This is a genomic window from Pseudomonas sp. Ost2, assembly GCF_018326065.1.
GTDB lineage: Bacteria > Pseudomonadota > Gammaproteobacteria > Pseudomonadales > Pseudomonadaceae > Aquipseudomonas > Aquipseudomonas gingeri.
On the sequence record NZ_AP021904.1, the window covers coordinates 3,627,712 to 3,858,397 of the forward strand.

163 protein-coding genes, 1 pseudogene and 1 riboswitch (2 of these 165 running past the window's edge) are annotated in these 230,686 nt (G+C 64.5%); of the genes and pseudogenes, 56 read left to right on the forward strand and 108 right to left on the reverse strand.

All coding sequences use genetic code 11. The features are described from left to right. The 3 genes in view from KI243_RS16000 to KI243_RS16010 are tightly spaced (at most 12 nt apart) and all read right to left on the reverse strand, a layout consistent with a single transcriptional unit that may run on beyond the window. On the reverse strand, window positions 1–216 hold the 5' portion of the coding sequence (locus tag KI243_RS16000; RefSeq protein WP_212811148.1) for a hypothetical protein. 591 nt of this gene lie to the left of the window's left edge; the window shows 216 of its 807 coding nt (coding positions 1–216); it begins with the start codon at window positions 214–216; its stop codon lies off the left edge, out of view. A gap of 12 nt (window positions 217–228) precedes the next feature. After that, window positions 229–1,668 (reverse strand): radical SAM protein, encoded by a 1,440-nt coding sequence (locus tag KI243_RS16005; protein ID WP_177107506.1) that lies wholly within the window; start codon window positions 1,666–1,668, stop codon window positions 229–231. Continuing rightward, complete coding sequence (locus KI243_RS16010; RefSeq protein ID WP_244861877.1) at window positions 1,668–4,256, reverse strand: glycosyltransferase; 2,589 nt, start codon at window positions 4,254–4,256, stop codon at window positions 1,668–1,670. The genes KI243_RS16005 and KI243_RS16010 overlap by 1 nt, the downstream gene beginning before the upstream one ends. Before the next feature lie 686 nt (window positions 4,257–4,942). Here KI243_RS16010 and KI243_RS16015 point away from each other — a divergent pair. Then, window positions 4,943–5,563, forward strand: coding sequence for a class I SAM-dependent methyltransferase (locus tag KI243_RS16015; protein WP_212811149.1), 621 nt, complete (start codon window positions 4,943–4,945; stop codon window positions 5,561–5,563). A 25-nt stretch (window positions 5,564–5,588) separates the two neighbouring features. On the opposite strand, the gene KI243_RS16020 is transcribed toward KI243_RS16015, so the two are convergent. From KI243_RS16020 to KI243_RS16030, 3 genes are all read right to left on the reverse strand, one after another. After that, window positions 5,589–7,154 (reverse strand): DHA2 family efflux MFS transporter permease subunit, encoded by a 1,566-nt coding sequence (locus KI243_RS16020; protein WP_212811150.1) that lies wholly within the window; start codon window positions 7,152–7,154, stop codon window positions 5,589–5,591. Then, window positions 7,151–8,203 (reverse strand): efflux RND transporter periplasmic adaptor subunit, encoded by a 1,053-nt coding sequence (locus KI243_RS16025; protein ID WP_017128376.1) that lies wholly within the window; start codon window positions 8,201–8,203, stop codon window positions 7,151–7,153. The genes KI243_RS16020 and KI243_RS16025 overlap by 4 nt, the downstream gene beginning before the upstream one ends. A 119-nt stretch (window positions 8,204–8,322) precedes the next feature. Next, window positions 8,323–8,844: a helix-turn-helix domain-containing protein gene (locus tag KI243_RS16030; RefSeq protein ID WP_042936397.1), complete on the reverse strand. Its 522-nt coding sequence runs from the start codon at window positions 8,842–8,844 to the stop codon at window positions 8,323–8,325. Between the two features lie 170 nt (window positions 8,845–9,014). Between KI243_RS16030 and KI243_RS16035 the strand changes: the two genes are divergently transcribed. The 6 genes from KI243_RS16035 (at window position 9,015) to KI243_RS16060 (ending at window position 15,521) form a co-directional block, all read left to right on the forward strand. After that, window positions 9,015–9,395 (forward strand): RidA family protein, encoded by a 381-nt coding sequence (locus KI243_RS16035; protein ID WP_212811151.1) that lies wholly within the window; start codon window positions 9,015–9,017, stop codon window positions 9,393–9,395. 305 nt (window positions 9,396–9,700) lie between these two features. Beyond that, a complete protein-coding gene (locus KI243_RS16040) occupies window positions 9,701–11,692 on the forward strand; it encodes a U32 family peptidase (protein WP_103032854.1) in 1,992 nt (663 codons plus the stop codon). A gap of 161 nt (window positions 11,693–11,853) precedes the next feature. Beyond that, a complete protein-coding gene (locus KI243_RS16045; protein WP_212811152.1) occupies window positions 11,854–13,110 on the forward strand; it encodes an MFS transporter in 1,257 nt (418 codons plus the stop codon). Next, complete coding sequence (locus KI243_RS16050) at window positions 13,107–13,823, forward strand: 4'-phosphopantetheinyl transferase superfamily protein (protein WP_017128381.1); 717 nt, start codon at window positions 13,107–13,109, stop codon at window positions 13,821–13,823. The genes KI243_RS16045 and KI243_RS16050 overlap by 4 nt, the downstream gene beginning before the upstream one ends. After that, on the forward strand, window positions 13,820–14,884 hold the full coding sequence (locus KI243_RS16055; protein ID WP_017128382.1) for a GSCFA domain-containing protein: 1,065 nt from the start codon (window positions 13,820–13,822) through the stop codon (window positions 14,882–14,884). Before KI243_RS16050 ends, KI243_RS16055 begins: the two co-directional genes overlap by 4 nt. Then, window positions 14,829–15,521, forward strand: coding sequence for a hypothetical protein (locus KI243_RS16060; protein WP_017128383.1), 693 nt, complete (start codon window positions 14,829–14,831; stop codon window positions 15,519–15,521). Before KI243_RS16055 ends, KI243_RS16060 begins: the two co-directional genes overlap by 56 nt. Window positions 15,522–15,661: 140 nt before the next feature. Here the strand turns inward: KI243_RS16060 and KI243_RS16065 are convergent, their stop codons facing one another. The 17 genes from KI243_RS16065 to KI243_RS16145 form a co-directional block, all read right to left on the reverse strand. Continuing rightward, on the reverse strand, window positions 15,662–16,531 hold the full coding sequence (locus KI243_RS16065) for a TauD/TfdA family dioxygenase (RefSeq protein WP_103032855.1): 870 nt from the start codon (window positions 16,529–16,531) through the stop codon (window positions 15,662–15,664). Window positions 16,532–16,546: 15 nt separating this feature from the next. Further along, window positions 16,547–17,227, reverse strand: a complete 681-nt coding sequence (locus KI243_RS16070) for a hypothetical protein (RefSeq protein ID WP_017128384.1) — start codon at window positions 17,225–17,227, stop codon at window positions 16,547–16,549. Then, the gene (locus tag KI243_RS16075; RefSeq protein ID WP_212811153.1) at window positions 17,217–26,375 is read right to left on the reverse strand and encodes a non-ribosomal peptide synthetase; all 9,159 of its coding nucleotides are present in this window, start codon (window positions 26,373–26,375) and stop codon (window positions 17,217–17,219) included. The genes KI243_RS16070 and KI243_RS16075 overlap by 11 nt, the downstream gene beginning before the upstream one ends. Continuing rightward, window positions 26,375–30,535 (reverse strand): non-ribosomal peptide synthetase, encoded by a 4,161-nt coding sequence (locus KI243_RS16080; protein WP_212811154.1) that lies wholly within the window; start codon window positions 30,533–30,535, stop codon window positions 26,375–26,377. The genes KI243_RS16075 and KI243_RS16080 overlap by 1 nt, the downstream gene beginning before the upstream one ends. Next, the gene (locus KI243_RS16085; RefSeq protein WP_212811155.1) at window positions 30,532–40,977 is read right to left on the reverse strand and encodes a non-ribosomal peptide synthetase; all 10,446 of its coding nucleotides are present in this window, start codon (window positions 40,975–40,977) and stop codon (window positions 30,532–30,534) included. Before KI243_RS16085 ends, KI243_RS16080 begins: the two co-directional genes overlap by 4 nt. 100 nt (window positions 40,978–41,077) lie before the next feature. After that, entirely contained in the window at window positions 41,078–49,390 is an 8,313-nt protein-coding gene (locus tag KI243_RS16090) for a non-ribosomal peptide synthetase (protein WP_212811156.1), read from the reverse strand. Window positions 49,391–49,585: 195 nt separating this feature from the next. Further along, window positions 49,586–51,076 carry a xylulokinase gene (gene xylB / locus KI243_RS16095; protein ID WP_212811157.1) on the reverse strand — a complete coding sequence of 497 codons (1,491 nt, stop codon included), beginning with the start codon at window positions 51,074–51,076 and terminating at the stop codon, window positions 49,586–49,588. A gap of 28 nt (window positions 51,077–51,104) precedes the next feature. Then, complete coding sequence (locus tag KI243_RS16100) at window positions 51,105–52,103, reverse strand: LacI family DNA-binding transcriptional regulator (RefSeq protein ID WP_212811158.1); 999 nt, start codon at window positions 52,101–52,103, stop codon at window positions 51,105–51,107. Between the two features lie 26 nt (window positions 52,104–52,129). After that, the gene (locus KI243_RS16105) at window positions 52,130–53,071 is read right to left on the reverse strand and encodes an ABC transporter substrate-binding protein (protein ID WP_177109377.1); all 942 of its coding nucleotides are present in this window, start codon (window positions 53,069–53,071) and stop codon (window positions 52,130–52,132) included. Window positions 53,072–53,128: 57 nt separating this feature from the next. After that, complete coding sequence (locus KI243_RS16110; protein WP_212809296.1) at window positions 53,129–54,115, reverse strand: ribose ABC transporter permease; 987 nt, start codon at window positions 54,113–54,115, stop codon at window positions 53,129–53,131. Between the two features lie 55 nt (window positions 54,116–54,170). Then, window positions 54,171–55,715 carry a sugar ABC transporter ATP-binding protein gene (locus tag KI243_RS16115; RefSeq protein WP_244861719.1) on the reverse strand — a complete coding sequence of 515 codons (1,545 nt, stop codon included), beginning with the start codon at window positions 55,713–55,715 and terminating at the stop codon, window positions 54,171–54,173. Window positions 55,716–56,190: 475 nt separating this feature from the next. After that, complete coding sequence (locus KI243_RS16120) at window positions 56,191–56,709, reverse strand: cytochrome P460 family protein (protein ID WP_177131340.1); 519 nt, start codon at window positions 56,707–56,709, stop codon at window positions 56,191–56,193. Window positions 56,710–56,751: 42 nt separating this feature from the next. After that, window positions 56,752–56,952, reverse strand: coding sequence for a YbdD/YjiX family protein (locus KI243_RS16125; RefSeq protein WP_017128393.1), 201 nt, complete (start codon window positions 56,950–56,952; stop codon window positions 56,752–56,754). Window positions 56,953–57,225: 273 nt separating this feature from the next. Then, entirely contained in the window at window positions 57,226–57,690 is a 465-nt protein-coding gene (locus KI243_RS16130; RefSeq protein WP_042936412.1) for a copper chaperone PCu(A)C, read from the reverse strand. 29 nt (window positions 57,691–57,719) lie between these two features. Further along, on the reverse strand, window positions 57,720–58,325 hold the full coding sequence (locus KI243_RS16135) for an SCO family protein (RefSeq protein WP_212809298.1): 606 nt from the start codon (window positions 58,323–58,325) through the stop codon (window positions 57,720–57,722). A gap of 119 nt (window positions 58,326–58,444) precedes the next feature. After that, complete coding sequence (locus KI243_RS16140) at window positions 58,445–58,864, reverse strand: DUF2946 domain-containing protein (protein ID WP_177082557.1); 420 nt, start codon at window positions 58,862–58,864, stop codon at window positions 58,445–58,447. A gap of 103 nt (window positions 58,865–58,967) precedes the next feature. Continuing rightward, window positions 58,968–59,408, reverse strand: a complete 441-nt coding sequence (locus KI243_RS16145; RefSeq protein WP_017128397.1) for a hotdog fold domain-containing protein — start codon at window positions 59,406–59,408, stop codon at window positions 58,968–58,970. Between the two features lie 143 nt (window positions 59,409–59,551). Here KI243_RS16145 and KI243_RS16150 point away from each other — a divergent pair, with 143 nt between their 5' ends. Both KI243_RS16150 and KI243_RS16155 read left to right on the forward strand, forming a co-directional pair. Beyond that, entirely contained in the window at window positions 59,552–60,166 is a 615-nt protein-coding gene (locus KI243_RS16150; RefSeq protein ID WP_017128398.1) for a TetR/AcrR family transcriptional regulator, read from the forward strand. Between the two features lie 92 nt (window positions 60,167–60,258). Continuing rightward, window positions 60,259–60,561 (forward strand): DUF2388 domain-containing protein, encoded by a 303-nt coding sequence (locus KI243_RS16155; protein ID WP_103032922.1) that lies wholly within the window; start codon window positions 60,259–60,261, stop codon window positions 60,559–60,561. 61 nt (window positions 60,562–60,622) lie between these two features. Here KI243_RS16155 and KI243_RS16160 read toward each other — a convergent pair whose 3' ends face one another. Then, window positions 60,623–62,110, reverse strand: coding sequence for a PLP-dependent aminotransferase family protein (locus KI243_RS16160; RefSeq protein WP_212809300.1), 1,488 nt, complete (start codon window positions 62,108–62,110; stop codon window positions 60,623–60,625). Here KI243_RS16160 and KI243_RS16165 point away from each other — a divergent pair, their 5' ends adjacent. Together KI243_RS16165 and KI243_RS16170 are read left to right on the forward strand one after the other, a co-directional pair. Then, entirely contained in the window at window positions 62,111–63,895 is a 1,785-nt protein-coding gene (locus KI243_RS16165; protein ID WP_212811213.1) for an NAD(P)H dependent flavin oxidoreductase family protein, read from the forward strand. Window positions 63,896–64,220: 325 nt separating this feature from the next. Further along, window positions 64,221–65,192, forward strand: a complete 972-nt coding sequence (locus KI243_RS16170) for an alpha/beta hydrolase family protein (protein WP_017128402.1) — start codon at window positions 64,221–64,223, stop codon at window positions 65,190–65,192. A gap of 702 nt (window positions 65,193–65,894) precedes the next feature. Here the strand turns inward: KI243_RS16170 and KI243_RS16175 are convergent. After that, window positions 65,895–66,044, reverse strand: coding sequence for a hypothetical protein (locus KI243_RS16175; protein WP_158683262.1), 150 nt, complete (start codon window positions 66,042–66,044; stop codon window positions 65,895–65,897). Between KI243_RS16175 and KI243_RS16180 the strand changes: the two genes are divergently transcribed. Together KI243_RS16180 and KI243_RS16185 are read left to right on the forward strand one after the other, a co-directional pair. Next, on the forward strand, window positions 66,043–68,835 hold the full coding sequence (locus KI243_RS16180; protein WP_212809302.1) for a winged helix-turn-helix domain-containing protein: 2,793 nt from the start codon (window positions 66,043–66,045) through the stop codon (window positions 68,833–68,835). The two genes, KI243_RS16175 and KI243_RS16180, sit on opposite strands and share 2 nt — an antisense overlap. A 357-nt stretch (window positions 68,836–69,192) precedes the next feature. Further along, complete coding sequence (locus KI243_RS16185; RefSeq protein ID WP_212809304.1) at window positions 69,193–72,774, forward strand: hypothetical protein; 3,582 nt, start codon at window positions 69,193–69,195, stop codon at window positions 72,772–72,774. A 272-nt stretch (window positions 72,775–73,046) separates the two neighbouring features. Here KI243_RS16185 and KI243_RS16190 read toward each other — a convergent pair whose 3' ends face one another. From KI243_RS16190 to KI243_RS16250, 13 genes are read right to left on the reverse strand one after another with little or no spacing between them, the layout of a single operon-like run. Further along, on the reverse strand, window positions 73,047–74,093 hold the full coding sequence (locus tag KI243_RS16190) for an EscU/YscU/HrcU family type III secretion system export apparatus switch protein (protein ID WP_017128404.1): 1,047 nt from the start codon (window positions 74,091–74,093) through the stop codon (window positions 73,047–73,049). Continuing rightward, a complete protein-coding gene (gene sctT / locus KI243_RS16195; protein ID WP_017128405.1) occupies window positions 74,090–74,905 on the reverse strand; it encodes a type III secretion system export apparatus subunit SctT in 816 nt (271 codons plus the stop codon). Before sctT ends, KI243_RS16190 begins: the two co-directional genes overlap by 4 nt. 5 nt (window positions 74,906–74,910) lie before the next feature. After that, window positions 74,911–75,180, reverse strand: a complete 270-nt coding sequence (gene sctS / locus KI243_RS16200; RefSeq protein ID WP_017128406.1) for a type III secretion system export apparatus subunit SctS — start codon at window positions 75,178–75,180, stop codon at window positions 74,911–74,913. A gap of 3 nt (window positions 75,181–75,183) precedes the next feature. After that, complete coding sequence (gene sctR / locus KI243_RS16205) at window positions 75,184–75,840, reverse strand: type III secretion system export apparatus subunit SctR (RefSeq protein ID WP_017128407.1); 657 nt, start codon at window positions 75,838–75,840, stop codon at window positions 75,184–75,186. Further along, window positions 75,837–76,889, reverse strand: coding sequence for a type III secretion system cytoplasmic ring protein SctQ (gene sctQ / locus KI243_RS16210; RefSeq protein WP_177131353.1), 1,053 nt, complete (start codon window positions 76,887–76,889; stop codon window positions 75,837–75,839). The genes sctR and sctQ overlap by 4 nt, the downstream gene beginning before the upstream one ends. Next, window positions 76,886–77,356: a YscO family type III secretion system apparatus protein gene (locus KI243_RS16215; protein ID WP_212809311.1), complete on the reverse strand. Its 471-nt coding sequence runs from the start codon at window positions 77,354–77,356 to the stop codon at window positions 76,886–76,888. The genes sctQ and KI243_RS16215 overlap by 4 nt, the downstream gene beginning before the upstream one ends. Beyond that, entirely contained in the window at window positions 77,353–78,690 is a 1,338-nt protein-coding gene (locus KI243_RS16220) for a FliI/YscN family ATPase (protein ID WP_177119508.1), read from the reverse strand. Before KI243_RS16220 ends, KI243_RS16215 begins: the two co-directional genes overlap by 4 nt. Then, complete coding sequence (locus KI243_RS16225; protein WP_212809313.1) at window positions 78,687–79,280, reverse strand: FliH/SctL family protein; 594 nt, start codon at window positions 79,278–79,280, stop codon at window positions 78,687–78,689. The genes KI243_RS16220 and KI243_RS16225 overlap by 4 nt, the downstream gene beginning before the upstream one ends. Further along, on the reverse strand, window positions 79,273–79,917 hold the full coding sequence (locus KI243_RS16230; protein WP_212809316.1) for a type III secretion protein: 645 nt from the start codon (window positions 79,915–79,917) through the stop codon (window positions 79,273–79,275). The genes KI243_RS16225 and KI243_RS16230 overlap by 8 nt, the downstream gene beginning before the upstream one ends. Further along, the gene (sctJ, locus tag KI243_RS16235; protein ID WP_177131361.1) at window positions 79,914–80,696 is read right to left on the reverse strand and encodes a type III secretion inner membrane ring lipoprotein SctJ; all 783 of its coding nucleotides are present in this window, start codon (window positions 80,694–80,696) and stop codon (window positions 79,914–79,916) included. The genes KI243_RS16230 and sctJ overlap by 4 nt, the downstream gene beginning before the upstream one ends. 4 nt (window positions 80,697–80,700) lie before the next feature. Next, the gene (locus KI243_RS16240; RefSeq protein WP_212809318.1) at window positions 80,701–81,165 is read right to left on the reverse strand and encodes a hypothetical protein; all 465 of its coding nucleotides are present in this window, start codon (window positions 81,163–81,165) and stop codon (window positions 80,701–80,703) included. A gap of 37 nt (window positions 81,166–81,202) precedes the next feature. Further along, a complete protein-coding gene (locus KI243_RS16245) occupies window positions 81,203–81,424 on the reverse strand; it encodes a hypothetical protein (RefSeq protein WP_017128413.1) in 222 nt (73 codons plus the stop codon). 49 nt (window positions 81,425–81,473) lie between these two features. Then, window positions 81,474–82,031, reverse strand: coding sequence for a type III secretion protein (locus tag KI243_RS16250; protein ID WP_212811214.1), 558 nt, complete (start codon window positions 82,029–82,031; stop codon window positions 81,474–81,476). Window positions 82,032–82,197: 166 nt separating this feature from the next. On the opposite strand from KI243_RS16250, the gene KI243_RS16255 reads away from it, so the two are divergent. Next, the gene (locus tag KI243_RS16255; protein ID WP_178990560.1) at window positions 82,198–82,989 is read left to right on the forward strand and encodes a tetratricopeptide repeat protein; all 792 of its coding nucleotides are present in this window, start codon (window positions 82,198–82,200) and stop codon (window positions 82,987–82,989) included. 26 nt (window positions 82,990–83,015) lie between these two features. Here the strand turns inward: KI243_RS16255 and KI243_RS16260 are convergent, their stop codons facing one another. The 8 genes from KI243_RS16260 to KI243_RS16295 all read right to left on the reverse strand — a co-directional run bounded on the left by KI243_RS16260 (window position 83,016) and on the right by KI243_RS16295 (window position 90,098). Continuing rightward, a complete protein-coding gene (locus KI243_RS16260; protein ID WP_212809321.1) occupies window positions 83,016–83,429 on the reverse strand; it encodes a hypothetical protein in 414 nt (137 codons plus the stop codon). A gap of 16 nt (window positions 83,430–83,445) precedes the next feature. Further along, the gene (locus tag KI243_RS16265; protein WP_212809323.1) at window positions 83,446–84,753 is read right to left on the reverse strand and encodes a type II and III secretion system protein family protein; all 1,308 of its coding nucleotides are present in this window, start codon (window positions 84,751–84,753) and stop codon (window positions 83,446–83,448) included. Beyond that, on the reverse strand, window positions 84,750–86,891 hold the full coding sequence (sctV, locus tag KI243_RS16270; RefSeq protein ID WP_212809325.1) for a type III secretion system export apparatus subunit SctV: 2,142 nt from the start codon (window positions 86,889–86,891) through the stop codon (window positions 84,750–84,752). Before sctV ends, KI243_RS16265 begins: the two co-directional genes overlap by 4 nt. Next, window positions 86,888–87,223, reverse strand: coding sequence for a hypothetical protein (locus tag KI243_RS16275; RefSeq protein WP_017128417.1), 336 nt, complete (start codon window positions 87,221–87,223; stop codon window positions 86,888–86,890). The genes sctV and KI243_RS16275 overlap by 4 nt, the downstream gene beginning before the upstream one ends. Next, the gene (locus KI243_RS16280) at window positions 87,220–87,579 is read right to left on the reverse strand and encodes a hypothetical protein (protein ID WP_212809327.1); all 360 of its coding nucleotides are present in this window, start codon (window positions 87,577–87,579) and stop codon (window positions 87,220–87,222) included. The genes KI243_RS16275 and KI243_RS16280 overlap by 4 nt, the downstream gene beginning before the upstream one ends. 28 nt (window positions 87,580–87,607) lie before the next feature. Further along, a complete protein-coding gene (locus KI243_RS16285; RefSeq protein WP_212809329.1) occupies window positions 87,608–88,558 on the reverse strand; it encodes an FHA domain-containing protein in 951 nt (316 codons plus the stop codon). A 198-nt stretch (window positions 88,559–88,756) separates the two neighbouring features. Then, the gene (locus tag KI243_RS16290) at window positions 88,757–88,918 is read right to left on the reverse strand and encodes a hypothetical protein (RefSeq protein WP_017128419.1); all 162 of its coding nucleotides are present in this window, start codon (window positions 88,916–88,918) and stop codon (window positions 88,757–88,759) included. 427 nt (window positions 88,919–89,345) lie between these two features. Further along, window positions 89,346–90,098: a TetR/AcrR family transcriptional regulator gene (locus tag KI243_RS16295; protein WP_017128420.1), complete on the reverse strand. Its 753-nt coding sequence runs from the start codon at window positions 90,096–90,098 to the stop codon at window positions 89,346–89,348. Between the two features lie 385 nt (window positions 90,099–90,483). Between KI243_RS16295 and KI243_RS16300 the strand changes: the two genes are divergently transcribed. Genes KI243_RS16300 through KI243_RS16315 form a run of 4 tightly spaced genes read left to right on the forward strand, consistent with a single transcriptional unit; the run spans window position 90,484 to window position 95,137 of the window. Then, window positions 90,484–91,188 carry an ABC transporter ATP-binding protein gene (locus KI243_RS16300; RefSeq protein WP_103032893.1) on the forward strand — a complete coding sequence of 235 codons (705 nt, stop codon included), beginning with the start codon at window positions 90,484–90,486 and terminating at the stop codon, window positions 91,186–91,188. Further along, entirely contained in the window at window positions 91,185–92,384 is a 1,200-nt protein-coding gene (locus KI243_RS16305; RefSeq protein ID WP_017128423.1) for an ABC transporter permease, read from the forward strand. The genes KI243_RS16300 and KI243_RS16305 overlap by 4 nt, the downstream gene beginning before the upstream one ends. Continuing rightward, the gene (locus KI243_RS16310) at window positions 92,377–93,867 is read left to right on the forward strand and encodes a TolC family protein (RefSeq protein ID WP_177131373.1); all 1,491 of its coding nucleotides are present in this window, start codon (window positions 92,377–92,379) and stop codon (window positions 93,865–93,867) included. Before KI243_RS16305 ends, KI243_RS16310 begins: the two co-directional genes overlap by 8 nt. Then, complete coding sequence (locus tag KI243_RS16315) at window positions 93,857–95,137, forward strand: HlyD family efflux transporter periplasmic adaptor subunit (RefSeq protein WP_017128425.1); 1,281 nt, start codon at window positions 93,857–93,859, stop codon at window positions 95,135–95,137. Before KI243_RS16310 ends, KI243_RS16315 begins: the two co-directional genes overlap by 11 nt. Before the next feature lie 130 nt (window positions 95,138–95,267). Here KI243_RS16315 and KI243_RS16320 read toward each other — a convergent pair. From KI243_RS16320 to iolC, 7 genes and pseudogenes are all read right to left on the reverse strand, one after another. Further along, window positions 95,268–96,289, reverse strand: a pseudogene (locus KI243_RS16320) (Gfo/Idh/MocA family oxidoreductase). Between the two features lie 163 nt (window positions 96,290–96,452). Continuing rightward, window positions 96,453–97,466 carry a Gfo/Idh/MocA family oxidoreductase gene (locus tag KI243_RS16325; RefSeq protein WP_177116383.1) on the reverse strand — a complete coding sequence of 338 codons (1,014 nt, stop codon included), beginning with the start codon at window positions 97,464–97,466 and terminating at the stop codon, window positions 96,453–96,455. Window positions 97,467–97,505: 39 nt separating this feature from the next. Further along, window positions 97,506–99,443 (reverse strand): 3D-(3,5/4)-trihydroxycyclohexane-1,2-dione acylhydrolase (decyclizing), encoded by a 1,938-nt coding sequence (iolD, locus tag KI243_RS16330; protein ID WP_212809331.1) that lies wholly within the window; start codon window positions 99,441–99,443, stop codon window positions 97,506–97,508. After that, complete coding sequence (locus KI243_RS16335; protein WP_212809333.1) at window positions 99,440–100,264, reverse strand: TIM barrel protein; 825 nt, start codon at window positions 100,262–100,264, stop codon at window positions 99,440–99,442. Before KI243_RS16335 ends, iolD begins: the two co-directional genes overlap by 4 nt. A 35-nt stretch (window positions 100,265–100,299) precedes the next feature. Then, window positions 100,300–101,109 (reverse strand): 5-deoxy-glucuronate isomerase, encoded by an 810-nt coding sequence (gene iolB, locus KI243_RS16340; RefSeq protein ID WP_017128429.1) that lies wholly within the window; start codon window positions 101,107–101,109, stop codon window positions 100,300–100,302. Then, window positions 101,106–101,999, reverse strand: coding sequence for a myo-inosose-2 dehydratase (iolE, locus tag KI243_RS16345; RefSeq protein WP_017128430.1), 894 nt, complete (start codon window positions 101,997–101,999; stop codon window positions 101,106–101,108). The genes iolB and iolE overlap by 4 nt, the downstream gene beginning before the upstream one ends. A 181-nt stretch (window positions 102,000–102,180) precedes the next feature. Next, window positions 102,181–104,121 carry a 5-dehydro-2-deoxygluconokinase gene (gene iolC / locus KI243_RS16350; protein ID WP_178990552.1) on the reverse strand — a complete coding sequence of 647 codons (1,941 nt, stop codon included), beginning with the start codon at window positions 104,119–104,121 and terminating at the stop codon, window positions 102,181–102,183. A gap of 312 nt (window positions 104,122–104,433) precedes the next feature. Between iolC and KI243_RS16355 the strand changes: the two genes are divergently transcribed. After that, window positions 104,434–105,348, forward strand: coding sequence for a MurR/RpiR family transcriptional regulator (locus KI243_RS16355; RefSeq protein WP_017128432.1), 915 nt, complete (start codon window positions 104,434–104,436; stop codon window positions 105,346–105,348). A 501-nt stretch (window positions 105,349–105,849) separates the two neighbouring features. Here the strand turns inward: KI243_RS16355 and KI243_RS16360 are convergent. Beyond that, on the reverse strand, window positions 105,850–105,987 hold the full coding sequence (locus KI243_RS16360; protein WP_212809335.1) for a hypothetical protein: 138 nt from the start codon (window positions 105,985–105,987) through the stop codon (window positions 105,850–105,852). A gap of 66 nt (window positions 105,988–106,053) precedes the next feature. Continuing rightward, entirely contained in the window at window positions 106,054–107,019 is a 966-nt protein-coding gene (locus KI243_RS16365) for a LysR family transcriptional regulator (protein ID WP_042936453.1), read from the reverse strand. Window positions 107,020–107,314: 295 nt separating this feature from the next. Between KI243_RS16365 and argH the strand changes: the two genes are divergently transcribed. The 12 genes from argH to nirD all read left to right on the forward strand — a co-directional run bounded on the left by argH (window position 107,315) and on the right by nirD (window position 124,434). Continuing rightward, a complete protein-coding gene (gene argH / locus KI243_RS16370; protein ID WP_017128435.1) occupies window positions 107,315–108,742 on the forward strand; it encodes an argininosuccinate lyase in 1,428 nt (475 codons plus the stop codon). Window positions 108,743–108,890: 148 nt separating this feature from the next. After that, the gene (locus tag KI243_RS16375) at window positions 108,891–109,769 is read left to right on the forward strand and encodes an amino acid ABC transporter permease (protein ID WP_017128436.1); all 879 of its coding nucleotides are present in this window, start codon (window positions 108,891–108,893) and stop codon (window positions 109,767–109,769) included. A 20-nt stretch (window positions 109,770–109,789) separates the two neighbouring features. Continuing rightward, window positions 109,790–110,554 (forward strand): amino acid ABC transporter ATP-binding protein, encoded by a 765-nt coding sequence (locus KI243_RS16380; protein WP_017128437.1) that lies wholly within the window; start codon window positions 109,790–109,792, stop codon window positions 110,552–110,554. Between the two features lie 38 nt (window positions 110,555–110,592). Beyond that, the gene (locus KI243_RS16385; RefSeq protein WP_177109232.1) at window positions 110,593–111,411 is read left to right on the forward strand and encodes an ABC transporter substrate-binding protein; all 819 of its coding nucleotides are present in this window, start codon (window positions 110,593–110,595) and stop codon (window positions 111,409–111,411) included. A 29-nt stretch (window positions 111,412–111,440) separates the two neighbouring features. Then, entirely contained in the window at window positions 111,441–112,283 is an 843-nt protein-coding gene (locus KI243_RS16390; RefSeq protein WP_017128439.1) for a polysaccharide deacetylase, read from the forward strand. Next, window positions 112,276–113,214, forward strand: coding sequence for a polysaccharide deacetylase (locus tag KI243_RS16395; RefSeq protein ID WP_244861720.1), 939 nt, complete (start codon window positions 112,276–112,278; stop codon window positions 113,212–113,214). The genes KI243_RS16390 and KI243_RS16395 overlap by 8 nt, the downstream gene beginning before the upstream one ends. After that, window positions 113,207–114,562, forward strand: a complete 1,356-nt coding sequence (locus tag KI243_RS16400) for an MmgE/PrpD family protein (protein ID WP_212809337.1) — start codon at window positions 113,207–113,209, stop codon at window positions 114,560–114,562. The genes KI243_RS16395 and KI243_RS16400 overlap by 8 nt, the downstream gene beginning before the upstream one ends. Before the next feature lie 143 nt (window positions 114,563–114,705). Further along, window positions 114,706–115,878 carry an MFS transporter gene (locus tag KI243_RS16405; RefSeq protein WP_212809339.1) on the forward strand — a complete coding sequence of 391 codons (1,173 nt, stop codon included), beginning with the start codon at window positions 114,706–114,708 and terminating at the stop codon, window positions 115,876–115,878. Window positions 115,879–116,035: 157 nt separating this feature from the next. After that, window positions 116,036–116,755: an HPP family protein gene (locus KI243_RS16410; RefSeq protein ID WP_177082615.1), complete on the forward strand. Its 720-nt coding sequence runs from the start codon at window positions 116,036–116,038 to the stop codon at window positions 116,753–116,755. Window positions 116,756–117,070: 315 nt separating this feature from the next. Further along, the gene (locus KI243_RS16415) at window positions 117,071–121,123 is read left to right on the forward strand and encodes a bifunctional nitrate reductase/sulfite reductase flavoprotein subunit alpha (protein WP_212809341.1); all 4,053 of its coding nucleotides are present in this window, start codon (window positions 117,071–117,073) and stop codon (window positions 121,121–121,123) included. A 378-nt stretch (window positions 121,124–121,501) separates the two neighbouring features. Beyond that, on the forward strand, window positions 121,502–124,060 hold the full coding sequence (gene nirB / locus KI243_RS16420) for a nitrite reductase large subunit NirB (protein ID WP_212809343.1): 2,559 nt from the start codon (window positions 121,502–121,504) through the stop codon (window positions 124,058–124,060). After that, entirely contained in the window at window positions 124,060–124,434 is a 375-nt protein-coding gene (nirD, locus tag KI243_RS16425; RefSeq protein WP_212809345.1) for a nitrite reductase small subunit NirD, read from the forward strand. The genes nirB and nirD overlap by 1 nt, the downstream gene beginning before the upstream one ends. A 34-nt stretch (window positions 124,435–124,468) precedes the next feature. On the opposite strand, the gene KI243_RS16430 is transcribed toward nirD, so the two are convergent. Genes KI243_RS16430 through cobW form a run of 4 tightly spaced genes read right to left on the reverse strand, consistent with a single transcriptional unit; the run spans window position 124,469 to window position 131,002 of the window. Then, entirely contained in the window at window positions 124,469–125,218 is a 750-nt protein-coding gene (locus KI243_RS16430; RefSeq protein WP_212809347.1) for a VWA domain-containing protein, read from the reverse strand. Continuing rightward, on the reverse strand, window positions 125,143–126,144 hold the full coding sequence (locus KI243_RS16435) for an AAA family ATPase (protein WP_212809349.1): 1,002 nt from the start codon (window positions 126,142–126,144) through the stop codon (window positions 125,143–125,145). Before KI243_RS16435 ends, KI243_RS16430 begins: the two co-directional genes overlap by 76 nt. A 12-nt stretch (window positions 126,145–126,156) precedes the next feature. Then, on the reverse strand, window positions 126,157–129,930 hold the full coding sequence (cobN, locus tag KI243_RS16440; protein WP_212809351.1) for a cobaltochelatase subunit CobN: 3,774 nt from the start codon (window positions 129,928–129,930) through the stop codon (window positions 126,157–126,159). Window positions 129,931–129,934: 4 nt separating this feature from the next. Further along, the gene (gene cobW / locus KI243_RS16445; protein WP_017128449.1) at window positions 129,935–131,002 is read right to left on the reverse strand and encodes a cobalamin biosynthesis protein CobW; all 1,068 of its coding nucleotides are present in this window, start codon (window positions 131,000–131,002) and stop codon (window positions 129,935–129,937) included. Between the two features lie 236 nt (window positions 131,003–131,238). Then, window positions 131,239–131,444: riboswitch (cobalamin riboswitch) on the reverse strand. Between the two features lie 90 nt (window positions 131,445–131,534). Between cobW and KI243_RS16450 the strand changes: the two genes are divergently transcribed. Further along, complete coding sequence (locus KI243_RS16450) at window positions 131,535–132,824, forward strand: glycosyltransferase (protein ID WP_177146628.1); 1,290 nt, start codon at window positions 131,535–131,537, stop codon at window positions 132,822–132,824. Between the two features lie 15 nt (window positions 132,825–132,839). On the opposite strand, the gene KI243_RS16455 is transcribed toward KI243_RS16450, so the two are convergent. After that, the gene (locus tag KI243_RS16455) at window positions 132,840–135,155 is read right to left on the reverse strand and encodes a glycoside hydrolase (RefSeq protein WP_212809353.1); all 2,316 of its coding nucleotides are present in this window, start codon (window positions 135,153–135,155) and stop codon (window positions 132,840–132,842) included. Between the two features lie 127 nt (window positions 135,156–135,282). After that, a complete protein-coding gene (gene cobF, locus KI243_RS16460) occupies window positions 135,283–136,041 on the reverse strand; it encodes a precorrin-6A synthase (deacetylating) (protein ID WP_212809355.1) in 759 nt (252 codons plus the stop codon). A gap of 132 nt (window positions 136,042–136,173) precedes the next feature. Here cobF and KI243_RS16465 point away from each other — a divergent pair, with 132 nt between their 5' ends. The 8 genes from KI243_RS16465 (at window position 136,174) to KI243_RS16500 (ending at window position 145,845) form a co-directional block, all read left to right on the forward strand. Continuing rightward, entirely contained in the window at window positions 136,174–137,079 is a 906-nt protein-coding gene (locus KI243_RS16465) for an AraC family transcriptional regulator (protein ID WP_103032591.1), read from the forward strand. 323 nt (window positions 137,080–137,402) lie between these two features. Beyond that, window positions 137,403–138,713 carry a sugar ABC transporter substrate-binding protein gene (locus KI243_RS16470; RefSeq protein WP_017128455.1) on the forward strand — a complete coding sequence of 437 codons (1,311 nt, stop codon included), beginning with the start codon at window positions 137,403–137,405 and terminating at the stop codon, window positions 138,711–138,713. A gap of 182 nt (window positions 138,714–138,895) precedes the next feature. Then, the gene (locus KI243_RS16475; protein WP_017128456.1) at window positions 138,896–139,795 is read left to right on the forward strand and encodes a sugar ABC transporter permease; all 900 of its coding nucleotides are present in this window, start codon (window positions 138,896–138,898) and stop codon (window positions 139,793–139,795) included. 10 nt (window positions 139,796–139,805) lie between these two features. Next, window positions 139,806–140,642 (forward strand): carbohydrate ABC transporter permease, encoded by an 837-nt coding sequence (locus KI243_RS16480; RefSeq protein ID WP_017128457.1) that lies wholly within the window; start codon window positions 139,806–139,808, stop codon window positions 140,640–140,642. Between the two features lie 132 nt (window positions 140,643–140,774). Continuing rightward, on the forward strand, window positions 140,775–141,878 hold the full coding sequence (gene ugpC, locus KI243_RS16485) for a sn-glycerol-3-phosphate ABC transporter ATP-binding protein UgpC (protein ID WP_017128458.1): 1,104 nt from the start codon (window positions 140,775–140,777) through the stop codon (window positions 141,876–141,878). A gap of 19 nt (window positions 141,879–141,897) precedes the next feature. Next, a complete protein-coding gene (locus KI243_RS16490; protein WP_212809357.1) occupies window positions 141,898–143,379 on the forward strand; it encodes a mannitol dehydrogenase family protein in 1,482 nt (493 codons plus the stop codon). Window positions 143,380–143,409: 30 nt separating this feature from the next. Then, on the forward strand, window positions 143,410–144,900 hold the full coding sequence (gene xylB / locus KI243_RS16495) for a xylulokinase (protein WP_212809359.1): 1,491 nt from the start codon (window positions 143,410–143,412) through the stop codon (window positions 144,898–144,900). 6 nt (window positions 144,901–144,906) lie between these two features. Further along, window positions 144,907–145,845 (forward strand): carbohydrate kinase, encoded by a 939-nt coding sequence (locus KI243_RS16500; RefSeq protein WP_177082641.1) that lies wholly within the window; start codon window positions 144,907–144,909, stop codon window positions 145,843–145,845. Window positions 145,846–145,919: 74 nt separating this feature from the next. Here the strand turns inward: KI243_RS16500 and KI243_RS16505 are convergent, their stop codons facing one another. Further along, window positions 145,920–147,089 carry a PilT/PilU family type 4a pilus ATPase gene (locus KI243_RS16505; RefSeq protein ID WP_042936475.1) on the reverse strand — a complete coding sequence of 390 codons (1,170 nt, stop codon included), beginning with the start codon at window positions 147,087–147,089 and terminating at the stop codon, window positions 145,920–145,922. Window positions 147,090–147,224: 135 nt separating this feature from the next. On the opposite strand from KI243_RS16505, the gene KI243_RS16510 reads away from it, so the two are divergent. Then, window positions 147,225–149,759 (forward strand): PAS domain-containing protein, encoded by a 2,535-nt coding sequence (locus tag KI243_RS16510; protein WP_177131411.1) that lies wholly within the window; start codon window positions 147,225–147,227, stop codon window positions 149,757–149,759. A gap of 58 nt (window positions 149,760–149,817) precedes the next feature. Then, entirely contained in the window at window positions 149,818–150,093 is a 276-nt protein-coding gene (locus KI243_RS16515; protein ID WP_177107497.1) for a peptidylprolyl isomerase, read from the forward strand. A gap of 119 nt (window positions 150,094–150,212) precedes the next feature. Here the strand turns inward: KI243_RS16515 and KI243_RS16520 are convergent, their stop codons facing one another. The 8 genes from KI243_RS16520 to KI243_RS16555 form a co-directional block, all read right to left on the reverse strand. Further along, on the reverse strand, window positions 150,213–151,139 hold the full coding sequence (locus tag KI243_RS16520; RefSeq protein WP_212809361.1) for a sugar kinase: 927 nt from the start codon (window positions 151,137–151,139) through the stop codon (window positions 150,213–150,215). 112 nt (window positions 151,140–151,251) lie between these two features. Next, window positions 151,252–152,469 (reverse strand): amino acid deaminase, encoded by a 1,218-nt coding sequence (locus KI243_RS16525; RefSeq protein ID WP_017128467.1) that lies wholly within the window; start codon window positions 152,467–152,469, stop codon window positions 151,252–151,254. Between the two features lie 35 nt (window positions 152,470–152,504). Next, window positions 152,505–153,269: an IclR family transcriptional regulator gene (locus KI243_RS16530; protein ID WP_017128468.1), complete on the reverse strand. Its 765-nt coding sequence runs from the start codon at window positions 153,267–153,269 to the stop codon at window positions 152,505–152,507. Between the two features lie 87 nt (window positions 153,270–153,356). Beyond that, window positions 153,357–153,743: a RidA family protein gene (locus KI243_RS16535; RefSeq protein WP_017128469.1), complete on the reverse strand. Its 387-nt coding sequence runs from the start codon at window positions 153,741–153,743 to the stop codon at window positions 153,357–153,359. A 21-nt stretch (window positions 153,744–153,764) separates the two neighbouring features. Continuing rightward, window positions 153,765–154,556: an amino acid ABC transporter ATP-binding protein gene (locus tag KI243_RS16540; protein WP_017128470.1), complete on the reverse strand. Its 792-nt coding sequence runs from the start codon at window positions 154,554–154,556 to the stop codon at window positions 153,765–153,767. Beyond that, complete coding sequence (locus KI243_RS16545; protein WP_017128471.1) at window positions 154,553–155,215, reverse strand: amino acid ABC transporter permease; 663 nt, start codon at window positions 155,213–155,215, stop codon at window positions 154,553–154,555. The genes KI243_RS16540 and KI243_RS16545 overlap by 4 nt, the downstream gene beginning before the upstream one ends. A 9-nt stretch (window positions 155,216–155,224) precedes the next feature. Beyond that, complete coding sequence (locus KI243_RS16550; protein WP_177082649.1) at window positions 155,225–155,887, reverse strand: amino acid ABC transporter permease; 663 nt, start codon at window positions 155,885–155,887, stop codon at window positions 155,225–155,227. A 53-nt stretch (window positions 155,888–155,940) separates the two neighbouring features. Next, window positions 155,941–156,789, reverse strand: a complete 849-nt coding sequence (locus KI243_RS16555; protein ID WP_017128473.1) for a transporter substrate-binding domain-containing protein — start codon at window positions 156,787–156,789, stop codon at window positions 155,941–155,943. Between the two features lie 843 nt (window positions 156,790–157,632). Here KI243_RS16555 and KI243_RS16560 point away from each other — a divergent pair. Then, window positions 157,633–157,899 carry a DUF2790 domain-containing protein gene (locus KI243_RS16560; RefSeq protein ID WP_017128474.1) on the forward strand — a complete coding sequence of 89 codons (267 nt, stop codon included), beginning with the start codon at window positions 157,633–157,635 and terminating at the stop codon, window positions 157,897–157,899. Between the two features lie 92 nt (window positions 157,900–157,991). On the opposite strand, the gene KI243_RS16565 is transcribed toward KI243_RS16560, so the two are convergent. Then, window positions 157,992–158,750, reverse strand: coding sequence for an IclR family transcriptional regulator (locus KI243_RS16565; protein ID WP_017128475.1), 759 nt, complete (start codon window positions 158,748–158,750; stop codon window positions 157,992–157,994). A gap of 96 nt (window positions 158,751–158,846) precedes the next feature. Here KI243_RS16565 and KI243_RS16570 point away from each other — a divergent pair, with 96 nt between their 5' ends. Genes KI243_RS16570 through KI243_RS16580 form a run of 3 tightly spaced genes read left to right on the forward strand, consistent with a single transcriptional unit; the run spans window position 158,847 to window position 162,827 of the window. Then, the gene (locus KI243_RS16570; protein ID WP_177082651.1) at window positions 158,847–160,379 is read left to right on the forward strand and encodes an MFS transporter; all 1,533 of its coding nucleotides are present in this window, start codon (window positions 158,847–158,849) and stop codon (window positions 160,377–160,379) included. Continuing rightward, window positions 160,376–161,404, forward strand: coding sequence for an HlyD family secretion protein (locus tag KI243_RS16575; protein WP_042936476.1), 1,029 nt, complete (start codon window positions 160,376–160,378; stop codon window positions 161,402–161,404). Before KI243_RS16570 ends, KI243_RS16575 begins: the two co-directional genes overlap by 4 nt. 1 nt (window position 161,405) lies before the next feature. After that, complete coding sequence (locus KI243_RS16580; protein ID WP_212809363.1) at window positions 161,406–162,827, forward strand: efflux transporter outer membrane subunit; 1,422 nt, start codon at window positions 161,406–161,408, stop codon at window positions 162,825–162,827. 260 nt (window positions 162,828–163,087) lie between these two features. Here the strand turns inward: KI243_RS16580 and KI243_RS16585 are convergent, their stop codons facing one another. The 21 genes from KI243_RS16585 to KI243_RS16685 all read right to left on the reverse strand — a co-directional run bounded on the left by KI243_RS16585 (window position 163,088) and on the right by KI243_RS16685 (window position 201,714). Further along, window positions 163,088–163,606: a GNAT family N-acetyltransferase gene (locus KI243_RS16585; protein ID WP_177109725.1), complete on the reverse strand. Its 519-nt coding sequence runs from the start codon at window positions 163,604–163,606 to the stop codon at window positions 163,088–163,090. A 177-nt stretch (window positions 163,607–163,783) separates the two neighbouring features. After that, the gene (gene pelG / locus KI243_RS16590; RefSeq protein ID WP_017128481.1) at window positions 163,784–165,154 is read right to left on the reverse strand and encodes an exopolysaccharide Pel transporter PelG; all 1,371 of its coding nucleotides are present in this window, start codon (window positions 165,152–165,154) and stop codon (window positions 163,784–163,786) included. Next, window positions 165,155–166,687, reverse strand: coding sequence for a GT4 family glycosyltransferase PelF (gene pelF, locus KI243_RS16595; protein WP_212809366.1), 1,533 nt, complete (start codon window positions 166,685–166,687; stop codon window positions 165,155–165,157). It abuts the gene before it with no gap. After that, window positions 166,684–167,673, reverse strand: a complete 990-nt coding sequence (locus tag KI243_RS16600) for a HEAT repeat domain-containing protein (protein ID WP_212809367.1) — start codon at window positions 167,671–167,673, stop codon at window positions 166,684–166,686. Before KI243_RS16600 ends, pelF begins: the two co-directional genes overlap by 4 nt. Further along, window positions 167,651–169,021 carry a PelD GGDEF domain-containing protein gene (locus tag KI243_RS16605; RefSeq protein ID WP_212809369.1) on the reverse strand — a complete coding sequence of 457 codons (1,371 nt, stop codon included), beginning with the start codon at window positions 169,019–169,021 and terminating at the stop codon, window positions 167,651–167,653. The genes KI243_RS16600 and KI243_RS16605 overlap by 23 nt, the downstream gene beginning before the upstream one ends. 5 nt (window positions 169,022–169,026) lie before the next feature. Further along, window positions 169,027–169,548, reverse strand: a complete 522-nt coding sequence (locus tag KI243_RS16610) for a penicillin-binding protein activator LpoB (protein WP_177082660.1) — start codon at window positions 169,546–169,548, stop codon at window positions 169,027–169,029. Window positions 169,549–169,576: 28 nt separating this feature from the next. Then, a complete protein-coding gene (locus tag KI243_RS16615; protein ID WP_212809371.1) occupies window positions 169,577–173,167 on the reverse strand; it encodes a tetratricopeptide repeat protein in 3,591 nt (1,196 codons plus the stop codon). After that, window positions 173,145–175,964, reverse strand: a complete 2,820-nt coding sequence (locus tag KI243_RS16620; protein WP_212809373.1) for a bifunctional glycoside hydrolase 114/ polysaccharide deacetylase family protein — start codon at window positions 175,962–175,964, stop codon at window positions 173,145–173,147. The genes KI243_RS16615 and KI243_RS16620 overlap by 23 nt, the downstream gene beginning before the upstream one ends. A gap of 80 nt (window positions 175,965–176,044) precedes the next feature. Next, window positions 176,045–176,977 carry an NAD-dependent epimerase/dehydratase family protein gene (locus KI243_RS16625; protein WP_212809375.1) on the reverse strand — a complete coding sequence of 311 codons (933 nt, stop codon included), beginning with the start codon at window positions 176,975–176,977 and terminating at the stop codon, window positions 176,045–176,047. Window positions 176,978–177,413: 436 nt separating this feature from the next. Next, window positions 177,414–178,391: a LysR family transcriptional regulator gene (locus KI243_RS16630; RefSeq protein WP_042936567.1), complete on the reverse strand. Its 978-nt coding sequence runs from the start codon at window positions 178,389–178,391 to the stop codon at window positions 177,414–177,416. A gap of 57 nt (window positions 178,392–178,448) precedes the next feature. Further along, window positions 178,449–179,402, reverse strand: a complete 954-nt coding sequence (locus KI243_RS16635; protein WP_212809377.1) for a peptidylprolyl isomerase — start codon at window positions 179,400–179,402, stop codon at window positions 178,449–178,451. Continuing rightward, a complete protein-coding gene (locus KI243_RS16640; protein ID WP_042936570.1) occupies window positions 179,399–179,887 on the reverse strand; it encodes a YbjN domain-containing protein in 489 nt (162 codons plus the stop codon). Before KI243_RS16640 ends, KI243_RS16635 begins: the two co-directional genes overlap by 4 nt. 20 nt (window positions 179,888–179,907) lie before the next feature. Continuing rightward, window positions 179,908–180,555: a DNA repair protein gene (locus KI243_RS16645; RefSeq protein WP_212809379.1), complete on the reverse strand. Its 648-nt coding sequence runs from the start codon at window positions 180,553–180,555 to the stop codon at window positions 179,908–179,910. Window positions 180,556–180,571: 16 nt separating this feature from the next. Continuing rightward, window positions 180,572–182,296, reverse strand: a complete 1,725-nt coding sequence (locus KI243_RS16650) for a putative porin (RefSeq protein WP_017128491.1) — start codon at window positions 182,294–182,296, stop codon at window positions 180,572–180,574. Window positions 182,297–182,336: 40 nt separating this feature from the next. Next, window positions 182,337–183,044: an energy transducer TonB gene (locus KI243_RS16655; protein ID WP_017128492.1), complete on the reverse strand. Its 708-nt coding sequence runs from the start codon at window positions 183,042–183,044 to the stop codon at window positions 182,337–182,339. Between the two features lie 2 nt (window positions 183,045–183,046). Beyond that, window positions 183,047–183,472: a biopolymer transporter ExbD gene (locus tag KI243_RS16660; protein ID WP_017128493.1), complete on the reverse strand. Its 426-nt coding sequence runs from the start codon at window positions 183,470–183,472 to the stop codon at window positions 183,047–183,049. An 11-nt stretch (window positions 183,473–183,483) separates the two neighbouring features. Then, window positions 183,484–185,328: a MotA/TolQ/ExbB proton channel family protein gene (locus KI243_RS16665; protein WP_212809381.1), complete on the reverse strand. Its 1,845-nt coding sequence runs from the start codon at window positions 185,326–185,328 to the stop codon at window positions 183,484–183,486. Between the two features lie 23 nt (window positions 185,329–185,351). Continuing rightward, a complete protein-coding gene (locus KI243_RS16670; protein WP_244861902.1) occupies window positions 185,352–186,905 on the reverse strand; it encodes a ShlB/FhaC/HecB family hemolysin secretion/activation protein in 1,554 nt (517 codons plus the stop codon). Between the two features lie 131 nt (window positions 186,906–187,036). Then, window positions 187,037–187,639: a transposase gene (locus tag KI243_RS16675; RefSeq protein WP_017128496.1), complete on the reverse strand. Its 603-nt coding sequence runs from the start codon at window positions 187,637–187,639 to the stop codon at window positions 187,037–187,039. Window positions 187,640–187,838: 199 nt separating this feature from the next. Then, the gene (locus KI243_RS16680) at window positions 187,839–200,315 is read right to left on the reverse strand and encodes a filamentous haemagglutinin family protein (protein WP_212809385.1); all 12,477 of its coding nucleotides are present in this window, start codon (window positions 200,313–200,315) and stop codon (window positions 187,839–187,841) included. Between the two features lie 265 nt (window positions 200,316–200,580). Next, window positions 200,581–201,714: a substrate-binding domain-containing protein gene (locus KI243_RS16685; protein ID WP_177131447.1), complete on the reverse strand. Its 1,134-nt coding sequence runs from the start codon at window positions 201,712–201,714 to the stop codon at window positions 200,581–200,583. 366 nt (window positions 201,715–202,080) lie between these two features. On the opposite strand from KI243_RS16685, the gene KI243_RS16690 reads away from it, so the two are divergent. Next, entirely contained in the window at window positions 202,081–202,722 is a 642-nt protein-coding gene (locus KI243_RS16690) for a DUF1345 domain-containing protein (protein ID WP_177131449.1), read from the forward strand. A gap of 147 nt (window positions 202,723–202,869) precedes the next feature. Here the strand turns inward: KI243_RS16690 and hppD are convergent, their stop codons facing one another. After that, entirely contained in the window at window positions 202,870–203,946 is a 1,077-nt protein-coding gene (gene hppD, locus KI243_RS16695) for a 4-hydroxyphenylpyruvate dioxygenase (protein ID WP_212809387.1), read from the reverse strand. A gap of 211 nt (window positions 203,947–204,157) precedes the next feature. Then, a complete protein-coding gene (locus KI243_RS16700; RefSeq protein ID WP_177082674.1) occupies window positions 204,158–205,096 on the reverse strand; it encodes an EamA family transporter in 939 nt (312 codons plus the stop codon). 88 nt (window positions 205,097–205,184) lie between these two features. On the opposite strand from KI243_RS16700, the gene KI243_RS16705 reads away from it, so the two are divergent. The 4 genes from KI243_RS16705 to gloA all read left to right on the forward strand — a co-directional run bounded on the left by KI243_RS16705 (window position 205,185) and on the right by gloA (window position 209,470). After that, window positions 205,185–206,057 (forward strand): LysR family transcriptional regulator, encoded by an 873-nt coding sequence (locus tag KI243_RS16705; RefSeq protein WP_212809389.1) that lies wholly within the window; start codon window positions 205,185–205,187, stop codon window positions 206,055–206,057. Window positions 206,058–206,123: 66 nt separating this feature from the next. Beyond that, window positions 206,124–207,668, forward strand: coding sequence for an EAL domain-containing protein (locus KI243_RS16710; protein ID WP_212809391.1), 1,545 nt, complete (start codon window positions 206,124–206,126; stop codon window positions 207,666–207,668). Window positions 207,669–207,925: 257 nt separating this feature from the next. After that, the gene (locus tag KI243_RS16715) at window positions 207,926–208,285 is read left to right on the forward strand and encodes a histone-like nucleoid-structuring protein, MvaT/MvaU family (protein ID WP_017128504.1); all 360 of its coding nucleotides are present in this window, start codon (window positions 207,926–207,928) and stop codon (window positions 208,283–208,285) included. A gap of 654 nt (window positions 208,286–208,939) precedes the next feature. Next, the gene (gene gloA, locus KI243_RS16720; protein WP_017128505.1) at window positions 208,940–209,470 is read left to right on the forward strand and encodes a lactoylglutathione lyase; all 531 of its coding nucleotides are present in this window, start codon (window positions 208,940–208,942) and stop codon (window positions 209,468–209,470) included. A 185-nt stretch (window positions 209,471–209,655) separates the two neighbouring features. On the opposite strand, the gene ahpF is transcribed toward gloA, so the two are convergent. The 3 genes from ahpF to KI243_RS16735 all read right to left on the reverse strand — a co-directional run bounded on the left by ahpF (window position 209,656) and on the right by KI243_RS16735 (window position 212,987). Then, entirely contained in the window at window positions 209,656–211,221 is a 1,566-nt protein-coding gene (ahpF, locus tag KI243_RS16725) for an alkyl hydroperoxide reductase subunit F (RefSeq protein ID WP_017128506.1), read from the reverse strand. Between the two features lie 125 nt (window positions 211,222–211,346). Continuing rightward, a complete protein-coding gene (gene ahpC / locus KI243_RS16730) occupies window positions 211,347–211,910 on the reverse strand; it encodes an alkyl hydroperoxide reductase subunit C (protein ID WP_017128507.1) in 564 nt (187 codons plus the stop codon). 132 nt (window positions 211,911–212,042) lie between these two features. Next, window positions 212,043–212,987: a site-specific integrase gene (locus KI243_RS16735; protein ID WP_212809393.1), complete on the reverse strand. Its 945-nt coding sequence runs from the start codon at window positions 212,985–212,987 to the stop codon at window positions 212,043–212,045. Window positions 212,988–213,165: 178 nt separating this feature from the next. On the opposite strand from KI243_RS16735, the gene KI243_RS16740 reads away from it, so the two are divergent. Next, complete coding sequence (locus tag KI243_RS16740) at window positions 213,166–214,149, forward strand: DNA-binding protein (RefSeq protein WP_178991433.1); 984 nt, start codon at window positions 213,166–213,168, stop codon at window positions 214,147–214,149. Window positions 214,150–214,152: 3 nt separating this feature from the next. Here the strand turns inward: KI243_RS16740 and fhuB are convergent, their stop codons facing one another. From fhuB to KI243_RS16770, 6 genes are all read right to left on the reverse strand, one after another. Beyond that, entirely contained in the window at window positions 214,153–216,156 is a 2,004-nt protein-coding gene (gene fhuB / locus KI243_RS16745; RefSeq protein WP_052328591.1) for a Fe(3+)-hydroxamate ABC transporter permease FhuB, read from the reverse strand. Then, window positions 216,149–217,096 (reverse strand): ABC transporter substrate-binding protein, encoded by a 948-nt coding sequence (locus KI243_RS16750; protein WP_017128510.1) that lies wholly within the window; start codon window positions 217,094–217,096, stop codon window positions 216,149–216,151. Before KI243_RS16750 ends, fhuB begins: the two co-directional genes overlap by 8 nt. Further along, window positions 217,093–217,803 carry an ATP-binding cassette domain-containing protein gene (locus KI243_RS16755; RefSeq protein WP_244861903.1) on the reverse strand — a complete coding sequence of 237 codons (711 nt, stop codon included), beginning with the start codon at window positions 217,801–217,803 and terminating at the stop codon, window positions 217,093–217,095. The genes KI243_RS16750 and KI243_RS16755 overlap by 4 nt, the downstream gene beginning before the upstream one ends. A gap of 113 nt (window positions 217,804–217,916) precedes the next feature. Beyond that, window positions 217,917–219,623, reverse strand: a complete 1,707-nt coding sequence (locus KI243_RS16760) for a cyclic peptide export ABC transporter (RefSeq protein ID WP_244861722.1) — start codon at window positions 219,621–219,623, stop codon at window positions 217,917–217,919. Window positions 219,624–219,629: 6 nt separating this feature from the next. Beyond that, window positions 219,630–220,310, reverse strand: a complete 681-nt coding sequence (locus KI243_RS16765; protein ID WP_212809395.1) for a TonB-dependent receptor — start codon at window positions 220,308–220,310, stop codon at window positions 219,630–219,632. Beyond that, window positions 220,307–221,647, reverse strand: a complete 1,341-nt coding sequence (locus KI243_RS16770; RefSeq protein WP_212809400.1) for a TonB-dependent receptor — start codon at window positions 221,645–221,647, stop codon at window positions 220,307–220,309. Before KI243_RS16770 ends, KI243_RS16765 begins: the two co-directional genes overlap by 4 nt. A gap of 221 nt (window positions 221,648–221,868) precedes the next feature. Between KI243_RS16770 and KI243_RS16775 the strand changes: the two genes are divergently transcribed. Continuing rightward, the gene (locus KI243_RS16775) at window positions 221,869–222,747 is read left to right on the forward strand and encodes a helix-turn-helix transcriptional regulator (protein ID WP_083875452.1); all 879 of its coding nucleotides are present in this window, start codon (window positions 221,869–221,871) and stop codon (window positions 222,745–222,747) included. Window positions 222,748–222,768: 21 nt separating this feature from the next. On the opposite strand, the gene KI243_RS16780 is transcribed toward KI243_RS16775, so the two are convergent. Then, on the reverse strand, window positions 222,769–223,413 hold the full coding sequence (locus KI243_RS16780) for a glutathione S-transferase (RefSeq protein ID WP_017128515.1): 645 nt from the start codon (window positions 223,411–223,413) through the stop codon (window positions 222,769–222,771). A gap of 98 nt (window positions 223,414–223,511) precedes the next feature. Here KI243_RS16780 and KI243_RS16785 point away from each other — a divergent pair, with 98 nt between their 5' ends. The 3 genes from KI243_RS16785 to KI243_RS16795 all read left to right on the forward strand — a co-directional run bounded on the left by KI243_RS16785 (window position 223,512) and on the right by KI243_RS16795 (window position 225,475). Further along, window positions 223,512–224,075, forward strand: a complete 564-nt coding sequence (locus tag KI243_RS16785; RefSeq protein ID WP_177108245.1) for a TetR/AcrR family transcriptional regulator — start codon at window positions 223,512–223,514, stop codon at window positions 224,073–224,075. A 316-nt stretch (window positions 224,076–224,391) separates the two neighbouring features. Then, on the forward strand, window positions 224,392–224,949 hold the full coding sequence (locus KI243_RS16790) for a hypothetical protein (RefSeq protein WP_017128517.1): 558 nt from the start codon (window positions 224,392–224,394) through the stop codon (window positions 224,947–224,949). 160 nt (window positions 224,950–225,109) lie between these two features. After that, entirely contained in the window at window positions 225,110–225,475 is a 366-nt protein-coding gene (locus KI243_RS16795) for a hypothetical protein (RefSeq protein WP_017128518.1), read from the forward strand. A 64-nt stretch (window positions 225,476–225,539) separates the two neighbouring features. Here the strand turns inward: KI243_RS16795 and yghU are convergent, their stop codons facing one another. The 4 genes in view from yghU to KI243_RS16815 are tightly spaced (at most 18 nt apart) and all read right to left on the reverse strand, a layout consistent with a single transcriptional unit that may run on beyond the window. Next, complete coding sequence (yghU, locus tag KI243_RS16800; protein ID WP_212809402.1) at window positions 225,540–226,418, reverse strand: glutathione-dependent disulfide-bond oxidoreductase; 879 nt, start codon at window positions 226,416–226,418, stop codon at window positions 225,540–225,542. 18 nt (window positions 226,419–226,436) lie between these two features. Next, a complete protein-coding gene (locus tag KI243_RS16805; RefSeq protein WP_177131472.1) occupies window positions 226,437–227,924 on the reverse strand; it encodes an efflux transporter outer membrane subunit in 1,488 nt (495 codons plus the stop codon). Continuing rightward, the gene (locus tag KI243_RS16810) at window positions 227,917–229,101 is read right to left on the reverse strand and encodes an efflux RND transporter periplasmic adaptor subunit (RefSeq protein ID WP_178992344.1); all 1,185 of its coding nucleotides are present in this window, start codon (window positions 229,099–229,101) and stop codon (window positions 227,917–227,919) included. The genes KI243_RS16805 and KI243_RS16810 overlap by 8 nt, the downstream gene beginning before the upstream one ends. Before the next feature lies 1 nt (window position 229,102). Further along, window positions 229,103–230,686, reverse strand: the end of a protein-coding gene (locus tag KI243_RS16815; protein ID WP_177082697.1) for an efflux RND transporter permease subunit. 1,605 nt of this gene lie beyond the right edge of the window; the window shows 1,584 of its 3,189 coding nt (coding positions 1,606–3,189); the start codon falls outside the window, past its right edge; it ends in the stop codon at window positions 229,103–229,105.

Below are 230,686 nucleotides of genomic sequence, written 5' to 3' on the forward strand. Positions count from 1 at the left end.
GGCGCTAGCGATCTCGAAGAGCATCAGGTACTGCCCTGCCCGCTCGCCCCGCAAGCCGCGCAACAGGGTCCAGCTCCAGCCCGGATAGCTGGGAATGTGCACGCCTTTGTGACGCACGAAGGTTTCGAACTGCTGCGCCGTTACCCCGGCTTCGGTATCGATCGCGATGTAGTACAGGCTGAAGACCGGCGCGGATGAAGTGGCTTGCTGTTCCATCGGTGGCCCTCCTCAGGCTTGCGGCGTGACGAACTGGGTATTGATCACGGCTTCGACCAGCGTCACGCCGTTGGGAGTCAGGCTGACCCGCTCGCCGTCGACGGTGACCAGCCCTTTCTCCACCAGGGTGTCGAGCGTGCGGCTGATGATCGGGTTCTCGAACAGGCTGCGGCCCTCGAAACGCTGGCGGAACACCTGGTCATCCACCGGGACCAGCGTCGACAGCGCCATCTTGAACGCGTTGACTTCCCGCTGCAGCGGCGAGACGCCACGGCTGGCGTCGATGGGCAGGCGGTCCTCGTCGAGGGCCTGCTTGTACTTGTTGTAGCCGGTGATATTGATGGCTTCGGCGCGGGTGCATTTCGAGCTGCCGCCGAGGCCTATCGCGACTTCCGGGTACTGCTTGTCGAGGTCGGTGATCAGCCCCTTCCATTTCTCCGGCTGGCGATGGTTCTGGTGGAAGTACATGGTCGGATGTTCGCCGTAGCCGGCCGACAGGTACTGCTCGACCAGTTCGCGCATCTGGTACTGCTTGCCCAGCCCGGGGAAGGTCATGTCGTTGATACTGATCAGGCCCTTGCGCTGCCAATGGCTCTGTTTCTCCCCGGAAACCCCGGTGCGGCTTTTCATGAACTCTTCCATGTGCAGTTTGGCGATGACCACATGGGAAAGCTCCAGCTCCAGGGTCTTTTCCATGTCGTATTTCACATCGTCGACAGTCTGGCCGAGCATGCCGTAGATCAGGTCGACGCTGACCCAGTCGAGGCCGATTTCCCGGGCGTGATGGATGGTTTCCTCGCACTCGTCGGCAGAATGCATGCGCCCGCAGGCCGAGATGATGCGGTCATTGAAGGACTGGGTGCCGAAGCTGATCTTGGTGAAACCCAGTTCCTTCAACAGGTGCAGGTAGGGTTTGTTGAGGGTGCCCGGCTCCCCTTCGAAGCGCATGGTGGCCGCCGAGAAGTTGAAGTGGCTGTGATAGAACGCCATCAGGCGGCGCAGTTCCGGCTCCGGCAACAGCGACGGCGTGCCGCCGAAGATATTGAATTCGCCGACCTCGGCCTGGGCCAGGCTGGGGACTTTCTGCAGCCACATCGTGGCTTCCTTGATGTTGTAGTCCACCAGTTCGCGGAACACCACCTGGGACGAGGCGGCCTTGGGATTGAGGATCACCGTCGGGTACTGGCAGAAGTGGCAGCGGTAGCGACAGGTGGGAATATAGGCCCACAGGTGGATCTGCCTGGCCTCGGCGATTTCACGGTCCATGTCGGCGAAAAAGGACGGCAGCGGATAATCGGCGATATCGCCGGGAAACACATGGCAGCCGAACGGATCGTTGAACACATAGTCCAGGAAGGCGCTGTTGTCCGGGCGCGCGAGGAAGTCGTAGACCCGTGGTACCGGATAGTTCGGGTCGATATCGTTGAGTGAACCCAAGGCTTCGTTGTTCATCAGAATACCCCTCCATTGGCAAAGTAGTTGTGGGCGGCACCGGACTCGCGGTCCTCGGCGAAGTAGTAGACAAAGCGCTCGAAATCCTCGGGCTTGACCGTGTCGAAACACTTCGGCAAGGGCGGCGGGAAGCCGATGTCCTCGCCAACGGCGCGCCGCAGGGCACTGAAGATTTCCTCGCGGAATTCGAAATACAGGCGATAGGACGGGGTCTTGTAGGCGTGGATCGGCTTGAAGTCGATCACCCGCGACTGATGCTTGATCTCATGGATGCGCTGGTACATGCGATCCGCCACCGGCCCGCCGAAGAACTCGCGGACCGCCGGGTTTTCCATGAGGATCTGCGGGTTGAGCAGCGCTGGCAGCACGATGTTCTTGGGCACGTAGTCCTTGATCGAATACTCCCAGGCCTGCCGTGACTGCTCGGGCGTGGTGTCGCGCAGCGTCGGGATCTGTTCCTCCACGTCCGGACGCACATCCTTCATGATGATGATCCCGTCCTGGCCGTAGGCGTTGCCGGTGATCACTTCGTCGAGGATGGTATCCACCCGCCGGCTGTTGATCTCGATCCGCGATTCGTGGGCGTAGACCGGCTTGCCACCCCAGGCGATCACCCGGATGCCGAAATCCCAGTCGTCGGAGAGGTGCTCGACAAAGCGGTCATTGTCCAGCTGGTAGAAGATCTCGATGCCGCCGACCCTGTCGTAGAGCGTGCGCTCGACGGCAAAGCCCTTGCCGTCCGGGAAACCGCCAAACAGTGAAAACGACACCTCGCGACAGCGCAGGGTCTTCTGGATTTCGTTGAGCAGGTTCGGGCGTTTGTCGAAGGAGGCTTCGTTGTAATAGTAATTGCAGGTGCCCAGATCGCCGTTTTCCTCCAGCATCCGGGTAATCAGGGCGTGCAGCCAATACGGGTCCACGGTGCAGTCGGCATCGGCGGAAGCGATGTAATGCCTGCTTTCGACACCCAGGCGGATGTCGCGTTGTTTCGAGCGCACGGAGGCGTAATCCATGCCACGCTTCCTGGCGGACGAAACGCCCTGGATGCGTTCCTGGATAACGTGGATATCCAGGGACGGATTGTCGGCCTTGAAACGATTGATCTTTTCCACGGAGTCATCTGTCGAGTTGTTATCGACAATAATCAGCTCGTAGGTGGAATGGGTAATCAGTTCACCCTGTGTTTTCTGATTGAACAGGGAGTCCAGCACACTGTCGATACGATCACTTTCGTTATACAGCGGCAGTACCACCGAAACAAAAACGGCATCACGCATAATTCCTCCGGAAGAACTCAAGTCAAGCATGCCCATTACATTGTTGGAGAGCACCCGCTGGCCAATGGAAAAGTTTTTGCGAGCCACTTGTTCCATCAGTGCCTTGTTGTTTAACAGTCGGTAGACATCATTGATGAAGTCGTCATCGGGCAACCCATCGCGATCTTCCGAGATCGCCATGATCGGCGCTTCAAATCCATGCTGGCCGTACACCTCCTGATAATATTCATAGTTGCTGGCGATATAGCAGCGCTGGCTGCTGATCGCTTCCCCTACCGGATTTCCGTAACTGTCGTAACCCCAGGAAGTGAGAAAGGAAACCAGGTCGCAGGAGTAATACAGGTCTTCAATGGTCGTGGTGTTGTCATTCGACGGCATATAGTCATGGGACAACGAACCAACAAACTTGATAAACGGCTCGATTTGCAATTCCTTGACCATTGCATTCAAGGCTGCAAAGTAGTCGGGGTGCTCGTCGGGATCGCCCGCCACCGCGAGATAGACTTTTCGGCGGCTGCCGTTTTGCGCAAACAACTGGTTCAGCCGGTAAACCAGGTAGATGTCCCGGTCCTGGCGCTTTTGCGGAATGATGCGGGTGGTGCGGGCAATCAGGATATCGCTGTCGCGGATATCCAGGCTCTCCTTGATGTTGGTGTAGCGGCCCTGGCCGCTGAAGTCGTAGGTGTTCTTGCGCACCTGGACCTCGACCTCATGGTCACACCATGCCTCGAGCTTGCGCTTGAGGTGGTTGTTGAGGGTGACGTAGCTGATATAGCGCGACTGCACCGGCTTGATGGCGTGGGGATAAGGCTCCGGACCGTATTTCATCACGGTCTTTTCGCTGCTCCACATCAGGTCATGATCGCGCCAGATGACAAAACTGCCCATGTCGTGCTTGTCGCCATAGGCCTCGATGGCCAGGTACAGGGCCTGGGTGTAGATGATGTTTTCCGGGAGGGTGGCGTTTTCAACGATCACATAACGGATATCCAGCTTCTCCCAGAGCTCGACAATCCGTCGGGCCAGCACCTGTGACGACTCGCGAATGGCGCTCAGCAGGCGTTGTTTTTCCTCCGGGGAAGCCGCGGTCTTTTGTCCGATCAGCACGGCGTGGGAGTGTTCTATGAAATCGACCGTGTAATGGGGAACGCTATCGATGGCGTCGACACGAACCAGGGTGAAAATATCCTGGTAGATGCCTTTTTCATAATCGTATGGTTTGTTGAAGTTGCCTTTGTCGATCTTGATGTCATAACCAAGGTCAAGATAGGAAGTCACTTCGTTACGCAGCAGGGTTTTGGCGAGTTTCAAGGCTTCGACTGTAATACCGGATACCGCAACAGCATCAAATGATATAAATATGGCTCCAGCAGGCATGGCAGATCCCTCAACCAATATTGATATGTTGATTCTCACGCACTCAGAACGGCTAGCTTCAAATCAGGTACGGACGTGGAGACGCATCAAGTTGTTCACTCAATGACATCTAAATGCCATCGGCCTTCTCCAGAAGTTTATCGCAGGCAGATACCTGCCCGCCTCGGGCATTGGCGTTAATACAGGGAGAAACTCAACTCAGCGGATGTGACAACATCGCTCGACAGTCGGGTCTTTTCGGCTCAGGCGCAGACGTACGGATAGTTCATCAGGGCTCATGCTCTTTATCCTTTGCGGGATCTTGTTTTGAAGAGCTTTGTAGGCAACATTTCGTAATAAACCTACTCGTCTGTACGAGTTAAATCAACCGTCCAGTCGACATATTTTGAAATTTTTTAATCATGGCAAAATGCCCTTTGTTTAACCCCGATCTTGAGCCTGGCGACCTATGGGGTGAGTGGGCTTGGCAAACCCTGCCCCTACAGGTTACGTGGCGTTTTCAGGATTCCGGTTCCCTGGCTGATCGACATCAGAGCCGGCCCGCTCAGCGCAAGATGATTGACGCTCGCAAACTCACGTAATAGTTTAAGTTACGTCAAATGCCAGATAGCCGAACCGCCATGACCGAATTCTGGGAAAACGCCTTTACCGAAAACCAGCTGATGTGGGGCTTCGAGCCGACCGCGTCGGCCCTCCTCGCCAGGGACAGCTTCGTGCGCGCCGGCGTCAGGGATGTGTTGATCCCCGGCATCGGCTACGGCCGGAACGCCGGGGTGTTTCTTGACCGGGGCATGTCCGTCACCGGCATCGAGATCTCCGATACGGCCATCGCCCTCGCCCGCTCGCAACTGGGCCTGCAGATTCCCATTCACCAGGGCTCGGTCACCGACATGCCGTACGACAGTCGGCAGTACGACGGCATCTTCTGTTACGGGTTGATCTATCTGCTCGATGTTGCCGGGCGCGCCAAGCTGCTGCGGGACTGCTACCGACAACTGGCAGCGGGCGGACAGATGATTTTCACCGTGATCTCGAAGAAGGCGCCGATGTACGGCCAGGGCCGGCTGTTGGCAGAGGACTGCTACGAAAGAGCGCCCGGACTGCCGATGTTTTTCTACGACGCCGCGTCGGTCGAGCGCGAGTTCGGTGCCTACGGGCTGGCAGGGTTCGGCGAAATCGACGAGCCGGCAGGCGCTGGCAGCCTGCCGTTTATCCATGTGGCCTGCCGCAAGGGCGACTGAGCCGGCCCGTCGCCCTCCTCCAGGCTCAATGGGCGTCTGCCGATGGCTGTTTCGGCGACTGGACCTTGCGCATCAGCGGCACCAGCGCCGTCGCGAAGACAAAGCAGACCATGATCACCAGGAAGGCATCGGCGTAGGTCAGCGTCTGCGCTTCGCGCCAGGTCAGCGCCCACAGTTGGCGCAAGGCGATCTGGCTGGCATCGAGGCTGTTCTGGCCCAGCACCTGGGCGTTGTCGCTCAACTGTTCGAGCCAGAGGTTCATGCTTTCATTGCGAATGTTCAGGTGTTCCGCCAGGCGCAGGAAATGCAGGTTGGTGCGGTCGTTGAGTACCGTGGCACAGGCCGCGATACCAATGGCCCCGCCCAGGTTGCGCATCAGGTTGAACAGCCCCGAGGCGAGTTTCAGCCGGGCCGGCGCCAGGGCGCCCAGGGTCAGGGTCACGGTCGGGGCCACCGTCAGCTGTTGGGCAAACCCGCGTATCGCCTGCGGCAGCAACAGCTCCTTGGCGCCCCAGTCATGGGTGATCGGCGCAAAGTTCCACATCGACAGGCCGAACAGGGCCAAGCCGATCATCAGGATCCAGCGCAGGTCGATGCGGTTGGCCAGGAAGGCGTACACCGGAATTGCCAGCAGTTGGAAGATGCCCGTGGAAAACACCGCCAGGCCGATGTCGAACGCGCCGTAGCCGCGCACCCGGCCGAGAAACAGCGGCGTCAGGTAGATGGTGGCGAAGATGCCGATGCCGGTAATGAACGAGAACAGGCAACCCAGGGCGAAGTTGCGATCGCCCAGGGCACGCAGGTCGACAATCGGTTCCTCGATCTCCAGGCAGCGCCAGATGAACAGCGCCCCGCTCACCGCGGCCACCCAGGCGGTGGTGGTGATGGTGCTGTCACTGAACCAGTTCCAGCGCGGTCCCTCCTCCAGGGTGTATTCCAGGCAGCCGAGGAACACCGCCATCAGCACGATGCCGATGTAGTCGGCGCCCTTGAGCAGCGCCGGATTCGGCTTGTCGACCTTGACCAGCATCGGCACGGCCAGGGTGACGAACAGGCCGGGCACCAGGTTGATGTAGAACAGCCAGTGCCAGGAGGATATATCGGTGATCAGGCCGCCCACCGCCGGGCCGAGGGTCGGGGCCAGCGAGGCGATCGCGCCGATGGTCGAGGCGGCGATGATCCGCTGCTTGCCGCTGAAGTAGATAAAGGCCGTGGTGAACACCAGCGGAATCATCGAACCGCCCAGGAAACCCTGCAATGCCCGAAAGGCGATCATGCTCTGGATATTCCAGGCCATGGCACACAACAGGCTGGTCAGGGTGAAGCCCGCGGCGGACGCGGCGAACAGCCAGCGGGTGCTCATGACCCGCGACAGCCAGCCCGACAGCGGGATGACGATGATCTCCGCGATCAGGTAGGCTGTCTGCACCCAGGCGGTGTCGTCCGCGCCGGCCGAAAGGCCGCCGCCGATGTCCTTCAACGAGGCGGAAACGATCTGGATGTCGATCAGCGCGATGAACATGCCGACACACATGCAGGCGAAGGCCGCGACCTTCTGCCGGGTGGTCAGCGTCGGCAGCTCGCTGCTCATGGCCGGCCGGCCTGGGCAACGGCGGCCATCGGCTCGGGCTTGTCGCGGGTATTCACTTCGGTCATGACCGACAGGCCGGGGCGCAAGGCGCCGAAGTCGGCATCCTCGCCATCCAGACGAATCCGCACCGGCACGCGCTGGACGATCTTGGTGAAGTTGCCGGTGGCGTTCTCCGGCGGCAGCACACTGAATTGTGCGCCGGTGGCCGGCGCCAGGCTGTCGATATGGCCGTGGAATTCCCGGCCCGGCAGGATATCGGCCTTGACGCTGACCGCCTGGCCGACCTGCATGCGGGCCAACTGGTCTTCCTTGAAGTTGGCGTCGACCCACAGGCCATGGGCCGGGACCACCGAGATCAACTGGCTGCCGGCGGCGGCATAGGCCCCGACCTTGGCCCGGCGGTTGCCGACATAACCGTCCACCGGGGCGCGCAACTCGGTGTAGCCCAGGTTCAATCGCGCCTGGTCGCGTTCGGCCTGGGCCTGTTCGAGCATGGCCTGGGCCTGTTGCCGCTGGGTATCGATCACCGCCAGTTGCCGACGGGCCGCCAGCAACCCCGCCTGGGCGTGGGACCGTTCGGCCTGGGCGGTCTTCCAGGTGGCGTCGGCGCGCTGGGCGCTTTCGACGGAAACCGCCTGGCTGCGCACCAGGGTCTGGTAGCGCGCATGATCGTCATGGGCCCGCTGGGCTTCGGCCTCGCTGGCATCGATCTGCGAGCCGGCCTGGCTGATCAGCGCCTGCTGCAATTGCTCGGTGGCCGCCAGGTTGGCCAGGCTCGCCCGTTGTGCGGCCACGGCACCCTCGGCCTTGGCCAGCGCGGTGCGATAGTCACGGACATCGATCCGCGCCAGCAGGTCGCCGGCCTTGACGAACTGGTTGTCGACCACCGCCACCTCGGTGATATAGCCCGGCACCTTGGCGCTGATCACCGTGACCTCGGCACCGATATAAGCATCGTCGGTGTCTTCGATAAACCGCCCGGCCAACCACCAGTGACTGCCGTAGGCCGCCGCGCCGGCGACGGCCAGGGCGAGCACGGCCAGGCGCACGAGCTTTTTCCTGCTGGCCGGGGCGGCTGGAGCGACGGCGGCCGCTTCTTGAGCGGGTGTAACTTGGCCGGGTGCAACGCGGACTTGAGCGTCCATGGTGAGTGACCTCTGCAAACAGATTAATTGGGGAACGGACTGACCAGGGTGTCGTCCAGCGGTTGGGCCTGGCCGGTTCGCACGCGCCACTGGCTCAGCTCGTCGGCGTCCGCGGTGACATGGACCCGGTGACCTTCGCGGGTGATGCGCTTGCCGGTATTGGCATCCATCAGTGCCAGGTCCACCGGTTGGCCGGTGGCCTCATCGGCCAGGTAGACCCTGCGCGAACCTTTGGCATGCTTCGCCCCCCAGGCCATGAGGGTCAGGATCACCGGCCGCAGATCGCGACCGGCCTCGGTGAGGTGGTATTCGTAACGTGGCGGCTTGTCCTGGTAAGGGCGCCGTTCCAGCAGGCCGCCGAGTACCAGGTCGTTCAGACGCCGGGTCAGGGTGTTGGTGGCAATGCCCAGGCTGTTGAGGAAATCATCGAAACGGCGCAGCCCATAAAAGGCGTCGCGCAGGATCAACAGGCTCCAGCCATCCCCCAACTGCTCCAGGGCTCGGGCAACAGGACAAGGCATCGGGTGAAAGCTGGCTCTTTTCATGATCGCCTCCGCTGCGGGCGATAAAAATTACACTCATAATATTTCATAGCGACTTGCATTATGCAAGTCGCTATTTTCCAGTGTGCAAAGCCGCTCGTCGGGGATGCGATATTTCGCCGTGGGCTTATACTGCCGGCCTTGCTGAATACTCCGTCGAACAAGAGATCCCCATGGCAAACCAAGACATCACCTTCATTCCCGATCCCGGCGCGGACTCCATCTCATCCGACGTCGCCGGTTTCGGCGGCCTGCTGGTCTCCACCCAGATCCCCACCCGCGCCGATGGCAGCCTGGAGCTGGGCGATATCAGCCGGCAGAGCGAATGCACCCTGCAGGCGCTCAAGGTCGCGCTGGAAAAGGCCGGCAGTTCGCTGGATCGGGTCTTGCACCTGACCATCTACCTCACCGATATCGCTGACCGGCCGGCTTTCAACGAGGTCTACAAGCGCTTTTTCGCCAAGCCCTGGCCGGTGCGCGCCGCCGTTGGCGTGGCGGCGCTCGGCGTCGAAGGCATGAAAGTGGAAGTCACCGCGATGGCCGCAAAGGCCTAGAAACAACCTGGACCCAAATATGTGGGAGCAGGCCTGCACGAAAATGGGCCCGTGTGTGAAGTGGCTTGTGTGGGACCCGGCCTGTGTGTGAGCAGGCCTGTGTGTGAAAGAGGCTTCTGTGGGAGCGGGCTTGCCCGCGAAGAGGCCCTTGAGAGCGCCAAAAAGCCTCGCGGCTTCGCGGCGCCCCGACACCCCCGCTCCCACAAGTCCGCTCGCTCCCAGCCGCCACCCGGCAGCAATAAGTGCCGCCAGGCCGTTTCGCCGCTACAATGCCCGCCTTGACCGTGAAGCCTGACTAAAAAAACATGTCCCTACCCAAGCATCACCTGGAATTGCTCAGCCCTGCCCGCGATGTGGCGATTGCCCGCGAGGCCATCCTGCACGGCGCCGATGCCGTGTACATCGGCGGCCCGAGCTTCGGCGCCCGCCACAACGCCTGCAACGAAGTGAGCGATATCGCCCAGTTGGTGGAGTTCGCCCGGCGTTACCACGCCCGGGTCTTCACCACCATCAACACCATCCTGCACGACAACGAGCTGGAGCCGGCCCGCAAGCTGATCCACCAGCTCCACGATGCCGGCGTCGATGCGCTGATCGTCCAGGACCTGGGGGTGATGGAGCTGGATATCCCGCCTATCGAGCTGCATGCCAGCACCCAGACCGATATCCGCACCCTGGCCCGGGCCAAATTTCTCGACCAGGCCGGCTTTTCCCAACTGGTGCTGGCCCGCGAGCTGAACCTGCAGGAGATCCGCGCGATTGCCGACGAGACCGACGCGGCCATCGAGTTCTTCATCCACGGCGCGTTGTGCGTGGCGTTTTCCGGCCAGTGCAATATCTCCCATGCGCAGAATGGCCGCAGCGCCAACCGTGGCGACTGCTCCCAGGCCTGCCGCCTGCCCTATACCCTCAAGGACGACCAGGGTCGCGTGGTCGCCTTTGAAAAACACCTGCTGTCGATGAAGGACAACAACCAGAGCGCCAACCTGCGCGCCCTGGTCGATGCCGGTGTGCGCTCGTTCAAGATCGAGGGCCGCTACAAGGACATGGGCTATGTGAAGAACATCACCGCCTACTACCGCCAGCGCCTCGACGAAATCCTCGAGGACCGCCCGGACCTGGCCCGTGCTTCCAGCGGACGTACCGCGCATTTCTTCCTGCCGGATCCGGAAAAGACCTTCCACCGCGGCAGCACCGACTACTTCGTCAGCGACCGCAAGATCGATATCGGCGCCTTCGACACCCCGACTTTCACCGGCCTGCCGGTCGGCGTGGTGGAGAAAGCCGGCAAGCGTGACCTGCAGGTGGTGACCTTCGAGCCGCTGTCCAACGGTGACGGCCTCAACGTGCTGGTCAAGCGCGAAGTGGTGGGTTTCCGCGCCAATATCGCAGAACCCAGGGGCGAATTCGAAGAGGATGGCGAGAAACGCTATCGCTACCGCGTCGAACCCAACGAAATGCCGGCCGGCCTGCACAGCCTGCGGCCGAACCATCCGTTGAACCGCAACCTCGACCACAACTGGCAGCAGGCCCTGCTGAAGAACTCCGCCGAGCGTCGCGTCGGTCTTTCCTGGCTGGCCCGCCTGCGCGAGGACCGCCTGGAACTGACCGCCACCAGCGAGGAAGGCATCAGCGCCAGCGTCGCCCTGGACGGGCCGTTCGGCGTGGCCAACAAGCCGGAACAGGCCCTGGAGCAACTGCACGACCTGCTCGGCCAACTGGGCACCACCCAGTACCACGCCACGGCCATCGAACTGGATGCACCCCAGGCGTTCTTCATTCCCAACTCGCAGCTCAAGACCTTGCGCCGCGAAGTGATTGAAGCCCTGACCACCGCGCGTATCGCCGCTCACCCCCGTGGCGGACGCAAGGCCGAGACCAGTCCGCCGCCGGTGTACCCGGAATCGCACCTGTCGTTCCTGGCCAACGTCTACAACCAGAAGGCCCGCGACTTCTACCACCGTCACGGCGTCAAGCTGATCGACGCAGCCTTCGAGGCCCACGAGGAAACCGGCGAAGTACCGGTGATGATCACCAAGCACTGCCTACGTTTCTCCTTCAACCTGTGTCCGAAACAGGCCAAGGGCGTCACCGGCGTGCGCACCAAGGTCGCGCCGATGCAGTTGATCCACGGGGACGAAGTGCTGACGTTGAAGTTCGACTGCAAGCCTTGCGAAATGCATGTGGTCGGCAAGATCAAGGGGCATATCCTCGACCTGCCGCAACCGGGCAGCGCGGTGGTCGGCCATATCAGCCCCGCCGATCTGCTCAAGACCATCCCTCGCGCGCCACACTGAGCGAACGGCCAGGACGGCCGTTCTCGTCCCGGGCATAAATAAAGTCGTCGGCAACGCCCGCAAGGCTTGCATATCGACTCGTAGCCCTCTTCAATGAGCAGGCCCCACCCGACCCGATTCCCCGGTGTCGGGTACCTGTTCATGGATGAGCAAGCTTCGATATGAGCCAGATGGATCTGCGCCAGCGACCCGCCCCATGGAAGGCCTTGTGGGCTCTCCCCGTTCCGACCCGCTGGCTGCTGCTCGGCATCGGCGTATCGCGCATCGCTTCGTTCATGATCTGGCCCTTTATCGTCGTGGCGATGAACAAGCGCTTCGGTACGCCGATCACCGATATCGGCGCACAACTGGCCCTGGGTGCCCTGGTCTCCATCGCCCTGTCGCCCCTGGCCGGTTTTCTCGGCGATACCTTCAACGCCCGCAACCTGATGGTCTTCGGCTGCGTTCTCGGCGCCACCTGCTTCCTGCTGATGGGACTGCTGCCCGGACAGACCAGCTACTTTGCCGCGATCATCGGCATGGCGATGGCCCACAGCATTCTCGAACCGCTGCTGCGAGTGCTGCTGAGCGACACCGTGGCCACCGACGACGAGCGCACCTTTCTCTTCCATATCCGTTATTACGTGGTCAATTGCGCGGCCGCCAGCGGGCCGCTGATCGGCATGTGGTTCGCCAATCGCGAGAGCGACGCAGTGTTTCCCATCGCCGCCTGTGCCTACGGCCTGCTGGCGCTGACCATCGCCGGCGCGGCGCGCTATCGGCTGCAGTCGCCGCACCTGGCCGCTGCCGAATCGGTGCCGCCGCCCTTGCGGCAAGTCCTGCGGGCGATCCTCGGCAGCCGGCTGTTCCTGACGATCATCGTCGCCAACTTCTTCCTGGTGCTGGTCTATGCCCAGATCGATGAATCGCTGACCTTCTACCTGCTGGAACTCAAGGTCGAGGACATCAACGGCCTGATCGCCATGATGAACGTGACCAACGCCTCGGTGGTGCTGGTGTTCCACCTGTTCCTGATGGGCTGGCTGATCGACCTGGCGGACAAGCGCGCCTATGTCCTCGCCCTTGCCTGCCTGATGGTCGGCCACGCCATCATCGCCCTCAACAGCGCCGCCCTGTGGTACGGCTGGGTGTTGGCCATCGGTTTCGCGACCCTGGCCGAGATCATCGTGATGCCGCTGTTCGCCACCCTGATCGACCGCCTCGCGCCACCGGGCATGCGCGGCAGCTTTATCGGCATCTCCATGCTGGCCGGCCTCGGTTCGGCGCTGGCCCCACTGCTCGGCGCGCTGGTGATCAACCACTTTGGCGGCGTCGTGCTGTTTTCCGCGCTGGCCCTGGCCTGCCTGCCCATCGGCCTGCTGGGTTATCGGGCGCTGGCGGTGGGCCAGCCGGTCGCGGTGCCGGAGCCCGCGGTATGAGCCTGGTGTGCATCGATGTCGCCGCGCCGCCGCTACCGGTGATCGCGGGCGCGCAACTGCACGCCTGCCGCTTCGAATACGGCCAGGGCGCCGTGTCGGCCTACGACGCCGGCCGGTTCGGTCGCCTCGAACTGCCGCAGGCCCTGGTCAGTGCGGTGCCCGTCCGCCAGGCGGAATATCTGGCCGGGCGTTACTGCGCACGCCGCGCGGAGCACGCCCTGCACGGCCGCTACAGCGATATTCCCAGCGGCGCCGACCGTGCGCCGATCTGGCCGTCAGGGCTGGTCGGCAGTCTGTCCCATGCCGGCGGTTATGCCCTGGCGATCGTCGGCGACAGCCAGTCGGGCTACCTGCCCGGCATCGATGTCGAGCACCTGGCGGGCGAGCCGGAACCCGAGGATGTCCAGCGACAGATTGCCAGTCGCGAGGAAATGGCCGTGCTCGAATCTCTCCTCGACGCGGCCGGGGCCTTTACCCTGATGTTTTCCGCCAAGGAAGCGATCTACAAGGCGCTGTATCCCAGGGTCCGGCGTTTTATCGATTTCCATGAGGTGGCCTGTGTCGCCGCGGGGCCCGGCCACCTGCTGTTCGCCAGCCGCGACACGCTGCACAGCGTGCTGCCTCGCGACCTGCCCCTGCGCGTGGCCTATGCCGTGCAGGACTCGCGGGTCTTCACCCTTTGTCAGGTCGAACTCGGAGTGATCCAGGGATGAATCCTTACCAACTGCTGGCGCCACGTTCGTTCTGGCGCAGCGCCGTCGCACAACGGACGGCCTTGTCGATGAGCGAGCTGTGGCTGCCGGAATTCGCCATCGAGCGCGACGACGCCATCGTCACCGCCGGCTCCTGCTTCGCCCAGCATATCGGCCGGGCAATGGTCGCCCGCGCCATGAACTGGATCGATAGCGAACCGGCGCCGGCGGGCCTGTCGGAGGCCGAGTGCAAGGCCCGCCACTATGGCGTGTTCTCCCTGCGCACCGGCAACCTCTATACCCCGGCGATGTTACGCCAGTGGCTGGAGTGGGCCTTGCTGGACCGGGTGATGCCCGAGCAGGTCTGGAGCCGCGACGGGCGCTTCTTCGACCCCATGCGCCCCGCCGTCGAGCCTGCCGGCTATGCGAGCCTGGAAGCCTTGCGGGACGCCCGCCGGACCACACTGGCGGCCATCAAGGCGGCGATCCGGCGGGCCAAAGTGTTTGTCTTCACCCTGGGCCTGACCGAGGCCTGGGTCGATCGGCACACTTCGCTGGTATACCCGCTCTGCCCCGGCACCTTGCACGGCACCTTCGATCCGCAAACCCATGCCTTGCGCAATTTCGGCTTTCTCGACAGCTACCGCGAAATGACCACGGCGCTTGAACTGCTGCGCTCGGTGAATCCGGGTATCCGTCTGCTGCTGACGGTCTCGCCGGTGCCGCTGACCGCCACGGCCACCGGCCAGCACGTGCTGACGGCCACCACCTATTCCAAGTCGGTGCTGCGCGCCGTCGCCGGCCAGCTCTGTGAAGAGCAGCGCGATGTCGACTATTTCCCGTCCTACGAGATCATCACCGGCACGCCGTTCAAGGCCGCCTTCTACCAGGACAACCAGCGCGAGGTCACGCCCGAGGGCGTGGCCTTCGTCATGCAGCAGTTTTTTGCCGCGCTCGAGCCGAAACCGGCGTCTGCCGCGGCGCCCGGCACGGCCATTGCCCACTTGCCCAGCGAGGACCTTGTTTGTGAAGACGCCGTACTCGACTACTACGCCCAGCCCCAGGTTCCTGCTGCTGGGTGACTCCAACAGCGGTCCGATCGGCAAGGCCGCGCAGGCCCGCGCACTGCCGTTCAGCGGCGGACCGCTGGGGGCCGGGCGGGATTTCAATGTCGACTTCTTCGTGGCCTCGGCGGATGACCTGGGGTTTCGCGATCCGGAGATGGACCAGCGCTATCGCCAGGCCCTGGCACTGGCGGGTGTTGCGCACCTGGGCCAACTGTCGGTGCCGCTGGTGAGCACGCTGGGCATGAGTGTGCATTTCCTCGCCAGTCGCCCGAACTGGCACTGCTACCAGGATGAACACGGCGAATTCGATCCGGGCTTTCTGTCCGGGGCGTTGTTCGAGTCGATCATCGACGCCATGAGTCGCCATGCCCTGGCGTTCTACGAACGGGCTCTGGCCCTGGGGCTCAGGGTGCTGGTCGTCCTGCCGCCACAGCGCGTCCCGGAGTTTTCCGATGCGCGGGTGTTCCCGGCGGCGCAGGCGGTGTTGATTCGCCGGCTCCAGGCGCTGGGCATCGAGCTGATCGACGTGCGCAGCATCGCGACCGGCGAGGACGGCTGGCAACACCCGCGCTACTGCGAAATCGACGACCCCCTGCATGGCAACCTCGCCTTTGGCGGGCTGATCGTCGACGCGCTGCTCGAACGCCTCTAGGCTCCGTACGAAAACTCGCCGAGCGGCGATCAGGCAAGGCAAAAACAGGCGAGCAAGCGGAGTGTAGGGACCTACATGAGCATTGCGAGCCTGTTTTTAACGCAGCATGATCGTCGCGCAGGTAGTTTTCGTAGAGAGCCTCACGCCTGGGGCTGCTCGCCAAGAATGGTCACCCGCTCGCCATAACGCGAGTGCGGGAAATAATCCCAGACCGCGTGGTGCTGGGTGCAGCGGTTGTCCCAGAACACCAGGGTATTGGGCTCCCAGCGTACCCGGCAGGTCAGGATCGGCTCCCGTGCCACCAGGTCGAACAGCAGCTTCAGCAGCGCCTGGCTTTCAGCCTCGGACAACTGGGTGATATGCGAGGTGAAGCCGGAATTGACGAACAGGGTCTTGCGCCCGGTCTGCGGATGCCGCACCACCACCGGATGCTCGCTTTTGGGCAGGTCGGCGGGCGCCTGGTAGCCCTTCCAGGGAATCGCCCCGTCATGGACCGCCGTCAGGCCTTGCAGAAAATCCTGCAGGGCCGGTGACAGCATTTCCAGGGCCAGGTGCATATTGGCGAACAGGGTATCGCCACCGGTGCCGATCGCCGGGGTTTCCTTGATATACAGCATCGAGCCCAGCGACGGCGCCAGGTCGGCGGTGCCGTCGGTATGCCAGGCTTCCCCGGCGACGAAGCGCGACTGCGCGGTGGCGCGGATCACCACCAGTTCCGGGTCGTCGCCATCGATATCTTCCAGCGGCAAGGCCCGCAATTCCCCGAACAACCGGCCAAAGGCCTTGTGCTGCTCGACGCTCAGGTGCTGGTCGCGAAACACCAGCACATGGTTCTCCAGAAAGGCCCGGCGAATCTCCGCCAGTTGCCCGGGCGTCAGCTCCCGGGACAGATCCACGCCACCGATATGCGCACCGATGATCGGCGTCAGGCGATCAACCGTGATGTGCTGGTACGGCGCCCGAGGTTCGCCGGCGATTTTCTCGACTGCCTTCAATGCCCAATGATCCATGTTCCCTCACCTTTTTTAAGAATTTATCAAACCTTCTGCCAGGTCCCGCAACATCCGCCGCCGGCACTCGCGGTCCTGCTCGCCACTGCCGGCACAGGCCAGGGCCCAGACACGGGTGGCGCCGACGCAGATCCCGGCATAACCGGCGGCATCGTTATCGGCGAAGATGCCCGCGGCCATGTGGGCGTAGGCCCGGCTGTTGGCATCGGCGAAAGCCGCCGCGTTGGCTTCGGTGCTGAGTTCGGCGTAGTAGTCGGCGTAGCCCCGGGCATCGCCGAAATGCTCGGCGATCATGGCGGTGTTGGCCGGCGCCGTGGCGTACTCCAGGGCCAACGCATGGGCCCGGGCATAACCCGTGGCATAGGGAAAAGCCCGCCGATACAGGGCCGGCAGCAGCGGCTTGAGCGCCGCCAGCCATTCCCCGCGACGACCGTTGACTCCGAGGGCGGCGCGCCGATGCAATTGCTGCAGGGCCGCCACGCTCGCGTGATCGCTATCCTCGATGCATTCAGGCAACCGTGGCAGTACCACCTCGGCCTGCCAGGCATGGACCCGCGCAAACGGTACCGGGCCGCCAAGGTGGGTCAGCGCCGCCTGCAAGTCGTTGCGCCAGCGTTGCACCCAGTCCGCGGGTTGTCCGGCGAGCAGCACCGGGACCAGCACCCGCAGCCAGTCGGGTTGTGCTTCAAGGTGCATGCCGTTCTCCTTGCCCGTCGCTGCCGATGACCTCGGCAATCAGCCGGGCCCAGCGTCCGCCGACGATGCCGTAGTGATCGGTGTCCAGCACCCGCCATTCCAGCAGATGAGGCAGCAACCCTTGCCAGGCCCGCTGTAACTCGTCGGCCTGCCAGCCCCGGCCGACGCCGTAGGGATTGGCCTGGCTGGCGATAAACAGCCGGGCCGGGGTGTCCGCCAAGGCCGGCGGCGTGAACGTCGCCATGCTGCTCATGTTGTGTTTGCAGCAGGTGGTCAGCCGTTGCAGGTAACCCTGCATTTCCTCGGACAACCCCCGTGCGTCCGCCTCGGGCCAGCGTTGGGCGAATTCGCGCTGGAACACCGCCTCGATCTGCCGCTCATCCATTCGCGCCAGTTCGACGCCCGCGTCCGGTGCCGGCGGGTCTATCAGATACAGCCGGGGTGGCGCCAGGCCCATCTGACCCGCCGCCGCGCACATGGCCTGGGCGACCCACGCACCGAAGGACCAGCCGGCCAGCCGCCAGCCAAAGGACTGGCGCGGGAAACGCGCCTGCAAGGACTCCAGGTAGCAGGCGGCCCGTTGCGCGAGACTGATCGGCGGCAGCCCCAGATGCTGCAACGCCGGGTCGGCGATCACGCAGACCCCCAGGGTCTCGGGCAATGCCGCCACCAGTTCGCGATAGGCCTGCACGTCGCCCCCGACCGGATGCACCAGGCACAGCCATTCCCGGCCGGCACCGGGACTCCAGATATCCAGTTGCACCGCGCCGGCCCAGTCGCTGACGCTGGCCCCAGCCCCAGCCCCGGCGGCATCGATCAGCGCCAGGACTTCCCGCAGGCTGACCTTGTGGCTGAACTGCGACAGTTGCAGGCCGACGCCCAGTCCCGACTGCACCTCGTCGATCAGGTCGAGCAAGGTCAGCGAGTCCGCGCCCAGTTCGTACAGCGAGGCATCGTCGGGCAAGGTTTCCAGGCCGAGCCATTGGCACAGGCAAGCGCGCAGGTGCCCGGCCGGGTCGACGCCGGCGGCGGCACTCTTGGCCACGGTCGCGCCAGCGCCGTGGCGACGCGGGTAAAAGGCCCGCGACGCCACGATCGAGGTGGTCGACACCAGGCACTGCGGCAGTTGCATCGCCAGGGCCAGGTCGAACACCCGGGCGCCCTCTTCGACCGACAGGCCGAGCGCCAGGTGACGTTGATGGGCTTCGTCGCTGGAGGTGACGGCCGTGGCCATGCCGCGGTCGCGCCAGATATCCCAGTTGAGGCCCAGGCGCACGCAGCGTCCCGCCTGCGCACGGTAATGGGCAAAGCCATCCAGCACGCCACTGGCGGCGGCATAGTCCAGATGCCCCGCACCGCCGAACACCGCCGACATCGACGAGCAGTACAGGACAAAGCCCGGAGCGAGCCGCGCGATCAGCGCTTCCACCGCCAGCATGCCCAGGGTCTTGGCGGCCATGGCCGAATCCATCTGCCGCGCATCGCGATGGCGGACCAGGCCGCCGGCACCGACGCCCGCCGCATGAATGACCCCGGCCAGTTCGCCATGACGCTCGGCGAGCTGTTCGAGTACCGCCGGCCAGCGGGCCAGATCGGCGATATCGGCCTGCAGGTTGTCGATACGCTCACGGTAGGCCAGCAGGTTCGCTGGCAGTTCGCCCCGGCGCGAGATCAGCACCATCCGCCGCCCTGGCGCTTGCAGCAGGTGTTCGCAGAGGCTGCTGCCGATTCCACCGCTCCCGCCAAGGACCAGGAAGGTCCCGGTCAAGGGCAGCAAGGCCGAAGTTTCCGGGGCCGACGGTGCCGGGCTGGCGATCAGCCGCGGTTGCCACAGGTAGTCGCCGCGAATCGCCAGGCGCCGGGGCAATGCCGCCGGATCGCTGAGTAGCGCCGCCAGCCGGTCGGCCTGGCTCGCCCAGTGTGCCGAGGGCAGGTCCAGCCAGTGGCAGCGCAGCGGATATTCCTGCGGCAGCACTTCGCAGGCCCCGGCCAGGGCGCCGAGTTCCGGTCGCTGTACCTCGCCTTCGACCGCGCAGGCCTGCCAGGACAGCAGCCACAGGCGCAATCTTGTCGGGCGTGAGTCGCCCCAGGCCTGCATCAAGGCCGCCAGGGTGTCCAGACAGGCCCACTGGGCCGCCGCCAGGCTCTGTTCGTTCACCGCGCCGCCGACCGACAACGGCAAGGCGTGCAGCCAATCCAGTTCGGTCACTTGCGGCTCGACGACATCCGCCAGCAGCGGCAGCAGCGCCTGCGGATCACTCGGGTCCAGTTCAAAACGGTCCGGCCCCAGGCGCCGCGAGCCATTGCCGGCACGCACCTGGACCACTCGCCGATAAACGCTGCCCAGTGCATCGAGCAAGGTGTTGTCCAGGGCCTCGTTGGCACAGACCACCAGGGTCTCGCGGCGCCTATCGGCCGGCGTGCTGCCCAAGCGGCGCACCCGCAGCCACTGGCGCTGGTGGAACCACTCCGGCAAGGGGGTGCGGGCTGGCTCCGGCGGGGTATCAGGGATCGGGGCCGGACCCTGTGCCGACAGCGGGAATCGGCAGGTTTCCAGATCGAATGCCGATGGCCCGAGGTCCCAGGGCGGTGGCGCCGAACGTTTCGGCCAGTCGATCCGGGCGCCGTCGTACCAGGCTTGCAGGATCTCCCCGGGCGTCGCGCCATGGGCCGGCCAGCGCCGGGTCGACAGCGGCACTTCGCGGATCGACGTTTCGTCCGCCACCCACGGTTCCCCCGCTCGACACGCCACGCCGTAGCGCCAACGGTGCTGGCGGCGCCCCGATTGCAGGTAGCGCAACACCGCCTCAAGGCGATGTGGGAACTGGTCCAGGTACGCCTTGATCGTCGCCATGTTGCGCAGCAGTGCGCTGCGACTCCGGGCGCTGAGCAGCAGGCACGGGATGCCGGGCGCCGCCGCCGGCTCGGCCACGGGCGCCGCGCCGACAATCACATGGGCATTGGTGCCACCGATGCCGAAGCTGCTGACTCCCGCCAGGCGGCGTCGGCCCTCGGGCCAGGGCCGCGGCTCGGTGGGAATATGGAACGGCGTGTGTTGCAGGTCGATCTGCGGGTTGATCCGGTTGAACCCCAGGTTCGCCGGCAACACGCCGTGGTACACCGCCAGTGTCGCGCGGATCAGACCTACCACGCCGGCCGCGGCGCCCAGGTGGCCGATCTGGCTTTTCACCGAGGCCAGGGCGCAACTGTTCGCCGGTGCCTCGCCGAAGGCCTTGCCCAGCGCCGCGACCTCGATCGGATCGCCCAGCAGCGTGCCGGTGCCATGGGCCTCGACATAGCCGATATCGGCGCCGCGCAGCCCGGCCTTGTCCAGCGCTTCGCGAATCACCGCGCTCTGGCCCGCCACCGATGGCGCGGTATAGCTCATCTTGTCGTGCCCATCGTTGTTCAGCGCCGAAGCCTCGATGACCCCGTAGATCCGGTCGCCGTCCCGTTGTGCCCGGTCCAGGGGCTTGAGTACCACCACGCCGTAGCCACTGGCGCCGAGGGTGCCGCTGGCATCGTCGCTGAAGGGACGGCACAGGCCATCGCGGGAGAAGATATGTTGCGGTCGGTAGCGATAGCCTTGCGTCAGGGTCGGGTCCACCAGCACCCCGGCGGCCAGCATCACATCGGCGTCGCCCTGCCTGAGCAGCGCCGCCGCCAGGTGCACGGCGATCAGCGAACTGCCGCAGGCGGCCTGCACACTCATGGCCGGGCCGCCGAGATCCAGGTGATAGGCGGCCTTGGTCGCGAGGAAATCCTTGTCGTGATGCAGGGCCATCTGGAAGGTATCCGGCAGTTCGCTCGCATCGGCCTGGCGCAGCAGTTGCTGGAAGTAGGTGGTTTCGCCACAACTGGCGATCAGGCCGATCCGTGGGCCGTCCGCCGCCGGAACGATCGCCGCATGCTCCAGGGCCTGTACGCAGGCCATCAGCAGGTGGCGCTGTTGCGGGTCCATCAGCCGTGCTTCCTGGCGGCTGATGCCGAAGTACTCGGGATCGAAATCGAACATCCCCGCCAGTTGGCTGCGGGCGCCGACCCGTCCGGCTTCGGCGTCGAAGCGCTCGATGCCCGAGGCGCCCGTCTCGACCATCGACCAGAAGGCCCGCAGATCCACGGCCCCGGCGACATTGACCGCCATGCCGATCACCGCCATGGGCGAATGGCCGTTGTCGCGCCCGCGCAGGGGTTCGACCCTGCTGGCCGGTGCTGTCGCCAGATGGGCCGCCAGTCGACGCGGGGTGACCTGCTCGAACAGCTCGGCCATGGTCACTTGCAGCTCCGCTTCCTGGTTATAGCGGGCATGCAGGCGCATCAGCCCGAGGCTGGTGGCACCGGCCTCGAAGAATGTCTGGTCCGGGCTGATCGGCCGACCGATCACCGCTTCGAACAGCTCGCCGAGACGCTGCTCCAGCGGGTTCGACGAGGCTTCGGCTGCGACCATGGCCTGGCGTTCCAGCCGCTCGCCGAGGCCTTGCAGGGCCTTGCGGTCGATCTTGCCGCTGGGCGTGCGCGGCCATTGGTCGAGGCGTCGATAGCTGTCGATACGCACATGGGCCGGCAGTTCACGGGCCAGCCGACGGTCCAGCGCCTCGGCAGCGGGTGCCATCCCGTCCACTTGCAGGTAGGCGACCAGGCGCGGCGGTTCGGCTTCGAGGGTGACGATGGCGCCCGTCACCTCGGGGACCTGCATCAGCGTCGCTTCGATCTGCCCGAGCTCCAGGCGATGACCGCTCAATTTGATCTGATGGTCGTCGCGCCCCAGGTAATGCAGGCACCCCGAGGCATCGACCCGGGCCAGGTCACCGGTGCGGTAGAACAGGCGCGGGGCTCCCGTGGCATCGGGCAGTTCGACGAAACGGCTGGCGTTCAACCGCGGATCGCCCAGGTAGCAGCGGGCAACCATCGGCCCCGCCACCAGCAGGTGGCCCGTCGCGCCCGCTGGCAACGGCCGGTCGTGTTCATCCACCAGCAGCAGGCAGGCATTGCTCACCGCCCGGCCAATGGGCGCGCGCAGCGGCCACTCCCGTGGTGCTCCCGCCAGGCGCAGGCCGCTCACCACATGAGTCTCGGTCGGTCCGTAGTGATTGAACAGGCTCGCCTGGGGCATGCCGGCGAACCATTGTCGCAGCGCCTCGGTGCACAGCAGTTGTTCCCCCGCCGTGACCACTTCGCGCAGGCGGCTCGGATAGAGCCCCCGGCTCACGGCGGTTTCGGCCAGGTGCTGCAGGGCCACGCAGGGCAGGAACAGGCGCTCGATGCCGGCGTCCAGCAGGTAGTCCAGCAATGCCGGTGCATCCTGGCGCCAGCCGGGGCTGATCAGGTGGTAGCAACCACCACCGCACAGGGTGCTGAAAATCTCCTGGAACGAGACGTCGAACGACAGCATGGAGAATTGCAGGGTCCGTGCCCGGGCCGCCAGCCCGCCCTCGTCGCGTTGCCACTGCAAGAGGTTGCACAGCGTACGGTCCGCGACCTGGACGCCCTTCGGCGTGCCGGTCGAACCGGAAGTGAACAGCATGTACAACGGCCGTTCGCCCCGATGTGGCGTGCGGGCAAAGGGACGTGTCGGGGCATCGAGCCGCACCCGGTGGCGAGCGATGCCGTGTTCGCCGAGGCGCTCGAGGGCCGTTTCGGTCGCACGGCTGAACAACAGGCAGTGGGCGCCACACTGCCCCAGCACCTGGCGCAACACCGCCTGGGGGTAGCCGGGGTCGAGCGGCACCGCGGTGAGGTTGAGCTTGGCCAGGGCCAGCAAGGCAACGATATGTTCCACCGAAGTATCGAGGAACAGCACCACCGGCCCGGGCGCGAGGCCCAGCGCAGGCAGTGCCGGATCCTCGCGCAGGGTGGCCGCCAGGGTGTCGGCCCGTTCGTTCAGGTGGCCATAGCTCAGCCGCTGTTCACCCGCCACCAGTGCCGTGGCGTCGGGCGTGCATTGCACCTGGTACTCGAACCAGTCCGCCAGGGTGGCGAAAGGCGGCTGCCCCGCTCCACCCTGGCTGGCCGCCGGCAAACTGCGGCGATAGGGCAACAGCAGCGAATCGAGGGGCTCGGTCGGTGCCTGCAACAGCCGATCCAGTGCGCCACGGAACAGCCCGGCGGCCGTCTGCATCTGCGCCTCGGTGAAATAATCGCACTGGTATTCCCACCAGCCCGCCAGGCCTTCTGCACTGTCCACCAGCGACAGGGTCAGCGGGCACTTGGCCTGCAACGGCCCGGTGAATTCCAGGCGGGCCTGGAAACCCTCGAGTTTCGAAAAATCGGTGTTCTCCAGCACGAACATGAAGTCGAACAGCGTCTGGCTGCCCGAGAGGCGCAGGTCTTCCACCACATCCGCCAGCGCCACATCCTGATACGCCAGCACCTGGCGCACGATATCGGTCTGTTCACGCAACAGTTCGTCCAGGGCGCGAGTGCCGTCGACGGCCGTCGGGATCAGCACGGTGTTGGCGAACATGCCCACCGCTTCTTCGAACTCGGCCAGCGGCCGGTTGGACACCGGGCTGGCGATGCGTGGACGCGACAGACCGGTCAGGGCGTGCAGGGTCCAGGCGAATACACTGAACAACACTTCGAAGCGTGTCAGTCGTTGTTGCCCGCAGAAGCGTTCGAGCGCCAGGCATTGCGCCGCTTCCAGCGCCTGGCGATATTGCCGGGCCCCGGCCCCGCCGCCGTTGCGCTGTGGCAGCAACCCAGGCGATGGTTCCGGCTGTTCGCGATGGAACTGTGCCAGGGTGCGACGTTGCTGGCGGTAGTGCGGCGCAACGCTCCATTGGCCCTGCCACTGGCCGAATTCCAGCGGTGTCAGGCGATTGTCCCGGTCGCCCGTGGTGCGCCCCTGGAGAATGTCGGTGTAGAGCATCTGCAGATCGTCGAACAGCAGGTTCAGCGACCAGCCATCGACCACGCTGTGGTGCAGGTGCAGAAGCAGTCGCGCGCTGCCATCGGCGAATGGCAACAGCCAGGACTGGAACAGCGTGGGGCTGCCCAGGTCGAACGGCGTGGCAAATACCAGCGCGGCGAACGCCTGCCAGTTGTCTTCGGTGAACTGGCCGCGGGCAAAGGTCTGGCAGTTCGTTCCCTGTGCGGCGACCACCTGGTCGAGCCCGTCCGACCCGGACTCGAATGCCGTGCGCAATGCCGGGTGACGTGCCACCAGTTGCTCCAGGGCCGTGCCCAGGGCCGCCAGTTCGACGCTGGCTGGCAGCCACAGCACCAGCGGCACGTTATAGGCGGTGGACGTCGGCTCGCGCTGCTGCAACAACCACAACCGGCGTTGTTCGGCGGTCGCCGGCAGGCGTCGCGAGGTGCTCGGCGCTGGCGCCGGCGGATACAGCGCGGGATGCGCCCGCGAACTGACCAGGAGCTCGGCCAGGCCGGTGAAGTTTTCCTCCAGCAACTGCGCCATGCTCAGCTCCACCTGCCACCGGCGGCGTACCGCCGAACGCAGGCGCAGGGCCTTGAGCGAGTCGCCGCCGCTGCGCAACCAATCGTCCTCGGCGCCCAATCGCGGTTGGCCCAACAGTGTCCGCGCCTGCTCCAGCAACCATGACAGCGCTGGTGTTTCCTCGCCGGCCGTGGCCTGTGACGCCCGCCATGGCTGACCACCCTGCTCCAGCAAACGCGCACGGTCGACCTTGCCATTGGCGGTCAGCGGCAGGCGTTCGAGCAGAAACAGCTGCTGCGGACGCATGTAGGTCGGCAGTTGCGCCCGCAGGTGGGCGTCGAACCCGGCAGGGTCCAGTTCGTCGCGGGGCACGATAAAGGCCAGCAACTGGTGGTCCTCGGCGGCCTGGCGACGGGTGCAGACATAGGCCTGGGCCACGCCGGGATATTCGAGGATGCGTTGTTCGACCTCACCGGGTTCGATACGGAAACCACGTACCTTGACCTGACGGTCGACGCGGCCGATGTACTCGATCAGGCCCGCTTCGTTCTCGCGGACCCGGTCGCCGCTGCGGTAATGCAGCAATGGCTGGCCATCGGCGCCGGGCAAGGTGACAAAACAGCGCGCCGTCTCCTCGGGCCGCTGGCGGTAGCCGCGGGCCACGCCGCTGCCCGTCAGGTACAGCTCGCCCACCGTTCCCGGGGCGACCGGCCGTTGCTGCTCGTCGAGAATCCGTACCCCGGTGTCGGGCAAGGGGCGACCGATTGGCACCGAGGTCCCTTCGAAGTCGCGGGCGATTGGCTGGCACAAGGCGAACGTGGTGCACTCGGTCGGCCCATAGACATTGAAGATGCGGCAGGCGCTGTGCGGGTTGGCCCGGTACCAGTCGCGAACCGCCACGGCGCTGATCTGCTCGCCACCGATCAGCACCTGGCGCAGGCTGGCGAAACAGCGCGGATATTCCTGGCTCAGGGTGTTGAACAGCGACACCGTCATGAACAGTGTCGCCACCGCCTGCGTCTCCAGCACCTGGGCCAGGCGCCGCGCATCGAGCAGTTCGTCATCGGCGATCATCACGCAGGTGCCGCCATTGAGCAGCGGTGCCCAGAGTTCGAAGCTGATGGCATCGAAGGCCGGGTTGGACAGGCAGGCAAAGCGTTCGCCAGGCCCGATCTCGATGTAGCCGCCGGGCTGCACCAGGCGCAAGATCCCGCGCTCACCGACTTCCACCGCCTTGGGCGTCCCGGTGGAGCCCGAGGTGTAGAACAGGAAGCTCACCTCGGCAGGCGTCCTGGCGAGTGGCAGTGTGCCCGGCGCCGGGGTGTCCAGCAAGGCCGCTACTTCGGCTTGCCACGGGCTGGCTGGCAGATCGGCGAAAGGCTCGTCCACCAGGAGCCCGACGCAGGCGCCGTCCTCCAGCATCCGCAGCCGCCGTGACGCAGGACTGGCACGGTCCAGCGGCACCACCACGGCCCCGGCCTTCAAGGCACCGAGCAGCGCCGCCAGCCAGCGCCAGGACCTCGGCATGCACAGCGCCAGGGGCTGTCCGGGGCGCACGCCACGCGCCAGCAAGCCCTGGGCGATCCGTTCGCTGGCGGCTGCCAGTTCGCTGTAGCTTAATTGTATCTGCCGGTCGATCACCGCCAGGGCCTGGGGCGATGCCGCCACCTGTTGGGCAAAACGCCCGAGCAGGGTCGCCGGGGCGGTGTGCTGCACCCTGCCTGGCCGAGCACTCTCTTGCTGAAGAATGTCCATTACGCCTCCTGCGTCAAAGATTCAGCCGGCAAGGTCGCCGCGGATGCCCGCCCCGGGCCATCGAACCGCTTCAGTTCCTGTTCGAGGGTCCTGGCGACACGGCGCATTTCCACGGTCTCCAGCATGTCCCAGTGACCGCCGTTGACCAGCTTCGCCAGGTAGCCATCGCCAGCCCGGCGGCGCCAGAAACCGCGCAGTCCATGGAGCTGGGCACGGCTGAAACCCTCGCGTGCCTGGATCAGCACCACCCGCCCGGCCCTGGGTTGGCAGACGTAGTTCGCCACGGCCATGCGGTTGTGGTTGTAGATATGGAAATAGCGTTCGACCTGGGCGTCCTCGATGCCGGGGTACATGCCGTTGAAGCGCACCAGCTTGTCGCGGAACTCGGCCATGTCCACCGGGGCCATCTGCTGCCGGTAGGCGGCATTGTCCGAGCCCTGGGTATCGAGCAGCACCACGGTGACCTGCCGATGTCCCGCCGCTGTCAGGCGCCGGGCCATTTCGTAGGCCACCAGCCCGCCGAACGACAGCCCGGTGAGAACCAGCGGTTGCGTGACCAGCGGTTCGATCAGGCGCAGATAGGCCGCGGCCATGGCCTCGACCGTCGGTTCGGCGGCCTCGCCGGGATTGAGCCCCGGCGACTGCACGCCATAGACCCCCACCGACTCCGCGAGGACCTTGGCCAGCGACAGGTAGCAGAACGCCGTGCCGCCGGCGGGATGGATGCACACCACATTGCGTTGGCCGTCACCCCGACGGAACTCGATCAGGTTGCTCCGGGCCGCTGCCGGGTTGGCCCCCGAGCGGATCCAGCCACCCAGCGCCTCGATGCTCGGATGGCCGATCACCACGCGGATCGGCAACTCGATGCCGAAGGCCTGGCCGACCTGGTGGGCCATCTTGATCGCCGCGATGGAGGTGCCGCCGACATTGAAGAAGTTGTCGCGGATGCCGATCTGCGGGGCCAGCAGCAGGCCCTTCCAGATCTGATAGAGCTTGAGTTCGATATGGTCGCGCGGGCTGGACAGGTTGACCTGGCGGCTGACCAGGTCCTGGTCGGCCAGAGCCCGCAGCGCGTCGCGGTCGATCTTGGCATTGGCGGTCAGCGGCAGTTCTTCCAGCCACAGGTAGGCGGCCGGCATGACCTGGCTGGGCAAGGTGCCGGCCAGGTGCGCATGCACCGCGGCCTCTTCGGGACGCGCGCTCATCGACACGCTGCAACAGGCCACCAGCCGCTGGTTCTGCGCGGTGTCGCCGACCATCAGCACCACCGCGCGGCGCAGGCCGGGAAAGGCTTCGAGTCGTGCCTCGATCTCGCCAAGTTCCAGCCTCACGCCACGCAGCTTGACCTGGAAATCATTACGGCCGAGGAATTCCAGCTGGCCGTCCGGGCGATAACGCGCCAGGTCGCCGCTGCGGTACAGGCGTTCGCCGGGCACGAACGGGCTGGCGATAAAACGCTCCTTCGTCAACGACTCCAGTCCCAGGTAACCCCGGGCCACGCCTACCCCGCCAATGTGCAGGTGGCCGCTGACGCCCACCGGCACCGGTGCATCGTGGTCGTCGAGCACATACAGGCGGGCCTGGGCAATGGGCCGCCCGATGGGCAGTTGCCGTGCCGGCACCTCGGCACCGGGCTCCAGGGTCCAGAGGCTGTTGATCACCGTGGTTTCGGTGGGACCGTAGACATTGTGCAGCCGCGCGTGGGGCAAGACCTGCTGGAAACGCCGGGCAATCGACGGGGTCAGCTCGCCGCCGCCGCAGAACACATCGCGCAGGTCGACACAATCGCCGACTTCATCGATATCGAGGAACAGTTGCAGCATCGCCGGCACGAACACCAGCGCGCTGATCCGCTGCTCCCGCGCCAGCCGGACCAGGTAGGCCGGCTCGAGATGCCCGCCGGGGCGCGCCAGCACCAGCCGTCCGCCCGCGGCCAGCGGCCAGAGCAGTTCCCAGGCCGAGGCGTCGAAACCGAACGGGATCTTCTGCAGCATCGCCGAATCCGCCCCCTCGCCACAGACCTGCGAACACCACAGCAACAGGTTGCTCAAGCCGCGATGGGCAACCATGGCGCCCTTGGGCAGGCCGGTGGTGCCGGAGGTGTAGATCACGTAGGCCAGGTGCTCGGGGGTCAGGCCGACCGCGCCTGGATCGGGATTGTGCGCGGGCTGCCCGGCCCAGATCGGCGCGTCGCTGTCGAGGTCGAACACCGGTACTTCGCGACCCGCCTCGGCGAAGGCGGCACGCAGCAGGTCACGGGTCGAGCCGTGGACCAGCGCCACCAGCGGCGCGCTGTCCGCCAGCATGTGGCCCAGGCGCCCGACCGGATAGGTCGGATCCAGCGGCACATAGGCGCCCCCGGCCTTGAACACGGCGAGAATCGCCACCGGCAGTTCCAGCGAGCGTTCCAGGCAGACCGCGACGCGCACGTCCGGCCCCACGCCGAGGCTGCGCAAATGATGGGCCAGGCGGTTGGCGCGGCGGTTGAGTTCGCCATGGTCGAGGGTGGTGGACTCGAACAGCACCGCGCCATCCCGTGGCGCACTCGCCGCCCGGGCCTCGATCAGGTGATGGACGCAACCGGGGACCTGGGCCAGGGGCGCGCTGCGATTCCAGTCGACGACGATCTGCTGGCGCTCGGCCTCGCTCAGCAGGTCCAGGGCACCAATCGGTTGCTTGGCATCCTCGGCGATCTGTTCGAGCAGGCGCCGGTAGTGACCCGCCAGGCGCTCCACGGTGGCGGCATCGAACAGGTCGGTGTTGTACTCCACCGTCAGTTGCAGGCCGTTGCCCTGCTCCACCAGCTCGAACGCCAGGTCGAACTTGGCCGTGGCGCTGCTGGTGCCATGGGGCGCCAGGCTCAATCCCGGCATCTCGACGGCCGCGCCCGGCGTGTTCTGCAACACCAGCATCACCTGGAACAGCGGCGAATAGGCGGTATCGCGTTGCGGGTTGACCGCCTCGACCACCCGCTCGAATGGCACGTCCTGATGGGCATGGACTTCAAGCATGCGCACACGGGTTTCGCGCAGCAGTTCGGCGAAGGTCTGCCCCGGTTCCAGGCGGTTGCGGATCACCAGGGTATTGACGAAATGGCCGATCAGCGGCTCGATTTCCGCCCGCCCGCGGTTGGCGAACGGCGTACCGATGGACACGTCCTGCTGGCCGCTGTGGCGCCACAGCAATACCGCCAGGGTCGCCATCAGGACGTTGAACAGCGAGCCCTGGGTCTGTCGCGCCAGGTCCTGCAATCCGCGCAGGGTGGCGCCGTCGATGCGGCTGTGGCAGGTCGCGCCGGCATAGCCCTGCACCCGTGGCCGCGGCCGATCGGTGGGCAGGGTCAGCAACGGCGGCGCATCGGCCAGGGTCCGGCGCCAGTAGTCCAGTTGCTCCTGCAAGGCCTCGCCACCGAGTTGCCGTTGTTGCCAGCAGGCGTAATCGGCGTACTGCACCGGCAAGGGTGCCAGGCTCGACGACCGGCCCTTGAGGTAATCGCCGTAGAGGGTCACCACTTCGCGCAGCACGATAGCCATCGACCAGCCATCGGCGATGATGTGGTGCAGGTTGTACAGCCACAGGTATTCCTCGTCCGCCAGTTGCAGCAGCGAGGCCCGCAGCAGTGGCCCGCGGGCCAGGTCGAAGGCGCCACGGGCATCCCCGGCCAGCCGTTCCCGCACCTGCGCTTCGCGCTCCTCGGGCGACAGGCCGCGCAGGTCGCTGACCGGTAGCGCCACGGGCTGGTGCGGATGCACCACCTGGCACGGCTCGCCGTCGACATGGGCGAAGGTTGTACGCAAGACCTCGTGGCGCCGTACCAGCTCGTTCAGCGCCCGCTCCAGCACGGCGACCTCGAGCCGGCCCCGGAGCATTACCGCGTTGGGGATGTTGTAGAACGGATTGCCCGGCTCCAGCTGGTCGAGAAACCACAGCTGTCGCTGGGAAAACGACAGCGGCAGCGGCGTCAGGCCCTCTGCCCGCGGGGCAATGCTGTCGCCTGCGCCCAGCAACGCGATCAGCGCCTGCTTGTGCTGCTTGAGTGCCTGCAGCAGGTCCTCGCCGAGGAACCCCTTGGGCGCCTTGCAGCGCAGCTTGTCGCCATCGACCTCCAGGCTCACGCCATGACGACTGAACAGGTCCAGCAACTGATGGGCATTCATACTTCGATCTCCTCCATGTCGCTGTCGTCATCCGTGCGGGCTGTGGCGAAGGCCTCCACCCGGCTGTTGCGTTGCTCGCCGGCAGCCCGCAGGCCGCCGACCATCGAATAGACCAACTGATGACTTGGCCCCAGGTCGAACAGCGCCGGCAGCGACTGTTCGTCGATCGAGCCCATGCCGCACAGGCCCAGGCCCTGCTCTGCCGCCGTCATGGTCAGCAGCTGCGCCATGGCGCCGGCCTCGATATGGCAGAAATCCCGGCTGCGCTCGCCGTAGAGCGGGCGGATGGCCGCCAGGTCGGCGATCAGGAACAGTGCGAACGCGGCGTCTTCATACACCGGGCGGTTGACGAAGTAGTCGTAGGTGTCGGGGTCCAGCCGCGAGGTTTCGCCGAGCGCTTGCAACTGGTGCCGTACCGGGTCGTAGTAGAAGGCGCCGCCGGGCACACCGTGGATCCGCGTCGGCTTGATATACAGATAGGCCTGCAGCGGATAGAGCCCGCCGGCCGAGGGGAACTGGTACTTCACTTCGCCGTCCAGTTGCCCACGCGACAGTCCGGCCAGCCAGTGGGCGAATGCCGCGGTCGGGATCGGTTGCGGGTCGTAGCGGCGCACCGAACGGCAGTCGCTGAAGCGTTGGCTGAATCCGCTGTCCTCGGGCAACGCCAGGGCCACCGCCGGCAACGGCCGGGAAAAGCGCCGCCGGCCATGCTCGTCGGCCTTGAACTGCTGGCGCAGTTGCGGGTCTTCGATCACCTCGACGGTCTGCACGACCGCTGGCTGGACACGGCTGACCAGTGCCTGGTGCTCCAGGCTGCGCCGGTACAGTTCCAGCAGGTTGGCCAGGGTCGGCTGGGCCAGCAGTTGCGCCAGGTGCGGGCGGAACTGCAACTCGGCGGACAAGGCGTTGCTGATCCTGACGATATCGATGGAGGTGGCGCCCAGGCTCAGCAGATTGGCGTGGCCTCCAATCCCGTCGTGCTTGAGCAGTGCCTCGACGATCGCCACCAGGCGCTCTTCCCGCGGACCTCGCGGCTCCAGCACGGGGCCGCTGTCCTCGTTTACCCGGGGTTCCGGCAGGCGGCTCTTGTCGACCTTGCCGTTGGCCGAAAGCGGCCAGTTTTCCAGGAAAGTGAAGGATGTCGGCACCATGTAGGCCGGCAGCTTGTCCGCCAGGTAGAGGGAGAAATCCCCGACCTGCAGCTGGGTATCGCTCTTGATCAGATAGGCCGCCAGGCGCTTTTCGCCGTGCTGCTGGCCGAGGATGCGCACCACCGCGCTGTGCACGCCGGGATGGCGGTTGAGCACGGCTTCGATTTCGCCCAGTTCGATGCGATAGCCCTGGACCTTGACCTGATTGTCCTCGCGCCCGAGGAATTCGATATTCCCGTCCGGTAGCAGGCGCCCGAGGTCGCCGGTGCGATACAGGCGTTCGCCGGTCAGCGGATGGGCGAAGAAGCTGGCGGCGCTCTGTACCTCGTCGCGCCAGTAGCCTTTTGCCAGGCCGACACCACCGATATACAACTGCCCAGGCACCCAGGTCGGGCGCTGTTGCAGCGCCTCGTCGAGGACATGGAAACGCTGGTGATCCAGGGCCTTGCCATAGGGAATGCTGCGCCAGTCGGGGTCGACCTCGCCGATCGGGTAGCAGATCGACCAGATCGACGCCTCGGTGGCGCCACCCAGGCTGATCACTTCGATGGCCGGCTGCAACGCCCGCGCCCGGTCGGCCAGGTTCAGGGCAATCCAGTCGCCGGACAGCATCGCCAGGCGCAGGCTGGCCGGCAGCGTGCCGCCCTGGTTTTCCACCGACTCCAGCAACAGCCCGAGCAAGGCCGGCACCGAGTTCCACAGGCTGACCCGGTGGCGCTCGATCAGTTCGCGCCAATGCAGCGGATCGAGGGCCTGGCGGTGATCCAGCAGCACCACCGCCGCGCCCGCCGCCAGGGTGCCGAAGAAGTCATACACCGACAGGTCGAAACTCAGTGACGACACCGCCAGGACCCGGTCCCGCGGGCCCACGGCAAAGCGCCGGTTGATATCCAGCAGGGTGTTCACCGCCCCGGCGTGATCGATGACCACGCCCTTGGGCAGGCCGGTGGAGCCCGAGGTGTAGATGACATAGGCCAGGTCGCCGGGCCCCGTCGCCACCGCTTGCAACTCGGGGCCGATGTTCTTGTCAGTGTTGCTTTCGTCGATGTCGCTCACGGCGATGATCGCCACTTGCGACGACCATTCGCCGCCCACCTCCAGGCCGGGCTGGGTCAGCACCCAGCGGGCTTCGGCCCGTTCGAGGATATGCCGCACCCGCTGTTCCGGCAGCGCCGGGTCGATGGGCAGGTAGGCGCCGCCGGCATACAGAATCGCCAGGGTCGCCACCACCTGCTCCCAGCCCCGCTCCATCATCACCGCGACCAGTTGGTTGGGCACCACGCCGCGCGCCTGCAAACGGGCACCGAGCTGGCGCGCCTGTTGCCGCAACTGTCCGTAGCTCATCTGCCGCCCTGGCGCGATCAGCGCCGTCGCGGTCGGTGTCGCCAGCGCCTGGCGCTCGAACAGCTCATGCATCAGCGGCGCCGCGGCCGGGGCCGGCAGCGGTGCCGGCAGGCAGGCCCGAGGCAGCAACTGCGGGGTGCTCGCGGTCCAGGCCCGGGGATCGAGCAGGCGATCGAGCAGTTCATTGTAGGCGTCGAACATCTGTCCGATCAGGCCTTCGGGAAACAGTTCGTCGATGCTGTCCCAGTTGAACAGCAGGCGCCCCTCCAGCTCCAGCAAGGTATGGTCGATCCACACTTGCGGGGTCTGGGTGATACTGTGCACGTTCTCGGCTTGCAGGGCATCCGCCAGGTTGTATTCGGCCTGTTGCGCGGCACCTTCCGACAGGGTGCTGTTGAACACGATGGGAATCGCCGTCTGCTGGACGCCACGGGCCTGGGACAGTTCGCGCAGGACCCGCACGCCACTGACCACCGCGTGGTCGATGTCCTGCCAGAGTTGTTGCTGGATCGCCCGGGCCTTCTCGGTGAAGCCCTGGTTGCCGTCGATGCGTACTTCCAGCAGCACCAGCGAGGTGAAGTCGCCGATGATGCCGTCGACATCCGGGTGCAGTGGCAGGCGATTGAACAACGGCAGGCTGAGGGTGAAGCGCGGCTGGCGACTCCACAGCGCCAGGACCTCGCAGAAGGCGGTCAGCAATACCACCGAAGGCGTCACGGCAAACTGCTTGGCCAGGGCTTTCAGTCCTGCCCAGTGCTCGGCCGGCAATTGCCGGTCACGCCGGGTGAAGTGCGGCGCCGCAAGGCTTTCCGGCTGGCGCACCAGCGGCAGGTCCGGGGCCGGCGCGAGGTCGCCGACGCGTTCGCGCCAGTACGCCAGCGCCCGTTCATAACGCACGCCGCCACGCAGTTGGTGTTCGGCCAGCACATAGTCGCGAAAGCCCAGGCGCGGCACCGGCAGCGCCCGTTGCGGCTCGATGTAGCAGGCCATCAGTTCGCGGGCGAGGATCTGGCTGCTGGCGGCATCGACGATCAGCGCATCGAGGCTGATATGCAGATGGCTGATGCCATCGTCGAGCAAGGTCAGGCTGAACTCGAACAGCGGCCAGCGACTGGCTTCCAGCACCTGGTGGGACAGGCGCTGGCGGTTGTCCGCCAGGGCCTGGCGCGCCACCTCGGCTTCCAGGCCGCGCAGGTCGAGGCTGGGCAGGCGGTAGACCGGCACCTGCGCCAGTACCTGCTGGGTGCCGTCGCTGAGAAACACCGCACGCAACATGTCATGGCGTTCGATCATCCGGTTCAGCGCCTGCTCGAAGCGGGCGCTATCGAAATCGCGGATGCGCAGTTCCTCGTAGCCGTGGGCGCTGACGCCGCCCAGGCTGACCGTGGCCTCGCGGCCGAACCAGTAGGCCTGCTGGATATCGGTGAGGGGAAACGGCTGATGGCGGCCAGCGAGGTCCGGCTCGATCACGCTGAAGGCCGGCTCGGCCTCTATGCGCTCGTCACGGCTGGCGCGGACCGCGGCGATCAGCTCACCCGGCGTCGGTGTCTTGAACAGGCTGCTCAGGGACAGTTGCGCCGCCATCCGCTGGTTGATCGCGTAGACCAGCCGGGTGGCCAGCAGCGAATGCCCGCCGAGGTCGAAGAAGTTGTCCCGCAGGCCGACCCGCTCGCAGCGCAGGACTTCGGCCCAGATCGCCGTCAGCTGGATTTCATCCTCCGCCAGCGGTGCCACATAGTCGCTGCCGGACAGCCGTTCCGGCGCCGGCAAGGCTCGGCGGTCGAGTTTGCCGTTGCCGGTCAGCGGCAGTTGCGCCAAGGTCACCCAGGCGCTCGGGATCATATACTCGGGCAGATGCCGGCGCAGTGCGTCGCGCACTGTATCGACACTCGCCGGGCCGACGATGTAGGCCACCAGGCGTGGGTCTCCCGGTGCATCCTCGCGCAGCAGCACCGCGGCTTCCAGCACGCCCGGCTGCTGGTGCAGCAGGCTGTCGATTTCCCCGAGTTCGACGCGGAAACCGCGCAGCTTGACCTGCTGGTCGATGCGTCCCAGGTACTGCACATTGCCATCGGCCAGCAGTCGCGCCTGGTCGCCGCTGCGGTACATGCGCGCCCCCGGCTCGCGGCTGAACGGATCGGGCAGGAAGCGCTCGGCAGTCAGTCCCGGCTGGTTCAGGTAGCCCCGCGCCAGGCAGGCACCGGCAATGTACAGCTCGCCCGCCACGCCGACCGGCACCGGGTTCAGCGCCTCGTCCAGGACGTACAGCCGGGCATTGTTGATCGGCCGGCCGATGGGCGGCGCCTCGGGCCAGTCGTCGGCCTCGGCGCAGGCCAGGCGGAACTGGCTGACCACATGGGTCTCGGTCGGCCCGTACTGGTTGTACAGGTGGGTGCCGCCAAGGCCCAGGACAAAGGCGCGCAACTCGTCGTTGATGCGCAGGGCTTCGCCGGCGGTGATGATATCGCAGCCGCCTGGCGGCATCGGCGCGTCGGCCGGCGTCAGGCTGGCGACCTGCTGCAACACCGCGAACGGCAGGAAGGCCCGTTGCACGCCGGCCGCCACCAGGGTCGGACGCAGGGTGGCGAGGTCCTTGCGCTGCTCTTCGCTCAGCAGCACCAGGCAACCGCCCTGGCACAGGGTGCTGAAGATTTCCTGGAACGACACATCGAAGTTCAGCGAGGCGAATTGCAGTACCCGTTGCGGGACCGGCGCTTCGCCCGTGGCCTCGGTCAGTTGCCAGTCGATCAGGTTATCCAGGGCCTGGTGGGTATGCGCCACGCCCTTGGGCCGACCGCTGGAACCGGAGGTGTAGAGCACATAGGCCAGGTGGGTCGGCTTGATCGCGACGACGGGGTTGTCGCTCGGCTGGCTCGCCCAGCGTGCTTGGTCGCTGTCCAGGCAATACAACGGCAAAGCCGCGGCGCTGGCCGGCAGTTTGTCCCGCTGTTGCGCGCTGGTCAGCAGCAGGCTGGGCGCCGCGTCGCTGAACATATAGGCCAGCCGTTCGACCGGATAGGCCGGGTCGAACGGCACATAGGCGGCCCCCGCCTTGAGGATCGCCAGCAGGCCGATGATCATCTGTGGCGAGCGCTCCAGGCTCAGGCCGACCCGATCCTCGGGACCGATGCCCTGCCCGCGCAGGAAATGCGCCAGGCGGTTGGCCGCCGCGTTCAGCTCGGCGTAGCTCTGCTCCGCCGCGTTCCAATACAGCGCCGCGGCCTGCGGCGTCGCCGCCACCCGGGCCTCGAAACGGGCGAGGAAACCACTTTGCGGGACCCGCGCGGAGTCGCTGCGCTGCCATTGTTCGCGCAGTTGCCGGTGTTGCTCCGGGCTCAGCAGATCGAGACTGGCGACCGCTTGTGCGCTGTCGGCGACCATCTGCGCCAGGATCCGACGCAGGTATTCGCCAAAACCGGCGACCGTGGCCGCGTCGAACAGCCCCGAGGCGTACTCCAGGCCACCGACGATCTGTCCGTCACGTTCGCTCAGGGCCAGTTGCAGGTCGAACTTGGCGACAGTCTGTCGGCTCGCCACCGGCTCGATTTCAAGCCCCGGCAGTGCCCATTGCGCATGCTGCACCTGCTCCCAGGCGAACAGCACCTGGAACAGCGGGCTGTGGGCCAGGCTGCGCGGCGGATTGAGCAATTCTACCACCTGCTCGAACGGCAGGTCCTGATGTTCCTGGGCCTGCAACGCCACCGTGCGCGCCTGCTGCAGCCACTGGCCGACGCTGGGGTTGTCGGACACGTTCAGGCGCAGGGCCAGGGTGTTGACGAAGAAACCGATCAACGCCTCCAGCTCGCTGTTCGGGCGGTTCGCCGAAGGCACGCCGATCACCACTTCGGCCTGTCCCGACAGGCGTGCCAGCACCAGCGCCCAGCCGGCCAGCAGGGTCATGAACAGGGTCGTGCCCTGCTGCCGGCTCAGGGCCTTGAGGCCCCGGGTCAGTTCCTCGTCTAGTACCAGCGGCACCACGCCGCCACGATAATCCTGCACCGCCGGACGCGGGTGATCCGCCGGCAGCTCCAGCAGCACCGGGGCACCCGCCAGGGTTTCACGCCAGTAGCGGCTCTGCCGCTCCAGCACCTCGCCGGTCAGCCAGCGACGTTGCCAGGCCGAGTAATCGGCGTATTGCAGGGCCAGTTCCGGCAACGGGTCGTCGCGGTCCTGCAGTGCCGCCGTGTACAACTGCTCCAGCTCGCGGGTCAGCACACCCATCGACCAGCCGTCCGAGACGATATGGTGCAAGGTCAGCAGCAACAGCTGGTCGTCCTCGTCCAGGCGCACCAGGCAGGCGCGCATCAGCGGCCCGCGCTCCAGGTCGAACGCCCGGGCACCCTCCTCGTCCACCAGGCGGGCCAGGCGCTCCCCGGCAGGATCGGCGCCGTCGAGCGTCAGTCGCTCAAGCTTCAGGCCCTGTCCGGGAGGGGCAATCACCTGGCGTGGCTCGCCCTCGACGCTGATAAAAGTGGTGCGCAGCGCTTCATGGCGCGCTACCAGTTGATTGAGGCTGCGTTCCAGCGCCGGCACCTGCAGGCGGCCGCGCAGGCGCAGGTTCAGCGGCATATGGTAGGCGGCGCTGCCGCCGTCCATCTGCGCCAGGAACCACAGGCGCTGCTGGGCGAACGACAACGTTTGCGTGGCGCCGCGCTCGACCCGCTCGATCGGCGTGTGCGCAGCCTCCCGGGCATCGCCCAGGCGCAGGGCGAAGTGTTTCAGTTGCGGGGTGGCGAACAGGACCGAGGCGGCGATTTCCAGGTCGAGGTTGCGGCGGATCCGCGCAATGACCTGGATGACCAGCAGGGAATGACCGCCCAGGGCAAAGAAGCCGTCGTCACGCCCTACCCGCTCGATACCCAGGACTTCGCTCCAGATCCGCGCCAGCTCGGTTTCCAGCGCTCCTTGCGGCGCTGCATAGTGTTGCTGGTCGAAGGCCATGGCATCCGGTGCTGGCAACGCGCTGCGGTCCAGTTTGCCGTTGGCGGTCAAGGGCAAGGCTTCGAGGCGTACGAAGGCGCTCGGCACCATGTAGTCCGGCAGGCTCAGGGCCAATTGCGCGCGCAACTCGCCAGGGCCGAGGCGCCGTTCGCCGACCTCGCGGTAATAGGCCACCAGCCGCGGCTCGCCAGGGCTGTCCCTGCGCAGCAGGACCAGGCTGTCGCGCACGCCCGCGACCTGGGCCAGGCGCGCTTCGATTTCGCCCAGTTCCAGGCGCAGGCCGCGCAGCTTGGCCTGGGAGTCGTTGCGGCCGATAAATTCCAGGTTGCCATCGGCCCGATAGCGGGCCAGGTCGCCGGTACGGTACAGACGTTCGCCGGCAACGAAGGGGTTGTCGACAAAACGTTCGGCGCTCAGTTGCGCCTGGTTCAGGTAGCCACGGGCAATGCCGGTGCCACCGATATACAGTTCGCCGGCAACACCGATCGGTACCGGGGCGCCGGCGGCGTCCAGCAGGTAGACGCGGGTATTGGCCAGCGGCCGGCCGATCGGCAGGCTGCTGTCGAGCGACGGCTGGGCCGCCAGTTCGAAGCAGGTACTGTCGATGCTGGCTTCGGTCACGCCGTAGGCATGGACGATCCGCACCCGCTCGCCGCAGCACTGGCGCAGTTGGCGGGCGCTATGGGCGGTCCAGGTATCCGAGCCGCAGACCACGGTGTCGAGGAAGGACAAACCCTGGCCGCTGTCCTCGGCCCAGGCCAGCAATGGATTGAGCACCGCCGGGACGAAGTCGGCGAAATCGATCTGGCTGTCCCGCAGCAGCCGGTACAGGGCCGGCGGGTCCATCAATGCCTGGCGCGGGCACAGCACCAGTTCGCCGCCGAAACCCAGGGCGCGGATCAGGTCGGCACTGAACACGTCGAAGGAAAACCCCGCCATCTGCAGGTGTCGCAGCCCCGGCCGCAGCCGGTACAGGCCTTCCCAGGCTGCACTGACCGCCAGCAGGCCGCGGTGTTCGACCATCACGCCCTTGGGCTGGCCGGTGGAGCCCGAGGTGTAGATCACGTAGGCCAGGTGTCGCGAAGTCAGTTGCAGCGCCCGCGGCTCGGGATCGTGTTCCGGGCGACCGGCCCAGCGCGGCGCGTCCTGTTGCAGATCGAGCAGCGCCGGCTTGCTCGCCATCCCGTCGAGGGCGGCGAGCAACGCTGTGCGGGCCGGGCCATGGGTCAGGACCACGGCAGGTGCGCTGTCGCTCAACATATGCGCCAGGCGCGGCAGCGGGTAGCCCGGGTCCAGCGGCACATAGGCACCCCCGGCCTTGAGTACCGCCAGCACGGCGAGCGGCATGTCTAGGGTGCGCTCCAGGCACAGGCCGACCCGCACGTCCGGGCCGACGCCCAGGGCACGCAGTTCATGGGCCAGGCGATTGGCCCGGGCATTCAGTTCGCCATAATCGAGGCTGTCGTCGCCGCAACGCACGGCCACGGCTCGGGGGTCGCGGCGCACCTGGGCCTCGAACAGCTCATGCACGCAACGATTGCCGTCGAATGCCCGTTCGGTACGGTTCCAGTCCAGCACCAGGCTGTCGCGCTCCTGGCCATCCAGCAACTCCAGCTCCGCCACCGGCCGCTGCGGGTTCACCACCATGCCGACCAGTACCCGGCGCAGGTAACCGGCGAAACGCGTCACGGTCGCCGCATCGAACAGCGCGCTGGCATATTCCAGGCCGCCGCTGATCACGCCATCCTGCTCGGCCAGGACCAGGGTCAGGTCGAACTTGGCCGCCTGATGACCGCTGCGCAGTGGCCGGGTTTCCAGCCCGCCCAGTCGCAGCGCGCCCGGCTCGGTGTTTTCCCAGGCGAACATCACCTGGAACAACGGACTGTAGGCCTGGCTGCGGGTCGGATTGAGCTGCTCCACCACCTGTTCGAACGGCAGTTCCTGATGTTCCTGGGCGCCGAGGGTCACCGCGCGACTGTGTTCCAGCAACTGGCTCACCGTCGGAGAATCGGCCACCGACAGGCGCAACACCAGGGTATTGACGAAGAAGCCGATCAGGTCCTCGGTCTCCCGGCGCGTACGGTTGGCGGTCGGCGTGCCGATCAGCACCTCGTCCTGTCCGGAGAGACGTGCCAGCACCACGGCCCAGCCGGCCAGCAGAGTCATGAACAACGTGCTGCCATGGCGCAGGCTCAGGGCCTTGAGTTGTGTGGTCAGGGTGGCGTCCAGCACCAGCGGTTCGAAACCGCCCTGATACGCCTGCAATGCCGGGCGTGGCCGGTCGGCGGGCAGTTCCAGCAAGGTGGGTGCCCCGGCCAGGGTGTCGCGCCAGTAGGCGCCGTGGTCGGCCTGGGGGCTCTCGGCGAGCCAGCGGCGCTGCCATTCGGCGTAGTCGGCATATTGCAGGGCCGGTGCCGACAGCGGATCGTCGAGGTCCTGGCGGAAGGCGTCGTACAGTGCGCCCAGTTCCCGGGTCAGGACCGCCATCGACCAGCCATCGCAGATGATGTGGTGCAAGGTCAGCAGCAACACGTGTTCCTGCTCGCCAACCACCAGCAGGCGTCCGCGAAACAACGGCCCCTGCTTCAGATCGAAAGGCGCATCCGCCTCTTCACGAGCCAATGCCGCGACCCGGGCCCCGGTCTCGGGATGGCCGGCGAGTTCGTGGACCTGCCAGTCGAAACCCCGTCCGGCCTCGGCGATCACCTGCACCACCTCGTCATCGTGGGCGGCGAAGGTGGTGCGCAGCGATTCGTGACGGGCCACCAGCCGATCCAGCGCCCGCTTCAGTGCCGTGCGGTCCAGGGGACCCCGCAGTTGCAGGCCGAGGGGGATGTGATAGGCGTCGCCGCCACCGGCCAACTGGGCGAGAAACCACAGCCGGCGTTGCGCGAAGGACGCCGCCGGCGGCACGCTCGAGCGCTCCATCGGGGTGATTTTCGGACGTTTGTGCAAGGCGGCGAACTGCGCCGGCGTCATTTCACGCAACGAGGTCTTGTCGAACATTGAGGGCTACCGTCCATGACTGCATTATTTTTGTAGGGCTGCGGGGCGTCTGCCCCGGGCATCGGTGCCCGGCCACCAGGGCCGGGCCGGTCGCCGGCTTTCAGGGTGAGGCGCGGGTTTCCTGCGCCTGGGTGAAGAGGTGGTCGAGCACCGCTTCGATCGTCGGATGGTCGAACAGCACCCGCATCGGCAAGTCGATGCCCAGCAGGTCTTCGATCCGCGCCACGATGCGGGTCGCCAGCAGCGAATGGCCGCCGAGATGGAAGAAGTTGTCGGTCAGGCCGACCCGCTCGCAGCGCAGCACCTCGCACCAGATCCGGGCCAGCGCCGCTTCGATCGGTGTGCTCGGGGCGACAAACCCCTGCCCGGCGAACGCGCCTGTGCCCGGCACCGGCAAGGCCTGGCGGTCGAGCTTGCCGTTGGCGGTCAGTGGCAGCATGTCCAGGCGGACGTAGGCGGCCGGCACCAGATGGCCGGGCAAGCGCGCCACCACATGTTCACGCAGCGCGGCGACGTCGACCGGCGTGTTTTCCGCCTCGCTGTAGTAAGCCACCAGGCGTACCTCACCCGGCTGGTCTTCGCGGGCGATGACCACGGCCTCGCGCACGCCGGCGCAATCTCGCAGGCAGGCTTCGATTTCACCCGGTTCGATGCGAAAGCCACGGATCTTCACCTGGAAGTCGTTGCGCCCGAGGAACTCCAGGCTGCCGTCGGCCCGGTAGCGGGCCATATCGCCGGTACGGTACAGGCGCTCGCCGACGACAAAGGGATTGTCGATAAAGCGCTCGGCGGTCAGGGCGGCGCGATTCAGGTAGCCACGGGCGACCCCGGCCCCGCCGATATGGATTTCACCGGCGACGCCGACCGGCACCAGTTGCCCCAGGTTGTCGAGCAGATAGCAGCGCAGGTCCGCCAGCGGTCGGCCGATGGGGCTGGCGCCGGAGCGTTCGGCATCTTCGGGGCGTAGCGCCAGGTAGGTGGCATGCACGGTAATTTCGGTGATGCCGTACATATTGACCAGTTGCGTATCGCTGTTGCGCGGGTCGGCATACCAGGGCTTGAGTGATGCCGGTTCCAGTGCTTCGCCGCCGAACACCACGCAGCGCAGGCTGTGGGTGGCCGGGCCGCGGGCCTGGGCATCGATCAGGCCACGGAAGGCGCTGGGCGTCTGGTTGAGCACGGTCACCTGCTGTTCGCAGAGCAACTGGTAGAAGTCCTGCGGATTGCGACTGGTCAGGCCCGGCACGATCACCAGGCGCCCACCGTGGAGCAGCGCACCCCAGATTTCCCAGACCGAGAAGTCGAAGGCAAAGGAATGGAACAATGTCCAGACATCATCGCGGTTGAAGGCGAATGCCCCGGCGGTGCTGGCAAACAGGCGGGCGACATGCCTGTGCTCGATCATCACCCCCTTCGGTGTGCCGGTGGAGCCCGAGGTATAGATGACATAGGCCAGGTTGCTCGCACTGAGGCCCATCTGTTGGGCCTCGAGGTTATCCGTCGGGCACCCGGCCCAGGCCTGCGCGTGGTCCAGGTCGATGCACTCGGGGACCGCCGCCAGTCCTTGCACGGCGTCCTCCAGCACGCTGCGGGTCGCCTTGTGCCGCAGCACCAGCGGCACGCCGCTGTCGGTCAGCAAGTGCTTGAGCCGTTCGCCGGGGTACGCCGGGTCCAGCGGCACATAGGCACCGCCGGCCTTGAGGATCGCCAGCAGGCCCACGAGCATGTCCAGTGAACGTTCGACACACAGGCCGACCCGCACCTCGGGCCCGACGCCGCGCCCGCGCAGATAATGGGCCAGGCGGTTGGCCCGGGCATTGAGCTCGCCATAGCCGAGGGTCGCGCCCTCGAAGCTGACCGCCGGGGCCTCGGGCTGGATGGCGGCCTGACGCTCGAAACCCTGGTGCAGGCAGCGGTGGTCCGCGACCACGCGGCTTGGCGGATTCCACTCCTCCAGCAACAACCGGCGCTCGTTCGCCGGCAGGATATCCAGGCGCTCGACCGCGCCCTGCGGTGCCTGTTCCAGGGCGGCGACCAGGCTTTCCAGGGCTCGTTGCATCATCGCGCAGGTGCGTTGTGCATCCAGGGCCGCACAGACCTGGGCGCCGATCCGGAAGCCCTCGCCGCTGTCGTCCACGGCCAGCACCAGGGGATAGTTGGTGCGCTCTTCGCCGCCCAGTACCTCGATGCCCTTCCAGGCACCGGAGGTCGAGTCGCCGCCTTCGGTGGCCCGCTCGCTGTGCCGGTAGTTGAGCAAGGTGGTGAACAGCGGTGTTGGCGAGGCGATGCCACTGCAGCGCTGGGCCAGCGCCAGCGAGGCGTGTTCGTGCTCGAACAGTCGGGTCAGCAGCCGATGGGTGCGCCGGACACAGGCCGCCACGCCTTCGGCGGCGAGATCGATGCGGATCGGCAAGGTATTGATGAACGGGCCGAGAATGCGTTCGGCCCCCTCGCCGCCGTACAGGCGCCCGAACAGCACCGTGCCGAACACCACGTCGTGGCGTCCGGAGGTATGGGCCACCACCTGCCCCCAGGCGACATGGAACAGGCTGGCCGGGCTCACGCCCAAGGCCTGGGCGGCCTGGCGCAGGCGCTGGCCGAGATCGCCGGCCAACTGCAGCCGGGCTTCGCCGATGCCGCTGCCGTCACCCTGGATATCGAGCAGGCCGAAGGGTGCGGAGGGCTCGCTGACGCCGGCCAGCATGCCGCGGAAAAACTGCTCCTGGGCCTCCTGGTCGCCGCCCTTCACCCGTTGTGCAATGAAGTTGCGATAAGGCAAGGCCGGCAACAGGCTGTCGGCGTTACCGCCCAGGACCGCCTCGACCTCGGCGTTCAGCTGTTTCAGCGACGTGTTGTCGTCGATGATGTGATGGAACAGGCGCAGGCCCAGCCAGCGGTCGTTGGCGTCGTCCCGGGCGACCATCATGCGCATCAGCGGTGCCCGGTCCAGGGGCAGGCGATAATGCCGGGGATCGAAGCGCTGACGCAGTTGTCCGGCGATATCGCCGCCGGCCGGATCCAGCCGCAGTTCCTCGACCAGTGTGCCGATCTGGCGCCAGACCACCTGTACCGGCTGTTCCAGGTCGTCCCAGAAGATCGAGGTGCGCAGGATGTCATGGCGCCCGATCACCGTTTCCAGGGCCTGGACATAGCGCTCCAGGGTCGCCCGGTCGCTGAAGCTCATCAGGCTCCAGAGCAGATAGGGGTCGCCATTGCGCGCCATCAGGTGGTGGAACAGCATGCCCTCCTGCAACGGCGACAGCGGATAGATATCCTGCACATTGTCGGAGCCACCGGGCACCGTGGCGACAATCGCATCGATCTGCGCCTGGTCCAGTGTCGCCAGCGGCAAGCGCTCGGGCGTGATCGGCAGGCCCTGGACAATGCCGTTGGCCGGGATCGGCGCCGCGACTTCGGCCACTTCGACCCCGGCGGCCAGCTCGCGCAGCACCGGCGCACTGAACATCAGCCGGGCATCCAGTTCGATGCCCTGGCGGCGCAGGCGTTCGAGCACCCGCAGGGCCGACAGCGAATGGCCGCCGAGGGCAAAGAAATTGTCGTCGCGGCCGATCCGTTCGCGCCCGAGCACATGGGCCCAGGCCTCGGCCAGGGCGATTTCCACCGGCCCCTGCGCGGGGCTGAACGGCCGGGTGCCGAAGGCGCTGTCATCAGGCGCCGGCAACGCCCGGCGATCGAGCTTGCCGTTGGCGGTCAGCGGCAATGCCTCCAGACCGACATAGGCGGCCGGCACCATATGCTCCGGCAGCGCCGCCGCCAGTTGCGCGCGCAGTTCGCGGACGCTGGGCACGGCCCCTTCGGCGGCCGTGTAGTAGGCCACCAGGCGCGGCTCTCCCGGCTGGTCCTCGCGGGCGATGACCACCGCTTCGCGCACACCGACGCAACGGCCCAGGCAGGCCTCGATTTCCCCCAGCTCGATACGGAAACCGCGGATCTTCACCTGGAAATCGTTGCGCCCGAGGAACTCCAGGCTGCCGTCGGGCCGATAGCGGGCCAGGTCGCCGGTGCGGTACAGGCGATCGCCGGCGACAAAGGGATTGTCGACAAAGCGTTCGGCCGTCAGGGTTTCGCGGTTCAGGTAGCCCCGGGCGACCCCGGCCCCGCCGATATGGATCTCGCCTTCGGCACCGACCGGCAGCAACTGCCCGGCAGGATCGAGCAGGTAGCAACGCAGGTCTGCCAGCGGCCGGCCGATGGGGCTGGCACCGGGCTGCTCGGCATCTTCGGCGCGCAGGGCCAGATAGGTCGCGTGCACGGTGATTTCGGTGATGCCGTACATGTTGACCAGTTGCGTGTCGCTGTTGCGCGGGTCGGCGAACCACGGCTTGAGCGCGGTGGTTTCCAGCGCCTCGCCACCGAACACCACGTAGCGCAGGCTATGAGCCGCCGTGCTGCGGGCCTGGGCGCCGAGCAGGCTGCGGAAGGCACTCGGAGTCTGGTTGAGGACCGTCACACCTTGCTCGCAGAGCAACTGGTAGAAGTCCGCCGGGGTCCGGCTGGTCAGGCTCGGGACAATCACCAGGCGTCCACCATGGAGCAGCGCCCCCCAGATTTCCCAGACCGAGAAGTCGAAGGCGAAGGAATGGAACAGGGTCCAGACATCGTCGCTGTCGAAATGGAACTGCGCGGCAGTGCTGGTGAACAGCCGGGCCACCTGGGCATGCTCGATCATCACGCCCTTGGGCGTGCCGGTGGAGCCGGAGGTGTAGATGACATAGGCCAGGTGGTTCGCGGTCACGCCCGTTTCCCGCGGGTCGAGATTGTCGTCGGGACGCTCGGCCCAACGCGCGGCGTCGGCCTCCAGGTCCAGCAGCCGTGGCTTGTTCGCCAGCCCCTTGCAGGCGGCCGTCAGGCTGGGCCGGGCTGGCGCATGGGTCAGGACCACCGTCGGCGTGCTGTCGGCGAGCAACAGGTGCAGGCGCTCGCTCGGGTAGACCGGGTCCAGCGGCACATAGGCGCCACCGGCCTTGAGGATCGCCAGCAGTCCCACCAGCATGTCCAGGGAGCGTTCGACACACAGGCCCACCAACACATCGGGACCGACGCCGAGGGTACGCAGATGCCGCGCCAGTCGGTTGGCCCGGGCATTCAACTCGCGGTAGCCGAGGGTCTGGCCTTCGCAACTGACCGCCGGAGCCCAGGGATCGCGCGCCACCTGTTCTTCGAACAACTGCTGCAGACAACGCGGCGGTTCACTCGGCGGAGTCACCCTGTTCCATTCTTCCAACAGGCGATGGCGTTCCTCGACACCGATCACCGAGTCACTGTCGAGATGACGCTCGGGTGCTTCCAGGCACTGTCCGAGCAGATCGAGGTAGTTGTCGCGCAGACGGGTCATGGTGTCTTCCTTGAACAGATCGACCGAGTAGTTCCACAGCAGTGACAGCGTGTCCGGATTGTTGGAGTTGCCGGTCCGGGTACCCCGGGGAATCAGCACCACCTCCAGGTCGAACTTCGCGGTCTGGTTGCTGTAGGCCTCGAACAGCGAGAGATCGAATCCCGGGCCCTTGAGCGCTGGGGTCTGCGAGTTGTGGAAACTGAAGGCCACCTGGAACAGCGGGTTGCGCGACAGCGAGCGGCTGGGCTGGAACTCGCGCACCAGCCTTTCGAAGGGCAGGCTTTCGTGGTCGTAGACATCCAGCGCACGCTCGGCGGTGCGCCGCAGCAGTTGGCGAAAGCTCGGCGCGCCGCTGAGATCGGCGCGAATCACCACGCTGTTGACGAACATCCCCAGGCAGCGTTCATGGGCCACCGATTTGCGGTTGGCCACCGCCGAGCCGACCAGGAAGTCCTCGATGCCGCAGCGCCGTCCCAGCCAGAGTTGGAACACTGTGAACAAGGTGGTGAAGACCGTGACCCCTTCGGCCTCGCTGAACTGGCGCAGTTTCGCGGCCAGGGCGGCGGGCAGCTCGCAGCGCAGTTGCCGGCCGCGGCCGCTGCGTTGGGCCGGGCGGGGAAAGTCGGTCGGCAACGGCAAGGTAAAGGGGGCGTCGCGCAGTTGCTCCTTCCAGAACAGCAACTGCCGGTCGTACTCGGCCTCGGCCGCCGCGCTCTGTTGCCAGCGGGCATAGTCGCCGTATTGCGCGCCCGGTGGGGGCAACGGGTCCTGGCGCTCGCCGTGATGAAACTGATAGAGGTGCAGCAGTTCCTCGAGAAAAAGGTTCGCGCTCCAGCCGTCGTGGACGAAATGGTGTTCGATATGCACCAGCGCGTAGGAATCGACGCCACGCCTGACCAACAGCCAGCGCACCAGCGGCAGGCTCGCCACGTCGATGTCGCGCTGTACCTCTGCGCTGACCCGGGCGTTGAAGGCCGGCTCGTCGTCCGCGGGAATATCGATGCAGGTCAGCGCGGCACGCGCCTGCTCATGGATGCGCTGGTACGGCACGCCTTCACCATCGGCGTGAAAGGTGGTGCGGAAAATCTCGTGGCGGGCGACGATCTCGTCCAGGCAGCGCTGCAGCAGCGCCACCTCGATGTGGCCCTGGATACTGATCACGCTCTGGGCGTGATAGGCACGGGCATCGGACACCTTGTTCAACCACCAGACGCCACTCTGCTGGTAGGACAACGGTGCGATCGGCGAGGCCCCGACAGTGGCCGGCGCTTGCGGCGCACTCTCCGTCATCGGCTCACTCAGCCGCTGTGCCACCTGGTGCAGCGTGCTTTCGAGAAACAGGCTCTTGAGCGGCAGGATGCGCCCGCCCTGCTCGCGAACCCGCACGCTGATCTGCAGGGCGCTGAGGGAATCACCGCCGAGGGCGAGGAAATTGTCCTCGCGCCCGACCCGCTCGACCTTCAGCACCTCGGCCCAGATATCGGCCAGCCATTGTTCCAGCTCGCTCCGCGGTGGCACGTATGCGCTGCTGATCAACGCCGCGGCATCCGGCACCGGCAGCGCCTGGCGATCCAGCTTGCCGTTGCTGTTCAGCGGCCACTGCCGCAGGCGCACGCAGGCCGCCGGCAACATATGTGCGGGCAATGTCCGGCGGGCGTGCTCACGCAACCGGCGTGGGCTGATCTCGCTGTCCGCCAGGTAGTAGGCCACCAGCCGGCGTTCACCGGGCGTGTCCTCGCGGGCGATCACCAGGGCTTCTTCGACTCCCGGCAGACGCTCCAGGCAGGCTTCGATCTCACCGGGCTCGATGCGGAATCCGCGGACCTTGACCTGGAAATCGCAGCGCCCGAGAAACAGCAATTGGCCGTCGGCGTCGAAGCGGGCGAGATCGCCGGTGCGGTACAGGCGTTCGCCCGCCACGAAGGGGCTGTCGACAAATCGCTCGGCGCTCAATTCGGCGCGGTTCAGGTAGCCCCGCGCCACGCCGATGCCGCCGATAAACAGCTCGCCGACTTCGCCCATGCGCACCGGAACGCCCGACTCGTCCAGCAGGACAACACTGGCCCGGTCGATTGGTTCGCCGATGGGCACCGGGCAATCAGGGTCGTGCTGTTCATCGCAACGATACACCGTGGCCCAGATGGTTGTTTCGGTCGGCCCGTAGGCATTGAACAGGCGCCGCCCCGCCGCCCAGCTCGCCGCCAGTGCCGGGTTCGGCGATTCGCCGGCCAATACCAGCGTGGTCAGCGCCGGCAATGCGCCCGGTTCGCCCAGCCCGGCGAGTACCAGCGGTGGCAGGGTCGCGTGGCTGATATGGCGCTCGCGCAGCAGGCTCGCCAGGCTGTCGCCCAGCAGCAAGGTGCCGGGTTCGGCGATTTCCAGGCAGGCGCCGTGGGTCAGGGCCATGACCCATTCGAACACAGAGGCATCGAAACTGAACGAGGCGAATTGCAGCACGCGGGATCCGGGGCCGACCGCGAAGAGCGGGCCCTGGACCCGGGCCAGGTTGACCAGCCCGCGATGCTCGACCATCACGCCCTTGGGCGTGCCGGTGGAACCGGAGGTGTAGATCACATAAGCCAGGTGGCGATCATGCAGGCCGAGGGTTTCGGCAAGTGGGTTGTCCGTCGGGCAATCGGTCCAGGCGGATTCGTCCCGCAGATCCAGCACTGCCAGCTCCAGGGCCGTGGGTGCTGCCGCCAGGGACTCCAGGGCCGTCGCGTGGGTCAAGAGCAGTCGCGGCGCGCAATCGGCGAGCATGTGCGCCAGGCGTTGCGCGGGATAAGCGGGATCGAGGGGGACGTAGGCGCCGCCGGCCTTGAGCACTGCCAGCACGCCGACCAGCATCTGCGGCGAGCGCTCCAGGCACACGGCGACCCGTGTGTCGGGCCCGACGCCGAGTGAGCGCAGATGGTGCGCCAGGCGGTTGGCCCGGGTATTGAGTTGGTCGTAGCTCAGGACCTGGCCCATGAAACCCAGCGCCGGGGCCGAGGGATCACGCAGTACCTGGGATTCGAACAGTTGCTGGATAAGCGCGGTGTCCGGTTCTCTGACCAATTCAAGCCTCTCATTCCATTGGAGGATCAACGATTGGCGACGAACCTGCGCGGGGATGACAGCGCTAGGGTCGACCCGATCGGCTGCGACTGCCCGGTCTGTGGCGACCTGTGGCAGTCCTTTACGCCGGCAGGGATTGTGGCCCTCGGCGCGGGTGGATAATAACCATGATTTTCACTGCCTGGGAATATAAAGTTACATTTGCCCGTGCAGTGTTTTGGCCGCCGGGAGCAACCCCCGGAATTTTCGATAACGGCTCTGCAGGACCGATCGTTGGCCTGCGTCGGGGAAGTAGCGGGCCTTGACCGGCAGTCCCGCCTGCGACAGTTCGGCGCCCTGCCCTATGGCCAGGAAACCGAGTTTGGCGGCCCCGATGCAGGCGCTGAGTTCACTGCCCTGCAGGGTGAATATTTCCCGTTCGAGGATATTGGCCAGCAACTGGGCCCAGTACTCGCTTCGTGCCCCACCCCCGACCAGCGCGCAACGCTCCACGGTCGCACCGGCCGACAGCACGGCGTTCATCGCATCCAGCAGGCCAAAGCCGACCCCTTCGAGCACTGCATAGCCGAGCATCGCCGGCACGCAGTCATGGCCCAGGCCCATGAAGCCGCCGCGCAGCAACGGGTCGTCATGGGGCGTGCGTTCGCCGGCCAGGTAAGGCAGGAACAGCGGGTTGTCGGGCGGCACCGGCCGATCCATGGGCAGGGTTGCCTGGATCTGCTGCAACAGCGCGGCCTCATCGGCAAAGCCCAGCAGGCGCGTGACCCAGCGCAGGCAACTGGCCCCGGCGAGCATCGCGCCCATGGTGTACCAGCGTTGCGGCAAGGCATGGCAGAAACTGTGGACCGCACTGGCGGGATTGCCCGCCGCGTGGTCGGTGATCGCGACGATGGCGGCGCTGGTGCCGAGGGTGACAAAGGCATCGCCCGCGTTGACTGCGCCGATGCCGACCGCCGAGACCGGGTTGTCGCCGCCGCCTCCGGCGATCACCAACCCGGCCGGCAAGCCGATCTGCAACGCCGCCGGTGCGTTCAGTACGGTGCAGGCCGCCGGCCCCTCGACCAGTCGCGGCATCTGCCCCGGTTCAAGCCCGGTGGCGCGGAGCATCGGCGCGTACCAGTCGCGGCGGGCGACATCCAGCCACAAGGTGCCGGCGGCATCCGAGACATCGCTGATGCGTTCGCCGCTCAGGCACAGGCGCAGGTAGTCCTTGGGCGACAGGACACAATCGATCGCCTGGAATACCCGCGGCTCGTGTTGTTGCAGCCAGAGCAGTTTCGGCGCCGTCAGGCCGGCCATCGGCAGGCTGCCGGTGACTTCGGCAAACTCCGGGTAGTCGCGGCCCAGGCTTTCGGCCTGGGCCATGGCCCGCGAGTCATCCCAGAGGATCGCCGGGTACAGCACGCGGTCGTCGTCGCCCAGCAGCACCGCGCCATGCATCTGTCCCGACAGGCCGATGCAGCGGACGCGGCCATAGGCGTCGGGCTGGGCCTGGCGCAGTTGTGCCAGGGCCGCCAGGCAGGCCTGCCACCAGTCCCGCGGGTCCTGCTCGGACCAGCCGCCCTGCCGGCGCGCCACCGTCAGGCGGACACCGGCATGGCCCAGTACGCTGCCGTCGCCATCCAGCAGGATGGCCTTGAGTTCCGAGGTGCCGAGGTCGATGCCGAGGGAGACGGGACTGCTCATCTACATTCACTTCCATCCAGCGGGCCGCCTATGGGCAGCCACATGAGTTGCGAATCCGCAGGGTCGGGGCCAGGTGTACGGTCTGCCGTTGCGCCTCGGGGGCTTCAATGCGCTTGAGCAACAGGTTGACGGCCTCGGCCCCGAGGGCCTTGACCGGTTGGGCGATCAGGGTCAGGCGCGGGACGAAGAAGTCCGCCCAGTCGAAATCGTCGAAGCCGACCAGGGCCATCTGTCCGGGTACTTCGACCTGGGCATCACGCAAGGCGTGCATGGCACCCAGGGTCATCAGGTTGTTGGCGGCCATGATCGCCGTCGGTGGCGATTGCAGGGCCAGCAGTTGCGCGGTGGCCAGGCGCGCCGGTTCGCTGTCCGAACCGCCGTTGACCAGCAAGGCGCGATCAAAGGGCAGTCCGGCCTTGTCCAGCGCCGCCTGGTAGCCTTCGACCCGCTCGTCCGTGGTGCTGAAGCCCGGGCGACCGGCAATGAAGCCGATGCGTCGATGTCCATGGTCGATCAGGTGCCTCACCAGTTCCTCGGTCGAGCGCCGGTTTTCCACGCCGACCTGGTCGAAGCCCGCGGTGACCAGGCGGTCGACCAGGACCGCCGGAATCTCGTTTTCCAGCAGGTAGTTGAGAGCCAGTTCCCGTGAACCGCTCGACGGCGCCAGCAGGATGCCATCGACCCGTCGATGATGCAGCGCCTTGACCACCCGCAGTTCCTGTTCGGGATCGTCATGGGTATCGACGAACAGCATCATGATGCCGTGCTTGGCGCACTCGGTTTCAATCGCGTGCACCGTTTCGCTGAAGTAATGGTTGGACAGCGCCGAGATCGCCACGCCGATGGTATGGGTTCGCGAACGCGCCAGCGAGCGGGCCAGCGTGTTCGGGATATAGCCCAGTTGCTCGATCGCCAGTTCGACCGCCCGCACCGTCGCCGGGCTGACCTTGCGCGTGCCGTTGAGCACATGCGAGACGGTCGAGGTCGAGACCCTGGCGATCTTCGCCACGTCATCCATGGTCACCACGTTGCTGCCTCCCTCCCCTTATCGACTCAATGCTTGCTGGACCAGCCGGTGTAGGAACCGACATTGTCGCGGGTGATCAGCTTCGGCGTCAGTTGGGTCACTTCCTGGGCCGGTGGCTTGTCATTGAGCAGATCGTTGCCGATAGTCACCGCGGTCTGGGCCATGGCCCAGGGATCCTGGCTGGCGGAGGCCTGGATCGAGGTCTCGGTCTTCAGCGCGTTCTCGATATCCGGCGCGCCGTCCACCGAGGTGATGATGATGCCGCTGCGCTTCAGTTGCCTGGCGGCCAGGTCGCTGCCGATGGCCTGCGGGTCATTGATGGCGAACAGACCGTCGATTTTCGGGAAGCGCGTCAGGTAGCCCTGCATGGCGTTCAGGCCGCCTTCACGGGAACCCTTGCCGTCCTGGTCATCGGACAGCACCTTGATCCCCGGTGCCGCGGCCAGCGCGGCCTTGCAGCCACTGACGCGGTCGGTGACCGCCGTCACCTGCGGACCGTTCTGGATGATCACATTGCCCTTGCCGGCCAGCTTGTCGACGATGAACTGGCAAGCCAGCTTGCCGGCCTCGACGTTGTCGGTCTGCACCGTGGCATTCACGCCCCGGGCGTTGACGTCCACGGCGACCACGACTATCCCGGCCTTGCGGGCTTTCTTGATGGCCGACTCGATGGCCGCCGGATCGACCGCGTTCAGCAGGATCAGGTCGACGCCGGCGGAGATGAAGTTGTCGATCTGGGTGAATTGCTTGCTCAGGTCATAGTCGGCCGACACCGAGGTGACCTTGACATTCGGGTTCAGCTCCAGCGCCCGGGCCTTGGCACCGTCGGCCAGGGTCACGAAGTACGGATTGCCGAGCGAACCGAGGCTGATGCCCACCGATTTCAGTTCACGGGCACAGGCGCCCTGGGACAGCAACGCGGCCAGGCTCAGGGACAGGACAGCGGGAAACATGCGTTTGAAGTTCATGATTGCTCTCTTGTGATTATTGTTGAAGCGTCTGTACGTCGGTATTCGTGAGGCCCGTCAGGTACGGGCTCCGGACTGGCGATAGCGATCCAGGGCCACCGCGCCGATGATGACGATGCCCTTGATGATGTACTGCCAGATATCGGAGACGCCGAGCAGCACCAGGCCATTGGTCAGCACGGCGATGATCAGCGCACCGATCAGGGTGCCGCCGATGGTGCCGACGCCGCCGGTAAAGCTGGTGCCGCCGAGGATCACCGCGGCAATCGCATCGAGTTCGTAGGATTGCCCCAGTTGCAGGCCGTTGGCGGCGAACAGGCGCGAGGCGCTCATCACCGCGCCCAGTCCCGCCAGGGCACCGGAGAGGGCATAGACGAACAGCAGCACTTTCCACACCTTGATCCCGGACAGCCGGGCCGCTTCCGGGTTGCCGCCCACTGAATAGATCTGCACGCCGATCACCGTGCGGCGCAGGATGAACCACGACAGCCCGACCACGCACACCGCGATCACCACCAGCCAGGGCACGCCGAGGATCGAGTCGTTGCCGATAAAGGCGAATGGCAGGTCGGGGTTGAACACGGTCTTGTCGTCGGCCAGCAGCCGGGCCAGGCCACGCATGGCGGTCAGGGCACCGAGGGTGACGATGAATGGCGGCAGGCGCATGAAGGCGATCAACCCGCCGTTGACCAGCCCCAGCAACAGGCCGCAGCCGATCCCGGCGAGGATCCCGAGCATGCCGAACTGCGGCGACAACGAGGCCTGCAGGGCCACCACCGCCGAAGCGGCGAGAATCGAGCCCACCGACAGGTCGATGCCGGCGGTCAGGATGACAAAGGTCATGCCGGCGGCCAGCACCACATTGACCGAGGCCTGCTGGGTGATGATCGACAGGTTCTGCACGGTCATGAAGTTTTCGCTGGCCAGGGCGAAACCCAGCAGCAGCAGGATCAGTACCGGCAGCATGCCCACCGTGCGCATCAATTCACGCATGCGCTCCCCCTTGCCGATCGTTTGCAGCGGATTGCCTACGGTCAGCGCCATAGTGTTCGTCTCCACGGTTTTCTGTTGAGGGATGGGCCGTTGCGGATTGCCGGAGTCAGCCATGGGCGGCCACCTGCTCGCCACCGGTGGCCAGTTCGATAATGGCTTCCTGGGATATTTCCCGACCCGACGTGCCACCCACTTCGGCCACCAGCCGGCCTTCACGCATGATCATTACGCGGTCACAGGTGCCGATGATTTCCGGCAGTTCGCTGGAGATCACCAGGATGCCGACGCCGGCCTTGGCCAGTTCGTTGATGATCCGGTAGATCTCCGATTTCGAGCCGATATCCACGCCCCGGGTGGGCTCGTCGAGGATCAGCACATGGGGCTTGACCTCCAGCAGGCGCGCCAGCAATACCTTCTGCTGGTTGCCGCCGGACAGGGCGCCGACACTGACCTTGCCCGAGGCGACCCGGATCGACAGCGACTTGATCGCGGCCACCGCGCGCCGTGCCGCGCTGGCGCGGTCGAGCACGCCACCGGCATGGGCATCGGGGACGCAGGCACAGACATTGATGTTGTCGTTCACGCTCATGTCGAGGAACAGGCCCTGGGCCTTGCGGTCCTCGGTGAGGTAGACCACGCCGGCACGGATCGCATCCGTCGGGTGGCGCAAGGGCGTTACCGGCCGTCCCGCGACTTCGAGGGTGCCGGCAAGGCGCGGATCGGCGGCGAAGATCAGCCGGGCCAGTTCGGTGCGCCCTGCCCCCACCAGTCCGGCAATCCCCAGCACCTCGCCGGCATGCAGGTCGAAGCTGCATGGCTGTACGCGCTTGCCGTCCGCCATGTCGCGCACCCGCATGACCACGTCTCCGGGGGCGTAGGCCGCGTGCTCCTTCTTGTAGAAACCCGACAGGTCGCGACCGACCATCATCTTGACCAGGGTTTCCGCCGACAGCCCGTCGCGCTCCAGCATGCCGACGTACTCGCCGTCACGCAGCACCGAGACGCGGTCCGACAGTTCGTAGATTTCGGCCATGCGATGGCTGATATAGATGATTGCCAGGCCCTGTTCGCGCAATTGCTTGATCAGCGCGAACAGGCGGTCGGTTTCCCGGGAGGACAGCGGCGTGGTCGGTTCGTCCATCACCAGGATCCGGGCGTGGGCATGCAGGGCCCGGGCGATTTCCACCAGTTGGCGTTCGGCGATGGACAAGCTGCTGACCAGGGTCGCGGCCTTGAACTCGGCACCGAGACGGGCCAGCACTTCGACGCAACCGGCTTCCATCGCCTTGCGGTCGATGGTCCAGCCGTGGCGTAGCTCGCGGCCGAGATAGATGTTCTCGGCCACGCTCAGGTTCGGGCACAGGCTCAGTTCCTGGTAGATCACGGCAATGCCATGGGTCTTGGCCGTGCTCGGATCGAAGCTGGCGATGACCTGGCCGCCGATGCGGATTTCACCGCCGGCATCGGCCTGGTAGGCGCCGGAGAGAATCTTCATCAGCGTCGACTTGCCGGCACCGTTTTCCCCCATCAGCGCGTGGATTTCCCCGGCATAGACTTTCAGGCCGACGTTTTTCAGTACGCGCAGGCCGTTGAAGGTCTTGGAGATACCGTGCATTTCGAGCAGCGGAACAGGGATTGCGGCAGGGCTCATGGACAGGCCCTCGCGGCGACGGTCAGCGCGGGCGGCTGAGGAGAACGGCAAAAAAAGCGTAATACCTGATCCAGCAAGAGATCCATTTTTACACCCGGAATTTTTATTTTTATACCTGAGCCATACCGGGGAACATGCCCTGGCCGACCTGATTGAAATAAAATGTAATCAGATAAAATTGTTTACGCAAGCGCTTGCGCAGGCGATTTCATCAAAGGTTAAACGTTTCATCAGGGGATTTTTTTGCTGAGAGCCGTTGCGGACGGGCTGGCGCTCCGTGTCAGGGAAGCGGACGCGGAGCGTGGGAACGATCGATCAGGGATTTTTTGCTGAGGGGCGTTGGACGGGCTGGGGCTCCTCGTCAGGGAGGCGGACGCGGAGCGTGGGAGCGATCGATGGAGAGCAGGCGCCGATCGTTCCCACGCTCTGCGTGGGAATGCAGCCAGTGACGCTCCGCGTCACAAGATCGGAAGCGTTACCGGGCCAGTCGGGTGAAGACGTAGTCCCGGTCCTTTACCAGCGCCTGATGGCAGGCAAAGCAGGTTTCATGCTGGGTCACGTCCGCCGGCTTGCCGTTGATGAAACGGCCAAAACCCCAGCCGCCGGTGCTGGCATATTTCTTCGAGTCCTTGACCATGAATTGCACGGTGGTCGCCTCTCCCGGCACCAGGGCAGCCGCGGCTTCCGCCGATTGCATATGCTTCCAGGCCAGCTTGGCGAGCACGGTGCCGTCCGGAAACGGCAAGGTATCGTTCGTCCGGTAGGCCTTGAGCGCCGTGGGGTTGCCGAGTATCACGCGCAGTTCGTTCAGCGGCGGACCTTGCAGCGACGGTGCCACCAGCTCCCACTGGCGATAGCCGTCAGGGATGGTCACGCCATAGATGGGCGAGGCGTTTTCCTGGGCGGCTTCACCGGACGAACCCGGCGTCGCCAGCACGATGCCCACCGACAACGCCATGCCAGCGCCCAACAAACCTGCATAAAGCCATTTCATATCATCGTTTCCCGTTTGCCCGCTGAAGGTTGGTGCGCCGTTTCAGCAGCAACGTGTCGTGCACTTGCGGCTGTTGTAGCGCGCTTCCTGGCGCTCGCGGAAAAACACCTCGTAGCTCATCACCGGCTGTTCCGGGTGTCGGCTCGCCATCAGGGCGACATAGGCATCGTAATCCGGCACGCCGACCATCGAGCGCGCGATCTGGCGCAGGGTCCGCAGGCTGGCTTGGGCTTGTTTGAACATGGACTGCACTCCGCATGACGGGAAAGCCCGAGGAAACTCGGGGCCTTGAACGGGAGCAGTTAAGCGCGGGAATGTATCCGGGAAGTGTCCCGGATCGCCCGATAAGTTGCATGGTGTATCAAAGGGTTATCTGTACACACTGTGATACAACATGAACGCGACGAGGGGCGATTCAGTTGTGGGAGCCGGCTTGCCGGCGAAAGCGCCGGGATAGACGCCGCAAGACCCTAGGGCCTCTTCGCCGGCAAGCCGGCTCCCACAGGGCAGAAAGCCTCAGTGCATATCACCATGATCATGCATGGGCATTTCGTTGAGCGCACGGGCGGTGGCCTTGACCTCGACCGACTCCTTGACCCCCTTGGCGTTCTCCACCACCAGGGTCAGCGGGACACTGTCGCCCTCCTTCACCTGCCCGACCAGGTCGATCAGCATCACGTGATAGCCCTCTGGGTCGATGCTGACCGCCTTGCCTGCCGGCAGCGCTACCGAGTCCACCGGCTCCATGCTCATGATGTCGTTCTGCATCTTGGATTCATGGATCTGCACGGTCTTGGCCACTGGCGACCTGGCCTCGAGCAACTTGCCGCCCTCGGTCGAGGTAATGCGCATGAACGCACCGGTGGAAGGTTGTCCCGGCACCGTGGCACGGACCCAGGCATCTTCCACCAGGGTCTGCGCGGAAGCGTGCAGGCTGAGCGTTCCAAGAATGGAAAAAGCAATATATTTCAAAGAGTTCATTTCAATATCTCGAATGATTCTAGAGTCGGTCAGCAGACTGACATGACCGTGAGCAGGTCGTCCGCGCATTGCTGGGCCGACAACGACGGCGACAGCCCCAGGCGCAGTTGGCCGCGGGTGTCGTAGACAAAGCTGGTAGCGGTATGGGACATGGTGTAGGTCGAGCCCGCAGGGATCTTCTCGTAGAACACCTTGAACTCCTTGGCCGTCTGCGCGGTTTCCTCCAGGGTGCCGTACAGGGCGACGAAGCTCGGGTCGAAGGCCTTGACGTAGGCGTCGAGCACCTGGGGGGTGTCGCGCTCCGGATCGACGGTGATGAACACCACCTGCAAGCGGTCGCCATCGGGGCCCATCAGTTTTTTGGCGCGGGCGGCACGGGCCAGTGCCGTGGGACACACGGCGGGACACTGGGTGAAGCCGAAGAAGATCATCGGCATCATCCCGCCGAAGCTGCCGAGCATGGTGACGTTGCCCTGGGTGTCCTTGAGCTTGAACTTGCGCCCGAGGATTTCGTCGCCCAGGTCCTTGCCGTACTTGTACGACAGTTTGGGCGAGCTGTCGCAACCGGCCAGCAATCCAAGACTCAGGAGCCCGAGGCCGGCAACGACCTGGCGGCGAGTCAGTAACTCATTCATGTAAAGGGCCCTCTAGGTAGCCTTTTTGTAACGCAGGTATGCAACGCAAGCTGTCGTGACGCGGGAACTCCGGCGAGGAGCGTTCGAGGTCGGGCGCCGACAGCGATTGGCAATGAAGGTCAGGCGCGCAACTGCGGTGGCGCCCGGGAGCGGGAGCCTGGAAAGATCGGCGCGGCGGCCTGTTGCGCAGTGAATGTCAGGGCCGGGAAGCTGATCGGTCGGATGCCCAGGTAACCCAGGGTGGCATGGGAGTCAGCCAGCGCCGGATGCTGGAACAGCAGCGAGCAGTAGCCGCACTTTTCCCAGAGCTGGATATGGTGGGGGGCCGGATCGGTACTGCGTTGGGACGCCAGGTCGGCGCCGGCGACGTAGCCCTCTGGCAGATCGCCGCAGATATCGCTCAGGTCCACCTGCGGGCCATGGGCCTGGCCCGCCCCCTGCCCGATCAACGGCCCGGCGAACACCAGCAGCATGGCGAGCAGGCTCAGCCAGGCTCCGGCGTGGCGCCTGAAGGTTCGATGGGGAAGAAAGGAGGTCATGGGCAGGCAATTTAACACTGTCACCCGGCCTGCGTCGGTTGGTGCGACAAAATGGCACATGAGCACGGGCGCTGCCCATGTACCCTTCGACACCGCGACAGGCTCAGGCCAGCTTGACGTTCATGGTGATCTGCGCGGCAAACACCTTCACGCCCGCCTCGTCGAACGTCTCGACGGCCACCACCTTGTCCCCCGGCGTTTGCCAGTCCACCGCGCTGCCGTCGGCGACAGTGCGCACGTCGGTCTTGGCCTTGGCCAGGTATTCGACGCTCATGCCCTTGGGAATCCAGCGCGCGCCTTCGGGAATCGACACATCGGTCATCACCCCAGCCGCCAGTTCGGCGGCGTTGCACAGGGCAATGGCGTGGACCGTGCCCAGGTGGTTGGTGATTTCCCGGCGGAACGGCACCTGCACCACCGAATGTCCGGCACGCAACTCGCTGATCAAGGGATTGATGGTGCTGAAGTACGGTGCCATCTGACAGGCCATCTGGCTGAATTTTTCCGGACCGGCAGCGGTGAACATGCTCAGGAACTGGCTCATTTTGTGACCTTCTTGGTGGGTGAATGGCTTTAAAGAATAATATTCTGTAAAAGAACAATATTCTGTTAGCGGAAAAACTGTCAAGCTAGGCCATTCTTGAACCGGGCCCAGGGGCCCCTTTGCGAACGGTCAGGTTATTGCCCATGGAAAACCCCGATCTGCTGGAACGCTGCTACCCGGGCCGCAGGGCCGAACTGAAACGGGCGATCCTGCGCCAGGCCCTGTCGTGCTTCAACGAACAGGGCATCGAAGCCAGCACCATCGAAACCATCCGTGCCGCCTGCGATACCAGCGTGGGTGCGATCTACCACCATTTCGGCAACAAGGAAGGACTGGTGGCCGCGCTGTTCTTCACCGCGCTGGAAGACCAGGCGCGGCTGCGCGAAACCTTCCTGGCCGAGGCCCGGACACTGAAGGAAGTGCTGCAGGGACTGGTCTACAGCTATGTGGACTGGGTCGACGAACAGCCGCAGTGGGCGCGTTTTCAGTTCCAGGCACGCTTTGTCGTGAGCAAGGGCCCTTTCGCCGAGGAGCTGGCTACCCGTAACAAGGCCCGCAACCGGCAATTGCGCGACTGGCTGGGCGCCACCCGCGACGCGGATGAGGTCAGCGGCGTGCCGAGGGAGCTGCTGCTGTCGCTGATTGTCGGCCCGGCGGAGAACTACTGCCGGGCCTGGCTGGCCGGGCGCGTGCAGAGCTCCCCGCGAACCTACCGCAGTGAACTGGCCGAGGCCGCCTGGAAATCCCTGCAACCCTGACGGGCCGTGTCCGATAAGCGGGCAACCCCCGCCAGTGGCCAGCAACTACGCTCTACTGAGGGAAACCTCCCTCTTTTCAGGAGTGCAGGATCATGCGTAGCGCAGTGCTGGTTCTTTCCGTTGCCCTCTTGCTCCCCGCCGGCTATGCCGTGGCCGGGGTCGATGCGGGCGATGTGGCGACCTCGGCCGGGGTGTCCGCCTCGCTCTATTCCACCTTCAAGAAGGACAAGAAGATGGTGGCGCCTTCCCACGATGACGCCTCCAGCTTCATTGCCAGCGGCGGCGCGATTCGCGGTGCCTACCTGGAAGCGGCCCTGAAGCAGATCCGCCAGGAACATCCGGGCCTGCGGGCCAGTGACCAGGACCTGGCCGAAGCGATCCTGCTGCAACCTTGACCTTGAGGTGATCTGGCCGCCCTTCCTTTGGAGCGGCGGCCAGGGCCTGGTCTCGGCGCGGTCATCCCGACGCCCCCCTGCCAGCCTGTGCCAGGCGTTGCACGGCCCGGTGGATTTCATCCTGGTTCAACGAGGCGAACCCCAGGCGCAAGGCATTCTCCGGCTGGTCCATCGGTGAAAACAGGCGACCGCTGCGCACCACCAGGTTGTGTTCCAGGGCGTCCACCACCAGCCGGTCGACATCAAGGCTCTTGTCAAAACCGACCCACAGCGCCAGCCCACCTTCCGGTTTACGGATGGCGATACGCTCGCCAAACGCTGCCGCCAGGCATTCCTGCAAGGTTTCGCGGCGCTGGCGATAGGTCTTCGAGACCCGCCGCAGGTGCTTCTTCAGTTCGCCGTCATTGATCAGGTCGGCGAGCATCTTCTGCATCACCGCATCGCCCTGGGACAGGATCAGGGTGGCGCTGCGGTTGAGCACCTCGATCACATTGACCGGCGCCACCACGTAGCTGCAGCGAAAGGTCGAGCCCAGGGGCTTGGACAGCGAACCGATATAGATCACATGGCGTTGCCGGGTATCGCTGGCGAGCGGCAGGTAGGGCCGGCCCTCGAAATGGTACTCATGATCGTAGTCTTCCTCGATCACACAGAAATCGTGGCGCTGGGCCAGGGCCAACAGCTTCTGTCGACGCTCGGCGCGCAGGCTGACCGTGGTCGGGAACTGGTGATGGGGTGTCAGGTAGATCATCCGGACCCGGTGCAGTTGGCACAGGCCGTCGAGCTGCTCGACCTGGCAGCCTTCGTCGTCGATATCGACGGTAACCAGTCGTGCCCCCAGGGCCCGGAAGATCGCCCAGGCCGGCGGATAACTCAGGCGCTCCACCACTACCACGTCACCCGGCTTGATCAATGCACTGGCCGCCAGGTACAGCGACATCTGCACACCCTGGGTCAGGCAGATATTCTCCGCCGTCACCGACAGGCCGCGATTGTTGCGCAGCATATCGGCCAATGCCGCGCGCAACAGGTAACCGGTGCCCTCGCTGCCATGGCGTACGGTGTTGGAGGTAAAGGTGTCGCGTAGAGAATTGCGATAATAGCGATGTAGCACCGCCTGGGGCAGCAATCGATGATCGGAGGCGCCATTGTCGAAGAACAGGGCCTCGGGCAACCGTTGCATCGCCCTGTCCCGCGGGCCCGGGGTCAGGTACGGCACCGTCGGCTCCGAGAGCAGGCGCGGGACGAAATCCTGCGGCACGTCGCGACTCGACGGCGGGGTTTCCAGCTGCGTGTTGACGAAAGTGCCCCGGCGCGTCTCGCTGACCAGCCAGCCCTTGGTGATGGCCTCCTCATAGGCGAGGATCACTGTCTTGCGGTTGACGTCGAGCAGTTGCGCCATTTCCCGGGTGCCCGGCAAGAGGCTGCCGGGGGCCAGCCGCCCCTCGCGGATTGCCGTGACCAGGCCTTCGACAATCTTGCGGTAGGACGCCTGGCCCTGGCTGGCATCGAGGTTGAGCAAGGGGCGCCATTTACGTAGCTGGACCATCTGAATTATCCAAAACTGGAGGTTCTCATGGTCCTAGTCTATCGCAACAATGAGGACCTTATCCGCGCCGAGGTCCTTATGAACGAACATCGCCATGTCATCGAGCTGTCGCCTTCGGGCAAAACCTTCAGTGCCGGCGACGAGTTGCTGCTCGATGCCATGCTCGCCAGCGGCTTGCCGGTGCCGTTCTCCTGTCGCCGTGGTGCCTGCGGCTCCTGCAAGGTCAAGGTGCTCGACGGCCAGCACCGGGGCAAGATGCTCGGTGCGAACGAACCGGCGCCCTCCTACCCGCTGGCCGCGGATGAAATGCTGCTGTGCCAGAGCCATGCCTGTGCCGATATGCGCCTGGCGATCCCTGGCTGGTCGCTGGACACGCCGACCCTGGAAATCAGTGCCGTGGTCGCCGGCAAGCGGGCACTGAGCGACGATATCGTCGAATTGGTGCTGCAGCCCGAAACCGACGATCTGCAGGTACGGGCCGGCCAGTATTTCAAGTTCCGCCTGGCCGACGGCGACAGCCGCTGCTTTTCCGTGGCCAACCTGCCGCAACTGGAGCAGGGCCGACTGGTCTTCCATATTCGCCGGGTGCCCGGCGGGGTGTTTTCCGAGGGCATCCTCGAGGCCCTGCAAGGTGGCCAGCGCTTGAACCTGGAAGGCCCGTTCGGCGCCTGTACCTGGCAACCCGACGGTGAACGCCCGGTGCTGCTGTTCGCCACCGGCACCGGCTACGCCGGGATCAAGCCACTGCTGCTGATGGCCCTGGCCGAAGGTGCCGACGTCAGCCTGTACTGGGGCGGTGCCCAAGTGGCGGACTTCTATGATCGGGAATTCCTCGATGCCGCCTGTGCCGCCCAGCCGCGGCTGCGCTGGTTCCCGGTACTGTCGACGCAGGCCCGCTTGCAGGAAGCGGCCCTGCAGCACCCCCATCGCTGGGCGGACGCCCAGGTCTACGCCTGCGGCAACAGCCGGATGATCGCCGACGTGCGCGGACAGTGCCTGGCCGCCGGCTTGCCGGAGCAGCGTTTTGTCGCCGAGGCCTTCGTGCCCAGCGGCAGCCTGGGCAATGTCCGCCTGCTCAAGCCGCTGGACCCGGTCTGGGAAAAGGTCGGCCCGCGTTACTCGCTGGACGGTATGCTCGCCGCCCGTGCACAGTCGATGCGGGCCCTGGCGCAGATCGCCAGCAAGCTCAGGGTCGGCATGACCACCGCCGAAGCCCTGGAAATGGCCAACCAGCACCTGCAGGCCATGGGCGCCTCCCATACCTGGCACCCGACCTACGTGCGTTTTGGTCCGGACACCGTGCATGTCCCGCGCAAGGGCGTCGACCTGCAACGCCGCCTGCAAGCGAGCGATATCGCCGTGGTCGACCTCGGTCCGGTCTGGGACGGTTACGAAGGCGACTACGGCGACACCTTTGTCTTCGGTGAGCACCCGTTGCACCAGGCCTGCGTGCAAGCCTTGCACGAGGTCTTCGAGGAGAGCCGCGAGGCCTGGTGCAATGGCCTCAGCGGTCGCGGCCTGTATGACTTCGCCGAAGCCAACGCGGCCGCCAGGGGCTGGGTGCTGGAACGCAATATCGCCGGCCATCGGTTGTCCGACTTTCCCCATGCCTTGCACGGCCCGGCCAACCTGGCGGATATCGAGATCGTCCCCAGCGAAATGGTCTGGGTCCTGGAAATCCAGCTGAGCCATCCCACCGAACCGGTTGGCGGCTTCTTCGAAGACCTGCTGATCGGCCAGCCCGGTGCGGCCAGGGACGCCACCACAGGTCGTGCCGTGGCCTGAGCGACGGGATGCGGCCCGGAGCCGTCGAGGCCAAGAGCTGCTACCTTGCTACACAATGGCGCAGCTCCGGGCAACGCCGGCGTATTGCCGGTGCCCTGCCCGGCCCGTCGTGGCCGGCGACCTGACCGAATGCCGGAACGGCCCGGCAAGCCTTCGCCCACTCCCTGCCGCCCGCTGGCCGCCCGGGGGCTTTGCCGATTGACCGAACGCGGCACCGACATCGTTTATCCCCACAGCGCGATCCGACACTGGCGTGGAACCTGCGACCCCTGCCAGCGGCACGAGACCCATCGTTGCCGTCATTCCCTTGAACGGAGAGCGTGTTATGCAACTTGCGTGGTTCGACGAAAACTCCCGCCCCCGCACGCCGGCCAAGGCCGTACTGGCCGGCCTGCTCCTGAGCCTGTTGCTGCTGTGCGGTATCGCACCGGCCCGGGCGGACATGGGCACCATCGATGACACCTCATCGATCAAGAGCAAGATCCTTTCCAAGGACGTCAAATACACCGTCTACCTGCCACCGGACTACCAGCAGTCGACGCGTTCCTACCCGATCCTCTACCTGCTGCACGGCGGCGATGACGGGCGCTACAACGACTGGTTCATGCAGGACAACCTGGGCAACCTGCTGGATCGGCTGATCCGCGCGGGCAAGATCCCGGCAATGATCGTGGTCACCCCGGATGCCTTGCGCAACGAGGCCAACCAGTACGCCACCTTCTACATGAACGACGCCGACGGGCAGTTTCGCTGGGAGGACATGTTCTTCAACGAGTTCATGCCCGATATCGAGAAGAAATACCGGGTGCTCAAGGAGAAACGCTTCCGCGCCATCGGCGGCCTGTCCATGGGTGGCTTCGGCTCGCTGATCTATGCCTTCAAGCATCCCGACAGCTTTGGTGCCGTCGCCGTGATGAGTGCGGCGCTACGCACCGACGAGCAGATCATCGACATGGACACCGCCGGTTACGAACGGCGCTACGGCCATGGCTGGGGCGTCGGTCTGCAAGGCCAGGCACGCATCAACCCGCACTACCTGGCCTACAACGCGCTGAACCTGCTCAAGACCCTGCCGGTCGAGGACATCAGGAAGACCCGCTACTACCTGGACTGCGGCACCGACGACCGGTTCTTCACCGGCAACAGCGTCCTGCATGCGGAAATGAACAAGCTGGGGGTGCCCAATCGCTTCTCGACCCGTCCCGGTGAGCACAACTACGACTTCTGGACCAGTGGTTCGGAAAATATGCTGACCTTTGTCGGACGCAATTTCCAGGAATTGAAGGTGTTCCCCTGAGCTGAAAAAACCGCTCGCCTGATCGGTTGCTGCCTGCGACCCGCGAATCCGAATGAGACACGGCTCACAAACCCGACATCTTGTTCCGCGGGCCGCCGGGCGGCCTGGCAACCGTTTTCGAAGGTTGTTGTCCATCAGGCAGTCGGTTTTCCGAACACGAATCATTTGTTCGATTCGGACTCCCGAACGAAAAAATATTCAACGCTTCACACCCGTGAAACTATTACTTTAAATTTCATATTGTTACTTTTTTGATACATGTTTTTACGCAATGGCACACAACCTGCTTTCTTCCAACCCAAACAAAAAACTCCGTTGCAAGCCCTCGGCCGACTGCTTCAGCAGAACTGGAAAAGCCGATTGATTGTGCGGAACGAAGGTGTTGATCATGACTCCTAATGGTCCAACATCTCACGGCGATCCCGTTGTTGCCACCCTGGCACTGCCCCGGCAAAGGTCGAAAACCGGCCTCGACGAACTGGATCCGCCCATGGAGGGTAAGACGATGAGCACACTGATTCCAGTAATACGCCACCTGTCCGTTTCCTTGTTGCAGCCGCCCGCCTCTCGCAGGTTTGTGGCCTCTCCACCCCGCCTGCCGCGCCGATCCTGCGGCAACGATTCGCCTTCGTCGGGCCGTCCGCCCGTCTAGCCGATCGATCCGCCTCAGCGGCTCCATGCGCCTGCGTAGCATGAACACATTCATATAAATGAAGCCTGCTGAGCTGACTCTTGGGCGTGTCCTGCGCCCTGTACACCATGCCAAGTACCAACAAAGGCAAGCGCCTGATTGCCGAAAAACTCAATAAACGGTGCCCACATGAAGTTGAGCAACAGCAGCCCTGTAAACATGGACGTCATTCCCCTCAGCCACGTGCAACAGCAAGGAGCGATCTGTTTCGGTCCCTTCACCTTGCTGGCGCGACAGCATCTGCTGTTGAAAGATGGCGAGCCGGTCACCCTGGGCAGCCGGGCCCTGGCCTTGCTGATCGCCATGGTCGAGCGAGCGGGAGAGTTGCTGGAGAAGACCGAGCTGATCGCGTTCGCCTGGCCGAAGATGGTCGTCGAGGAATGCAACCTGCGAGCACAGATCGTCGCCCTGCGGCGCGCCCTCGGCGATGACGGCAACTTCGGCTATATCTCGACGGTGCCGGGTCGCGGGTATCGGTTTGTCGCGCCCATTACCCAGTATGGCGGCAGCCGGCACACCGGCGTCGACGACAGTCCCACAGTGGTCGAAGCGAAATCGGAAGTGAAATCCGAACTGCCCGGGTTGATGACGCCGGTCATCGGTCGCGACGAGATGATCCGCGAGCTCTGCGCCCAGGTGGTCAGCCGGCGTTTCGTGACCCTGACCGGCCCCGGCGGCATCGGCAAGACCACCGTCGCCCTGGCCGTAGCCAATGCCCTGGCCGACGAGTTCCCCCAGGGCAGCTGCTTCATCGACCTGGCGCCGGTGACCGCGCCGCACCTGATTCCCGGCATGCTGGCCTCGGCCCTGCACCTCAACGCGATGGCCGAGGACCCGCTGCAGGGCGTGGTCAGTGCCCTGAACAGCAGTCGCCTGTTGCTGGTCTTCGACAACTGCGAGCACGTCCTGGAAACCGTTGCCGGGCTGATCGAACTGCTGTTGCGTCAGGCGCCCCACTGCTGCGTGCTGACCACCAGCCGCGAGCCCCTGCGGGCTACCGGGGAATCGGTGCAGGTTCTCGACTCGCTGCCGCTGCCGGCGCCGGACAGCGACCTGGATGCCGCGCAGGCCCTGGCCTACCCGGCGATCCAGCTGTTTGTCGAGCGGGTCCAGGCCCACGATCCCGGCTTCGTCCTCAACGATGCCGACGTCGCGGCGGTGTGCGCCATCTGCCGCAAACTCGACAGCAGCCCGCTGGCGATCGAGATCGCCGCCGCGCGGGTCCGGGCCTTTGGCATCCCGGACCTGGTGAACCTGCTCGACGGCAGTTTCCGCCTGCTGATGACCGGCCGCCGCACCGCCATGCCCCGCCACCGCAGCCTCAGTGCCGCGCTGGACTGGACCTATTCGATTCTCAGCGCGGCCGAACAAGGCATGTTGCGGCAACTGGCCGTGTTTACCGGCGCCTTCACCCTCGCGGCGGTGCGGGCGGTGATCGGCCAGCAAGGACTGGAAGCGCACAACGCCCTGCCGCTGCTGGAAAGCCTGATGGACAAATCCCTGCTCAGTGCCCGCGAAGATGAAGCCGTCAAGCGTTACCGCCTGCTGGAAACCACGCGGGTCTATGCGCTGGAGAAGCTTGCCGAACATGACGAGGCCAGGCAGGTGCACAAGCGCCACGCGCTCTTTACCCGGCAACTGCTGGCCGAGGCCGGGCAGAAGCTCGATAGCCTTTCACCCGCCGCCTGGATTGCCCTGTACGGTCCGGAAATCAACGCGTTGCGCAGTGCCCTCGACTGGGCCCACGGCGCTGCCGAGCACCTGCTGGCCGTTGAAATCACGCTGGTGGCGGTGCCCCTGTGGTTGCGCCTGGGCCTGCTCAATGAGTGTCGGGTCCAGGTCGAGCGCGGCCTGGAGGAAAACGCCGGGGCCGACGACCTGGCGATTCGTCGCCGGATGCAACTGATGACCGCGCTGGCCACCGTGCTGATGCTCACCTACGGCGCCGGCGAACCGGTGCGCGAGGCCTGGCGGCGGGTACGCGAGGACGCCCTGGTCCTCGGCGACACCGAGCACAAGCTCAAGGCTCTGTGGGGATTGTGGTCCGATCGCTGCGCCGCCAACCAGTACCGCGAGGCGCTGGAGCTGGCGGAACGCTACAACCTGCTGGCGGAACAGGAGCGGGTCGTCGACTATCCGTTGCTGGGCAAGCGCATGCGCGCCACGGCGTTGTTCTACATGGCCGACCTGCCCGGTGCGCGGCAGAATATCGACGAGGCGATCAGTGCGCCCTGCGCCTCGCATTCGGACGTCATCGAAGCGCATTTCGACCAGCGCATCGCCGCTTATTGCCTGAAGGCCAACGTCTCGCTGCTCGAGGGCCAGGTCGACGAGGCGTTGTTCACCATCGACAGCAATGTCGAAAAGGCCTTGAAACTCAATCATCCGGCGACGCTCTGGTACACCCTCTGCATGAGCACCCTGCCGATTGCCCTGCTGACCGACAACCTGCCCAGCGCCGCCTGCTACCTGAGTCTGCTGCAGGACAGCACGACCCAGCACGACCTGCATATCTGGCGGCTGTTCGGCGACTGTTTCGAAAGCGTCCTGCTGATTCGCCAGGACCACCCGGAACGCGGTGTGCGCCAGCTCGGCGAAGCACTGCGCTTGCTGCGCCTGCAGGCGGACAGCCCGTTGTTCAGCTTTTTCCAGGGCGAATACGCCCTTGGCCTGGCTGCCATCGGCCTGGGCAACGCCGGGCTCGAAGTGCTGGAGGAAACCCTGCAACTGACCCAGGGGCGTCACGAGCGCTGGTATCTGCCGGAACTGCTGCGGCTCAAGGCCCGCCTGTGCGCGGCGCAGAACAGCGCCACCGCCAACGCCCTGGCCCATTCGTTGCTGTACCAGGCGCTCGCCGAGGCGACCCGGCAGGGCGCGCGGTTCTGGATCGCGCGGATCAATCTCGACCTGGCGCAACTCGACGAACCGCGTCTGCGTCTGGCCAATTACTGAGGCCTGGTCTCAAGGGGCCTTTCGCGGGCAAGCCCGCTCCCACAAGTTAAGCGCGGACTGCCTGTGGGAGCGGGCTTGCCCGCGAAGAAGCCACCACGGATCTCCCTTCATCCGTCCTGCGCCCAGGGTTTCTTGACAGGCGTATTTCACAGCCGTGAAACGTTGTGAGAAGTTGCCAAGAAACCCGCCCGCCGGCTCCTCCAGCACCTACCATCGCCGAAGCAGCACGCCTGCGCCCAGGAGCAGCAACCCCGCGGACCTCCGCCAGGCCCTGCCGTGGGCCGACTGTGCGCCCCCGACCAGAAGCCCCCTTCTGGAACGCCAACTGCCTCGGACCTCTCTAGCACGGACTTCGCCATGATCAAACTCGACAAGCCCTCGACGGTTCCCGCCGAATCCTCCTCAAGAACCCCCAGTGTCTTCGACAGCCTGGTCGACAAGGTTAAGAACCTGGCACGCAACGCCGGCGAGGCCCCGGACGAAGGTCCGCAGAAGCACTTCAAGGTCCTCGCCGCCGAGCACAAGCCGGTGCCGGGCAAACCGGCCACGGAAAAACCCTCCACTGAAAAACTCAGTGACGAACAGGCCAAACAGTACACGGACATTACCGCCCTGCCCGAGCCCCTGGATTTCAGCAAACTGAAGATCGTTTCCGAGGACGCCACGGCCGGGGTGATCTACTTCGAGCATGAGGGCAACAAGTACAGGATCAGCCAGTCCGCCGCGGCAGAGGCCCAGGGCGGCTACGACATCACCGACAACCTGCGTTTCGGCCATGCCGTCACCGAACGCCCCGGCCAGGGCCCGGACCACGGCACCCAGCTCTACGACTTCCTGCACACCGTCAACGCCGCCCAGGGCACACCGGCCTACAAGGTCATCGCCGAAAGCTTCTCCGATCCCGACAAGCAACTGCTGCGCAAGGACGAGGCCGGGATCGGCTTCGACGCGATCGAAGCGGTGGAGCCCGCTGCCGAGGGCGTCCTGGAGGTCACTCTCAAGGACGGCCGGGTGCAGGTGGTGGCCGAAGGCATCACCCCCGATGCCTTCGAGACCTACACGGCCATCGGCAAGGTCAAGGACACCCTGGCCGAAGGCAAGGCCAAGGGCTACGAGGAAATCAGCAGCCTGCCGGGCGACTTCAAGGGCGACCACTTGAAGGTCGACTCCCAGGCCCCCGAGACCGGCGTGATCTTCTTCGAAGATGCCGGGCATAAGTACATGATGAGCGGCGCGGCGAACCCGGCCGACTACAACCTGCTGCACGGCCTGGCCGCCACCGAAGGCACGCCGGCCGGCGACCTGATCAAGGGCGCGCTGGCCGACCCGAACCAGGGGCTGGTGCGTGAAGACGGCGACGCCGCGAAGCTCACCGATATCAAGAAAGTGGAAAGTCCGGCGGACGGCGTGCTCAAGGTCACCCTCAACGATGACAAGGTCGTCACCGTCAGCAAGGACATCACCCCCACCCGCTTTACCCAGTACAGCGAGAAAGGCCAGACCCTGGCCGGTATCGAGAAGGCCAGGGGCGACGGCTACACCCTCGCCGGCCCCGACGACTACCTGCCGTCCACCGAGGACATCATGAGCGTCGGCGGTGCCGGTGATTACGGTCCCGGGCTGATCGCCTTCACCTACCACAAGCCCGGCGCCGACGAGCAGAAGATCGTCGTATCCCAGGAAAGCAACCCGCAGATGTTCGACCAGATCTCGGGCTATCGCGACGATATCGCCGCACAGACAACCGATATCGACAAGTTGCGCACCGACCATGGCCTGCCGCCGCTCAAGGACGTCACCGTCGACGGCCTGGCAACCACCGAGAAAGGCGACGACGGCAACCCGCTGTCGGTGCAGGACCTGACCATGAAGAGCCTGGTGGACGACTACCGGGCCGGCATGAAAGACGGCAGCATCGGCAAGGAGGACCCTCGCGCCAAGTTCATCCGTGCGCTGGATGCCAAGAACATGGCCGACAACGGCATGTCGATCATTCCCGAACATGGCTTCGGCAACTTCGGCAATGCCCAGGACGCCATCGGTGTCACCTCCCGCGACGTGCGCGAGAATATTTTCGACGTCAAGGCCATCGACGAACAGATCGCCACCCTGCTCACCGACCAGGGCATCCAGGCCGACCTCAAGTCCCATCACGACGCGGCCCTGGGCAAGGTCGACGGTGGCCAGGCCAAGGTCGACGAAACCCGCCAGAAGCTGATCGACAGCACCTCGTCGGAGAACTTCATCAACTACATCGCCGACCTGCAGAAGGACGGCAAGACGGAACTGGCCGGCGAGGAAATCCGTTCGGCCTACCAGGGCCTGGCGGACATCGATCCGGCCAGGGCCGATCAGTTCCTCAAGGACCTGCAGGTCGACAGTTATACCCTGGAAATCGACAAGCTGATGAAGGACCCCAGCCTGATTTCCGACGAGGCCACGGCACAGGCGACCCGCGACGTCGCGCTGACCACCATCAGCGTGCTCAAGACCACCGGCGTGGATATCCCGCGCAACGGCCTCAACACCTACGAGAAGTTCGTCCAGGAAGTCCTGCTCAAGGACAAGGATTCGGCCCGTGATTTCGGCAAGGCGGCCACCGAGCTGGGGGACATCTGGCAGAAGAACGGCAAGATCACCACCGAGGACATCAGCAAGGTGGTCGACAACTCGCCGATGGATGCGACGAAGAAGTCGGCCTTTCGCGAACACCTGGGCACCCTCAACAGTGCCGGCATCCTCGGCTCCATCGGCGGCACCATCAGCGGCGCCCGCGCAGTCTACCAACTGATCAAGGGCGATACCCTGGGCGCCACGCCGCAACAGCGGCTGGCGATAGCCGGTGACTTCATCGGTTTCCTCGGTACCGGCAGCCATTTCGCCAAGCTCGGCGGCAACATCTACGACAAGCTCACGGGCACCGAAGCCAGCCAGATGCTCGGCCTGGACAAGTCCCTGCCGGATATCTGGAAACCCAAGACCAGCGATGTTCCGGGCATCGACGGCACCACCAGTGCCCTGACCCCGGAACAGAAGGCCGCGGCGGCCGAGAAGCTCAAGGATCACCTCAAGCGCGAGGACATCCAGTCGAAGATCTTCGACACCATCGACAATTCGATGCTCGATGGCGACGCCAAGAATGCCGGCAAGGCGCTGAACAAGGGGGCCGGGCTGTTCAGCGACGACAATATCGACAAGGTCAGGGACGGCATTATCAGCGGCGTGGAGAAGCGCGGCATCAATATCAAGGAGCCGGCACGCTGGCAGCGTATCGCCGGCAGCGCGATCAAGATCATCGGGGCCACGGCGGACGTGGTCGGCAGCGTGCTCGGCATTACCAGCGGGGCCCTGACCATTCGCGACGGCGTGCGCGAGAAGGACGATATCAAGATCGCCCAGGGCGCCCTTGGCGTGGCCGGCGGTGTCAGTGGCCTGGTGGGTTCGATTGCCGGGGTGACCGGTCTGTTCGGCACGGTCGGGCGGGTGATCGGCGGGCTCGGGCCGGCCGGTTTCCTGTTCAGCGGCGCGCTGTCGCTGGTGGGGGTGATCCTCGGCTCGATCAAGGAACACAAGCTGCACAAGCTGTCGATGCAGAACTGGGACCAGATCAAGGACTTCAAGGATGACGGCCTGCTCAAGCCCGGCGGCGACGAGGCCTATGTCTGGTTGCAGACCTACCTGTCGGACTGGGGCCAGCGCGATGCGCCGACCAACCAGAGCGTGTTCGATTTCCGTGGGGAAGAATGGGCCCATCACTCGACGATCAAGGACAAGCCCTATCACCCGGACTATATCGGCGATGGCAACAACCGGCGCTCGGAGGACTTCAAGTACTCGACCCGCGACTCGGAGTGGATCGATGACGATCACAAAGTGATCTGGCGGACCACCGACGGCTATGGCACCTATCACGATGTCGACAAGCCGCTGGGGAGCTGATTCAGGTCAGTGATGTGCAGTGAGGCTGATGGCCTCTTCGCTGGCAAGCCAGCTCCTACAGGGGCCGTGTCGAACAGGACTTCTGCGTACGACACACACCTTGTGGGGTTGCAGCAGTCATGTGTAGGCGGGATGTGTAGCGAGGCTGATGGCCTCTTCGCTGGCAAGCCAGCTCCCACAGGGGCCGTGTCGAACAGGATTTCTGCGTACGACACACGCCTTGTGGGAGCTGGCTTGCCAGCGAAGGCGGCATCGACAACCCCGCCGACCTCTCAGATCAGGCGTGCATTCACCAGCAACAGCGCCACGGCCTGGAAGGTGTTCTCCGGAATCGGCTCGCCGACCACCGAGCGCCGGGCAATCGCTGCAGCCAACTCCACATCCACGGCCTGGGGAATATTCAACAGGCTCGCCTCTTCCAGCATCTGCGCCGCCTCCTCCGGCGCGGCCCGTGCCACCACCACCGGTACCGGCGTCTCGCCGCGGACATAACGCACGCCCACCAGCCAGCCATCGCCGGTGCCGATCATCAATGACGCCTGCCCCAGCCCCAGCTTGCCGGCCATGGCCTGCATTTCCTGGCGCTGGCGCCGCCGCTCGCCCTTGATCAGCGGATCGCCGTCGACATCCTTGCGCTCGCGCTTGCTTTCGCTCTTGGTCATCTTCATGTCGCGACCGAACAACCAGCGCTGCATCATCACGTCCACCGCGCCCATCACCAGGTAGGTGGCGACCACGGTGAACACCAGCGGCTTGAGCATCAGGTAGAACGTGGCCTCGATACAGCCGGCGCCACAGCGCGAGGAATCCATCAGCGCCTGCAAGGCATGCCGCCCGACCACGTAGAACGCCAGCCCCAGCAGGCCGACCTTGACCAGCGCCTTGAGGAACTCCACCAGGTTGCGCACCGCGAACACCCGCTTGAAACCCTCCGCCGGGTTGATGCGCTTGAAATCCGGCTTCAACGGCTCGACCGAGAAGATGAAGCCGCGCATGGTCACCACGTTGGTCAGCACCACCGCCCCCACCGTCACCGCCACCAGCGGCAGGGTCACCGACAGCCACAGCTGTTGCGCGGTATCGAGCAGGCGCGGCCAGACGGTATTGAACGGTTCGATGTAGACCTGGGTGGTCAGGTCGATCAACGCTGTGACCTGGCCCTGGACCCGGGCAATGGTCGCCGAGATATACAGCGAGGCGCAGAGAATCACCATCGCCGAGACCAGGTCCTGGCTCTTGGCGACCTGGCCTTTCTTGCGCGCGTCCTGGAGTTTCTTGTCCGAGGCCGGTTGCGACTTCTCCTCGCTGGTCTCGCTCACGGCGTCACTCCGCTCAAGGTCTTGAGCACCTCGAAAGCCCCCCGGAACTCCGCCAGCTGATCGAGCATCAGCGGAATCAGGAAGCTGATGTAGATGACCATCAGTACCGAGAACACCAGGTTCTTCACCGACAACGCCAGGTCGAAGATATGCAGGTTCGGCGCCATCCGCGAAAGGAACGCCAGCATCATGTCGGCCACCAGCAGGGAAATCACCAGCGGCGAGATCATCATCACGCCGATCCGCATCACCTGGTCGAGGATCGACAGCACCGCCAGCAGCGCCTGACTGGCGAACAGCGGCGTGAAGGCGGTCACCGGCCACAACTGATAGCTGTGGTAGTAACCGTCGACCATCAGGATAAAGCCGCCGGACATGAAGAACAGGGTGATCATCATCACCGTCAGCAAGGTCGCCATCACGCTGGCTTCACCCACCGAGAGCGGGTCCACCAACTGGGCCATGGTCGAGCCGCGCTGCAGGTCGATCAGCTCGCCGGCGACCTCGGCGGCCCAGAACGGGATACCGAACAGCAGGCCGATGGTCAGGCCGATCAGCAATTCCTTGAGCATCAGGCCCACCAGGAACAGGCTGCCATGTTCGCCCATGGAGGTCAGGGCCTCGAACGCCGGCAGGAACATCGGGATCGAGATCGCCACGGCGACACAGCCACGGATCATGCCCGTCAGGCCCAGGCGGTTGAACGCCGGGGTGATCAGCACCAGTCCGGTGGCCCGGCATACCGCCAGGGCCGCCGAGGTGATCACCGGGTAAGCGACTTCGACAAAGGCACTGGCAAGGTTGGCTTCCATGCCGCTCACCGGGTCCAGAGCGGGAAGTTGTCCAGCACCTGGTTGCCCAGCTCCATCACCTGCCCGGCCAGCAACGGCCCGACAAACACGATCACCAGCAACACCGCCACCAGCTTGACCACCTGGGGCAAGGTCTGGTCCTGGATCTGGGTCAGTGCCTGGAACAGCCCGACACTCAGGCCGATGATGATCGCCACCCCGAGTGCCGGTGCCGACAGCAGCAACACGGTCATCAATGCCTGTTTCATCAGGCCGAGAAATACGTCCTGGCCCATGGGTCAGCTCCCGTAACTGAGGATCAGGCCGTGCATCAAGCGTGACCAACCGCTCAATGCGACGAACAGGAAGATTTTCAGCGGAATCGAGATCAGCGTCGGCGAAACCATCGACATGCCCATGGCCATCAGCACATTGGCCACCAGCAGGTCTACCACCAGGAACGGGATATACAACAGGAAGCCGATCTCGAAGGCGCGGGTCAGCTCGGAGCTGACAAAGGCCGGAATCAGCACCACCAGGTCGTCGTCGCGCAATTGCTCACGGGCCTCCGGCGACCAGATGGTCTCGGTGGCCTGGACGAAGAAACCGCGTTCCTGGACATTGGCGAACCGCGCCAGGTGCGCCTGTAGCGGCGGCCGCAGGGCATCGCCGAGGGCCTTGACGTCCTCGACGTGCTCCAGGTTGATGCTGTGCCCTTCGACCTGGCGGTACATGTCGCCGATCAGCGGCGTGGTGACGTACACCGAGAGAATCAGGGCGATGCCGTACAGCACCAGGTTCGGCGGCGTCTGCTGCACACCGAGGGCGTTGCGGATCAGGAACAGTACCACCGAGATCTTCATGAAGCCGGTCAGGGTCACCACCGCCAGCGGGATCAGCCCGATGGTGGCGACGACCAGGATGATCTCGATCAGATTGGGCTGGTAGCCGGTCATGGCGTGGCAAAACTCAGGACCCGTACGCCCAGGCCGTCGCCGATGCGCACCAGTTGCCCCTGGCCCAGCTTGCGGCCGTTGACCAGCAGTTCGACGCCGTCCTGCAATTGCGGGGTCAGCAACAGCAGGCTGCCGGCACCCAGTTCGCGCAACTGCGCCAGCGACACCTCGACGCTGCCGGCCTGGCACACCAGTTTCAGGGGCAGGTCGTCCAGTTGACTGTCCAGGCTGGCATTGCTGTCGACATCACTCATTGCATTCTCCATGTCAGGGGGCACCGGTTGCGGCGCTTCGATCAAACAGAAATGGCTGCCGTCGCTGCGGCCACGGGCTTGCAGGCGTTCGGCCAGGGTCAGGCGCAACTGGTCGGCCGGGAGGTAGTCGAGCATCACCACGTCGCCCGGACGCAGGCTGCGCAGGTCACTCAGGCTCAAGGGCGCATGGCCGGCTTCGATACGGCCGTCCAGGCGCAGTTGGGGCAGCGGGTCGGCCTGTTTCGCCAGGTGTTCCTCCAGCAGCGAGGCGACCCAATGCGCGGAAATCGGGGTCATTTCCAGGACCACCGGAAAAGCCGGGGCAGCGCCCAGGCGAATGCTGACCGTCAGGCTCACGACAAAATTCGGGTGCTGCGGCAAACGCGAACGCACGGCGACCTGCAGCGTCTTGCGCAGCCGTGCCTCGAGCGGCTCGATCAGTTCCAGCAGGGCCATTTCCGTCAACAGGGTCAGGGCCAGCGGGTCGAGGCTGCTGGTCGGGGCCTGGCCCAGCAGATCGCCGAGCAGGCTGTCGAGGGGCTGGGCCGGCACCAGCAGGCGCAGCGGCTCCTGCCCCAGGGTCAGCAACACTTCCCTGCTGCCTTGCAGGGCGCCGCCGGGGCTGGCCCACTCCACCGCCAGCGCCTGGCCGGCCAGCTCACCGACCCAGGGCCGACGCCGCTGATGCAGGCGATTGTTGAGCTTGACCAGCACCGGGTCGACCGCTTCCAGGCTGTCGACCAGGGGTTTGACCGGACGGGCCTCGGGCCAGGGTCCGGGCTCCTTGCAAGTCATGAACCGGAGCCCACGGCAGGCCGCGCCAGATCCGACTCTTCACGGGTTTCGCGGGTACCGCGCTCGACCCGTTCGCGACGTTCCACCAGGCTCTGCCAGGCCTCGGACTGACGCTGGCGCATCAGGCGCTCGCGCTGGCAGGCATCGCGGTGCAGTTCTTCGACCTGCAGCTTCTGCGACACCTCGCCGACCTGCTCTTCCAGCACCTCCTGGCCCTCGGCCAGATCCTGCAGGCGGGCCTGGGCGGCCTGCCAGCTGGCCACCGACAGGCCACCTTCGAGCGAGGCATAGATCGCTTCGGCTTCGCGGGCGATGGATTCGCGGTGCTCGCGCAAGCGTTCCCTGGCCTGGTCGCGTTCGCTGCCGGTTTCCCGGACCCGTTGCTGCTGGGCCACCAGGGCGGTGGCGGCGCGTTGTTCACGCAGGACCCGAAGGCTCTGCAGACTCTGCAAGGTTTTGGTTTTCATGACAGTACCTGGTGCAGGCGATGAAGGGTTTCGGCCTGACTGCTGGGTTCGTGGGGGCCCTGGCGCAGGAAGTCCTCGATGTCCGCGTGCCGGGCAATCGCTTCATCCGCCAGGGGGTCGCTGCCGCTGGCGTATTCGCCGATGCGGATCAACATTTCGATTTCGGCATGACGGGCCATCAGTTCGCGGACCCGCATCGCCAGGCGACGGTGTTCTTCACTCGCCACCTGCTCCATCAGGCGGCTGCGGCTGCGCAGTACATCCACCGCCGGGAAGTAGTTGCGTTGCGCCAGCTCGGCACTCAGGACAATGTGGCCGTCGAGGATCGAGCGGGCCTCTTCGGCAACCGGGTCGGTGGCTGCATCGCCTTCGGTGAGCACCGTGTACAGCGCCGTGATGCTACCGCGCGGCGCCGGTCCGGCGCGCTCCAGCAGGCGCGGCAAGGTGGAAAAGAACGATGGCGGATAACCCCGGCGGGTCGGCGGTTCGCCCACCGCCAGGCCGATTTCGCGCTGGGCCCGGGCAAAACGGGTCAGGCTGTCCATCAGCAACAGGACATTGCGCCCCTGGTCACGGTGATACTCGGCCAGGGCCGTGGCGACGAACGCCGCGCGGACCCGTTCGGCCGCCGGCCGGTCGGACGTCGCCACCACCGCCACGGTCCGCGCCCGGGCCTTGGCATCGAGTTGCACGTCGAGTAACTCGCGGACCTCGCGACCGCGTTCGCCGATCAGGCCGATCACGATCACATCGGCCTCGCTGTTGCGAATGATGCTGGCCAGCAGCGAGGACTTGCCCACTCCCGGCTCGCCGAAAATGCCGATGCGCTGGCCCTGGGCCAGGGTCAGCAAACCGTCGATCGAGCGCACGCCAAGGAACATCGGCCGCACGATCAGTTGTCGGGTAAACGGCGCAGGCGGCTCGGCGTGCAACGGGTAGGTCTCGAACAGGCCGCCGGGCAACTCGCCCTCGGCATCGAGGAAGTCGCCCATGGGACTGATGACCCGGCCCAGCTGGCCATCGCCGACCACCACGCCGAGGGATTCGCCGGTGGCGGTGATTTCGGTATGGGTCGACAGCCCCTCCATCGAGCCGATCGGCGACAGGATCGCTTCGTCATCGTCGAAACCGATGACTTCCGCCGCCAGGCTGCGGCCGCTGCCGGGATCGCGCAGTCGACACAATTCACCGATGCGCACCCCGGCGACACTGGCCCGCAGCAGCACCCCGCGAATACTGCGGATGGTGCCCTTGACCGGTCGTGGGCGGGCAGCGGACAGGCGCGATTGCAGACGCGGCAACAGGTTGTCGAGGGCCACGCCCGGGCTGCTCATGAGCGGACCTCTTCGGCCTGGGGCAACAGGCCCCGGCGCAAGCCGGCCAGTTGCGCGTCAAGGCCCAGTTCCACCGAGCCGACCGGACTGCTCAGGCGCGCCTGATGGGCCGCCAGTTGCTCATCGGCCTCCACGGTCACGCCCGGCGTCGGCAGCGGGTCGGCCGCCAGGGCCTGGCGCACTCCGTCGAGATGGGCGCGCGGCACGTACAGGGTCAGCGCCTGGTCCTGGCGAAAGGCGCCCATGGCCTTGCGGGTACAGCGCAGGATGCGTTCGCCGGCGTCCATTTCGTCCATCACTTCACGGGCAATGTTCAACGCCAGGTCGGCCAATGCGCTTTCCAACCCGTTGAGGTAGGCATCGACCTGTCGGGCGGTGTCCTGAAGCAGAAGCGCCGCCTGTTGCGCCCCTTCCTGCTCGGCGCTGGCGAAGCCTTCGGCCCGGGCTTCGGCCAGCCACTGCTGGCTGTCGTTGCGGATCGCCAGGGCTTCCTCGCGGGCGGCTTCGAGAAAGGCGAAGCCATCGCGCCAGGCATCGGCTTCGCTGGCTCGCAGGATGCGCCCGCCCGGGCGGCTCGGCAGTTCACTCATCGCGGCTCTCCTTGTCTGGGGCTTCTTCGGCGGACAGCAGTGCGGCCGCGCAGCGCACGATTTCGATATCCCGGCTCAGGCGTGCCTGGTCGAACCGCGGGCTGTCCAGGCGCAGGCTCAACCAGCCCTTGAGCGATTCGGGTTGCAGGTGCAGCCAGGCGGCGACGCAGGTCTGGCCGTCACGCTCGATGGCTGCCACCAGCTCGGCGGGGTCGCGCAGCAGGTCGGCGGCACCGGCCAGGGCCGGCAGGCTCAGGGCCTGGGCGAACACCTCGGCGCCGAGGCGCTGGTGCAATTCGCCGAGCACTTCGCCGCGAATTTCCCGGCGCAGGGTCGCGCCATGCCAGATCGCCCCGCAGAGCCTGGTCAGGCGGGAAAACGCCGGGGGACTCAGGAGCAATACCGGCAGGTCCGCAGGGTCGGGCTCCGGCACTTCGGCCCAGGGCGACAATTCGAAACGCTCGCGCAGCAGGCGCAGCAGCCGGCCCTCGAAGCGCGAGAGGTTGCGCAGGGCCTCCAGTTGCCCGGCCGGAACCGCACCTGAGAAACACTCGGCCAGGCTGTCAGGGCCGATAAAGGTCAGCGGGTGCGCCGTCAATCGCTGCCAGCGTTCGAGCAGATCCGAAGACGAATTCATGGGTTTTCCTTCAGCGGGTACAAGGCGACCGCGCCGCGTTGCTGACGCAGACGCCACAACAGCCCGGCGGCCAGCCCGGCAATCGCCAGCAGCAATCCGCCGAACAGCAGCCAGGCCCAGGCGAGGTTGTCGGCGACGATCCACAGGCCCATGAAACGCGCCAGTGGCGGCTGTCCCTGGCCCTTGCCGGGCACGGCGGCAGCCTTGATCGCGGTTACCGAGACACCGTCATAGCTCAGCCCGGAAATGCCGTTCGCCACCAGGGTCTTGATCTGCGGAATCAGCGGATCGATAGCCACGCCGGGGTCGTAACGCACCAGCACCGAGGCCGATGAAGGGGAAATCACCCGTTTGAGCAGGTCGTTGTCCGGCAGCACCACATGCACCCGGGCCGAAAGAATGCCGTCGATCTGCGACACCGAGTGCGACAGTTCCTCGCTCAGGGCATAGACCATCTGCGCCCGCTCCTGGACCGGCGACGACACCAGGCCGTTGCCCTTGAACACCTCGCCCATGTTGGAGAAGTTCTGCTGCGGCAGGCCGGCGGCATCGAGCAGCGCCATGGCCTGGGCGAAGCGATCCTTGGCCACCACCACGGTGATGCGGCCGTCATCCTGGACCTTGCGGCTGGCCGGGACGCCGTCGCGCAGCAGCACCGCGACCATCGCGTTGGCCTCGCGCTCGCCGAGGTTGCTGTAGAGGTCCATGTCACAGGCCTGAAGCAGGCAGGCGGTGACCAGGACGATGACGAAGCGCGACATGCGCTGGGCTCTGGACATCGGTTTATTGCCCTCGCAACAGGGTATTGGCGGCGCCGGAGATCTGCGTGGCGCCACGAACCACCATTTGGGTTTCGATGGAGTAGTCGAACATCCGGCTGAGGGAGTGCACGACCTGATCCAGGTGCTGGTCGGTGACCTTTTTCGGCGGTTCGGCGCCGCTGGCCGTACTGCCGCTGGCGGCGCTGGGACTGGCGGAACCGGGGCCGGCCACCGGCGGGTTGCTCGCCGGCGGACCGTTGCCCAGGGCATCGGCCCGTTCGGTAAAGGTCCGCGAGCGGTCGATGAAACCGTTCAGGCGCTCCATCAGGTTGCTGCCGATCTGGTGCGGGCTCGCCCCTTCGGGCATGCCGCTCCTGGCGCTGTTGGCCATATGCTCGAACAGGTTCTGCGAAGCCTCGAGGCCACCCTGCCCTCCGGCAGGCGGCGCCGCCGCTGTCGCTGTTGTCGCCGCTAGACTCACTGTCATGGTGTCACCTCAGGTGGGTTGGAGGCCGGAGCCTGGATCATTCGTCGCCGTCGTCGTCCGCCATGGCGTCGTTGAGCAGCTCGTTGAGGCGCGGCATGATGATGAATTGCCCGCCGATCTGGATGGCGCCCTGGACCATGAAGTCGGTGATCTTCTGGTCATCGCTGCTGCTGTCGGCGGCCTTGTCGACCGCCGCGTCGAACTTGCTCTTGGCATCGACTGGAGGGGTGCCGCCGCCTTCGATTGGATTGACTGCCATGATGTATCTCCTTCAAGTGGGATTGCCTGGGGGTTCAGGGATTGCAGGGTCACTCGGTGCTGACCGTGTTGCCACGAAAGACCCGCACGCCTCGCTCCCGGGCCACCACGGGCACGGCGGCGGGACGCTGCAGGTCAAGGTGTTGCTGGATCAGGGCGAGATAGGCCGGGGGCCCAGAGACGAACAGTTCGTCGTCCACCGGCCCGGGGTGCGTCGACAGGTGTTCGCCGAACACATCGAGATCGTCCAGGTAGGCCTGCAGTTGCTCGCGGCCCACGCCACGGGTCTTGAACAGGCGGGTGGCGGTTTCTTCGTCGGTGCTGATAGAGAGCACGTTGCCGTCGAAGAACCAGGTCAGGCCGTTGGCGTCGGTGACCAGGTCGAGAAACTCGCCGGCGGTCCTGGCCCGCACATGGTTGCGGGCCTTGCCGCGGACCTTGTCGGACATCACCACCACAAGGTCGAGGTTGTGCCCGAACTCTTCCAGCGCGCCGCGTACGTCCTGCTCGATCAAGACATAGGCATAGGGCCGGGCGTACCAGGCCGGCTCGTCCGCCGCCCGGGCAAGCCCGCAGGACAAGCTGACCAACAGCACCAGCACGGTCATCAGGAACCGCAGCGAATCAGTCATGGCACGGACTCCCGAAGACGTTTTCCGGCAGCCTGGACATAAAGCAGCCGGGCCGCATTTCAGGGTCGATAAAATGACTTTCGGGTGTCACACTCGCTGTCCAAGCTGTCATGTGTTCCCCCTTGCCTGAGGAGTTCCAGTCTTGCCCAAGCCCTTCCCGTCCGCCCTGTTGCTGTTGAGCAGTCTGTTGCTGGTGTCCTGTGCCGGCGCCCCCGACGGAGCGAGTGGCAGCGACAGCTACCAGCGGTTCATGCGTCTGGCCAACGACGTCAACGGGCGCGGCGATCCGGGCACGGCGGCGGCGCTGTATGAAAAGGCCGCGGCGCAACCGGGGGCCGGTATCGAGGCCTGGCAGAAGCTCGGTCAGGCGCGCCTCGACAGCGGCGACGCCCGGGGTGCCGAACGCGCGTTCCAGCAGGGCCTGGAGCTCAAGCGTGACGACCCCACGGCGCTGCTGGGCCTGGGGACTGCGCAACTGCGCGAAGGCAAGCTCGACCGTGCAGCGGTTTCCCTGACTCAGGCGGCGAGCGAGCTGAACACGCCGCAGGCCTACAACCGGCTGGGTATCGCCCAGGTACTGCGCGGCCAGACCGGCGACGCCCAGGCGGCTTTCAGCAAGAGCCTGGGCCTGGCCCCCACCGATCTGGATACCCAGTGCAACCTGGCCCTGGCTTATGCCCTGGGTGGCAAGGCCGATCAGGCCCTGGGCAGTATTCGTCAGGTCAGCCAGTCGCCCCGGGCGCAGCCCCGGCACCAGCGCAACGAACTGCTGATCCTGGTACTGGCCGGGCATGAGGCGCAGTTGAGCACGCTGGCGCTGGACGATATCGCGCCGGCCGAGCAGCAACGGCTGCTGGTCGAAGCCCGACGCATCAAGGCCATCGCCGATCCAGCCGCCCAGGCGCGGGAACTGGGGTTGGTGGACAGTCACTGATCCGTCCCCCTGGGTTACGCTCTTGCTCATCGAGCGGCCCCCGTGCTGGTCTGAGCTTCCTGCGCCGCTTCGCGGCGTTCCTGCTTCTGCCGGTCCTGTCCGTCGATATAGATCCGTGCCGCCCGGCCTACCGGCGCGGCCATGGTCGGACCGGTGTCGCGGCCCCGGACCAGATCCTGGCGCTGCTCGACCATCTGCAACAGGTTCAGGTTATTGGCGCAGCCCAGGGGCAAGGTCGAGCTCAGGTCCGGCTCGTCGCCCACCACTTCGCGATTGGTCAGTGGCGGTTTCTGGCACTCCACCGGGATCAGCCCGGCGCGCCCGCCGGCATCGCGGGCACTGAGGTAATCCGGGGAATAGGCCACCGGTTCGAGATGGGTCTTGCAGGCGCTCAGCAGCACCAGTGATGTCAGGGCGGAAATCAACGACAGGCTTTTCATGGTCTCGGCTCCCGGATCAGTTCATGTAGAAGCCGAACGCGCCACCGCTGCGCGGTCCGGCGGAGGCCGTGGTGGTACTGCCCGGCATGCCGTCCAGGGGTGTCGCCAGGGTGCGGCCGCGCACCGGTTCCACCAGGTACGGGGTGATCAGGATCACCAGCTCGGTTTCGTTGCGCTGGAAACGCTTGGAACGGAACAGGTTGCCCAGCACTGGCAGTTCGCCAAGCATCGGCAGCTTGTCGACGTTCTGGCTGGTCTCGCGCTGGAACAGGCCGGCGATGGCGAAGGTCTGGCCGCTGCCGACCTCGACCCGGGTATCGGCACGGCGAACCCGGAAGGACGGCACCTGGATCCCGGAAATGGTGACCGGGTTGCTGTCCATCAGGCTGCTGACCTCGGGACGCACCTGCAGGGCGATCCGGCCGTTGGGCAGCAGCGTCGGGTTGAACTGCAGCGACACACCGAACGATTTGTATTCGATCCCCACCAGGTCGCGGCTGACCGGCACCGGCACCGGTACTTCGCCACCGGCGAGGAAGCTGGCGGTCTGGCCGGTCATGGCGGTGATATTCGGTTCGGCGAGGATTTCCAGGATGCCGTTGCTTTGCAGGGCTTCGAGCATCGCGTCGATGTTCACGTTGCCGGAGTTCAGGCCGGCGCTGATCACGTTGCTCGAACCGGCTACCGCATTGGCCGCCAGCGAGCCGCCGGTAATCAGGCCGAAGGAAAAGGTGCCGTTGTTGAACAGTGCATTCCAGTTGACCCCGTAGCTCAGCAGTTCGGAGCGCGAGACCTCGGCGAAACGCACGCGGATATTGACCTGGGCCGAGCCCGGATAGGTGGCGCCGTTGACGCTGCTCTGGAAACTCTGCCCGTGGGGATCGAGCAAGGCGTTCAGGTCGGCGGCCTCGGCAACGCTGCCGACACTGCCCTGGGCCAGCATCCGGTTGCCGCTGCCGCTGATCCGCGCGCTACTGGCGGGGTGCAGCTCGCGCAAGGGTTGCGCGACGGCCTGGCTGCCGGCGCTGATCGCCAGGTTCAGCGACGCCAGTTCCTTGCCGGCGCCGTCCAGGGTGATCAGGCTGGTCTGGCCGATGGCCTTGCCGAATACGTAGATCTGCCCGGGCGACACCACCTGTACGTTGGCTACCGCCGGGTCGGCGACCATCACCGAATCCACCGGCGCGCTGAAATGCAGGATGCGCCCTTCCCCGGCCGCCAGGTCGAGGTTGCCACGGCTGCCCGTGGCGATGTCCTGTGCCGCTTGCAGGCCGGGGGCAAGCAGGATCAGAAGGAGAAACCAGAGCTGGGGGAATCGTCTCATGAAGCGTTCGCCAAAGAAGTGACCGAGGCGCCGGCGGTGGTCCGGCGATAAGCGGCATCGGGCAGGCCGAGGGTGACCAGGGCCTGCAGGTTGTATTCGGTGGTCAGTTCGCGGAACGACAGCACCGGCAGTTCGACTTCCGCCCGTTGAACCAGGCGGCGCATGCCCCGGCGCAGGTCGGCGTGGACCAGCAAAACCGTGCGGTTGTTGGCCGGGAGCTTGTCGCAGGCCTGGCGCAACTGGCTGATCAGCGCACGATTGACCTCTTCCGGCACCAGTTCCCGCGCCGGCTCCGGCCGTCGCAGGGCGGCGCGCAGCTGTTCTTCCAGCTGCGGCGAGAGGACAAAGGCACTGATGACCCGGTTGCGGTCGGCGTACTGGTGACAGATCTGCCGGGCCAGGGCCGCGCGCATGTGCTCGCCCAGCCGGGCGGCGTCGTTTTCACGGGCGCCCCACTCCACCATGGCTTCCATCAGCGCCCGCTGGTTGCGGATCGAGACACCTTCGGCGACCACGTGGCGCAGGGTTTCGGCCATGCGCTGCAACGGCACCACGCGCAAGGCCTCCTTGACCAGTTCGCCGTAGCCGGACTCCAGGCGCCCGAGCAGTTGGCGGGTTTCCTGGATGCCGAGGAAATCCCCGGCATAACGCCGCAGGCTGCGTTCGAGTACCGCGCGCAGGATTTCGTCGGGAAACAGGAAAGCGCTGCCGGAGCTGCGCAGGCTCTCTTCGTGGCTCGCTTCGACCCACTGCGCCGGACGCTGGGACAGCGGCGAATCGGCTTCCAGGCCGGGAATTTCCAGGAGGTTCAGGTGGACCGAATCGTCCTGTAGCAGCAAGCGCCCGGCGGGAATCGCGCCCTCGCTGACCGGGACGCCTTCGAATTCGATGCGGAAGTGCTCGGCGCCCAAGGCTCTGTCGACATACACCCCGGGGAGCGGGATCTCCACGCCCAGGTCGGCGCGAATCTCATGGCACAGGGCTTCGATCTTCTGGCGCAACGAATGCAGCGACGAGACTTCGGCCAGGGCCGATCCCAGCACCAGCAGGACGCGGCTGTCGGGCACCGCTTCAGGCACGGGCTCCAGTGACGTTTCGACGTGTTCCTCGCTGATGGTTTCGACCGGTTCCTCGACCGGCTGGGCAGCTCCCGCGCGTTCACGGCGATGCAGGCCGAACACCACGCCGCCGATGATCAGCGCCAGGCCGATAAAGATCGCCGAGGGGAAGCCCGGCAACAGGCTGACCCCGGCCAGGATCAACGCGGTCAGGATCAGCGCCCGCTGGCTGGCGCCCAGTTGCCGGAGAATCTCGGTGCCGAGGTCGCCCTGCACGCCATCGCTGTTGACCCGGGTCACCACGGTGCCGGCGGCTACGGAGATCAACAGCGCCGGGATCTGCGCGATCAGGCCGTCGCCCACGGTCAGCAAGGAATAGGTGTGCACGGCGCTGGCGAAGCTCATGCCGCGTTCGAGCATGCCGATGAGCATCCCGCCCAGCAGGTTGACCAGGAGGATCACCAGGCCGGCAATGGCATCGCCCTTGACGAATTTCATCGCGCCGTCCATCGCGCCGAACATCTGGCTTTCCCGCTCCAGCCGCGAGCGCCGGCGGCGTGCCTCGGCCTGGTCGATATCGCCGTTGCGCAGGTCGTTGTCGATGCTCATCTGCTTGCCGGGCATCGCGTCCAGGGTAAAACGCGCCGCCACCTCGGCCACCCGTTCGGCGCCCTTGGTGATGACGACAAACTGCGCCACGGTGATGATCAGGAACACCACCAGGCCGACCACCACTTGCCCGGCGATCACGAAGTCGCCGAAAGCCTTGACGATATGCCCGGCGTTGCCGTCCAGCAGGATCAGGCGCGTGGTGGTGATCGACAGCGACAGGCGGAACAGCGTGCTGAGCAGGATCAGCGGCGGCAGCGCGGAAAATTCCACCGAATGGGAAATGTAGAACGCGACGATCAGGATCAGGATGCTCAGGGCGATGTTCAGCGCGATCAGCATGTCCACCATGTAAGTGGGCAGCGGGATGATCATCATCACAATGGCCATCAGCATGAACGCGACAATGATCACGTCGCTGCGCTGGGAAGCGCGCCGGGCCAGGTTGTTGAGTTGCTGGCTGAAGTTCATTGTTCGGCCCTCCGCGCCGCCAGGTAACGTTTGAAACACAGGCGCGCATCGTCTTCGTTGCCGACCACCCAGAGCGCCCGGCTGCGCAGCAGCAATTCGCCGCGGGACTCGCCTTCGAGATCGCGCAGACGGTCCAGCGCCGCCAGGGCCCGCACGCCATCGCCGCTGTCGGTGAAGGCCATGGCCAGATTGCGCAGCAATTCGCTGTCACCCGGTGTGACCTGCACCGCGATCAGCAGCATCACCAGGGCACGCTGGGTCTGGCCGTTGCGCCGGTACAACTCGCCCATGCTCTTGAGCAGCGCGGCCAGGTCTTCGTCTTCACGGCTCATGACACCTGCACCTCGGCGCGCTGTTGTTCGAGTTGCTGGCGGGTTTCGATTTCCTCGCGGATAAAGTCCTCGGCCATCTCCCGCACCTGCGGTTCGAAATCCAGGGCCGGGAGAATCTGTTCGAGCACCCGTTCGAGAATTTCCAGCGAGCGACCGTTGCCGAACAGCTCGGGGCTGACGCTCGCCGCCGCGTCCGCTTCGCTGGTCTGCCCGCGCAGCGCCTGGCGGGCACGCACCTCGCGCTTGCGCAGGACCGCTTCGAAGCTCGCCGCCTGCCGCGGGCTGACCGCGTTGACGCTCTGGATCGGGGCGGTTTTGTCGGTCAGTGGCACTGACGGACGATCGACAACTCTCATCGTTCACGCTTCCTTCGGGTGGCGCAGGTCATAAGGTGAAGGTGAAGCGTTCTTCGCCACGGGCGAGGACAACCTCGTTGTTTTCAATCCGCTCGATCACCCAGTTGTCCGCCAGCGCCGCACCGGGATAGAGGCGTTTTCCGGAATCGTTGACCACATAGGGATTGGCGCCGAACCAGACGGCCTGGAAACGCACCCGCGGTGTCGCCACGCTGTCGCGCACGCTGACGTTCTGGTGCAGGACGAAGGTACGGCCATAACGGCTGTCGAAGCCCTTCTGTAATGCGAGCCATTGCGCTTTCTGCGAGGCGTCATACGATCCCTGGACCAGCAACTGCTCATCCTTGAGCTGCACGGTGATACCGTTCAGGCGGGCTGCGCGCAGGCCGTTGTCGAGATAACCCCTGGCCTCGGCCAGGGTCGCCGTGGGCTGGCCGGCGGCGAGAGCCACGGGATCGACCACGCTGATCGAATCGACAACGGGTTGCGGCTCGTTGCGCAGGGCAAAGGCCGTGGTGGCGCACGCCGCCAGGAAGCCCAGGGCGGCCCAGCGCCAGCCGCTGCCCCCGCCCCTGCCCCTGGTCGCCGCGCCGGCAATCGGTGCGCGTGCAGTCGGCGCCGGCAGGGGCTCGCCATCGACGGCCAGCCGCAACTCGACGGTTTCAAGGAGGATTCGCAGCGGCAGTCGCGTACGATGGCCATTGCCGCGGGGGACCGTCACGCTGCGGGCGCTATCGCCGATGACCTTTATGTCACCGCCCAGAGCCTCGATGGCGACATGGACACCGTCGAAACGCAGGCGCAGATGCTCGGCGGCAATCCCCGTATCGCGCAGGATCAGGTCGGCCGGCACGGCGCAGCCGATCAGGTAGGTCGGTGCTTCCAGGACCAGCGATACCCCCTGATGCACCCCTTGGGTGATGCTCAGAAGCGGCAAACCGCTGGCAGCGCTCGAAGGTCGGGATATCAGGGCTGTCATGACTGGACTTACCACCATCAACTCCGCCAACCGCAGCGGGCCATGTAGCGAATGCACCGATCAGAAACAGTGAACCGTCTGCGGTCGACCTGAGGTCGGCGCCGAGGACCATTCACATGAGATAAGGTGTAAGTTAAGTACTGTTGTGACTGTTGCTTTGAACAGGCGAGCGGCGCCGGGCGCCGCTCGCGAGCCAACTCAGTTGGACGGACGCTGTTTGGTGGCGTCGAGTTCTGCTTTTTTGGCAGTGGACAATTCAGTGATCTTTGCAGACTTCTCGATTGCCATATCGAAAGTTGCTTGCATCTTGGCGATTGCTGCGTCTGCGTTGCCGGAGCTTACTGGTGGGACGTCGCTCATTTGATATCTCCTAGTCTCGATCAGAAGTTCTTCAGCTGCACGATTGCAAACTGAAAGCTATGCAAACTGCCGGTAATCACGAACGAGGATGGCCTTCTCCTGAACCTGGCCCCGTTGGTCTGCATGCGTTGCATACTACTCAGGTGAAATTGCCAGCGGCTGTGAAAGCTTGTGAAAACTTGTGGGAAGCCAATACTTCACAGACAACTAGTGGCAGCGCACAAGTGCATATCCGGATATGCAACCGGCGCGACTACTCATTATCGGAAATAATCATTCGAGGCAGGACTGATTTGCAGCGGAGGGAATAAACCGGCAAGCGCCGGTTTAAAAAGACTTGTTTGATGTCAATCCACACATTCCGGCTTTTGTGACACAGCCAACAAAACTGTTGGCTGTGTCATCGGTTTTGCCGGAAAGCGGTTAGTTACTTGATCGCCAACTTTGCATTCGCCTGGTTATTGCCCTGGCGAATCTCGTGCTGGGTTTCCAGTACCCGCTCCAGGGCACTGGCGGCCTTGTGATCCTGCATCGGCGCATGAATCGCGGCCGACACCAGACTGATCAGCTTGGCCATGACTTCAGCATCGGTGGCCGGCCTGCCGAGGCTCATCGCCTGCATCAGGAAACGCAGCTCGGTCCCGGCGATCACCCCGGAGATGGCCTTGAGGGCAAATTGCAGGCGCACCCCCACTTCATTGCGCGGCATATCCGGCAAGGCCAGGGCGAAGGCATTGAAGAAGCGCTCGAACACCGGCTGGTAATGTTCCTTCAGGTATTCCTGGATAAACGGCGACGTGTCGCTGTAGACCCGCCCGAGGAAACGCACGAAGGACCGGCCTTCCTCGCCGGAACCGGCGCGCTCCAGGCCCATGGCCGGGGCGAACAGCACGCCGAGCAGGGTTTCGCAGTCCAGCGGGCCGTCGCTCTGCTCCTCGCATTTGGCGAGCAGTTCCAGGCGCTGTTCGTTGAGGGGACCCAGGCGTTGCATCAGCAGTGCGGTCATCAGGGAGTCCTTGTCCCCGAAGTGGTAGTTCACGGCGGCCAGGTTGACCTGGGCTCGTTCGGTGATCTGGCGCAAGAGCACGGCGTCATAGCCGTACTTGGTAAACAGTGCCTCCGTGGCATCCAGCAAGCGAGTCTTGGTGACATTGGGAGCGCTGAGTTTCTTTGCGACCATAAGTGAGGAGCCTTTGCGAGAAGAAATCTGACCGAACGAACAGCGTTTTAAAAATAAATTTGATTTTTTATACCTGCGAAAGCCGCTGAAAGCAAGCCTCTCAAGGCGGTGTCACCCTCGCGCAAGCTAGTTGAAGACTCACGATTTTTCCGATCGGGGGCGAGGCGAATATGTTTCTTCTTGTCACAAGATCGCCGGCAAAACTCTGCGTATTCCCTGCGCTAGACGGCTGGCGTAGGATAGGGATCACGGTTACTATTCAAACAATTTTTTTAAAATAAGAAAACAAAACCTGTGCCTACCCCTGCCCCGCAACACGCCTGGATGCCTGAAGCGCACCAGGGTCGTGGCCGGATCATGGACGAGCCTGCCGGCGCTATCAGCGATGACTGAATCGATTGTTCACAAAGGTTTCATTTCCCTGCAAGGCATCGGCAAGAGCTATCGCCTCGCCGAGCAACCGCTGACCATTCTCAAGGATGTCTCGCTGTCCATCGAGGTCGGCGAAAGCTGCGCCATCCTCGGGGCCTCTGGCTCCGGTAAAAGCACCCTGCTCAATATCCTCGGCCTGCTCGACCTGCCCAACAGCGGTCACTACCATTTCGCCGGACACGATATCTTCAAGGCCAGCCCGGACCAGCTGGCGGCCATCCGCAACCAGCAGATCGGCTTCGTGTTCCAGAGCTTCAACCTGCTGCCACGCCTGGACGCCCTCGATAACGTCGCCCTGCCCTTGAGCTATCGCGGCGTACCCCGGGGCGAATCACTGGAAAGGGCGCGCAAGATGCTTGCCCAGGTCGGCCTCGGCGACCGTGCCCACCACCGTCCCGCCGATCTCTCCGGCGGCCAGCGCCAGCGGGTCGCCATTGCCCGGGCGCTGGTCGGCGAACCCTCGGTGATCCTCGCCGACGAACCCACCGGCAACCTCGACAGCAGTACCGCCCGGGAGATCATGGACCTGCTGCTGGAGCTCAATCGTGTCCGCCAGGTGACGCTGATCATCGTCACCCACGACCCACATATCGCCGAACGCCTGCACCGCCAGATCCGGGTCCACAACGGTGTGGTGCATGAGGCCTGCCCGGCATGAACCTGCGGGTCGAGCAGAGTGCCAGCCAGCTGCTGCACGAAGCCTTTGTCAGCCTGCGGACCCTGGGCAAGCGTTCGATGCTGGCGTTGCTGGGCATCGTCATCGGCAGTTCGTCGGTGGTCGCGCTGATCAATATCGGCCACAACGCCGCGCAGGAAGCCGCGGCGATCTTCAAGGACATGGGCACCGACACCATGACGGTGCAGTTCCCCGGCGACGCCACGGTCCGTGAACCGATGCCGGCGACCCTCGACACCGCGCGCCTGCAGGCGCTGCTGCCGGCGGTGCTGTACCTGGCGCCGATCGCGATCTCCAGCGGCCCGGTGCTGTTCCAGGGCCGCAACACCAATGCCAGCTGGGTCGGCAGTACCGAGCAGTTGGCCGGGGCCATGCGCCTGAAGCTGCGCGAAGGCCGCTTTATCTCCGACTTCGACCAGGGCGAAACCTATGTGGTGGTCGGCGACAAGGTCGCCCGTGCCCTGGGCAGCGCCGCCGCGCCATTGCGTCCCGGCGACCGCATCCGCATCAACGACTACCTGTTCCAGGTGATCGGCATCCTGCAGAGCCAGCCGCCGGCGATCCTGATTCCGGTACAGACCGATGACTCGCTCTTCGTGCCGCTGACCGGCATGCGCCGGATCACCGCCTCGCCGCAGATCAGCAGCGTGATCGCCCGGGCCGCGCCCGACCAGGACATGGAAACCGTCGCCCGGGACCTGACCCAGGCGCTGAAAAGCAGCCTGCGTGGACGTGAAGTCGAAGTGCAGATACCGCAACAGATGATCGATGGCATGACCCGGCAGAGCCGCACCTTCGGTTACCTGTTGCTGGCCCTGGGGGGGATTTCGCTGGTGGGAGGGGGTGTGGGGGTGATGAATGTCATGTTGATGAACGTTTCCGAACGTCGCCGCGAGATCGGTATCCGCATGGCCCTGGGCGCCCGGCGCCGGGATATCCGGAACCTGTTCCTGCTCGAAGCCGTGACCCTGACGGCGGTGGGCGCGGTGTCCGGCGCGGTGCTGGGGGTGAGTGCCGCGTACCTGTATGCACGGATGTCCGACTGGCAGTTCTCGCTGTCCGCCGCCTCGCTGCCCCTGGGGGTTGGCAGTACCCTGCTGGTGGGATTGTTCTTCGGCCTCTACCCCGCCATCTCCGCCTCGCGCCTGCAACCGGTGGAGGCCCTGCGCGATGAATAGACCGCAGCCATGGATGGCCACCCTGCTTTGCCTGCTCAGTTGCCAGTTCGCCGCCGCCGGCGAACTGGTCGGCCGCCCCTCGGCGCCGACCCTGCGCAATGAGCAGCCGCGCAGCGTGCTGCTGAGCGAACAGATGACCAACCTGACCCTGGGCGATGCGGTCTACCTGGGCCTGCGCAACAACCGGGGTATCCGCAGCGCCTATCTGCAGCGGGTCGCGCAGAAGTTCGACCTGCGGGTCTCCGAGGATGCCTTCAACCCCAAGCTGCTGCTCGCCAGCGAATACCGGGTGAACAAGGGTTCCCAGGACAACACGCGCAATGCCTCCCTGGCACCGACCACCAGCCTGCTGGGCGAGTACGGGACCCGCCTGAGCATGGCCTGGACCCAGCAGTTGAGCAATGCCGATGTCGCCGGGCGCTACCGCAGCGACGGCCTCAACCTGGCGATCATCCAGCCGTTGCTGCGTGGCGCGGGCTGGGACGTGACCACCGCCCCGCTCCGCCTGGCGCGCATCTCGGAGCAGGTCAACCGGCTCAACCTCAAGACCAACGTGGCCCAGACCATCAGCGATATCATCACCGCCTACCGGGAAATGCTCCGGTCCCAGGAACAACTGACCATTACCCAGGAAGCCCTCAAGCGCGCCAATGCCCTGCTCGAGGTGAACAAGGCGCTGATCGCGGCCGGACGCATGGCCGAGTTCGAAATCGTCCAGACCGAAGCCGATATCGCCTCCCAGGAACTGGGGGTGGAGGAAGCCCGCAACCAGGTGGACATCAATCGCCTGACGCTGCTGCGCCTGCTCGCCCTGGACCTGTCGACACCGATCCGGGCCACCGAGGCGCTGGAAGCCTCGCGGGTCAATATCGACAAGCGCGATGCCCTGCGGGTGGCCCAGGTCCAGCAGCCGGAGTACCTGGCCACCCTGCTCGGCAGCCAGCAGGCCGACCTCAATCTGGTGATCGCCAAGGACCAGGGCCGTTGGGACGTCTCGCTGGTGGCCGGTGCCAACCAGATCCGCGACCGCTTTGACAACGACACCAGCAACGGCGGTTCGCGGCGCTGGGACAGTTATGCCGGGGTCCAGGTACAGATTCCCATCGGCGACCTCAGCACCCGCCAGGCCGAAGTGCATGCGCGGGTCGATGTGGAGAACCAGGAAATCATCCTCGCCGATGCCCGCCAGGCCCTGGAACGCAGCGTCAGCGACGTGGTGCGCGACCTCGGCACCCGCTGGCGCCAGTACGAGATCGCCCAGCGCGCCGAGGAACTGTCCAGGCGCAAGCTGGACATCGAGCGGGAAAAACTCAGTGCCGGACGGTCGAGCAACTTCCAGGTGCTGAGCTACGAGGGCGATTTGCGCAACGCCGAGAACGCCCGCCTCAATGCGCTGATCGCTTATCTGAACGCCCAGACCCAACTGGATCTGACCCTGGGCATGACTCTGGAGAGCTGGGACATTGCACTCAATGACTACTGACAAGCAGGTCCGGCGCAAGCGCTGGTTGCAAGGCGCCGGGCTGCTGCTCGTGCTGGCGGTGGCCGGGGTCGTCGTGACCACCTTGCGCGCGCCGGCCGCCGACCAGCCCAAGGATGGCCGCTGGATCGCGGTGCAGGCTTCGCCGCTGGTGCACCAGATCGGCCTGGTGGGCAAGATCGAGCCGCAGAAGACCATCACCCTGACCGCGCCGTTCGAGGGCAATGTGCGTGCCGTCCTGGTGGAACAGGGGCAACGGGTGGACGCCGGGCAGAGCCTGCTGCAGATGGACCCGGGACTGCTGGAAATCCAGCTGCGCGATGCCCTTTCGGCCCAGCTCAAGGCCCGGCGCGCGGTGCAGGAACTGCAGGATTGGAGCAACGGCCAGCAGGTGGCCCGGGCCCGGCGTTCGCTGCGGACCTCGCAGATGGCGGTGAGCAATTCGGAACGCAAGCTGCGCGAAAGCCAGAACCTGTTCCAGCGCGGCATCATCCCGCGCAACGAACTCGACGACCTGCAACAGCAGTTGCAGACCCAGCGCCTCGACCTGGTGGCCGCCGAGGGCGATCTGCAGCAGGCGCTGGACCAGGGCAAGGGCGAATACCGACAGATCGCCGATATGGAACTGACCAATGCCACGGTGAAATACGAGGCGTTGCAGAAGCTCCTCGAAGGCAAGAACGTGCTCGCGCCGTTTGCCGGCATCGTCGTGCCGCCACCGGGTGCCAACAGTACGCAGAACTCCACCGCCAACAACGCCGGACCGGTCCAGGCCGGCAGCCGGGTCAGCCAGGGGCAGGTGCTGTTCGGCCTGGCGAATATCGAACAGCTGAAGATCGTCAGCAAGGTCTCGGAACTGGACATCAACCAGTTGCACCAGGGCCAGAGCGTGGAGATCCTCGGTGACGGTTTCGATGGCGAACGGCTCAACGGTTCGGTCGATATCGTCAGCAGCCTGGCCCTGCCCAACGACTCGCCGGGGGGCAGCGCGCAGTTCCCGGTGACCCTGTCGGTGCCCAAGCTGACCCGCGAGCAATTGCAGCGGGTGCGCCTGGGAATGAGTGCGCGCCTGACCATCATCACCTACCGCAACGACCAGGCGATCATCCTCCCGGCGGCGGCGATCCAGCGCACCGACAAGGGGCTGCTGGTGGATTATCGCGAGGCGGTGGACCAGCCGGTCAAGCGCCTGCCGATCACCACCGGACAGGCGACCCAGGAAGGTGTCGAGGTGTTTGGCCTGCAGCCGGGGTTTGTGCGGCTGGTGGAGTGAGTCGAAGCCGGCAGTAAAGGGCTGGCAGGTCCTGCCTCTTCGCGGGCAAGCCCGCTCCCACGGGGGCTTGTCGAACACACACGCCTTTGTCGGAGCGGGCTTGCCCGCGAAGACGCCAGTGCAGGCACTGCTAATCCAACCGCACCACCCTCGCCTCTTGCGCGCTGAGTCGCGCGGCATCCAGCACACGGGTGGTTTCCAGCGCCTCCCGCGGCAACACCGGCACCGGCCCGCGTCCGGCCACCGCCTCCTGGAGCTGACGGTAGAACTGCGGCCAGTTGCCCCGCTCCGACGGCACCTTCTCGCGCTCACTGCCCCGCTCGAACCAGCCCCAGTTGCGGTGCTCCTCCACACCCCAGCGTTCGCCCTCGGTCTTCGGCGAACGCCCGCCCAGCACCGCCTCGCTCTGCACATCCAGGCCGTCGACGCTGTAGCTGCCGGACTCGCCGGTGACCCGGAAACGCGGCCCCGGCAGGTTCTGCACGGCATTGCCCCACAGATGCGAAACCACGCCGTTGCGATGGGTCAGCGAAAGGAAAAAATCATCGTCGAGTCCTGCGTGGGCCGCGAGAAAATCCACTTCGGCGTAGACCCGCGCCACCGGGCCGAACAGTTGCAGCGCCTGGTCCACCAGGTGACTGCCGAAATCTCGAAGGATCCCCCGCCGCCCGGGTCGCCCACGGTAGCCGGGGCATAACGCTCCATGCGCGATTCGAAACGGCTGATCCGGCCCAGGGCGTTGGCGGCGATCAGTTTGCGCACGGTCAGGAAATCGGAGTCCCAACGGCGGTTCTGGTAGACGCTGAGCAGTACGCCCTTGTCCCGTGCCGCCCGGATCAGTTCCTCGGCCTCACGGGCATCGACCGCGAAAGGCTTGTCGCTGACCACACCGATGCCGCGCGCGATGGCTTCGAGGATCAGCTCCCGGCGACCGGCGAGTGGCGTGCAGATCACCGCGATGTCGACGCCGGCCTCGACCAACTGCGCCAGGCTGTCGAACGCCGGCAGGCCGGGATGATCGGCGGCCAGCTGACGGCGCCGCCCGGCATCGCGACTGACCACGCCGACAAAGGTCGCCCCCGCCAGGCTGGCCAGCAGCGGTCCATGGAAATAACGGCCGCCATGGCCGTAGCCGACCAATCCTATGCGCATGACCTGGCTCCTTTGCATGAAGGGACGCGGATGGCTCCCGTTTCCAGGGTGACTGTGACGAGCTCTTCGCGGGCAAGCCCGCTCCCACAGTGGTCTGGTCGAATCCACACACACCTTGTGGGAGCGGACTTGCCCGCGAAGAGGCCGGTCCCGCTGAGGCAAATCAGTGATAGAACGCCGGCCGTGGCGGCAAACCGATCCGCACGATCGCCCCGCTCTTCTGCGCCTCGATACAGGCATCCGCCGCCACCGCCGCGGCAAAACCGTCCCAGGCCGACGGCCCGCCGACCTGTCCGGCCCGCACCCCATCGATGAACGCCTGCAACTCGACGTCATAGGCGGCGATAAAACGATCCTTCCAGTCCATCAGGATGGCGTTGGACAGCTTGGCCTGACTGCGCAACTGCACCTGGGACGGCTCCGGCAACCGGGCGATACCGGTTTCCCCGACCACTTCGCACTGGATGTCATAGCCGTACTGGCAGTTGACGAAGACCTCGACATCGATCCGCGTACCACGCGCCGTCTCCAGCAGGACGATCTGCGGATCCTTGAGATGAGGGAAGGCCTTGGGCGACTTGCGCGGGAACACCACCTGCACCGAGACATAGTCATCGGCCAGCAGCCAGCGCAGCACATCCAGCTCATGGATCAGGGTGTCGGTGATCGCCATGTCGGTCTTGTAGTTCTCACCCACGGTCGGGTTGCGGTGGGCGCAGTGCAGCATCAGCGGTTCGCCGATCTGGCCGCTGTCGATCACCGCCTTGAGGGCCTGGTAGCCCTGGTCGTAGGGACGCATGAAACCGACTTGGACCAGGCGCTTGCCATGGGCCACCTCGGCTTCGACGATCCTGCGGCAGCCGGCGGCGGTCACCGCCAGGGGTTTTTCGCAGAACACCGGCTTGCCGGCGGCAATCGCCGCCAGGACAAATTCCTCGTGGCTCGGCCCCCAGGAAGTCACCAGCACCGCCTCGACCTCCGCGGCCTGGATCAGCGCGTGACCATCGGGATAGACCTCGGCGACCAGGTCGAGCTCGGCCACCACCCTGGCCGCCTGTTCCAGGTTGATATCGGTGACCGCCACCACCTGGCTGCCCAGCAAGGCCTGGCTGCAGCGACGGATATGATCACGGCCGATGGCGCCGGTACCGATCACGCCAAGCTTCAAGGACGACATAGAAGTACTCCCGTTTATAGTCTTGTTGAGGGTCTGCAATCAGTACTGCCGGGCTTTCGCCAGTTGGGCATTGAGCTTTTCCACCACGGCGGCGGTGCGTTCGCCGGTCGACACCTGCGCCACGCCGACCCGCCACCAGGACAGGTACGAATGGATCATGGTCTTGGGCAGGACCTTGATATCGATCAGCGTCGATACCGTCTGCAATCGTGCATCGGCCAGGGCCGCGTGCAACTGTTCGAGGGTGCTGACCTTGTAGCTCTTGCAGCCATAGGCCGCGGCGCTCATGGCGAAGTCCACCGGCACGAAACCACCGTCGAGCCGTCCGGTCTGCGGGTTGCGGTAGCGGAACTCGGTGCCGAAGCTGTCCATGCCGTTGCCCATCTGCAGGTTGTTGATGCAACCGAAACTCATGTTGTCGAGCAGGATCACATTGATCTTGCGTCGTTCCTGGATCGAGGTCGCCAGCTCCGAATGCAGCATCAGGTAGGAGCCGTCACCGACCAGAGCGTAGACCTCGCGTGCCGGCTCGGCGAGCTTCACCCCCAGTGCGGCATTGATCTCGTAGCCCATGCACGAATAGCCGTATTCGACGTGGTAGGTATCGACCCCCTTGCTGCGCCACGCCCGTTGCAGGTCGCCCGGCAGGCTGCCGGCCGCGGCGACGATCACCGCGTCGTCGGCCAGGGTTTCGTTGAGGACACCGAGCACCCGGCTCTGGGTCAGGCAGGAGCCGGTCAGCTCGATGAACTCGCGCAGCACCGCCGGGTCCGTGTGGTCGTTGACTTCTGGGACAAAGTCCGCGGCCTGGTAGTCGATCTGGTAGACCCGTTCGATTTCCTCGTCGAGCCGGGCCCTGGCCTGCTGCGGCCGATCGCCCCAGGCGGAGCGGTAGCCCGAGTCGGCCAGGGCCGCGGTGAGTGCCTGCAGGCCGCAGCGGGCATCGGCCAGCAGTTGCACGCCATCGAGTTTCACGGCATCGCAGGGGCTGATATTGAGGTTGAGGAATTCCACCTGCGGGTGCTGGAACAGCCATTTCGACGAAGTGGTGAAGTCGCTGTAGCGGGTCCCGATGCCGATGATCAGATCGGCGTCCCGGGCCAGCAGGTTGGCCGCCAGGCAACCGGTCTCGCCGATGCCGCCGACATTCAGCGGATGCGCCGAGACGATCGCGCTCTTGCCGGCCTGGGTTTCGGCGAAGGGAATGTCGAAGCGCTCGGCAAAGGCCTGCAAGGTCGCACCGGCGCCGGAATAACGAACCCCACCGCCGCAGATGATCAAGGGTGTGCGCTTGCCCTTGAGCAGCGCCACGGCGTCGTCGAGCATGGCGTCGGTGGCGGGCCGACGATCGATGCGATGCACGCGCTTGCGCAGGAAATAGTCCGGGTAGTCATAGGCCTCGGCCTGTACATCCTGGGGCAAGGCCAGGGTCACCGCGCCGGTTTCGGCCGGATCGGTCAGCACCCGCATGGCCTGGATCGCCGCGCTCATCAGTTGTTCGGGCCGGTTGATGCGGTCCCAGTACTTGCTCACCGCCTTGAAGGCATCGTTGGTGCTGATGCTCAGGTCGTGGAACTGTTCGATCTGCTGCAACACCGGGTCGGGCTGGCGGCTGGCATAGACGTCCCCCGGCAGCAGCAACAGCGGAATACGGTTGGCGGTGGCCGTGGCGGCCGCGGTCAGCATGTTCGCCGCCCCCGGGCCGACGGACGATGTGCAGGCGTAGATCCGGCGCCGCAGATGCTGCTTGGCGAAACCGATGGCGGCGTGGGCCATGCCCTGCTCGTTGCGGCCCTGGTGCACCAGCAGTTCGCCGCTGTCCTGTTCCAGCGCCTGGCCCAGGCCGAGGACATTGCCGTGGCCGAAAATGGTGAAGACCCCGGCGACGAACTTGCTCTGCACCCCGTCGACCTCGACATACTGGTTATCGAGGAATTTCACCAGGGCCTGGGCCATGGTCAGTCGTGTCGTGCTCATGCAGCCACCTTGCTGTTCAGATGATCCATGCTCGCGCCCAGGGCCTGGCGGATATCCTCCAGGCCGTGGACGCTCTCGGCGAACGGTTCGAAGGACAGGTGCCCGCTGTAGCCATGGGCGAGCAGATGGCGGATCTGCGCGGCGTTGCCGAGGATATCCGCCTCGCCCACCAGGACCCGATGGCCATCGCGAAGGGTCGCCAGCGGCGCCTGGGCGTCTTCCACGCCAGAGATATGCACCAGGCCGGTCAATTCGGGAAAAAACTCCTCCTCACCCGCCAGATGGTGATGAAAGGTGTCGTGCACCAGGCGGAACACGTCCAGCCCGCCAACGGCCTTGATGGCATCCACGGCCTGGCGTTTGCGCCGCAGCGAGCATTCCTCGAACCCCAGGGGCTCGATAAAACCGAGAATGCCGTGTTCGCGCAGGATCGGCGCCAGTTCACTCAGGGCCGTGCGCAAGCCCGTGGTGCGTTCGGCGCCGCCGCGGGGGTCGGCGCGGTCGTTCAACGGACACATCACCAGCGCCTCGGCGCCGCAGTCGCGGGCATAACTCGCCAGCCGGACGGCCTGTTCGCGGCGCTGGTCATTCCATACGTCAAAGGGATACAGGGCATTGATGGACAGCACCCGCAGCCCGCCGGCGGCGCACAGGTGGCGAATGTCACGGGGCGAACTGCCGTCCTCGATCTCGATGCCCGCGAGATCGTTGCGGATCTCGATGGCATCCGCCTGGAGGCTCACCGCCAGGGCAATGAAGTCCGCCAGGGCAAGACGTGGGGCAACCATACGATTCAGGGCGAAACGCAGGGGCTGGCGCATTATTGTCGTTCTCCGTGGGCAAGGGCTGGAATTCGTCAGAGATCCATCAGCCAGGCGTGTTGCGGATCGTTGTGGAACTGCCAGACCCGCTTGGGCCCGGCCATCACGTTCAGGTAGTAGGACTCGTAGCCGTACGGCACGCTGACCGGGTGATAGCCCTTGGGCACCACCACCAGGTCGCTGTTTTCCACGGCCATGGCCTGGTCGAGACTGCGGTCGTCGGTGTAGACCCGCTGGAAGACAAAACCCTGGGGCGGGTTGATCTGGTGGTAGTAGGTTTCCTCCAGGAAACTCTGGTGCGGCAGGTCGTCGGTGTCGTGCTTGTGCGGCGGGTAGCTGGAGGAATGTCCCGACGGCGTGCGCACCTCGACCACCAGCAGCGAATGGGCCGGCTCGCTGTCCGGCAGGATGTCGCAGACATACCGGGTATTGGCGCCCTTGCCGCGCACGCTGCGCTTCATCCCTTCGGGACGGATCAGGCGGGCCGGCAGTGTCGCGGACGCGGCGCCCGGTGCCGCGCAGACGGCGATCTGCACATCGCTCAGGGCCGTGACCCGCGCCTGACTGCGGGGCGGCAGGTACACGGCATAGGGCGACTTGTCCTCGAAGACCGAGTGCCGCTCACCGATATTGTCCCAGTGAAAGGCGCCCTGCCCCGGCGTCTCGCCCTTGATATCGACCCGGCCGGCCAGCAGCACCAGACACAGCTCGCGGTCATCGGCACTGACCGGCAGGCTCTCGCCCAGGCTCAGGCGGTAGGCGGCAAACCCCACGTACTCCAGGGTCCCGGCGGGCAATGCGACCATCTGCTGGCCACGGGGTGAACTCTTGACCAGCAGGTTCATGGCGCGATCCTCTCGTTGAGCAGTGCCCGCAGAGTGTCATAGCCTTTTTTCGCGTAGGCGTAGCTCGGCGCCACCGCCGGGTCCTGCTCCGCCTCGACCACCAGCCAGCCCTCGTAACCGGCGGCCAGCAACACATCGAGCAACGCGGCAAAATCGATATCGCCGTCGCCCGGCACGGTGAAGGTGCCGTTGATGATGCAGTCCGGGAAACTCCAGAGTTGGTTGCGCGCCAGTTGCACCACCGGCTTGCGCACATCCTTGAAATGCACGTGGCAGATGCGCCCGATATGCTTGCGCAGGACATCCAGCGGCTCGCCACCGCCCATGTAGCAGTGCCCCGAATCGAACAGCAGGCCGACTTCCGGGCCGGTCAGGCGCATCAGGGTATCGATGTCCGTCGGCGACTCGACATAGGCGCCCATGTGATGGTGGTAGGCCAGGCGTACGCCCCGGGACAAGGTGAACCGCGCCAGTTCGGTGAGTTTGTCGGCGTAGACCTGCCAGGCCTGTTCAGTGTGAAAGCGGGGCCGTTCGACCAGGCGGATGCGCTGGCCCTGGATCGAGTCGGCGACTTCACCGTAGACCAGCACCTTGGCGCCGTTCTGTGCCAGCAACTCGACATGGCTGGCGATGGCGTCGATTTCCTCGGCGGCGGAACGCCGGGCCAGACGGCTGGAGTACCAGCCCGAGACCAGAGCCAGGCCATAAGGACGCAGGACATCGCCGACTCCCTTGGCATCCTTGGGAAACTTGCCGTTGAGTTCGAAGCCCTCGTAGCCGATGGCCTGGCCTTCGCTCAAGGCGGTGCTCAGGGGCGTTTCGCCGCCGAGGGAAGGCAAGTCGTCATTGCTCCAGGAAATCGGGTTGATGCCAATACGGATAGCGGGCATGGACTGCACCTTTTCTTGTTGTTCAACACTCTGTGGGAGCGGGCTTGTCGCCGAGAAACTGTTGGCGGTTGATCGTTCCCACGCTCCGCGTGGGAATGCCGCCATGGACGCTCCGCGTCCAGCGTCGCGACCTACATTGCCACGCGGAGCGTGGGAACGATCACGACTGTTTTTCCTGCAGTCAACTGGCCCTGGCCTCACGCCAGGCATCGATCAACTGCACGAAAATCGCCTGCACCGCGCGAATCAGTCCTTCGTCGTCGATTTCCCCCGCCAACCAGGCCCGACTCGGTTCATGGTGGATCGTACGACCGACCGCGAAGCCGCGACAGGTGCTGCTGCGCCCGGCCTGGCGAAAGCCCTCGGCAAGGGCGTCGGCCGGCGCATTGAGGCCGAGCAGGACCACGCCGCGACAATACGGGTCACGCTCCTGGATCAGGGCATCGAGGCGCTGCCACTCTTGCGCGCTCTGTGCCTCGATCTTCCACCAGGCCGGGAAAATGCCCAGGTTGTACAGGCGCTTGAGCGCACGATAGAGCACGTCGGGATGGGGCGAAGGGTGATCCTTGGGCGGAATGATCTCCAGCAGCAGCTCATGCCCACTGACCTGGGACGCCTGGTACAGACCGAGGATCTGCGCCTCCTGTTCCAGGCGCAGCATCGGTTCGTCATCGGGATGGTATTGCACCAGGCACTTGATGATCTGTTCCCGGGGCCAGCCGATCAGGTTGCTGCCAATGGAGCGCCCGTGTTCGAACGCCAGCGGCCGCGAACCCTGGACTTCCACCGGGCGCGCGACCCACCAGCCGCGGCCGGTCGCGGCGTTCAGGGCGTCCTGGCCGAAGCGCTGATCCGCCAGCAGGCCGATATCCGCGGCCACGCCCTGGCGTTGCAGGTCGGCCTCGACCCGTTCCACGGCCTTGATGAACAGTAGCTTGAGATGGCTGATGCAGGCCGGATCGCGCCCGCCCTGCTGCGCCAGTTCCACCAGTTGTCCGCGATGATCGAAGGCGAAGATGAACAACTGCTTCCAGGCTTTGCGCGGCACGCTGACCTGATGCAGGCGTTGCAGCAGCACGTCCTGGTCGGGCCGGGTGATCGGCACCGGGCTGCTGAACAGGTAGTCCAGTTCGGCCCGGGTCGGCATGGCCGGGGCACAGGCGTGCCGGGAAACCACCAGGCCCCCGCAGGCATTGGCCAGGCGGCAGCAGTGTTCATCGTCGGCGCCGTCCAGCCAGCCACTGAGGAAGCCGGCCATGAAGGCATCGCCGGCGCCCAGCACATTCAGCACTTCAACCCGCACGCCCGGATGGATCGCCCCGTCCTCCAGCCGTTGCGGGATCGCCCCGTGAATCACCGTGCAACCCTGCGGGCCGAGCTTGACCACCAGGGTCGCGGCCGTCAGTTCGCGCACCCGGCGCAGGGCCGCGAGCAAGTCGGTCGAGCCGCCGGCGATGAGGAACTCTTCTTCGGTCCCGACGATCAGGTCGAAGCGCGGCAGGATCTTCTGCACATGGGCACTGACCTGCTGGTCGGCGACAAAGCGGGTTTCGCCGTCGGCCCTGCCGGCCAGGCCCCAGAGCACCGGCCGGTAGTCGATATCGAGCACGCGCCTGACCTGATGCTTCTCGGCATGGTCCAGGGCCCGGATGCTCGCCTGGTAGACGCCTTCGGTGGAGAAATGCGTGCCGGTGATCAGCAGGGATCGGCTCGAAGCGATAAAGTCTTCATCAATGTCTTCGGCACGCAGCGCCATATCGGCGCAGTTTTCCCGGTAGAACACCAGGGGAAAGGTTTCGCGGTCCTTGAGACCGAGCAGGACCATGGCGGTCAGGCGTTGCGGATCGACGGTGATGCCACTGACATCGCAGCCCTCGCGGGCCAGGGATTCCAGGAGGAAGCGACCCATGTGATCGTCACCGACCCGGCTCAACATGGCCGACTTGAGTCCCAGGCGGGCGGTACCGAAGGCAATGTTGGCGGAAGAGCCGCCGAGGTACTTGGCGAAGCTGCTCACATCCTCCAGTCGCGCACCGACCTGCTGAGCATAGAGGTCGACGCCCAGGCGTCCGAGGCAGATCAGATCCAATTGACGCCCAGTGGCAAAACGAGTCTGGCCCATGCTGGCTCCTGTTATTTTTATTCAGTCGGCGCCCCTCGCCCGAGCGGCGAGGCACACGCTTGGTGGATGCAGACTAAAACGTCTGGCGAGGCCGATCAATATTTTTTCTATATATTTTTTACGTGGAATATTTTTTCCAATAAACTCCGATAGAGTCTCTCCAGGCAGGGTGCATCGATTCAGCCCGGCCGCCGGTCCCCATGGCGACGCTTTTTTTTCCGCCTACCCTGTAGACTGCGCAAGCCAACCTATTGTCAGGGGCCGGCCGGACAATCGCCCGCGCCCTAAAAGAACAAGCCAGAAGGATTCACTATGTCCCGCACCGATCAGCCGGCTTCGACCTCGCCTGTCGGCGACCTCCCCAGCCCCCCGATCAATGCCGAACGCCTGTTGCAGCTGATCACCGAGGAATACGAGGACCTGCCCCGCCAGCTCAAGCGCATCGCCAGCTACATGAGCCAGCAGAGCGACCGGATCATGGTCGATCGGATCAGCGATATCGCCCGCGAATGCGAAGTGCATCCCTCGGCCATCGTGCGCTTCTCCCAGCGCTTCGGCTTCAGCGGTTTCAGCGAGATGCAGACGCTGTTCCGCGAGGCCTACACCCACAAGACCACGCCGGTACAGAACTATCAGCAACGCATCCGCAGCATGATCGCCAACAAGTCGCAGAAAGCCAGCGGCGGCGACCTGGCGCGCGAGTGCGTCAACGCCACGCTGTCGGGGATCGAGCGGCTGGGCCTGGAGCTCGATGACGAAGCCTTCGAAAAGGCCGTGGACCTGGTGGTCAACGCCGACAATATCTATGTGGTCGGCGTGCGCCGCTCGTTCGCCGTGGCCGACTACCTGGTCTACAACCTGCAGCACACCAACAAACGCATCCACCTGGTGTCCGGGCTGGGCGGCAGCTATCGCGAGCAGATGCGCAGCGTGCGGGCCAACGACCTGGTGATCGCCATCAGCTTCACGCCCTACGGCAAGGAAACCCAGCACTGCCTGCGCATTGCCCAGCACCACCAGGCCAAGACCCTGATCATCACCGACAGCAATCTGTCGCCCCTGGCCAAGCGGGCCAATACGGTGTTGCTGGTCAATGAGGGCAGTTCCTTCGCCTTCCGCTCCCTGAGCGCCACGCTGTGCCTGTGCCAGGCGCTGTTCATCGCCGTGGCCTACCGGCTGGAATTGAAAATGGATGAAATCCACGAACAGGCCGGGTTCGAGGACTGACGACTCGCCAGCGGCAAAAAAGCCTCTGGTAACAAGGCATTACCCGAGGCTTTCGGTTTGAAATATCAGCATTGGTAGTGCCCATCGAGGATTATTCCGACAGTCCATGTTTGGAGTACTGACTCGAAACTCCGTCGCCACAGAGCATTCCTTTTTCGACTACACGGTTTCCCACTTTCCAGCCGGGCTTAAACCTACACTCCAGCAAAAAACTAGAAAGTTCCTACGTATAAACCCGTAAATATGACGGGCACTAAAAGCCCCGCCCAGCCAACCCCAGGCGGACCGCTGACTTACAATAAATCCGTCGACTGTTCGAACTTGAAACGTGAGTTTGCGCTGCCGGGCGCACGCCACTTCCCGTTCCGTCGTGACACGCCCGCCCCCCTTTGACCCGATGCCGCCGCAGTTGGCAAGGAACCGTCCATGTGCAAGAAAAACCACCCGCGGGACTCGGCCTGTCCCACTTCGCCAGTGCAACTAACGGCCGGATTGCCGCTTTCAGCAGGCATCACGCCACCCGTATTGAACGGCCTGATGGAACTGCGCGATGCGCTGGTGGCATTCAAGGGCCCCCTGGCCGATGATCCGGGCTACCGCCGCGTCATCGAAGGACTGCTGTTCGACAATGAAGTGCATGAACGCATCCTTGGCAAACAGGTTCGCGAAAGCCCCGGCAACTCGCTGTTCAGCCCGTGGCGCCAGCTAGACCGGCGCCTTGAGATCAACGCCCAGGGCCTGGGCGAAAGCCTTGATCAAGGGGCCGCGCGCCGTGTTGTGGCGCAGGATCAGGTTGAATGAGGTATTGAAACGGATGGTTTCCGGCCGCAGGGCCCGCAACTGCCCACGGCTGACCAGTGGAGCGGCGTAGTGCCGTGGCAGGAAGCCGACAAAACGCCCGGTCTGGATCAACATCGCCACGGCTTCGACCTGGGACGCGGAGGCCGAATAACTGTCGTGGCCGACAAAGTCGAGCTTGTCCCGGTGAATGGCATAACGATGATTGACGAACGCGTGGTTGCGCAGTACATCCCGGTCGATCAAGGCGTCGTCGAGATCGAACAACGGATGGCCGACACCGCAGTAAGCCTCGGACAGTTCTTCATATAGGGAGAAGTAGTCGAACTCCTCTCTCTTCTGATACACAGGCACGATGCCGGCGACAAATCGCCCTTCAACCACGCCACGCTCTACTTCATCCAATTGTGCCGCATGCAGGCGAAACCTTACTTTCGGAGATTCATCATTGATGATCCGCAGCGCGGCAACTAACGGTGAATTAAGATCGGAAATAGTGTTATCCACGACGCCAACACTAAGATCACCCACCAGTTCATTCTGCGCCGAACTAAGCCGATCGCGAAACTTGTCCACCGACGCAAATAACTCGATGGATGCCTGATACACCAGGCTACCCTCTTCGGTCAGGCAGAAACCTTCCCGACCACGCGTGCAGAGGCGCATGCCTATACGGATCTCCAGGTCGGAAATCTGCTTGCTGATGGCCGCGAGCCCCACATTTAGCTCATTCTGGGCCGCACTGAAGCCGCCGGCCTCGACCACGGCCTTGAACACCTTGAGCAATTTGAAATCCAGCCCGCTGAGGGCCAGCGGCGCTCTCTGGCCGGGTTTTGCCGATGGGTTTCCAGAAGTGGAAAGTTGGGTTTCCATAATGCTTATTGACCTCAAACCGCCTATTCACCAGGATTTGTCCCACAACAAGAACATAGCCGGTCAATAATAATGAACACAGAAAACAAGGCTTGGCAACCACAATCAATTACTGCAAATCAGCGACAACTCGCTGATTGTACGCGTTTAAAAACTGACACTTCGATCAGTTCCCTTCACTTGCAACTGCCCTCCTGAAAACTGCACGACCCATCCCGCTTCCGGCTGGCCTCGCCCCGCCTGAACGCCTGTTGCGGTCCTGCCTTGAACATCAATCTGCGTGAGGAAAACAACAATGACCCAAGCCACCGATCGTCTCTGGGGAGCCCGCTTCAAAAGCGGTCCGTCCGCCGCCCTGGCCGCCCTGTCGCGTTGCCCGGAGCGCTACTTCCGCCTGACGCCCTACGACCTTGCCGGCTCCCGGGCCCACGCTCATGAATTGCAACGCGCCGGCCTGCTCGACGAGCAGGAAACCCGGACCATGGTCGAGGCGCTGAATGTCATCGGCGAGGATTTCCAGGCCGGCCGCATCGCGCCGACCCTCGACGATGAAGACGTGCATACCTTTATCGAACGGCTGCTGACCGAACGCCTCGGCGCCCTCGGCGGCAAGCTGCGCGCCGGACGCTCGCGCAACGACCAGACCGCCAACGACCTGCGGCTGTTCCTGCGTGATCATGTGCGCACCCTGGCGGTGGAAGTCCTGGCGCTGCAACAGGCCCTGGTGGAACAGGCCGAACAGCATGTCGAGAGCATCTGCCCGGGTTTCACCCACCTGCAGCAGGCTCAACCCATCGTGTTCGCCCACCACCTGCTGGCCCATGCGCAAGCCATGCTGCGCGATGTCCAGCGCCTGGTGGACTGGGATGCCCGCACCGCACTGTCGCCCCTGGGCGCCGCCGCCATGGCCGGTTCCGCCATCGCCCGCCAGCCGCAACAGTCGGCCCTGGAAATGGGTTACAACGGCGTGTGCGAGAACTCCATCGATGCCGTCGCCAGCCGTGACCACGTCGCCGAATTCCTGTTTGTCGCCAGCATGCTCGGGATCAACATCTCGCGCCTGGCCGAAGAATTCTGCCTATGGTCGTCGCGCCAGTTCCGCTGGGTCGTCCTGGACGACGCCTATGCCACCGGCAGCTCGATCATGCCGCAGAAAAAGAACCCGGATATCGCCGAGCTGGCGCGGGGCAAGGCCGGTCGCCTGATCGGCAACCTGACCGGCCTGCTGTCGACCCTCAAGTCCCTGCCGCTGTCCTACAACCGTGACCTCAGCGAGGACAAGAACGGCGTGCTCGACAGCGTCGATACCCTGTTGCTGGTGCTGCCGGCCATGGCCGGGATGGTCGCGACCATGACCGTCAATGTCGAGGAACTACGGCGCCAGGCGCCCCTGGGCTTCACCCTTGCCACCGAGGTCGCCGACTGGCTGGCGGTGCGTGGCGTACCGTTCAAGGAGGCCCATGAAATCACCGGGGCGCTGGTCAAGGCCTGCGAAGCCCGCGATATCGAACTCTGGGATGCCAGTCCGGCCCTGCTGGCCGAGGTCGACAGCCGCCTGACCGCTGGGGTACGCGACAGCCTGACCCTCGAAGCCGCCATCAATGCCCGCAGCGGCTGGGGCGGCACCGCGCCGCAACAGGTTCGCGAGCAGATCGCCCGGTTGAAAAGCGCCCTGGCAGCCCAGCAGCAATGGGCCGCCGAATACAACGGTTTTCGTCTCTGAATGCATTGAGCCGCGCCCTATAACGCTGTGGGAACACAGACAACACTGTAGAAACACATGACACTGTGGGGGCGGGCTTGCCCGCGAAGCTTCTGGCGATCCCGAGATCGCCTTCACGGGCAAGCCCGCTCCCACATGGAGAAACACCATGAGCCAGACCCAGGCAGAACGCCTCCTCGCCGAGCGCAAGCAGGCCGAGAACCAGTTCGACATTACCCAGTACGAGCACGTGCCCCGGCGTTACTACGGGCGGATATTCTTCGCCACGGTGATCGTCATCGCCCTCGTCGGACTGGCCCGCGCCTTCGCCAATGGCCAGATCGAATGGGCCTATATCGGTCAGTTCTTCACTGCCAAGTCAATCCTGACCGGCCTGCTGAATACGCTGATCATGGCCGTCCTCGCGATGATCCTGGGCATTGTCTTCGGCGTGATCACCGCGATCATGCGCATGTCGAGCAACCCGATCCTGCGCTACGTGGCGATCACCTACACCTGGCTGTTCCGCGGCACCCCGCTGATCCTCCAGTTGCTGCTGTGGTTCAACCTGGCGCTGATCTTCCCCACCGTCGGGATTCCCGGACTGTTCCAGCTCGACACCGTGAGTCTGATGACCCCGTTCGTCGCGGCGCTCCTGGGCCTGAGCATCAACCAGGGTGCCTATACCGCCGAAGTGGTGCGTGCCGGCCTGCTGTCGGTGGACACCGGCCAGTATGAAGCGGCCAAGTCCATCGGCATGCCACGCCTGCAGGCCCTGCGCCGGATCATCCTGCCCCAGGCCATGCGCATCATCATTCCGCCGGTGGGCAACGAATTCATCAGCATGGTCAAGGCGACCAGCCTGGCGAGCGTGATCCAGTATTCGGAGCTGCTCTACAACGCCCAGAACATCTACTACGCCAACGCCCGCGTGATGGAGCTGCTGATGGTCGCCGGTATCTGGTACCTGCTCGCCATCACCGTCCTGTCCTTTGGTCAAAGCCGTCTGGAACGCCGATTCGCCCGCGGCGCCGGCAAGCGTTCGTAAGCGTCCTGGAGAATTCGAACATGAGAAGCATCGTCAAGGCCGTGAGCCTGAACAAATACTACGACTCGTTCCACGCCCTCAAGGACGTCAGCATCGAAGTCGAACAAGGCGAAGTGCTGTGCATCATCGGCCCGTCCGGCTCCGGCAAGAGCACCCTGCTGCGCTGCGTCAACCAGTTGGAGAAGATCGACAAGGGCGGCCTCTGGGTCGACGGCGAGCTGGTCGGCTACCGCATTGCCGGCAACAAGCTGCACGAGCTCAACGAAGCGCAGATCGCCCGCCAGCGCCTGGCCACCGGCATGGTGTTCCAGCGCTTCAACCTGTTCCCGCACATGACCGTGCTGGAAAACATCATCGAAGGCCCGGTCCAGGTCCTCAAGCGTTCGCCCAAGGAGTCCGTCGAGGAAGCCCTGGAGCTGCTGGCCCGGGTCGGCCTGGCCGACAAGCGCAACAGCTACCCCATCGAGCTGTCCGGCGGCCAGCAGCAACGGGTGGCCATCGCCCGGGCCCTGGCGATGCGACCCAAGCTGATGCTGTTCGATGAACCCACTTCGGCACTCGACCCGGAACTGGTCGGTGAGGTGCTGTCGGTGATGCGCGATCTGGCGCGCACCGGCATGACCATGATCGTCGTCACCCATGAGCTGGGCTTCGCACGCGAAGTCTCGAACCGCATGGTGTTCATGGACGGCGGGCAGATCGTGGAGGAAGGAAGCCCCGAAGAAATACTAATAAACCCACAGAACCCTCGCACCCAAAGCTTCATTTCTGCCGTTCGAACCTAGGTTCACCTGGACCTCACAACACTCATAAGAGAACGACCATGAAGAATTACGTAATCCCAGCAGTACTCGCCGGCCTGATGGCTTCCAGCTTCACCTGGGCCGCCGAGTTGCCCGCCAGCATCAAGGCCAAGGGCTTTATCACCGCGGCGATCATGCCCAACTACCCGCCGATGGACTTCAAGGACCCGGCCACCAACGAACTCACCGGTGTCGACTACGAACTGGGCAACGCCCTGGCCGAGCGCCTGGGCGTGAAGATGCAATGGCAGGAAACCTCCTTCGAGCAGATGGTCAACGCCCTGACCACCAAGCGCGTGGACATCGTGCTGTCGGGCATGACCGACACCGCCGAGCGCCAGAAGGCCGTGGATTTCGTCGACTACTTCACCAGCGGTTCGCAGTTCTACACCCTGGAGAAGAACAAGGACATCAACCAGATGACCGATATCTGCGGCAAGACCGTCGGTACCAGTCGGCGTACCACCTTCCCGGCGGAAATCGCCGCCTGGAGCAGCGCCCACTGCCCGGCTGACAAGCAGATCAAGGTCATCGGCACCGAAGGTTCGGCCGACGCCCGCGCGCAACTGCGCCAGAGCCGCATCAACGCCGCCGTGCAAGGCAGCGAGACCCTGCCGTACCTGGCGACCCAGGAAAAGAACACCTTCAAGATCATCGGTACGCCGATGACCGTGCAATTCACCGGGATCGGCGTGAGCAAGGAAAACCAGGAACTGCGTGACGCCATCCAGGCCGCCCTGCAGGGCATGATCGCCGACGGCAGCTACCAGGCCATCCTGAAGAAATGGGAACTGACGGTGGGCGCGATCGACACCGTTTCCATCAACAAAGGCCAGTAACCGCTGGTGTAGAGAAGGAATAGCCACCCATGTCCCCGACACCGACCTGGCCGGGCGGGCATAAAGCCTGCCTGGCCCTGGCCTTCGACCTCGACGGGCCCACCGGCGATGCCATGCTCGACGACTCGATCTGGCACAAGCCCGAGTACTTCGGCTTTGGCGGCTACGGCCCGTACCGGGCCCTGCCGCGGCTGCTGGACCTGCTGGAAGAGTTTCGCCTGCCGACCACTTTCTTCGTCCCGGCCTGGGTCGTGGAAAACTGGCCGCGCCAATGCCAGGCGATCATCGAGCGCGGACATGAGGTGGCCTACCACGGCTACAAACACGAATCCTTTTACGCCCTTTCGCTGGACCAGCAGAAGGACGTGATGAAGAAATGCCGCGAGGTGTTCTGGCAACACCTGAATATCCGCGCCGAGGGCTTTCGCACGCCGTCCGGCGACTGGCATGCCGAAACCCCGGCGATGCTGGTGGAAGCCGGCGTGACCTATTCCAGCAGCATGCGCGGGGATGATCGGCCGTACCTGGTCAATGTCCCCGGCCACCGCCAGCCGCTGGTGGAGATCCCCGGTCGCTGGGAAATGGATGACTACGCCTCCATCGCCTACACCCGCGGGCCGGACTTCCCGTCCGGGCTGGATCGCACCGCCAGCTACGAGCTGACCCTCGACAACTGGTGCCGCGAGTTCGACGGCGCCGCGGACGAGGGCCTGTGCCTGACCACCCTGTTCCACCCCAAGATCACCGGCAAGCCAGGGCGCCTGTTGTTGCTCGAGCGGCTGTTCGAACATATGCGCCAGCGCGATGACGTCTGGTTTGCCACCTGCCGCGAGGTCGCCCAGTGGTGGCTCAAGGAGCATCATCATGGCTGAGTTCCAACGCACGCCAGTGCCAAGGCCCGTGTTCAAGAGCCCCTGGCCCGCGCCGTATCACAGCGCGGTGGTGATCACCGTCGACTACAACGATATCCACGGCATCCTCACCCAGGCCCCGCAGGTGGCCGGGCGCGACAAGACCCTGTCGGTCTGGCGCTATGGCAGCCAGCGCGGGGTCGAGCGTCTGCTCGGGCTGTTCGACGAGTTACAGGTACGCAGCAGCTGGTGCATTCCCGGTATCGTTGCCGAGGAAAACCCGGCGCATATCCAGGCGATCCTCGCCGGCGGCCATGAGATCGCCTGCGCCGGCTATCGCCACCAGAACTACGACCTGCTCAGCCTGGACCAGCAGAAGGCGGCGCTGGTCCGGGGTTGCGAGACCCTGGCGACATTGACCGGCCAACGGCCGCGAGGCTTCCGGATTCCCGCCGGCAACTGGCTCCCGGGTTTTACCGAGGCTCTGCAGGAACAGGGGATCCGCTGGTCGTCGTCATGGCGCGGCGACGATCTGCCGTTCGCCCACCCCACCGCCCCCCGGTTGATCGAACTGCCGTTGCACTATGAGCTGGAAGACGAACCCTACTTCGCCTTCAACCTCAGTCCCGCCGTGCCGCCAGCGCAATCAAGGATCGCCTCCTACAGCCATACCCTGGGCAACATGCAGATGGACTTTGCCGGTTTCCACCGTTTCGGTCTGTGCTACGTGCTGCGCCTGCACCCGGAAATCATCGCCACCCCGGGTCGTATCGGCGTGCTGCGCGAACTGCTCCAGAGCATCCAACGGCACGAAGATGTGTGGATTGCCAGTGCCGAAGAGGTCGCCCAGTGGTGGGCCGGGAGCGCCGCACCGATGACAGAGGACCACCCGGCCGCGGTCTACGAGCGGCACTACCGAACCTACCCGCCCAGGACCTCCCACCATGAGTGAACGCTTACAGCGCCTGGTGCGCTTTTGTGTTGAAAGCCGTTTCGAAGACCTGCCCGCCGCCCTGGTCGAACAAGCCAAACGGCATATCCTCGACACCTTCGGCGCGGCCCTCGCCGGGGCCGACAGCGAAGTCGCGCTCGGCGTCCGGCGCGCCCTGGACCTGGCGCCTGATGGCCCCGCGCCAATCTGGGGCACCGGCTTGCGTACCCAGGCCAGCCAGGCCGCGCTGCTCAACGGCATCGCCGCCCATGCCCTGGAACTGGACGATACCGGTGGCTGCGACCATTCCGGCGCTGTGGTGTTGCCGGCGGTGATGGCGGCCGTCAGTGGCTGTAGCGAGCCCGTCAGCGGCAAGGAACTGATCTGTGCCGTGGTGATCGGCTACGAAGTCGGCCGCCGGGTACTGGAGGCCTGCGGCGGCTACGAGCAGCACAACGGTGCCGGCTGGCACTCCACCGCGACCTGCGGGGTGTTCGGCGCGGCCGCGGCCTGCGGTCGGCTTTTCGGCCTGGACGCCGCACAGATGACGTCGGCGCTGGGCATCGCCGCCAGTTTCAGCGGCGGACTCTGGGCGTTTATCCACGACGGCTCGCAAAGCAAGCGCCTGCACAGCGGACGCGCCGCCGAAGGCGGGTTGCTGGCGGCGCGTTTCGCCCGCGAGGGTATCAGCGGACCCGGCCAGGTGTTCGACGATGTCTGGGGTGGTTTCCTGCAGACCCTGGCCGGGGAACAGGCACGGCCCGCGGCGCTGGAGGACGGCCTGGGCCAGGTCTGGAAACTCGCGCGCTGTTCGATCAAGCCTTATGCCTCGTGCCGGGGTACCCATTCGGCCATCGATGCGGTCGGGCTGCTGCTGGATCAATTGCAGGTCGAGGCCCGGCAAGTCGAGAGCGTCGAGGTGTCGCTGTGCGGCTTCCTGGAGAACATGTGCGGCGCACGCGACGCCCGTTCGCTGGCCGGCGCGCAGATGAGCCTGCCCTACGCCCTGGCGGCGCGCCTGGCATTCGGGCATGTGCGCCTGGAAGCCTATGCCGAGGAAAACCGCCGCTCGCCGGACATCGCCCGCTGGATGTCGCGGATCCACCTGGAGGTCGACCCGCAACTGTCCGACGCCGGCGAACCCTGGGTGCGGCTGCGCACCACCGACGGGCGCGAGGCGCGGATCTGTGTCGAGGTGCCCCTGGGCGCGCCGGGCAATCCGCTGAGCGACGCCGGCTTGCAGGACAAGTTTTTCAGCCTGGCAACCCGGACGATGCCCAGGGCACGGGCCGAAGCCCTGCTGGAACAGGTGGGGCGACTGGAAGAACTGGAGTCGGTCAGCCTCCTGATGGAGCACGATGCGGCCTGAGGAAACGCGGACATTGTGGGAGCCGGCGTGCCGGCGATGGGCCCGTGAGCCTTGCATGGCCTGATCGGTCGCCATCGCCGGCACGCCGGCTCCTGCAAGGGCCGTGCAAGACGACACAATCAAACAAGGACATAAGCACCACCGTGGCCAACTACTCCCTCGTTATCCGCCGGCTGATGATCTGCTCCGTGACCATCGTCGTCAGCCGCGCGATCACCAGCCCGCTGCTGACCCTGTTCCTCAGCCGCAAGCTGGGCCTGAACCAGCAGGATGTCGGCCTGCTGCTGGGCATCGCGGTCTTTATCGCAACCCTGATGTCGCTCTACGGCGGTTATGTCATCGACCGCCTGGAGAAGCGCCGGCTGCTGATCCTGGCCATGCTCTCCAGCGCCATCGGCTTCACCCTGCTGACCTTTGCCCAGGACCTGTACCTGACCACCCTGACCCTGATCATCACCGAAACCGCCTCGGCGCTGTTCCTGATCGGTTCCAAGGCGATCATCAGCGAAAACCTGCCCATGGGGCAGCGGGCCAAGGTGTTCTCGTTGCGCTACACCCTGACCAATGTCGGCTACGCCACCGGCCCCATGCTCGGCGTGGTCATCGCCGGGGTCCAGCCGCAGGCACCGTTCCTGATCGCCGCCGGGATCGCCTTCTCCAGCATGTTCCTGATGTTCGGCATCGCCCCCCACGCCCAGGCCCTGATCGGCAAGCCGGCGAGCTTTCTCGGCACCCTGTCGACCCTGCGCGGCGACCGCACGCTGATCATGTTCACCTGCGGCAGCCTGCTCAACACTATCGTCCACGGGCGCTACACCTTGTACCTGTCGCAGTTCCTGCTGGTGACCCACAGCAACCAGGATGCCCTGACCACCATGTCGGCGATCCTCGCCTGCAACGCCATCAGCGTGATCCTGCTGCAATACCAGATCGGCCGCTTTCTCAAGCGCGAGCAACTGCGCTACTGGATCGGCGTCGGCACCACCTTCTTCATCGTCGGCCTGATCGGTTTCAGCTACGCCACCAACCTGGTGTCCTGGTGCATCGCGATGTTCATCTTCACCCTCGGCGAAATGATCATCTACCCGGCGGAGTATCTGTTCATCGATACCATCGCCCCGGAAAACCTGCGCGGCAGTTACCTCGGCGCGCAGAACCTCGCTGCCCTGGGCGGCGCCCTGAGCCCGGTGATCTGCGGCTACCTGCTGATCAACACGCCGGCCACCACCATGTTCTATGTGCTCAGCGGCCTCACGGCACTGGGCGGCTGCCTGTGCTTCCTCGCCGGTCGCGGCATCCCTTCACTGCAAAAATAATGCACTTAAGGCGCATTATTATGAATTAGCCAGCGGTTCGCCGGCGCGGCACACTGTGCTGGTTCCTCCCCCAAATGTTGGAACTTTGAAAGGGCTTTGCGCCAGGCGCACAAGCCCTTCTTTTTTTCCGTCGAACCTGAAGTGGACCGTTCTCGCCATGTTTGCCCGCTGGTCACGCCGCCTGTTGCCCGCCGCCCTCAACACCCGCCCCAGCGAATGGAGCCGTGCCGCCATCGGCGTCTCCCTCGGCACGCTGTTCAGTGTCTGGGCCTGTGCCCAGCTGTTCGGCCTGCCGGTGGCCCTGCACCTGATCGGCCCGCTGGGCGCCTCGGCAGTGCTGTTGTTCGCCGTGTCCTCGGGCGCCCTCGCCCAGCCCTGGTCGATCATCGGCAGCTACGGCTGCGCCACGCTGGTGTCGCTGCTGGTGGTGCATTTCCTCGATCGCGGCCTGGGCAGCGCCAGCCTGGCGGTGGGCCTCGCCTTGCTCGCGATGTGCCTGCTGCGTTGCTTGCATCCGCCAGCCGGGGCCCTGGCCCTGCTGATGGTGATCGCCGACCCGGACACCGTGGCGCTGGGCTGGCAGGTCCTGGAACCGGTGATGCTCTCGGCGCTGTGCCTGTTGCTGATTGCCATCGGCTACAACAACCTGACCCGGGTGCGTTATCCCAAGGTGCATGTCGAGCCGCCGGGCACCTTTATCGCCAGCCATGTACCCGGCGAGCCACCGGGCATCACCCGCGCCGACCTGGAACACGCCCTGGCGCAGATGCAAGAGTTCATCGATGTCACCCCCGAGGACTTGGAGCAGTTGATCATCACCTGTGAAGCCCAGGCGAAACGCCGCAGCATCGGCGAGGTGTTTTCCGCCCGGCGCTGAGTTTTCTGCCCCAAGCTGGGGCGGATACCAAGTTGCGCAGTCGTCCACGGTGCAACTTGAGCAGGACGGCGCGGCGGCCATTCGCGGGCAAGCCCGCTCCCACAAAGGCAGCGAGGTCCCTGTGGGAGCGGGCTTGCCCGCGAAGAACCCGCCTGCTCGCCGCGGGCACCGACCACTTGGCGCGAGCCTTGCAGTCATCGGAACAACCACCGTCAACGCTGACGGCTGATTTCACGACAAAGGCGCCGTGTTGCCCCGTTTCGACGGAGTGCGACACAGCGCCTTTTTCATTTCCGGGAACTGCTGGGGGAAACCATGACCCATACCACCGTGCGCAGCGTGTGTCCTTATTGCGGTGTCGGCTGCGGCATCGTCATGGAGGTCCGCGACAATCAGGTGATCAAGGTCAGCGGCGACAAGCAACATCCGACCAACTTCGGGCGTCTTTGCACCAAGGGCAGCACCTGCGCCCAGCCGCTGAACCATTCCGGGCGGATGGAGCAGGCCTTTGTCCGCCACGAACGCAAACGCGACCCGGGCCAGGTGGGCATGGACCAGGCCATCAGCGAAACCGCCCGCCGGCTCAAGGCCATCCTCGAGGAACACGGCCCCGACGCGTTGTCCTTCTATGTCTCCGGGCAGATGTCCCTGGAAGCCCAGTACCTGGCCAACAAACTGGCCAAGGGGTTTGTCCGGACCAATATGATCGAGTCCAACTCGCGCCTGTGCATGGCCAGCGCCGGGGCCGGCTACAAACTGTCGCTGGGAGCCGATGGCCCGCCGGGCTCCTACCAGGATTTCGACAAGGCCAATCTGTTCTTCGTCATCGGCGCGAACATGGCCGATTGTCATCCGATCCTGTTCCTGCGCCTGATGGATCGCCTCAAGTCCGGGGCACGCCTGATCGTCGTCGACCCGCGGCGCAACGCCACCGCCGACAAGGCCGACCTGTTCCTGCAGATCAGGCCGGGCAGCGACCTGGCATTGCTCAACGGCCTGTTGCACCTGCTGCTGAAAAACGGCCACACCGCCCCGGCGTTTATCGAGGCCTTTACCGAGGGCTGGGAAGCCCTCCCGGACTTTCTCGAGGACTACGGCCCGGCACGGGTCGCGACGCTGACCGGCCTGCCCGAGGCGCAGATCCGCCAGGCCGCGCAGTGGATCGGCGAAGCCGCCGAGTGGATGAGTTGCTGGACCATGGGCCTGAACCAGAGCACCCATGGCACCTGGCACACCAATGCGCTGTGCAACCTGCACCTGGCCACCGGGGCGATCTGCCGCCCGGGCAGCGGCCCGTTCTCCCTGACCGGCCAGCCGAACGCCATGGGCGGCCGGGAAATGGGCTACATGGGCCCCGGCTTGCCCGGCCAGCGTTCGGCGCTGGTGGCCGCCGACCGCGATTTCATCGAAGACCTCTGGCAGATCCCCCGTGGCAGCCTGAGCCAGACGGTGGGCGGCGGCAGCGTCGCGCTGTTCGAGGACATGCAGGCCGGCAAGGTCAAGGCCTGCTGGATCATCTGCACCAATCCGGTGGCCTCGCTGCCCAATCGGCAGAAAGTGATCGCCGGACTCCAGGCCGCCGAGCTGGTGATTGCCCAGGATGCCTTTCTCGATACCGAGACCAATGGCTACGCCGACATCCTGTTGCCGGCGGCCTTATGGGCCGAGGCCCAGGGGGTGATGATCAATTCCGAGCGCAACCTGACCCTGATGCGCAAGGCCGTGGACGCCCCGGGCCAGGCCCTGCCCGATTGGCAGATCATCGCCAGGGTAGCCTGTGAAATGGGTTATGCCGACGCGTTCAGCTACGCCAGCGCCGCCGAGGTGTTCGAGGAGATCAAGCGGGCCTGGAACCCGAAGACCGGCTACGACCTGCGGGGCGTCAGTTACGAACGACTGGAGCAGACCCCGTTGCAGTGGCCCTGCGGACCGGATCAGCTACACGACCGCAACCCGATCCGCTATCTGAACGACGGCCTCGGCAAAGCCCGCCAGCCGGCCGCCGATGGCAGTTTCCCGCGCCTGCTGTTCCCCACCGCGAGCGGCAAGGCGATGTTTTTCGCCCGCCCCTGGCAGCCGGCGGCCGATCAGCCCGGCGACCGCTTCCCGATGGTCCTCAACACCGGGCGCTTGCAACACCAATGGCACACCCTGACCAAGACCGGCAAGGTCGCGACCCTGAACAAACTCAATCCCGGCCCCTGTGTCGAGCTCAACCCGCTCGATGCGGCACGCCTGGGGATCGCGGCAAAGGACGCTGTCGAAATCCGTTCGGCCCGTGGTCGCGCGGTATTGCCGGCACAGATCAGCGAACGGGTGTTGCCCGGCAACTGCTTCGCGCCCTTCCACTGGAACGATGTCTACGGCGAGGACCTGGCGATCAATGCCGTCACCAGCGATGCCGTGGACCCGATTTCCCTGCAACCGGAATTCAAGTTCAGCGCCGTGACCCTGAGCCGGGTCGAGACATCCCAGCCTGATCCCCTGCCCTTGCCCTCGCGCACGGAGGCCCCGCACACGATGCAGACCCAAGCCCTGGCCCGGATCCTCGGGCTCGACACGCCGCCCAGTATTCAACTGGCTCCCAGCGAGAATCTCTACCTGCAAGGCTTCCTGTTGGGACTGCGCAGCAGTCAGGCCGTCGCCGGCGTGCCGGCGCTGCCGGCCAATGCGCCGTTGCAGCCGGGCAATCGGCTGATCCTCGAAGGCATCCTCGCCGGCCTGTTCGCCCGTCATGAGCCGCCCCAGGAACAGGTCACGGCGAGTTCTCCAGCAGCCGAAGAGCCACCCTTGCTGCTGCTCTGGTCATCCCAGACCGGTACGGTCGAGGCCTTCGCCAAGTCAGCCGCCGAGCGCCTGCAACAGAAAGGTCATCGGGTCCGGCTGGCATCGATGGACAGTATCCAGGCCCAGGAGCTGAGCCAGACCGGTCGTGCGTTGCTGCTGACCAGCACCTTTGGCGACGGCGATCCGCCGGACAATGCCCATGCCTTCTGGCAGGCCCTGGCGGCGGACAACGCCCCGAGCCTGGCGAACCTGCGTTTTGCCGTGCTGGCCTTCGGTGATTCCAGTTATGACCAGTTCTGCGGTTTCGGCCGCAAGCTCGATGAACGTCTGCACAGCCTCGGGGCGCAGCGCCTGGCCCCTCGGGTCGATTGCGAGCCGGACTACCAGGAGCCGGCCGGCGCCTGGCTGGAGAAGCTCGACTCGGCGCTGTCCGAAAAACCCGCGGCAGTGCCCGCCCCGACTCGCTACAGTCGCCAGCAACCCCTGGCCGCACGCCTGAAACACAACCGCCTGCTCAGCGGCCCCGAGGCCGGCAAGGAGACCCGCCAGTTCATCTTCGACCTTGGCGACAGCGGCCTCGACTACCAGGCCGGCGATGCCCTGGGCGTCTGGCCCAGCCATTGCCCGCGACAGGTGGAACAGCTGATGACCTGCCTGGCAGCCCGGGCCGACGCCGTGGTGACCATCAAGGACCAAACCCCGATGCCACTGGAAGAGGCCCTGAGTCGCCATCTGGAAATCGGCCGGATCAGTCCGGCGCTGCTGCAACTGGTGTTTCAGCGTTCCGGCAGTGCGCAACTCAAGCGCCTGCTGGCCGACGAACACAAGACCGAACTCAAGGACTGGCTCTGGGGCCGGCAACCGGCGGACCTGCTGCGCGAGTTGCAGGTCGACCTCGGGCCGCAGGAACTGGTGGATTGCCTGAAACCCCTGCAACCCAGGCTGTACTCCATTTCATCGAGCCCCAAGGTGCATCCCGGCGAAGTCCATCTGACGGTTTCCACCGTACGCTACGAACATGCCGGACAGTCGCGTTCCGGCAGTTGCTCGGGGTTTCTCGCCGACCGCGCCGAGGGCCTGGAGGTGCCGATCTTCGTCCAGAAGTCGGCCAACTTCCGCCCGCCCGCCGATCCCCGGGCGCCGATGATCATGGTCGGTCCGGGCACTGGCGTGGCACCGTTCCGCGCCTTTCTGCAGGAGCGCCAGGCCATCGGCGCCACGGGCAAGAACTGGCTGTTCTTCGGCGAACAGCATGCCGCCAGCGACTTCTATTACCGCGAGGAACTGGAAGCATGGCTTGAGCAAGGCCATCTGCAACGGCTCGATACCGCGTTCTCCCGGGACCAGGCGCAGAAGATCTACGTGCAGCAACGCATGATCGAGCAAGGCGCGCAGCTCTGGGCCTGGCTGGAGGAAGGCGCGGGCTTTTATGTCTGCGGCGATGCCAGCCGCATGGCGCGGGATGTCGACGCGGCACTCAAGCAGGTGGTACGCAGCCATGGCGGACTGGATGCCGACGAGGCCGTGGCCTATGTCAGCGCCCTGGCGGCGGACAAGCGTTATGTGCGGGATGTGTATTGAATGCTTGCTCGCGTTGAAACTGAATGTTGTGTACGACGCCAACCCTGTGGGAGCGGGCTTGCCCGCGAAAGCGGCCGCAAGGACGCCCCATAACTGGCGACCCGAGCGAAATACGCACCAACAAGGTTCACTTTTCAACCCGAGCCCGGCGCCGCTACTGAAGTAACCCGGCAAACCGGCACTTGGCACGCTCCCTGCTTTTATCCCGTTACTCTCTGCCATGAATGACCAGGCAGACCGTTCAGGTGGTCAACGGCGATCACTCACAGAACAGGAACAAACACCAGGCAAAGGCGCCTGGAGCTTCGGCTCCAGGCGTTTTTTTTGCTTTTTTTTCTGCTGGGCCAGCCGTGATTGGCCGTGATCCGAGGAACTTCCATGAACGCTATCGTGAATGTCGAACGCCGCAAGAAACTGGTGATCGTTGGCAATGGCATGGTCGGGCATCACTGCGTCGAACAACTGATCGAACGCGGTGCCCTGATGCACTTCGAGCTGCATGTCTATGGCGAGGAATGGCAAGCGGCCTATGACCGCGTGCACCTCTCCGAGTATTTTGCCGGCAAGGATGCCCATGCCCTCGCCCTGGGCGAACCGGGGTTGTACGAGCGCCACGGGGTCAACCTGCACCTGGGGGCCGAAGTCCTCGAAATCGACCGGGAGCACCAGGAGATCGTCACCCGCTCCGGACGCCAGGCCTACGACCAACTGATTCTCGCCACCGGTTCCTACCCCTTCGTGCCGCCGATTCCCGGCTCCGAAGGGGCGGCCCGCCTGGTCTACCGGACCCTCGACGATCTCGATGCGATCCGCGCCGCGGCCAGCGATGCCCGTCGTGGCGTGGTGGTCGGCGGCGGCCTGCTGGGACTGGAGGCGGCCAACGCCCTCAAGTCCCTCGGCCTCGAAGCCCATGTGGTGGAGTTCGCCCCCCGGCTGATGCCGGTGCAGCTGGACCATGACGGCGGCGCCGCGCTCAAGGCCCGGATCGAAGGCCTTGGCGTCGGCGTCCATCTGTCCCGCGCGACCCAGGAAATCGTGGCTGGCGAGGACTATCGCTATCGGATGAATTTCGACGGTGGTGAATTTCTCGAAACCGATCTGATCGTGTTCTCCGCGGGGATTCGCCCGCAGGACCTGCTGGGACGCAACAGCGGCCTGGAGATCGCCCCGCGGGGCGGCATCGTCGTCGACTCGCACTGCCAGACCAGCGATCCGGCCATCTCTGCCATCGGTGAATGCGCTTCGTGGAACGGCAGCGTCTTCGGCCTCGTGGCACCGGGCTACAGCATGGCGCGCAATGTCGCCGCACGCCTGGCCGGAGAAACCTTCGACACCTTCAACGGTGCCGACATGTCGACCAAGCTCAAGCTGCTCGGCGTCGATGTCGGCTCCATCGGCGACGCCCACGGTGCGACGCCCGGCGCGCGCAGCTATCGCTTTATCGACGAGGCCAATGCCAGTTACCGGCGCCTGGTGGTCGATGCCGAGGGCAAGAAAGTCATCGGTGCGGTACTGGTGGGTGACAACAGTTACTACGACACCCTGTTGCAGTACGTGCAGAACGCCATTGCCCTGCCCCAGGACCCCGCCGGCCTGATCCTGCCCGTGGGCGAAGGCGCGCCGGCCCTGGGTGCCGATGCACTGCCCGACAGCGCGACCATCTGTTCCTGCCACAACGTCACCAAGGGTGCGATCTGCTGTGCGGTGGACGCCGGTTGCAGCGATCTGTCGGCCCTCAAGGCGCAGACCAAGGCGGCCACCGGCTGCGGCGGTTGCAGCGCCTTGCTCAAGCAGGTCTTCGAGCATGAGCTGATCGCCCGTGGCGTGGCGGTGGACAAGAGCCTCTGCGAACACTTCGCCTACACCCGCCAGGAACTCTACGCCCTGGTGCGGGTGGGCCGGATCGAAACCTTCGAAGCCCTGCTCGCCCAGCATGGCAAGGGCCACACCGGTTGCGATATCTGCAAGCCGGCGGTGGGCTCGATCCTCGCGTCGTGCTGGAACCGGCCAATCATGGACAAGGCGCTGGTGCCGCTGCAGGACACCAATGACACCTTCATGGCCAACATGCAGAAGAACGGCACCTATTCGATCATCCCGCGCATCGCCGCCGGCGAAATCACCCCGGACAAACTGATCGCCCTCGGCGCCGTGGCGAAGAAATACGACCTCTACACCAAGATTACCGGCGGCCAGCGCATCGATCTGTTCGGCGCCCAGTTGCATGAGCTGCCGCAGATCTGGGGCGAGCTGATCGACGCCGGCTTCGAAACCGGCCACGGCTACGGCAAATCCCTGCGCACGGTGAAATCCTGCGTCGGCAGCACCTGGTGCCGCTATGGCGTGCAGGACAGCGTGGCCATGGCCCTGCTCCTGGAAAATCGCTACAAGGGCCTGCGCGCGCCGCACAAGTTCAAGCTGGCGGTGTCCGGCTGCACCCGCGAATGCGCCGAGGCCCAGAGCAAGGACATCGGCGTGATCGCCACCGAGAAAGGCTGGAACCTGTACGTTTGCGGCAACGGTGGCATGCGCCCGCGCCACGCCGAACTGTTCGCCACCGACCTCGATGACGAGACCCTGATCCGCTACGTCGACCGTTTCCTGATGTTCTACATCCGCACTGCCGACCGCCTGCAACGGACCTCGGTCTGGCGCGAAAACCTGGAAGGCGGCCTCGATTTCCTCAAGGCGGTGATCATCGACGACAGCCTGGGCCTGGCCGCCGAGCTGGAAAGCCAGCTGCAACTGGTGGTCGACCGCTACGAATGCGAGTGGGCCAACGCGGTCAGCGACCCGGAAAAACTCAAGCGCTTCCGCACCTTCGTCAACGACCAGCGCGGCGATCCGGACATCCACTTCGTCAAGGAACGCGAGCAGCGCCGGCCGGTGCGCGCACATGAACTCAACCTGATTCCCGCTCATGAGGAGGTGGTCTGATGGGCCAGCCGACAGCACAACACAGCTTTGCCAACGACTTCCAGTGGCAGGCGGTCTGCCGCCGCGAGGACCTGGTGGAAAATTCCGGCGTGGTGGTCTGGTTCCATTGCGCCCAGGTGGCCCTGTTCTACCTGCCCGACGAGGCGCAGGGCCGCACCCTGTATGCCATCGACAACCGCGACCCGCTGTCCGGGGCGAATGTGATCGGTCGCGGCATCGTCGGCAGTATCAAGGGCCAGCCGGTGATCGCCTCGCCGTTGTACAAGCAGCATTTCAATCTCGAGGATGGCATGTGCCTGGAGTACCCGGAGCAGCAACTACGGGTGTGGCCGGTGCGCTGGGTCGGCGATGCGGTGGAGATCGCGGTAGTCTGATCGTTCCCGGCGACGGGCATCCTGAAGTGGCGTTTCAGCTGTTCGATGGCAGCCCCAGGGACTCGATATGCCGGTAGTCGGCCGCGAGCTCAATGGCCAGCTGCCGCGCCCTGCCCAGGCGGATCGGCGCTTTTTCCAGGTCGATCAGCAGGGTCGGGCAGTTGAACGGCGCCGGGGCCGTCCAGGCCTTGAGGCGGCCGTCGGTCAGCACCAGCACCCGTTGCTGCTCCAGGGCAAAGCGCTTTTGCCGCAGTGCCAACCACTCGCCCGCCTCCTGCAAGGCCGCCAGCAAGGGTGTGCCGCCACCCGCTCCCAGGGCCTCCAGCCAGCCGCGCAAGCCACTGGACGCCTTCAGGCCCTGGATCTGCCACTGCGGTCGCTGACCGCTGGCGGTCAATAACGCCAGGCGCGCGCGCTGGCGATAGGCATCGTCGAACAGTTGCGCCAGCAGGCCCTTGGCATCGCTCAGGGCCTGGTGCCGGCGGATGGACGCCGAGGCATCGACAATCACCAGCCACAATTCATGGGGCGAGCTGCTGCGCGGACGGAAACGCAAGTCACGTCGCACTCGTGGCCGGCCGCCCAGCAAGGTCTCGACCCAACTGATCGCCCCGTCTTCCCCGGCCCTTGCCGCGCCCTGGCGTCCTTTCGGCACCCGGCCCGCACCAGCCCTGGCATTCGCCCCCGGCGTCGGTCGAGGGCGAATGCCTAAGGCTTTTTTGGCCAGCTCGGGATTTCCCGACGAGCCCCCACCGGCAGTACCTGGGCGGGCAACTCGCCCCATTGACCCTGGCCCCGGGCCGGGCTCGATTCGCCTTGCGCAGCGCCGGCGGGGTTCGATGCCGGTGTCGACGGTGGGCTTTCCCGGCGCCGATGACGCAGGGCAAACTCGGCGACCGCTTCGATATCCTCTTCGGCAATCCGTTGCCCACCGCGCCAGGCGGCGTGGGCGCGCGCCGCCCGCAGCCAGACCAGATCGGCCCGCAGGCCATCGACCCCGGCGGCAAAACAGCGCTCGGTGATCTCGGCCAGGGCCTGGTCATCCAGGGCAATGGCCGGCAACAAGGCCCGCGCCTGTTCACAACGCTGGCGCAGCGCCTGTTGCTGTTGCTCCCACTGCTCGCAGAACGCCTCGGGATCGTTGTCGAAGTCCAGCCGGCGCCGAATGATCTGCCCGCGCTCGCCGGGCAGCGGCTGACCGCTCAGCGCCACGTTCAGGCCGAAGCGATCGAGCAGTTGTGGACGCAACTCGCCCTCTTCCGGGTTCATGGTGCCGATCAGCACGAAACGCGCCGCGTGCCGATGGGAAATACCGTCGCGCTCGACCAGGTTGGTACCGCTGGCCGCCACATCGAGCAGCAGGTCCACCAGATGATCAGCCAGCAGGTTGACCTCGTCGACGTACAACACACCGCCATCGGCCTTGGCCAGCACGCCCGGGGAAAACTGCGCCCGGCCTTCGCCCAGGGCCGCATCCAGGTCAAGGGTGCCGACCAGGCGCTCCTCGGTGGCGCCGAGCGGCAGGGTGACGAACTGCCCGCTGGCGAGCAGATCCGCCAGCCCCCGGGCCAGGGTCGACTTGGCCATGCCGCGCGGCCCCTCGATCAGCACGCCACCGATCTTCGGATCGATGGCGGTCAGGCACAGCGCCAGCTTCAGCGCATCGGCACCGACCACCGCCGACAGCGGGAAATGCGGGGAGTCACTCATTGTCCATATACCTCAGGAATCTTCTTCTATATCCAGCAGCAGGTTTTCCAGGGCCTCGCGATAGTCCCCCGGCTCACTCCACAAGCCACGCTGCTGGGCCTCCAGCATGCGCTCGGTCATATCCCGCAAGGCATGGGGATTGTGCTCGCGGACAAACTCGCGGGTATCGGCATCGAGCAGATAGGCATCGGCCAGCAAGGCGTACTGGTGGTCGTCGATCAAATGCGTCGTGGCATCGAAGGCAAACAGGTTGTCGACCGTCGCCGCCAGCTCGAAGGCGCCCTTGTAACCGTGGCGCTTGACCCCGTCAATCCACTTCGGATTGGCTGCCCGGGAACGGATCACCCGGTTCAGCTCTTCCTTGAGGGTGCGCACCTTCGGCAGGTCCGGCTGGCTGTGGTCGCCATGGTAGCTGGCCGCGCTTTCGCCACTGAGGCTTTCCACGGCCGCCAGCATGCCACCCTGGAACTGGTAGTAATCGTTGGAATCGAGCAGGTCGTGCTCGCGGTTGTCCTGATTCTGCAGCACCGCCTGCACCTGGCTCAGGCGGCGGGCAAACAGGTCCCTGGCGGCCGTGCCTTCGTCGGTGCCGCCGTAGGCGTAGCCCCCCCAGTTCAGGTAGACCTCGGCGAGGTCGTCGCGGCTTTGCCACAAGCGCCCATCGATGGCGTTCTGCACACCGGCGCCATAGGCCCCCGGCTTGGCGCCGAAGATCCGCCAGCCGGCCTGGCGCGCAGCCTGCTGCGCATCGAGCCCCTCGGCCTGCAGTTGCTCGCGTTCGTGGCGCACCTTGGCCGCCAGCGGGTTCATGTCCGCGGGCTCGTCCAGTGCCGCCACTGCCTGTACCGCCGCGTCGAACAGGCGGATCAGGTTGGCGAAGGCATCGCGGAAGAACCCCGAGACCCGCAGGGTGACGTCCACCCGCGGGCGGTCCAGCAGGCTCAGCGGCAGGATCTCGAAGTCATCGACCCGCTGGCTGCCCGTGGCCCAGACCGGACGCACGCCCATCAACGCCATTGCCTGGGCGATATCGTCGCCACCGGTGCGCATGGTCGCCGTGCCCCAGACCGACAGGCCGAGCTGGCGCAGGTGATCGCCGTGGTCCTGCAGGTGCCGTTCGAGAATCAGGTTGGCCGATTGGAAGCCGATCCGCCAGGCCGTGGTGGTCGGCAGGTTGCGCACATCCACGGAAAAGAAATTACGCCCGGTGGGCAGTACGTCGAGGCGCCCGCGACTCGGCGCGCCGCTGGGCCCGGCCGGCACGAAGCGCCCCTGCAGGGCCGCCAGCAGTCCTTGCATCTCGGCCGGACCGCAAGCATCCAGGCGCGGCGCGACGGTGCTCAACAAGCCCTCGATAATGCTGCGTACATCGGCCCAGGGTGGCGTATCCGGCACGACAGCCGATCCTTCCAGGGACTGCTCGATCAGTTGCGCAGCATACAGTTCCAGGCGCTCGCGGCTGTCGCCGGCCGTACGCCAGGCTTGCTCGCTGAGCGCCTGCAAGGCCTGGGGGCGGCTGCCGGTCCAGGGCTCGGCCAGGGCACAATCAAGCGGGTCGAAGCCCAGCTCGAAGGCCTTGGCCAGTGCTCGCAGCAGGCTCGATTGGGCGCCCCGGCCATCGCCACGGGGAATCCGCAGCAGCGCCAGCAGGGTATCGATGCGCAGGCGCCCGTCCGGCGATTCGCCGAAGACATGCAGGCCATCGCGAATCTGCGACTCCTTCAAGTCGCAGAGGTAGGTGTCCAGGCGCGGCAGCCAGATCGCCGCGTCGGCTTCGCTGTCGAGCCCTGCATCCAGTTGCAGTTCGCGGTCGATGCGGGTCTCGCGGACCAGTTTGAGAATATCCCGCTGCAACTCCCGGGCGCGGCGTGGATCGAGCAACTGCGCTTCGTAGTACTCGTCGGCCAGCAGTTCCAGGTCACGCAACGGCCCGTAGGTTTCGGCCCGGGTCAACGGCGGCATCAGGTGGTCGATGATCACTGCCTGGGTGCGACGCTTGGCCTGGGCGCCCTCGCCCGGATCGTTGACGATAAACGGGTAGATATTCGGCAACGGTCCCAGCAGCGCATCCGGCCAGCAGTTTTCCGACAGGCCGACGCCCTTGCCCGGCAACCATTCCAGGTTGCCGTGCTTGCCGACATGGATCACGCCGTGGGCACCATAGACGTGACGCAACCAGAAATAGAACGCCAGGTAACCGTGGGGCGGCACCAGGTCGGGGTCGTGGTACACCGCACTGGCATCGACCTGGTAACCCCGGGCCGGCTGGATGCCGACAAAGGTCAGGCCGAAACGCAGCCCGGCCACCATCATCCGCCCGCCGCGAAACATCGGATCGTTTTGCGCGTCCCCCCAGCGGTCCAGCACGGCCTGGCGATTGGCTTCGGGCAGGCGCTCGAACAGCGCCTGGTAGTCCGCCAGCGCCAGGCTCTGGTGGCAGGGCCGCAGGTCGAGGCTGTCGAGGTCGTTGCTGACCCCGCCGAGCAAGGCCTGGATCAGCCCGGTGCCGCTGGCGGGCAACTCATCGTTCAACGGATAGCCCTGGGCCTGCAACGCCCGCAGGATATTCAGCGCCGCCGCCGGCGTATCGAGACCGACGCCGTTACCGATGCGCCCGTCGCGGGTCGGATAGTTGGCCAGGATCAACGCGATGCGCTTGTCGCCATTGGCGACTTGCGCCAGTTCGACCCAGCGGCGCGCCAGTTCGGCGACAAAGTCCATGCGTTCGGGCTGCGGCCGGTAGCAGACCACATCGCTCTGGCTGCGCTCGCTGCGCCAGGCCAGGCCCTTGAAGCTGATGGGCCGGCTGATGATCCGTCCGTCCAGCTCCGGCAAGGCGATATGCATCGCCAGGTCCCGTGGTCCCAGCCCCTGCTCGCTGGCCTGCCAGCCGGGCTCGTTGTCCTGGGCGCAGATCGCCTGGATCACCGGGATATCGCGGCGAAACGGACGCAGGTGCGGAGCTTCGGGGCTCGACTGGGCGAATCCGGTGGTATTGAGGATCACCGCCGCCGCGACCTCGTCCAGCCAGTCCTCGACCACGGCCAGGCAAGCGGGCTCCTTGAGACTCGCCACGGCAATCGGCAACGGGTTCAGGCCGGCGTTCTGCAAGCGCTGGTAGAACACATCGATAAAGGCGGTGTTGGCCGCCTGCAGATGCGAGCGATAGAACAACACTGCCGCCACCGGCAGACCGGCCTGCCAATCGGCGCGCCAGTCCGCCAGTTGCGCGTCGCCCACCCGCGGGTGGTAGATCGCCGTGCGCGGCAATGTCCGCGGTTCCTGCCAGGGGTAGTCGCGCCCCAGCCAGGTACTGGCCAGGCAGCGGTACAACTGCAAGGCGTTGCCCAGGCCGCCCTGGCGCAGGAAGTGCCAGAGGCGTTCACCCTGTACCGCCGGGACGTTGCTCAGGTCGCTCAGTTCCGGGTCGGGGCGGTCGTCGCCCGGTACCAGGATCAGCGTCACGTCGCGCTCGGCCAGTTGCACCAGGCGCTCGATGCCATAACGCCAATAGCCGATGCCGCCGTGCAGTGACAGCAGGATGACCTTGGCGTGCTGCAAGACCTGGTCGACATAGAGATCTACCGAGGCATGATTCTGCACCTGCATCGGGTTGGCCAGACGCAGGCTGGGGTAGTCGTCCGGCAATTGCCGCGCCGCTTCGGCGAGCAACGCCAGGCTGGAATCGCCGCTGCACAGGATCACCAGCTCGGCGGGGGTTTGTCCAAGGTCGGCGATATTGTCGTCCGACACGAAGCCGCCGGGCTGGGTCCTGAGCAGATGCATGGGGTCAGGCCGTCAGTGCGGCGCGCAGGGTCGATTCGAGCAGCGCGGCATCCAGTTCCTGGCCGATCAGCACCAGGCGGGTGACCCGCGGCTCGTCGGCGCCCCAGGCGCGATCGAAGTGTTTGTCGAAGCGCGTGCCCACGCCCTGGATCAGCAGGCGCATCGGCTTGTTCGGGATCGCGGCGAAGCCCTTGATGCGCAGGATGCCATGTTGCACCACCAACTGGGTCAGGGCATCGAGCAGCAGGCTTTCGTCGGCTTGCGGCAGCTCGATGGAGATCGAATCAAAGGCATCGTGGTCGTGGTCATCGTGGTCGTCACCGTCGTGGTGATGATCGTGGTGACTGTGACGACCGTCGATATGTTCCTCGGAACCGGCGCCCAGCCCCAGCAACACGTCCAGCGGCAGGCGACCGCTGCTGGCTTCGATGACCTTCACCGCCGGCGGCAGCTCTTCGGCCACTTCCAGGCGGACCTTGGCCAGGTCTTCGGGGCTGATCAGGTCGGCCTTGTTGAGGATCACCAGGTCGGCGCTGGACAGTTGGTCGGCGAATAGTTCGTGCAGCGGCGACTCATGGTCCAGGTTCGGGTCAAGCTTGCGCTGGGCATCCACCTGGTCCGGGAACGCGGCAAAGGTACCGGCGGCCACGGCCGGGCTGTCGACCACGGTGATCACCGCGTCGACGGTGCAGGCACTGCGGATTTCCGGCCACTGGAACGCCTGGACCAGCGGCTTGGGCAGTGCCAGGCCGGAGGTTTCGATGAGGATATGGTCGAGGTCGCCGCGACGTGCCACCAGCTCGCGCATCACCGGGAAGAACTCTTCCTGCACGGTGCAGCACAGGCAGCCGTTGGCCAGTTCATAGACACGGCCGTTGGCTTCCTCCTCGGTGCAGCCGATGGAGCACTGCTTGAGGATCTCGCCATCGATACCGAGTTCGCCGAACTCGTTGACGATCACCGCGATACGGCGACCCTGGGCGTTGTCCAGCATATGGCGCAGCAAGGTGGTCTTGCCCGAGCCGAGAAAGCCGGTAACGATGGTGACGGGAAGTTTGGCCAGTGTTTTCATCGGATGCCCTTTGGCAAAAGTAGCGGGCATACGGGACGAAAGCCGCCGCCCTGAAGGGCACGGGAAAGTTCGTCTCCGGATCACCCCGCCCGGTTACGGGACTATCTGCAACTGCCTGCGCGACGATCATGCTGCGTTAAAAACAGGCTCGCAATGCTCATGTAGGCCCCTACACTCCGCTTGCTCGCCTGGTTCTGCCTTGCCTGATCGCCGCTCGGCCAGTTTCTTATAGTCCCTGTCAGAATCTGTCACGAGGCAGGTCTCCTGGCTTGCGGTCGGGCGTACGGAATACTCCGATCACCGGGTCTCGCGCCTTCCCGCCCGGGGGCAGTGGCCATGCAAGACTGTCAAACCGCTCACAGTTGCGGGGGCAGCCGCGGCATACCGCGTTCCCTTCTTAGCTTCGGCCGGATGCCGAAGAACCTCGAACGTGCAAGGCTACGCAGTGCATGGGAACAGGTCAATCTCGGCAGCCGCTGTGGTTTAATTGCGCCCCTTCTCCTGCCCTGCCCGCTTCAAGGAATTGCTGCCCATGAGTGCCACCGACACCACCCACGTCCTGGTTATCGGTTATGTCTGGCCCGAACCCCGTTCCTCGGCCGCCGGCGGGCACATGATGCAGATCCTCGAAAGCTTCCTCGAAGCCGGCTGGCGCATCACCTTCGCCAGCCCCGCCAGCGTCGGCGAACACAAGGCCGACCTGCAAGGCCTGGGCATCGCCGAACAGGCCATCGAACTCAACAACAGCAGTTTCGACGGTTTTATCCGCGAGTTGCAGCCGGATGTGGTGCTGTTCGACCGCTTCATGATGGAAGAGCAGTTCGGCTGGCGGGTCGAGAAACATTGCCCCAGCGCCCTGCGCGTGCTGGAGACCTCGGACCTGCAAAGCCTGCGCGATGCGCGCCAGCAGCAGCTCAGGGAACGCCTGAAGGCCGATCCGGACCCGAACGATTTCACGGCGCTGTTCGCCCCCGACCTGGACGAAGTGTTCCGGCAGATGAGCGATACCGACCTGGCCCAACGGGAGATCGCCGCGATCTATCGCTCGGACCTGAGCCTGATGATTTCCGATGTCGAGATCAGGCTGCTGACCGAGCAGTTCAGGTTGCCAGCGGCCCTGCTGCACTGGTGCCCGCTGATGGTCGAGCAGCCCGTGGCGTTCACCCCCTTCGAGGATCGAGCGCATTTTCTCAGCATCGGCAACTTCCGCCATGCGCCGAACTGGGACGCGGTGCTCTGGATGAAAACCACCCTCTGGCCGTTGATCCGCCAGCAATTGCCCGGCGCGCAGTTGCATGTCTACGGTGCCTACACGCCGCCCAAGGCAACGGCGCTGCACAACCCCGCCCAAGGCTTTCATGTGATGAACTGGGCCGAGGATGCCCTGCAGGTGATGAGTGCCGCGCGCATCTGCCTGGCGCCGTTGCGCTTTGGCGCCGGCATCAAGGGCAAGCTCGCCGATGCCATGCTCTGCGGCACGCCGAACGTCACCACGCCGATTGGCGCCGAGGCGATGCACGGTGACCTGCCCTGGCCCGGCGCTGTCGCGACCAGCGCCGAGGCCCTGGCACAGGCAGCGGTCCGGTTGTACCAGGATCCGTCTTCATGGCAGCAGGCCCAGGCCGACGGCAAGGCCCTGCTGGCCGCCCGTTACGACCGGCGCGTCCACGGTCCGGCCCTGGTGGCGCGTATCGAACAGTGCCGGCAACAACTGGTCCGGCATCGCCGCGATAATTTCACCGGCGCGATGCTGCGTCATCATCACCACAAGAGCACCCAGTACATGGCCCAGTGGATCGAAGCGAAAAACCGCACGATCTGAAGGCCATATCCGTCATCACGTCTCGGCGAAGAGCCGGGCGATCTCGATCAATTGCGGTTCCTGGTCCGGCACCAGGATCAGCGCCGAACGTGGCGGCAGTCGCCGTCCTTCCGGCGAACGCAGGCTTTTCTGGCTGAAGTTCACGGTGATCAGGGTGCCGTCGGCGAACACCGAACGTTGCAACTGGCGATCGGCCGACAACACCTGGAAATCGCTCATGCGTTCGACGAAGAGGCGTTCGTGCAAGGGCCGAAATACCCGGTCATAGGCGCTGATGAACGGCAGGTCGCGCGCCAGCACCCGATCATTGAGGTGATACAGCGGCGGCACCATGTACAGCAGTTGCAGCAATGCCGTGTGCTCGCGCTCGCTGGAAAACTTCAACGAGCTGTATTCCCAGTGGTGCGTGCTGACCAGGCTGTCGTGGAGCACCAGTTGATACAGCGGCAGCCGGAACTGCGCGGAAGTCACGAAACGGGCAAGCGAGGGCTTGAGGGGCACGGGTTTGAAGTACAGGGCCGGCGTTTCCGGCGGCCAGTAGCCGCCGCGGTAATAGGCCGACTGCTTGTTCTTGCCGATATCCGGGTCCATCCAGGCAAACGGCTGGGTCGCGATGCCATGGCTGTAGGCAATATTTGCCGCGTAGGATGCCAGCCCGCCTTCGCTACCCGTGACCAGGTCCAGCGCCCGGGCTGGATACAACAGCCGGCGGGTCCGGGCTTCGGCGTCTTCGCGTTCACTGGTTTCCCGACCGGGGGTGTAGTCCTTGAGTTCGGGGCCGGCCGCATCGACATCGAGGAAATAGCTGTTGAGACGTGCCGCCCGCGCCACCGCGGAGATCCGCCGTTGTGCGTAGGGTTCGACCAGCCTGGCGTTGACATAGACGCCCCGGCCACTGAAGCCGCGCACCTTGTCGCCCTTGCTGTCGCGATAACCGGCTGCCGCCAGCTCATCGCCCATTTGTGCCGTGGCCCAGGTCGCCCGTAGGTTCGAAGGGTGCGCGCTGCCATAGCTGTCGTAGACGGCCACCAGATAACCCGAGGCCTTCGCCGCTTCCACCGCTTCGGGATGCCACATGGCGTCACGCCAGTCATCCGCACCGAGCCAGGCCTTGGTCAGGCCGGCTTGCTGCAGCGCGGCCACGGTGTCGAGCGACAGACCGCCACCCCAGCGGCGCGGCGCCACCAGCCACGGGCCGAAGGCTTCGACCAGTTGCTCGCGGACCGTATGCCCCCAGGCGACGCTGGCCGCCGGATCGTGATTGCCCGGCAACGGCTCGACCGGTACCGGCGGCAGCGCATGCTGCAATGCGCTGTTCAGTGCCCGGGTCACCTCGATCCTGCCGAAGGTCGACACGTCGGCGTCCCCCGCCTCGGCCTCCAGCAGCGCCGCGACAAAACTTTCCCGCGCCTGCGGATCGAAGGCTTCCCACAACCGCGAGGCCAGATGCCGGGGATCGGCCCGGCGCGCGGCAAAGAACTTGAGGAACGCCGGCCAGTCGGCGATATCTCCGGCTTTCAAGGGGCCGGCGCCCCACAGGTAGATATGCGGGGCGCCGCCCAGCCTGGCGACCTGGGGCTGGCGCTCGATTTTCCGTTTCAACGAAACGAAGCGGTCGTGCTCCAGCAGCCACTGGCGATAGAAACGCGCACCGTACAGCGGATCCCGTGGACCGATCGCCACGTTGACGGTATACGCCGCGCCCTCGGCCAGCCGGTTGAACTGATGGCTGAGTCGGGGCAGCGGCCGTTCATCCTGCTCGATCACGCTAAAGCGGGTATCGAACGGGGTTTGCACCAGCCAGGTCACCGAATGATCCGCGCGCAGTTCGGTCCAGAACGGCATCGACAGCCGCCCGTTCAGCGCATCGGGCTCATAGCGCCGTACCAGCCAGTCCAGCCATTGCCGGTCGTCGCCAGGAATATAGCTGCCTTCGCCGAACGGTATGGCATGGGCCTCGATGGCCTTTGCTTCCACGGGTCTGGGCCAATCCAGCCGGCCCGGCTGCTCGGCCCGTATCGACAGGCGCAAGGCGTCCTGCTCGATCCCGACCTCGACCTGGAACCGCTCGCGGCCGTTGCGAATACGCCAGCGCCGGCCCGCCAGGTCGCTGGCCCTGGCGGTTTCGGGGAATGCCGGGGCACTGAGGGTCGAGACTTCGCCATTGTCCAGGAGCAAGGTCGTTTCCAGGGTGGCCGGGTCGATGTTGAACACCCCGCCGCTGTAGGACAACGCAACCAGCGGTTGCCCGAGCGCAGGCAAGCTGACCAACCCCAGGACAAGCATCAGGGGCAGCCATTGAAGTCGATCAATACCGGGTACGGTGCTCATGGCGTTATAGGGGTCTCACGGGCGATTTTCGAATGCAGCGGACACTAAACGACACCGCTTGCCTTCCTCTGTAAGAACCGTCTCGTAGAGATACAGGAAAACCGCCCGATCAATGCCGGAGTACTTACTAGCCCGGATTCAGGGGCCGTCGCAGCAGATAAGTGTCCATGATCCAGCCCTTGCGCAGCCGGGCGGCCTCGCGCAGTTCGCGAATCTGCCCCTGCACCTCATGCAGCTTGCCGCTTACCAGCAGTTCATCCTCGGTCCCCAGGTACGCCCCCCAATAGATCTCCAGCGCCTGGTCGGCGAACTGACCAAACGCGCAATGCGCATCGAGCATCACCACCACGTTGTCCAGGTCGGCGGCTTCCAGGCGTCGTCCCGTGGTGATGCGGATCGGTTCGCCGATGCGGTTCAGGGGAATCCGATGGCGCGCCGCCAGGGCCTGCACGCTGCTGATACCGGGAATCACCTCGACGTCGAACGCCGGACCGCCCAGGGCCACGACCCGATCGAGGATGCGCAGGGTACTGTCATACAAGCCCGGCTCGCCCCAGACCAGAAAGGCACCGCACTCGTTCTCGGCCAGTTCTTCGTCGATCAACCGGGCAAACAGTTCGGCGCGCTGTTCATGCCAACGCTCGACACCGGCCCGATACGACGCCTCGGCATCTTCGCGGACCGGATCGCTGACCTGCACCAGGCGATAACCCGGCTGCTCGATATAACGCTGGCAGATTTCCTTGCGCAGACGCACCAGCTCATCCTTGGCCTCGCCTTTGTCCAGCAGGAAAAAGACCGAGGCCCGGTTCAGGGCCTTGATGGCCTGCACGGTGATCTGCTCCGGATGACCGGAACCGATTCCAATCAATAGAACGGTCTTCACTGTTTTGCTCCTGAATAAAGGGCCGCAAGGCCATGGCCGTCGGTCCGCTCCGCTGCGACCGTCCGCACAAGGCTGGCAGCCGGCTCGTGAAGGAGGCATTATCGGACAGCGATAACAATAAAAGCGCCTCCAATGACCCGAACAGCCCGCGTCACCGATCCTTCCTATGAACTGATGGACGACCATAATGGCCTGTCCATCATCTATCGCCAGCATGGTTTTCCCTGCCCGCTGGTGCGTTGGCATTTCCACAAGGAATACGAACTGCACCTGATCGTCGCCAGCTCCGGCAAGGTCTTCATTGGTGACTATATCGGCAATTTCTACCCGCAGAGCCTGTTCCTGACCGGCCCCAACCTCCCCCACAACTGGATCAGCCAGGTGGCCGAGGACGAAGTGGTGCCCAAGCGCGACATGCTGGTGAACTTCACCGAGGAGCTGTTCGAGGAAGGACACCAGATCTTTGCCGAACTGAAAACCCTGGCGCCGTTGCTCGAACGGGCCCAGTACGGCATCGAATTCCGCTGCAAGGACACCATCCGCCAGGCCACGCAGCTGATGCAGCGTATCGCCGACGCCCAGGGCGTGACGCGCCTGGGGCACTTCCTGATCCTCCTGGAACTGCTCAGCGGCTGCACCGACTACCAGTTGCTTTCCGGTGCCACCACCCCGCAACTGGCCGACGAGAACAATATCGACCGCACCAACCGCGCCGTGGACTACATCTTTGCCCACTATGCCCGGGAACTGCCGCTGGAAGAGGTCGCCGAGTACCTGGGGATGAAGCCCACCTATTTTTCCCGGGTGTTCAAGCAGGCCACCGGGCGCTGTTTCGTCGAGTTCGTCAATCGCCTGCGGATCAGCAAGTCCTGCGAACTGCTGGCCGACGGCGACAAACCGGTGACCGATGTGTGTTTCGAGTCCGGTTTCAACAATATTTCCAACTTCAACCGGCGCTTCCAGCAGCTCAAGGGCATGACCCCCTCGCATTATCGACGCCTGGTGGTGCAGCGCCTGACCGAGCAGAACCTCGGCTAGGCAACCCCCATCGTTCCCACGCTCCGCGTGGGAACGATCGGCGCTCGGGGAACGCGCGGCTGACGCTTTTTTGCCGTGAAACCTGTACTGATTTACCCCTTCTCCGAGCCCCGATTGCGGGCTATCCCCTCCCGAACCACTGTTTCGCCGGCCTGCGACATTCCGCCTCAGTGCAAAAAAGTATCGATTGAAGTGTCGTCAAGGATTTGTCAGCACGACGATTGAGGGCTGTAATCATCTGCAGATTCTTCCTGGACACCGGAAGACACAAAAACAATAAACCGACCTTCGACCGCCACTGCGCGCAAGAAGAGGAGTGTTCGATGAAAGCCATTGCAAAAGCTCTGCTCGTCTCTACCTGCCTGACCATCAGTGGCGTCAGTTTCGGCGCCCAGACCCTGACCATCGCCACCGTCAACAACAGCGACATGATTCGCATGCAGAAGCTCTCGAAGACCTTCGAGGCCGAGCATCCGGATATCAAGCTGAACTGGGTGGTCCTGGAAGAAAACGTCCTGCGCCAGCGCCTGACCACCGATATCGCCACCCAGGGCGGCCAGTTCGACGTGCTGACCATCGGCATGTACGAAGCCGCGCTCTGGGGCGCCAAGGGCTGGCTGGAGCCCATGACCAACCTCCCCGCCGCCTACGATATCGACGACGTCTTCCCGTCGGTCCGTGACGGCCTGTCGGTCAAGGGCACCCTGTTCGCCCTACCGTTCTACGCCGAAAGCTCCATGACCTACTACCGCACCGATCTGTTCAAGGACGCCGGGCTGACCATGCCCGAGCGGCCGACCTGGGAACAGATCGGCGAGTTCGCCGCCAAGCTCAACCATCCCGAGAAGGAGCAGTACGGCATCTGCCTGCGCGGCAAGGCCGGCTGGGGCGAGAACATGGCGCTGATCACCACCGTCGCCAACGCCTATGGTGCGCGCTGGTTCGATGAGAAATGGCAACCGGAATTCAACGGTCCCGAGTGGAAGAACGCCTTGAACTTCTACGTCGAGACCATGAAGAAGTCCGGCCCGCCCGGTGCTTCGAGCAACGGTTTCAACGAAAACCTGGCGCTGTTCAACAGCGGCAAGTGCGCCATGTGGGTCGATGCCAGCGTGGCCGGCTCCTTCGTCACCGACAAGACCCAGAGCAAGGTCAGCGATCACGTCGGCTTTACCTACGCACCGCACCAAGTCACCGAGAAGGGTTCGGCCTGGCTCTACTCCTGGGCCCTGGCGATCCCCACCAGTTCCAAGGCCAAGGACGCGGCGAAGACGTTCAGCAGCTGGGCCACCTCCAGGGAATACGGGGCACTGGTCGCCAAGGAAGACGGTATCGCCAACGTACCGCCGGGCACCCGGACCTCGACCTACAGCGAGGCCTACATGAAGGCCGCGCCGTTCGCCAGGATCACCCTGGAATCGCTGAAAGCCGCCAACCCGAAAGACCCGAGCGCCAAGCCCGTGCCTTATGTCGGGATCCAGTTGGTGACCATTCCCGAGTTCCAGGCTGTCGGTACCCAGGTCGGCAAGCAGTTCTCCGCCGCACTGACCGGCCAGACCACGGTCGACAAGGCCCTGGCCGATGCCCAGACCTTCACCGAGCGTGAAATGAAACGCGCGGGTTATCCGAAGTAACAGGGACACACCGTCCCCTGTAGGAGCCGGCTTGCCGGCGATGAGGCCCTTGAGCCTTGCGGCAACCGTTCGGTCGCTATCGCTGCGATGCGGCGTTCCGACAAGCCAGCTCCTACAGATTGCCCGCTCCTTGCACCTAATCGGTTTTGAACACCATGAATACCTCCACTGCCAAAGCCCATATGGATATACCCCAGCCGTTGCGCAAAAGCCGTCTGCGCAATCCCGGCTGGTTCCTGGTCTCACCATCAGTCGGCCTGTTGCTGCTGTGGATGATCGTGCCCCTGGGCATGACCGTTTACTTTTCGCTGATCCGCTACAACCTGCTCTATCCGGGCGAAAACCAGTTTGTCGGCCTGGAGAACTACACCTACTTCCTCACCGACTCGGGCTTCCTGCCCGGCGCCACCAACACCCTGTTGCTGGTGGGCAGCGTGCTGCTGATCAGCGTGGTGTTCGGCGTGCTGATCTCGGCCCTGCTGGAAGCCAGCGAATTCCTCGGTCGCGGCATCGTCCGGGTCCTGCTGATCTCGCCGTTCTTCATCATGCCCACGGTCGGCGCGCTGATCTGGAAAAACCTGATATTCCACCCGGTCTCGGGGATTCTCGCCGCTCTCTGGCGCCTGTTCGGCGCCCAGCCGGTGGACTGGCTGGCCCATTACCCGCTGCTGTCGATCATCATCATTGTCTCCTGGCAGTGGTTGCCCTTCGCCATCCTGATCCTGATGACCGCCATGCAGTCCCTGGACCAGGAACAGAAGGAAGCCGCGCGCCTGGACGGTGCCGGTCCCGTGGCGATCTTCTGGCACCTGACCCTGCCGCACCTGGCCCGGCCGATTGCCGTGGTGGTGATGATCGAAACCATCTTCCTGCTCTCGGTATTCGCCGAAATCTTCACCACCACCAACGGCGGTCCGGGTTATGCCTCGACCAACCTGGCGTACCTGATCTACAACCAGGCCCTGGTGCAGTTCGATGTCGGCATGGCCTCGGCCGGCGGCCTGATCGCCGTGATCATCGCCAATATCGCCGCGATCATCCTGGTGCGGATGATCGGCAAAAACCTGACAGACAAGCCTTGAGGCCCGCGCCATGACCCTCACACTCAAACAATCCCGTCGCCTGCAAAGCGTGCTGCTCGGCATCCTGGCCTGGGCCATCGCGATCCTGATCTTCTTCCCGATCTTCTGGATGGTGCTGACCAGCTTCAAGACCGAGATCGATGCATTCGCCACGCCGCCGCAGTTCTTCTTCACCCCGACGCTGGAGAACTACCTGCATATCCAGGAACGCAGCGACTACTTTCACTTCGCCTGGAACTCGGTGGTGATCTCCTTCAGCGCCACGCTGCTGTGCATGCTGATCGCCGTACCGGCGGCCTACTCCATGGCGTTCTACGAAACCCAGCGGACCAAGCGCACCCTGCTGTGGATGCTCTCCACCAAGATGCTGCCGCCGGTGGGCGTGCTGATGCCGATCTACCTGCTGGCCAAGTCCTTCGGCCTGCTCGATACACGCATCGCGCTGATCGTGATCTACACCCTGATCAACCTGCCGATCGTGGTCTGGATGGTGTACACCTACTTCAAGGACATCCCCAAGGACATCCTCGAAGCCGCCCGCCTCGATGGCGCCACGCTGCTGCAGGAAATGGTCCGGGTGCTGCTGCCCATCAGCAAGGGCGGGCTCGCCTCGACCATGCTGCTGTCGCTGATCCTGTGCTGGAACGAGGCGTTCTGGTCGCTGAACCTGACTTCCTCCAGTGCCGCGCCGCTGACGGCGTTGATCGCGTCCTACTCCAGCCCCGAGGGCTTGTTCTGGGCCAAGCTGTCCGCCGTCTCGACCCTGGCCTGCGCACCGATCCTGATCTTCGGCTGGATCAGCCAGAAACAACTGGTACGCGGCCTGTCCTTCGGCGCCGTGAAATAGACCGGCATTTTTGAACACCACAGAACCCCTGTAGGAGCTGGCTTGCCAGCGATGACGACCGAATGGTCGCCGCCAGGCCCAAGGGCCTCATCGCCGGCAAGCCGGCTCCCACAATTCAAGAGGAGCCTCACCATGGCCAACCTGAAAATCAAGAATCTGCAAAAAGGCTTCGAAGGCTTTTCCATCATCAAGGGCATCGACCTGGAGGTCCGTGACCGCGAGTTCGTGGTCTTCGTCGGTCCGTCCGGCTGCGGCAAGTCCACCCTGCTGCGATTGATCGCCGGGCTCGAGGAAGTCACCTCCGGCACCATCGAACTGGACGGCCGCGACATTACCGAAGTCAGCCCGGCCAAGCGCGACCTGGCGATGGTGTTCCAGACCTACGCCCTGTACCCGCACATGAGCGTGCGCAAGAACATGTCCTTCGCCCTCGACCTGGCCGGCGTGGCCAAGGCCGAGGTCGAACGCAAGGTCAACGAGGCCGCACGCATCCTCGAACTCGGCCCGTTGCTCGAACGCAAGCCCAAGCAACTTTCCGGCGGCCAGCGCCAGCGGGTCGCCATCGGTCGGGCGATCGTGCGCAATCCGAAGATCTTCCTGTTCGACGAACCGCTGTCCAACCTCGACGCCGCCCTGCGGGTGCAGATGCGCCTGGAACTGGCGCGGCTGCACAAGGAACTGCAGGCGACCATGATCTACGTGACCCACGACCAGGTCGAAGCCATGACCCTGGCCGACAAGGTGGTGGTCCTCAACAGCGGTCGCGTCGAGCAGGTCGGCTCGCCCCTGGAGCTCTATCACTCCCCGGCCAACCTGTTTGTCGCCGGCTTCCTCGGCACACCGAAGATGGGCTTCCTCAAGGGCAAGGTCAGCCGCGTCGACGGCCAGGGCTGTGAAGTCGAACTGGAGGCCGGCACCCGTATCAGTCTGCCTCACAGCGGCGCCAGCCTCAGCGTCGGCAGCCCGGTGACCCTGGGCATCCGCCCGGAACACCTGGAAATCGCCAAACCCGGGGACTGCACCCTGCAAGTCACCGCCGATGTCGGCGAGCGCCTGGGCAGCGACACCTTCTGCCACGTCGTGACCCGCTCCGGCGAGCCGCTGACCATGCGTATCCGCGGCGACCTGGCCAGCCAGTACGGCGAAACGCTCAACCTGCACCTGGACAGCACCCACTGCCACCTATTCGATGCCGACGGTGTAGCGGTCGCCCGCCCGCTGCGCGCTGCCGCCTGATTGACGAGAGCACTTTGCAATGAACCTGAACAAACAGAACCTGCACAACCTGGCTCCTGAAGTGGCGCTGCCGCAGTACGCGGCGGCCAACACCCGGCAAGGCATCGCCCATATCGGCGTCGGCGGCTTTCACCGTGCCCACCAGGCCTATTACACCGATGCCCTGATGAACCTCGGCGAAGGCCTGGACTGGAGCATCTGCGGCGTCGGCCTGCGCAAGGAAGACCAGGGCGTACGCGATGCCCTGGCGGCCCAGGACTATCTCTACACGCTTTATGAACTGGGGGACGGCAACGACACCGAGACCCGCGTGATCGCCTCCATCAGCGGCATGCTGCTGGCCCAGGACGACGCCCAGGCGCTGATCGACAAACTGGCCTCGCCGCAGATCCGCATCGTGTCCCTGACCATCACCGAAGGCGGCTATTGCATCGACGACAGCAACGGCGAGTTCATGAGCCACCTGCCGCAGATCCAGCACGACCTGCGCCATCCTGACGCGCCACAGACTGTCTTCGGCTTCCTCTGCGCGGCCCTGGCCAGGCGTCGCGCCAGCGGCATCCCGGCCTTCACCCTGATGTCTTGCGATAACCTGCCGCACAACGGCGCGGTAACCCGCAAGGCACTGCTGGCCTTCGCCGCCCTGCGCGACGCCGACCTGCACGACTGGATCGCCGGGCATGTCAGCTTCCCCAACGCCATGGTCGATCGCATCACCCCGATGACCAGTGCCGCCCATCGCCTGCAACTGCATGACGAGCATGGTATCGACGACGCCTGGCCGGTGGTCTGCGAACCCTTTGTGCAGTGGGTCCTGGAAGACAAGTTCGGCAACGGCCGGCCGGCCTGGGAGAAGGTCGGCGTCCAGTTCACCGACGACGTCACCCCCTACGAAGAGATGAAGATCAAGCTGCTCAACGGCAGCCACCTGGCCCTCACCTACCTGGGCTTCCTCAAGGGCTACCGCTTCGTCCACGAAACCATGAACGATCCGTTGTTCGTGGCCTACATGCGGGCCTATATGGACCTGGACGTGACCCCGCAACTGGCGCCGGTGCCGGGAATCGACCTGACCGACTACAAGAACACCCTGGTCGAGCGTTTCTCCAACCAGGCGATTGCCGATCAGCTGGAACGGGTCTGTTCCGACGGTTCGTCGAAGTTTCCCAAGTTCACCATCCCGACCATCAACCGGCTGATCGCCGACGGTCGCGAAACCGAACGCGCGGCGCTGGTGGTGGCGGCCTGGGCCCTGTACCTCAAGGGCGTCGATGAAAACGGCACGACCTACCGCATTCCCGACCCGCGGGCCGAGTTCTGCCAGGCGCTGGTGGCCGATGACAGCCTGATCGTCCAGCGCCTGCTGGCGGTGGAAGAAATCTTCGGTACGGCCATTCCCCGGTCGGCGGCGTTTGTCGCCGCCTTCGAAAACTGCTTCAACAGCTTGCGGGAAGTGGGCGTGAGCAAGACACTGGAGCGTATGCTGGCCAAACGGGATTGAATGACCGAGTCACAACCACCAGGTACTTCCATGAACCAGAAACTCTACCTCGGCATCGATTGCGGCACCCAGGGCACCAAGGCGATTGTCCTCGACATCGTCAGCGGCCAGGTGCTCGGCCAGGGCTCGGCCCCCCACGACATGATCAGCGGTGCCAATGGCCGCCGCGAACAGGACACCGGCCAATGGCTGGAGGCCTTTGTCCTGGCCACCCGCCAGGCATTGCAGGCCGCCGGGGTCGACGGCCAGGCCATCCTCGGCATCGGTGTTTCCGGCCAGCAGCACGGCCTGGTGCTGCTCGACGAGCAAGGCCAGGTCCTGCGCCCGGCCAAGCTCTGGTGCGACACCGAAACCACCCCGGAAAACCAGCGCCTGCTGGAACACCTGGGCGGCGAAGCCGGTTCGCTCGAACGCCTGGGCCTGGTGATCGCTCCCGGCTACACCGTGTCCAAGCTACTCTGGACCCGGGAACAGCATCCCGAGCTGTTTGCCCGGATCGCCCATATCCTGCTGCCCCACGACTACCTCAACTACTGGCTGACCGGTCGTGCCTGCGCGGAATACGGCGACGCCTCGGGCAGTGGCTACTTCGACGTGCGCAAGCGCAGCTGGGACCTGCAACTGTTGCGCGACATCGACCCCAGCGGGCGCCTGCAAGCGGCCTTGCCAGAGCTGCTGGAAGCCCACCAGCCGGTCGGTCGGGTACTGCCCGAAATCGCCCGGCAACTGGGGATCAACCCCGACGCCCTGGTGTCCAGCGGCGGCGGCGACAACATGATGGGCGCCATCGGCACCGGCAATATCCACCCGGGCGTGATCACCATGAGCCTGGGTTCCTCCGGCACCGTGTACGCCTACGCCGAACAACCGCTGATCAGCCCCGACGCCTCGGTCGCGGCCTTCTGCTCTTCCAGCGGCGGCTGGCTGCCGTTGATCTGCACCATGAACCTGACCAACGCCACCGGCGCGGTGCGCGAACTGTTCGATCTCGGGCTCGATGACTTCAATGCCCGGGTGCGCGAGGCTCCCATCGGCGCCGACGGTGTCAGCATGCTGCCGTTCCTCAATGGCGAACGGGTGCCCGCCCTGCCCCAGGCCACCGGCAGCCTGCTCGGCCTGACCCTGACCAACCTGACCCAGGCCAACCTGTGCCGGGCCGTGGTCGAAGGCACCACGTTCGGCCTGCGCTACGGCCTTGACCTGCTGCGCGGCAACGGCCTGCAGAGCCACGGTATCCGCCTGACCGGCGGCGGTGCGAAAAGCGCGGTATGGCGACAGATGGTCGCCGATATCATGGACACCCCGGTGGTCTGTACCGAACAGGGCGAAGCCGCCGCCCTCGGTGCGGCGATCCAGGCCGCCTGGTGCGAGTCCGGGGCGATTCACAGCCTGGCCGAGCTGTGCGAGCGTTGTGTCAGCCTGGATGCCGTCAGCGAAACCCGGCCGATCCCGGCCAATGTCAGCGCCTATCAACCGATTTATCACCGCTACCGCCAACAGGTCGCGGCCATTCAAGAGTAAGCATCCATGTATCTGGTCTGTGGTGAAGCACTGTTTGATTTTTTCAGTGAGCCCGACGCAAGCGGGCAGACATCGAAAGTGAACTTCAAGGCGATCGCCGGGGGTTCGCCGTTCAACGTCGCGGTCGGCCTGCGCCGCCTGGGCGTCGACTCGGCGCTGCTGGCCGGGCTGTCCACCGATTACCTGGGGCGCCGCCTGCAACAGGTCCTGCGCGAAGAAGGCGTGCGCGCCGATTACCTGCTGGACTTCGATGCTCCCACCACTCTGGCGATGGTCGCCGTGGGTGCCGACGGTTCGCCCCATTACAGCTTTCGCGGCGAAGGCTGTGCCGACCGCCAGTTGCTGCCGGGGCACCTGCCCAGGCTCGGCGACGAGGTGCGTGGCCTGCATGTCGGCTCGTTCTCGCTGGTGGTGCAGCCGATCGCCGATACCCTGCTGAGCCTGGTACGCCGGGAAAGCGGTCGCCGGCTGATCACCCTCGACCCCAATGTGCGCCTCAACCCTGAGCCGAATATCGAACTGTGGCGCCAGCGCATCGCGGAACTGGCCGAACATGCCGACATGATCAAGGTCAGCGACGAGGACCTGGGCCTGCTCTACCCCGATCGCGACCCGCGCAGCGTTGCCGAGGAATGGCTGGCCCAGCGCTGCCAGGTGGTCTTCCTGACCCGTGGCACCCAGGGCGCCAGTGTGTTCAGCCGCCGCCATGGCCACTGGTCGGTACCGGCGCGCGAAGTCGTCACGGCCGATACCGTCGGTGCCGGCGACACCTTCCAGGCCGCCTTGATCGCCTGGTTGACCGAGCAGCGACTGGACTCGGTGGAAGGCCTGGAACGCCTTGACAAGGCCCAGATCGACGGCATGCTGGACTTCGCCGTCAGCGCCGCGGCAATCACCTGCAGCCGCACCGGCCCGGACCTGCCGTATCGGCATCAGGTGGCCTGACCGGCAAAAATCGACAGACGGCGCTGTGAAAACTCATGGCACCGCTGGCGCCCCACTGAGCGACGCCTGGTCGTTCAACCCGGACCGCGTTCGCCATCGTCCACCAGGCCCCAATCCTTCACATCCAGCTCCCGTGCCGCCACCGGCGGTGCGGGCGGTGTGTTCTGCTGGGCGAGCGCGCCGTTGTCCTGATGCAACTTCAGGCGCAGGCGCAGGTTGTTCACCGAGTCGGCATTCTTCAGCGCTTCCTCTTCGTCGATCGCGCCTTCCACCACCAGGTGGAACAAGGCCGTGTCGAAGGTCTGCATGCCGCTGATCTCGGACTTCTCCATGATGCCCTTGAGCTCGGAAAACTCGTTGCGCTTGATGAAATCGCGAATCGTCGGCGTGCCCAGCATCACCTCCACCGCCGCCCGGCGCTTGCCGTCGGTGGTGCGCACCAGTCGTTGCGAGACAAAGGCCTGCAGGTTGTTGCCCAGGTCGTTGAGCAGTTGCGGGCGACGGTCTTCCGGAAAGAAATTGATGATCCGGTCCAGTGCCTGGTTGGCGTTGTTGGCATGCAGGGTGGAAATCGCCAGGTGCCCGGTGTCGGCAAAGGCCAGGGCATGCTCCATGGTTTCGCGATCACGGATCTCGCCGATCAGGATCACATCCGGAGCCTGGCGCAGGGTGTTTTTCAGTGCCGCATGGAAGCTGCGGGTGTCGACCCCCACTTCACGCTGGTTGATGATCGACTTCTTGTGCCGATGGATATACTCCACCGGGTCCTCGATGGTGATGATATGGCCGCTGCTGTGGCGGTTGCGGTAGTCGATCAGGGCCGCCAGGGAGGTGGACTTGCCTGAGCCCGTGGCGCCGACGAACAGCACCAGGCCACGCTTCTCCATGATGGTTTCCAGCAGGATCGGCGGCAGCTTGAGGTCCTCGAAGCGGGGAATCTCCAGCTTGATGTTACGGGCGACAATCGAGACCTCGTTGCGCTGCTTGAAGATATTGACCCGGAAACGCCCGACACCCGGCAATGACATCGCCAGGTTCATCTCCAATTCCCGCTCGAACTGCTGGCGCTGCTCGGCGTCCATGATACCGTCGGCGATCAGCGCCACCTCCCCGGCCTTGAGGGCTTCGGTGCCCAATGGCTTGAGCACGCCGTTGAACTTGGCACACGGTGGCGCCCCGGTCGACAGGTACAGGTCCGAACCGTCCTGGGCGGCCAGGGTTTTCAATAACGCGTGGATTTCCATGGCAAAGGTGTCCGCAATACAGTCAATTGAGGTTTGAACAATTAATCCGGTGTCATTTCGAATTGGCAATGGTCTACAGCTTGGCGGGATAATAAGCCGCCGCGCAACTCAAAGCTTCACCTTCAAGGCAGGTTTATGAACGGATCGATCCCCGACAACGACGTCGCCACTCTCATGGGCCACCAGGACTGGTCCCACGGCCCCCTGGGCGCCATCGATGGCTGGCCCCAGAGCCTGCGTACCGCAGCGGATATCGTCACCCATTCGCCCATGCCGATGCTGCTGCTCTGGGGCGCACGGCTGGTACAGATCTACAACGACGGCTTCGGGCGCCTGATCGGCGACCGCCACCCACTGGCATTCGGCCGGCCGGCAGACGACACCTGGCCGGATTACCAGGATTTCAACGCGCCGATCTTCCAGGCCGTGCTGGAAGGCCAGACCCGCAGCCTGCCGGAGCAGCATTTCGGCGTGCACCACGGCGGGGTGAGAATCGACCTCTGGCTGGACCTGACCTACAGCCCGGTGCGCGATGAACAGGGCGAGGTTGCCGGCATCCTGGTCACCGCGATCGAAACCAACGAACGCAGGCGCCTGGCCCTCGAACTGCAACAGCGCTCCGAAGCCAGCATCAAGGCCCAGCAGGACAGCGAGGAGCGCCTGCAACTGGCGATGGCCGCCACCGGCACCCTCGGCACCTGGGACTGGGATATCGACCAGGATCGCTTCGTCACCGATGCGCGATTTGCCCGGCTGCACGGCGTCGACCCGGCACTGGCGGCGCAGACACCCCTCAGCGTGTACATGGAGAGCGTTCACCCGGAAGACCGTGGCCTGGTGGCCCGCGGCATCAAGCATTGCCTGGAGAACAACACCGAGCACGCCGAGGAATACCGGGTCCAGACCAACGGCCAGATACGCTGGGTGTTCGCCCGTGGCCGTTGCTACCAGGGCCCCCACGGCCGGGCCCAGCGCTTTGTCGGCGCGGCCCTGGACATCACCGAGCGCAAGCACAGCGAACAGGCCCTGCGCCAGAGCCAGACCGAGCTGCAACTGGTGATCAATGCCGTGCCGGCGCTGATCGGCTATGTCGACCGCGAGGAACGCTTTCGCCTGAACAACAGCGCCTATCTCGACTGGTTCGGCAAGACGCCCCAGGAACTCTACGGCAAGACCCTGCGCGAAGTGCTCGGCGAGCACGCCTACGCCCAGCGCGCCGAGCATATCGCCGGCGCGCTGGCGGGCAAGGCTTGCAGTTTCAGCGTCGACAGCCCGCACCGCGACGGCCGCGACCGGCATGCGGCGATGCGCTACCTGCCACGTTATGGCCAGGACGGAGCGGTCAACGGTTTCTATATCTTCGTCAGCGACGAAACCGAGCGCAAACAGACCGAAGAGGCCCTGCGCAACCTCAATGAAACCCTCGAAGAGCGCGTGGCCCAGCGCACCCAGGCGCTGGCCGAGTCGAACCAGCGCCTGCAGAACGAAATGTTCGAGCGCGAGCGCGCCGAAGATGCCCTGCGCCATGCCCAGAAGATGGAAGCGGTCGGCCAGCTGACCGGCGGCATCGCCCACGACTTCAACAATATGCTGACCGGGATCATCGGCAGCCTTGACCTGATGCAGCGCTACATCGCCGCCGGGCGCAGTACCGAGATCGGCCGGTTTGCCGATGCCGCGGTCAGTTCGGCCCAGCGCGCGGCGGCCCTGACCCACCGCCTGCTGGCCTTCTCCCGCCGGCAATCGCTGGACCGCAAGCGCATCGACCCGAACCAGCTGGTGCACTCGCTGGAAGAACTGTTCAGCCGCACCAAGGGCGCCCATATCGAACTGCAGGTCCGCCTGGGCCAGGATATCTGGCCGGTGAACACCGATACCGGGCAGTTGGAAAGCGCCCTGCTCAACCTGGTGATCAATGCCCGCGATGCGATGCCAGACGGCGGCACGCTGTTGATCGAGACGGCCAACAGCTACCTCGACGGCAGTGATATCAGCACCCTGGAGTCGGTCAAGGCCGGGGATTACGTGATGATCGGCGTCAGCGACAACGGCACCGGCATGAGTCCGCTGATCCTGGCCAAGGCCTTCGATCCGTTCTTCACCACCAAGCCCATCGGCCAGGGTACCGGCCTGGGGCTGTCGATGATCTATGGTTTTGCCCAGCAATCCGGCGGCCATGTCACGCTGCAAAGCGAGCCCGGTGCCGGCACCTGCGTGCGTCTTTACCTGCCGCGTTTCCACGCCATGGCCGACGAAGCGCTACCCGCGCCCGACCACCCGCAATCGCCGACGGCCGCCGCCGACGAATCGGTGATGGTGGTGGAGGACGATCCGGCGGTGCGCATGCTGGTGCTCAACGTGCTGGACGAACTGGGCTACACCGTCCATCCGGCCGCCGATGCGCGCACCGCCCTGCCGTTGCTGGAGTCGTCGCTGCGCATCGACCTGCTGGTGACCGATGTCGGCCTGCCGGGGATGAACGGTCGGCAGCTGGCCGAGATCGCCCGCCAGCACCGGCCGGGACTCAAGGTGCTGTTCATGACCGGTTATGCGGAGAAAGCCGCCGAGCGCCAGGGTTTTCTCGAAGAAGGCATGGACCTGATCGCCAAGCCCTTTACCCTGGATCTGCTGGCCAACCGGGTGCGCGACATGATCGGCCACGCGGACTGATCTTCAGGCATAATCGCGCGCCCTGTCGTCCGCCCCACCGTTTCAAGGTAACCCGTCAATGAAAGCCCAAGCCCGTCATATCCTGGTCAAGACCGCCGAGGAAGCCGAACAGCTCAAGCAGCGCATCGCCAGGGGCGAAGCGTTCGATGTCCTGGCCAAGAAATACTCCACCTGCCCTTCGGGCAAGCGCGGCGGCGACCTGGGGGAAGTCCGCCCGGGGCAGATGGTCGGCGCGATTGACCAGGTGATCTTCAAGAAGCCGTTGCGTACCGTACACGGACCGATCAAGAGCAAGTTCGGTTATCACCTGGTGCAGGTGTTCTACCGCGACTGAAGCGCAGAACCGCGTCATCGTTCTACGCGGGCAAGCCCGGCTCCCACACGACTACGATCCGTGGGAGCCGGGCTTGTCGGGACGCCGCATCGCCGCGAAGAGGCCCGCAAGAACGACACTCAACTTCGGGGAATCAACGCCCCGCGCACCTGGATCACCCGGCTCGCCAGCCGATGCCCGGCCAGCGCGGCCTGCTGCGGATCGCCGCCGGTCAGGCGACTGGCGAGATAGCCGGCACTGAACGAGTCCCCGGCCGCCGTGGTGTCCACCACGGTCTCGACCTTTTGCGCGGGCACTTCGAACGCCTCGCCGTCACAGCGGATCAGGCAACTCTCGGCACCGCGCTTGAGCACCACTTCCGACGTGCCGATCTGCTCGTAGGCACTGAATACCGCCGTGCCGTCGGCATGGTCGAACAGTGCCTGCTCGTCTTCCAGGGTCAGCAAGGCCAGGTCGACATACGGCAGGATCGAACGATAAGCCGCGCGTGCCTGCTCGACACCCGTCCAGAGACGCGGCCGATAGTTGTTGTCGAAGACGACCCGGGTGTCGCCACGACGAGCCTCCTGCAGCACCGCAATCAGCTTCTCCCGGCCAAGCTCGCCGAGCACCGCCAGGGTGATGCCGCTGAAATACAGCACATCGTAGTCCGGCAGCGCCGCGAGGATCGGCACCGCCGCCGACGTGGTGAAGCAATCGCGGACCGCCGCCTCGTTGCGCCAGTAGAGGAAACGGCGTTCGCCACGGGCGTCGGTCTGGATGCAGTAGAGGCCGGGCAACCGTCCGGGCAGGCGCTGGACCTTGTCCAGGCCGATCCCCTCTTCGGCCCAGATCTGGCACATGGCGTCGCTGAAGCTGTCGTCCCCCAGGGCCGTGACGTAGTCCACCGAGCCGCGGCCGGCCAGTTCACGGCTGAGATAGACCGCGGTGTTCAGGGTGTCGCCGCCGAAGCTCTGCTGCAGGCTGCCATCGGCGTGTTGTTGCAGTTCGATCATGCATTCGCCGATCAGGGCGATGCGCGGTGGTGGCAGGTTCAGGGTGGTCATTCGAAATAATCTCGCGGTATCGGGGCGGGGCTCTTCGCGGCAGTCCGGCAAGCCCGCCCCCACAAGTGTCGAGCCTTGTGCGAGCGGGCTTGCCCGCGAAAGCGCTATCCCTTCAGAAACAGGTGTCGAAGGTCTCGATCACGCTCAGTTGCTCATCGACAATGCAGCCGACGCGCCACTTGTCGAAGGTCAGGCACGGGTGGGAGGTGCCGAACGAGACGATATCCCCGACCCGCAGCTCGCAGCCTGGCGCCACGGTCATGAAGGCATGCTGGTCCATCACCGCCGTGACCTTGCAGGCACTGACGTCCTCGCCCGCTGCCGGCACCACGCCAGCCTTGTAGCGCAGCAACGGCACCGGCAGGCCGGCGTCGAACGCCACATCGCGCTTGCCCAGGGCGATCACCGCGAAACCCGGCTCGGGCATCGACTGCACATGGGCCCAGACTTCCAGTGCCGGACGCAGACCTTCGCCGAGGTCGCCGCGACGATGCAGCACACAGCACTGGGCTTCCTTGTAGATGCCATGATCGTGGGCCACGTAGCTGCCGGGGCGCAGCACGCTGAGGAAACGCCCGTCGGCATCCTGGGCCTCGAACTCTTCGGCGATAAGGTCGTACCAGGCCGAACCCGAGGCCGTGATGATCGGCTTGCCGATATCGAACGAACCGCTGTTCTGCAAATGCACCGCCAGGCGCACCAGCGAGCCGGCGAAGGCGCGGATGCCGCTGACGGCCTCGTCGCCGTGGATCACCCCCTCATAACCTTCGATACCGGTCAGCGCCAGGGCCGGCTGGGCCTTGATCGCCTTGGCCAGGTCCAGCACTTCCTGTTCGCTGCGGCAGCCGCAACGCCCGCCGACCACGCCATATTCGATCATCACATTGAGCCGCAGGCCGCGCCCGGCGAAGAACTCGCCCAGGGCCGCGACATTGTCCGGATGATCGACCATGCAGTGGAACTCGAACTGCGGATCGGCCAGCAACTCGGCGATCAACGCCATGTTCGCCGTACCGACCAGCTGGTTGGCCATCAGCACCCGCCGCACACCGGCGGCATAGGCGGCGCGGGTCTGTACCGCAGTGGCCAGGGTCAGGCCCCAGGCGCCCTGGGCCAACTGACGCTGAAACAGTGCCGGGACCATGCTGGTCTTGCCGTGGGGCGCCAGTTCGGCACCGCTGCGGCTGACGAAGTCCTGCATCCAGCGGATATTGTGTTCCAGCGCTTCGCGGTGCAGCACCAGGGCCGGCAGGCTGACGTCACGGACCAGTTGGGCACCGACGGCGGCCGCGCCTTTCTCCACGGCGGGAATGTTCATGGCAACAGGCATTTCAGACTCCTTGACAGGCACGGCCGCAGCCGCGGCTATTCGTTGATACGACGGGCCAGGTTGTTCGCGCTGTCGATCAGCACCCGGCGATAGTCGTTGTAGTTTTTCTTCGCATCGGCCCGTGGCGCGACGATACACAGGGTCGCGATGCAGATGCCGCGCTCGTCCTTGACGGGCGCGGCGAAACAGTGGGTAAAGGTGTCGGCGACGCTATCGAAGGAAAAGAACCCGTCGATACCGGCCTGGCGGATTTCCCCGAGGAACACCTCCAGTGGCAGGCGCTGGCCGTCCGGCAGGATAAAGTCGTCGTGGTCGATCAGGTCGATGATTTCCTGGTCGCTCAGGTGCGCCAGCAGCAGGCGCCCGGACGCGGTCCACGGAATCGGCGCGTTTTCACCGATATCCGAGGAGATACGGAAATGCCGCTCGCCCTCCTTCATCAGCGCCACGGTGTACTTGCGCCCGTTGAGCAGGCACATCTGTGCGGTTTCGTGGGTCTGGCTGACGATTTCCTGCAGGGCGTGATCGGCCTCGCGACTGAGATCGAAATGACGCAGGTGGGCCTGGCCGAGGAAATACAGCTGGCGGCCCAGGTAGACATGCCCCTCCTTGCCGACGGTTTCCAGGATCCGTCGCTCCAGCAGCGACGCCACCAGTTCGTAGACCGTGGACTTGGGGCTGCCGATGCCGCTGGCGATATCGTTGGGGCGCAATGGCTGGCCGATTTCCTTGAGGTAATCGAGGATATCGAACGCCCGGTCCAACCCTTTTGCCCGGCGCTTGATGGTGTCTTCGGTCATGTCAGTGCAATCCCATTGAAAAATTGCCGGGGAGTTTACCCATTGTCCCGCGCCGACCGTTAGGCCGCTTTCGCGGCCCTCAGGCGATCACTTCTTCTTGTACGCGATGCAGTCGATCTCGACCTTGCAGTCGACCATCATGTTTGCCTGCACACAGGCCCGCGCGGGGGCGTGTTCAGGCTTGAAGTACTCGGAAAAGACCTTGTTGAAGCTCCAGAAATCCCGTGGATCTTCCAGCCAGACGCCGGCGCGCACCACGTCTTCCAGGCCATAACCGGCTTCTTCGAGAATCGCGATCAGGTTCTTCATGGTCTGGTGCGTCTGCTCGACGATACCGCCGACAATGATTTCACCATTGAGTGCCGGTACCTGGCCGGACACATGCAGCCAACCATCGGCTTCGACGGCACGGGCGAAAGGACGAGGCTGACCGCCACCCGCGGTGCTGCCGGTGCCGTAACGAGTAATGCTCATGATGTTCTCCTTGAATGAAAGTTAAAAACGCGTGTTCTTGAGGAACTCCGCGAGACGCGGCGATTGCGGACGCTCGAACAGTTCTTTGGGTGGTCCCTGTTCTTCAATGCGCCCCTGGTTCATGAAAACGATCTTGTCCGAGACTTCGAAGGCAAAGCGCATCTCGTGGGTGACCAGCAACATGGTCATGCCCTCCTCGGCCAGGCCCTTGATCACCGCCAGCACTTCGCCGACCAGTTCCGGATCGAGGGCCGAGGTCACTTCGTCGAACAGCATCAGGCTCGGGTTCATCGCAATGGCCCGGGCAATCGCGACGCGCTGCTGCTGGCCACCGGACAACTGCCCCGGGAAGTGATCGCGGCGCTGTAGCAGGCCGACCCGGTCCAGCCATTTTTCTGCCAGGGCGACGGCCTGGTCCTTGGGCAGCTTTTTCACCTTGAGCAGGCCCAGGGTGACGTTCTGCAAGGCGGTCAGGTGCGGGAACAGGTTGAACTGCTGGAACGCCATGCCGGTCATGGCCCGATGCTGGGCGATGACTTTTTCCGGGTGGCGAACGCGCTTGCCGTTGACTTCGCTGTAGCCGATGGACTCGCCATCGAGGGTGATCTGCCCGCCCTGGAACTCTTCCAGCAGGTTCACGCAGCGCAACAGCGTGGTCTTGCCCGAGCCGCTGGAGCCGATCAGCGTGACCACGTTGCCACGCTGCATTTCCAGGTCGACGCCCTTGAGCACTTCGACCTGGCCGTACTGTTTGTGCAGGCCGCGAATGCTGAGCAGCGCTTGCTTGTCGTTTTGACTGGTAGTCGGAATCATGGCAACGCCACCCGCTTTTCAATATGCCGACCGAGCAGTTCGATGGCGTAGTTGATGATGAAGAACAAGAACCCTGCGAACAGGTAGAACTCCAGGGTCATGAAGGTCCGCGCGATCACCTGCTGGGTGCTGAGCAGCAACTCGGCGACACCGATCACCGACAGCAGGGTCGAGGCCTTGACGATCTCGGTCGACGAGTTGACCCAGGTCGGCAGGATCTGCCGCAGTGCCTGGGGCAGCAGCACGTAGCCGAGGGACTGGTAGAAGGTCAGGCCGATGGCCTTGCCCGCTTCCAGCTGGCCACGGGGGATCGCCTGCAGCGAACCCCGGACGATTTCCGCGACGTGGGAGCCGCAGAACAGCGTCAGGCCCAGGGCACCGGCCTGGAACGCACTGATCTGCCAGCCCAGCGCCGGGGCCATGTAGAAGCAGGCCAGCACCAGGACAAACACCGGGGTGCCGCGGATCAGGTCGACATACAGGCGGAACGGCACGCGCATCCAGAACCTGCCGTAGGTCAGCACCAGCCCGGCGACGATACCGATCAGCGTGCCGCAGACAATGGCCAGGGCCGAACACTGCACGCTGGTCAGAAAGCCCTGCCACAGGGTGTCCCGGGCGACCCACAACTCATGCAGCCAGCTTGGGGATTCGTACATGGGAGACTCCTAGCGGCGAATCGCCAGACGCTGTTCGAGGTAACGCAGCATCATGGCAATGAGGTAACAGGCAACCACGTAGAGCGCGGTGGTGACCATCCAGGTTTCGATCACCCGGTAGCTCTCCACGTTGATCTTGCGGGCGTAATAGGTCAGCTCCGGCACGGCGATGGCCGCGGCCAGGGAGGTGTCCTTGAACAGCGAGATGAAGTTGTTGGACAGCGCCGGCAACACGTTGCGCAACATCACCGGGACGGTCACGTAGGCCCGCACCTGCCATTCGCCGAGGCCGATCGCCAGCCCGGCCTCGCGCTGGCCCTTGGGAATGCTCAGCAGACCGGAACGGAACACTTCGGTCAGGTAGGCACCGGCGTACAACGACAGGGTGATGATGAACGAGGGGATCTTGTCCAGCCGGATGCCCAGGCTGGGCATGGCGAAGTAGATCAACAGGATCAGCACCAGGATCGGCGTGTTACGGATCACCGTGACATACACCGAAGCCACCACCCGCAATGCGCGATGCCTGCTGAGCAAGGCAAACGCCATCATCAGGCCGATCACGCAGCCGATGGCAATCGACAGCAGGGCCAGTTCCAGGCCCAGGCCGAGCCCTGCCAGCAAGCTGGGGAAATCGCGCCAGACGGCGGCAAAGTTCAACTGATAGTTCATGGTTCAGAGTACCTTCGACAAGGCGCCGCCAGCGGCGCCCTGCCCTTGACGGATCACTTGAATTCGACGGGGAAACCGATCTCCGGGGACGGCAGGTCCACGCCGAACCATTTCTTGAAGGACGCCGCATAGGTCGGGAACTCGACGCCGGTCATGGACTCATGCAGGGCGGTGTTGACGAAGTTCAGCCAGTCCTGGTCGCCGCGCTTGACCGCGCAGGCGTAGGTTTGCGGGCTCCAGGCGTAGGCCGGGCTGCGGTAGCGGCCAGGGTTCTGCACCATCAGGTACTTGACCGAGGACTGGTCGGTGGCGGCGGTGTCGGCACGACCGGAGTTCACGGCCTGGTACATCAGGTCGACGCTGTCGTACTGGTCGACCTTGGCCTGTGGCAGCGCCTGGTGCACCAGTTCTTCGGCATACACGTTCTGCAGCACGGCCACGGTGACCTTGTCGCCGGCGGCCTTCAGGTCATCGATTTCCTTGTACTTGCTGTTGACGGGCAGCAGCAGGCCAACGCCCTCGCGGTAGTACGGCAGGGTGAACGCCACCTGCTGGGCGCGGCTGGCGGTCACGGTGATGAACTGGCAACTGATGTCGACCTTGTCGGTCAGCAGGTTGGGAATCCGTGCGTCGGAAGACTGCACCACGTACTCGACCTTGCTCGCATCATTGAACAGGCCCTTGGCGATCATCGCGCCGATATCGATATCGAAGCCCTGCAACTTGCCATCCGCACCCTGGAAGTGCCACGGCGCGTTGGTGCTGCCGGTGCCGACGATCAGGTGACCGCGCTTGAGCACGCTGTCGAGCTTGCTGTCGGCGGCCTGGGCGGCCCCGGCCACGACCGCCGTGGCGGCAAAAAGAAAAGCACACGCTTTGAACAAGGAAGGTACGCGATGCATGACGTTGCACTCCGATGATGTGTGTTCCGTTATACCGGAACTTAGTATGTAACAACGGAATAGAGAGCAGAAAGTGTGCCACAGGAACCTGACATCACCTAGCCATACAAAAAAGTCCATACGAATCAAAGAGATAGAATTTTCCAGGAAAACACTGTTACGGGAGGTGGCAAAGCACAGTGCTACGGAAGGCAACGTGACAGTGGGTGCAAAGGCCCCAAAGCAGTGCGCAGGTGGGTGATTTCGGGGCGGGCGCCCCTGGGTGGCGAGGGAGGGTTACAGGTCGGGACAGGAGGGTTCGAAGCGCTTTGCGCGCGCACCCGGCGTTGAAGGCGTTCTCAAGCTGGCCGGCATTGCACCGGCACCGAAACAACCTCAGCCGAATTGAGCACTCACTGGGGCAAGACGTTCTGCAAGGGAGCGGATTGCCGGTGCTTCAACGCAGCACCATCACCAGCAACACGGCAAACACCAGCAGAACCGCTGCCATCCCGGCCATGTATAGTACGAATCCTCTAGCCACGCTGATCACCTGAATTGAATTTCGCCGGGGTCTGCCGTTTTTTTGACCCTATTGGCAGGCATTGGCGAATTCTAGCAATGAGCGGCATGTTTTTGACATTAACTTTCGTATGAATCCTTTGGTATTCCGATCAATGGCGATTGGCCACTTGCCGATTCCGTTAGCTACCTAATAAAAAGCCCTACACTTAATTCAGGGTTAATCCCGGCGATGGAAAGTGAAATCGACCGCGTCAGCGCAGAGCCCTTCTGTCGCCCTCCGCGGCATGTTCAACGCATCGGGTGTTGAACGGAACCTCAAGCCTGCTTCGGAGATACATCATGAAACTTCGTACCCTGCTGATGACCAGTGCCCTGGCCCTGACCGCCGTTGCCGGCGTGGCCCAGGCCGACACCAGCGCCGCGCCCCAGGCAGTGCCCTATCACTACGGCATGCCACTGAACATCGACAAGCTGATCTCCATGACCGAACAGCCCACTTCGGTCTGCAAAGTGATCAACGCCGATATGAAGTTTGTCGACAAGGCCGGGAAGATCGAGGACGTTACCTATCGCAAGATGTCGCAAGCCTGCGATTTCAATAACTGATACCAGCGCTTTCAGGAGTGGGCCCGCCCACGCAGCGTCCCTGATCGTTCCCACGCTCTGCGCGGGAACGATCGAAGCCCCCGCGGGGCGGCTTATCTGACGCTGTCAAAAGCCTTCAGCATGGACTTCTGCGTAGCCAGCAGACACTCGCGCACCTCATCGCGCGCGCCTTCAAGACGCACCGACGGCGCCACCACGCACAAGGCGTAGGCCGTCTGGTCGATCACCAGCTCGACGCCCATCGCACTGACGCCCGGCATATGCCCGTCGGCGTCGAACGCCACGCCCGTGCGCCGCACATGCGCCAGTTCCGCCAGCAGGTCCGGCAGGTGGGTCTGGGTCCTCGGCGTCAGACTCTTGAGATTTTTCCCCAACAGTTGCGTCACCGCCTCGTCGCTCATGCGCGCCAGCAGCACCTTGCCCCCCGAGGTCGCATGCATGGTCAGGAACGAGCTGGCATCCGGCACCACCCGCAACGGCTGGTTCGACACGGCCATCTGCAGGATCAGCAACTCGGCGCCGCTGGCATGCAACAGGACCACGGTCTCTCCGGTTTCACGGGATAACTGCTCCAGATAAGGCCGGGCCTTTTGTGTCACATCGACATGGCTGTGGGAGGCCAGGCGCATCAGGGCCGGCCCCAGCCGTACGCCGGCCGGTCCCTGGATTTCCAGCAACTGCTCCAGGGCCAGCGCGTCCACCAGGCGCTGGACCGTCGAGCGCGGCAAGTCGATGCGCTTGGCGATCGCTCCCAGGCTCAGGCCACCCGGTTCGTTTTCCAGGCAGCGCAGGATCGCCGCCGCTCGGGCGATGACCTGGATGCTGCCGCGTTCAGTTTCAGGCACTGACATGGATATTGCTCCTCTGTACCACTGAATGATACAGTGTACCGAATTATTGGCAGCGGTCACGTTTTCACGCAACCGCCTCTCACAGGATTTGCGTGCATGGTGTCCCCCCTTCCCCCGCCACCCGCGGCAGTACCGTTCGACCGGCGCCTGATCATCGGGCTGGTGGGCGTACTGATTGCGGCCTTGACCTCGGGTATCAACGATCGGGTCACCGAACTCGCCCTCGCGGATGTGCTGGGCGTGTTCGGCATCGGCCATGACGAGGGCACATGGATCAGCGCATTGTATGCAGCCGCGGAGGTCTCGGCGATGCTGATCGCACCCTGGCTGGCAGTGACCTTTTCCCTGCGGCGCTTCGCCATGGCCATGACCCTGGCCTTCAGCTTCTTCGGTGTGCTGTGCCCGCTGGCGCCCAACCTCGACGTGCTGTTGCTGCTGCGGGTGTTGCAAGGCCTGGCGGGCGGCGCCCTGCCGCCGCTGCTGATGACCGTGGCCCTGCGATTCCTGCCGTGGCACTACAAGTTGTACGGGCTGTCGGCCTACGCGATGACCGCGACCTTCGGCCCGAATATCTCCCTGCCCCTGGCCGCCGCCTGGACCGAAAACCTCGACTGGCGCCTGGTGTTCTGGCAGATCGCCCCCTTCGGTCTGCTCGCCACCGCCTTTATCGCCTACGGCATTCCGCAGGACCCGCTGCGCCTGGAGCGTTTCAGGCAGGCCGATTGGCGTGGCGCGTTGCTCGGCTGCGGTGGCCTGACGATGCTGGTGATCGGCCTGATGCAGGGTGAACGCCTGGACTGGCTGGAGTCGCCACTGATCTGCCTGCTGCTGGGCGGAGCGGCCATCTGCCTGCCGCTGTTCCTGCTCAATGAGTGGTTCCATCCGCTGCCGCTGTTCAAGGTGCAACTGCTCGAGCGCCGCAACTTCGCCTATGGCATCGCTACCCTGGCACTGTTCGTGATGGTGTCGATGTCGGGGGTCGCGCTGCCCGCCAACTACCTGGGCCACATCCAGGATTATCGCGCCGCCCAGACCATGCCCCTGGCGCTGCTGATCGCCCTGCCGCAACTGCTGCTGGCACCGCTGGTGGCAACCGTGATCAACCGCAACTGGGTCGACTCGCGCTACGTGATCGCCTGTGGCCTGGTCCTGATGACACTCGCCTGTCTCGGGGGCTCGTACCTGACCAGCGCCTGGGTACGCGAGGATTTCTATGGGCTGCAACTGTTGCAGACCTTCGGCCAGCCGATGATCGTCGTCCCCCTGCTGATGACCGCCACCGGGGTGATCCAGCCCATGGAAGGTCCCTTCGCCTCGGCCATGGTCAATTCGATTCGCGGCCTGGCCTCGGTGATCGGCGCGGTACTGCTGGAAAACTTCATCACCGCCCGCCAGCACCGGCACTCCAATGTCCTGGTGGACCAGTGGGCCTCCAGCCAGCAGGCCCTGGCCCCGCTGCTGGAAGAACAACCGATCGCGGCCATGGCCGGCCGCCTGCGTGAACAAGCCTTCATCTTGAGCTTCAGCGATGCCTTCCTGGCAATCATCGGGCTGATCGCGATCCTGGCGATTCTCCTGCTGACCCTGCCGACCCGGCCCTTCCCACCTCAACCACCGAAAATGCCATGAAACCCAGACTCTCTCTCAGCCTGGTCGGGGGCGCCGTGCTCCTGGCCGTGGTGTATACCGGCTATCACCTGTTCCACAGCGATGGTGCACAAAGCACCGACGACGCCCGTGTCAGCGCCGACTCGGTGCTGATCGCCCCGCAAATCGCCGGGGTGGTGAGCAAGGTGGCGGTGGCCGACAACCAACCGGTCAAGGCCGGCCAGTTGCTCCTGGAAATCGACGCCCGCGATTACCAGGCCGCCCAGGCTGCCGCCATCGCCGCGGTCAACGCCGCCCAGGCCCAGGTGAAGAACCTCGCCGCGGAACTGGAGCGCCAGGCCACGCTGATCACCCAGGCCGACGCGACCCTGCGCTCGACGGCGGCGTCCCTGCGCTTTGCCGAGGCCAATGCGCAGCGTTACCGCAACCTCTCCAGTGCTGGCGCGGGAACCCGTGAAGAACAGCAAAAGGCCGACGCCGATCTGGCCCGCTGGCAAGCGGCGCGCGACCATGACGCGGCGGCCACGCTGGAACAGCAGAAGAACCGGGAGGTGCTCAAGGCTCGCCTGGAAATGGCCGAGGCGGCGGTGCAGCAGGCGCATGCGACACTGGTCCAGGCCGATCTGAATGTCTCCTACACCCATGTGGTCGCTCCCCGCGACGGACTGATCGGCCAGCGCAGCGTCCGGGTCGGGGCCTATGTCGCCCCGGGCAAGGCGGTGATGGCCGTGGTCCCGGTCAGCGACGCCTATGTCGTCGCCAACTTCCGCGAGACCCAGTTGGCCCATATGCGCCCCGACCAGGCGGTGGACATCAGTATCGACAGTTTCCCCGACCGCACCTATCGCGGCCATATCGACAGTCTGGCCCCGGCCACCGGGCTGAGCTTTTCCGCGATTGCCCCGGACAACGCCACCGGCAACTTCACCAAGGTGGTGCAACGGATCCCGGTGAAAATCGTCTTCGACCACGACCAGTCGGGCCTGGACGACTTGCGCGTGGGCATGTCGGTGATCGCCCGGGTCATCACTGAGGGGAGCCGATAGCATGCGTGGCTATTTTTGCCTGCTGGCCTTCGCCGGGCTCGGCGCCTGCAGTGTCGGCCCGGACTTCACCACGCCCCGTGCCGAACTGCCCGACGCCTGGAGCGTCGCGCCGCAGGACGTACGCAGCAATGCGGCGGCCCAGGCCATCGACGTGAACTGGTGGCGGCAGTTCGACGACCCGCTGCTGTCAGAGTTGGTCGAACGCTCTGCGCGCGCCAACTTCGATGTGCGCACCGCCAATGAGCGCCTGCTGCAAAGCCGCGCGGCCCGGCAAGTCGCCGGTGGCGAACAGTTGCCCGGTGTCTCCGCTTCCGGCAGTTACCAGCGTGAACGCAACAGCGCCACCGGCCTGCTGGATGCGTCGAACAACAATGGTCGGTCGCCCTTCGATCTGTGGACCCTGGGCCTGGAGGCCAGTTGGGAAGTCGATCTGTGGGGCCATGTGCGGCGCGGCCTGGAAAGCGCCGATGCGGCGGTCGACCTCAGCCAGGCCCAGCGCAACGGCGTGTTGCTCAGCGTCGCCGCCGAGACCGCCGACGACTACCTGCGCCTGCGCGGCACCCAGGCACGCCTGGAGGTCGCCCGGCAGAACCTCGATATCGCCCGGCAAAGCCGCGACCTGACCCAGACCCGCTACGACAACGGTGTCACCACCCGGCTCGACACCGCCAACGCCGCCGCCCAGGTCGCCGATATCGAAGCCCGCCTGCCCCTGCTGGAAGCGCAACAGGCCCGGCTGATCAATGCCCTGAGCTACCTGCTCGGCGAACAACCGCGCAGCCTCAGCGCACGACTGTCGCCGGCGGCAGCGATTCCGCTGCCACCGACCCGGGTACCGGTCGGCCTACCCTCGGAACTGGCGCAACGCCGCCCGGACATCCAGCAGGCCGAAGCCACCCTGCACCGGGCCACCGCCGCCATCGGCGTGGCAAAGGCCGACTTCTATCCGCGGGTCAGCCTCGGCGGCAGTTTCGGCTTCCAGACCCTGGAAGGTTCGGACATCGGCAGTTGGGGCTCACGACAGTGGAACTTCGGCCCCAGCCTCTACCTGCCGATCTTCCAGGGCGGTCGCCTGACCGGGACCCTCGAACTGCGTGAACACCAGCAGCAGGAAGCGGCGCTGAACTACCAGCGCACGGTGCTCGGGGCCTGGCACGAAGTGGACAATGCCCTGACCGACTACAGCGCCGAACAGCGCCATCATGCCTCGCTGGAGGAAGCCGTGAGGCAGAACCGCATCGCCCTGGACAGCGCCCGGCAACGCTACAAGGAAGGCGCCATCGACTTTATCAATGTGCTCGGGGTACAGCGCGCGTTGATCGCCACCCAGAGCGCCCTGGCCGACAGTTCGACCAAGGTGTCGACCGATCTGGTGCAGTTGTACAAGGCTCTCGGTGGTGGCTGGCCGCAGACGGTGTTGTGACAGCAGGTTTTTGTCGGCACGGGTTTGTGTGAAAGAGCGCTTGTATGGGAATGGCCCTGTGTGGGAGCGGGTCACTGTGACGATGGATTACTGTGGGATTGGATCATTGTGGGAGCGGGCTTGCCCGCGAAGGCGTCCTCAAGAGCGCTGAAAAGCTTCGCGGGCAAGCCCGCTCCCACATAGAACCTCTTCTACATAAAACCTCTTCTACATGAAACCTGTCCAACATGTCCCTCACCTACTCCCACAGAGGTTGTCTATCAACCCCGCCGGCGCAAGCGCGCCATATTCAGGGTGTCCACCAATCGGCCGTCGCGAATCGCGTAGTCACGCATCACGCCTTCGTCCTCGAAGCCGAACTTGCGGTACAGGCCCTGGGCCGCTGCGTTATCGGCATACACGCAGAGCTCGACGCGCTGCAGGTTCATCCAGTTGTCCGCCACCTCCAGCACCGCTGCCAGCAGTTGCGAACCGACGCCCTTGCCCTGCCAGGCGGTGGCAACGCCCATCGCGACGGTGCCGGCATGGCTACGTCGCACGCGGGCGTATTGCTCCAGCGAGCAACTGCCGATCACCACGCCCTCATGCAACGCCACCAGCGAAAGCAGGCGTTCGTTGTCCTGACGCTGGATCAGGCGCTGACGCCAGACCTCGACGGACTGGAACGGCATCTGCAGCACCTGGCGGCAAACGGCGGGCTCGTTGTAGAGCGCGGTGATGCCTTCGAGATGGGCTTCACGAAAACGCTCGATCACGATGGAGGGGGTGTCGGCAGGCATCGTTTTTTCATCCATAAAAACAACAAGGCCAGCCAGTGTAGAGGGATTGGCGACAGGCTGGCAAAGCCTGCACCCAGGATTGCGGGATCGTTCCCACGCTCTGCGTCACAAGAACGGACGCAGAGCGTCCAGGGAGGCGTTCCCACGCTGGCGCGTGGGAACGATCAGACAGGGCAATCAGCGTGACAGCATGAAAGTCTCGTATTCCAGGTCATCCAGCGCGGTCGACAACCGCGCCAGCCCCAGCAGTACGCAAACCAGCAGCGAAAAGGTGAAGCCGTAGCCGAAGAAACTCGGGCCCAGGTACAGGCTGAGCAGGGTCAACGCCGCGTTGAGCGCCACGAACAACAGGCACAGTTCCAGCACGATCGCCCGTTTGTCGAGGTAGAAAAACACGTTGAGGATCGCCATGAACACCACCTGGATGCTCACGCCGATCAGGTCGATATAGAACAGCGGCAGGTAGTAGCTCGACATCCCCAGCCATTCCAGCAGGCGTGGACCGAAGAGAAACAGCAGGACCACGGTCAGGCCCTGGACCTTGCAGATTTCCAGCAGGCCCTGGCGGATCGAGAAGGTCATCTCGGCCTTCAGCGAGCCGATATGCTGCAGGGTCTCGCCGTCGCGTACCGCACGGAACAGGCGGTCGTACCATTCGGCAAAGTCGGTTTCGATCCGGACCAGGAACACCGCCATGCCGGGAATGATCGCCAGGTAGGCGAGGAAGATCGGCAAGTCGTAGAGAATCGAGGCGCGCATCGGCCCGATCACCTGGCTCGACGTTTCCGGGTTGAACCAGAAGATGAACTTGTCGATCCAGATCCCCAGGTTGTAGCAGAGCCCGGTAAGCAGCAGGCTGACAAACACCTGGCGCCGGTCGAGGAAGTCGAAGGCCACCAGTTTCTCGGCCCGGTATTCGCGCAGGATATCGTAGAGAAACAGGAACAGCAGCGTACTGTGGCCCAGCAACAGCGCCAGCAGCAGCCCTTCCATGCCCATGTAGCGCAGGAAGAACGCACTGCCGACCATCAGCGCATAGCCCACCAGCATCACCAGCAGGATGCGGTTATAGGCCTTCATCCCGGAAAGGAAGATGATCACCAGCCAGAGGTTGCACAGCACGACGAAATTGGCCAGGGTCAACAGCCGGTAAACCAGCGGCTGGTCGAACAGCGTGGTCAGCAGGATGATGCCCAGCAGCCCGGAACCCAGGGTCACCAGCAACAGCACCCCCACCAGGTTCGGCAGGATCTGTTCGTACCTGCGTTCGAACAGGCGGTCGGAGACGAAGCGGGTGAAGAACAGCTGCAAACCGCCGGTGAGGATCAGCGACGTTGCCATCAGATAGGTCACGGTGATCAGGAACTGACGGATCAGCACTTCCGGGACCACCAGGCCGAGGCTGATGATCCCCACCAGCATCACGCTCAGAATCGACAGGACCCAGGGCCCGGAACTGATCAGGCCTGCATAGACATAGGCGTGCAGCGTCGCCGTGTAGGAGTCGCGCGAGAGAATCTTGCGCAGTTCGAAACCGATGCCGGCCATTTATCCGATCTCCCTTTGTGCCGTGCCCATGGCCGTCTGATAAAGCGTGCGATAACGGTCGATCATCAAGGTCTCGCTGTAGTAACGATGGACCCGCAACAGGCCCGCCGCCTGGGCGGACTTCCAGCGTTCGGGGCTGCGCAGCAGGTCGATGATCGCCTGGGATGTGGCCTGCGGATCGGCGATGGCCACCACCTCCCCGGCCAGGCCGAGATCGCGGTCGGCCGCTTCGCCGCCCTCGATCAGCTCGCGGCAGGAACCGACGTCGCTGCTGACCACCGGGGTGCCGGCGGCCCAGGCTTCGAGGATCACCAGGGGCTGCGCCTCGCTGATGGAGGTCAACACCATCAGGCCCAGTTGCGGCAGGATCTCCTGGATCTTCTGGAAACCGAGGAACAGCACCTTTTTCTCCAGCCCCAGGCTCGCCACCAGGCTGCGACATTCGGCGACGTACTCGGGGTCTTCCTCTTCCGGCCCGACGATCCAGCCCTCGACCTGGGGCATGACGCTGACCACTCCGCGCATGGCCCGCAGGAAAGTCTTCACATCCTTGATCGGCACCACACGACCGATCAGGCCGACCACCGGCGCGATCCCCTCGGCCCGCGCATTGAGGGCCTGGGTCCAGAGTTCCAGGTTGATCCCGTTGGGAATCACCCGGGTTCGCTCGACCGGCGCACCATCCTTGATCTGCCGTTGGCGGTTGCCGTCGTACAGGGCAATGATCTGGTCGGCACTCTCGTACACCAGATGGCCGATGCGTTCGAAGAAACGTACCCAGAGCATGCGGATATAGCCGGAGCCCGCGTCCATGCTGTCGTTGAGCGCCTGGTTGCTGCTCTCGGCGATCCAGCTGGCCTGGGCCAGGTCGATCTTGCGCTCCTTGGTGTAGATACCATGCTCGCTGAGCAGGAACTGGCAGCCCCACAACTGCTTGAGGATGCAGCCCACCAGCCCGGCATAGCCGGTGGAAATCGAATGCAGCACCCGCGCCCGCGGCATCCGCCGGGCGGCGTCGGCCAGCATCAGCAGCGGCGACTGCATGGTTCGCAGGGTCCAGAAGTAGTTGACGAAGGACGGATCGGCGCAATGCTGCTCGTAGCCTTCGGTCAGCGCCTCCCAACTGGGGCGACTGTAGAGCACGTCGTCCAGGGTGATCCTGCCCTGGGCCAGGGCATCGAGCACGCCAAAACCCAGCTCGGCCGCGGGCTTCTCCGGATTGTGCAGGTAGCGGTAGAGGTTGCTCAGTTCCTCGAGGGAAGCGGTGTGGGCGATACGCTTGTGCTTGGGGTTGCGCCAGGCTTCCTCCAGGTACACCTCTTCGATATGCACCACGTTGGGCGGAATCTCGTAGCGGCGCTGGCCGTAGGCCTCGCGCTGGCCGCCGATGAACAGTACGGAAAAGGTCAGTTGCGGCAGCCCGAGGATCATCTGGTGGATCCAGCCGGACACACCGCCGCGCACATAGGGCCAGGTGCCTTCGAGCAACAGGCAGACATCGGCCATGGGGATCGGCTCAACGGGCTTTTTCATGTCCAGGTCCTTACCAGCCCGGCAAAGGGCGGACGTTGTTGCATCTCCCGCGGCAGGCTTTTCAGCAGTCCGGGAATCTCGGCATAGCGCCCGGTCTCAAAGGCGATTTCGGCACGGAACGGGATGACCTTGGCCGGGTCCATCCCCGCTTCCTGGGCCTGGTGCATATGCAGCCGCGCCTTGCCGATATCGCCGCGCTCCAGGGCGATGCGCCCCGCCAGCAACAGCAGCTCGCCACCCTCGCCCGCTTTCAGCGCCAGTTCGGCATGCTCCCCCGCCTGGCCGAGCACGTGCTGCTGGACACTGCCCTGGGCCAGGCCCAGGTAGGCCAGTTCCCAGTACCAGCGGGCCAATGTGCCGTGCAAGGCACCGGCCTTCTGCGCCGAGGCACCGGCCAACTGTTCCAGGGAAGACTGGATCCGCTGGTTGATATCGCTTTCCTGCTTGTCCAGCATCGAGTAAGCCAACAGGCGCACGTCATCGCTCGGATCGCCCAGGGCCAGCTTGAGAATCGGCACCGCCTCCTTGCCCGGCATGCGCCGGGTGGCGAGCAATGCCGCCAGGCGCTGGTCCGGGTCGGGAGCATGACGCAGCACATCCTGCAGGCCGCTGTCGCCAAAGGTCGGCGAGTGCAACTGGGTCTGCGCACGAAACGGCAGGTCGGGAATCCCCACTGCCTGCCACATCTGCGTTTCGCGCTTGCGGGGCAGGTACAGCGCCGGAAAGATCGCCGCGATCACCCCGACAGCGCCGATCAACGGCACAAAGAACGCCAGGCTGAAAATGAACAGCGGGCTCCACGGCAACGGCCTGCGATAGCGCGCCGGCAACAACAGCCACACCGCCGCCGTCAGCAGGCCGCAGGCGATGCCGTGGGTCATTGCGTACAGGAGCGCGATCTGCAGGTCGGGCAGCTGTGCCGTCAGACTGGCCCAGCTCCCCGCCTCGAAAAACAGCGCCCCGCTAAACAGCCACTTGCTGAACATTCAGGCCACACTCGTTATGCAGGAAGTTGCGCAAGCCGTCCCGTTGCCGGGCCGACTCCAGATCGTAAGGCAGCACGTTCACCCCCAGGCCGGCGAGGTCGACGGTCATGCCGAAATGCTCGTGGATCAGCTTGCCCAGACGGGCCATATAGCCTTCGGCGCCCTCGGCACTGGTCAGCGGCAGCAGCACCAGCAACAGCGCATGCCCGCGGTCGTTGACCAGGGTCAGGTGCAGGTCGAGACCACGCTGGCTGCGCTCGAACAACCGGGCCAGTTCATCGTTGGGCTGGGTCAGCTCGAACGCATAGAGGCAGCCGGACAGACCATGGCGCTCGACATCCACCAGCGAGCGCTTGAGCTGGCGGGTGAAGTGCTGGGCGTCGGCACTCTCCAGTTGCAGGACCTGCGGATCGTAATGCAGCAAGTCGGCGATATGCCCGGCGAGCAAGGCCAGCAGGCTGAGGGTGCGCTCCTGGAAGGCAAAGAACGGCATCTGGCGCACGGCGAGAATCGCCAGCATCCGGCCGTGGGTATCCACCAGCGGTATACAGGCCTGCAATGACGACACCGCGGCCTGGCCGCCGGCATCGATCAGCTCTTCACGCACGCTCACCAGTTCCTCGCGTTCGAGGCACAGGCGCACCAGCAGGTCCTTGCTGTCCAGCGGGCCCATGGTCCCGGTGGCCGCCAGCAGGGTCAGCACCGGCGCGGTGCCGCGCGCCTGCTCCACCCGGTACAGCCCGGCCACCCGCAGCGAGCCGTACTGGCCGAGCAGGGTCAGTACCGGCTCGGCCAGCAGGATCAGCGAGTCATCGCCATTGGGCGCCGCGCGCAAGCGGTCCCGCAGGCCCAGCAGCGAACTGCGCAGGCTCTGGTCGCTACCGGCCAGACGCTGCTCCAGGCGATCGTGGGACACCCGCAGGATCTGGTGTGCCCGGGTGAAGTCGTCGAGCCGGTACTGGCGATACTCGTTGGCCATCTGCAAGCGCAGCAGCCGCCGTTCCCACAGGTCGCGCACTTCGCCCACGAGCATGCCGCAGACCAGCACCCCGACAATGTAGGACGGCGCAACCTGCGCATAGCCTTCCAGCCCCGCCTGGCGCAGGACGAAGAATGCCGCCACCAGCAGGCTGGCGCTGATCAGGCCACGGACAAAACCGTAGCGCACACCCAGCAACAGCGGTGCCAGCACCGACCAGGGAAATTCACCCTGTACCTGCAGCGGGTCCTCCGGCGTCAACCAGAGACCGAAGCCGATGACCAGCGCGGTCACCAGGAAGGTTTCCAGCCATGACGCCGGACCGCTGGCGCGGGGCGCCAGTACGTAGTCCATGTGGGGAGAGTTCATCGCAGTCACTCGATCCGCAGGCCGCCGACAAGTTTGTCGAGGACCTTCTGAGCCGCGCCGGCCAGGCTTTCGCGGGACCAGCCGGCACGGGCACCGCTGTTGCTCCAGAGCACCTTGCCGGTGCCGGCCTCGACCACCCGCAGGCTGATGCCCACCGCCGGTTCGCCATCCAGGCCATTCTTGTACTGCCACTCCTCGACGCTGCCGGAGACCACGTAGTCGAGCTTCTGCTCACGGGCCCAGTCCATCGCCCCGGCCAGGCGCTCGTTGTCGTCGAGCAACGCCTGTTCGCCCTGCCCCGGCGCGCCGGCATAGACCTGCGGTTGCAGGCCACGGCTGCTCAGCACGCTGAGCAGGATCTGCTCACTGCGCTCGCCGGCCTGGGGCGTCTGCGAATAGTTGACCAGCGGCAACACGCCCCACCGGGCCTTGCTGGACAATTGCGGGCTGCTTTGACCGGTAAAGCTGCTGCAGCCGGCCATCAATACCGCGACCATCGCCAGACTCACGCAACGAATGGATTGCATAAGGTTAACTCCTCTTTGAATTCCATGATCAGCGTCCGAAACGCACGCTGTAACTGACACCTGCGGTACCGCCGGACTTGCCCGTGCCACCTTCCGGCGCCGACTGGTAGCCGAAGGTCACTGCCAATTCGTCATCTCCCAGCACCTCGGTACCGACCCCGGTACTGATGGCATAGTTGATCGTGTTGTCGGTCCACTGCCAGCCCGAGCTGACATCCACCAGCCAGGTGTACTGCCCGCGTGTGCGGTTCAGTGCCCCCGGGAAACCCCGTCGCCACGAGCTGCCGAAGAACAGCTGGCCGTAGCGTTTCTGCAGCAGGGTCTGGCTGGTGATCTCGCTCGGGTCGTCGAGCTCGACCCCGACCAGGTCGATCGCGCCGCCCAGGGTATTGGCCAGGTTGGGCAACGAGCGGTTGTTCAGGCTGTTCTGCTGATAGTCGATACCGCTGCGCAGTTCCCAGTTCGGCCCCTCGAACTGCAAGGTGTGATCGAACTCGATCTTCAGCGCCTGGCCGTTGCCCAGGTCATCGCCGCCGCGAGTCGAGAACGAGCGCTGGGCCAGGCTCCACGACAGCTGGTCACGAGCCGAGTAGCGATGCCGCCCGCCCACCCAGACGTCGTCCTGGCGACCGAAGGCGCGCATCAGCCCGGTGTCCTCGTTCTTGCGGTGCCAGTCGGCGCCGACATCCAGTTCGTTGCCGCTGTCCACCTGCCAGGTGCGGCTGACCCCGAGGCCGTTGCGGTCATCGTCCTTGCGCAGGCTGCTGTCGAAGATCAGCTTGTAGTTGCCATTCTCCAGTTGCCGCTGCAAGGTCAGCTCGGTATTGGTCTCGCTGCCCAGGCGTGATGAGTCCAGGGTATCGCCACTGTATTGGCCCTGCTCCAGCACTAGCTTGGCGTACCAGTTGTCGTTCAGGTAGCGCGCGGTGGTCAGGCGCGGACCGTTGAACACCAGTCCGCCATAGTCCTGCCGCTGCCACGAGAACAGCATGCCCTGCGGGGTTCGCTCGGTCATCTCGATGGCCTGGCGACGCAGTTGCTCGCGGATCGCCGGCGGCTGCTCGTCACCCAGCGCCGACAAGCCCACGGCCAGCGCTTCTGCGCCACGACCAAGACTGTTAAGAGCCTCGACCTGCTGCGCCGGATCGAGGTCGCCGCTGGCCACCAGGCGTTCCAGGGCCTGGCGATTGCTGCCGCGCAAGGCTTCCTGGATCTGCTCGTAACTGTTGATCTTCAGGCCACGGCTGCGGGCCCAGGCCAACCAGTCGTCCTTCTGAGCCGACTGGTTGATATCATCCAGCCGCGCCAGCAACTGATCGAACCACAGTTGCAGCATCGGCTTGGAGCCGTCCAGCCATTGCATCGCCTTGTTCTGCGCCTTGCGCGACGAGTAGCTGCTGGCCAGCAGGCGCAACCAGGTCGAGTAGCCCTGCGGCGTCGCGCGAATCAGCTCCGGCGTCACCTCACGATTGAGCTTGAGCCGCAGGCGCTGGGCCGAATCGGCGTAGCCGGCACCTTCCAGGGCATCGGCGTAGGCCGCCTGGACCATCCAGTCCTGGGGGTTGGCCTGCAGGTACAGGCGGTACCAGGCCAGGGCCTCGCTGTTGCGCCCGACCAACTGGCTGGCGGCGGCAAACGGCAGCCACAGGGTGCTGTCACTGCGCGCCAGGGCTCGCCATTGCTGCAGCAGCGGCTTGATCTCACGGGTGCGACCGAGGTCGACATACAGCCACATCAGGCGTTCGCGGAACGTGTTGTCATCCGGGAAACGGCTCAACCCCAGGCGATACAGACGCAGCGCCTCGTCGGTCTGCCCCTGCTGCACCGCCAGCGCGCCACGGGCGGCCAGCACCTGGGAACGATCGGAGGCATCCGGGTACGCTTCGGCCTCCTTGAGCAGGTCGATCACCAGCGGCCAGTCCTGCAGCTCCTGGGCCAGTTGCAAGGCTGCCACCAGGCGCTGCGGGTTGTGACCCTGGCGCCAGCTGTCGACCGTCAACTGCAGGGCCTTGCGTGGATCGCGGGTACGATAGAGGGCAATCAGCTCGCTCTCGTCGCCGAGATTGAGCGAGCCTTTGATCGCCAGCATCTTCTCCAGCGCGACCCGCAGTTCTTCGTCCAATTCCAGGTCCCAGGCCAGCGCGGCGCGGGACTGCCAATAATTGATATCGTTGATCTTGTTGCCATCGACCGCGGTGATCACCTTCCAGGCCGACTGGCTGTCGAACAGCTTGAGGTGGTTGTTGGCCCAGTCCACGCGCTCGGTGCTGCTCAACGGATAACGCTTGGCAAAGTTGTTCCAGACCTGCAGGCGCTCCGGGTACTGCTCGGTGTTTTCCAGGTTCTGCAACAGGCGGACCCAGGCCAGGCGGTGTTTCGGGTACTTGGCGACATAGCCGCGCAGCCACTTTTCCGCCTGCTCGGGCGTACCCCGCGATTCCTCGGCATAGACCAGGGCATCGAGCTCGACATCGGTCAAGGCGCGCTTGTGCATGATCCCCGCCAGGACAGGAATACCCCGGTCGAAGTCGTAGGTCTGCATCGCCAGGCGCCAGGTGTGTTCGAACTCGGCCGGGTTGTCGCGCAGCTTGCTGAGGCTGATCCAGTAGCCCAGGGCCGATGCCGAATCGCCCTGCCATTCGGCGATATGCGCCATCTGCTCCAGCAGCAGCGGGTCTTCAGGACGCTGTTCGAGCAGTTGCAAGCCCACGGTGTGGGCGCCCTCGAGGTCGCCGAACGCCAGGCGCTGCTTGAATTCCTTGGCCAGGATTTCCGGGCTGTCGGGCTGCAACTTGCGCCATGCGGTAAAGAACTGTTCGGCCAGGTCGACGCGGTTGTGGGCCACTGCCACATCGACGCCCTGGTCAAGCAGGACCGGATTGAAATCGCTCTCGGGATGCGCCAGCAATTCCTTGCCCAGCAATTCGGCGGCCTGATCGCCACGGTCCGCCGCCACCAGGCCCTTGAAGGCTTCCTCGAGGAACTGCCGGCGCTCTTCCGGTTTCTGGCTACCCTCCAGCAATTGCACATAGAGATCGGCAGCCCGGCCTGGCTGCTCGCTGGCCAGGTACCATTTCCCCGCTTCGGCCAGCCATTTGTCGCGTTGCTTGGGATCGCGCCGGGCCAGTTCGACATAGGCATCGGCCGCCAGGCCCGGGGCCTGGGCACTCAGGGCCAGCGCGGGCAGACGCTCGAGTTGCGGTGTCGGCAATGGCTTGTAGTCAAAGGCCTTGAAGCGCGCGGCCAGGGCCTGCAACGCGGCGCTGTCGGTGCTGTTGTTCAGGGCCAGGGCATCGAGCTGCAAGCGGTAATAGTTCTTCAGCGTCGGATCGGCCTGCGGCCAGTCGAGCAGATGTTTTTCCGCCCGCGGGTAATCGCCCAGCTGGATCAGCAGGTCGAGCAACTGGGTGCGCAATTCGCTGTTTTCCGGATGCGCCGCCAACAGCACCTCGGCATAGCTGGCCGATACCTCGTCCGGCTGGCCGCCCTTGGGACGGAATGCGTCCTCGTTGCGGAAGGTCGCCCACAGCAACACGCCGACAGCGATCGCCACCAGTAGCAGCGCCCAGGGATTGAGCAGCCGCGCGCTTTTGGCCTTAGTTGCAGAGGAGTTGGGCATCACTCACCTGCTTCATTGGAAGTTGGAAATGCCACAGGCCCTGTTCGGACTTGCCGACGTAGCGCTGGCCCTGGACTTCGACCCGGCAGGTACTGGCCGAGCGCACCGAAAACTCCAGGTTGAACTCACCGGCGAAGGAGAACGTCACCTGTCGCTCATTGACATAACGCCAGTCCCGCAACGGAATATTCGCCAGCTCCAGCGCCGGACGTGGGTCACGCTCAGGTCGCAGGGCCAACAGCGGATGGTCGCTGCTCAGCGCCACATAACGGCCCTGTGGCAGATCGCGGACACCGGCCACACCCTGGGAGCGAGCGAGGTCCGGCCAACCGAGCGCAGGATCCAGGCGCAGGGTACGCAAGCCATCCAGGCCACGAACCTGCCAGTCGCCATTGACGGTGCGGGCCAGGCTGGCCTGGTACAGGCCGTGGACCCGATCCAGGTAATCGCTCATCCACAACGACAGCGGTTGCTGGCCGCGCATGAACTGGTAGATATCGGTCATGGCCTTGATCGAGGCCTGCTTGGTGCCCGAATAGAAGTGGTAGTACAGGTGGATACCGCGCAGGCGCCGTGGGCTGTCGGTCAGCTCGAAGGTGTCGATCACATCGCGGAAACCGTAGTACGGGCCCTTCCACAGGTTGGTGTACATATTCTCGTTGATCACCGGCGCGTAGTACTGCAAGCCGCCTTCGGTGGGACGCAGCAACGGATAGAGGCCGGTCAGCGACGGATTGGCCCTGGTCAGGATGGTCTGCCCGCCATTGACGTTCTTCAGCCCGGCGTCGTAGGCCATCTTGATGGTCTCGGCGCTCGGCAACGCATCGCCCGGCCAGAAGATCATCTTCACCGGCTTCTTCGCGGTGGTCAGGCGGCTGTTGATGTAGTCCCGTGAGCCGAAGATCTCGCGCTTGTAGTCGAGGGTCTTGTAGCCCGGGATATTCAGGCGCAGGCCGTATTCGGCGTGGAAGTCCTCGTCCTGCCTGGCCTTGTCCGGCTGCATGTAGAACGGATGGCTGTAGGTGTGGCTGGCGACCTCGACCTTGGGATCGGCAAAGATCTCCTGGGCGATCGGCTCCAGCTCCTTGGCCAGGAACGGCGACATGCCCTTGGGCCCGACCTCGCCTTCGATGATCGACACCGACGTCAGGAACGGGTTGGGACGAATATAGTCGTCCAGCACCTGGCGTCCGGAATACGGTGTACCACGGACTTCGGCGTGGGACGGGAAACCGTCGCCGTCGATATGCACCGTGGCGATCCGCCGGCCGTTCTCGGTGGTGGTGTCCGGGCGCGGCTGGACCGGCAGGCGCAGGGCTTTCTGGATAAAGGCGAACGGATCGAGAATCCAGCGGGTACGTTCGACGTTGGCTTCCACGACATAAGGTGCCAGGGCCATGCCGCCCCAGTTGCCGGTGACCACCGGAGCGAACTTGCCGCCCTTGTCGTCGCCCAGCAGCAAGGCCGGTTTCGGTCCGTCGGGCAGCAGCGTCACCCGGGTCAGTTCACGGCTGCGCGCCACTACCGGCGCCTCGAAGGCGCCGATCAGCGCCTTGTCCTGGCTCAGCACATGCAGCCCATCGCGAGCCCCCGGCGCCGACAGGTTCAGGCCCAGGCGCTTGAGCAGCGCGCGATCCTCGATCGGCAGGCCGGCCATGATCGCCAGGGGCACCTGCTCGTCCAGGCGCTTGCCGATCCAGCTATAAAAGGCGCGGCTGTCCTGGGGCGGACCGCTGGTCATCCACACCACCACTCCGGCGTACAGGCCGGCGAAGCCGTAGGACGGCAGGCTGTCGTCGACCGGCAGGTAATCCACCCGATAACCAAGGTACTCCAGCAGGCCGCCGAGCATCCGGTGCCCGGCGTGGTCGTAGAGTTCGCCTTCGCGGGGGTCGTAGAGCATGGCGATGCGACGCGGCTGTACTTCCACGCTGCTCAGGCTCAGGGCATTGAGCTCCGGCGTGGTGACCACCGGGATAAAACCTTCCTGGCTCAACTGGCGCACCAGCTTGCGTGCTTCTTCGCGACGGTTGGGCGGCAGGTAGTCGATGGCCACCAGCGGGATATTGCGTGCACGCAGCGGCTTGAGTTCGCCCTCCAGCCAGTTGCGGTCGGATTCGGACACCGGCCGATAGCGCTTGGCCGCGGCATCCCAGCCGGCATGGATCGATTCGACGGCGACGGCCGCGGCCACGCCATCCAGTTCACCCAGCACTTCGAAACCCCGGTTGAAGAACAGCTTCAGGTCCGGCTGACGGCTGTGCAGTTCCCGCAGAAAGGATGCCAGCGCCTTGCGTTGCGGTTCGCGGCTGGCTTCAGGGAGCAGTTGGAAACTGTCGAGGGTATCGAGGAACAGGCCGGCATAGCCCTGCTCCTGCAAGGCCTTGGCGCGCTTGAACAGGTGCTCGCGCCAGGCTGGCGTGGCGATGTCCATGACCTGGCTGTCCCAGGCCTTGTTGCGGGTGCTGCTTGCGCCCTGGCTCAGGGCTTCCTTGTCCAGGGCCGCACGGTCGCCGTCGAACTCGCCCACCGACAGGTAGGCAAACGGCTGGCTGCCGAGTTTACGCAAGGTGGCGACATCACCGCTGCTCATATGGCCGGGTTCGACCACGGCCCATTCGAACTGCGCCAGTTCCTCGAGCGGTGGCTGCTCGGCGTACCAGAACCCGACGCTGGCAGGCGCCGGCGGTGCGGCCTGTACGACCGAATGGGTCGCACACAATGCCAGCGCGGTGAACAGCCGCCGTACGGCTTTACAGATACGGCAGACACGCGCCCTGCGAAACTCGATTTCCATAACTTACTCTTCAGTAGATCAATCCGCACAACATCAGACTACCGACACCCCGCGAACGGGGCGCCTGCAAGGCGATAGAACTAGAGACTGCGGTAAAGTCGCGCCAGACCTTCGGCCATGGCGGTCGGCGTGCCCAGGTCGAAACGCTCGCACAGGCGGCGGTTGTCGGCCCTGGAATGGCGAATGTCCCCGGAGCGGGCAGGCGCATGGCTCACCGTCAACGGCTTGCCGGCGATCTGCTCCAGGGCGGCAATCAGATCATTGAGGGTGGTTACCCCACTGAGGCCGACGTTGGTGGCATCCGGAGTCGGCTGCGGGCGTTCGAGGCCCTGGACCAGGATCTTCACCAGGTCTTCGACATAGACGAAATCGCGGGTCTGTCCGCCATCGCCGAAGACGGTGATGGGCTGCGCGTTTTTTGCCCGCTCGCTGAAAATGCTGATCACCCCGGAGTACGGCGACGACGGGTCCTGGCGGGGGCCGAAGATATTGAAGAAGCGCAGGATCACCGGCTCCAGGCCATGCTGGCGCCGATAGAAATCCAGGTAGTACTCGCTGGCGAGCTTATCCGCCGCATAGGGTGTCAGGGGGGATTTGGCCGTGTCTTCCCCGATCGGCGTGCCCTCCCCGTTGTTGCCGTACACCGCGGCACTGGAGGCAAACACCACCCGACGGATACCGGCGGCGATCATCGCCTCGCACACCCGCAGGGTGCCGATGAAATTGCTCTGATGGGTGCGTACCGGGTCTTCGACCGAGGCCTGCACCGAAGCGACGGCGGCCAGGTGCACCACCGCGCTGCAACCCTGCATGGCTTCAGCCAGAGTGGCGGCATCGGCGACATCGCCGACCACCAGCTTGAGGGAGGCATTGTCCATCGGCAGGTTGCTCACCTTGCCGGTGGAGAGATCGTCCAGGACCCGAACGGCATGCCCCTTGGCCAGCAGCGCATCCACAAGATGCGAACCAATGAAGCCAGCGCCCCCAGTTACCAGTATCCGTTCGGCAGACATAGATCATCCCAAAAGAAAAAACACCGCAATCCCAGCGTTTGAAGCTAGCACTCCCGGGGAATAAGGCATGGCAATAAGCCGCAATCACTGACCTTCCCTGTAGTACCCACCCTCCTTCACAGGCTGTACCGCCTTTTCATGGAGAGTCTTCAGAACGCTGGCGTCAAAAAAACATGAGTAAAATCAAGCAATCAACGAAGACATAGTGTGATATTGCGGAGCCAGCGTCAACAATATGTCGAGATTTATGAAATTTCCGGCGAGACTCATGAATAAGCCAATATTTTGGCTGACGAGACCGAAATCGGCAAGGATGAGCGGGCAAGACGGATGCAGTCCGTGACTGCACGGAGTCAGGAAAGCGGACGCGGAGTGTCCTGGGAGGTATTCCCACGCGGGCGCTCAGACGCCTCGACGTGGGAACGATCGGCGGGTGCTACTCAAACCACTCTCGCCGTTCCTTGAAGGTGTGCAGGATCAGCTCGACAATCATCTGCACCTCCTCCCGGCCCCCGGCTTCGCGCTGGATGGCCAGCCAGGCGCGGCGCTGCATGCTCTCGTCGAACAAGCCGGGCAGCGCCGCCAGCCCGCGGTCGAAGCGGGTGATGTAACGCGGCAGCAGGCCGATACAGGCGCTGCAACGGATCATCTCCAGCATCAGTTCGTAGGAATGCACTTGCACCACCCCCGCCAGGCGCTGTTCGACCAGGCTGTTCCACGGCTGGAAACCCTCGATCTGCCGGTCGTGCTGCCATTGCACGAGCATGTAGTCCTTCAGGTCGTCCAGGGAGTCCGGGCGCACCGCTACCCGCGAGTAACGCTTGGCGATATGCGGCAGATAGTCCAGTCGCGCCAGGGGCCGTGGTTCGCTGATGTCGAAGCTCGGTCCCGGCCACGGTGAATCGACGCCCGCCAGCCAGACCACCACGTCGGCGCTCAGGGCCTGCAAGGACAAGGCGCTGTCCACCGGGATGATTTCCAGCCGCACACTGGCATTGCGCCGCAGCAGACCGATCAGGTCACGGCCCAGGATGTCGTGCAGGATCGATTCGGCAATCGCCAGGCGCACCAGCGGTTGTTCCACGATCGGCAGGCGCCGTTCATGGGCCAGGGCAATCAGTTGCGCCTGCAACTGCTGGCCTTCGCGACTGAGAATCAGCGCGCTGCCCTGGTACACGAACAGCGGACGACCGAGCTGCTCTTCGAGCAAGCCCAACTGTTTGCGCAACTGGGTCGATTTGATATTCAGGCTGCGCGCCGCCTGCATGAAGCAGCCGCAACGGGCGCTGGCCAGGAAGAACTGCGCGGTTTCCGCTTCGATCCGTTCGGCCAGCGTCAACCATGAGTCGCGAGGTTCGGTCGCGCCGTGGTACTCCATGACGCCCATGCGCTGGGCGGATTCATTCAATGACATCATTCAGACTCCCTGTCGGCGCCTGACGGCGCCCAACCATCCATTGGCAGTTTCTTGTCAGCGTTTCTCTTCCAGCACCTGATTGAGGACCGCGCCGTCGATGCTCAGGGTCGCGGTATTGAACATGCCCTCCAGGTACGCCTTGGCAATCTGTTCCTGGCGCTGGCTGCGCAAGGCGTCACGCAGGCGGTCGCGCAGTTCGTCGAGGGTCGCCGTACGCAACGGCTGCAACTCGGTGAGCTTGACGATATGGAAACCCGCCGGGCTCTGCACCGGGTCCGCCACCGCGCCAACCTTCAGCCGCGACAACGCCCCGCGTATTTCCGGCACCAGTTGCTGCAAAGGCTGCAGGCCCGAGTCGCCGCCACGCCTGGCGGTATCGCGGTCCTGGGAATACTGGGTCGCCAACGCGGCAAATTCGGCCGGTGCGGCCTGGGCGCGACGACTCAGGTCAACGGCCTGCTTGCGCACGCTTTCCAGCGACTGCGGGTCGGGCACTGCCAGGAAGATCTGGCTGACCCGATACAAGGGCGGCGTCTGCCAGGCCGATTTGCCGCTCTCGTAGGCCTGCTGCAATTCCTCGTCGCTCGGATAGTCCGCCGGCACCTGGCTGACCGACGCCAGGTAATTGCGAAAGACGATCTGTTCGGTAGCGGCGCGGGTCTGCTGTTCGATCTTCGGACGCTGGCGCCAGCCCTGGGCATCGGCCTGTTCGAGCACCGCCTTCTCGGCCAGGCGACTACGGATCCAGCTCTCCAGCGCTGCACGATTACCCCGCAGTTGCTCACGCGATTCCGGCGGCAGGGTCGCGAACAGCGCCTTCAGTTCCTCGGGCGCCACTTGCTGGTTACCCAGGCGCGCGACGGCCGGGCCACTCGCCGCCAGCTGCACGACGGAGGGCGTCGGCTGTACCGCCGCCACCGGATCGTTACCCGGGCGCATGGCCAGGGCGACCGCCCCGACCAGCACGGCCAGCGCACCCGCGCCGGCCAACAGGTTGCTTTTTTTCACAGGGCCGCCTCCTCCTCGTGTGCCGCCGGTTCAACCGAAGCTTGCGGTTGTGCCTGCAACTGCGCGGCATGCTGGCTGTACTCGCGCAGGTAGACGATGAACTCCTGCAGCAGGCGATCCCATAGTTCCAGGTTGCCACGCAGGTAGTTCACGCTGACACCCGCGGCCACCACCACGTCCATCTCCATCACCAGGAACTCGCCCTGCACGGACAAGCGGGCAAAACGCCGCGACGCGTTCCACAGTTCCGCCAGTCCGGCCGGCAGCTCACCCTGGACCCGCAGCGCGCAGCTGTAGGTGAAGTCGACATAGTTGCCCTCTTGTGCCGCCAGGTTACCGAAACGCACGGCGTAGCCGATGCCCTGGCTGGCACTGAGCAGTTGCACGATACCGTTCTGGTCGGTGCGGTTGACGCGGTAGCCGGCGCCTTGCAGCAGCTCGGTCAGGCTGTCCGGGGTGACGTGTTCGATCAGTTGTTCGCTCATGAAATGTGCTTCCTTGTCGATCATTGATTGAGAGATGCGTGGCTCGCATCGAACTGGTTCTTGTAGAGGTCATCGCCGAAGGCCTGGGCCATTTCCTCGAACTTGACCCGGGCGCTGCCGGCGAAGGGCTGGCGGATTTTCATCACCTCGGCCACGTCGATTTTTTCGTAGGCGGCGAGGATCTCCTTGGCGATCCCGTACATCTGTTGATTCTTGGCCGAACATTGCTGCACTTGTGTGTCACGCTCGCTCAGTTGTCCCTGTAATCGGGCGCGCTCGGCCTCCTTGGCCTTGGCCATCACCAGCAGGTCGTCATAGGCCTTCTTGAACTTGCCCAACTGCTCGTTGGCGGCCACCGAAAAGGCCTGGGCCTGGCTTTGCAGGGCCTGTTGCTGGCCGACCAGCTGTTCGCTCAGGCCCTTGGCCTTGGCCAGTTCGGCGGTCAACTGCTTGATTTGCGCCTGGGCCGCCTTGGCCTGGTTTTCCGCGGCCAGCCGCGCGGCGCTGGCCTGGGCCTGTTCGCTTTGCAGCGCCTGCAATTGCTGGGTGGTGCTGCGCAACTGGGTGCGCAGGCGCTCTTCCATGCCTTCGGCACTGGCGCCGTTGGCCAGTGCCACGCCGACCGCCAGCAACAACGTCGACCAGCGCACCTGGGCTCGCATGTTCATGGGACCTCCCTCGCGCTTAGAAGCGCGTGTTGATTTCAAGCTGCATGACATCGATATCGAATGGCGCGCCATACACCGTCTCCGAATTGAGCCAGCGCGCGGTGGCGATCACGTTCTTGTCCAGGCCGTAGTTGGCGCCGAGGAAGAAACCCTTGGCGTTGGTGCCGCCGAGGTGGAACGAGGAATCGTTGAAACCGTCCGGCAAGGCGTCCGGCTGGATGTACTTGTAGCCACCGAAGACATTCCAGTCGCCCTTGCGCTTGAGTTCCAGCGCGTTGCCGAGGGTGAACTGCACCATCATTGCGTTGGCGCCGCTTTCCACCTTGCCGTCGTTGTCCAGGTTATTGACGATCTGGCCTTCGGAGCGCTTGGTCATCTCGCCTTCGTCGTAGCCCAGGTTATGCACGTAGTTGACGTGGCTGCGCAGCTTGAAGTCTTCCGGCAGTTCGCTGTCGAGCACCAGGTTCAGGTCGATCAGGTTGAACTCCGAAGCCAGGCCGACGAATTGCGGTTGCGGGGTCTTGGCCGGGTTCGTCGGGTCCGGAGTGATATTGCGCAGCAGGAACACCGTGTTGCCTTTCTGCATGAACGCCGAGCGCGTGCCGTCGGTGTCGCAGCCGGGATCGCCATTCCAGGGCTCGCAGGGGCTGGAACGCTTGCCTTCGATATTGTCGAAGCGGTAGTAGGCCAGCGCCCCCTTGAGCCGGTTGTGCTGGCTGAACTGCCAGTTGGCGCCGATCTGGCCGCCATACAGCCATTTGTTGTCGCTGGCCTGCTTGTCCGAACCATTGCTGGTGAAGGTATCGTTGCTGTATTCCACCGGGAACGCGCCAACCGTACCGAACAGGCCCCAATCGGCGTTCAGCTTGCGGTCGAAGACGGCGGCGATGCCGTCGAAGTTCAGGTCGGTGGAGTACAACATGTCGGTGGAGAAGAACGGGTTGGCCATCCGCCCGCCGGTGATGCTCACATAGTCGTAGGGCTTCCAGGTCAGATAACCCTGGTCGAGCCAGATATCCTTCTTGGCAAAGCCGCCGCCCAGGGTCTGGGTGGTGGACACCGGATTGTTGTCCGAACCGGTGCCGATCCGCACGCCGGCCATCCACTCCGGGGAAATCACTGCTTTCATGCCCAGCCGGGCTCTGATCCGGAACAGGTTCTCGCGGTCTTCACGGGTATTGAGCAATGGCGGCAGGCCGGTGGAACTCTGTGGGTTGACGTCATAGGGACCGTTGGCGTTGAGCTTGGCGAAATCGATGATTTCCTTGCTGTTGATGCCCGAGCTGCCGTTCGCATCGTTGTCATTGCCACCGGCGTAATAGCGCGACTCGTCGCGCAGGCGGATATCACCGTCGAAACTGATCCGCGACACCCAGTCCGGGAAGGTATTCGGTTGCGCCCAGTTCTCCTGCTTGGCGGTGGCCATGACTTCGGCCTTGACCTGGTCGCGGATCTGGTCGCGGACGATCGCCGGGACGTATTGCACCCGCACCTCACCCGGCGTTGCCGCCGGTGCGCTGGCTGCGACGGCGTTGGCCTGGCGTGCCTGGACCGCTTCCTTCTCGGCCTGGGCGATCAGGCCGTCGGCCTGCTCCTTTTTCAGCACGCCCTGCTGCACCAGCAGCCGGATCAGATTGATCGTGGCGTTCTCCGAAGGCGCGGTCTGGGCCGTCGCCTGTCCGACCAGGGTCGCGATGACCAGGCCGACCGCCAGGCTCAATCGATTCACATTGGAAACCATTTGCACTGAACTCCTTAGACAAGACTGCACATGTATGGGGCTAGCCGGGACGGCGGCCTTGCAGGGAAATGCGCACCGGCAAGGTCATCGAGGCCGGCGGCCGTTCGTTTAATCGAGGAGCGGCGCGCAACGCGGCCAGCACCTGTGTGTCGAGCCTGGGATCGCCGCTGGACTTGACCAGCTCGACCCGGGTGATATCTCCGGCGGCGCTGAGCCAGACATCGGTCTGCAGCGAAAACGCCAGGTTGCGCAGTTCCGGGTTCTCCTTGAGCACGCGCTGAAAGGTGTACGCCAGGAACTGGCTGTAGGTGCCGTTGCCCAGCCGCCCACCGCCCGCGCCCGCCATGCCACCACCCTTGCCCGCGCCGATGTTGAAAGCGTCGCCGCCGGCCTGGGCATCGCCATCGATCTGCATCGGGTTCGCCAGGTCGTCCGCCGGCGATGGCGGGGCTTCCTCCTGGGGCTTGACCTCTTCGGGCTCGGGTGTCGGCTCGGGGACCTTCTCTTCCACCGGCGTCTCGGGCTCCTTGGGCTTTTCCGGCTCGGGAGGCGGCGGTGGTGGCGGAGGCGGCAACGGGATGATCATCGGCACCTTCGGCGCTTCGCGACGGACCCCGCTCATGTCGTGGGCCCACTGCCACAGGAACCACGCGGCGGCGGCGCCCAGCAGCAACCCGGCGCCCCACTTCACCAGGCGCAAGGGCGACTTCTTCACGGGATCGGGGCTGATCGGTAATTTGGCGGTCATGGTCAGCCCTGGTTCGGTTTGCCGGTGACCAGCCCGACCTGGGACAGCTCCAGGCGTCGCAGCAGGTCGAGCACTTCGATCACTTTCTGGTACTGCACCGTGGCGTCGCCACGCACGATGATCGGGAAGTCCGGGCTCTGCGCCTTCTCGATGCGCAGGCGCTCCTCCAGCTCCGGCAGCGTCACCGGGTAGGCGTCGAGGAACACCTGGCCGCCATCGTTGACCGAGATGGCCTTGGTCTTGGCCTCGGACAACGACACCGAGGCACTGGCCTTGGGCAGATGGATCTGGATCCCCGAGACCTGGGCCGTGGCGGTGAGGATGAACATCACCAGTACCACCATCAGCACGTCCACCAGGGGCGTGATGTTGATGCTGTCGACGGCGGCATCGTCATCGTCGTCATGGGAGGTGTTTACGGAAGCCATGGCAGTTCCCCTCAGACCGACAACATGTCGGCGACGTGATGATCGGCATGCGCGGCGCGCCCGCGAGCGTTGTCGTGGGACTGGCCCTCGCCATGCATTTCCGCCAGGCGCGTGATGAACTCATCGACGAACACGCGCATGTCGGCACTGACTTCCTTGTTGCGGGTGATCAGGCGGTTGTAGCCAAACAGCGCCGGGATCGCGACGAACAGGCCCATGGCCGTGGCCAGCAAGGCTGCCGCCATGCCCGGGGCAATGGCATTGATGTTCACGTCACCGGCCATGGCCGTGCCGAGGAACACCACCATGATCCCCAGCACGGTCCCCAGCAGGCCGATGTACGGACCGCCGGCGATGGCGTTGGACAGGGTCGAGAGTTTCGAGCTCAGTTGCTGGTTTTCCCGGGTGCGCACGCCGTCCATCGAGCAGCGGATGGCCTCGATGGTGGCCGCCGAGACCGACGAGGTATCGGCGCCCTGGGCGCGACGGGTGCGGATTTCCTTGACCGCCACCAGGTACAGGCGCCACAGCGACGAGTGCTCCAGGCGCCGGGCCAGGTCCTGGTCGTCGGCGAACATCTCCAGGCGCGTGCCGATCTGCCCGAACTGCTCGCGAAACGCTTCGTTGGCCCGGCTGACGCGACCCAAGGCGCGGTTCTTGCGGATCATGATGAACCACGACTGGATCATCATCAGCACCAGTACGGCGATGATCACCCAGGCGTCCACCGGCACCGCCTTGAGCAGGAAGCCGAGGCTGCCGAAGCCGAAGCCCGACTGTTCTTCGTCGGCGCCGTAGGCCACCAGTTTCGATTCGGCGCCCTGGGCCGTGGCATCGGCCAGCAGCGCGGCGGCGGGACGCACGACCTTGGACAGGCGCAGTTCGTCGATAGCGCCGTTGAAGGCCTGGAAGGCGCTCGAAGCCGGTGCTGCCGGGTCGGCGGCCGCCACCGGCGGAACGTCGCCACCGATGGCGATCAGCGAGTTGAAGGCCGGCACTTCCTGGGCCAGGGTCGCGGTTTCGCGACCGTTGACGAACAGCGAGACCTTGCTGCCTTGAGCGGTCAGTGCCAGGTGTTGCCACTGCCCCGGATTCAGCGCCTGGGTCGATACCGCGCGCTGGCCGTTGATCTCCACGAACGGCGTGCCCTGGCTGGTGCCGAGCAGGAAGGCATGGGCGCCTTCGCGACGAGCCATCAGCAATTGCTCACCCGAAGCCTGGTCCAGGCGAACCCAGGCACTCAGGCTGAAGGCACCGCCCGCGGCATATTGCAGCGACGGACTGGCCGGCAGCATCAGCGGCTGGCCGCCGAACTGCAACGCCGCGCCGATCACGCCGTCGATACGGCTGCCCGTGGCGTTCTGGGCGTTGTTGGAAAACGCCGTGGCATCCCTGGGCGGCGTGGCGACCGCACCGTCGAAGTGGTAGACGGCGGTGTAGTTCGGCTCGAACGCCAGTTGCCCGTTGCTGGTGGCCGGGGCCTTCTGGTTACCGTAGTACATCCAGATGTCCTGGCGCTGGCCGCCGTCGATCTTCGGGACATCGACCCAGATCAGCGCCATGCCCATCAGCGGATCGAAGCTTTCGATCTGGTAATTGAGCACGGTCTTGTCGTCGGCAGCGACAAAGCGCAGGTCCGAACCGTCTTCCTTGACACCGTCGAAGGTAAAGTTGCCGGTGTGCAGGCGCACCAGCAGGCTGGTGCGGCCCAGGGCATCGTTGATGGCCGCGCCCTGGGGCGTGGTGTCGACGGTGATCTGCTTGCGGTAGTGCCAGTCATCCTGCCACCAGGCCTGGGCGGTGGCCGGGAGCACGAAGCCCAGGCAGATCAACAGGAAAGTCATCAGGCGCTGCATGAAAAATGCTCCTTTTTATGGGTTCAGAAAGTGGCTTGCAGGCTGAAGTGCAAACGTGGGTCCTGTTTCTTGGTGTTCGGTCCGTCCAGCAGCGGGTAGCCCCAGTCGAGGCTGCCGGACAGCCAGTCGACCAGGCTGGCGCGGGTGCCCAGGCCGACGCTGGCGAGGCTGTAGTCCGACTCCTGTTCGATCAGCGGTTCACGCAGGTACAGCTGGGCGCCTTCGGCGAAGACATAGAAGCGCCACTCCTGGACATAACTGCCGAGGAACTTGGCCAGCGAGGGGGTGCGCAGCTCCTGGGAAAGCAGGTAGCCTTCGTCACCGGTGCGCTCGGCGGCCAGGTAGCCGCGTACCGAGGTGGCACCGCCGGCGGACATCTGCTCGTTGGAAACCAGTGGGCTGGAGGTCAGTTGGAACGAGGCTTTCGAAGCGCTCTGCCAGTCGCCGAGGAAGTTCCAGGTGTAATTCAGGTCGCCCTTGAGCACGGTGAAACTGGGGCTGGCCTTGTAGCGTTTGCGGCCGAATTCCTGACCGTCGCTGCCATAGCCGAAGAACGCCCGGGTACCGGCCACCAGGCTCAGGCCCAGGCCCAACTGGGAACTCTCGGTATAGCGATAGCCGTTGTAGCCCAGGGTGATCGGGGCATACTTGAGCGGCACGGTGTCGCTGCTGCCACCGAACTTGAGTTGCTCCTCGAAGTCCTTGAAGTCCACGCCCAGGGAAAACGAGTTGGCCCAGGCGTCCGCTGCCGGCAGGCTGTAGATCCCGGAAATCCCGTAGGAGTGGCCCTTGCCGAGGACGTTGCTGCCTCCGATGGTCGCGACGTTGCTGTCGGACTGGTAGCCGGAGAGCTGCACCGACCAGCGATCACTGAGCGGCGCGGTATAGGACCCTGACCAGACCTTGGCGTTGTCCTGGTCTTCCGGTGCGGTGAAATAGGTCAGGGAGACACTGTGGCCCAGTTGCCAGAGATTGTCGTAGCCCAGCGAAGTGACCGCCCGCAGCTCCTTGGTGTCGGCGCTGTAGTCGTTGTTCAGGCCCACGCTGGCGTGCCTGGGGTTCTTGTCTTCCACTTGCAGGTCGACGTCCATGGTGCCCGGCCGCTGGCCCTCGCGAACCAGGGGCATGACCTGCCGTCCCGCGGTCTTGTTCAACGCCGCCAGCTCGCCCTGGACGTTGGCGAAATTGGGCACCTCGCCCTCCTTCAGGGCCGGCACGTCATCGCGGATCTCGACCGGGGAATAGTGCCTGGCGCCGACCACGCGCACCCGTCCGACCTTGGTCTCGCTGACCTGCAGGAAGACGATGCCTTCCTCGACCTTCTGCTCGGGCAATTCGACGAAGACCGACTGATAGCCCTTGGCCTGATAGATTTTCTGCAGGGCATCCCGCGCGCCTTCGATATCGCTCAGTGCCTTCTGCGGGCCGAGAAACGGGTACACCGCTTCCTCGATATCCCGGGCATCGAGCACGGTATTGCCACGCACGACGTATTCGTTGACATCCACCAGGCGCGCGGCGGCTTCCTCGGCCAGCAATGGCCGTCCCAGCAGTGCCAGGGCCAATCCCGCGCACACCGGCAGCCAGCGCCCGGCGTTTATCGCTCGCGCCTCTTTGAAGAACAGATGCTCCACACCGCCCCCTAAATTCAGAAAGGTCTCGAATCAACTCGAAACCGTCGCGACGGTGTTTCCCGTCGCTTGTTCGATCAATTGCTCGACAGCGCCGTGACCGCGTGCCTGGCCAGCCAGGTGTGCAACAGGGCAAAGTTCAGGGAGAACTCCGGCATCTGCAGCAACGCGCCACAGAACACCTCGCCGATGATTTTCTGGATCAGCGTCACCGCCTGCGGGTTGTCCAGCAGCGTGGCGATGTCCTTGCTGAGGATGTTGAAGTTCCAGACCTTCTGGTTCAGGTCCAGGCCGACGAACCAGCGGAACAGCAGGTTGTAATTGAGCTGCTCGTACAACTGCTGCTCGCTGGGCACCGAATACAGCAGTTGCAGCAGGAGGATGTGCATGACCGTCTGCGGCGCGATGAGCATCCTGGAGTCGGCATTGAGCGCCAGCAGGACCTCACGGTGGTCGTCCAGCAGGTCATCGATCTGCGGGCGCAGCAGCACCAGCGAATGTCCCGGCGGGATGTAGCTGGAGACCTCCTTCAAGGCGCCCTGCCAGTCCTCCTGCGAGACGATCCAGACCCATGGCGCACCGTAGCGGTAGACCGACACCGGCTTCTTGCGCGCCGCTTCGACGATCTTCGACAAACGCTGATCCAGCTCCTGCATGCCCACTTTCGAGTAACGTTCCATAGTCCCCACCTCGATCTCCCCGCCTTCCCGTCATCCTCAGGAATCGTTGCCTTGCGGCACCTTGCACACTTCACATATCCATGACGGGGCTGGCCTTGTGCTACCGAACTTTTGTCATAAAAGCTTCATTCCACGACGGGCTGCCGGGCAAAAAAAAGGGCGGCCATCACGGCCGCCCCTGGGGTGAAACACCGGGTGATTACAAGGTCAGGTTGCCCCGCTCCTCTGCGGTCAGACGCTGGCGCGCCTGCTCGTCCAGGGGACCGGCGCCCAGCACTTGCACGGGGCTGTCGGGGTTGTAGGCCGGCGAGCGGCTGGCACCGTCGCGTGAAGGTTCCAGGCGTTCCTGGCCGAAGCTCAATACCTGCACGGTGAATACCGAAGGCTGGTTCTGCCGGGCATTGGCCTGCTGCTGCCGCGCCACGTCGTCCGCCGCCTGGGTCGCCGAGCTTGCCGCCGCGCTGGCCGAGGTGATCGCCCCGGTATTGACCGACGCCACCACCGGCACGCCCGAGGATTTACCCTGGACCTGGATGTTCGCCGCGTTCACCACATGCAGGGCGGCGATGTTGACGTTGCCCGAAACCCGGATCCCCGCCTCGCCCGCATCGATGGTGCCCAGCGGTGCGATCAGGTCGATATCGCCTGGCTTCACTTCAGGAATCGGGTTCAGGGTGGCGATACCGGCACCGGTACTCGGCACCGCCGGGGACAGGCTGACATTGCCCCAGTCGTCATAGACGCGCTTGGGCGGCGTGTACACCACGGTGGTCTTGGAGCCGCGTCCGGCGTTGATATCGCCCTGCGCCGACCAGCCCATGATCGAACCGCCGAAGGTGGTCATGATCCGGCTCTGGCCGAGCAGGATGCTGCCCTGGGAATACAGCTGGATATCCCCCGAACCCTGGGTGATGACCCCCGCCGTGGACGGTGGCGCGGCCCCCTCGATACCGAACACCTGCTTTCCGCCCGGCGTCAGCATCTGGATCGAACCACCGAAGTTGGTGTGTACTCCGGAGCCACCGAACAGCGTGATATCGCCCTGGTAACCAATCGGGTTGCCTGCCACATCGGTTTCCGGGAACAGCGCGGCAATCGCTTCGCGGCCGCGCAGGTAACTGCCCTCACGCGGCCCGCCGACCTGGTTGTATTCGCGGCCGCCGGCCTTGAGCTCAGCGAAATACACCTCGCGGGCAAAGACCCGTTGCTGCTCCGGCGCCAGGGCCGCGTAGTAGGCCCGTGCCTGTGCGACATCGCCGCTGAAGCCATAGCGCCCGGCCAGCCAGGCAACCAGTTGCGCTTCATAGGTCTTGGCCACCTTGGCTCCCTGACCGGACAAGGATTCGCCCGGCTGAGCGAGGTTGGCCGGATCCAGGTAGGCCGCGATGAAACGCGCATAGTCCGCCCCGTTGCTGCCCGCACCGGCCTGCAGCACGATGTCCGCCCCGGGTCGTGAATCGCCGGGTACCACGGCGCCCAGGCTGGTGATGCTGACCTTGTCCTCCATCAGGATATTGCGCCCGGCAGTGACCTCCAGGGTGCCGGGGCCGGCGACGTTGAATGCGCTGTACAGCAGGTCGCGACCCGCCTGGATCACGGAGATATCGGTCGGGTCGTTGTGGGCGAACAGGTTGCCGCTGGTCTCCCCGGCCGCCAGTCCCTGATCGGTCGGTATGCTCGAACCGCCAGCAGCCTTCCCGCTGCTGACGATATCGCGCCCGGCCATGATCCGTACCGGACCCGCGCTTTCGTACCAGGTGCTGCCATTGGCGAAGGAAAGGATTTCACCGGTGCGCAAGCCGACGATATCGCCGTCCCGGGCATAGAACCGTGCAGGCAGGACATTGCTGCGGGTCGAGGCGGTATCCGCGCCGAAGGCGAACAACGGGTAGCGCCCACCCACGGCCAAGGGATCTGCGACAATAGCGGTGCCGCCCTGATTATCGATCACCTTGTTGCCGCCGGCGTCATAAGCAATGAAAGCCGGCTTGAACGGCGTGGCGATGGCGCTGGCTGCCGCACCGGACTGGTTGATCGCATATCCGCCACCGTACAACGAATCAGCCGCGAGGAATTCGAGCTGCCCATTGGCCGATGGTGCCAGCAGCAGTGAGTAATTGTTGGCGTTCGCCAGGTTGCTCGCGCTGTAGAGCGCCGACGGGCCGTAGTAGAAACTACCGTTGGCTGCCACCGCACGCAGGATCGAGGGATAGACAAAGCGACCGTCGGTGGCTGAGCTGTTGCGTCCTTCAAGCGCAGCCGTGCCGGAGGTCTTGATCTCCCCCAGTTGGGTACTGGGCGTGAGGTTGCCACCTGCCGAGAACAGGTCAATGGCCGTGTGATCGGTCCAGAGCGAGAACCAGCTGTAGCCCATGCCCGAAAATGGATTGGGGGTAGCAGCAGCGGGATTCAGGTCGAGCGCAACACTGTTTGGCAGTGATACTCGGCCCGGATCAGTGGCGCCGCCCACGACCAGATCGCCACGCGTCGAAAGACTGATCGTGGCGTCGCCGGGAATCAGCACCAGACCGCCGGTGGAACTGGCCAGAGAGGCCGTGTAAGGATCAAAGGAGCGGGTGTCGGTCTTGTCGTGATCGACAGACACAGCCCCATAGTGCAGATCAATTCCACCCAGCGCACCGGCTTGTACCTGAAGGTTGCCACGCAGGTTGATCAAGGCCCCCTGCAAGTCATGGATCGGCGCCAGGGGATTGCCGTTCTTGTCCAGCGGGTTCCGGGCGGCCAGGGTCGGGTTCACACCACCACCGACCTGGAGATTCAAATCCCCGCCTCCGGTCAGCATAAGCTGGCCATCGGCACCCACACGCCCCGTACTCCCAACGGCCAGTATCAACCCCTGGCTGCGAAGCGCGGCACTCTGGTTACCGGAAACGGAGTCACCCATTTGCACCAGGGTGCCGGCGTCCCCTCCTACACGAACATCGACATTACCACCGCCGAGCGTGCCGAAGCCGGTAAAGCCGGTCAGCGCACTGCCCGAGTTGAGACTGGTGTAGGTACCGAAGTTGATCCACCAGGCCGTCGGGATATTGTCCCCCCCGGCCAGGGGAGTGCCACTGCCCTGGCGCCAGAGCCAGTTACCCAGCGCCGCGCTCGGTAATTGTGCGGGATCACCGCTTTGTTTCTCCCGCATGGCCAGGGCATCACCTGTCAGATTCCCCCCCACACTCAGCAGCAGATTGCCGCCGTGGTCTGGATACCAGGCCCGATAGAGACTGCCCGTACCGCCGTCGACCAGTGACTCGTAACCGCCCAACTGGTCGGGTAGAAGAGTGCCATTGCGTCCCCTGGGTCGATTGAACTCGGCACTGACAGGCGTCGATGAGCCCGCCGTGTAGACACCATACAGAGAGTTCATATTCAGGTTGCCCGCGCTCAGCAACTCCAGATCCCCGGTGCCAGTGCGCAGGACACTGAAGTTCGCCTTGCTCGGCTCAAGGGTATAGTCGGATGCCTGCGCCTTACAGAAGCCCGGTGAGTCCTCGCACATGGTTGGCCAACCAATGAGCGCGAAATCGATCGGTTGGCCCACCATGCTTTCGTCGCCATAGATATCCAGCGAACCTTCCCTGGTCCAGAGATAGACAGGCGGGGGGACGGCACAAAAACTCGGCGAGTCCTGACACATGGTCGGCCAACCGATGAGATCAAAATCGATCGGCTTGCCGACCATGCTCTCGTCACCGTAGATATCCAGCGAGCCTTCCTTGGTCCAGACCAATGCGCCTGCGGCAGGAACGGCGGTCATGCCATAGTGGGTGTCGGCCAGCCGGATAGTCCCGTGCTCGGCATACGGATCGGTCAATCGTGTATCCGCCGCTGCGGTATCGGCACCCGCCACCAGACGAATCGACCAGGACTGCGAACCTTCCGGCAACATCTGCGCCACCGCCCAGTTGCTGCCCTGGGCGCCGTCACGCAGGTCAATCGACTTCCCACCCAGCTTGAGATCGGTCATGGACGGAATCACCGAGCCCTTGAGCAAGGTGATCGAGCCCGCCAGCATGACGACATTGGGGTTGCTGTCGTTGATCGAAGCCTGCGGCCGACTTGGCAACGGCACGCCGGCCGGCCAGGTCATGGCGCCGAGCGCGGTATTGCCGGCCAGCCGGGTGCCCGCCCCCAGTTTCATGCCCGCGACAACCACCAGCGGCTGATCGAGCAGCGTACCCGCCGCATAAGCCAGCGTGCCGTTGGCGTTGTAGATCGCCCCCGACAGCACCGTGCCAGCCGGCAGGCTGATATCGGCCCCCAGGGTGCCGGTGGCCGGCAGCACGGTGCCCGCCGCCACGGTCAGCGCCTGGATCGGCAGATCGTAGTTGAGCACCTTGCCCGCCGGGAATGCCGTGTCCTGCTGCAACACGATACCGCCCTTGGGCAGGACCACATCGCCGCCGAACATCTGCTTGCCTTCGGTCAACAGCCAGCCAGTGTCGTCCTGGGTTTTCGGCGGTGGGGCAAAGCCGTCGTTGATGCTGCCGTAGATATCCAGGTCGCCACCGGCCCGCATGACCAGTGCTCCTGCTTCACCGGCGCGCAGGCTGGCGTAGCGGTAGCCGGACAGGTCGAGGTCGCCCTGGACCACCAGGTCGCCCTTGGCGACGACCTCGACACCCGGACGCAGGTGGAAGACGTCGTCATAGGTCGCGTTGTGCAGGCCCGCCAGTTTGTCGTTGAGCAAAGTGTTGTTGGCCAGAGCGTTTTCGATGAACTTGGCGCTCTCCTTGTCTTTCTGGTCCAGGTAGTCCTGATCGATGTATTGATAAGGACGACCGCTGACCGCCGGATCGACGCCATCCTTCGCATCGGTGTAGCGCTGAACCGCATTGAGGGCGATGGACTTGGCGCCCTGGATGATCAGCCCGGTGCGGGCGTCGATGGCGATATCGCCATGGGTCGCCGCATCCTGGCCCTGACTGCCATCGGCCGAGGTCGGTCGGCCATCGCTGCCGATACGCGGCGCATTGAGTTCCAGGGTGCCACGGGCCTGGCCATCGCCCTGTCCCGGCTTGGCCGCGGTGCCGTGACGCAGGTCGATGCGCGCCCCACTGGCGAGGGTCAGGGTGCCGTCGCCGGAGCTCAGCTCGACAATGGCGCGGTTGGGCGAATCGATGATCTTGCCGTAACTGTCAACCCGCAGCACGCTGCCATGGGCGTCGAGCACCGCGTTGCCATCCAGGGTCAGGCCATTCTTGCCGGCCAGGCGGATGCTGCCCACCCGCTCGCCGCTGGCGTCGATGGTACCGCTGACGGTGAGGCGGCCGTTATCGACGGAGACGTTGACATCTCCTGCCTTGATATCGCTGCCGATATTCAGGTCGCCCTGCTTGAGCTGGAAGCTGCGCGAGCCGAACACCTGGCCGTCGTTGAGACGCTGGTTGAGGGCGGCGAACTGGCTGTCCAGGGTGCCGGTGAGGCCCAGGCGCTGGGCGCGGATATCCACGCCACCGGACTTGTAAGGCACCAGGGTGCCGCCAGCGTCGTAGTAGCCGCTGCTGCTGCCGAGGATCTGCCCCTGCAGGTCCACCAGGCCGGCCGAAGGATCCAGTGCCACGACCTTGAGCGTGCCGGCCTGGTTGTTGACGGCCCGCAGGTCGATCACCGAACCCGCGGCCTGGCGGATGCTGCCGGTACGGCTTTGCAGGGTCGCGTCACCCCCCCAGCTGTACTTGTCGACATCGTTGAGGCTGACCTTGCGCCCGGACATATCGATCCGCGCCGCGTCAGTGAGGGTCAGGTCGCCCTCGGCGTCGAGGGTCAGCTTGCCGCTGGGCAAGGCGATCCGGGTGTCGAGCACGATGCTCTTGCCCGACAACGCCAGCTCGGCGCCAAGGGTCCCCGAGCCCAGGGTGGCATCGCCAGGAGTCGAGCCCGCCGGCGCCGACATCCGGATCGCTCCGCCGGCGGTGATCTTGTTGACCGAGCCAGCCTCGCCGGTCAGCAGCGGCGTCAGCATATTCAGGTTGCCGCCGCTGTAGCTGTAGCCCTTGCCCTCCACATAGGCGCCCTGGCTCTGGTACACCGCCAGGCTGCCCTTGTGGTTGGCGGTGATGCGGTCGCTGGCACTCAGGTTGACATTGGCGAAGCCCAGGGCCAGGCGATCGTAGGACGGCAGCGTGCCGGGCTGGGTGTTGGGCCCATAGCCGAACTCGATGCGTTCGGCCTGGATATTCAGATTGCCGCTGCCGGTCCCCGCGCCGCCGTTGACCACCGTGCCGGGCTTGCCCTGGGCACCGTTCCAGATCAGGTCGGCGGTGCGGATGGTCGCGTTGTTGGCACTGGTGCCGGCGCCATAGATGGCCGGCGTGGTCAGCACCAGCTCCTTGAGCCGCGATTGGCCGGTCACACTGTCGTAGGTGTCGAGGACCACGTCGCCGTAGAAGTTGAAGGCATCGCGGGCACTCAGTTCCAGGGTTTCCAGGGCCGGGGCGCCGGTGCTGGTATCTCCACGCAACAGGCGGTCGAGCACGCTCTGGTTAAGCGTCAGGCCGCTGGGCAAGGCGTTGTTGGCGGCCATGTCGGCCAGTGACTGGGCACTGCCGGCATTGATCGCGCCCACCGCCAGGGTCAGGTGGCGGGTTCCGTAGCGCACGGACTCGTCCAGGGCGAAGGTGTTGTTGGTCGCCATGACGATGGTGCCTTCGGAATACAGGCTGGTAGTGCCGGTGCACGTGGTGTCGCAGCCGACGACACGAATACTGCCACTGCCCCCGGCTTCAGGAGCGAGCACATTCAGACGATCATTCGATACGGCCAACACGCTGACGGTCCCGGGCGCATAGATGTAGCCCGCGCCCTGACGGGCAGCCGCCCCTTGGCCCAGGGTGCTGATGCTGGCTCCCTGTTCTACCAGGACATTACCCAGCAGGAAAACTTCAGGCCCGACCAGCCCCGCACCGCTGCGTAAAGTCACGTTACTGCCGTTCTTGAAGGTCAGGTAGTTGCCACCCTGTCCATACACAGCCGTCGCCGCCCCGCCCAGTGCCAGGCTTTTGGAGCCAATGGCATTCAGGTCGGCATCTTCCAGCGTAACGCCAACGAACCCCGGTGTTGCAGCCGTGCCTTTGGCCACCACCTCGATTCCACCCTGGGTTGTCGTGATCGCAGTCGTGCTGCCATTGCCTCCGGCGCCCCGCTCGGCCAGCAACTGGCCGGAGAAACTGAAGCTGGGACGCCCGGTAGTATTGAGGTCCAACTTGAGGTCGAAGGCCTTGGCGTCGCGGGCCATCAGAATCGGTGGCACGCCAAGCTTGGCGGCATCGGCCAGGATAAAACTGCTGAGGCTGGTTTCGTTGTACTGGGAATAGCGTCGCAGCACATCGGCGGAAGTCACGATCACCTGGCTGGAGAGGCTGTCGCGAATGCCGGTGCCGGCGATGGACAGCGACCCGGAGGTCGACCAGGAGCCATTGCGCATGGCCTGCGCGCCCAAGGCACCGCCCTGCCCGGAGAGGCCATTGATCTCGACCCGGAATGCTCCCGGCAACAGCGCATAGGACGACGGCAGCAAGGTGTAGATACCCGCCGGCAGGCCGGGCACGCCAGCGCCAATGGTGATCTGCCGGCCCACTACCGGGTCCGATGAGCCGCCAGGGGCATAGCCGGCCTGGACTCCGGGGATAATTGCATAGATCGGATTGGTCGATAGGCCCGGCAAGGTGAAACTGCCATCGGCATTGAACTGCACCAGCGGGTTGAAACGCGCATCGGTGGAACCGCCGCGCCCGGAGATAAAGCCGGCACCGGTGAGGTCGCCGCCGCCGGAGACATCGACCACCGCGCCCTCGTCCACCGCCACCGATTGGCCGCGCATTTCGATACCGCGCGGGACCTTGCCGTCTTCATTGCTCAACAGCGACTTGTCCAGGGGCACACCGTTGTACAGGTAGGTGATACCGTCGACCGTACCGCCATAGGGCATGATCAGGCCCTTGCCGCTGACCGAGGTCAGGCTGCCGGACAACAGGTTGACCTCAGCCGTGGCGGCAGGATTACCCGGACCGGCGTCGCTGCGGCCGAGAATCAGCGACCCCAGTGGCGCCCGCAGGACACCGCCCTGGTTGATCAGGTCCGCCTCGACGTTCAAGCGGCCGAATGCCGAATAAGGTACGCGTGGCGTGGTCGCCGTGGTACGCCCGATATCCACGCGCCTGGCGGAAATCAGCGCCTGGGCATTGGTATCCGGGTAAATCTGCGCAGCGATCAGACCGAGCGCCGCGGGGGTGATCAGGGAGGTCGTCGGGATGGTGCCGGTGCTGGCGAGCAAGCGCATATCGCCTTCGCTGCGCAGGTTCACCTGCTCGAAGCCACGGCGGTCCAGGGTCAGGCTGCCTGCCTGTTGAGCAATGGTGCCCCGGGCGCCGAAGCGAACCTGATCGCGGACATCCAGCAGTTGGCTTTGTACCTCGAATACGCCCTGGGTGGCTTGCGTGGAAGTACCAGTACGCAAGGTTGGCGAGGTATGGAAATCTTTGCCCATGGGCGCCAACCCGGCCAGGCGGACATAGGCCGCGGACAGCTGGATCCGCGCATTCGCCGCCGAGGATTCGGCCAGGCCCAGGGCGCCGGAATACAGCGACAGGCTCTGGTTCAAGGCCAGGTTCACATCACCGTCAAAGCTAAGCACGCCGTTGCTGAGCAAGGCCAGGTTGCCAAAACCGCCATCGCGGACCTGATCGGCCGCCAGCCGGCCATGACCGTACGCCAGGCTGTCGGCGACCGAGCCCGCATCGCTGCCGAGCGGCAACAGGCTGGCATCGCGATGCTGGCTGATGATCAGTTCACGTAATTGCAGGACCCGATCCGCCGCTGGCAACAGGTAACTGTTCGACTCCAGCGCCACGGCGAGACTGCCGCCCGCGGCCCCTACACCCCCTGCCCGGGCAAACATGTCACCGTCCAGATAGACACCGTTACGCGAAGCGATGGAGATGCTGCCGCCATCGCTGGCGACCTGAATGGCGCCCTGCCCCGGAATATCCAGCGTGGCCTGTGCCCCCGAGGCATCGAGGGTCGCGCCTTCGCGGATAACCACGAACAGATCGGCGGCACTGGCCTGGCCCGTTGCATGATCGATTTCACCTCCGATCACGATACTGCCGCCACGACGTACCTGCCCGTAGCGGTTGCCCCTCACGTCGACGGCGGTGACTGCGCGGGCCGCCACATCCAGCACGGCCTGTTCGCCGATCCAGATCGAGCGACCATGGCCGGCGGCATTGGGGACTTCCGTCGTCGTGCCGGATTGCGCCACCTGCCCCAGGGTGATGTTCCCGCCCCAGGCATTGAGCCGGCCGTCCACCGTCAACTGGCCGATGCTGCGCACGGCAATGGATTGGCCGGGATCGACATTGATTACCGCGCCCTTGCCGATCACGGCCTCGACCGTGGCCATATCCGCCGCGGTGGATTGGAACGTACCGGCTTGCAGGCTCAGGCTGGCCCCCTTGCGCTGGGTCAGCACACCCTTGATCGCATCTTCCTGATAGACCGGCGGCGTCCAGGTTTCCAGCGCCGCGGACGGATCCCCGCCGCCAGGCGTCACCAGCGCCTGCTCGCCAAAACGGTACACCGGCATGCTGACATCGACCTGGGTGCCATCGGCAACGATCAAGCCCTGGTTACCCTTGATGTCATAGGCGGAGAAGCCCTTGTTGAAGAACCCGCCATTGAGCAGCAGGGTATCGGCGGGGGCGCCGGTCGCCGAGTCACTGATCAGGACCTTGCCGGCCTGCATCGACAGGGTCCCGCCACCGTTCACACCCTGGCCGCGAATCTCGCCGCCCAGGGTCAGCTTGCCGGTGCCGGTGGAGACATTGGCATTGGCCGCCAAGGTCACGTCACCGCCCTTGCCGCCCTGCTGCCGGTTCTTGAACAACAGGGCGCCACCTGAAGAGACATCGACCACGCTGTCAGTGCCGAGGGTCAGGTCACCGCTGCTACGCAGCGAGATGGTGCCGCCGTTCAGATAGGCCAGGCCGCTGTTATTGCCGGTCTCCAGCATCTGGTTGGTCCACAGGCCACGGGCATCGAGTTTCACTCCCTGCCCTACCGTTACCCGGCCCGCGCCGCCGAGCGTGCTGTCAGCCAGCCCGTTGCTGCCGAACTGCTGCAGCACGTTGCCGACCTGAATGGTTCCCGCGCGTGCGGTGAGGTTGGCGTTCACGTCGACCTGAGGACCGAACAGGGTGATATTCCCGCCATTGCCGACCTGCACCGCGCTGTCGACGGTGATATTGCCGGTGGCCGCGACCTTCAGGGCGCCCAGGTTGAAGCCATTGAGGCGGTCGGTATTGAGCATCAGCGTGCCCTGGCGATCCGTGGGCAAGGCGGTGTTCAGGTCCAGTCCGGCGGCGATCTGCTCGCTGCTCTGGTTCAGCACCACATTCTTCAGGGTGTTGGCATCGGCGCCCAATGCGTATTGCAGCAGTCCGCTGGACTTGACGTAATACGGCACGTAGTTGCCGACGACCAGCTGCGCGCCGCGTGCCGCGGCCTTTTGCGACTGGTTGTAGCCATCCAGGCCGGCCTGGGGCGCGCGGGTCTGGCGATCGCCCTGGAAGGTGTCGCCGACGACATTGCCCTCGAGCACCGCATTGCGGGTGCCGATCACCAGGCTGCCGGCATCGCGACCGACGACATAGCCGCTTTCATAACGCTCGCGAGGTGCCAGCAACGGGTTGTAGAAGTATTCGGTCTGGCCCCAGCGGGTACTGGTGGACTCATACCCCTTGTAGATGCCGGTGTAGAGGATATCGCCGGGGGCGCTGGAGATTTCGTACAGGCGACCGTTGGCGCCCTTGAGCCAGCTTTGCTTGATCATTCCGCCCTGCACATCCAGGGTGCCACCCGACACGTTGATCTGCGAGCCGGCCTGGGTCACCACATCGTTGCCGGTGAAGTTGACCACGCCACCCTGGGCCATCCACTCGCCGATGCTGTGGGCCTGGGTGCCGAGGTAACCACTGACTTCCAGCAGGCCACCGGCGGTGTACCAGCGGTCGGCGGGGTAGCCGTTGGTGCCCGCCGGGACAAACACCAGGTCGCGGACATCGACCCAGACATCCGTGCTGTTGAGCTTGCCACCATCACGGTTGACCGCGGCATCACGCTGTTCGTTACCCTGGATATTGACCTTGATGCTGTTGGCTTCCATCGCCACCTGCACGCCGACAGCCCCCGACACATCGATGGTCGCGCCGTCGCGCACGAGGCTGCGCTGGCCGGCATTGACCATCACCTGGCCGCCGGTGGCGAGGGTGATGGAGCCATTGCGAAAATCGACGGTACCGTCGCTGTTGACCTCGACCCGTGACAGTGCCCGACGGTCGTTGCCGGCGCCGACGATGTTGTCGGTAGCGTTGGTGATCGGTCCGGTCTGTCCGGAGAGCTGGCTGTTCAGGGCGCTGCTGTTATCGATCAGGATCGCGCTGGTGCTGCCCTCACCGAGGACCACGCTGGCGCCGTTGCCGGTGGCATTGAGGTGCAGGGTGCCACGGGTGTCGACCGAGGTACTGGCGAGCAGCACGCCGTTCTGCATGACTTCGTGACCGGCCAGGGTGATATCGCCGGTGGCAGCCATGACGATGCCGCTGTTGGTGACCTTGCCGGCGGCGCTGGCGTTGTCGCGGATAACGCTGACCTCGTTGCCACGGGTGGTCGAGTTGGGATTGCCGTCGGTGGAATAGCCCTTGCGGATCACGAAGCTGTCGCCGGCGGCCATCAGTGTCTGGCCCTTCTGCGTGCTGATGGTGCCGGCGTTCTCGACTTCCGAACCCAGCAACAACACATAGCCGCCACCTGCCGTGGAGGATGCCGGGGCATGGGTTTCGATCCGAGCCCCGCTTTGCACCTCGACCTTGCCCGCGGCGCCGGTGAATACCGGCTGGGTGCCGTTGTACAGGCCATGGTCGCGGAAATCCTCGTCCTTCATGGTGGTGGCCGCCACCACCAGGTTGCGCACGTTGACCTGGCTGCTGCCACTGAAGATGACGCCATTCTGGTTGAGTACCATCACGGTGCCGGCGCCCTTGATCTGGCCCTGGATCTGGCTCGGCGCAGTGGCGTTGTTGACCTTGTTCAGCACCGCCCAATCGGCGTTCTGCTGGAATTCCAGGGTGGTATCGCGACCGATGTTGAAGGTTTCCCAGTTGAGGATTGCCTTGTCGGCGGTCTGCTTGATCGACACATTGGTCTTGCCGTTGCTATCGGTCTGCACCGGTGCTTCGGCGTTGACGAACAGCGGCTTGCCGTCCGGCCCGATCACGAAGTTCAGGCCGTTGCCGCCCAGGCCGTTGTGGATGGTCTGCGGCGCGATCAGCGCGGCCGAGCGGCCGGCAGCCTGCGCCGCCTGCTGGGCGGCGATGGCCGCCACGGTGTTGTTGAGGTTGCTCAGGGAGCGTTGCAGGACCTGGTTGGCCCGTTGCTGTTGCGCCAGCGGCGGTGGCGAGCCTGGCGTCACCCCGGGCCGCGCCGCGCCCGAGGCCTGGGCCGCGCCCTTGGCCGCGAACCAATTCGAACTGAATGCCAGCGGCTGCGCCTGGGCGCCACCGGCGACCAGCAGCAGCGCAATGGCCTGGGCCAGCGGCTTGAGGTGCCAGGGACCGGTGCCCGTGTTGCCGGAAAACGCTTCGGATTGGTTTTTGAGGAGACGCATCACGACTGTTCCTTTTCCTGTTGCACGGAAATTGCTGAACACCGGCACCCGGGACGCAGGGACGGCTAATAAGAAGAAGGCGGTTGGCGAGGGGCGGGACCGAACGCTTGTCATGGAAAGTTCACGAAAACGTGAATGGCGGGGCCAGATCGATTGACCGGCACTGACAGGCTCCGGTCCGGAAATGAAAACACCCCTGATGGAAGAACCGGCGATAGCCTTGGGCTACCGCCGGTTCCGGGTGAAAACCGATGAAACCCGAAGGTTACAGCGGACGGCCGATGCCGTTGCAGACGCTGGTGTCGCCGACTGCCAGGCTGTTGGAAGTCAGGAAGGCACCGCGAATTGCGGATTTCCAGGTACCGCTCAATGGAATGAACTTGTGGGCGGTGATGATCGAGTCGTTGTTCGAGATCGCGCCGTAGTGCTTGGTCATGAAATCACGCACCGAAGTGGTGACCGCAGCATCACGGTAGCACTGACCGATATCCAGGAAGGTGTAGGCAACCAGGCTGTAGCCAGTGGCCGGGTTAGCCAACACAGGCGCCCAGTTGGCAGGGTTGTTGCGGGCAGTACCGGTAGGAGGAGCGATGGCGCTCAGGGCAGTGGTGACGTTGCCAACGGTTGGCAGCAGGCCGTTGACCTTGGCGACCACGGCATTGTTGGTGGCATCGACGCTGTCCGGACCGACATAACCGATGGCGCCTGGAGTGGCGGCTACGGTGGACGCCATGTCGCCGCTGGTCGCTACCGCGATCCAGTTGGCTGGTTCTGCGCCAGTCTGAGCGGTAGTGAAGGTGCTGCTGGTGGTGAACAGGGTTGGGCACTGGCTGTTCAGGTGACGCGACAGTACTTCGGAAGTACCGCTGCTACCGGAACGGTAGACCACGACGATTGGCGTGGTGTCGGTAGTGCCGAGCAGAGCACCCCAGGTAGCGGCCTGGCCGGAGAAAGCCTGGCACAGTTGGGCGCTGGTCAGGTCAAGGTTGGTGATACCCGACTTGTTGTAAGGGATGGTGACCGAAGTGCCCACCGATGGAATCTGGATCAGCGGACCCCAGTTGGCGGCGTTAGGAAGACCAGCGGTGTTGTGAGCGGTGTTGTAGGTTTCGAGCTCGGCGGTGGAAGTACCGCTGCTGAGGATCGAGTCGCTACCGGCGTAGCTGACTGGCACGCCAGCGGCCTTGCCGAATTGAGTGGCGTCGTTTTTCAGGAAGGCCGACTTGCCCGCGCCGCTACCCACACCGACGTAAACGTCGAAGGTCGAAGGACGGAATGCCGAGTCGTTGTACAGGCCTTCTGGCAGAGTGGCGCCGCCACCCACTACGGCGGCCATCGATTGGGCCGAAGCCAGTGCAGCAACAGCCAGGGAGGCGGCCATCAGAGTGCGCTTAAACATGAAGAATCTCCTTTCGTCGTGTTCGTACGTTGAGTTGTTTGCTCGTTCGTGACGCCATGGCACTCGATGCGTCGCCTTGGTTCCAGACGACTTGTGGGCTGAGGCCATGGGACAGAAGTTCTCAATTTCCGGTGACAGATCAGGGAAAAAACCTCGGGTGAATCTCATTGATTTTCAAATAAATTCTCGGGTGTTCGCAGCACTTTCACCCCGTAATGGCGGGGGTTTTACGGGAGTGGCAAAGAGCCCGTCGCTACAGGCGGCAAGACACGGGCGGCCCTTGAGCGGATATGACAGAACGAGGAACCCGAGTTCTGCCGGGGCCACATGCTAAGGTGCATGAATATTTTTCGAACACGAGCCTTTATGCCCCATTTAGCCCGCACCCATCCGCGCCTGACCATCGCCGCCCTCCTCGGCCTCGCCGTGGGTGTACTCGCCCCGGTCAGTCCGCTGCTGAACAAGATCCTGGTCGGCTGGAATGCCGGCGTCTGGGCTTACCTGGCACTGATGATGTGGTTGACGGTGATGGCCAGGCCCGAGGATGTGCAGCGCTTTGTCGAACGCGAGGATGAAAATGCCGGCCTGGTGCTGTTGATGGTGTCCATCGCGGCGATTGCCAGCCTGGCGGCGATCACTTTCGAGCTGGCCGGCAGCAAGGATCTGGACAGCCATGCCAGGGCCCTGCGCTACGCCTTTACCGGATTGACGGTACTGGGTTCATGGTTGCTGATCGGGGTGATTTTCAGCGTGCACTATGCGCGGCAGTTTTATCTGTCCGAGGAGAAGGACCCGCCGCTGCGCTTTGCCGATGGCGAGCAGCATCCGGACTACTGGGACTTCCTGTACTTCTCGTTCACCATCAGCGTGGCGGTGCAGACGTCGGATGTCGGGGTCGCGACCAAGGCGTTGCGCAAGGTGGTGCTGGCGCAGTCGCTGATCGGTTTCCTGTTCAACACGGCGATCCTGGGGTTTTCGATCAATATCGCGGCGGGGTTGTTTGGCTGAAAACGCTTGCAAGACCCGGCAAGACCCGGCGAAAGCGCGGGTGTGTGGGCCTGGCTTGTGTGGGAGCGGGCTTGCCCGCGAAGAGGGCCTTGAAGGCGCTAAAAGCTTCGCGGGCAAGCCCGACTCCCACAGGGATCGTGTCGGACGTCACTCGGTCGCGAGCACGCCACGACGGACCTGGTCACGCTCGATGGACTCGAACAGCGCCTTGAAGTTGCCTTCGCCGAAGCCATCGTCGCCCTTGCGCTGGATGAACTCGAAGAACACCGGGCCCATCAGGGTTTCCGAGAAGATCTGCAGCAGCAGTCGCTTGTCGCCCTCTTGCGAGGAGCCGTCGAGCAGGATGCCGCGCGATTGCAGTTCCCCGACCGGCTCGCCATGGTTGGGCAGACGGCCTTCGAGCATCTCGTAGTAGGTGTCGGGCGGCGCAGTCATGAAGCGCATGCCGATCTTCTTCAACTGGTCCCAGGTCTTGACCAGGTCGTCGGTGAGGAACGCCACGTGCTGGATGCCCTCGCCGTTGAACTGCATCAGGAACTCTTCGATCTGCCCGGCGCCCTTGGACGATTCCTCGTTCAGCGGGATACGGATCATGCCGTCCGGGGCGGTCATGGCCTTGGAGGTCAGGCCGGTGTATTCGCCCTTGATGTCGAAGTAGCGGATCTCGCGGAAGTTGAACAGCGTCTCGTAGAACTTCGCCCAGTAGGCCATGCGCCCGCGATAGACGTTGTGGGTCAGGTGGTCGATGATCTTCAGGCCCGCGCCCTGTGGGTGACGGTCGACGCCCTCGAGGTAGACGAAGTCGATGTCATAGATCGAGCTGCCTTCGCCATAACGGTCGATCAGGTACAGCGGCGCGCCGCCGATACCCTTGATCGCCGGCAGGTTCAGTTCCATCGGACCGGTGGCGATATGGATCGGCTGGGCACCCAGCTCCAGGGCACGGGCATAGGCTTTCTGGGCGTTCTGCACACGGAAAGCCATGCCGCAGACCGACGGGCCGTGCTCGGCTGCGAAGTACGAGGCCACGCTGTGGGGTTCGTTGTTGAGGATCAGGTTGATCGCGCCCTGACGGTACAGGTGCACGTTCTTGGAACGGTGGGTCGCGACCTTGGTGAAGCCCATGATCTCGAAGATCGGCTCCAGGGTGTTCGGGGTCGGCGATGCGAATTCGATGAATTCAAAGCCCATCAGGCCCATTGGGTTTTCGAAGATATCTGCCATGGTGGCGCCTCATCATATCAATCAAGTAACGGTCGGTTAGTTGCTGTCGATGCGGACGCTGGCGGGTGGCGCACAGGAAATTCCCCGCACGCTGCGGGCAAGAAAGTCGCCGTAGATCAGTTGGAACCCAAGTAGCTTCATGAGACTTTATTCTTATAGGCGTAAATTGATTCTACATGGCGTAAACCGTTTTGTCCGTATCCCTTTTGCATTACCGTTTGGGCAACAGCCGCGCCGGCCGGTTGCACAGGTAGATACCGGCCATGATCAGCACACCGCCCAGGCACATGATCGACGTCAACTGCTCCCCCAGCAAGAGTGCGCCGCAGATCACCGCAGTCAGCGGATTGAGGCCGATGAATACACCGGCGCGTGTCGCGCCGATACGCTGGATACCGTCGTAATACCAGATATAGGCCAGGGCCGAACCCAGGCCGCCGAGGTAGACCAGGCTCAGCAGTTGGGGCGCAGTCAAGGCGTCGATCACGTCAAGGCTCGCCTCCCCGCGCAGCCAGGTCGCCAGCCAGAGCATCGCCGTGCCGAGCCAGATCGAATACGTCACGGTGGTCAGCGGTCCGAGGGCCCGCGTCAGGTGGCGCGAAAACAGCGAGTAGACCGCCCAGGACAGCACGCAACCGAAGATCAGCAGGTCGCCGATCCAGGCCTGGCTCGCGCCTTCGAACAGGTTGCGGTTGCCGCTGACGATCACCAGCCCCGCTCCGCCCATGCAGACCAGGATGCCGAGGATTTTCAGGGGCCCCAGGCGCTCCTTGAAGAACAGCCACGAGGCCAGCCCGAACACCGCCGGGTTCAACACCACGATCAGCGATGCCCGCGAGGCATTGATGTAGTGCAGGCCGTAGAAGAAGCACAGGTTGTAGAGAAAGATACCGAACAGGCCCAGCACCGCCAGTTGGGCGAACTGCTTTCTGTCGGGCAGCACCAGCGGAATCCGGGCCACCGCGATAAACACCAGCAGGATCAGGCTGGCCAGCAGGAAGCGCAGGCTCGCCAGCAGCAACGGCGCGATATCGGCGGAAAGGAAACGCCCGGCGACAAAAGTCCCGCCCCAGATCATCGAGACCCCGGCGAGCTTGAAATACACCCACAGATCATGACTGGGGCTGAAGGCAGGTGCCTGGGTATGCATGTTTTCTCCTGGGCGTTGGCCCGACCTGTTGCTAACCTGCGCCTATTATTTTATTTATCCTCGATCATCGTAAAATGAGTAAACACTCATGACACTGACCCAACTGGAAGTGTTTTCCCTGGTCGCCGAGCTGCAAGGCTTCACCACCGCGGCCCAGCGGCTGGGGATCAGCCAGTCCGCGGTATCCCACGCGATCAAGGGGCTGGAGCAGGAATTGGGGGTGGAACTGATCCGCCGCCATCAGCACAAGGTCGAACTGACCGATATCGGCGCCCGCCTGCTGCAACGGGCCCGCGCCATGCTGGGCCTGGCCGACACCCTGAAACAGGAAGCCGCCGATGCCCGCGGCATGAAAAGCGGCACCCTGCGCATCGGTTCCTTTGGCCCGACCGCCTCCAGCAAGCTGCTGCCGGCGCTCCTCGAACGCTACCGGCGCGAGCACCCGGGGATCCAGGTGCATGTCGACGAGGGGCCGGACCGGCAAGTGCTGGAGTGGCTGGAGGATCGACGCATCGATATCGGTTTCGTGGTCCTGCCCGAGGAACGCTTCGATACCTTCGCCCTGGTGGAAGACCAGATGGTCGCGCTGCTGCCGACAGGCCATCCGCTCGGCCAGAAGGCGTCGGTCGAGTTGCAGGATCTCTGCGGGGAACCCTTCATTCTCACCGGTGCCGGCTCCGGTGAACTGGTCTCCAGGTTGTTCGCGGCCCAGCGCCTGGTGCCGGATGTGCGTTACCGCACCGCGCAGTTGCTCAGCATCCTGTCGACCGTGGCCCGCGGCGAGGGCCTGACGGTCATCGCCGAACAATCGTTGCCCGAGCACCCGGCCCCGGGCTATATCAGCCGACCGTTGTCACCGCCGGTCAAGCGCAAAATCGGTATCGCCGTGCTCGACCGCCGCGAGGTTTCGCCAGCGACCCAGGCATTCATCGATCTGGCGACCGGTTTCGATTACCGCTGAGCATACGCACGCCACAACCGCCAACTATCATCCGTCTACCGCTCCCTGCCCACACAGGTTTCCCGAATGCCACTGACCGTCAAGGGTTCTCGCTCCTGGTCTGCCCGTTACGGGCTGAGCCTGTTGATCGGCCTGCTGCCCATCCTCTCGGGCATCGCCATCCTTCACTGGCAGGCCGACCGGGCCTTGAACGCCCATAGCCGGGAAACCGCCGACGAAGCCCTGAAACAGTTCGAACTGATGCTCGACAATGCCGAGTTGTCGGCCCATGCCATCGTGCCGCTGGCGGGGCGGCCCTGCGCCGAGGTCGAGCTGGCCCTGCGCGAGCAAGTGACCCGCCGCCCGTTCGTGCGCGCCGCCAACCTGGCCTGGGACAACAACCTGTATTGCACCTCGTTGTTCGGCCCTTACCAGGAGGTGGTCAATCCGAGCGATTATGTCGGTGGCCGGCTCTGGTTGATGGATGGCAATCCGGTCACGCCCAAGTCGTCGCTGCTGGTCCTTCGCCTGCAGCAAGGCAACGGTGCGGCGATGGTCAGTATCGACGGTTACCACCTGGGCAATCTGTTGCGCCTGATCGGCCGCGAGGCCGGCCTGGTCCTGCAGGTCGGCAATGTCTGGACCTCCGGCCAGGGCCAGGTACTCGCCGGCAAGGCGCCCTCCTTCGCCGTTGCCCCTACCACCCTGCGCTCCACGCGCTTTCCGTTCAGCGTCAGCGCGGGCTTTCCCGAGGGTGAAACCTGGCGCTACGTCGGCAAGGAATATCCGGAACTGCTGGCCCTGCTCCTGGTATTCGGCGCCTTGGCCGGCCTTACCACACGCTGGCTGCAGAAACGCTCCGGCGCACCGAGCCATGAGTTGCAGCGGGCACTCGAAGCCCGGGAGTTCATTCCGTATTTCCAGCCCGTGGTACACAGCGACAGCTTGAAATGGTCCGGCCTGGAAGTGTTGATGCGCTGGAATCATCCCCGCGAAGGCCTGGTGCGCCCGGATCTGTTCATTCCCTTCGCCGAGCATACCGGCCTGATCGTGCCCATGACCCGTTCGCTATTGCAGCAGACCGCTACCCTCCTCGCCCCGCACTCGGACACCTTCGAGCCCGGCTTTCACGTCGGCGTGAACATTACCGGCAGCCATTGCCATGACCTGGAACTGGTGGAGGACTGCCGGCAGTTTCTCGCCGCCTTCGCTCCAGGGCAGGTCAGGCTGGTGCTGGAACTGACCGAACGGGAGTTGATCGAACCCAGCGCCATTACCCACCAACTGTTCGAACAGTTGCGCGGGTTGGGCGTGATGGTCGCCATCGATGACTTCGGCACCGGGCACTCCAGCCTGAATTATCTGCGCAAGTTCAATGTCGACTACCTGAAGATCGACCAGAGTTTCGTCGCCATGATCGGTCACGACGCACTGTCGCGGCATATCCTGGACAGTATTATCGAGTTGAGCGGCAAGCTCGAACTGGGCATCGTTGCCGAAGGCGTGGAAACCGTGGAGCAACGTGATTACCTGGCTTCGCGCGGGGTCGACTTCCTGCAGGGCTATCTGTTTGGAAAACCGTTGCCGGCCGCCGACTTTCTCAACAGTCTCAAGCAGCAACGCGCCGATTAGTCGGCCATGCAAAACACCGCGACGGTAACTCCAGTACTTTCGCGGTACTACTTTCGCTCTATGATTTACTCCTGAGCCGATAACTACTACACTTTTTCCTGCCAGCAGTAAATTGACGGGAAAGCCTCGGGTTTATACATAATGACCCAGCGTATTCAGGGCACTGTGGACAGTGTCTGGTGGGATCGACTGTAAGCGACGGCTTGTCTCTTTGTTATAGGTTCATGGCAACCGAATAGACTATTGGAGTAAAAATCTTGTCCAGACTCGCTGAATTTCGCGCCGCAGAAAAAGCCCTTCAAGAACAACTCGCTCAGCTGGAAGCCCTGAAAAACGATGCCGGGCTCAAGAAGGAAATCGAGTTCGAGAAAAAACTCAAAGACCTGATGAAGACCTATGGCAAGAGCCTGCGGGAGGTCAACGCCATCCTCGATCCCCAGGCCTCCAGCGCCAAGGCCGCCCATGCGCCTAAGCAGCGCCGTGCTCGCGTGGTCAAGGTCTATCAGAACCCTCATACGGGAGAACTGATCGAAACCAAGGGCGGTAATCACCGTGGGCTCAAAGCCTGGAAAGAACAATACGGTGCCGCCACCGTGGACTCCTGGCTGCGCGGTTAACTTCTTTCCCCCTCCACTAAAAACCCTGCAAACGCAGGGTTTTTTTATGAAGGAACAAAACGAAACAGGATTAACAAGCCATACCTTCGCGCGACTCTTTCAAAGTGTGTCCCGCGCCAACATCACCGTAAACATGTGCGAGGACAGGTTGCGTCCGCCGGAGTTCCATCGTGTTGCTACTTTCATCTCCCGCGTAACTAATGACAACTGGCCATTAAGTACCGCATATTCCTTGCACGCTGTCAGTTATTTCCATTCGAAGCAGACACTGTAAAAAATCCCGCACAGGTCCGTCCTTCACCGTCAGCCACGACGCCGGTCGGATAAAAGATACCCGTTCGAAGCCTTCACGTTTTTTTCACATCGACTCTTACAGGATGAAGGCTGCTAAAGGATTAGCGCCCCAATGCCCGCTTCGGCGGGCTTCTTTATGCCTTGATGTTTATCTGCCCGCACTTCATATAACTCATTACCCCCCCCTCTGAAGTACCCCGCTATTACCTCTGCGCCGGCCCGAATGCCTAGAATCGAGCCACAGGATTTGGAGCGCGATCGCACTTTCCGTATCATCCTGTGTCCCACAAGGTCAGAGACCGGCCAGCCTGTGCTGGCGCCTCATCGATCGACCGCCTTCATCACCTTCGCGGAGGGCCTATGAGCCTGCACGACCTGAACACCTTCCCCGGCGTTACCGCCCAACCCGACACCGCCACCCAGGGCTTCGTGTTCAACCACACCATGCTGCGCGTCAAGGACGCTACCAAGTCCCTGGACTTCTACACCCGCGTACTGGGTTTTTCCCTGGTGGAGAAACGTGATTTCCCGGAAGCCGAGTTCAGCCTGTATTTCCTTGCCCTGGTGGACAAGTCGCAGATCCCGGCCGATGCGGCGCAGCGCACGCAATGGATGAAGTCGATTCCCGGCATCCTGGAACTGACCCACAACCACGGCACCGAGAATGACCCTGATTTTGCCTACCACAACGGCAATACCGATCCGCGGGGCTTCGGCCATATCTGCATCTCGGTGCCGGATATCCGTGCCGCCTGCGAGCGCTTCGAAACCCTGGGCGTGGAATTCCAGAAACGCCTGAGCGACGGCCGCATGAAAAGCCTGGCCTTCGTGAAGGATCCGGATGCCTACTGGGTAGAGATCATCCAGCCGGCGCCGCTGCAAGACGCCTGACTCTCGCTCCTGAAACGCAAAAGCCCCATGGATCGTCGATCCATGGGGCTTTTTTGATGATCTGATGATCGTTCCCACGGTCCCCGTGGGAATGCAGCCCGTGACGCTCTGCGTCACAAGAGCGGACGCAGAGCGTCCAGGAAGGCATTCCCACGCAGAGCGTGGGAACGATCAAGTCTGATGAATCAAGCTGGAGCGGAGGTGCGGATCAGGTGATCGAAGGCACTCAGCGAAGCCTTGGCGCCCTCTCCTACCGCGATCACGATCTGCTTGTACGGCACCGTGGTGACGTCACCGGCAGCGAAGATACCCGGCAGCGAGGTTTCACCGCGTGCATCGACAATGATCTCGCCCCGTGGCGACAACTCGACACTGCCCTTGAGCCAGTCGGTGTTCGGCAGCAGACCGATCTGCACGAAGATGCCTTCCAGGTCGATGGTGTTGAACTCGCCCGAATCGCGGTCCTTGTAGACCAGGCCGGTGACCTTCTGACCATCGCCCTTGACTTCACTGGTCAGCGCACTGGTGATGACGTTGACGTTCGGCAGGCTGTACAGCTTGCGTTGCAGAACGGCGTCGGCGCGCAGCTTGCTGTCGAACTCCAGCAGGGTCACGTGGCTGACGATACCGGCCAGGTCGATGGCCGCCTCGACACCGGAGTTGCCGCCACCGATCACCGCGACACGCTTGCCCTTGAACAGCGGGCCATCACAGTGTGGGCAGAAGCACACGCCCTTGGCCTTGTATTCCTGCTCACCCGGCACGCCCATTTCACGCCAGCGGGCACCGGTGGCGAGGATCACGGTCCTGGCCTTGAGGCTGGCACCGCTTTCGAAGCGCACCTCGTGCAGCTCGCCGGCATTCTTCGCCGGCACCAGGGCACTGGCGCGTTGCAGGTTCATGATGTCGACGTCGTACTGGCGGACGTGCTCTTCCAGGGCGCTGGCCAGCTTTGGCCCTTCGGTTTCCTGGACCGAGATGAAGTTCTCGATGGCCATGGTGTCCAGTACCTGGCCACCAAAACGCTCGGCCGCGACACCGGTACGGATGCCTTTGCGGGCGGCATAGATCGCTGCCGCGGCACCCGCCGGGCCACCACCGACCACCAGGACGTCAAAGGCATCCTTGGCGTTGAGTTTTTCCGCCTGTTTCTCGATGGCGCCGGTATCGAGCTTGCCGAGGATTTCCTCGAGGCCCATGCGGCCCTGGCCGAAGTTCACGCCGTTGAGGTAGATACTCGGTACGGCCATGATCTTGCGATCGTTGACTTCGTCCTGGAACAGCGCGCCGTCGATGGCGACGTGACGGATGTTCGGGTTCAGTACCGCCATCAGGTTCAGCGCCTGGACCACGTCCGGGCAGTTCTGGCAGGACAGCGAGAAATAAGTCTCGAAGTTGAACTCGCCCTTGAGCGAGCGGATCTGTTCGATCACTTCGACACTGGCCTTCGATGGGTGGCCGCCGACTTGCAGCAGGGCCAGCACCAGCGAAGTGAATTCATGGCCCATCGGGATGCCGGCGAAACGCAGGCTGATATCGGCTCCCGGGCGATTCAACGAGAACGATGGCTTGCGCGCATCGGTGCCGTTGTCCAGCAAGGTGATCTGAGTGGAAAGACTGGCGACGTCTTTGAGCAGCGCGAGCATTTCCTGAGATTTCGCGCCGTCATCGAGGGAGGCGACGATCTCGATCGGTTGCGTAACCCGTTCCAGGTACGACTTCAACTGGGCTTTAAGATTGGCGTCCAACATGCGGGCGATTTCCCTTTTTCAATACGGTAGAAATAACAACGCCCAGGTGATTACCACCCGGGCGTTATTGGGCGGTGCGGCTGACTTATGAAGTGCGGATGACCGCCCTTGGCTGACTCACAGGCTTAAATTTTGCCGACCAGGTCCAGGGACGGAGCCAGGGTGGCCTCGCCTTCCTGCCACTTGGCTGGGCAGACTTCGCCCGGGTGGGCAGCAACGTACTGAGCGGCCTTGATCTTGCGCAGCAGCTCGGAAGCGTCACGGCCTACGCCGCCATCGTTGAGTTCAACGATCTTGATCTGGCCTTCAGGGTTGATCACGAAGGTGCCACGGTCGGCCAGACCGGCTTCTTCGATCAGCACGTCGAAGTTGCGGGAGATGGTCAGGGTCGGGTCGCCGATCATGGTGTACTGGATCTTGCCGATGGCTGGCGAAGTGTTGTGCCAGGCAGCGTGGGCAAAGTGGGTGTCGGTCGACACGCTGTAGATTTCCACGCCCAGTTTCTGGAACGCATCGTAGTTGTCAGCCAGGTCTTCCAGTTCGGTCGGGCAGACGAAGGTGAAGTCGGCTGGGTAGAAGAACACTACCGACCATTTGCCTTTCAGGTCAGCGTCCGACACTTCGACGAAATTGCCGTTTTTGTAAGCGGTTGCTTTGAACGGTTTAACTTGGCTGTTGATGATAGGCATCGTTGACTCTCCGTCAGGGGTTAAGAAGTTGATGGGAGAATCCTAGCCATTCTTTTGCGTTCTGGCTCATTGGCAAAGCTGATGCTCGCGATTGGTTTTCGCTATAAGCCCACTGTATTAATAGAAGAAATCTTATGATCCCTGCCGGACCGGCTTTTCATCGAGCAGGCCCATGCCGGCAAACGGGCTGGCCTCGACGTAGCGCATGGCGGATTTCAGGTCTTTCCAGCCGACATAACTCATCAGCGACTTGAGGTCCCAGCCACTGCGATGAGCCCAGGTGGCGAAGCCCCGACGCAAGGAATGGCTGGTGTAGTGCTCGGCAGCGATACCCGCGCGCTCCAGCGCCTGGCGCAATAAAGGAATGACGCTATTGGCGTGCAGGCCCTCCTCGCCCAGGTTGCCCCAGCGATCAATCCCACGAAACACCGGGCCACGGACCAGCGCCGCGCAGTTGATCCACTCGATATACGCCTGCACCGGGCAAAGCCGCTGCAGCGCCGGGGTCTGGTAGGTGCGCCCGAGGTTGTCCCGGTCGCTCTTGCTGCGTGGCAGGTACAGGGTAATCCCGGTACCCGACTGCGCCAGCACGTGCTCGATCTCCAGCCGGCACAGCTCATCGCTGCGAAAACCACGCCAGAAGCCCAGCAGGATCAGCGCCGCATCGCGCCGCGCGCGCAGCAGGCGTGGCCGATCCTGTTGCGCCAGCGCGGCCTGGGCCTCGCCCTCCAGTGAAGCGATCACCTGTTCCAGATGTTGCAACTGCAAGGGGGCGGCCTGTTTTTCCTGCACCGGATGCAGGGCGCGAATGCCCTTGAACACCTTGCGCACCACCGGCGCCTTGGTCGGGTCGGCAAAACCCTGGCTGGCATGCCATTGGGCCAGGGCCGAAAGGCGCAGCTTGAGGGTATTGATCGAAAGCAACCCGGCGTGGGCCACCAGGTAGCGCGCCACACTGTCGCCGGTGGCCGGCAGGAACCCGCCCCAGCTCACTTCGAAGTGCTCGATGGCCGCCCGGTAGCTGCGGCGGGTGTTGTCCCGCGTGGCGGCGTGCAGATAGCGATCCAGCTCGCTCATGGGCAGATATCCCGACAGGTGTACGCAAAAAACAGGGGAAAAACTGAAAACCGCTTCTCACAAGGGGTAATACTAGTATATCCCATGTCAAAAACCTTCGATATTGGCTTATTCGTTTTTAGTGATATGCTATGTAAATACAGGCTACATACCACAGTACGAAATCGTAGGAGAAGACATGGCTCGCGGCGGCGTGAACAAGGCGGTGGTGCAAACCGCACGATTGGCGATCCTCGCCCGTGGCGAAAACCCCAGCATCGATGCGGTACGTATCGAAATGGGCAATACGGGTTCGAAAACCACCATCCATCGCTATCTGAAGGAGCTGACCGAAAGCGACCAGCGCCTGGCGGTGCCCCAGGAAGATCTCGAGGAAGAGCTCGCCGCGCTGGTCTCCCGCCTCGCCCAGCGCCTGCAGGAACAGGCCCGGGAACCGCTGGAACGGGCCGAGGCGCAGTGGCAGGAACAGCAGGCCCAATGGCAGGTGCGACAGGCGGAGGCGACACAGAAGCTGGAGCAGTTGCAGCAGCAGCTCGAGGTCCAGGCGGCGGCCCTGGAGCAGGAATCCCAGGACCTGCTGACCACCCGCTCCATGCTGCAGACCGAACAGACCCGCAATGCCGGCTTGAGCCAGGCCCTCAGCGACAACGAGCTGCGTCTCAAGGACAAGGAAGAACAGATCCGCTCGCTGGAAGACAAGCACCAGCATGCCCGTGACGCCCTGGAACACTTCCGCAGTGCCGCCAGGGAGCAGCGCGAGCAGGAGCAGCGTCGCCATGAGGGTCAGCTGCAACAGGTACAGATGGAATTGCGCCAGGCCCAGCAGAGCGCGCTGGTACGCCAGGATGAAATCACCCAGTTGCACCGCGACAACGAGCGTCTGCTGGCGGAAAGCCGTGGGCTGATGAAAGAAGTGAAGCAGTCGCAGGAACAACTGCACAAAGCTGCCAGCCGCGAGGAACAGCTGCTGGATCGCGCGATCCAGCTGGAAAGCGAACGCACCCTCCTCCAGGAGCGCCTGCGGGTGGCGCAACAGGCCACGGACGCGCTTCAGCAGACGAGCGATGCACAGCGCACGGCCAGCAAGGCGCTGGAACTCAAGCTCCTGGAGGTCGAGGCGGCACTCGACCAGGCCCGAGCCGCCCTGCCTGCGCAGTCCTGAGCGTCAGGCCTTGCGCCGATAGAGCATCAGCAGCACCAGGTACGGCCCACCCAACAGAGTGGCTGTCAGCCCGGCAGGCATTTGCTGGGGGAAGATCAGCTGCCTGCCCAGCCATTCCGCGACGATCATCAGGATCACGCCAGATGCCGCTGCCACCCATAGTTGTTGCAACGGCTGACGAGCGCCGACCAGCCGTGCGATATGCGGGGCCAGCAGGCCGATAAAGGACAGTGGTCCGACCAGCAGGGTCGCCATGGTGGTCAATACCCCGGCGAACAGCAGGATCAGCAGACGCGCACGGCTCACCGGAACGCCGACACTCGCTGCCGCGCCCTCTCCCAGCGAAAACGCCTTGAGCCAGCGCGAGAACAGCGGCGCCAGGCATAGGCCGAGCAGCAACAGCATGGCGGCGGCCCAGGCCAGGGCCGAGGGAATGTAGTAGATCGAACCCGTCACCAGTTGCAGCATCAAGGCCGCACGAGGATCGCCGCTGGCCAGGGTGGCACTGACCATCGCCTGGAACCAGGCACTCACCGCGACACCGATCAGCAACAGGCGTTGTGGAGTAAAGGCACCACGTCCCAGCCAGAGCAACCCACCCAGGGCGAGCAGCGAGCCCGCCAGGCACGCGCCGAAAAGAATGGCCGGTGACGGCTGGCTCACCATGAAGACCACCACGACTATCCCCAAGGCTCCGCCGGAGCTGACCCCGAGCAGATCGGGACTGGCCATCGGGTTGGCCGTGGCCCGTTGCAGCAAGGTGCCGGCCAACGCCAACAGCCCCCCGGACGCGGCTGCGATCACGCTATGGGGCAACTGCCAGAACAGCAGCGCCTGCACCTGGGTCGGGCCTGCGAGATGCCAGCCATCCAGCCCCTGGGACACGGCAAACGACAGAAACAGGCCGGCCAGCAACAGCGTCACCAGGCCCCAGCAGCGCCCCCGCGTCAGCCCCCTACCAGTCGGCCAGCCCGGTTTCCAGTGAGCGGCCCCACCGCTACGCAAGCGAGGCAGCATGACAAGCAGCAGTGGCACGCCCAGTAACGAGGTAACGGTGCCGGTCGGAATCAGGTGGGCCGAGAGCGAGTCTGCGGTCGACAGCAGCAGGACAATCTGGTCGGTGGCCCACAAGATAGCCGCGCCAATAGCACTCGACCACCACAGGCGCTGGTACAGGGTGCGTGCACCGAGCAGGCGCGCCATGGCCGGGGCCGCCAGGCCGAGAAAACCGATCACCCCCACCTGGGCCACCACCAGGGCCGTCAGGACCACCGCCACCAGCAGTGCGATCAGTCGTGTCCGCTCGACCTTCGCGCCGAGGCTGCGGGCGGTGCTTTCCCCGCTGTCGAGCAGCGCCAGCGGGCGCCGTATGCTCCACACCGCCCACGCGCAAGCCAACACGCCGCTCGCCAGGTGCCGGCTGGGCTGCCAGCCGGCCTGCTCCAGCGCACCACCACCCCAGATCTGCAGCCCGAGCAGAAAATCGAAGTGCACCAGCGCGATCGCCAGGCTGACCGCCCCGCAGTAGAGATTGACCACCATTCCCGACAGAATCACCGCCATCGGCGACAATCGCTGAGGCCAGGCCAGCGCCAACACCACCAGCACCGCCAGGGCGCCACCACCGAGGGCCACCAGCTCGCGGCCAGCGGCCCAGCTCTCGGGCGCATAGAGGGTGTAGAGCGTCAAGGCCAGATAGGCTCCAGGGAAGATGCCCAAGGTCATCGGCTCGGCCAGCGGGTTGCGCAGCACCTGCTGGATCAGCGTGCCGGCCAGGCCCAGTGCGGCGCCACACAGCAGCGCCATTGCCACACGGGGCAACAGCGACTCATGCAGCAACACCTGGGACAGATCAGCAGGGTTCGGGCTCAGCAACGCCGGCAACCACGGCCGGCCCCCCAGCATCGCCTGCGCTTGCAGGACAGCCAGGATCGCCGCCACCGCCAACAGGCCGACCACCAGCAACAGGCAGCCTCGAGGGACGAAAAGTAGACGAACACTAGACACTGGCAGGCTCCTGATGGGCCGTTCGAGACAGGGCCGCCTCCACCGCACGGGCGAAGCGTTGCAGCGACGTCAGGCCGCCATAGGGTGCGATCACTGGCAGGCGCGCCACACGACCCTCGCGAACACAAGGCATGGCTTGCCAGACCGGGCTACGTCGCAGAGCCGCCTGTACGTTTGGCGCCACCGGCCCGACCAGCAGCAGGTTGGCCTCGGGAACACCGGCAAGACGTTGCAGGGGCACCAGGGCATATCCCGCCGAATTGCTGACCCAGCCACCTGGCGCGGCATCGACGGGATGGGCCGCATTGCTTACGCCAATCCTCGCCAGTACCGCATCGAACAGACTGCCGGCGCCGTACACCCGCAGGTGATACTCATCCACCGCATCGGCCACGAGGGTCGGCCGTGCGTTAATGCCAGGCTGCTCGGCCAGGAGCTGACGCACCGCTGCGAAGACCTCCTCGGTCTCGGCAAGCAGGGCCTCGGCGCGCACCGGGCAATCGAGCACCCGGGCCATCTGCCGAGTCTCCTGCTGCAAGGCCGGATAAGGTTGCGGGGCGCTCATGTAGCCGCCCAACGTGACCGTCGGCGCCAGGCGCTCGAGCATCGGTTTCAAGCCGATATGCCCGGGTGTCAGGATCAGCAGGTCGGGCCGCAGTTGCTGGAGCAGCTCGAAGTTGGGCTGGTATAGCAGGCCGATATCGATCACCCCGGCGGGTAACGGCGGCTCGACGATGGTCCGGGTGTACCAGTCGGGCAGCGGCAAGGCGACGGGAGCATGCCCCAGCGCCAGCAACGTTTCGCTCAGTTCCCAGCTCAGCGGAATGATCCTTGAAGGCGTGAAGGTCGATGGTGAAGTCCACGAACGACTCATCCACAGTGCCGGAGGCGCGCCGGCCAGCCACTGCAGGATGCGCCGACGACTGAGCCGCGCACTCATCGCGCAAAACCTATCAGGCGCCCGCTGGCTGGATCGGCCACCACCCCCATCGGCACGCCGTAGACGCGCTCGAGATGCGCCTCCTGGAGCATCTCACGCGCCTGGATCTGCAATTGCAGACAACCTTCACGCAGGGCGATGACCTCATCACAGAAACGTGCGGCCATGTTGACGTCGTGCAGGATGATCACCGCGCCCATGCCGCGCTGCCCGCAGAGATTGCGGAGCAGTTCGAGCACCGCCAGTTGATGGCCGATATCGAGGGCCGAGGTCGGCTCGTCGAGCAGCATGCAGCGACAGTTCTGCGCCACCAGCATGGCAATCCACGCCCGCTGGCGTTCGCCACCGGAGAGGCTGTCGACGGGACGCTCGGCATATTGCGCGACATCGGTGGCGAGCATCGCCTGCTCGACCTGGTCCCGATCCTCGGCGCCAAACCGGCCGAGGGCGCCATGCCAGGGATGCCGCCCCAACGCCACCAGTTCCCGCACCAGCAGCCCATCGACTTCGGGCGGCTGCTGGGGCAGATAGCCGATCTGCCGGGCAAAGGCTCGTGACGACCAGCCATGCAGCGGTTTGTCGCCCAGTTGCAACGAACCGGTACTGGCCGACTGCTGGCGGGCCAGCAACTTGAGCAAGGTCGACTTGCCGGAGCCGTTATGACCGATCAGGCCATAGATACGGCCTTCCCCGAGGCGCAGGTCCATGGGCTGCAACAGGGTCCGGGCCCCCACCTTCACACTGACGCCATCCAGGCGGAACAGATCGGGCTCCTGGAGCGACCCGCAGGCCCCGACGATGGGATTGGACTCAAGCATACTCATCGAAGCTCCTCTGCACTGACGGCACCCGGCACATCGGCAACGATCTGGCCGGTGTCGAGCTTGATGCAGCGGTCGGCCAGGGAGAAATAACGATCATCGTGGGTGATCACCAACACCGCCTTGCCACGGGCCTTCAGGTCCGGCAGCAGGCTCTTGTAGAACACCTCCTTGAAGGCCGGATCCTGGTCGGCCGCCCATTCGTCGAAGACGTAGAAGGCTCGGTCTTCGAGCAACGCCACCAGCAAGGCCAGGCGCTTGCGCTGGCCCTGGGACAGATTGAGGGTGGTAAAGGCACCGTCCTCGATGCTCACCTTGTGCTCCAGTTGCAGCGACTTGAGCAGCGTCCGGGCCTGGGGCTCCAGATGGGGTGGCATCACCCCCAACAGGGTATCGAACAGGAAGAAATCGCTGAATACCGTGGAAAAGCGCTGTCGGTAGGCATCGCGCGTCGCCGCCTCAACCGGTTCACCGTCCAGCAGCACGCTACCGCCCTCGCCTTCATACAGGCCCACCAGCAGCTTGGCCAGGGTGGTCTTGCCGCTGCCGTTACCTCCGATCAGGTAGGTGATTTCCCCCGGCGAGAACCGCAGATCGATGGGACCGAGCATGAAGTAGCTGTTTTCCTTCTCTCGAAAGTAACGGTGGCTCAGACCACGCAACTCGATGGACCGAAAGCCGCTGTCCTCCCCCTGCTCGCCCGCGATCTCGGCCGGCAGTTGCGCCTCCAGGCGGGCGATCCGCTCCAGGGCGATGCGCGCCGAGCCCAGGGTCGGCAGGGCCGCCAGCAGGCCCTCGATCGGCAGGATCATGTAGAGGAAGATCATCGCGTAGCCGGACATCACCTGATGGTCGACGTCATAGGTGCGTGACAGCACGAACAGCGTCAGGCCGACAAAGGCGAACAGGACCAGGTTGCCCCAGCTCGACGCGGCGCTGAACAGCACATAGCCCAGGGTACGTTGCACCCGCACCGACTCGATATGCGGCGCCAGCGTGTCGTCGATAAAGGTGCGACGGCGGGAGCGGTGCAGCTTGAGTTCCTTGGCACCGTCGAACAGGGCGCGAAATTGCTGGATCAGATCGTCCTCGCGCTGCCGCGAACCGCGCAGATGCTCCAAGGCCCGGCTGTTGACCAACAGGAAACCCACCGCGCCGATGGCGATGGCCACCAGCGCGAACAGCAGGATCTGCCAGGACAGCCAGCCCAGGTAGGTCAGGCAGCCGATGATCACCGTGCTCTGCATCATGATGGTCGGCAGATTAATGAACAGTACCACCAGCGTATCCAGGTCTCCGGTCAGGATCGCCAGGGGCCGCCCGCCGCCATAGCGCTCCAGGTGGGCATAGGAGGCGTTGGCGATATGCCCGATGGTGCGCAAGCGCACGCTGGCCTTGGCCCGTTGCCCGAGGTACAGGAACAGGGTCTGCGACAACAGGCGCAGCAGCAGCACGCCGATCCCCAGCAGCATGAAGCGCAGGCCGAGGGCACCCAGCTCATCGCCCTCGACCGACAGTGCCTGGTTGATCAACGCTACCATGGCAGCGCTGCCGAAACCGCTGAGCAAGCTCGCCACGGCCGCCAGCACAAGCCAACTGCGTGCGCCGTGGAGCATGCCCAGCAACAGCGCGAAGGGCGTGCTGGAATCTCCTGGCCGGGTGTCCTGGCCAGGAATCGAGGGGTTGGTTTGTCTGGTCGAAGTCATCGGTGATCAGTACTTCACTCGCAAGGTCAGCGTCGCGTTGCGTGGATCGCCATACAGCCCGTAGTAGCTTGAAGGCACCCGCGCATAGTAGGTACGGTCCAGCAGGTTGTTCATGTTGAGGGCCAGGTCCAGATGCTCGTCGATCTTGTAGCCGATCAGGCCATCCACCACCGCGTAACCGCCCTGGTAGCTGACTTCATTGCGGGTGGTACGGCTCTGGGCACGAACGCCGCCGCCGACACGCCAGTTGTTCAGGGCGTCACCCTCGAAGTGATAGGTGTTCCAGAGCTTGAGCATGTGCTTGGGTTCTTCCGGGTCCTGGATGCTGCCATCGCTGGCTGCCGATCCCAGCAGCTTGGTCTGCAGGTAGGTATAGCCGGCCTGTACATCCCAGTTCGGCAGGATCTTGCCGGTGACTTGCGCCTCGAAGCCGCTGCTGCGGGCCTTGCCCTGGGCCAGCCAACGACCGGGGTTGGCGTCGTCGGCCACCGGACGGTTCTGGTCGTCGATCTGGAACACGGCCAGCGAGGCGTCGAGGCGGCCATCGAGGAAATCGCCCTTGAGCCCGACTTCGGCCTGATGACCGGTGCGCGGCTTGAGCACGCTGCCGCTGGCGGTGGTCTGGAAGGCCTGCGACGGAGTGAAGATGTCCGAGTAGCTGGCGTACGCCGACAGCCAGGAATTCACGCCGTAGACCACCCCGCATAGGGGGTGAACTTGTTCTGGTCAGGATCGTTGACCGTCGCTCCGTTCGAAGGTAGCAGGTTCTGCCGCGAGCTTTCATAGTGGTTCTGGCGGCCGCCGAGGATCAGCGACAAGTCGTCCACCGGCTTGAAGGTGACCTGTCCATAGACGCCATACTGGCTGGTGTCGGAGGTGGTACCAAAGCTGTAGGGAATATCAGTGTTGGGCACATTGATGTTGTCGATGTCGACCACCCCGCCACTGGTGCCGCCCGACAGGCTGTGCTGGTGACTCTGGGCATAATTGACCCCGAGCATCAGTTCATGGGTGCGACCGAACAGCTCGAATGGCCCGTTGACATAGGAGTCGACGCCAACCCAGCGATAACGGTCCTGCTGACGCTGCAACCAGTAGTCGGCCGAACGATCGGGATTGACCTGGCCATCGATGTAGCCGTACTTAGAACTCACCTCCGAAGTCCGGTAGTTGATCGCCGTGCGGTTCTGCCAGCCGTTGCCGAAGCGATGCACCAGATCGGCATAAATTTCGGTCATGTCGGTGTCGGCATAACTCCAGTCGGTGCCGTAGAAACCCGAACGTTTCGAATCGACAAAGCGGCCGTTGGTGAACGTCGACAAGCCGTAGTCCACGCCATTCAGGTTGATTTTCTGCTGGGCCATGCCGACCGTCAGCTCGGTGTCCGGATCCAGGTCAAAGGCCAGCGAGCCGTAGATCAGACCCTGGCCGGTCTTGCCGTCATCCTGAAAGCCCCGTTCATCCCGCCCGCTGAAACCCAGGCGCCCCTTGATGTTGCCGCTGTCGGTCAGCGGGCCGGTGACGTCCCATTCGGTCCGGTAGGTATCCCAGGAACCGGCCGATACCGCGCCAGTCAGGCCGAACACATCCTGGGGACGCTTGCGCACCAGGTTGACCGTGCCACCCGGGTTCCCGAAGCCTTGCAGAAGCCCGGCGGGACCGCGCAGGACCTCGACCCGGTCGTACATCGCGAGGTCGAACTGTGGCAGATACTGCAGGCCGTTGTTGGCCGGCAGGCCATCGAACTGCACCTCGGCGGCATAGCCGCGGGATTGGAAATAGCTCGTGCCGTCACCATAGGTCACGGCAGTGATTCCCGGTGTATTGCGCAGGGCGTCGTCCACCGTGGTCATAGCCTGGTCGTCCATGCGCTGGCGGGTGATCACCGAGACCGAACCCGGCAGGTCCTTGGGCTGCACCGGCACCTTGCCAACCGTCACCAGGGACGCTTTGTAGCTGTCGGTGCCTTCAGTCACGGCGGCATTCTGTGTAATCTGGTCACCGACGATCTGGGTTTGCGGCAAGACCGTCTCCGAAGACGATTGAGCCTGCGCCACTGCCGCAGCCAGCGCCAGGGGAGCAAACAGAAGGTGGTTAAACGTCAGCCGGCAAGGCGAGGGAACGTGTGCAAAGCGTTCAATCATACTTCTGCTCATGAGAATCAATGGCTCTGATGGTTGTAAATGCGATTGGTTTGCATTAATTTTGCCAGTCTGTTTACTTGGCTTCAGGACAACTTGTATCGATGAAAGGACAGAATTGGCGCTTTTCTGCCGCTCACGACCATCCCGCCCCAAAAGCAGCCATTACCCCCTACCGAGAATTTCCCGAGGACGCCCCGCCGCTGGTGGTCAGGGCCTATGACTATGCCTCGGGGGCCAGGCAGCAGCCCCACTCCCACGCCCGGATCCAACTGATGTATTCGCCACGGGGACTGATGCGGGTGACCACCGAAACCGGAGCCTGGACCCTGGCCCCCATGCGGGCGCTGTGGATACCGGCGGGGGTGACCCATGAAGTACGGATGGTCGGGGAAATCTCGATGCGCTCGGTGTATCTGGAGCCCCACGCAGTGCCGTGGCGCTGGGATGAATGCTGTGTGCTGACCATGACGCCGTTGATGCGCGAACTGATCCTGATGCTCAACGACAACCCGATCCTGGCCGAACAACCCCGCCAACAGGCTTCAGGATTGCTGATTCATCTGTTGGGCCAGGCCTCCCGACAGAACAACAACCTGCCGATGCCGCTGGATCGCCGGTTGCGGCGGGTCTGCGATGCCATCCTGCAAAGTCCGGACAACAACGACACCCTGGAAGAATGGGGTGAGCGCATCGGTGCCAGTTCACGAACCCTGGCGCGGCGGATGAAGGAAGAAACCGGCGTGACCTTTCACCACTGGCGCTTGCAGGTGCGGGTCGACGAGGCGATCTGCCGGCTGGTGGAAGGCGTGTCGATCAACGAAGTGGCCCAGGCCCTGGGTTATCGCAGTTCGAGTGCCTTTATCTACATGTTCCGCAGTTTGCTCGGAAGCACACCGGCGCAGTATGTCGAGCGGGTGCTGGCTGGCGGACAGGGACTGTCCAGCGCCGAAACCGGCACCGAGTTGCTCGGTGCCGGGTAAACGTCTTTACCGCAGACGCGATCAGGCCGGGTTTTTCACGCTGGGACGCTCACTGACCCTGGCGTTCCAGGCCGCCAGCGCCGTGCATTCCTCCGGGATCGCAATCTGGGCAAAACCGGCAAAGACCAGGCCCGCCCAGACGGTGATATCCGCCATCGAGAATTGATCGCCAGCCACGTACGGCCGGGTCTGCAGGACCTGGTCGAAATAGCGCATGCCGTTGAGTGCCTTCTCGCGATTCCTTTCTCCCCAGACCGCCCGCTCCTGCCACTCGGGGCTCTTGTAGGGTTTCAACTGCGGCCCGAGCCCCTCGGTGGCGTGATGAAAGTAGATACCGATGGCGTCGATCAACTGGTCGTCGGCACGTTTCTGCATCATGTGGATCACGCCCTTCTCCTTCGGCGTCGTGCCGGTGAGCGTGGGCTTGCCGTCGAGGTTGTCGAGGTACTCGGTAATGGCCGTGCATTCGGCCAGGCAGGTGCCGTCATCCAGCTCCAGTACCGGCACCGTGCCGGTGGGGTTCTTCTCCAGGAAGGCCCTCTGCTTGTGCTCGGCGGCCGGCACGTCGACGCGGACGAACTCGACCCGCGAGGCCAGGCCTTTCTCGGCCAGGGCCACACGAACACGCAACGGGCTGGGAAAACCGGGCATATCGTAAATCTTCATTCTTGACTCCATTGCCATCTACCTATCGGAAGGTAGACAATGAGAGCAACGGCATACCCTTGTCAACGTATATCTATCGATAGGTAGGCGAAATTTTCATGAGCACAGACACCCGACAAACCATCCTGCAAGCTGCGCGCGCGGTGGTACAGGCTCGCGGCTACAACGCCTTGAGCTTTCGCGAACTGGCCAAGGACGTCGGCATCAAGAGTGCCAGCATCCACTACCACTTCCCCACCAAGGGCGACCTGGGCGCCGCACTGGCCCGGCGTTATACCGAAGACGCCCTGGGCTTTTTCGAACAGTTCCTGGCGGCGTCCCAGGATCCCTCCTCGGTCCTGAAGAACTACACGGCGGTGTTTCGTGCCGCCCTGGAGAACGGCAACCGCATGTGCCTGTGCGGCATCCTGGCTGCCGAACACCACGACCTGCCGCCGGAAGTGCAGGTCGAAGTGAAGGCCTTCACGGACGCCAACATCGCCTGGCTGGCCCGGGTGCTGGCCTTGAAACAGGCGGATGCGCAACCCGAAGCCCTCAGGCAGCAGGCGCTGTCGATCTTTGCCGCGATCCAGGGGGCACAACTGGTGTCGAGGGGACGCAACGACATCGCGATCTATGACCAGCTGATCGGCTCGTATCGGATGGCCGGCCTGATTCCCTGAGAAACAGGCCCTGATCGAACGCAAAGGCCCCCGAACGCCTTTTCCCATGCCAGGAAAGGAAGTGGCTGACTAGCCGGTCCAGCCGCTCTGGAGGGATGATCTGATCTGGTCAGCTGTCATCGACAGCACCAGCCCAAGTGGTCGCGATCTTCAAGGCCACGGTGCGCTTATTGCGCATTGATCGCCCGAAGTTCGCCCAGCATTCGCAAGCGCGAACAGTCGTCGACACCCTCGCCGACCGAATGCACCACGCCAACCCTGACGGAGACCAGCCGTCAGGGGGTGTCTCCGTCAATCATTTGATCGAGGAGACACCATGAGCCTGAAAATGTCGCTGTACGACGCGCTGATAGCCCTCAGGGTTCCACCGGAGAAAGCCAGGGCCGTTACCGAGGCTTGTCGGGAAGACGTGCAGATTCTTGCCCTGAAACCCGATCTGGCGCGAACCGAAAACCAGTTGAAAAAATCCATCTCGGACGTGGCCGGCGAGATGCGCGGTTCGATCAGGGGGGTTCGAAGTCAGTTCGAAGAACAGACCGCACAACTCCATAACCTGCTCGAACGGCAAAGTGAGCAGATAGCCATCTTGAGTCGCGCTATCACCCACCAGGTCGAAGACCTTCGGTTGCTGGTGGAAAAACAGAGCGACGAGGTGTTTTCCGCAATCGATAAAAAAGGCAACAGCCTGCATGCCGCCATGAAGAAACAGGAGAGCCTGACCGACGAAAAAAGCACGTTGCTCGAGTCCTCCATCAAGGACTTGAAGTCGAAAAACAGATTCGTCTATTGGCAACTGGGAATCGTTGTCGCAAGTGTGCTCTTTCCGCTCCTCAAGATCGGCTTCGACCACATCCTTGCTCAATACATGTTCTGACCCGAAGCCCCGCTGGCCTGCCGACCGGCTTCAATCGATCGGCAGTCCGTAGGGCCCGGACAGGATAGGCGTTTCGCTACAAAACCGTTTCAACCCGCGCGGGGAACACTCCCCGTATGGGTGCGGTGTCTCTCCGCGCTCCATCTTGCAGGAGAGAACCATGAAACCAAGTGCTTGTACCCAACAGCAACTGGAACTGCTCAAGTTGCCGATTGTTATCACCGCCGATGTCTGGAGTGAAGCTGTAGACATTGATCGACAGCCGAGCATCGCCAAACATGGCTTTCGCCTGAGTTCGGTGCTGCACGCGGCTTACAGCGCAATCGTGTTCAAGACCTGGGTCGAGGTACCCCCGTACTTTGACTTCAGTCTTGACCACTTTGCCCCCTGGACATGCCAGTCGGGTGCCACCTGGCTGGATCTGCGTTTACTCGTCGTCCACGACGAAGAGACGCCGATAGCGCTGAAAATCATGCTCAGGCATGAGGCGGTAGGCGCTGATACACCCATACCCCAGCTTCACTGAGGCTGCTCGACCCCTTGCTCGCCTGTCCGGGCGAGCAAGGGGTTTTCTTTATCGCCCTATCGTGTCACTGACTCGCCGCGGCCAGTTTGTCTTCGGTGCGCGTCGCGAAATCGCTGGCGTCATGACGCTCACGCAATTGGCTGGAAGGCTCCCCGGATACACGGTTGACCATCCGTCCGCGCTGCACCGCGGGACGTGCGTCGATGGCATCGGCCCAACGCTGGACATGCCGGTAATCCTGCACCGACAGGAACTCCGCCGCCTCATAGAGCCGCCCCTTCGCCAGGCCACCGTACCAGGGCCAGATCGCCATGTCGGCGATGGTGTACTCGTCGCCGGCAATGTATTCGCTGACGGCCAGGCGCTTGTCGAGCACATCGAGCTGGCGTTTGGTTTCCATGGCAAAGCGGTCGATCGCGTACTCGATCTTTGTCGGCGCATAGGCGTAGAAATGCCCGAAGCCCCCACCCAGATACGGCGCGCTGCCCATCTGCCAGAACAGCCAGGACAGGCATTCGGCGCGTGCAGCGGGCTCGGTCGGCAGGAACGCGCCGAATTTCTCGGCCAGGTATTGCAGAATCGCCCCCGACTCGAAGATCCGGATCGGTTTCGGCCCGCTGTGGTCCATCAGCGCAGGAATCTTGGAGTTCGGATTGACGTCCACGAAACCGCTGCCGAACTGATCACCGTCGCCGATACGGATCAACCAGGCATCGTATTCCGCGCCCTGGTGACCAAGGGCCAGGAGCTCCTCCAGCAGAATGGTGATCTTCTGGCCGTTGGGCGTTGCCAGGGAATACAGTTGCAACGGATGACGTCCGATCGGCAACTCCTTGTCATGGGTTGCCCCGGCGATGGGCCGGTTGATATTGGCAAACTTCCCGCCGTTCTCCGTAATCCAGGTCCAGACCTTGGGTGGCTGGTAATCCGATGAGTGGGTCATGCTCAATACTCCTTGGTTTCAATGGATGACTGCGGTATCGACTGCGCTGGCCCGATTGGCGGCGACATCGGCTGTACCGTTCAACCGGGCGATGTTCCAACCGCCGCCCAGCGCCTTGATCAGGCCCACGTTGGCACTCAACTGCTGGGTCTGCAACTCGAGCACCGAACGTTGTGCCTGCAGCGAAGCGACTTGTGCGGTGACAACGTCAAGGTATCCGACAGCGCCCTGGCGATAGCGTGCCAGGGACAGGTCCTGGGCGTACTGCGCGGCCGCGGCGGCGTCGCGCTGGTCGTCCAGCGCGCTACCCAGGCCGGCGATCAACGAGAGATTGTTCTCGACCTGCTCGAACGCGCCGAGCACCACCCCACGATACTTGGCGGCGGCCTCGTCGGTGGCCGCCCTGGCGATATCCACCTGGGCCTGGCGCGCACCGCCGTCGAACAGGGTCGTCACCAGCGAGGGGCCGATGGCCCAGAACAGGTTCGGCGCGGTCAGCAGGCGCGCGAACTCGTCGCTCTGGTAGCCGCCTTGGGCACTCAGGGTAATGGCCGGGAACCAGGCCGCGCGGGCCACGCCGATCCGTGCGTTGGCCGCGGCGATCCGGCGTTCGGCGGCGGCGATATCCGGGCGGCGCTGCAACAGTGTCGAGGGCACGCCCGTCGGTATGCCAGGCAGGGCGATAGGCGCGGTGCTCGGGGCAATGGCGTAGGTCGACGCCGACTCACCGAGCATCGCGGCGATGGCATGTTCGATCAGTGCCCGCTGGGCGAGGTTCTGGGTCAACTGCGACTTCACCGTCGACAACTGGGTACGCGCCCTCGCCACGTCCAGGCCGGAGACGATACCGCCGCCGTGCAGGCCTTCGGTCAGGCTCAAGGCCTTGGCATAGGCGTCGCTGGTTTCATGCAGCAACTGGTCCTGCCAGTCGAGCCCGCGCAGGCGGATATAGCTGTCCGCCAACTGGGCCTGCAGGCTCAGGCGCACCGAAGCCAGGTCGGCCTTGGCGGCCAGCGCCTCGCTGTTGCCGGCGGCGACCGTGTCGCGCACGCGGCCCCAGAGATCGACCTCATAATCCACCTCGATACCCAGGGTCGCGGAGTTGTAGACGTCCGGCGAGGTGCTCGAACGCAACGGCCGCGTGTCCGACTGCCGCAGGCGCTGGCCACTGCCAATGCCCTCGATGGTCGGAAACAGTCCGGAGCGGGCCTGGGCGACAAACGCCTGGGCCTGGAGGTAGTGGGCCAGCGCAGCGCTCAGGTCGGGGTTGTTCTTCAGCAGTTGTTGCTGCATCGCATCCAGTTGCGGATCCTTGTAGATCCGCCACCAGTCTTCACGACTGGCCTGGTCGTCGGGCGTCGCCAGCGTCCAGGGCGCCTGATCGTGAAACTGTCCGGGCACCGGAGTGGCGGGCACTTTCAACTCCGGCGCCAGCGAGCAGGCGCCCAGGCCGAGACTCGCCAGCAGCCACAGGCTCGATGACCACAGCGCACGGGACTTAGCCATGGGGTTTGACCTCCGGGTTGTAGGCCACTTGCACCGCATCGTTGTCGGCCAGGCCATCGGGCGGCGTATCGATCACCCGGTCACTGGCCACCAGGCCGCTGCCGATCTCCACCGTGTCGCCAAAGTCACGGGCGATGCTGACGGTCTTGAACAGCACATGGTTGTTCGCATCCAGGGTCGCCACGCGCATGCCGTGGTCGTCGAACACCAGGGCGCTGGCCGGCAGGCGCAGCACATCGGCCTGCACCGGCAGGTCGAACTGCACGCTGGTATAACCACCCGGCAGCAGGCGACCGCCCGGGTTGTCCACCAACAGTTGCACCAGGGTACTGCCGGACGCCGCCGTCACCGCGTCGGCGGTGGCGATCACCTTGGCGGTAAACGCCTCCTGGCGGTACTCGGGCACCGTGAGCCGGGCCGTGGTACCGACGCGGATCTGTGGCGAGAAGGTCTGCGGTACCTGCACATAAACCCGCAGGCGGCTGACATCCGATACCGCGAACAGCTCGCGCCCGGCACTGCCGCCGGCGCTGATCAGGGCGCCGACGTCGGTGGAGCGTGCCGTGACCACCCCCTCGAACGGCGCGGTCAGGCGCTGGAAGCCCCTGGTCGCGACCAGTTGATCGACATTGGCCTGGGCCGCCTTGACCTTCGCCAGCTTGGCCGTCAGGTCACTGGTGCGCTCATCGACATCCTGGCGCGACACCGAGTCGGAAGCCAGCATCGCCTGCCAGCGCTTGGCCGTGGTTTCGGCCAGGGTGGCATTGGCCTGGGCCGAAGCCAGGTCGGCGCGGGCCTGCAGCAATTGCTGGTCGAGTTCAGGGGTGTCGATCTCGGCCAGCAGTTGCCCGGACTTGACGTGGCTGCCGATGTCCACTTTCCAGGACTTCAGGTACCCGTTGACCCGGGCAAAGATCGAGGCCCGCGAATAGGCCTCCAGTCGCCCCGGCAGGTTCAGCACCGGTCCCTGGGGCTGCACGCCCGGAGTCACCAGATTGACGCTGGGCAGCGCCTGGGTGTTGGTCCAGGTCTTCAGGTCGCGGGATTCGGTGGCGCGCACCACGATGCCGAAGCCCACGATGGCGACCAGCAAGGCCAGTCCCAGCAGGAGTGCAACCAGGCCACGGGACGAGCGCCGACGCGGGCCCTGGTTGGATACGATGGTGTCGATGGACATGTCAAACCCCTTGAGTGACGGTGGTCGTAAGCGTGGCGTGCTGGCGACGCCCGTGCACAAGACTGAAAATCAGTGGAACCAGGAACAATGTGGCAATGGTGGCGAAACCCAGGCCGCCGATCACCGCGCGGCCCAAGGGGGCGTTCTGTTCACCGCCCTCGCCCAGGCTCAGGGCCATGGGCGCCATGCCGATGATCATCGAGATGGCGGTCATCATCACCGGCCGCAGGCGGGTAAAGCCGGCTTCCAGGGCGGCCTTCACCGGATCGCCGTGGACCGCCAGGCGCTCGCGGCAGAAGCTCACCACCAGGATCGCGTTGGCGGTGGCTACCCCCATGCACATGATCGCCCCGGTCAAGGCCGGCACCGACAAGGGCGTATGGGTGATGAACAGCATCCAGACAATCCCGGCCAGGGCCGCCGGCAACGCGGTGATGATCACGAACGGGTCGCTCCAGGACTGGAAGTTGACCACGATCAGCAGGTAGATCAGCACCACGGCGCCCAGCAGGCCGAACAGCAGCCCGCCGAAGGCCGCGTTCATGGTCTGCACCTGTCCCTGCAACTGCACCTTGGAACCGGTTGGAACATCGCCGGCATGCGCCGCAAGGATCTTCTGGATATCGGCGGCCACGCCACCGAGGTCACGGCCCTGGATCGACGTGAGGATCTCCACGACCGGCTGGATATCCGACTGGGTCACCACCGAGTTGCCATGGCTGCGCTGGATCGACGCCAGGGCGCCCAGCGTCTGGTCGGACGCCGCGCCGGCGCTGCCGCTCAGTGGCAGGTTGTGCAAGGCGGCCAGGCTGTCGAGGCTGTACTGCGGGGTCTGCAACACGATCGGGTAGGACACGCCGTTGGCGTTGTTGAGCCAGAATGTCGGCGCTACCTGGCTGGAGCCGGCCAGGTTGACCACCAGGCTGTTGGTGACATCGCGCTCGGTCAGGCCGACCAGTTGCGCCCGGGTGCGGTCGACATCGATCTTGAAGGTCGGTAGTTGCTGCGACTGCTGGATCCGTGCATCCACCACGCCGGGCACCCGGCGGATTTCCCGCAGCAGGCGGCTGGCATAGCTGAAGTTGGCCGCCAGGTTGTTGCCGGCGATCTGTACGTTGACCGGTGCCGAGGAGCCGAAGTTGAGGATCTGCCCGACAATGTCCGAGGCTGGGTACGAGAACACCGCATTGGGGAATTCCCGCGGCAGCACCTCGCGCAACTCACGCACATAGTCGGCCGTCGGCTTGTGGCCTTCCTTCAGGCTGATCTGGATATCGCTGTCCTGGGAGCCGACCGTACCGGTGTTGTTATAGGCGGTGTTGATGCCGCTGATGGACAGGCCGATATTGTCCACCAGCGCCGCCAGCTGGTCCGGCTCGATCACCGAGCGGATCGACTTCTCGACCTCGGCGATCAGCTGCGCGGTACTCTCCACCCGCGTGCCCACCGGTGCCCGCACATGCAGCAGGATCTGCCCGGAGTCGACCTCGGGGAAGAAGTTGCGCCCCAGCAGCGGCACCAGCGCGAACGAGGCGAGCACAAAAGCCAGCATCGCGATCACGACCACGCGTCGATGGTGCAAGGC

What these genes read in the sequence shown, in the direction of transcription:
- KI243_RS16790 (WP_017128517.1), top strand. Translation starts at nt 224,392, where the DNA reads ATGAGCCTGAAAATGTCGCTGTACGACGCGCTGATAGCCCTCAGGGTT.
- KI243_RS16240 (WP_212809318.1), bottom strand. Translation starts at nt 81,165, where the DNA reads ATGACAGTGAGTCTAGCGGCGACAACAGCGACAGCGGCGGCGCCGCCT.
- KI243_RS16045 (WP_212811152.1), top strand. Translation starts at nt 11,854, where the DNA reads ATGAGCCAGATGGATCTGCGCCAGCGACCCGCCCCATGGAAGGCCTTG.
- KI243_RS16050 (WP_017128381.1), top strand. Translation starts at nt 13,107, where the DNA reads ATGAGCCTGGTGTGCATCGATGTCGCCGCGCCGCCGCTACCGGTGATC.
- ahpC (WP_017128507.1), bottom strand. Translation starts at nt 211,910, where the DNA reads ATGCCTATCATCAACAGCCAAGTTAAACCGTTCAAAGCAACCGCTTAC.
- KI243_RS16260 (WP_212809321.1), bottom strand. Translation starts at nt 83,429, where the DNA reads ATGAAAAGCCTGTCGTTGATTTCCGCCCTGACATCACTGGTGCTGCTG.
- KI243_RS16665 (WP_212809381.1), bottom strand. Translation starts at nt 185,328, where the DNA reads ATGCAGCGCCTGATGACTTTCCTGTTGATCTGCCTGGGCTTCGTGCTC.
- KI243_RS16135 (WP_212809298.1), bottom strand. Translation starts at nt 58,325, where the DNA reads ATGAATGAGTTACTGACTCGCCGCCAGGTCGTTGCCGGCCTCGGGCTC.
- yghU (WP_212809402.1), bottom strand. Translation starts at nt 226,418, where the DNA reads ATGACCCACTCATCGGATTACCAGCCACCCAAGGTCTGGACCTGGATT.
- KI243_RS16105 (WP_177109377.1), bottom strand. Translation starts at nt 53,071, where the DNA reads ATGAACTTCAAACGCATGTTTCCCGCTGTCCTGTCCCTGAGCCTGGCC.
- KI243_RS16500 (WP_177082641.1), top strand. Translation starts at nt 144,907, where the DNA reads ATGTATCTGGTCTGTGGTGAAGCACTGTTTGATTTTTTCAGTGAGCCC.
- KI243_RS16735 (WP_212809393.1), bottom strand. Translation starts at nt 212,987, where the DNA reads ATGAGCGAGCTGGATCGCTATCTGCACGCCGCCACGCGGGACAACACC.
- sctJ (WP_177131361.1), bottom strand. Translation starts at nt 80,696, where the DNA reads ATGTCCAGAGCCCAGCGCATGTCGCGCTTCGTCATCGTCCTGGTCACC.
- KI243_RS16265 (WP_212809323.1), bottom strand. Translation starts at nt 84,753, where the DNA reads ATGAGACGATTCCCCCAGCTCTGGTTTCTCCTTCTGATCCTGCTTGCC.
- KI243_RS16385 (WP_177109232.1), top strand. Translation starts at nt 110,593, where the DNA reads ATGAAGAATTACGTAATCCCAGCAGTACTCGCCGGCCTGATGGCTTCC.
- iolD (WP_212809331.1), bottom strand. Translation starts at nt 99,443, where the DNA reads ATGAGCACGACACGACTGACCATGGCCCAGGCCCTGGTGAAATTCCTC.
- KI243_RS16470 (WP_017128455.1), top strand. Translation starts at nt 137,403, where the DNA reads ATGAAAGCCATTGCAAAAGCTCTGCTCGTCTCTACCTGCCTGACCATC.
- KI243_RS16380 (WP_017128437.1), top strand. Translation starts at nt 109,790, where the DNA reads ATGAGAAGCATCGTCAAGGCCGTGAGCCTGAACAAATACTACGACTCG.
- KI243_RS16400 (WP_212809337.1), top strand. Translation starts at nt 113,207, where the DNA reads ATGAGTGAACGCTTACAGCGCCTGGTGCGCTTTTGTGTTGAAAGCCGT.
- KI243_RS16175 (WP_158683262.1), bottom strand. Translation starts at nt 66,044, where the DNA reads ATGTTTACAGGGCTGCTGTTGCTCAACTTCATGTGGGCACCGTTTATT.
- KI243_RS16410 (WP_177082615.1), top strand. Translation starts at nt 116,036, where the DNA reads ATGTTTGCCCGCTGGTCACGCCGCCTGTTGCCCGCCGCCCTCAACACC.
- KI243_RS16540 (WP_017128470.1), bottom strand. Translation starts at nt 154,556, where the DNA reads ATGATTCCGACTACCAGTCAAAACGACAAGCAAGCGCTGCTCAGCATT.
- KI243_RS16305 (WP_017128423.1), top strand. Translation starts at nt 91,185, where the DNA reads ATGAACCTGCGGGTCGAGCAGAGTGCCAGCCAGCTGCTGCACGAAGCC.
- KI243_RS16685 (WP_177131447.1), bottom strand. Translation starts at nt 201,714, where the DNA reads ATGTTTAAGCGCACTCTGATGGCCGCCTCCCTGGCTGTTGCTGCACTG.
- KI243_RS16795 (WP_017128518.1), top strand. Translation starts at nt 225,110, where the DNA reads ATGAAACCAAGTGCTTGTACCCAACAGCAACTGGAACTGCTCAAGTTG.
- KI243_RS16185 (WP_212809304.1), top strand. Translation starts at nt 69,193, where the DNA reads ATGATCAAACTCGACAAGCCCTCGACGGTTCCCGCCGAATCCTCCTCA.
- KI243_RS16170 (WP_017128402.1), top strand. Translation starts at nt 64,221, where the DNA reads ATGCAACTTGCGTGGTTCGACGAAAACTCCCGCCCCCGCACGCCGGCC.
- KI243_RS16315 (WP_017128425.1), top strand. Translation starts at nt 93,857, where the DNA reads ATGACTACTGACAAGCAGGTCCGGCGCAAGCGCTGGTTGCAAGGCGCC.
- sctR (WP_017128407.1), bottom strand. Translation starts at nt 75,840, where the DNA reads ATGACCGGCTACCAGCCCAATCTGATCGAGATCATCCTGGTCGTCGCC.
- nirB (WP_212809343.1), top strand. Translation starts at nt 121,502, where the DNA reads ATGAACGCTATCGTGAATGTCGAACGCCGCAAGAAACTGGTGATCGTT.
- KI243_RS16475 (WP_017128456.1), top strand. Translation starts at nt 138,896, where the DNA reads ATGGATATACCCCAGCCGTTGCGCAAAAGCCGTCTGCGCAATCCCGGC.
- KI243_RS16510 (WP_177131411.1), top strand. Translation starts at nt 147,225, where the DNA reads ATGAACGGATCGATCCCCGACAACGACGTCGCCACTCTCATGGGCCAC.
- KI243_RS16655 (WP_017128492.1), bottom strand. Translation starts at nt 183,044, where the DNA reads ATGACCGCCAAATTACCGATCAGCCCCGATCCCGTGAAGAAGTCGCCC.
- KI243_RS16430 (WP_212809347.1), bottom strand. Translation starts at nt 125,218, where the DNA reads ATGGGGCGAGTTGCCCGCCCAGGTACTGCCGGTGGGGGCTCGTCGGGA.
- iolB (WP_017128429.1), bottom strand. Translation starts at nt 101,109, where the DNA reads ATGAACCTGCTGGTCAAGAGTTCACCCCGTGGCCAGCAGATGGTCGCA.
- KI243_RS16365 (WP_042936453.1), bottom strand. Translation starts at nt 107,019, where the DNA reads ATGGAAACCCAACTTTCCACTTCTGGAAACCCATCGGCAAAACCCGGC.
- sctS (WP_017128406.1), bottom strand. Translation starts at nt 75,180, where the DNA reads ATGGGCCAGGACGTATTTCTCGGCCTGATGAAACAGGCATTGATGACC.
- KI243_RS16750 (WP_017128510.1), bottom strand. Translation starts at nt 217,096, where the DNA reads ATGAGTGCGCGGCTCAGTCGTCGGCGCATCCTGCAGTGGCTGGCCGGC.
- KI243_RS16450 (WP_177146628.1), top strand. Translation starts at nt 131,535, where the DNA reads ATGAGTGCCACCGACACCACCCACGTCCTGGTTATCGGTTATGTCTGG.
- KI243_RS16115 (WP_244861719.1), bottom strand. Translation starts at nt 55,715, where the DNA reads ATGAGCCCTGCCGCAATCCCTGTTCCGCTGCTCGAAATGCACGGTATC.
- KI243_RS16180 (WP_212809302.1), top strand. Translation starts at nt 66,043, where the DNA reads ATGGACGTCATTCCCCTCAGCCACGTGCAACAGCAAGGAGCGATCTGT.
- KI243_RS16545 (WP_017128471.1), bottom strand. Translation starts at nt 155,215, where the DNA reads ATGTACGAATCCCCAAGCTGGCTGCATGAGTTGTGGGTCGCCCGGGAC.
- pelF (WP_212809366.1), bottom strand. Translation starts at nt 166,687, where the DNA reads ATGAAAAAGCCCGTTGAGCCGATCCCCATGGCCGATGTCTGCCTGTTG.
- KI243_RS16775 (WP_083875452.1), top strand. Translation starts at nt 221,869, where the DNA reads ATGAAAGGACAGAATTGGCGCTTTTCTGCCGCTCACGACCATCCCGCC.
- KI243_RS16295 (WP_017128420.1), bottom strand. Translation starts at nt 90,098, where the DNA reads ATGGTCGCAAAGAAACTCAGCGCTCCCAATGTCACCAAGACTCGCTTG.
- nirD (WP_212809345.1), top strand. Translation starts at nt 124,060, where the DNA reads ATGGGCCAGCCGACAGCACAACACAGCTTTGCCAACGACTTCCAGTGG.
- argH (WP_017128435.1), top strand. Translation starts at nt 107,315, where the DNA reads ATGACCCAAGCCACCGATCGTCTCTGGGGAGCCCGCTTCAAAAGCGGT.
- KI243_RS16740 (WP_178991433.1), top strand. Translation starts at nt 213,166, where the DNA reads ATGGCTCGCGGCGGCGTGAACAAGGCGGTGGTGCAAACCGCACGATTG.
- KI243_RS16465 (WP_103032591.1), top strand. Translation starts at nt 136,174, where the DNA reads ATGACCCGAACAGCCCGCGTCACCGATCCTTCCTATGAACTGATGGAC.
- KI243_RS16250 (WP_212811214.1), bottom strand. Translation starts at nt 82,031, where the DNA reads ATGACCGTGCTGGTGCTGTTGGTCAGCTTGTCCTGCGGGCTTGCCCGG.
- KI243_RS16015 (WP_212811149.1), top strand. Translation starts at nt 4,943, where the DNA reads ATGACCGAATTCTGGGAAAACGCCTTTACCGAAAACCAGCTGATGTGG.
- KI243_RS16125 (WP_017128393.1), bottom strand. Translation starts at nt 56,952, where the DNA reads ATGTTCAAACAAGCCCAAGCCAGCCTGCGGACCCTGCGCCAGATCGCG.
- KI243_RS16550 (WP_177082649.1), bottom strand. Translation starts at nt 155,887, where the DNA reads ATGAACTATCAGTTGAACTTTGCCGCCGTCTGGCGCGATTTCCCCAGC.
- KI243_RS16600 (WP_212809367.1), bottom strand. Translation starts at nt 167,673, where the DNA reads ATGTTCAGCAAGTGGCTGTTTAGCGGGGCGCTGTTTTTCGAGGCGGGG.
- sctQ (WP_177131353.1), bottom strand. Translation starts at nt 76,889, where the DNA reads ATGACTTGCAAGGAGCCCGGACCCTGGCCCGAGGCCCGTCCGGTCAAA.
- xylB (WP_212811157.1), bottom strand. Translation starts at nt 51,076, where the DNA reads ATGAGCAGTCCCGTCTCCCTCGGCATCGACCTCGGCACCTCGGAACTC.
- KI243_RS16580 (WP_212809363.1), top strand. Translation starts at nt 161,406, where the DNA reads ATGCGTGGCTATTTTTGCCTGCTGGCCTTCGCCGGGCTCGGCGCCTGC.
- KI243_RS16075 (WP_212811153.1), bottom strand. Translation starts at nt 26,375, where the DNA reads ATGGACATTCTTCAGCAAGAGAGTGCTCGGCCAGGCAGGGTGCAGCAC.
- KI243_RS16520 (WP_212809361.1), bottom strand. Translation starts at nt 151,139, where the DNA reads ATGACCACCCTGAACCTGCCACCACCGCGCATCGCCCTGATCGGCGAA.
- KI243_RS16085 (WP_212811155.1), bottom strand. Translation starts at nt 40,977, where the DNA reads ATGTTCGACAAGACCTCGTTGCGTGAAATGACGCCGGCGCAGTTCGCC.
- KI243_RS16625 (WP_212809375.1), bottom strand. Translation starts at nt 176,977, where the DNA reads ATGTCTGCCGAACGGATACTGGTAACTGGGGGCGCTGGCTTCATTGGT.
- KI243_RS16640 (WP_042936570.1), bottom strand. Translation starts at nt 179,887, where the DNA reads ATGAGCGAACAACTGATCGAACACGTCACCCCGGACAGCCTGACCGAG.
- KI243_RS16285 (WP_212809329.1), bottom strand. Translation starts at nt 88,558, where the DNA reads ATGACAGCCCTGATATCCCGACCTTCGAGCGCTGCCAGCGGTTTGCCG.
- KI243_RS16245 (WP_017128413.1), bottom strand. Translation starts at nt 81,424, where the DNA reads ATGGCAGTCAATCCAATCGAAGGCGGCGGCACCCCTCCAGTCGATGCC.
- KI243_RS16805 (WP_177131472.1), bottom strand. Translation starts at nt 227,924, where the DNA reads ATGGCTAAGTCCCGTGCGCTGTGGTCATCGAGCCTGTGGCTGCTGGCG.
- KI243_RS16140 (WP_177082557.1), bottom strand. Translation starts at nt 58,864, where the DNA reads ATGACCTCCTTTCTTCCCCATCGAACCTTCAGGCGCCACGCCGGAGCC.
- iolC (WP_178990552.1), bottom strand. Translation starts at nt 104,121, where the DNA reads ATGGGCCAGACTCGTTTTGCCACTGGGCGTCAATTGGATCTGATCTGC.
- KI243_RS16645 (WP_212809379.1), bottom strand. Translation starts at nt 180,555, where the DNA reads ATGAACATGCGAGCCCAGGTGCGCTGGTCGACGTTGTTGCTGGCGGTC.
- KI243_RS16290 (WP_017128419.1), bottom strand. Translation starts at nt 88,918, where the DNA reads ATGAGCGACGTCCCACCAGTAAGCTCCGGCAACGCAGACGCAGCAATC.
- sctT (WP_017128405.1), bottom strand. Translation starts at nt 74,905, where the DNA reads ATGGAAGCCAACCTTGCCAGTGCCTTTGTCGAAGTCGCTTACCCGGTG.
- KI243_RS16810 (WP_178992344.1), bottom strand. Translation starts at nt 229,101, where the DNA reads ATGTCCATCGACACCATCGTATCCAACCAGGGCCCGCGTCGGCGCTCG.
- KI243_RS16700 (WP_177082674.1), bottom strand. Translation starts at nt 205,096, where the DNA reads ATGCATACCCAGGCACCTGCCTTCAGCCCCAGTCATGATCTGTGGGTG.
- KI243_RS16360 (WP_212809335.1), bottom strand. Translation starts at nt 105,987, where the DNA reads ATGCACTTCATTGTCGAACAGCAGTCCTTCGATGACGCGGCGGTAGCC.
- KI243_RS16610 (WP_177082660.1), bottom strand. Translation starts at nt 169,548, where the DNA reads ATGCAATCCATTCGTTGCGTGAGTCTGGCGATGGTCGCGGTATTGATG.
- KI243_RS16030 (WP_042936397.1), bottom strand. Translation starts at nt 8,844, where the DNA reads ATGAAAAGAGCCAGCTTTCACCCGATGCCTTGTCCTGTTGCCCGAGCC.
- gloA (WP_017128505.1), top strand. Translation starts at nt 208,940, where the DNA reads ATGAGCCTGCACGACCTGAACACCTTCCCCGGCGTTACCGCCCAACCC.
- KI243_RS16675 (WP_017128496.1), bottom strand. Translation starts at nt 187,639, where the DNA reads ATGGAACGTTACTCGAAAGTGGGCATGCAGGAGCTGGATCAGCGTTTG.
- KI243_RS16455 (WP_212809353.1), bottom strand. Translation starts at nt 135,155, where the DNA reads ATGAGCACCGTACCCGGTATTGATCGACTTCAATGGCTGCCCCTGATG.
- KI243_RS16300 (WP_103032893.1), top strand. Translation starts at nt 90,484, where the DNA reads ATGACTGAATCGATTGTTCACAAAGGTTTCATTTCCCTGCAAGGCATC.
- KI243_RS16780 (WP_017128515.1), bottom strand. Translation starts at nt 223,413, where the DNA reads ATGAAGATTTACGATATGCCCGGTTTTCCCAGCCCGTTGCGTGTTCGT.
- KI243_RS16390 (WP_017128439.1), top strand. Translation starts at nt 111,441, where the DNA reads ATGTCCCCGACACCGACCTGGCCGGGCGGGCATAAAGCCTGCCTGGCC.
- KI243_RS16505 (WP_042936475.1), bottom strand. Translation starts at nt 147,089, where the DNA reads ATGGAAATCCACGCGTTATTGAAAACCCTGGCCGCCCAGGACGGTTCG.
- KI243_RS16650 (WP_017128491.1), bottom strand. Translation starts at nt 182,296, where the DNA reads ATGGTTTCCAATGTGAATCGATTGAGCCTGGCGGTCGGCCTGGTCATC.
- KI243_RS16630 (WP_042936567.1), bottom strand. Translation starts at nt 178,391, where the DNA reads ATGTCATTGAATGAATCCGCCCAGCGCATGGGCGTCATGGAGTACCAC.
- cobW (WP_017128449.1), bottom strand. Translation starts at nt 131,002, where the DNA reads ATGAAAACACTGGCCAAACTTCCCGTCACCATCGTTACCGGCTTTCTC.
- KI243_RS16230 (WP_212809316.1), bottom strand. Translation starts at nt 79,917, where the DNA reads ATGAATTCGTCTTCGGATCTGCTCGAACGCTGGCAGCGATTGACGGCG.
- KI243_RS16395 (WP_244861720.1), top strand. Translation starts at nt 112,276, where the DNA reads ATGGCTGAGTTCCAACGCACGCCAGTGCCAAGGCCCGTGTTCAAGAGC.
- KI243_RS16785 (WP_177108245.1), top strand. Translation starts at nt 223,512, where the DNA reads ATGAGCACAGACACCCGACAAACCATCCTGCAAGCTGCGCGCGCGGTG.
- KI243_RS16150 (WP_017128398.1), top strand. Translation starts at nt 59,552, where the DNA reads ATGGAAAACCCCGATCTGCTGGAACGCTGCTACCCGGGCCGCAGGGCC.
- pelG (WP_017128481.1), bottom strand. Translation starts at nt 165,154, where the DNA reads ATGGCCGGCATCGGTTTCGAACTGCGCAAGATTCTCTCGCGCGACTCC.
- KI243_RS16435 (WP_212809349.1), bottom strand. Translation starts at nt 126,144, where the DNA reads ATGAGTGACTCCCCGCATTTCCCGCTGTCGGCGGTGGTCGGTGCCGAT.
- KI243_RS16275 (WP_017128417.1), bottom strand. Translation starts at nt 87,223, where the DNA reads ATGAGCCGTGAAGACGAAGACCTGGCCGCGCTGCTCAAGAGCATGGGC.
- ugpC (WP_017128458.1), top strand. Translation starts at nt 140,775, where the DNA reads ATGGCCAACCTGAAAATCAAGAATCTGCAAAAAGGCTTCGAAGGCTTT.
- KI243_RS16110 (WP_212809296.1), bottom strand. Translation starts at nt 54,115, where the DNA reads ATGGCGCTGACCGTAGGCAATCCGCTGCAAACGATCGGCAAGGGGGAG.
- KI243_RS16565 (WP_017128475.1), bottom strand. Translation starts at nt 158,750, where the DNA reads ATGTCAGTGCCTGAAACTGAACGCGGCAGCATCCAGGTCATCGCCCGA.
- KI243_RS16575 (WP_042936476.1), top strand. Translation starts at nt 160,376, where the DNA reads ATGAAACCCAGACTCTCTCTCAGCCTGGTCGGGGGCGCCGTGCTCCTG.
- KI243_RS16755 (WP_244861903.1), bottom strand. Translation starts at nt 217,803, where the DNA reads ATGGACCTGCGCCTCGGGGAAGGCCGTATCTATGGCCTGATCGGTCAT.
- KI243_RS16280 (WP_212809327.1), bottom strand. Translation starts at nt 87,579, where the DNA reads ATGAGAGTTGTCGATCGTCCGTCAGTGCCACTGACCGACAAAACCGCC.
- KI243_RS16335 (WP_212809333.1), bottom strand. Translation starts at nt 100,264, where the DNA reads ATGCGCCAGCCCCTGCGTTTCGCCCTGAATCGTATGGTTGCCCCACGT.
- iolE (WP_017128430.1), bottom strand. Translation starts at nt 101,999, where the DNA reads ATGCCCGCTATCCGTATTGGCATCAACCCGATTTCCTGGAGCAATGAC.
- KI243_RS16515 (WP_177107497.1), top strand. Translation starts at nt 149,818, where the DNA reads ATGAAAGCCCAAGCCCGTCATATCCTGGTCAAGACCGCCGAGGAAGCC.
- KI243_RS16415 (WP_212809341.1), top strand. Translation starts at nt 117,071, where the DNA reads ATGACCCATACCACCGTGCGCAGCGTGTGTCCTTATTGCGGTGTCGGC.
- KI243_RS16225 (WP_212809313.1), bottom strand. Translation starts at nt 79,280, where the DNA reads ATGAGTGAACTGCCGAGCCGCCCGGGCGGGCGCATCCTGCGAGCCAGC.
- sctV (WP_212809325.1), bottom strand. Translation starts at nt 86,891, where the DNA reads ATGAACTTCAGCCAGCAACTCAACAACCTGGCCCGGCGCGCTTCCCAG.
- KI243_RS16760 (WP_244861722.1), bottom strand. Translation starts at nt 219,623, where the DNA reads ATGACTTCGACCAGACAAACCAACCCCTCGATTCCTGGCCAGGACACC.
- KI243_RS16215 (WP_212809311.1), bottom strand. Translation starts at nt 77,356, where the DNA reads ATGAAAACCAAAACCTTGCAGAGTCTGCAGAGCCTTCGGGTCCTGCGT.
- KI243_RS16480 (WP_017128457.1), top strand. Translation starts at nt 139,806, where the DNA reads ATGACCCTCACACTCAAACAATCCCGTCGCCTGCAAAGCGTGCTGCTC.
- KI243_RS16070 (WP_017128384.1), bottom strand. Translation starts at nt 17,227, where the DNA reads ATGCACCTTGAAGCACAACCCGACTGGCTGCGGGTGCTGGTCCCGGTG.
- KI243_RS16325 (WP_177116383.1), bottom strand. Translation starts at nt 97,466, where the DNA reads ATGTCGTCCTTGAAGCTTGGCGTGATCGGTACCGGCGCCATCGGCCGT.
- KI243_RS16605 (WP_212809369.1), bottom strand. Translation starts at nt 169,021, where the DNA reads ATGAACTCTCCCCACATGGACTACGTACTGGCGCCCCGCGCCAGCGGT.
- KI243_RS16705 (WP_212809389.1), top strand. Translation starts at nt 205,185, where the DNA reads ATGACACTGACCCAACTGGAAGTGTTTTCCCTGGTCGCCGAGCTGCAA.
- KI243_RS16530 (WP_017128468.1), bottom strand. Translation starts at nt 153,269, where the DNA reads ATGACCGAAGACACCATCAAGCGCCGGGCAAAAGGGTTGGACCGGGCG.
- KI243_RS16560 (WP_017128474.1), top strand. Translation starts at nt 157,633, where the DNA reads ATGAAACTTCGTACCCTGCTGATGACCAGTGCCCTGGCCCTGACCGCC.
- KI243_RS16615 (WP_212809371.1), bottom strand. Translation starts at nt 173,167, where the DNA reads ATGCCCAACTCCTCTGCAACTAAGGCCAAAAGCGCGCGGCTGCTCAAT.
- KI243_RS16355 (WP_017128432.1), top strand. Translation starts at nt 104,434, where the DNA reads ATGTCCCGCACCGATCAGCCGGCTTCGACCTCGCCTGTCGGCGACCTC.
- KI243_RS16680 (WP_212809385.1), bottom strand. Translation starts at nt 200,315, where the DNA reads ATGCGTCTCCTCAAAAACCAATCCGAAGCGTTTTCCGGCAACACGGGC.
- KI243_RS16535 (WP_017128469.1), bottom strand. Translation starts at nt 153,743, where the DNA reads ATGAGCATTACTCGTTACGGCACCGGCAGCACCGCGGGTGGCGGTCAG.
- KI243_RS16375 (WP_017128436.1), top strand. Translation starts at nt 108,891, where the DNA reads ATGAGCCAGACCCAGGCAGAACGCCTCCTCGCCGAGCGCAAGCAGGCC.
- ahpF (WP_017128506.1), bottom strand. Translation starts at nt 211,221, where the DNA reads ATGTTGGACGCCAATCTTAAAGCCCAGTTGAAGTCGTACCTGGAACGG.
- KI243_RS16525 (WP_017128467.1), bottom strand. Translation starts at nt 152,469, where the DNA reads ATGCCTGTTGCCATGAACATTCCCGCCGTGGAGAAAGGCGCGGCCGCC.
- KI243_RS16130 (WP_042936412.1), bottom strand. Translation starts at nt 57,690, where the DNA reads ATGAACTCTTTGAAATATATTGCTTTTTCCATTCTTGGAACGCTCAGC.
- KI243_RS16040 (WP_103032854.1), top strand. Translation starts at nt 9,701, where the DNA reads ATGTCCCTACCCAAGCATCACCTGGAATTGCTCAGCCCTGCCCGCGAT.
- KI243_RS16710 (WP_212809391.1), top strand. Translation starts at nt 206,124, where the DNA reads ATGCCACTGACCGTCAAGGGTTCTCGCTCCTGGTCTGCCCGTTACGGG.
- KI243_RS16080 (WP_212811154.1), bottom strand. Translation starts at nt 30,535, where the DNA reads ATGAATGCCCATCAGTTGCTGGACCTGTTCAGTCGTCATGGCGTGAGC.
- KI243_RS16220 (WP_177119508.1), bottom strand. Translation starts at nt 78,690, where the DNA reads ATGAGCAGCCCGGGCGTGGCCCTCGACAACCTGTTGCCGCGTCTGCAA.
- KI243_RS16155 (WP_103032922.1), top strand. Translation starts at nt 60,259, where the DNA reads ATGCGTAGCGCAGTGCTGGTTCTTTCCGTTGCCCTCTTGCTCCCCGCC.
- KI243_RS16620 (WP_212809373.1), bottom strand. Translation starts at nt 175,964, where the DNA reads ATGGAAATCGAGTTTCGCAGGGCGCGTGTCTGCCGTATCTGTAAAGCC.
- KI243_RS16120 (WP_177131340.1), bottom strand. Translation starts at nt 56,709, where the DNA reads ATGAAATGGCTTTATGCAGGTTTGTTGGGCGCTGGCATGGCGTTGTCG.
- KI243_RS16555 (WP_017128473.1), bottom strand. Translation starts at nt 156,789, where the DNA reads ATGCATCGCGTACCTTCCTTGTTCAAAGCGTGTGCTTTTCTTTTTGCC.
- KI243_RS16585 (WP_177109725.1), bottom strand. Translation starts at nt 163,606, where the DNA reads ATGCCTGCCGACACCCCCTCCATCGTGATCGAGCGTTTTCGTGAAGCC.
- KI243_RS16005 (WP_177107506.1), bottom strand. Translation starts at nt 1,668, where the DNA reads ATGAACAACGAAGCCTTGGGTTCACTCAACGATATCGACCCGAACTAT.
- cobN (WP_212809351.1), bottom strand. Translation starts at nt 129,930, where the DNA reads ATGCATCTGCTCAGGACCCAGCCCGGCGGCTTCGTGTCGGACGACAAT.
- KI243_RS16570 (WP_177082651.1), top strand. Translation starts at nt 158,847, where the DNA reads ATGGTGTCCCCCCTTCCCCCGCCACCCGCGGCAGTACCGTTCGACCGG.
- KI243_RS16065 (WP_103032855.1), bottom strand. Translation starts at nt 16,531, where the DNA reads ATGGATCATTGGGCATTGAAGGCAGTCGAGAAAATCGCCGGCGAACCT.
- KI243_RS16310 (WP_177131373.1), top strand. Translation starts at nt 92,377, where the DNA reads ATGAATAGACCGCAGCCATGGATGGCCACCCTGCTTTGCCTGCTCAGT.
- KI243_RS16055 (WP_017128382.1), top strand. Translation starts at nt 13,820, where the DNA reads ATGAATCCTTACCAACTGCTGGCGCCACGTTCGTTCTGGCGCAGCGCC.
- KI243_RS16145 (WP_017128397.1), bottom strand. Translation starts at nt 59,408, where the DNA reads ATGAGCCAGTTCCTGAGCATGTTCACCGCTGCCGGTCCGGAAAAATTC.
- KI243_RS16160 (WP_212809300.1), bottom strand. Translation starts at nt 62,110, where the DNA reads ATGGTCCAGCTACGTAAATGGCGCCCCTTGCTCAACCTCGATGCCAGC.
- xylB (WP_212809359.1), top strand. Translation starts at nt 143,410, where the DNA reads ATGAACCAGAAACTCTACCTCGGCATCGATTGCGGCACCCAGGGCACC.
- KI243_RS16035 (WP_212811151.1), top strand. Translation starts at nt 9,015, where the DNA reads ATGGCAAACCAAGACATCACCTTCATTCCCGATCCCGGCGCGGACTCC.
- KI243_RS16020 (WP_212811150.1), bottom strand. Translation starts at nt 7,154, where the DNA reads ATGAGCAGCGAGCTGCCGACGCTGACCACCCGGCAGAAGGTCGCGGCC.
- hppD (WP_212809387.1), bottom strand. Translation starts at nt 203,946, where the DNA reads ATGGCAGATATCTTCGAAAACCCAATGGGCCTGATGGGCTTTGAATTC.
- KI243_RS16490 (WP_212809357.1), top strand. Translation starts at nt 141,898, where the DNA reads ATGAACCTGAACAAACAGAACCTGCACAACCTGGCTCCTGAAGTGGCG.
- KI243_RS16660 (WP_017128493.1), bottom strand. Translation starts at nt 183,472, where the DNA reads ATGGCTTCCGTAAACACCTCCCATGACGACGATGACGATGCCGCCGTC.
- KI243_RS16690 (WP_177131449.1), top strand. Translation starts at nt 202,081, where the DNA reads ATGCCCCATTTAGCCCGCACCCATCCGCGCCTGACCATCGCCGCCCTC.